This is a genomic window from Ahrensia marina (assembly GCF_001293565.1).
GTDB lineage: Bacteria > Pseudomonadota > Alphaproteobacteria > Rhizobiales > Rhizobiaceae > Ahrensia > Ahrensia marina.
Genome location: NZ_JXMU01000003.1, coordinates 1 through 230,686, shown reverse-complemented (window position 1 = coordinate 230,686; position 230,686 = coordinate 1). Strand labels below are relative to the sequence as shown.

Sequence of the window (230,686 nt, the reverse complement as noted above, 5' to 3'; positions counted from 1 at the left end):
TTGGGTTTGAAAGTGGTGGATCAGCGTTTGATCAATCAGGGGGATAAATATTTGCGCAGCGCCTGGCGACGGGCAGCAGCTCTTTCGTGCGCGAGTGCCCTTGCGATCGCCGCGGCAACCACAAACTACTCACCTGCCCTTGCGCAATCTAGCGGACAGGTTGGCGGCTTTACGAATCCGAGCAGCAACGCGCAATTGCTATTGCAAGCCGACGAACTGGTTTACGATAATGACAACCAGACGATCACCGCACGTGGCGGTGTCCGTATCGATTATGACGGCACTATTCTTGTTGCCAGCCGTGTTATCTATCAGGAAACCGATGGTCGGCTGATTGCCGTTGGCGATGTCGAAATCCTTCAGCCGGATGGCACACGTACATTTGCTGATGAAATTGATATCACCGATGATTTCCGCGATGGCTTCGTTAATTCATTGCGGGTTGTGACAACGGATGAGACACGTTTTGCTGCCGAAAGCGCCACGCGCCAAAACGGTGAAGTGACGACTTTCAACAACGGCATCTATACGGCATGTAACGAATGTGTTTCCAAGGAAGGTCGGCCTTTATGGCAAATCAAGGCCAAGAAAATCATTTGGAATGGCGAAGAGAAAACCGTTCGTTTCGAGCGTGCAACATTTGAATTTATCGGTGTTCCGCTTGCGAGTATTCCTGTTTTCACAACATCTGATCCGAGCGTTAAACGTAAAACCGGTTTTTTGATCCCGAGTTTTAAAAACTCTGAAGAATTGGGCTTTGGGTTACGTGTTCCCTATTTCATCAATATCGCACCAAACAAGGATCTGACGCTCGCTGTTACCGGATACACCAAGCAGGGTTTTCTGGGAGAAGCTGAATATCGCCACCGCCTGGAAAATGGTGTTTTCACGCTCAAAACCGCAGGCATCCACCAATTCGACCCGGATGCATTTGGCGTAAATGAAATTGATTCGACAGTCGAAAACCGTGGAATGATCGGAACGACGGGCCGTTTCACCATTAATCCGCGCTGGGCTTTTGGCTGGAACGGTATGCTTCAAAGCGATGCGGACTTTTCAAAAACCTATGAAATTGCAGGTTTTAACAGTACTGTTTTTGAAAATAACATATATCTCACAGGCATTGGCGAGCGCAGCTACTTTGATGCCCGCACGATCTATTACGATTATCAAAGCGCCAGCGTATTTAGCCGTACCGAGGAAGAGCAGGCTGTTGTGCTGCCAAGTGTGGATTATAACTACACACTTGAAAATCCGGTTGCCGGCGGCGAACTGTCTTTCAATGTTTTCAGCCGTTATTTGAAGCGCGATGAACAGGATTCGCGGTTTAACGGCGATCCAACACGTTCAAATTTTGCGACACCGGGCGTTGATGCCGATACATATAGCCTGACGGCGGAAACTGAATGGAAACGTACATTCATCACCGATGGCGGATTGATGATTACGCCGCTTGTTCACGCACAGGGCAATTTCACAAATCTTGACGACGGGACATCCGGTGCGCTTTCGGCAACAAATGCAAATCTTGGCGGTGACGGAAGCTATACACGCGGCATGGTGACAGCCGGACTGGAATTGCGTTATCCGATTCTTTTCTCAACCAGCAGTGCGACCCATATTCTGGAGCCTGTTGCGCAAGTCTTTGCCCGTCCTGACGAGAACCAAGCTGGTGTCTTGCCGAATGAAGATGCTCAAAGTCTGGTTTTTGATGCGAATTCACTTTTCGCACGCGATAAATTTTCCGGCTATGACCGGATTGAAGGCGGTACGCGCGCCAATTTGGGCCTGCGCTATACCGGAACTTTCGATAATGGCTGGGGTATTAAGGCTATTTTTGGCCAATCTTACCACCTTGCAGGCACCAATTCATTTGCACAGGCGGATACCTTCAATACGGGCCAAAATTCAGGTTTGGAAACAACCCGCTCCGATTATGTCGGCGCCGTGTCATTTACCAACGGGTCCAATTACAGCTTTGATGTAGGCGCGCGTTTCGATGAAGACGATTTTGAAGTGCAACGCGCTGATTTAGCCGCGAATTACACTGGCGACCGCATCAAATGGCGCGTTGGCTATGCATTTATCGGCAGCCAACCTGCCTACAACTATATTACAGACCGCCAAGAGGTCTCCTCGGCAGCTTCTTATGAATTTGCACCGAACTGGAGTGTATTTGGCGGCGTTACCTACGATGTCGAAAATACGTTTTTGGATAAATACACCGTGGGCATTGGGTATGATTGCGACTGTTTCAAAATGCGGGCCAGCTATACAGAAGATCGCAGCACCAATACCGATGCAATTACAAAAGAGTATCAGCTGTTCCTGTCCTTTAGAACTCTTGGTGATTTTGGCGAAACCAGCGACGAGTTTGCTTCAACGCGATATTAAGTCTGTCATTGTTTGAACAAACAAGGATGGCACTGCTACATAAAATATAGTCTGCTGTCGCAGCAAAACTGATTTGAGAACTGACTGTCGGAGAAACTTATGCGCGCACATTCACAATTGAAGACGGGACTGCTTGCTGCTGCTTTGGCGATCGCACCTTTTAGTCTTGAGAACCCTACGCCTAGCCCGATTGGCATTTCTGCTGCGCATGCATCTGAAATCAAGGTTGTTGTGAATGACGAAGTTGTCACCAGCTATGATATTGCGCGTCGCACTGCTTTTTTGAAATTGCAGCGCCGCAGCGGAAATCTTCGCCAGTTAGCGGTTGAAGAGTTGACCGATGAAGCACTGAAACGCAGTGCGATCAGACGGGCGGGTATTCGCATCCCGGACAGTCAGGTTGATGCTGCGTTTGCAAATTTTTCTAAAGGAAACAAGCTTTCAGCAAGCCAGATGAGCCAGATTCTGAATCAGGCTGGTGTCACAGCCAAGCATTTTAAAGAGTTTATTCGTGTTCAAATCGCCTGGGGCCAGGTTATCCGAGCACGCTCACAACGCAACAACCTTATGAGCGAACAGGATGTTGTTGCCAAAATGCTTGAACAAGGCGGCCAAAAGCCAACCTCAACCGAGTATCTTCTGCAACAAGTGATATTTGTCATCCCGCAAGATAAACGCAGTAGTTTGCTCAAGCGTCGCCGCTCCGAAGCAGCCAATATGCGTGGACGTGTCACCGGCTGCGACAACACGCAGGAACTTGCAACGCAAATACGTGATGTAACTGTGCGCGATCTTGGCCGTGTGCTCGAATTGCGTTTGCCTGACCGGTGGGCAAAGGATGTTAAGGGCTTACAGGAAGGCCAGACGACCCGCGTGAAAGATACAGAGCGCGGCGTCGAATTTCTTGTTGTCTGCCGCGCACGTGCTGTTTCCGATGACCGCGTTGCGCAGTTGGAATTTTCCACCCAGGCGCTTGAAGATTCCGGCGGTGACCTTGGCAAGCAGTTCCTTGATGAACTACGCAGCTCTGCGCGCATTCAGAAACGCTAACAGAGTATTTGGACACAATTGACCGATATGAATGCGACGACACAGGGGGAAAATCCCAAACCACTTGCTGTCAGTTGCGGTGAACCTGGCGGGGTTGGACCTGATGTTCTCTTAACGGCATGGACAATGCGGCAGGAAAGTCATCTGCCGCCGTTTTATGTTCTAGGTGATATAGCGCAGCTATCCGCACGCGCTAAAATACTGCAACTCGATGTGCAAATTCAGGAAACAACACCGCAAAGCGCGCTCTCGCAATTTTCCTCTGTGCTACCGGTTGTCCCACTTTCCAACGCTTTGAGCGAACAAGTCGGCTTTGCACTTCCCGGCAATGCAACCGGTGTGATCGAGGCAATCGAACGGGCAGTTGATGATTGCATCAATGGTTTGGCAGGCGGTGTGGTGACGGCCCCTATATCCAAAAAGCCGCTTTATGATGCTGGTTTTAAACATCCAGGCCATACCGAGTTTTTGGCAGAACTGGCGCATAAACATTATGGCCAAACGTGCCTGCCTGTAATGATGATTGCCGGTCCGGCGCTACGCACGATACCGGTTACGATTCATATTCCGCTTCGTGAGGTTCCTGAAGCGTTGACACAGGAAATGATTATAGAAACAGCTATCGCGACCGACATTGATTTAAAGGCACGCTTTAAAATTGCCGAGCCAAGGCTTGCTATTTCGGGCCTTAACCCTCACGCGGGCGAAAATGGTGCCATGGGGCGCGAAGATCTTGAGATTGTCGAGCCCGCAGTGAAAAAACTGATTGCGCGCGGTATCAATGCTTTCGGCCCCCTGCCCGCTGACACGATGTTTCATGCTGCGGCACGCGCGAACTATGATGTTGCACTTTGCATGTATCACGATCAGGCACTCATACCCGCCAAAGCGCTCGGGTTTGATGATGCTGTGAATGTAACGCTCGGCCTTCCTTTTATCCGCACATCACCGGATCACGGCACGGCGTTCGATCTTGCAGGCACAGGAAATGCAAAGCCGGACAGCTTTATCGCTGCGTTGAAAATGGCAGCACATATGGCGGCATCATCTCATGAACGATAATGTAGCCATTGATGGGTTGCCGCCCTTAAGACAAGTTATTGAAAAACACGAGCTGGCAACGAAAAAATCACTCGGGCAAAATTTTCTGCTTGATTTGAATTTAACCGGCCGCATTGCCCGCACCGCTGGCGATCTTACCGAGTTAACAGTCATTGAAGTTGGCCCCGGCCCCGGCGGACTAACCCGTGCGCTGCTCATGCATGGCGCCAAACAGGTAATTGCTATCGAACGCGATAGCCGCTGCCTGCCTGTGCTTGCGGAAATTAGCGACCACTATGAGGGCCGCCTAAAGGTGATAGAAGGCGACGCACTGGAAGTCGACATGGCCTCGCTGGCAGAAGGCCCAACAGCGATTGTTGCCAACCTCCCCTACAATGTCGGCACGCAATTATTGGTCAATTGGCTAAGCGGCCCTGACTGGCCTCCTTTTTACAAGTCCCTGACGCTGATGTTTCAGCGCGAAGTTGCCCAGCGCATCGTCGCGCAGGCCGGTGACAATCATTTCGGGCGTTTGGGTGTTTTGGCCGGTTGGCGCTGCCACGCTGAAATCGCATTTGATGTGTCACCGCAGGCATTCTGGCCACCGCCTAAAGTCACATCCTCGGTTGTTCATTTAACACCGCGCGAAACCCCCATCGAATGTGACGGTACCGCACTCGAAACCATAACGCGACATGCCTTCGGGCAACGGCGGAAAATGCTGCGCCAAAGCTTGAAACCGCTTGGCGGACAGGAATTGCTGGATCGTGTCGGTATAGAGGGAACTAGACGCGCTGAAACGCTGGATGTTGCAGAATTTTGCGCGCTCGCCAATGCCTACAAGACGGCCTGATTACTTTCCAATCAGTCCCTGAATAAAATCGAACATGCCAGGCCTGCGTGTACGGCGAAGGCGCTCTGCGACCACAATAGACCGCACTTCACTGTATGCTTTTGCCAGATCATGATTGACGATGATAAAATCATAGTCGTGCCAATGTTCAATCTCTTCTGCCGCATTGAGCAAGCGCTTTTCGATCACTGCCTCATCGTCTTCTGCACGGCGATGAAGCCGGTCCTTTAATTCTGCCATACTGGGTGGCAGCACGAAGACAGACACGACGTCCGAGCGCATTTTACTATCAAGCTGTTCTGCGCCCTGCCAGTCGATGTCAAAGAGCATGTCACGGCCTTCATGCATCGCCAGTTCAACCGGTTCGCGCGGTGTGCCGTAATAATTACCGTGAACTTCTGCCCATTCGAGCAATTCATCATTATCACGCATCTTCATGAACTGCCGTTCAGAGATAAAGTTATAATGGCGACCATCAATTTCACTGCCGCGGCGCTGGCGTGTTGTCACGCTGACCGACAATTCCATACCAAAATCATCGGCGAGTAAATTGCGCGCGATGGACGATTTTCCGGCACCGGATGGTGATGATAAAACCAGCATCAACCCGCGGCGTTTGATACCATCTTCATCTGTCATTGACGCTGCATTTTCACTCATAATATAGGCCGTTATTGTAAATTTTGAACTTGTTCGCGAAACTGGTCATTGACAGCTTTCAGTGACAAACCGGTCGCTGTCAGTGTTGCGGATGTTGATTTTGAGCAGATTGTATTTGTCTCGCGGTTAAATTCCTGTGATAGAAAATCCAGTTTTTTACCGGCAACACCGCCTTCTTCGAGATAATTTTCAGCTGCTTTGACATGCGCTGCCAAGCGGTCAATTTCCTCGCGGATATCAGCTTTGGTCGCGAGCAAAGCGGCTTCTGCCGCCAAACGTTGAGCATCAATATCAACACCGCTTAAAAATAAAAGCTGATCAATTTGCGCTTTCAATCGAGCGTGAATTTGCTCTTGACCGTTTGCTTCATCAGTCCGGGCCTTTTCGGTAAGCTGTGCGATGTGTTGCAAATGACCTGACAGAATTGACTTCAGCGCCTTTCCTTCACTTTCACGCATCGCAACCAATTGCGCCAAAGCAGCATCGGACGCCTTTATTACCGCTTCTGCAAAGGCCTCCTGCTCCTCCGGACTGGTCACGTTTTGTGCCTGATCTTCGGTGAGGATAACGCCACGCACGGCCAGAATGGCATCTGTTGTCGGTGCAGCCAGACCATATTCAATAGCCAAAGCACGCCCCTCTTTTGCAATCGCACTAAACAGGTCGCGATTGATCACAGGGCTGTTGGCTGCCTTTGTTGTATCAACAGATATTGAAACCTGCACATTGCCGCGCGCGACAGACTGGGCAATCCGCTTCTTTATCTGCGCTTCAACGGCTTCAAGGCCTGAAGGCAAGCGAACACGGATATCAAGGCTTTTGCCGTTAACAGAGCGCATATCGCAGGTCACTACGCGGTTGTCCGCTTGTGCTGAACCTGAACCGAAGCCGGTCATGGATTGCAAAGCGCTCATCTCTTTTTCTCCGGCACTCAGTTCATTGTGCAGCAGGCCATTCTAATTGGTATTGGCCTGCTCTTCTTTGCGTTTCTTTTCAATCTCGCGCCACTTTGCAACATTCTTGTTATGCTGTTCGAGCGTGTTCGCAAATACATGTCCGCCCGTGCCATCGGCAACAAAATACAAATCATCCGTCTGGGCAGGATTAGCCACGGCTTCCAAAGCAGCCCGGCCGGGAATTGCGATTGGTCCGGGCGGAATACCATCGATTGTGTAGGTATTATATGGTGTCGGCTTTTCGATATCCGATCTATAAATCGGACGGTCTTCCGGGCGGCCCTGACCGCCGAAAATGCCGTAAAGAATTGTCGGGTCCGACTGCAGACGCATACCTTTACGCAAACGATTGATAAAGACTGCGGCAACACGCGGGCGTTCTTCGGCAACACCGGTCTCTTTTTCAACGATGGACGCCATCGTCACAAATTCATTTATATCTGCGATTGGCAAATCAGGAGCTCTCTTAGCCCAAATCTGTTCCACCAATGTCTCCTGTTGAGCCTGCATACGGGCAATAATTTCAGAGCGCGTCATACCGCGCTGAAAACGTTGCGTATCGGCAATCATCATGCCTTCGGGCGGTAATTCTTCCGGCATTTCTCCGACAAGAATCTCGTCATTGGCAATCTTCTGTGCAGCCTGAAAAACTGTGTTGCCTTCGACAATGGTGAGCGGGTGCAAAATAGCGCGGCCACTAACCAGCGTTTCCATGACTTTCTTCATAGAAGCGCCGCGGGGAATTTCAAACTCACCTGCTTTGAGCGCTTCTTCGTTGCCATATGCGCGCAAGCCCCATTTAAAGACCTCGGCATCAGAAATAATGTTGCGGCGATCAAGGCCGTTGGCGACTTGTGTCATACTCGCCCCGCTGCGGACGGTATAATTCATCGCCTGTTTCAGCGGGCCCGGTTTTTCAAACTGGACTTTTCCATAATAGAAAACGCCGGCCAGAAGCACGAGCGCCAATACAAATGTAGAAAACAGGAAGTGGAAAAACACAACGATTTGATTGCGTGAAGTCTTCGCGCGCCTTGGCTTAGGCGGCTCGAAACCTGGCTGCGCTTTAATGGCCTGACTGGCTGACTTCGGCACTGGACGTGAGTCAGATTTTGCTCCTACAGGATCATCAGTCGGCTGTTTTGCCATATTGTCTGTGCGGCCGAATCTTACCTTGTCGTTCACATCCACGCCCTTCAAAGAATTCAAATTCAACAACGACTTTTCATAAATCGAGTCGATCAATAAAGAATAGCTCGTTTTAGTTAGCTGTTGATAGAAAGGCAATGTGGCGGAATATCGCCCGCATCGCGATCGTCAGACAGTACTATATCAGCCTTCATAACGCTTGAGTACAAGCGAAGCATTTGTGCCGCCAAACCCGAATGAGTTGGACAGAGCAACATCAACTTTCCGCTCGCGTTTCTTGTGCGGTACGAGGTCAATCTTGGTATCAACTTCCGGATTATCCAAGTTAATCGTCGGTGGGACGACCTGATCACGGATGGCCAAAGCGCAGAAAATCGTCTCAACAGCACCTGCGGCACCCAGAAGGTGGCCAATTGCTGATTTAGTCGAGCTCATTGATACATTTTGCGCATGGTCGCCGAGCAATCTCTCAACTGCAGCCAACTCAATTGTATCGGCCATGGTGGATGTGCCATGAGCATTGATATAATCAATATCGAAAGCCTCAAGGCCTGCCCGTTTCAATGCTGCGCGCATGCATCGCTCAGCGCCGTTACCATCTTCAGATGGTGCTGTAATATGAAACGCATCGCCAGACATGCCATAGCCGACAACTTCGGCATAAATTTTCGCGCCACGCGCCAAAGCATGCTCAAGCTCTTCAACAACGACAATGCCGGCACCCTCGCCCATAACAAAACCGTCACGGTCTTTATCATAAGGGCGTGAAGCCTTTTGAGGCTCGTCGTTTCGTGAAGTCGACAACGCACGGCATGCCGCAAAACCGGCAAGCGATATGCGGCTAATTGGAGATTCCGTACCGCCCGCGACCATCACGTCAGCATCGCCTAATGCCACCAAACGGCTGGCGTCACCAATGGCATGTGCACCCGTGGAACAAGCTGTTACGACCGAGTGGTTAGGTCCGCGCAATTTGTGCTTGATGGAAACATATCCGCTCGCAAGGTTGATCAAGCGACCCGGCACAAAAAACGGAGAAAGACGGCGGGGGCCGCGCTCTTTGAGCAGAATACCACCCTCAACCATGCCCTCAATGCCACCGATACCAGAACCGATTAGAACACCTGTCGTGTTGCAATCTTCATCGGTTTCGGGCTTCCAGCCCGCATCCGCCAATGCCTGATCGGCAGCAGCAATTGCATAGACGATGAATTCATCGACCTTGCGTTGCTCTTTAGGCTCCATCCAATCATCTGCATTGTATGTACCGCCGGTGCCGTCACCGCGAGGCATAACACAGGCAATTTTTGCAGGAAGATCATCTGTTTCAAAGGTATCAACACGCTTTGCGGCGCTTTCACCATTGAGCAGGCGGGACCAGGTACTATCAAGTGATGCACCCAAAGGCGACACCATTCCAGCACCGGTAATAACAACGCGTCTTAAGGACATATCACAAATAGGGCCGGAACTTGTTAAAGGTCCGGCCTCTCAAAAAAACGCACTTAAGCGTTTGCTTTTTCGATAAATTTAACGGCGTCGCCAACTGTGAGAATTGTCTCAGCAGCGTCGTCAGGAATTTCAACACCAAACTCTTCTTCAAAAGCCATAACCAGCTCAACGGTGTCCAAGCTGTCAGCGCCAAGATCGTCGATGAAGCTCGCGCCTTCTGTCACTTTGTCCGCGTCAACACCAAGGTGCTCGACAACAATTTTCTTTACACGTTCTGCGACATCGCTCATTTCAGAGTCCTCGAATTTTTAATTTCTGTTCCAGTGTGACTATCCGCACCGCGCAAGCTAATCAAGCAATTTTAGCACGGTACCGACAATTTTATTCAGCTTTATCCACGATAAATACGCTTTAAATCATTGCCATTCCGCCATTTACATGCAGGGTCTGCCCCGTCATGTAAGCAGCTTCATCGCTAGCCAAATAGGCAACCGAAGCGGCAATTTCATCCCCCGTCCCCATGCGTTTCATGGGAATCGCACCCATAATAGCATCTTTTTGCTTATCATTTAGCTTGTCGGTCATCGCGCTTTCGATAAAGCCGGGAGCGACACAATTAACAGTGACATTGCGTGTTGCAATCTCCTGCGCGAGGGATTTTGAAAAGCCGATCAAGCCTGCTTTTGATGCACAATAATTTGCCTGTCCGGGATTACCGGTAACACCTACGATCGATGAAATATTGATAATACGTCCGAAGCGGCGGCGCATCATCGGGTGCGTCAAAGCACGTGTAAGACGGAAAACCGATGAAAGGTTTACGTTTATTACGTCATCCCAATCTTCATCCGACATGCGAACAAACAAGCCATCGCGCGTAATTCCGGCATTGTTTACAAGAATTTCAACGCCCTCAAGCGTTTCTTCGGCCTTTGCGGCCAGCGCCGCGACCTCGTCTTTATCGCCAAGATTGGCAGGCAGTACATGTGTACGATCACCCAGATCATCAGCCAAAGCCTTAAGCTTTTCCTCACGTGTGCCGTGAAGTGCGACGATTGCCCCCTGTGCATGCAAAGTACGTGCTACAGCCTCGCCTATTCCGCCCGACGCTCCGGTGATGAGTGCTTTACGGCCTGAAAGATCAAACATGTATTATCCCTAATTATTGTTAGGCGTTTGCTTCTAGAAACGCTTCTATATCGCCAGGTGTATTGATGGCAACGCCGGCAAGATCGCGGTTTATTCGGCGGGCAAGACCTGTGAGTACCTTACCGGAGCCAACTTCCGCAAGCGTGGTAACGCCATTTGAACCGAACCACTCGACTGTTTCGCGCCAGCGAACCTGCCCTGTGACCTGTTTGACCAGCAAATCAGTCAATGCAGCCGGATCTGTTTCCGGCGCCACGTCAACATTTGTGACAACAGGCACGACAGGCGCGTTCGCAGTGACTTTGGACAGTGCCTCGGCCATCGCTTCGGCGGCAGGCTGCATCAGTGCGCAATGGAACGGTGCAGAAACCGGCAGCAACAATGCCCGTTTAGCGCCAGCTTCTTTTGCAGCCTCTGCCGCAGCTTCTACGGCAACTTTCGAACCGGAAATAACCAACTGGCCGCCGCCATTGTCATTGGCAATCTGGCAAACTCCTGATGTGGCAGATGCGGCATTTGTACAAATCGCCGTAACCGCACTGTCTTCAAGACCGATAATTGCCGCCATTGCGCCAACACCGACAGGAACGGCTGCCTGCATGGCATTGCCTCTGATGCGCAACAGACGCGCGGTATCTGTCAGTGAAAATGTTCCTGCCGCAGCATGCGCGGCATATTCACCCAGCGAATGTCCGGCAACAAATGAGACATTCGACTTCAGATCAAAGCCTTTGGCTTCCAGAACACGCATTATAGCAATGGATACCGCCATAAGGGCGGGCTGTGCATTGGCAGTAAGCGTCAAAACATCGTCCGGCCCTTCAAACATGATGGCCGACAGCTTTTCACCGAGCGCCTCATCAACCTCGTCAAATACTGCTTTTGCCTCCGGAAAGGCTTCGGCGAGTTCTTTGCCCATACCAACAGCCTGGCTTCCTTGACCCGGGAATGTAAGTGCGAGTGTCATAAACGATGTGCTCCATTGGTTTTGGCGGTCAATGAGGATATGACAGGCGAATGTCAAGCTTTTGCCCCACCTTCACATGCAGATTATCGGCTGAAAAGCCTTCATTTGATTAATTTTTAACACAATTTTAAACGAAACTAGTGCAACTGGTCGTGTCGACGATCGTCCAGAATCGCTACATGAGTATTTCGACCGCCATCGGGCATGTTCTTCACATTTAACGCCTGACATTTAGGTCAAGACATTGAAAATCAGTAATATTCGCATCTCAACTCAGCTCTTTTGCTTAGTTTTTGGATTGATTGCAGCATTCTCCATCGTACAGTTCGTTCAAAACAGAGCGACATCTGAAAGCCTTCGGCAGGAACGATACGATCTACTAACCAGCCAAACGCAAAGCGCTATCTCTATTCTTCAGTATTATTATGATCTGGCGCAGGCCGGTGAAATGCCGGAAGAAGAAGCGCGCGCTGAAGCATATAAAACTATTTCCAACATTCGCTTTGAACCGGATGGCTATTTTTTCGGCTTTGATAAAGACACCACAATGATCCTGCACGCCAACCCAAGCACGGTCGGCAAGAACTTCAAAGGTGCAGCGGACAAAAGAGGTTATCCTTTTGCCGACGAAATGATGACCAAAGCGGCAGACGGCGGCGGCATCACAGTTTACCACTGGCCAAAACTCGGTTCGCCAGAAGACGTAGTTTTCCCAAAAGCCAGTTATAATGCGAAATTTGCGCCTTGGGACATTGTTCTGGGCACCGGTGTTTATACAGACGATTTGAACGCACAGATCTGGGCAAACCAGATGCAGTCTATTACGGCGGGCATTATCGTTCTCATTCTTGGTCTGGTTGCGGCTTATTTCCTTATTCGCGGCATCACAAATCCATTGGCCAAAGTGCATAGCGCTATGCAAGCCATTGTGGAAGAAAACACCGACGTGGAAGTGCCGCATACTGAAATGCAAAACGAGGTCGGCATGATGGCGCGTGCGACACAGGTGTTTAAAGAAAAAGTTATTGAACGCCAGCAGCTCACCAAAGCGAAAGTCGAGCAGGATGCTCTTCTTAATTCAGAGCGCGAAAACAACACCAACGCAACCAAAGCCGAAGCTGCACGTCAGGCCAATGTTGTGAAAACAATTGGTGCCGCACTCGCACAATTGGCTGACGGTGACCTTTCCACGCGTTGTAGTGCTCTGGGCGGCGAATATGAAACACTGCGTCAGAACTTCAACAACGCAATGGAAAAGCTTGAAGTTGCGATGTCCAATATTCACCAGAAAGGCAGCGATCTTGACGCCACCTTCTCTGCGATCAGTCATTCATCGTCAGAAATGTCGACACGCACGGAAAGCCAGGCTGCCAATCTTGAAGAAACATCAGCAGCTCTTACCGAGTTGACAGAATCTGTCAGCAGTGCTGCTGCCGATGCCAAAAATGTTGCAAACCGTGTTGATGAAGTCAGCACCGATGCGGCGCGCTCCAATGAAGTCGTCGACAAAGCGATTTCCGCAATGAGCAGCATCGAGCAATCATCTGCCGAGATTTCCAAAGTCATCAGCGTGATTGACGAGATTGCTTTCCAGACCAATTTGCTTGCCCTTAATGCGGGTGTTGAAGCCGCACGTGCGGGCGAAGCAGGTCTCGGCTTTGCTGTTGTTGCCCAGGAAGTGCGTGAACTCGCACAGCGCTCCGCAGCGGCTGCCAAAGAGATCAAAGGCCAGATTCAGCAATCAACCTCTCAGGTCAATCAAGGTGTCGGCCTTGTTGGTCAGGCAGGTGAAGCATTGAAACGTATTGCCGAGCAGATCAATGAAGCCAACCAGTTGGTTGCGAAAATCTCTGTTTCAGCAACAGAGCAGTCGACAACGCTTCATGCGATCTCTGAATCAGTGAACGAAATCGATTATGGCACACAGCGCAACGCTGCCATGGCCGAAGAGTTGACAGCAACTGCCGGCGGCCTTGCACAGGACACATCAGAACTGATGTCCATGATCCAGCAGTTCAAACTTACGGAAAAACGTGAAGAATTGCGCATGGCAAGCTAAGCTTTCCACATATCGGCATGGCAATTATTGCCACGCTCACTAACGATAAAGGCCTCCCCTGCCAAATGCAGAGGAGGCCTTTTTAATTGGCGATATAGGTGAATTACAATTGCAATTTGTGGCCGCAAAAGTGCCGTAATTGAGGTAATTATCGCACTTGCAATCGTGCTTTCACGGTTGTCTTTAAGGGACAAAATTATGGATTCGGAAACAACTTTTATTCCGGCGGCGCCAGCAAAAATCACGGCTGATCTTGTGCTGCGCATATTTGGCGGCTTCACATTTATTGCCAGTCAGATTTTCTGCGTGGCAGCAGCGATCGTGTTCTGCACAGCAGGACTGTTTCATTTAAGCCGGACAGCAACGCTCATCGAAGCGGCCATTATCGCTGTTCCAACCGTTCTTATATGCGTGCAAGTATTCTTCATGGTTGTCCGGGCGGAGCGCGATCCAGACAACAACTGAATTTCATGGGCCGGACTAGTCCAGCCGTGAGATTTCATTCTTCAATGTCGATAAAGCCCACGGCGCATCAATGTTCATGGCAATACTAACCGGATTGCGGTTTTCATCGGCAATGGTGGCACCATAATTTGCCTCGTCCAAACTGACGCGCAGGCCCGAATTATGGAAATCAAAACGTTCCGGATTGGTGCAGCACAATACGGCAGCAGCATCATGCATTGCACAGCCGTCCGCATTGACCACATCGCGGTAAAACTTAAGGTAAAATGGCGCTATCCGGCCGATAAATCCGCCAATTTTCGGCGACGCTTTTGCAAGTTCTGAAAAATCATCAGATTTCATCAAGGTTTGCATTGTGGCATTGAGCCCAACCATCTTGATGTCGAGATCTGACGCAAAAACCTCATCAGCAGCACGCGCATCGTGGAATATGTTCGCTTCGGCATGTTCCGTAATGTTTCCGGCCCGCTCGAATGCGCCGCCCATAATGACAAGTTCTTTTAAATTGGAAGCAAAAGCGGCGTCCAGCCGCAGTGCATCGGCAATATTGGTCAGCGGCCCTATGGCACAGACCACAAGTTCGCCTTTGTTTTCCCGCGCCATACGCACCAGAAATTCGGCGGCTGTTTCATCGACATTTTTCCCTATTTCAGGAACATCCTCAATATCGCCAAAGCCTTCCGGGCCGTGCACATGGGGCGCAGACTCATAAGAGTCTTCGTCATATGGCAGGCTTGCGCCCTGTGCCACGGGTATGTCAGCGCCGAGCAAATCAACCAAATAGCGCGCATTGCGGCTTGATTGTCCGACAAAAGTATTGCCAAAAATCGTTGTAAGGCCAACGAGTTCAATGTCCGGCATCGCATGAGCAAGCGCAATGGCGATAACGTCATCAACGCCGGGATCTGTATCAATAATCATTTTCATGAGGCGCTGTTATCGTTAATTACGGTTTGTGACAATCTGATTTTGAATTTGCTCCTGCGCGCATCTAACGTTGACGCCCCCCTTGCACTACCGGCTAAAAACTGTATAAGGCGCGCATTGCTGATCAGCCGGGGGCTGAACGGAGGGTAGTCTTTTGGCTATTGAACATTGAATTATGTTCGCCTCCCGTGTTCCCGCTCTCGACCCATACCGAGATCAAAGCACCTTTCCTCCCACATATGTGGTGGATCTGGTTGCGGAGGCTTCGCGCTGAACAGCAGCAACGAAAGGAAAGGCATAAAATGGCTTTATACGAGCACACATTTCTTGCGCGTCAGGATATTTCTGCACAGCAAGTTGAAGAGCTAACACAACACTGGAAAGGTGTTTTGGAAGCAAATGGCGGTTCAATCGGCCGCGTTGAAAACTGGGGTCTTAAATCCCTTCAGTACCGCATCAAGAAAAACCGCAAAGCACACTTCGTCATCATGGACGTGACTGCACCGGGTGCAGCTATGCATGAACTTGAGCGTCAAATGCGCATTCATGAAGATGTTCTTCGCTACATGACTATTAAAGTCGAAGCACACGAAGAAGGTCCTTCTGCAATGATGAAACGCGGCAACGACCGCGACGATCGCGGCTCACGTGGCAATGACCGTGGCGAGCGTCCTGCACGTGGCCCACGCGAAGACAAAGGTGATAACTAATCATGATCGATATTAATCAGCTTCCAACACGCCGCCCGTTCCACCGTCGTCGCAAGACATGTCCGTTCTCTGGTGCCAATGCTCCAAAGATCGACTACAAAGACGTTAAATTGCTTCAGCGTTACGTTTCCGAGCGCGGCAAAATCATTCCTTCACGCATCACAGCCGTGAGCATGAAGAAACAGCGCGAACTTGCAAAAGCAATCAAACGCGCCCGTTTCCTTGGTCTGCTACCTTACGTCGTAGGCTAATAATCATTATCCGGCGGTTCGCCGCCGGATTTTCTCTTGTGTGTTCGGCACCCACGGGAAACAAATCACATCGTAAGCTTGCCGAAATAATACGGCAAGATACGGAAAATCCGAGTTGGGGTGAATACCTCTAACTGCTTATGCAGGACAGCGAATATGAAAATTAACGGCCAGGACATTTTGATAGGGTTGATCGCCGGTGCGGCGACCGCTTTGCTATGCTTGGGCGTTGCGACCGGTTCCGGCCTGTCCATATTGCTTTATCTTCTTTCTGCTGTTCCGATTATGGTTGCAGGCCTTGGCTGGAGCCTTGCCGCATCCATTGTTGCTACAATTGTTGCTACGGTTGCGGTTTTTGTCACAGCAAATGAAATGACGGCACTCTTTGTTATTTTAACAACGGCCCTGCCCGCTGCTGCTTCTGCCTATTGGATGACACTTTCACGCCCTGCCGATGAAATGGGCGGACCGAAGGGAAAGCTTGTTTGGTTTCCACTTTCCGATGTGCTTTTACGCATGGGCCTTATGATTGGCACCGCTTTTATTATTATAGGCATTGCAATCAATTACGGGCCTGAGTTGATGAAGCCGGTTCTGGATGAACTCGTTGCCAATTTGCAAATGAACAATCCGAACTTCTCGTTTTCCCCTGAAGCACGCAATCAGTTTGACGCGGCAATTCTGGGCATGATGCCGTTTATGCAGCCGCTTATGTGGACCTGTATCATGGTCGGCAATCTTTATATTGCCCTTAAAATTACGGCTACATCGGGCCAGCTAAAGCGCCCGCCGGAAGACTTCCCGACTGCACTGCGCATGCCAAAGATTTCCCTTATTCCGCTCGGTATTGCAGCTTTACTGTCTTTGATCGGCGGCACATTGAGCCTTGTTGCAAGTGCCATTTTAGGCGGTATATCGGCCGGCTTCATGCTGTCAGGTTACGCTATGTTCCATGCCTATACGCGTGGCCGTGCATGGCGTCCGTTCGGTATGTTCATTTTATATTTCGTGACCATCCTGACGATGCTTCCACCGTTTTTAATGTTTTTTGTCGGCCTGTTTTCGCTCGCCCGAAGCATGCCGATTTCCAATCCACCTCATAAAGATTCAAACGAATAGAAAGAACGAGAAAGGTTCAACATCATGAAAGTTATTCTTCTTGAGCGTATCGCCAAGCTTGGCGCTATTGGCGACGAAGTTACTGTAAAGCCGGGCTTTGCGCGTAACTATCTTCTACCTTCCGGCCGTGCGCTTCGTGCAAACGCTGCGAACCGCGAAGTTTTCGAAAGCCAGCGTGCTGAAATCGAAGCCCGCAACGAAGAGCGCAAAGGTGTCGCTCAGGAAATTTCAAGCGGTCTTGACGGTAAAACATTCGTTGTTATCCGTTCTGCCGGTGAAACAGGCCAGCTTTACGGTTCTGTGACAACACGCGATATTTCAGACTTCCTCGTCGCAGAAGGCCACAAAGTTTCCCGCAACCAGGTTGATCTTAAAACACCGATCAAGACAATCGGTCTTGTTGAAGTTCTGTTGACGCTTCACCCTGAAGTTGAAACGACAATCACATTGAACATCGCACGTTCAGCCGATGAAGCAGAGCGTCAGGAATCAGGTGAAGATCTTTCATCTGCAGATGCGATCTACGGCGAGAACGAAGACAAGTTCGAATCACTTGCCGACTTCGAAGATGAAGACGATGATCGTCCGCGCCGCGACGATAATGCAGAAGAAGCTTCTGAAGAAGAAACTGCATCTGAATAAGCTCTATCGCTTAAAAATTCGGCCCGCTTTGCAAATGCAGAGCGGGCTTTTTGTTGCGTGAAATTTAATCCATAAGAGTCAATGAAAACGGCTGCAAAAAAGCATTTCCTTATCCACAGGCTGTGAAAATCGGGTGCTATTCAGCATTAGAAAAATATTCAGCAATCTTGGGCAAATGAAGGTTTTGTCGAAGTGATTTTTAGATCATATAAGCACAACACCAAAGGAGAGATTTATGGCAGACCCAGCGCGCAAACAAGATGCGGCTAATGATGATTCATCACCGCTATATCGGGAAGCGCCGGGCAATATCGAAGCCGAACAGGCGCTTTTGGGCGCTATTCTCGTCAACAATGATGCGTTCTACCGTGTTTCCGACTTTCTGAAACCGGAACATTTTTACGAGCCGTTGCACCGCCAGATTTTTGAAGTTGCCGGCCAGCAAATCCGTATGGGCAAAACGTCCAATCCGGTGACCATTAAGACATTTTTGCCTGCTGACGAAAAAGTCGGCGACATCACTGTCGCGCAATATCTTGCCCGTCTTGCTGCGGAAGCCGTGACGATTATCAATGCCGAAGACTATGGCCGCGCGATCTATGATCTTGCCATTCGCCGCGCGCTGATCGGCATTGGCGAAGATATGGTCAATATTGCATTTGATGCACCCGTTGAAATGCCGCCGAGCGAGCAGATTGAAGATGCCGAACGGCGCTTGTTTGAACTGGCGGAGACCGGCCGTTATGACGGCGGTTTTCAACCCTTTAACGATGCGCTTCGCACCGCGATCGACATGGCCAATGAAGCCTATATGCGCGAAGGCAAGCTTTCGGGTATTTCGACCGGCTTGAAAACACTGGATGCCAAAATGGGCGGCTTGCAGCGTTCCGACCTGATCGTTCTGGCCGGACGTCCCGGCATGGGTAAAACATCGCTGGCAACGAATGTTGCCGCCAATATTGCAGCCGCCTATCGCGGCGAGCAACAGGCCGATGGATCCATGAAAGCCATAGATGGCGGCGTAGTCGGCTTCTACTCGCTTGAGATGTCCGCCGAGCAGCTCGCCACACGTATCCTGTCGGAAGTGTCAGAAGTGTCGTCATCAAAAATTCGCCGCGGTGAAATCTCCGAAGCGGAATTTGAACAATTGGTGACCACTTCGAACCAAATTCAGCGTATGCCGCTTTATATTGACCAGACCGGTGGTATCTCGATTGCACAGCTTGCCGCGCGTGCCCGGCGCCTTAAGCGTCAGCGCGGTCTCGACGTTATGATTGTTGACTATATTCAGTTGATGACAGGCTCATCCAAAAACTCAGGCAACCGCGTTCAGGAAATCACCGAAATTACCACCGGTCTGAAAGCATTAGGCAAAGAGCTGAACGTGCCTATCATTGCCCTTTCCCAGCTTTCACGTCAGGTGGAGAGCCGCGACGACAAGCGTCCTCAACTTTCCGACCTTCGCGAATCGGGTTCTATCGAGCAGGATGCCGATGTTGTGCTCTTCGTGTTCCGTGAAGAATATTACGTCCAGAACATGGAGCCGCGCCGTTCGCCGGAGGATTTCCGAAACGATATTAAAAACGAAGAATATATTGCTTGGGAAGAAAAGATGAACAAGGTGGCCGGAACAGCCGACGTTATTATCGCCAAGCAGCGTCACGGCCCGACTGGCACAGCGCGCCTTTCCTTTGTTGCTCAATTTACCCGCTTTGGTGATTTGGCAGAAGATGATCATCTGCCTGAGCAATATGAGTAAACCATAGCGTGTCTACTAGCGCGAACCGTCTTCTTAAATTGACGCTGAAGATGATATTTGCAATAAGAACGTACCAAGAACAAAGGTGCGAAATTCTGTATGGCTAAAAAATCAAAAACCGCATTTGTCTGCCAAAATTGCGGTACGGTTCACACGCAATGGCAAGGCAAATGCGACGGGTGCGGCGAATGGAACACCATTGTTGAAGACAACCCTCTGGCCGGTATTGGCGGCGGGCCGGGCCGCGCACCGCAAAAGGGACGTGTGGTTCCCCTCACCTCACTGGATGGCGAGATTGAGGAAGCACCGCGCATTGTCAGCCGCGTAGCCGAGCTTGACCGTGTCACGGGCGGCGGATTTGTGCGCGGTTCTGCCGTATTGCTCGGTGGCGAGCCCGGCATTGGAAAATCAACGCTGCTCATGCAGGCTGCTGCGGCTCTATCACGTGCAGGACATAACATTGTTTATGTGTCCGGCGAGGAAGCTGTTGCTCAGGTTCGCCTGCGCGCAAAACGGCTTAAAGCCAATGAAACACAGGTGCAGCTTGCAGCCGAGACAAATGTCGAGGACATTTTAACTACGCTTGGCAACATGGAAAAGCGTCCAGATCTGGTGATTATCGATTCGATCCAGACCATGTGGACCGACAGCGCAGATTCAGCCCCCGGTACGGTGACGCAAGTGCGCCAATCTGCTCAAGCGCTTATACGCTATGCCAAATCGACCGGTGCAACTGTTGTCATGGTCGGCCATGTTACCAAGGAAGGCAATATTGCCGGTCCGCGCGTGGTCGAACATATGGTCGATGCCGTTATTCAGTTTGAAGGCGATGGCAGTCATCAATACCGGATTTTGCGCGCCCTTAAAAACCGTTTTGGTCCCACGGACGAGATCGGTGTCTTTGAAATGATGCAATCCGGCCTCAGACAGGTCGCCAATCCATCCGAATTGTTTTTGGGTGAGCGCGCTGACAATGCGCCGGGCGCGGCTGTCTTTGGCGGGATGGAAGGCACGCGCCCTCTTTTGGTTGAAATACAGGCGCTTGTTGCGCCCACATCACTTGGCACACCGCGACGGGCCGTTGTGGGATGGGATTCATCGCGCCTGTCTATGATCATTGCAGTTCTACAGGCGCATTGCGGTGTCAATCTTGGGCAGCATGATGTTTACTTAAATGTCGCCGGCGGATACCGGATTTCCGAGCCGGCGGCTGACCTTGCGGTGGCTTGTGCATTGATTTCTTCGCTGGCCGGACTTGCTTTGCCGACAGACTGCGTCTATTTCGGCGAGATTAGTCTTTCGGGCTCAATCAGGCCGGTGCCCCATGCGGGTCAAAGGATCAAAGAGGCCGAAAAACTGGGGTTCAAGTCGGCAGTATTGCCGAAAGGAAGCTCAGATGTACCAAAACGCAATGATGAAAGCATTTTTGCAGCGGAAAAACTTGTAGATCTGGTCGTAAAGATTGCAGGCGGCAAAACACTATCCTATGAGAGTGATGAAAAATAGATGGACGAAACCGGACATGTTTTGGTCATTCAGAATTAAGGGATAATTTGATCGGGTTTTTTAAGTACATGACACCGATCTTCTTACGGGAATAGCATTTAATGCCAATAACACTCCTAGACGGCCTTTTTATCGGCCTTGTGCTTCTTTCAGCATTGCTGGCAATGGTACGCGGATTTTCACGCGAGGTTTTGTCAATCGCTTCCTGGGCAGCGGCAGCAGTTGCCGCATTTTTCTTTTACAAGCAGCTCGCGCCGACGGTGAATAATTACATCGGTAACGAGCTTATTTCCCAGCTTGTTGCGGCCGGTCTTATCTTTATCGTTACCTTGATTGTTGTGACTGTGATCACGATGCGGGTTGCAGATATGATCATTGACAGCCGTGTTGGCCCGCTGGACCGTACTCTTGGCTTTGTTTTTGGCGCTGCACGCGGTATTATCGTTGCAGCGGTTGCTGTGTGGTTTATCGACTTTTTTGTCGGCGACGCACAAATCGGCTGGATTGAAAACGCCAAGTCCAAACCATTTCTCGATACGGTTGCGAACCGTATGATCAACCTCCTGCCGGAAGATATAGACAGCATGATCTCCGGTGAAAATGATGCACAAGCTACGGACACTTAGCTATCATGACACATACAACCGACCACGAAGCAGACGATCATTTTCACGACGAATGCGGCGTGTTCGGCATCTATGGCCGCTCCGATGCCGCATCGTTTACAACGCTTGGCCTTCATGCGCTGCAACATCGCGGCCAGGAGGCAGCAGGAATTGTTACCTATGATAATGGCCAGTTTCATATTGAACGCCATGTGGGTTTGATCGGTGATACGTTCACCAAGCCTTCAGTCATTGAACGTCTGCCGGGTGACCGGTCCATCGGACATACGCGCTATGCCACGACCGGCGGATCATCACTGCGCAACATTCAACCACTGTTTGCGGAACTTGATGGCGGCGGCCTGACAGTTGCGCATAACGGCAACATTACCAATGCACTGACCGTGCAGCGCGAGCTTCAACGAAAAGGTGCCATTTTCTCATCAACTTCTGACACAGAAACCATTCTGCATCTTGTCGCGATGAGTGAGAAGAAAGACATTCTTTCCAAATTTCAGGAAGCCATTGTACAGCTTGAAGGCGCTTTTTCACTGGTGGCTCTGACTGCCAAAAAACTGATCGGTTGCCGTGATCCGCTCGGTATCCGACCTCTCGTTCTGGGCGATCTGGACGGGTCATGGATTCTGGCCTCAGAAACCTGTGCTCTTGATATTATGGGCGCGCGCTTTGTGCGTGATATCAAGCCCGGTGAACTGGTTTGCATTACCGACAAAGGCATTGACAGCTACTTCCCGTTTAAGGCGCAGGAAGAACAAAAATCCCGCTTCTGTATTTTTGAGTATGTTTATTTTGCCCGCCCTGACAGCAATATTGAAGGGCGCAATGTCTATGATGTGCGCAAGCAGATCGGCGTTGAGCTGGCCAATGAAGAGCCCTGCAATGCCGATATTGTCGTGCCTGTTCCGGACAGCGGCGTACCGGCAGCAATCGGTTTTGCCCAAGGCGCCAATATTCCGTTCGAACTCGGCATTATCCGTAACCATTATGTCGGCCGGACATTTATTCAGCCGACAGACGCCATCCGCCATATGGGCGTGAAGTTGAAGCACAATGCGAACCCGTTCGTGCTGGAAGGCAAAAGTGTCGTTCTGGTTGATGACAGTATTGTGCGCGGCACAACGTCGAAAAAGATTGTGCAAATGGTGCGTGAAGCCGGTGCCCGTGAAGTGCATATGCGCATTGCTTCTCCGCCAACAATGTCGCCTTGTTTCTATGGCGTCGATACACCGGAAAAGTCGAAACTTCTTGCATCCCGTATGACCGTTGAAGAAATGGCTGAATTTATTCGCGTCGATTCACTGTCGTTCCTGTCCATTGACGGGCTTTACCGTGCTGTTGGCGAAGTTAACCGTAATGCGGATGTGCCTCAGTTCTGCGATGCCTGTTTTACGAACCAGTACCCTACCCGCTTGCTGGACCAAGACGGTCCGGACAATGTGCGTAAACTATCGCTGCTGGCCAACAATAACTGATCGGTGTTTTTATGAGTCTTGCCAAACCTGATTTATCGGGCCGTCTGGCCTTGGTTACCGGTGCGTCACGCGGCATTGGTTACCAGTTCGCGCTTCAACTGGCCGAGGCCGGTGCAGAAGTTATTGCCGTTGCGCGTACGGTTGGCGGGCTTGAGGAACTTGATGACAGCATCAAGGAAAAAGGCGGAAAATGCACATTGGTGCCGCTTGATCTCAAAGATCTGGAAGGAATTGACCGGCTGGGCGGCGTGATCGCAGAGCGCTGGGGAAAGCTGGACATTCTGATGGCCAATGCCGGCGTTCTCGGCACCATTTCACCGGTGGGGCATGTTAAGGCCAAGACATTTGACGAATTGATGACTGTCAATCTGAACAGCGTTTGGCGTTTAATTCGCACCACTGACCCGCTGTTGCGCCAGTCTGATGCTGGACGCGCTATTTTGATGTCATCAAGCGTTGCCCATTCGGCACGTGCTTATTGGGGGCCATATGCCGCCTCTAAAGCTGCAATCGAAATTCTAGGACGTACATGGGCAGCGGAAACAGAAAAAACGCCTTTGCGCGTCAATAATGTAAACCCCGGCGCGACACGCACCCATATGCGCGCACAGGCGATGCCTGGCGAAAAAGCTGAAAGCCTGCCGACAGCGCAGGAAACAGCTTCAAAAATCATCCCGCTAACCTCACCAGAGCTAACGCAAACAGGTATGCTCTGGGATGTTCCGACACAAAGCTGGCAGAACTATCATCTGCCTTCCTAAGTTACGTTAGAACGTGTCTGCTTTTCACTGAATCGCATCCACGCTCTAACCCTTTGATTGGCCGCATGTCCGGGCGGAAAACCGGTTCCCACTTTTCCTGACATGCTCTAGCTGCTCTGAGCTTCCTCATCGGATTCGGTTTTCTCCACGGCATATTTTTGCGCGTCTTTCCGGTACATATGAACCGAATAGGGCAAAAATGCCAAATAGGCACATGCGGAAAGCGTTAGCGTTGTCCATGTGAAGTTGGCCAATGCGGCAACGTATAAGACAACAATCAGCATAATCGGCATAACCGCCGAACGTGCTATGCCGCCGACCGTTTTCGCGCTCCATACAGGCAGATTTGATACCATCAGGAAGCCAATAATGATTGTGTAAACCGAAACAAATGATGCGGTTACCCAGTCAGCCGCTAGGCCGAGAAAACCAATATAAACAGGCAATAAAACCAGCAAAGCGGCTGCCGGTGCCGGAATGCCGGTAAAGTAAGCCTTTTGCCATTTGGGTCTGGCATGATCATCAAGCGTGATATTGAACCTAGCCAGACGCAAGGCGGCAGCGATGACATAAATCAAAGCGGCAATCCAGCCGAATTGCTTGGTTTCATCGAGAACATAAATGTAAAGGATCAGTGCGGGTACGCAGCCAAAATTAATGACATCGGCAAGCGAATCCATTTCGGCACCGAATTTTGAAGATGCTTTTAAAAGACGCGCAATACGCCCGTCCATCCCGTCCAGCAAAGCGGCAACGAGCGTAAGGCCGATCGCGGCCTCGAACCGTTGTTCAAATGCCATTCTCACAGCCGACAGTCCGGCGCAGATGGCCAGCACAGTAACAATGTTCGGCACCAGATAGCGCAAAGGAATTTCACGCAATCGCTTGCGTTGATTTTCATTATATTTCTCAGGGCCATCCGGCTCAAAAGGCGGAAAGGCGTCATCCATCGACATGCGTTATCAACCTTTGCGCGTAACGCGCAGTTTATAATCATTGCCAAAACCGGCCAGAACCGTTTCGCCCGCTATCGCATTTTGGCCAACGGCAACCTGCGGCACAGCAGATTTCGGCAAGTAGATATCAAGTCTCGAACCAAAACGGATTAAACCAAAACGCTCACCTGTCGCGACCTGTTCGCCTTCATTGATGAAGCACAAGATACGGCGCGCAACCAATCCGGCCACCTGTACCGTTGCGATTTGGCCATGCGGGCTTTCAATCACCAGCCCGTTGCGCTCATTCTCGCGGCTTGCCTTATCAAGATCCGCATTGAGGAACTTACCGGGTTTGTAGGCAATTTTGGACACCTCGCCCCTCACCGGTGCGCGGTTAACATGAACCGAAAAGACATTCATGAAAACTGAAATGCGGGTCCACTCATCATCGCCAAGTTCCAACTCCTCAGGCGGCACAGCCGGTCCAATCGCTGAAACAACACCGTCTGCGGGGCTTACCACAATATCATCGTCAATCGGGGTCGTGCGTTCCGGATCCCTGAAAAAGTAGGTACACCAAGCCGTTAAAACCAAGCCGACAAAGAACAGTGGCTCCCAAATTAAACCCAGAACAATAGTGACCAAGGCAAATATGCCGATAAAAGGCCACCCTTCGCGGTGGATAGGGACCAAGACTTTTTGAATACTGTCAACCAGACTCATATTTTACGCTCTAACGGTTTCATTTATGTTTTCAAACGCTGCGGAAACTATACAGCGCCTATTAGCGGATTCGGCATCAGCTATCGCTTGTTTTCTTGCGTAAGACAACACCGAGCTCATCAGCTTCCTGTGCTTTACGCAAGCGCTGCTCCGCTTCGGTTGCCTCCATCTGGCGCTCCCACATTTTGGCATATAGGCCATCTTTCAGCTTCATCAATTCAGCATGGCGGCCGCGTTCTGCAATCAAACCATCCCTCAAAACGATGATCTCATCACATTTAATAACGGTGGACAACCGGTGCGCGATAACCAATGTCGTGCGCCCTTTCGAGACTTCATCCAATGAATCCTGAATTTCCTGCTCGGTCGCTGTATCAAGCGCTGATGTCGCTTCGTCCAGAATCAGGATCGGCGGCGCCTTTAAAATAGTTCTGGCAATTGCGACACGCTGTTTTTCTCCGCCTGAAAGCTTCAAGCCGCGCTCACCGACCATCGCGTTAAAGCCATCGGGCACCGTGCGTACAAAATTGCCGATCTGTGCAAGCTCCGCCGCTTTTTCAATTTCTTCCTGGCTCGCATCAGGCCGCCCATAGCGGATATTATAAGCCAGTGTGTCATTGAATAGAACAGTATCCTGCGGGACCATGCCTATGGCTGCACGCAGGGATTTTTGCGTTACGTCGCGCAGATCGTGACCGTCAATCGTGATGGCACCTTTCTGCACATCATAAAAGCGGAACAGCAAACGTGATAGCGTCGATTTGCCTGCGCCTGAAGGCCCGACAATCGCAACGGATTTTCCGGCAGGCACTTCAAATGAAATGCCCTTTAATATCGGCCGGTTTTCATCATAAGCAAAATAAACATCATTGAATTTGATGTTGCCATTTTCGATGACCAAAGGCTGCGCATCGGGTGCGTCCTGCACTTCAGCATCGACATCCAACAGGTCGAACATTTGCTCAATATCCGTCAGGCCTTGGCGAATTTCGCGATAAATAAAGCCGATAAAGTTAAGCGGAATGGAAAGCTGCATCAGCATGGCGTTGATAAATACGAAATCACCAATCGTGCTCTCACCGGCAATCACGGATCTGGCAGACATCCACATCATGACAAGCATACCCGCCCCGAAAATGACGCCCTGCCCGAAGTTAAGCCAGCCTAGCGACGTCCAGACGCGGGTGGCCGACCGTTCATAGCTTGCCATTGACTTGTCAAAGCGCTCGGCTTCCATGTCTTCATTGCCGAAATATTTGACCGTCTCAAAGTTCAGCAGTGAATCAATTGCTTTTGAATTTGCATCCGTATCGGAGTCGTTCATGTCGCGCCGAATTTGAATGCGCCAGTCCGATGCCCGGATTGTAAACCATGAATAACCGAAAACGGTCAGTGCCGTTACAGCGACATATTCCCACCCATAGTTGAAACCAAAGATAGCGGCGACGAGTGCGAACTCCAATATTGTTGGCAGTGTGTTGAGGATTGTGAAGCGTACGATTGCTTCAATGCCTTTTGTGCCGCGCTCAATGATACGTGACAGACCGCCGGTGCGGCGCTCCAAATGAAAGCGCAGCGACAGGCGGTGCATATGTTTGAACGTTTTATGCGCGAGCTGGCGCACAGCATATTGGCCAACAGAGGCAAAAAGCGCATCGCGCAATTGTTGAAAACCGACATTGACAACGCGAAAGACATTATAGGCAACAACCAGCATAATCGGCCCGAGCAAAATTGCCGGAACCCAGCTGTCTACCGCAAAATCCAGTTCGCCATTAAGAGCATCGGTCGCCCATTTGAAACTGTAGGGCACAAGCATCAGGATAAGCTTGGAAATAACAAGATAAAATGCTGCCCATAAAACGCGCCGCTTAAGGTCCGGGCGTTCGGATGGCCACATATAAGGCCACAGATTCGCTATCGTTTTAAACGTACCGCTATTGTCGGTCGTTACGGTTTTCTTTGCCAAGGGAACAGCCTTTAGTCGTGAAGGTTTAGCGCGGCAAAAGCCTCTGCTGTGGTAAGTCTAATTTGGGTCTGTGCGCACACAAAACAAGGTGCGTGCGCTATGAAGTTTAGTTTGCAGCCGTATCCGATTCATCTGCATTTTCAGGCAAGGCAAATACTTGGCCGGGCCAGATTTTATGCGGGTTTTTAATCTGATCCTCATTTGCCTGATAAATTGTTGTGTACTTTATTCCGCGCCCGTAAACACGTCTGGATATCTGCCAAAGCGTATCTCCCCGCCGGATAATCACCGACGAATCAACAGGCTTCAAACGCTCATTTACATTGCCTGTCGTTTGAATGTCGGCTGGCTTTTGAGTTGCAGCAACTTGTTGCTCTGTAGCCGGCTGTGACTGCGGTGCGGTGCTTTCCGCAACCTGATCGTCGGTGACATTTTCCCTCGGGCTGGCTGCAACTTCGGCCTTTGTTGGTGTATCCTCCACGTTGCTTACCGTTGCAGGTGCATTGTTGTCGTCTGAAGCCTCTGCGGTTGCGCTGCTGTCCGGCGCGGTGTCAGCAGGTTCGGATGAAATTTCCGGTGCATTGTCAGGTAGTTCGGGTGCTTTTGGAACCGCCACAGCGGCGAGTTTTGTCCCTTCAGCACGGGCAAAAGGCACAGCGGCGCGGCTGACAACATCGACGCCGTTTTCGCTTAGCCTGTCAGCACGAATAACATAGTCACCGACAGGCAAATTGCGGTTGGCTTCGACCAGAAAGCGGCCTTCATCATTTGCAATATCTTCGCCCAACACGATCTCATTGGCATAAACCCGGATGCGCGCGCCCGCATCAGTTGCACCGGCCACAAAGACTTTTTCGCCGTCAATTTCCACCGCTTCAATGCGAACCAGTTCACCTGCTTTTTGTTGCGGCGGCTCTTCCTGTAAAGGTTCATTTTCGGCGATTTGAGCAGCTTCCTCTTCGGGCGCAGCTGGTTTTGGCGTCTCGTTTATTTCTGCAACAGCCTCGTCTTCTTCACTGCCAGCTACTTCAGGTGCTTCGGCGGTTTGCACTGCCTCTTTCGGTTCTAATTTCGTAATCAACCTTGAAGGCGCGCCCGGTGCCTCGACCAAAGCCAAAACGTCATTGCTGCCTTTTTCAGGTATGGAAACAATCGCGGTCTCAAGCGATGTAGCGACCGAACCATCGTTTTGCGTGGCGCGCAAAACAATCTCGTAATCGCCTTGTGCCAACGGCTCGTCGAGTATAGCAACGAACTCACCGCTATTGTTAGATTTGGTTACCGCCAAGGATTTAGAACCGGCAACGATTTCGACATCCGCGTTACTCGCTGCAACGCCTGCAATGACCATATCGCCATTTGGCTCAACACGCAGAATATCAAATGTCGGAACGATGCTTTCAGGCGCAGCTTCAGCCTGTTTCTCAGGCTCGGCTTCAGGTTTCTGCTCAGCTTCCGCAGTAGCTTGCTCGGTCTTTTGCGTGCTCGTTTCCTGCGTGCTGGTTTCCGGCTCGGCAATTGCTGTATCAGACTCTACATCGCTATCAGTCGCAGAAGAACTCTCGGCGGTGTTTTCGCTTTCATCGGCAACAGAAGGCTTTTCGGTAACTTCCGTCTCTTCGGGCGCAACAGCTTTTTCTTCTACAGCCCCAGCCTCTTCTTCGACCTGCAAACGCTCTTGCTTTGGCTCTGACGGCTCCATCTCAGCCTTTTCAGTTTCCGCAGGTTTTTCATCCTGTGGTTCAGGCGTAGTCTCAGCGGCATTTTCAGTGACATCACTTGACGCAGAAATGGATTTAAACGGCTCAAGCAGTTTATTGGGATCACCCAGATAACCGGATGCACCCAGCCCGGTTAATCCGATAACGCCTGCAAACAGCCAAACTCCTATACTTTCTTTACCCATAACTGCCCCTGAATTTTATCCGCTGCCACTAGCCGCACTTTTGTTCCTTATATGTCTACCTCTTAAAGCGCTGAATCGCAAATGACTCTATGAACTTGCAAGCCTTGACCGGAAAAGGTCTGTCAGCCACAAGGCGGTATGAAAAAAATAGAATCTATATGTGTTTATTGCGGCTCCTCCTCGGGTGTCGACACGAGTTTTGAAGCTGCGGCACGCCAGCTTGGCAAGTCTATGGCCGAACGCGGTATCCGGCTTGTTTATGGCGGTGGAACGCATGGCCTGATGGGCGCTGTCGCTGGCGGCGTCATGGAACATGGCGGCAAGGTGACCGGCATCATCCCTGATTTTCTGATGCGTCATGAACGTTCACCCGATGCAATGGATCAGCTTGATGATTTCATTGTTACGCAGGATATGCATACCCGCAAACAGCTTATGTTTGAACGTGCTGATGCGTTTATCACCCTGCCCGGCGGCATTGGCACATTGGAAGAAGTTGTCGAAATGATAACATGGGGGCAGCTTGACCGGCATAACAAGCCCATCGCCTTTGCCAATCTGAACGGTTTCTGGAATCCGTTCATCACGCTGATCGACCATATGGCAGAAGGCGGTTTTCTACATTCGCAGAACAAGATCAAACCGCTTTTCATTGACGATATTGATGCTGTTGTGCCAGCGATTATTGATGAAGCCGCTTCACGGAAGCCTGTCGCGGTTTAGCAATATTTGGATATCACTTAGCCGCTTTAAACAGGGACCATGTATAAAGTGCCAAGCCGGTCCAAATGAAACCGAATGCAATGGCCTGTATGCTGGAGAACGGCTCTCCAAACACGAACACCGCTGTTAAAAAAATCATCGTTGGCGCGATATATTGCAAGATTCCCATTGTCGTATAGCGCAATTGCTTGGCACCAAACGCATAAAGAATAAGCGGAATAGCGGTTGCCGGGCCTGCAAACATCAATAGTCCCATATCGCCCCATCCGGTTTGTCCGAAATGCCCGTTACCTGTGGCATTGATCCAGAAAACGACGACTAAAGCGGGGATGGCAAGAATAATAACTTCGAGCAAAAAGCCTTGTGTCGGTCCAACGGGTAGTGTTTTGCGTAAATACCCGTAGATACCGAACGAACCTGCAAGCGCCAAAGATACCCAAGGCAATTTCCCCGCACCAAATGTCAGAAAACAAACTGCAATAACGGCACAGACAACGGCCGCCATTTGTAGCTTTGTAAAGCGTTCGCCCAGTAGAACCACGCCCAACAACACATTGATCAGCGGGTTGATATAATAGCCCAACGCGCCCTCAATTGCGCGTCCTTCCGCAATTGCCCACACATAGACACCCCAGTTGATCGAGATCAATGCGGCTGTCACACATGCCATAAGCAAGGTGCGCGGGCTTTTTAATGCCGCTTTCAAATCTTCTGTGCGCTTGAGCCAAAGTACGATTATGCCTGCGACAGGAATCGACCACAAAACACGATGTGCGACCACCTCCACGGCGGGCATATGATCGACCATCTTCATGTAAAGCGGCAGAAAACCCCATAAAACATAAGCGCCTATCGCATAGGCAAAGCCTGCGAGCGGTTCGCGGGCTTGTTGGGCAGTCTCATGAGAAAAGGTCGGGCGCATCTCATTGCCATATCCAATTTCCTCATAATATGCATGATAAAAATTGACATGGTTTCAAAACAAATGACGGGCACTATTATAGGGGTATGAAAACCTTACTCTGCGGCGCTCAGACCGGCTGTGCCTCTGTTTTTCAACAGTTTGAAAGTAATTGAATCCATCAGCGCGATGAATGATGCGTCAATAATATTGTCGCTGACACCAACGGTCCACCAGCGTTTGCCGCTGACATCGGTTGATTCAATCAATACGCGGGTGATCGCCTCGGTGCCGCCGTTCAAGATACGCACCTTATAGTCCACCAGTTCCAAATCCTGGATTTCAGCCTGATATTTGCCAAGATCTTTACGCAGCGCCAGATCCAGCGCGTTCACCGGGCCATGCCCTTCCGAAACGCTCATATGCTGGACACCGTCGACAGTCACCTTAACAACGCCTTCCGACACTGTAATAAGCTGTCCGGAGGCATTGTGGCGACGTTCCACCCCAATGCGGTAGCTGTCCACGCTGAAAAATGTGGGCACTTCACCCAGTGTGCGTCTTGCCAAAAGCTCAAAACTTGCGTCAGCGCCTTCATAGGAATAGCCGGAGGCTTCGCGCTCTTTGACGATCGCGATCAGCGTATCAAGGCGCGAATCATCTTTGCGCACATTAATGCCGTGGCGTGCCAACACGTTCAGGAAATTCGATTTACCGCCCTGATCCGACACCATCACGCGGCGCGTATTGCCTATGCGATCCGGTTCAACATGCTCGTAAGTTGCCGGATCTTTTAATAGTGCGGACGCATGGATGCCTGCCTTCGTGGCGAAGGCCGAAGCGCCAACATAAGGCGACTGGCTGGCTGGCGCACGGTTGAGCAATTCATCAAAGGAGCGGGAAAGATGAGTCAGTTCGCTCAGTTTTTCTTCTGTAATGCCGGTTTCAAAACGCGCTGACCATTTATCTTTCAAGGCAAGTGTCGCAATCAATGTGATCAGATTTGCGTTACCGCACCGTTCGCCCAGGCCATTCAGCGTGCCTTGAATTTGCCGTGCGCCCGCATCAACCGCAGCGAGTGAGTTTGCCACCGCCTGCTCGGTATCATTGTGGGCGTGGATGCCCAATCTGTGGCCGTCGATACCGGCCGCAATCACCTCTTTGACGATATTGCGCACTTCATCGGGCTGCGTGCCGCCATTTGTATCACACAGCACGACCCAGCGCGCACCCGCGTCATAAGCTGTTTTGGCGCAGGAAATTGCATAGTCCGGATTGGCTTTATAGCCGTCAAAGAAATGCTCGCAGTCCACATAAGCTTCCTTGCCTGCTTTGACGGTCGCCTGAACAGACTGCGTTATGTTTTCAAGATTTTCGTCATTGCTGCATCCAAGCGCAACGCGCACATGATAATCCCAGGCTTTTGCAACAAAACAGACAGCATCCGAATTGGAGGCAATAAGCGCTGCCAAGCCCGGATCATTCGACGCTGACACACCGGCACGTTTGGTCATGCCAAAGGCTACAAACTTCGCTTTTTGAGTGCGTTTTTTAGCAAAGAAATCTGTATCGGTGGGATTTGCCCCCGGATAACCGCCCTCGATATAATCAAGGCCGAAAGCATCCAACATATCGGCAACGGCAATTTTGTCATCGACCGAAAAGTCGACGCCCGGTGTTTGTTGACCGTCACGCAAGGTCGTGTCGAACAGGTAAACCCGCTGTTTTTTGTTGTTATTTTCAGCCATTAGTCAGTCTTGCCTGCATAACGATCAGTTGCACGGATAAGCTGGTCTAAAATACCCGGCTCCGAAAATGCATGGCCCGCGCCTTCTATCAGGTGGAAATCAGCTCTCGGCCACGCTTTGTGTAATTCCCATGCAACACGTGCCGGACATGGCATGTCATAGCGGCCGTGGACTATTGTTCCTTCAATGTCAGCCAGCTTATGCGCTTCACGCAGCAATTGGCCTTCGTCCAGCCAGCCACCATGGACAAAAAAGTGGTTCTCAATACGTGCGAATGCCAGTGAGAACTGATCTTCATGAAATTTATCACTGGTTGACGGTTCAGGCAAAAGCGTAATCGTTTCGCCTTCCCATGCGCTCCAGGCTTTGGCCGCGGCCATTTGCGCTTCGCGGTCATCTCCGACAAGACGCTTGCGGTAGGCTTGCATCATTTCGCCGCGTTCCGCCTCTGGTATCGGTGCGCAGAAACGCTCCCATTTTTCCGGAAACATCTCTGAAACACCGAATTGATAATACCAATCGAGTTCAGCACGCGTCAGTGTATAAATGCCGCGCACGACAAGCTCGCTCACGCGGTCGGGGTGCTTTTCAGCATATGAAAGCGCGAGGGTTGAACCCCATGAGCCGCCAAAGACGAGCCATTTCTCAACGCCGATCATCTCTCTAAAGCGCTCGATATCGTCAATCAGATGCCACGTAGTATTATTTTCCAATGACGCGAAGGGTGTGGATTTTCCGCATCCGCGCTGATCGAACAAAATCACATCATATAGTGCCGGATCAAAAAGCCTTCTGTGAACGGGCGCAAAGCCGCCGCCCGGGCCGCCATGCAGAAAAACAGCCGGTTTCGCGCCCTTGGTTCCCACGCGTTCCCAATAGATTGAATGACCGTCGCCGGTATCCATAAAACCGCTGTCGAAAGGCTCCAGCTCCGGATAAAGTGTACGTAATTCGCTCATTCTGTTTCCGCTTTATGGCATACGGCTTCGATATTGTTTCCTTCCGGATCCAGCACGAAGGCACCGTAATAATTTTCATGATAATGTGGGCGGGGTCCGGGCGCACCATTGTCAGAACCGCCCGCTTTTAAGGCTGCTTCATAAAAAGCATCAACGGCGGCGCGGTTTGATGCTGAAAAAGCAAAGTGCACCGGTGGTTTTTGGGTTTCACCTTCACTCAACCAGAATTGAGGACGCTGTGCACCATAGCCAACCACACGCTTGCCGTCCGTATATTCCTTGGGAACTTCGGCCAGCATGGAAAATCCTAGAGCGGTAAGAGCCTGATCATAAAACGCAATCGCTTTGCCTATATGTGCTACGCTGATACCTGAATGATCAATCATATCCTGGCCCACCCCTTTTCCATGCTCCTAGTAAATCAGGATGACAGTGAGCGCAATGCAGACCGTCAGGAGTTTTGTGGCCACTCCTTGGTATCATGATCGGGATGTTGATGGTTTGTCGCTGCAATTTCTTTTACGGAATAACCATCGAGCTCTTCTGACTCTTCTGTTTCTCTTCCCGTTTGCGCACAGATTGCGCCCAGCCACGAATATTGTGCTTCGCTGCCATAGGTTGAAACAGGCGGCACTGCATTGGGATCGTCCAAAGAGCCAAGCGTTACCGCCATGCCGTCGTGACCCACTGTCTCGAAAAAGAGCGGTGTACCACAATTGCTGCAAAAGCCGCGCCGGACGGGACCGGAAGAATGGAACCATGACGCCTCGCCCCGCGTGATATGAAAATCATCGCGTTTAACGCCGCCGAGCGGCATGAAATAATTGCCTGCGGCCTTCTGGCACATCCGGCAGTGACATAGATGCGGGTCTTGAACCTTTGACGTCAATTTGTAGCGTACCGCGCCGCATTGGCACCCGCCTGTCAGTTCTGTCATTGTTTTGGCCATTCTTTTGTCTCGTGATCGGGATGTTGATTGGAGATAACACCGACATTCCATTCAGCGTTTTCATCCAGCACCATTGGTTCGACTTCAGGTAATTCGAAAAGCCCGATAGTGGCACTGCAGCGGTCCGGCAGGTTCACCTGAACTTGCGGCGGCGCAATGGAAGGATCGTCCAATGTTCCGATTGCAAGCTCGATGCCGCCGTCAAATTCATAGGTAAGCGGCGTGCCGCAATTATCGCAAAACCCGCGCCAGTTGCGATTTGACGAATGAAAATGCTTTGGCTTGCCGCGTGTCCAAACGATATTGTTTGCCGATACCAGCGGGCCGAAAAATCCGCCAAATGCCTTCTGGCACATGCGGCAATGGCAAATGGATGCCCTGCCCAGACTATCAGCCTGATATCGTATAGCGCCGCACTGGCACCCGCCTGTTATTACCATCACAAACCTCTACCGTTTGATCTCCCACGTCGTGACGCGCTCGCCGGTTTCTGAGTCTTTTGAATCCTTTAGCTGGATTCCTTGAGACAGCAGTTCATCGCGGATACGGTCCGCTTCAGCAAAGTTTTTCTCAGCAAAGAAAGCAAGACGTTCTGCGATTGCCGTTTCTATCACGGATACATCCACATCGCTTTCTGCTTTGCTGCGCTTTATACCGAGCATTTCAAAGGCCTGCGCAAGCGCGCTCCCTGATAGGCTGCTGAGTTTTGCGATTGCGTCCGAACTGTTCAAATCATCGGCAAGTGCATTGATCACCGTATTTAATTCACCGGCATTATTGCCTTCGTCAACTTTGCGCCAGAGCTTCTTAAGCACGGCCTCGGCCTCTTCCAGACGCTTTATGCTAAAATCAATCGGCTCTCTATAATGCGTCATCAGCATAGCAAGGCGCAGCACTTCGCCCGGCCATTTGCGACCGCCGAATTTGTCCGTATGGAGCAATTCGTGAATTGTCACAAAGTTGCCGACGGACTTTGACATCTTTTTACCTTCGACCTGAAGGTAGCCGTTGTGCATCCAGTAATTCGCCATTTTCTGTGTGCCATGCGCGCAGCAGCTTTGCGCGATTTCGTTCTCATGATGCGGGAAAATAAGGTCCAAACCACCGCCATGAATATCGAAAGTTTTGCCCAAATAGGCATCGCTCATTGCAGAACATTCAATATGCCAGCCGGGACGGCCGTGAATTGTTTCGCCGTTAAACACCGCATCCCAGCCCGGCTCATTCGCACTGGACTCTTTCCATAAAACAAAGTCGCCCGCATTTTTCTTGTGGTCTTTGGCTTCAATGCGCGCGCCTGCCTGCTGGTCCTCAAGTTTGCGGTTGGACAATGCGCCATAGCTGTCCATGGATGTCACATCGAAAAGCACTTCCCTGCCTTCGCTGCCCGTTGCGATATAAGCATGGTTTTTATCCAGCAGATTTTGAATGAGCGTAACCATATCGGACTTGCCGTCCGTACGTGGCAGCACGAACTCGGTAGCGCGTGGCTCGATCGTTGGGGGCAGACAGCCCAGTGCCTCCACATCTTTGCGGTACTGATCGGCCGTTTTTTCCGTAACGTTGCGAATGGCTTCATTGAGCGGCAAATCAGGAAAATCACGTAGCGCACGCGCGTTAATTTTGTCATCCACATCGGTGATATTGCGGACATATGTGACGTGCTTTTCACCATAGACATGGCGCAGCAGACGATAAAGCACATCGAAAACGATAGCCGGCCGCGCATTACCAATATGTGCGAAATCATAAACGGTAGGACCGCAGACATACATACGCACATTACCGGCATCGATCGGCTCGAATGTTTCTTTGTTTCGTGTCAGCGTATTGTAAAGGCGCAAGTCCATCAGATTGATTCCAGTGAGTTGAAACCGCCACCCTAGTGTAGCGGGCAAATTATCAAAATGTGCATAGCATTGATTGTTAAAGCTTCAAGCTTAACAGAAGTACCAAAGCTATATTCCTGCCAGATATTGCTCAATCAGCCTTTCACAGCATGAAAAACTGTGGTGCGGCCAGTTATGTTTACCAAGTCGTAAATTATTTTATCAACATACTATGCATTGCGCCAATTTAAGGTTACCAAACGTCATCCCGCGTAAGCGGGAGCCAGGTATCCTGCGATGGAGTTTGCGCCCCATTTTTCATCGCTACTCTGTTTTCTCTCGGACCAGGGGAAACATATTAGGATACCTGGTCCCCTTCGCTTCTTTCTATTTAGAATAACGATCCTTGCGCATCGTCTGCCGGTTTGGTTTCTTTCTTTTGTGCGAAATCTTTTGGCGTAACAGGTGTCTGGATATCCGGCGTTGTATTAGAGGCCTTATTTACCAAATCCGACACGGCAATTGCTTCAAACATACCTTCTTGTGGCGCATGTAACAGATCAGAAATATGCCGCGGCTCCTGATTGCGGCAATCAAGCCAACGCTGAAAGTTGGCTTCTCCAACGGCAATTGGCATACGGTGGTGGATAGAGGAGAACTCCTTGTTTGCTGGTGCGGTTAAGAATGCAGCCGTGTCGATCTCCGCACCGTCCTTATTCATATATGTTTCCGCCAATCCGGCGAAGCCAACAAGCCCACAGCTCTTGGGCCGCACCCAATAGGCTTGGCTCTGGCCGGTTTGCTTGTCACGCTTCCATTCGTAAAACCCTGAGGCGGGAATTAAAATGCGGCGATGCCGCATCGCATTCTTAAACGATGCCTTTGTCGCGGCGGTTTCACTGCGCGCATTAATAAGCAATGGAAAGTCACCCGGATCTTTTACCCATGCCGGTAATAGACCCCACCGCATCAAAAGCGCATCGCGTTCCGGCAGATTTGACCCTGCCTCTCGCGGAAGGCCTGCTGATATGGTCATAATCGGTTGCGTCGGCGCAATATTGTAACGCGGGGGGAAATCCTCGACCCCGGCCACAGCAAATACATTTTGCAGCTCTTCCGAACTATGGATGAGCGAGAAGCGTCCACACATAAGTTTTCAATCCGTAACCAATTGCTATCACACCGCGCGCAACCAAAAACATGTTCTCGCATTTTTCCAATATATCGAAAAGGAGAAGTATGATGAAACGTCTACTACCAATTATGTCTGCAGCCGCTGCAATGCTAGCCGTTGCGGCTTGCTCTCAGGACGGCGGCACTCAAACTGGTGCCGACACGACGAACCCGCCTCTTGAACAAGAAAGCACAGGCGCGATCAATGATGATGCAGTAGCACCTGCTGACGATGTGCAGATAAAACCTGCCCCGGATGCTGAGCTACAGCCGACAGATCCGTCTGCAACGCCTCAATAAGCGGTTGTAGCGATTCATATTGGCCTCCCTCTAGCCAAATCCTCCCGCCCGAAGCCAATGGTGTTTCCCTCGCACCATTGGCTTTTTCATGCGGAACCAGACTTAAAACCGGCTATACAGAAACCGGTCTACAGCGCGTTCGGCATCATTGATCCGGTTTTGCAGTTCAAACTGCCTATTACGCTTGATTTCCAATTGCAGTTGCAATCTTACGCGATCTTTGCCCTTAGCTTCCGAAATGGCGACAATATCATCATCGATTTCACGTTTGAGAGATGCTTGCGCTTGTTTAGCGTCATAGACGTTTCTACCAAGACGATAGCCTTCATTGAAATTCGCTGAAAGTTCGACGGGGCAGGAATTGCTGTTAAAGCGACCGCTGCGCCCCTTCTCCACACCATTAGATGGTGTGCAATATTGGCGAATACCCAAGTCCCAACCGGAACGCCAAGCTTCGCGATCAGGCGTAATGCCGTATTCTACACAGGCTTCGGCATGTGCGTTGATGGTGTTAACAGATTTGCCGCTCGCGCCGTCAGCATTACCCAATGTATACCAGTCAGTTGTGTTACATTGATCTTCGTTCAAGGTCGCACAACCAGCTAAAATTGCCGCCAGCAATGTGGCGATAACAAAACGATACATCATATTTTCGCCAAGCCCTTTTAAGCTCGCCCCCTCTCAATTCAAAGTAACTATTGATACCCAATAAACATTGGAAATGGAAACCGTTAAGGGTAGCAATAGTTAGAATTTACTACTGGTAAGAAATTCTTTCCGAAAGTATTGGTTTAAATACATGCGCAAGCCAACTCTAAAACCCCAAGTAGCTGTTTCGATTGCAGCTCGGAACGCGGACAATGGTGCATTTCTTTTGGTCAAGCGCGGCCGTGCGCCCTCAAAGGGGAAATGGGCGTTTGCCGGCGGACGCGTCGAATTTGGAGAGACGCTTGTTGATGCTGCAATACGTGAGTTGCACGAAGAGACAGGTCTTGTAGCAAGCAATGTCACCTTCTTTGCGCCTGTTGAAATCATAAACAATGATGCAGGCGCCGATTACCATTACATTTTATGTGTCCATACAGGCACGGCGCGCGGAACACCAATTGCCGGTGATGATGCGGCAGACGTGCGCTGGGTAGCACTTGAGGATTTTGATGATTTTGACGTGACAGACTCAACGCTGGATTTTGCCCAGCGCATTGCCCGACGAGACCAGTCAAGCAATTGTGATTGATCTTTAATAGGCGAATTCCGCAGCGGTCTGCATACTCCTAGCCAAACGGGAGAGTGATGATGCAGAGATTTTTCACAATTTTTGGCCTTGTCTTTTTAATGGTGATTGGTTTTTTAAGCACCGGCCAAGCCGATCCAATTCAATGGACGCAGGAAGGCTGGAAAACCGATTTCTCCAAAACCTCCATTGATCTTGCGCGTGTTTCAAGCGGCGGGCCTCCGCGCGATGGTATTCCATCAATTGATAACCCGCAGTTCAAAGCTCCAAGTGAAATCGACTTTCTATCGGATAGCGAGCCTGTCATCGGGCTAACAATCAATGGCGAGGCCAAAGCCTACCCCTTACAAATTCTGACATGGCATGAAATCGTCAATGATGTCGTCGGCGATGTTCCGGTGGCGGTTACCTATTGTCCGCTGTGCAATTCATCGATCGTGTTTGACCGGCGCGTTGACGGCGAAACCTTGGAATTTGGCACAACCGGCAAACTAAAAGACTCCAATCTGATTATGTATGATCGCGGCGGCGACAATTGGTGGCAACAATTTACCGGCGAAGCTATCGTTGGCGAGGCAACCGGCAAAAAGCTGAAATTAATCCCGTCACGCCTGCAATCCTATGCAGAATTTAAGACCGAGAATCCGGCTGGCGTGGTTCTTGTTCCCAACAATTCCAACTATCGTGATTACGGGCGTAACCCCTATGCAGGCTATGATGGCAGCGGCGCGCCATTTCTATATGATGGCCAGCTTCCCGACTATATTAACCCGATGGAACGCGTGGTGATTATCCGCAATAGCGGCGATCAACCTATTATCATCACAATGAATAAAATAGCAGAAGCGGGTAAGCTGACGATTGAGGATTACACGTTGACCTGGACGGCTGGACAAAACTCGGCGCTTGATCAAAGCGATATTCAGAACGGCCGCGATGTCGGCACTGTCCTTGTTCAACAGAACGGAAAAGACGTTGTCTATGATGTGACATTCGCTTTTGTTGCGCATGCATTTCATCCCGACGTACAAATATCTCAAAAATAACACTTTTTTCTGGTGTTATTTCATGAAACAAGATCAAATCTGTATTCAGGAGCGCGTGTTCAGGTTGAATTATTCGAGGCGGCAGAATTTTTTCAAGCAAATAGCTGCATTGCTCGCAGCTATATTGCTTTGCGCGGCATCGCCTATCGCGTCATTCGCACAAACCAATGCTGCGCCCTATGATGAGCGTTTGGCGCGGCTTGCTGAAGTGCTCGGCTCCATCCATTATTTGCGCAATCTGTGCGGCGACGTATCCAATGAATGGCGCGAAGAGATGGAAGCGCTTTTGACCGTTGAAAGACCAGACCCGAACCGCCGTGCGCAGCTGATTTCCAGCTTTAATAAAGGCTATCGCGGTTTTGACAGCGTTTATACAAGCTGCACACCGCAAGCATTGGAGGCAGTTGACGCCTATATGAATGAAGGCAGAGCACTGGCAATCGAGACCAATAACCGCTATGCCCAGTGATGTTTACCAAGAGTAAATCTATCAGTTCACCGGCAGTTACAATCGTATTTTTTGTGTTACTGTGTATTTTAAAGATTAAAGAGTTTAGGCAATCGCCTTTGAGTTAGTGTTATGATTACCGACGAAAAATTAGAAGAGCTTGACGAAGTCATTGCCAATGAGAAGCGGGTTGCTGCGCGCGAAGTTCATAATGAAGCTTGGGCAGACGGTATGATGGAGGGTATAGACGCGTCCATTCTCGCCGATGCTGCTATTGCAACAGCTATGGAAGAGATGATCCGCACCGAAGGTGAAGATGCAGCGTTAGAGCTCGCCGATACGCTTAGGGAGCGCATTTTATCCGGTGAGTTTTTGCCCTACCGCACAATTCAATAGTCTGAAGACACGTTCCTGCTCCGGCTAAACGCAAAAAATTCATGTAAAATATTTGGCGACCGCAATGCGTTTTGATTGAAACTCGGTTACACTTACATTTCGGCAATTTCTATTATTTTCGAACTGGCAAGAATGTGCGGAAGACTGTGAACACCAAGACGTTTTTTACACTAATTACCGCCGCGGCGCTTTTCCTGCCCGCCACTGCTGCTCTGACGCAAGACAATGACGGCAAAGCGCCGCCGTCGGTTATGGTGCCCTTACCAGACCCGATTCAAAGGGGTTTTGATCCCAACAATCCATTGGATTTTGAGCGGCCGCCTGAAGCTAATCCTGCGCGAAATCCGGCGCAATCCCAGACCGGTTTTGGTGATGCCGACCAGAAAATCGAAATTCTTTATGATGTTGACGAACTGCCATTTGCTGTTCGCCGTATGCGTGAACTGATCATGGAAGCGGCCCGATCCGGTGACCCTGAACAATTGCGGCCTTTGATCGGCAAAGGCTCCGATATTACACGGCTGTCACTGACCGATATTGAAGGCGATCCGATTAATTACATTCAATCGGTATCAGGCGACAAAGAAGGCCATGAAATTTTGGCCATATTACTTGAAGTCATGGAAGCCGGGTTTTCACGTCTGGATGGCGGCACTGAAAACGAACTTTATGTGTGGCCCTATTTTTATGCTGTCCCATTGCAGGATTTAACCCCGCCGCAACGTGTTGAGCTTTTCAAACTGGTAACCGCCGGCGATTATGAAGACATGGTGTCATTTGGCGCCTATATATTCTTTCGCGTTGGCATCACACCGGAGGGCCGCTGGCTCTTTTTTGTCGCCGGTGACTAGGCTCGTTAAATTCCACTGCGCTAAATTTTCCATTTTCCCTTGCCGTTGAACGGCATGCCGCTTAACTAAAAGCCATCTGATTTGCTTGAGGATAATGCTGTGCCGAATGTTGTTTTAGACGATCGATCACTCATCACTTTTGATGGTCCGGATGCCACGCATCTTCTGCATAATGTGCTGACCTGCAACATCGAAAAGCTTGAGCCCGGCATTGCACAGGCAGGTGCGCTGTTAACGCCGCAAGGCAAAATCATGTTTGATTTTCTGGTTAGTAAAACCGGAGATAATTCTTATCTGATAGACATTGATACAGACTCGGCGGACGCCTTCATCCAGCGGATGAAGATGTTCCGGCTGCGCTCCAAAGTGGAAATTTCTGAATCAACTGAATCACTTGTCAGCATTTCATGGGATGATGATTCAAGCGCTTCAAGCAATGGTTTACGCGACACGCGGTTTACTGATGTCGATGTATACCGCTCCTACCCGAAAGACATCGAAACCATCAACCGAACCGAGTGGGATGCACTGCGCATAGAAAACGGCGTTGCCGAAAGCGGACGGGATTTTCAACTCGGCGATGCGTTTCCGCATGATGTTTCACTCGATCAGAACAGCGGTATCGACTTTAAGAAAGGCTGCTACATCGGTCAGGAAGTCATTAGCCGTATGCACCATCGGAAAACGGCGAGACGGCGTATTCTTATCGCCCGCACAGAGACAGATTTCGGTGATGCAGTTGATTTGATCGCCAATGAAAAGCCAGTTGGAACATTGGGCACCAAAGTTGGACAAAGCGCGCTAGCCCTATGCCGTATCGACCGTGTTAAAGATGCGATGGACAATGGCGACGAGATTAAAGCGGGTAATGCACGCGTAGAACTGTCGCTCCCGCCTTCTGTTTCCTACTCATGGCCAAGCGAAAGCGATAAAGATGCCTGACCAAAAATCGGCACCTAAACGTGCCTGGCAACGGATGCTATCAGGCCGCAGACTGGACCTGCTCGACCCCTCGCCTATGGATGTGGAAATTGCCGATATCGCCCATGGCCTTGCACGGGTCGCCAGATGGAACGGACAAACATATGGCAGCCATGCTTTTTCTGTGGCCCAACACTCATTGCTGGTGGAGCAAATCGTCGAGCGTACAGTAAAATCTGCTTCACCTGCTTTGCTTCTGACAGCGCTTTTGCACGATGCGCCTGAATATGTGATCGGCGATATGATATCCCCTTTCAAACAGGCGATTGGCGCTGGCGGTTACCGCGCGGTTGAAAACCGCTTACAAGCCGCCATCAATTTACGCTTCGGGCTTGCGGGCAATACACCTGCCAGTACGAAGAAAACGATCAAAAAAGCCGACTATGTGGCTGCCTTTTACGAAGCCACACGGCTTGCTGGTTTTGACACAGAAGAAGCGGCAACCTACTTTGGAAGACCGGACAACATAACGCCCGACGGACTTGTGCTTGATCCTATGCCAACCGATGAAGCACAGTCGGCGTTTTTGTTGCGCTTTGAAACGTTAGCATCGCAGTTCAATCCGAAGAGAAAAAACTGATGCCATATTTTGCGGTATGCCCTCTATCCAAAGTCAAGCAGACTGTTACAGAGCACAAAGCCAGCCATGTATTGACGGTGCTTTCGGATGAGCAGGACGTCCCGAAACTCGGCACTATCGCACCCGGCAACCACAAAGCACTTGGCTTTAATGACATCGCCTCTCCCTTGGCAGGACATATTATGCCTGAAGAGCAGGATGTGCGCGAGATTATGATGTTTATGCATGAATGGGATCAAAAAGCCCCCATGTGCATACATTGCTGGATGGGCGTTTCACGCGCCACAGCGTCGGCATATATTGGTGTTTTAACACTGAACCCAGAAGTGGATGAAATGGAGCTGGCCAATGCACTGCGCTGGGCGGCCCCTTTTGCAACGCCCAATCCTGCCATGATCAAGATAGCAGATGACATTATGGGACGTTCCGGCCGTATGGTTGATGCTGTGCGGGCGATAGACCGCGGCGTAAATGCCTATGAAGGATCACCTTTTGTCTTTCCTCTTGATCCTGCTGACCTATATCCGGCTTCATAGCGGGTACATTGACACGATGGAACTTTTCAAGCTGACATCCCGTTGCCGTATGGCAAATTACAAATAAAACTGAGGGCCTGAACGAAATGGAAGAATTAACGCAAAATTTTGCAGAATTAAGCACGGGTATGGAAGGCTTGGTTGCGACAGTCGGCGGTCTAGTCGTCGAATATACCTTCTCTGTCATTGGAGCGATATTACTCCTTATTGTCGGCTTCTTTATCGCCGGTCAGGTTCGCAAAGCAGTTTATTCCGGCATCAAACGCACGAAAAATGCCGATGAGACTTTGGCGCGCTTCATCTCGAAAGTTGCACGCTATGCCATTCTGGCAGTCGTCGTTATTATGGTTCTTTCCCAGTTCGGCGTTCAAACAGCATCGATAATCGCGGCGCTGGGTGCGGCCGGTCTTGCCATTGGGCTGGCGCTGCAAGGCACATTGCAAAATGTTGCGGCGGGTTTGGTTCTGCTGTTCCTGCGCCCCTTCCGTGTGGGTGATTATGTCGACTGTGGCAGCTTTGACGGCATTGTCGAGGAAATCGGTCTATTCGCAACGGAATTTAAAACCCTTGACGGCTTATACCGCTTGGCGCCCAATTCGGAAGTTTGGGGCTCTCCGATTACCAATTTCTCACGCTTGCCAATCCGCCGCTTCGACCTTTCAATCGGTATCGGTTATGACGACGACATTGATCTGGCTATGAAAACAATGCGCGACGTTATTAGCGCCAATGAAGAAGTACTGACAGATCCCGAGCCGTTCCTGTTTGTTGATTCATTGGGTGACAGTGCTGTTGGCGTCACCTGCCGTGTCTGGATCAAAACACCTGTCTGGTATCCGACTAGCCGTCAATTGACGAAGGATGCGAAACAGGCGTTCGACAAGGCTGGCTTGTCCATACCGTTTCCGCAGCGCGATCTTCATATCTACAAAGATGATGCCGCGTAAAAGCTCTACAAAGATTACGAGAAAGGCACCCATCGGGTGCCTTTTTTTTAAATAATGATATCCAATCCAATATCCATGGTCGGCGCAGCCATGGTGATCTTGGAAGTCGAGATGTAATCCACACCGGTTTCCGCAATAGCTTTTATGGTGTTAATGTTCACATTGCCTGATGCTTCGAGTTTGACAGCGCCCTGATTGTCCTGACGGTTTATTTCGACAGCCTCACTCAGCTGATCGGTAGACATGTTATCCAACAAGATAACATCGGGCTTTACCTTCAGTGCTTCCCGCATCTGATCCAAATTATCGACTTCAATTTCAATCTTCACCATGTGGCCAACATAGTTTCGGGCATTTTCAACGGCTTTCGACACGCTGCCTGAAACCGCAATGTGGTTGTCCTTGATAAGGATTGCATCATCCAGTCCGTAGCGGTGATTAACACCGCCGCCGCAACGCACAGCATATTTTTCAAATGTGCGCATGCCCGGAATTGTTTTGCGAGTGTCAACAACCTTAGCGTTTGTATGGGCAATCTGTGCGGCAAATTTAGAGGTATATGTCGCGATACCGCACATGTGCATGAGAAAATTGAGCGCCACACGCTCTGCTGACAATATAGCGCGCGCGCGCCCGTTGATTGTCGCCAGCGCATCACCCGGTTTTACAACGTCTCCATCATGAGCGACGAATTCAAACCGCAATGTTTCATCCATCAGGCGAAAAGCTGTTCCTGCTAAAACAAGACCAGACACATAGCCGTGCTCGCGGCTGGCCAGCACAGCGGTCGCGTTTGCGCCAGACGCAATGGTCGCATTGGTTGTTATGTCACCTGCCCGCCCCAAATCTTCCAGCAGGGCGGCACGCACCGCGTCTTCAACCATAAGCCTTGGCAAGTGCGGAGAGATGACAGTCATTGTCTTAATCCTTATAAAAATCCGTTATAATTGCCTCACCCTGTTCCAAGGTGAGCAAAGTGCGCCGTTTCCAGTTCTCAGCTTCATCTGGAAAGTCCGTACGGGCATGGCCGCCGCGGCTTTCCTCACGGTTGAGTGCTGCGATGCACATCAGTTTGGCCGTTATTACCACATTGGTAAAGCGTAATGAGTGGCTGTTCGCCTCCAGCTCCAAAAGCCTGACAAGCGCTTCTTTCATGCCTTCTTTATTGCGCAGAACACCCATATTGGCGCTCATGCTTTCGCGCAGATCCGCCATATTCGGATGCTCGGCTTCTGTGAGGTGTTCATCTGTTTCAACCGAGCCGTCCTGCCAGTTCTCCGGCGCGTCAAATGATGTCTCCGCTTTGAGCGCATCCGCGATACGCGCGGAAAACACAACGGCCTCCAATAGAGAGTTAGACGCCAGCCGGTTGGCACCATGGGCGCCGGTCGACGTACACTCGCCGCAGGCCCAGAAACCCGGCAAAGATGAGCGTCCGTCCATGTCAGTCCAGATACCGCCCATAAAATAATGGGCCGCAGGCACAACGGGTATCAATTCTTTGGCCGGATCAATGCCCGCATCCCGGCAATAATGCCAAACAGTCGGGAACTCGTTTTCAAAATCGTGGATCGCCGTGCGGCAATCCAGATATGCGCCGCGACCGGCTTTCACCTCTGCAAATATACCGCGTGCCACCACATCACGGGGTGCCAGCTCTGCGTCTTCATGCAATGGTACCATAAAGCGGACGCCGTCATTGTTGAGCAAATGTGCGCCGTGACCGCGCAGTGCTTCCGTCGCCAATGGTGCCGGATCCTTGCCTACATCAATGGCTGTCGGGTGGAACTGAACAAACTCCATATCGGCCAGTAATGCACCGGCGCGCGCTGCCATACCGATTCCGCCGCCGCGCGCTTCCGTTGGATTGGTTGTCACCTGATATAAATGCCCGACACCGCCTGTTGCCATGACAACATTTGAGCCTTCAATTGTGACAGGCTCTTCAGCAGCACCGGCTTCAGCACGCGCAACAACGCCCGTAACATTATCGTTTTCGACAACAAGGTCTTCAACGACATAACCTTCAAGCACCCGAATGGACGGTGTTTTTTCCACGGTTCGGACAAGGGCTTGCATGATTTCCCGTCCGGCACGATCCCCTGATACCCGCACAATGCGGCTCTCGGAGTGCGCCGCCTCACGACTTACCTGAAGTTTTCCCTCCAGATCACGATCAAAAGGAACGCCGAACTCCAGCAAATCATGGATGCGGTCAGAGGCTTCGCCAGCCATCATCCGCGCAATCTTTTCATCAACAATGCCGTCACCGGCGATCAGCGTATCTTCGACATGTTTGTCGATCGTATCGCCCTGCCCGACAGCAGCGGCAATGCCTGCCTGCGCCCAGGCGGATGAAGCGCCCATACCGATGGGCGCAGCGGCCAGAACTGTTACAGCACGGGGAGCAAGTTTTAATGCGCAGAAAAGGCCGGCTAACCCGCCGCCTATAATGAGGATAGGCTTATCGGTCACTGCTTTAGGTTCACCATGCGCTCAACAGCCTGACGCGCACGGTCAGCCGTTGACGGGTCAACATGAATTTCGTCTTTCATTTCCAGCAAACTATCCAAAATTTTAGGCAGAGTGATACGCTTCATATGCGGGCACAAATTGCACGGTTTAATGAACTGGACCCCCGGAGCAGAACTCTCAATATTGGAGGCCATTGAACATTCTGTCACCAGAAGTACTTTTGGCGGACGCTGATCACGCACATAATTGATCATGCCGGATGTCGAGCCCGCATAATCGGCAATTTCCACGACCGATGGCGGGCACTCCGGATGCGCAATAATCTGAATTTCAGGATCAGCCTCTCTATAGGCTAGCAATTCTTCGGCCGTGAAGCGTTCGTGGACTTCGCAGTGCCCCTTCCAGGTCAAAATTTTGACTTTCGTCTGTGCAGCCACATTCTGGGCGAGAAATTCATCAGGAATACAAAGAACGCGGTCCACGCCAAAGCTTTCAACAACCGCAACAGCGTTTGAAGACGTACAGCAAATATCGCTTTCAGCCTTCACGTCGGCAGATGTGTTCACATAAGTGACAATCGGCACGCCCGGATAGCGCTCACGCAGCAGGCGCACATCAGCGCCGGTAATTGATTCGGCCAGCGAGCACCCCGCCTTCATATCCGGAATAAGCACTGTCTTATCAGGATTGAGCAATTTGGACGTCTCAGCCATGAAGTGAACGCCGCACTGGACAATGATATCCGCATCCACTTTCGTGGCTTCTTTCGCCAGTTGCAGACTGTCGCCTACAATATCGGCAACACAGTGGAAAATGTCCGGCGTCTGGTAATTATGGGCCAAAATCGCCGCATTGCGCTCTTTTTTCAGCTTGTTTATCGCATGGACGTAAGGGGCATAAACCGGCCATTCAATTGCCGGAATGTGCTCTTTCACCAGTTCATAAAGATGAGCTGTTTCACGCTCGACCTGTGCATTCCATTCCAATTCAGGCCTAGGCAGCACGCCATAACGTTCAGCCGCTGTTTTACCGCTGGCGCTGGTATTCGATGTTGAAACAGAGGTCATTGCCTACTCCCTTACACACGCATATCGCGCTTTATATAGGACATATCCACTGGCATAGGGGTCTGCAAGGTTTGAGCTGGAATAATCATTCAGTTTTAGGCTGAGGTAAAACAGATTAATCTGATGATTGCGCTATCATTGGCCGAAACACCGGATAGAACAGGCTTTAGCAGTACAGATAAAGAATATTTAATCCAGCCGGCAATTTTATTGAATTGCCTATTGAGCAGAAACGGTACAACTATGCCGGCCAGGAGTTCCCAATGCATATACAAAACCCGTCCGCAAAATCCGACTATCCCTGGCTTATCATTGCGTCGGGTTGCCTTATTGCAGCTATGACCTTTGGGCCTCGCTCCGCGATGGGCTTTTTTCAATTACCGATGCTTGCCGATACGGGCTGGAGCCGTTCCGATTTTGGTTTGGCCATGGCAATTCAAAACCTGATGTGGGGTGTCGGGCAGCCATTTTTTGGTGCAATTGCCGATAAATTCGGTACATGGCGCGTACTTGCTCTTTCCGGCATTATCTATGCTGGCGGATTGTTGCTTATGGCTTCGCCTGAAAACCTTTGGTATTTACATATTGGCGGCGGCCTGATGATCGGACTTGGCATTGCGTCAGGCTCGTTTGGCATTGTTATGGCTGCTTTTGCACGCAATGTAACGAGCGAACAACGCAGCTTTACATTCGGTTTGGGCACAGCGGCAGGCTCTGCCGGCATGTTTATTTTCGCGCCTTACTCGCAAGCGCTGATTAATAATTTTGGGTGGTCTGACTCGCTGCTTATCCTCTCGGCAATGATGCTTATCATTCCTGTGATCGCCATTCCGCTGCGTGGCAATTCATCTTCAGGAAGTCAGAAAAATATTGAAGTGGAACAATCGATCGGCGCCGCATTACGTGAAGCATTTTCACATCAATCATATGTGCTGCTGGCAGCGGGCTTTTTTGTTTGCGGCTTCCAGGTTGCGTTTATTACAGCGCATTTTCCAGCCTATATTGGTGATATAGGTATTGAAGCAAAATTCGCTGTGCTCGGGCTGGCTCTGATTGGTTTTTTCAATATTATTGGCTCACTGGCGTCAGGCATTATCGGACAAAAATATTCAAAGCCAATTTTCTTGGCCTTGATCTATATTGGCCGTTCAATTGCGGTAACTGCGTTTCTGCTTTTACCGCAAACAGGCACATCCGTTGTTATCTTTGCCAGCGTCATGGGGCTTTTATGGCTATCAACTGTGCCGCCAACCAATGCGCTTGTCGCGATTATGTTCGGCACACGTTATCTTGGTATGCTGGGCGGTATCGTGTTCTTCTCCCACCAGATCGGGTCATTTCTCGGTGTCTGGCTTGGCGGCTACCTCTACGACATCTATGGCTCCTATGATCCCGTTTGGTGGCTGGGTGTTATGCTGGGCGGATTTGCAGCACTGATGCACTGGCCGATCAAAGAGAAAGCTGTGGAAAGACCTCTAGCGGTTGACCCTGCGGAATAAAATGCCCTTACGACATATAATTGTCATTTAATGCTCTTATGTATTAGGCAAGTAGGATGATGGCAGCCCCCAAATACCTGCCAATGACGCGCCTCCCCAGTGCGTTCAATGCGCTCCCCCGCGCTATATCATCCCAGTTAGGCGGCCATTCTGGTCGCCTTTTTTCTGATCTGATTTTAGGTAACCGGCCATTTTTTGGTCGCCGCATGTAAGAAGCCGACACGTGATTCCGGCGGTTTTACGCCGCGGGGATAATAGATATCGCGGTCAAAAAAGAACCCCAACATATAAAATGCATCCGCCAGGTCTCCTACCGAGCATTCGCGGTTGCTTGTTTTCATAAGAAATTGCGGCAGAGGGAGCAGTTTATCTTTCCACGGCGCGCCTGCCTCCGCGCTGACAGCCTGCCCGCTTTTCGGCGATATATAAACCAGATTATCACGCACACCGCTGCCGGCGCAGCAGGACAGATCAAGCCCGAAACCCAGCTCATCCAATAGACGCATTTCAAATTTGACCATTAAAGGTCCGGCGATTTCGGGCTGGTCCAGATGTTCAAGCAGCACTTCCAGAGCACTATACATTGCTTCATGGGGATCGCGTTCCGGCAGCAGCCTTAAATGACTGCCAAGCAATTGTATCGCGTTCACACCCATGGCGCTTTCCATCAGCTTGGCCGCGGTCATTTCAACCGGTTCAATCTGATAGGTACCGAGATGCTCATCGATGCGTGCGCGCCAAACAGCTTCCACCCTGTTTCCGGGCTGAAGAAAAGGTTGCATCTTGCGGGACCGGCCGCCGCGTACAAGCCCTAAATGGCGCCCGTGTTTAGGCGTCATCAGTTCAACAATGAGACTGGTCTCACCGTGTTTTTTGCAGCCGATTATGATGCCTTCGTCGCGCCATTCCATGCGGTCAATTTACCGGATCAATCGTGAAAATCGAGCCCCATTTCGCGATAGCGCGCAGGGTCGTCGCCCCAGTTCTTGCGAACTTTCACAAATAAAAACAGATGCACTTTCTGCTCTGTCAGTTCGGCGATCTCTTTGCGCGACTGCATCGATATACCTTTGATTGCCTCGCCCTTATGGCCAAGTACAATTTTCTTCTGGCTGTCGCGTTCAACATATATAGTCTGGGTGATTTTCACCGAGCCGTCAGGCTTTTCTTCCCAACCTTCCGTTTCAACCGTTGTTGCATAGGGCAGTTCCTGATGCAGACGGTCGTAGATCTTCTCGCGTGTTATTTCCGCGGCCAGCATACGCATCGGCAAATCCGAGACCTGATCTTCGGGGTAGTACCAAGGACCTTCTGGCAGCGCCTTTGCCAATGCATCAAGTATATCCTTGCAGCCATGCCCTTTAAGCGCGGAAACCATAAAGGTTTGATCGAAAGATACACGCTTGTTCAACTCGGTTGTGAGCGCCAACAGGTCTGGTGGGTCCATCATGTCAATTTTATTTAAAATCAACCACTTAGGTTGGCGAACTTCTGAAAGTGATTCAATGATGCGCTCTTCGTCATCACGAATGCCTTTGCGTGCATCAATCATGACAAGCACAATGTCAGCGTCATAAGCGCCGGTCCACGCTGTTGAGACCATCGCGCGGTCGAGCCTTCGCTTTGGCTGGAAGATGCCCGGCGTATCCATAAAGACAATTTGCGCGTTTTCGTGCATGGCGATGCCGCGGATAAGCGTGCGGGTTGTCTGGACTTTATGGGAAACGATGGAAACTTTGGAGCCAACCAGACGGTTGAGCAATGTTGATTTTCCCGCATTTGGCGCGCCAATAAATGCGACAAATCCTGATTTTGTTACAGGTTGATCTTCACTCATTTCGAAACGCCTTTGGTTTCCGTTTTCCATACCGCTTCGCGGCGCAGTATTTTTTCAGCGGCAGCCTGTTCGGCAAGCCGTTTGGAGCGCCCTTCGGCGCGTTCCGACTTCAATTTCGCCACCTTCACCTCAATAACAAACATAGGCTCGTGGTCCGGCCCTTTCCGTGAGACTTCACTGTATACAGGCACTGTTTCATAGTTTTTATGAGACCATTCCTGCAATTCGGTTTTAGCGTCACGGCGTGCTGCTGTTACATGTGCGGCGCGCGGTTCCCAATACCGATTTATAAATTTGCGGGCTGCCGGTATGCCGCCATCAAGGTAAATTGTTGCGATAAGAGATTCAACAACATCGGCACGCATGTTTTTTTGGCGTTCAGACTGCAAATTACGAACATCTGCACCGGTTCTGATAAATTCGTGGAGCTCTAAATCGTCTGCGATCTCTGCCAGAGTTTCTGCGTTGACCAGCGCATTCAAACGAACGGAAAGCTCGCCTTCTTTTGCTTCGCCAAACCGCGCGAAAAGCATTTCGGCTACGCAAAGCCCCAATACACGGTCGCCGAGAAACTCCAGACGCTCATAGTCGCTGCCGGTGCGGTGTTGCGCGCTGGAATGGGTCAATGCGCGGTCGAGCCGCGCAATATCTTTGAACTTATGTCCCGTCAGCGCTTCAAGCTTCTCAAGCTTTTTGGGTGAAACTGTTCCAGCGGGCATTTTGATCGTCATTCTGAAGCCGATTTAAACAGACGGTCAAGACGCACGGAAGATGGCCAACGCCAGATTTCCAGCGGAGATGCGCCGTCAGCAATCGAGAAGAACACATAATTGGCACGGCCAACCAAGTTTTCCATCGGCACGAAGCCAACACTAAAGCGGCTATCGGACGAGTTATCGCGGTTATCGCCCATCGCGAAGAAATGCCCCTCAGGCACTGTAAACTCGCGCGTGTTATCCCCTGCCGTGCCTTGAGTGAGATCAAGAGTTGTATAAGTCACACCATTGGGCAAAGTTTCGCGATATACGTCAACCGCACGATCCTGCTCGGTGATATCCACATCTTCAATTGTGCCGATTTTTTCGCGCTCAACCGCCGTGCCGTTGATGTAAAGGGCGCCCTCTTTCATTTGAACAGTGTCGCCGGGCAAGCCGATAACACGCTTGATATAATCAAGGCTTGGGTCAGGCGGGAATTTGAAAACAGCAACATCGCCGCGTTCAGGGTCGCTGCCCCAAATGCGTCCTTCAAAAAGATCAGGGCTGAAAGGCAAAGAGTGCTTTGAATATCCGTAAGCCCATTTTGTTACGAACAGATAATCGCCTTCAAGCAAGGTCGGGCGCATTGAGCCGGACGGAATGGAAAATGGCTGAAACAGCAATGAGCGGATGACAACCGCCAAAAGAAGAGCCTGAACGATAACGGAAATTGTTTCACCAATACCGCCCGATTTTTTTTCAGTTTTTGCCAATTTTATATTCCGATTCTCAGATCATAGCGTCATTTGATAATGCGCGTCATAGACCTATCCCAGCCTGCTCGCAATCCCAAGATGATAAACGGCATTTATGACGCTGCAGGCAATGCTTCTATAATGACAAAAGCCTGAGCAAGCGGGAAATCATCGGTAATTGTAATATGGATGTGCGGCACATGTCCGGCCGGCATCATAGAAAGAAGCTGCGTCTCTGCGCCATTTGTCAAGTTCATCGTCGGCTTACCGCCCGGCAGGTTTGCAACGCCCATATCCCGCCAGAAAACACCTTTGGAAATGCCTGTACCCAAAGCTTTTGACATTGCTTCTTTTGCCGCAAAACGCTTGGCATAAGAAGCCGCGCGTTGCTGTCGCTTATCGGACTTTTTTTGTTCGACCTCGGTAAAGACGCGCTGCGTAAAGCGCTCACCATATTTTTCAAGCGTTTTTTCGATACGGCGGATATCTATCAAATCACTGCCAAGACCAATAATCATGATGAAGCCTCGACTTTCGATGAGCGAACAGCAGGCTCCTTGGGCTTGATGTCAGACGTATTTGCAAGTTCTTGTGTTTTGGCCTGCGCTTTCGATATCTTTTTGGAAAGACGCCGCTGCTGAAATGCCCCGACAGCCTTTCGGAGCGGAAAATAGAACAATGCTGCAGCCACAACGCCCAACGGAATGCCGCCAACAGCCATTGGCAGAATATACGGATCCCAAACGGCCTTAAATCCAAACTCTTTAAGTGTATGCAGGAAACCTTCAGCACCGGCAGAGGCTTCAACCGAGCGCCCCAAAATGGTGCGTCCCAGCCCCAATGTTGCAGCCCATATGAACGGGAACGTCAGCGGGTTTCCAACAGCTGTGCCAAGCCCTGCCGCGATGAACGAGGCTCTTAGCAACCATGCCAGCGCAAAGGACAAAACAAAATGGAAGCCCATGAACGGGGTAAAAGAGGCGAACACACCGATCGCAAATCCAAGTGCAATCGCACGCGGTGTTGCACGGATTCGCATGACCCTTTTCCAAACATAGCGGCTGGAGCGCGCATGATTACGGCGCGGCCAGAAATAGACGCGCAAACGCGTCCAAAATCCGTCCTTGTTTCGCCGTTTGAACAGCATGAAAGTCCTACCAAATGCAATATGCGGTCAGCGCAGTCAGCAAAAAGCCGACCATTGCCGCTCTTAACCGTGAGCTAGCACAAAGTCGTTTAATATGTGTTGCAGATCGCGCTAATTAATAACCTTATCGTGTGAAATTCGGGCGGCATTTTGTCTTATGTGAACATTTGCGCCATTTATCCTGCAATTTAAGAGTGTTTACGTTCTGCGGTACTAACCGCCCCCGCACTTCTTAGTTGCGAGAGCAACCGGTTTAAATGTTTTACATCCCATACTTCGAGATCAAACAGCATTTCGGTGAAGTCGGGGGCTGTGCGCGCCATCGACATTGTATGAATATTGGCATCATTGTCGGCAATCACGGTGGAAATTTCCGCCAGTGATCCGGGCGCATTGATTGCGGTTACAATAATCTGGACAGGAAAACGTTTGCGGTTCGTCTGGTCAATATCCCACCGCACATCAATCCAGCGCTCCGGCTGATCGTCATAGGCTGCAAGCGCGGATGATTGGATCGGGAAAATCGTTATGCCTTTTCCCGGCGTCATAATGCCGATGATCCGGTCACCGGGAACCGCGCCTTCCGCCGTAAAGCTGACAGGCAAGTCACCAGCCGCATTTCGAATTTCCATTGTGCGGTCGCGCGATAAATCCTCATCGCCGGAGCCTGAATTTTCAAGAAATTTGAACATCATGCCATTGGCATCGGAAAGGTTGAACCACCCCTCTCCCATTAATTCGGCATTTGGCGTACCATCATCGTCAGGCTGGAAGTCACGGAATACCGCCTTGAGCACCTTTGTGGACGACAGTTCCCCTCGTCCCACCGCTGCCAGCAAATCATCGACTTCTTTAAAGCCCAAAGCTTCCAAGCCGTCTTTGACGATCTCTCTTGAGTAGGGCTTGGCAGCACGTTCAAACGAACGGTCAAGGATACGATTGCCCAGCCCAGCATATTGCTTGCGGACAGCCATACGGGTTGCGCGGCGAATGGCAGAGCGCGCTTTGCCGGTAACAACAATGCTCTCCCATGCCGCAGGCGGCGCGGCGGCTGCCGAGCGGATAATATCGACCTCGTCGCCGCTTTGAAGCTGTGTGACCAGTGGCATAATACGCCCGTTGATTTTTGCTCCGACACAGGAATTGCCAACATCAGTGTGCACAGCATAGGCAAAATCGACAGGAATCGCGCCACGCGGCAAGGCAATCAGACGCCCCTTAGGCGTAAAGCAGAACACCTGATCATGGAACAGTTCGAGCTTTGTGTTTTCCAGGAACTCTTCAGGATTATCGCCTTCCGAAAGCGCTTCAATTGTATGGCGCAACCACGAATAAGCGTTTGTATCTTTAAAGGCCGATGTATCTTTTTTGGATGCGTTTTCACTATGCTCGTCGCCTGCACTTAAAGGCTGATCCTTGTATATGGCATGTGTTGCCACACCGAACTCGGCAATTTCATTCATTGCAACAGAGCGAATTTGCAGTTCCACACGTTGCTTGGAGGGTCCGACGATTGTCGTGTGTATCGAGCGGTAATCATTGGATTTGGGTGTTGATATATAATCCTTGAACCGGCCCGGCACCATTTTCCATTTACGGTGCACAATACCGAGCGCACGATAACAATCATCTTCATTTTCGACAATTATACGGAAGCCAAATATGTCGGAAAGTTGCTCGAATGAAAGCCCCTTTGCTTCCATTTTCCGAAATACCGACCAAGCCTTTTTCTGCCGGCTTTTGACAGAGGCATGGATGCCATTATCGGCAAGCAGATTTTTTAGCGTGGATGAAATTTCGGCCAGCGTTTCCTTATTGAATTCGGCAAGCTGGCTAAGCCGCTGACAGACGGTGCTGTAGCCGTCCGGATTAATATGCTGAAATGCGAGGCTCTCCAGCTCTTCGCGCATATCCTGCATACCCATACGTCCGGCAAGCGGCGCATAGATGTCCATTGTCTCTTCGGCAATGCGCAGACGTTTATCCGGACGCATATGGTCGAGCGTGCGCATATTGTGAAGACGGTCCGCCAGCTTCACCAGAAGCACGCGCACATCATCAGAAATGGCGAGCAGTAATTTACGCAGGTTTTCCGCCTGGGCTGCCTTTTTAGACATCAAATCAAGACGTCCAATCTTGGTCAGGCCATCGACGAGACGCGCGGTATCTTCGCCAAACATCTCTTCGATTTCGACGCGGGTCGCACTCGTATCTTCGATTGTGTCATGCAAAAGCGCGACCGCAATCGTGTTTTCATCCATATTCATGTCGGTCAGAATAGCCGCGACTTCGAGTGGATGAGAGAAATACGGGTCGCCAGAAGCCCTTGTCTGGCCACCATGTTTGTTCATGGCGTAGACATAGGCCTTGTTGAGCAGTGCTTCGTTCACATCGGGCTTGTAGCGCTGCACGCGTTCGACAAGCTCGTATTGACGCATCATAGGGTAGTATTGCTCCAACAAAAAATACGCGGTGCCAACTGGTCACCGCGTATAATATATAAGCCGCTAATTAACAGGCTTTAAAGAGCTAAATTCAGAAAATTGAATTAGTTATCGTCAGATTTTTCCGGCGGTACCAGACCTTCGATACCGGCAAGCAGTTCTTCTTCACTCATTGAGTTGAATGTAATCTGCTCAAGCGGCTCATCTTCACCGGTTGGCTGGTCAACCACATCGGCTTCCGGCTCATCAACTTCAACATGTTTTTGAAGTGAGTGAATCAGATCTTCTTCAAGATCACCTGGTGACAATGTTTCGTCTGCGATCTCGCGCAGAGCAACAACAGGGTTTTTATCATTATCACGATCGACGGTGATAGCAGCGCCTTGAGAAACCTGACGTGCACGATGGGCAGCAAGCAGGACAAGATCAAAGCGGTTTTCAACTTTATCGACGCAATCTTCGACGGTCACGCGGGCCATTTAGCGTTCCTTTTCGTCGTTTGAACGGGAAATTAGATGACCCGCTATACAGAACTCATAATCCAAACGCAAGAAATAGAAGCACCGCGAACGCAGAAAAGCGAAAACAGGACTGCCAACGCCCGAATTATATATAAGCTATCCTATCTAGAAGACGAATTCGACCGTTTTTAGACAGGCAAAACGGCAATTGCGCCCTGCCCTGAAAAATAATGGTGTGACCGGCAGTCTAGGATGAGAAAACGCTTTTTAGAATCGCTTCCAGCGCCTGCTGATCATCCGCGGTGAAAGCGGCGGGCTGATTGCTATCAATATCAAGCACACCAATCAGTTTTTTGCTCTTGTTAAAAACCGGCACAACGATCTCGGATTTTGTGGTTGATGAACACGCAATATGCCCTGGAAACGCTTCAACATCGTCAACAAGCTGGGCTGTTCCAGTTTTAGCCGCAGCGCCGCACACGCCTTTATCAAAAGGAATAACAAGGCATCCATGACCACCCTGATACGGCCCGATTTTCAACAGTTCCGGCGCGACAACGCGGTAAAAACCGGTCCAGTCAAAACGGTCGTCCGCATGGTGCAGCTCGCAGGCAAGCGTTGCCATCAACGCCACCTCGTCTGTCTCGCCTTCTGTTAGACTCTCGATCACTTTGGCTAAATAATCATAATCAACAGATGCCATTATCCATGTTCTTTCAGGATGCGTGATTTTTCACGGTTCCAGTCGCGTTTTTTCGCTGTTTCGCGCTTGTCGGCAACATTTTTACCTTTGGCCAAAGCGATTTCCAGCTTGGCGAGGCCGCGATCATTAAAATACAGCTTTAGCGGCACAATCGTCATACCCTGACGGTCGACACCATTTGCCAGTTTCACAATCTCTTTTTGATGCAGCAGCAGTTTGCGGCGGCGGCGCGGTTCGTGGTTGAACTTGTTGGCTTCCAGATATTCAGGCACATGCGCGTTAATGAGCCACATCTCGCCATTTTCATAAGAAGCATAGCTCTCGGCAATGTTTGCTTCACCATTTCGAAGGCTTTTCACTTCTGTGCCATGCAACATAATGCCGGCCTCAAAAGTTTCATCAATCGCATAATCGAACCGCGCGCGGCGGTTCTCAGCGATAAACTTACCTGTCGATTTTTTCTTTTTTGAATTACCCATAACAGTTAAATGCGAATGATTGATCTCAATTCAAGAGACCGGCATGGCGCAAAGCATCGTCAATGGCTGTTTGTGTTGATGTCTCAACGGGCAATATGGGTGAACGGACATGGTTCTCCGCTTTGCCAAGCTTTGCCAGCGCGTATTTTGCGCCAGCAACACCCGGCTCGATAAACAGTGCTTTATGCAATGGCATCAAACGGTCCTGATATTCGAGCGCTTTTGCATAATCACCGGCAAGCGTTGCGTCCTGAAACTCACAGCAAAGCCGCGGTGCTACATTGGCGGTCACCGATATCGCGCCAACACCGCCATGGGCATTATAGCCCAGAGACGTTGCATCTTCGGCCGAAAGCTGGATGAAGTCTTTGCCGCAAATCATACGCTGCATGGAGGCACGTTCCATTGAACCAACGGCGTCTTTTACGCCCCAGATATTTGCATAATCGCGCGCCAGTTGACCCATCGTTTCCGGTGTCATATCCACAACTGACCGTGCCGGAATATTATATATGAAAATTGGGATTTTCACCGCTTCAGCCATCGCTGCAAAATGAGCATAAAGGCCGCGCTGTGTCGGCCGGTTATAATATGGGGTCACCGCCAAAATGCTGTCGGCACCGGCCTGTTCGGCATGAACGGCAAAATCAACGGCTTCAACTGTGTTGTTGGAGCCTGCGCCCGCCATAACCGGCACACGGCCAGCAACATGAGCGACGACCAATTCTGTGACCTGTTTGTGCTCGTCATGCGTAAGTGTAGCACTCTCGCCTGTTGTGCCAACGGGCACGATCACCTTTGTACCTTCTTCGATTTGCCAATCAATAAAGGCGCGAAGCGCTGATTCATCCACGGCACCTGATGCATCAAAAGGTGTAATTATTGCTGTCATTGAGCCACGATAGCTTTGACGGTCGGTCATTCTAGTCTCCCAGCGGTGTGCTGATTGTTTGTTTTGCGCTTTTGGACCTAGAAGAAGCGTAACGCAAGTATCTGCGCTGCCCTGTCTTGATTTTTCCCACCGGCGCACTTTTTAAGCCACACTATTGTTACCAAAAATTAATCATAGATTTATGCAAATTTGCTACCCAGCACATATCGCGCCCCATTACTGACAATGTGTTTTGCTCCAAGGCCAATATGGACCGACAAATAAATCTTCCCAAAGTTTTACGCGGCGTGGTGATGAGCTGTGGCGCGCTCACTATGCTTGTGCTGGGACTGTATTTATTCTTTCCGGCCGAACAAGCTGTTGATCCGAACAGTACTGGCGCGGTTATCTCGACCGAAAAAGCACATGAGGATGTGCTATCGACCAAAGTGCTTGACGATCCGCCGTTAAAGGATAGTTCTCTATTGCTTCTGGAAACCGGCATCAAAGCCTTGCGATCAGGCGATATTGTTGCCGCGCTGGGCGCACGTAATGAAATGTCAGAAGCGAGCATTGACCGCGCTTTACTAAGCTGGCTGCTCGCGACATCAGGCCACCGGGATGTTCCTGCTGATGAGATCCGAGATACATTGGAAAAGCTGACGGACTGGCCAAGCCAAACCCTGATGGAAAGCAATCTGGAACGCGCAATGTCACGCGACCCGATTTCACTTGTCCGGCTTCGTCTTTTCTTGGGCGATGACGAACCGCTTACATTTCAGGGGGCATATGCGCTCGCGAAAACCTATCAGGCTACCGGCAATGAAGAGAAAGTCCGCGCACTGCTACTTCCGTTTTGGCGTGACACAGTTTTAACCGCAAGTGACGAGAATCGCGTGCTGGAAAATTTCGGTGACGTACTCACGAAGCGTGATCACGAGATACGATATTTCAATATGATGGTTCGCGACCGGATTAGCTCAGGCGGGCGCATCGCACCTACCATTGAGTATCAGGATATTCATGACGCATGGAGTGCAGTAATCCGCAAGCAAAAAGTAGCACGTGAAAAAATCGACAAAATCGGTGAAAACAAAAAGAATACAGCAGCTTACACCTATCTGAAAACAGAATTTCTCAGACGTTCCAATGAATATAGTGAAGCAATTAAGCTGTTGAATGCTGTACCACAGACGACGGAATTTGCGATAAATCCCGATGCCTGGTGGGATGAACGACGCATCATCTCCCGCCAGATGTTCGAAGATGGCAAACCGCAAATTGCCTATGATCTGGTGGCAAAACATGAAGGCGGCGAAGAAACAACACAGGTTGATGCAGCATTTCATGCGGGCTGGTATGCGCTGCGCGGTCTCAACAAACCGGAACTTGCTGTTCCGCATTTCGAGAAAATTATCGAGATTGCAAAAGGCAATATTTCCAAAGCACGTGGCTATTACTGGCTTGGCAGAGCTTTACCGGATGAAGAGCAATCGAAACAGGCTTATCAACAAGCTGCCAAGTTCGATACAACCTTCTACGGCCAGTTAGCGGGTGAACATTTGGGACAGGTACCGGCACTCTCGGGCCAGCCCATCGCAGTCAATAATATTGATGATAATCAAATACTTGCGGCAATTGATCGTCTCATTCAACTCGATGAAACTAACTTGGCACGCAAGGCATATGTCGCGCTTGGATGGTCGGAAGATGATTCATCGGTTCTAAGCTCGGCCGCCGCGCACGCTTCTAAAAACGGTGATTATTATGCTGCGCTGAAATTGATAAAAGCTGCCGATTGGCGGGGGCTTGATATGGGATCGCTCACCCACCCGCTTGGCGCAATTTCGGATGCGACAGGTTTGGAGGCAAAGGACCACGCACTCGCCTATGCTGTTGCCCGCCAAGAAAGCGAGTTCAATGTGGCTGCTGTCTCACGCGCAAATGCGCGCGGCTTGTTACAAGTGCTTCCTGCCACCGCAAAGCAAATGGCACAGGCTCAACAGATGCCATATGCACCGGAAAAACTGACCCGTGATGCAAATTATAATGCGCGGCTTGGTGTTGCCTATTTAAACAGTCAATTTGAAAAGTTCGGCGGTTCCTACATTCTGACTTTTGCCGCCTACAATGCAGGCCCAAGGCGCGCTGAAGAATGGATAGAGCGTTTCGGTGATCCGCGCGGTAAGCCTCTTTATGAAGTCATCGACTGGATTGAGAGCATTTCTTATCCGGAGACCCGCAGCTATGTTCAGCGCCTTATGGAAAATTTGCAGGTTTATAAAACCCAGCTAGGCCAGAAAAGTTCGATCGAACAGGATCTACGCTTTGGCACAAATCCGTAAAAATAGACACTTAAACAGCATATGAGCCTACAATTTGTACAGTATTCGACCTATGGTCGCTCCAAATTCTCTTTAGGAGCACTATACGATGACTACCCCTGCCGTACAATGTCACATTGAGAGCCGTTTTTATACCAGCCGTGACGGTTTACGGCTCCACGCCCGTGATTATGTACCACTTGATGCTGCGCATGAACACAATCTCCCGGTGATCTGCCTGCACGGACTGAGCAGAAATGCGCGTGATTTTGACATTCTCGCCAAACATCTTGCTTCACATCATCGAACACCACGGCGGGTTATCGCATTTGATTATCGGGGCCGAGGGCAGTCGCAATATGATAAAAAATGGTCGAACTATAATGTTCTTACAGAAGCGGAAGATGTCGTCAGCGGGCTGAATGCGCTTGGTATCGAACATGGTATCTTTATCGGCACATCGCGCGGCGGGCTAATCACATTTGTGCTTGCCGGTATGAAGCCAACTGCGCTTAAAGGTGTTATACTCAATGATATCGGGCCGGTTATTGATGGTGCGGGCCTGATGCAAATACGCAGCTATCTTCAACATGCGCCCCGCCCTAAAACTTGGGGGGAAGCAATTGAAGCGCAAAAGAAAATTATGGGTAAGAGTTTTCCCGCCCTCACCGATGATGATTGGCGATTTGAAGTCGAAAGCCGTTACTCACAAAAAGACGGAATTTTATCAGCCGATTATGATCCGCGCCTTGCCGATACAATGAAGGGGCTTAACGCCGGCGACCGGCTGCCGACTGCCTGGCCGCAATTTATGGGCCTTCGACATTTACCGATGCTGGTCATTCGTGGTGAGAATTCAAATATACTTTCAAAACAAACACTTGATGAGATGACAGATGTTCATCCCGCCATCAGCCATATTGGCGTCGAAGGTCAGGGACACGCGCCAATGGTGCATACTGCCGGGCTTGATGATGCCATCGCACAGTTTTGCGCTTCTGTTTGATATTGATTTCTGAAAGATAATAGCAAGCGGTTTGATGCCTGCCTAATCGGCAGATTTAACCTAAAGAAAAATACAAAAAACCCGGTAGTTGCCTACCGGGTTCTTCGTTCAAATCTGACGTTTCAGATTAGAATGAACGTGTGAAGCGAACGCGACCGCCCCATACACCGTCGCCATTAACTTCAAGAGCGTCGCCACCTGCGTAGTTTACGCGAGCGTCGATGTCGAAGCCTGAAACAACTTTGTAGTTAACGCCAGCGCCAACTGTGTAGCCGTCAAGACCAGCTGCGTTGTCAAGACCGTAGTTGAAGCCTGCACGAGCAGATAGTTTTTCTGTCAGGTCTGCAGAGATGTCTGCACCGAAGACGTGTTCGAAAGCAGCAAGGTATTCTGTGCCGAGCTGATCGTCGTCAGAGTACTGGTAACCAAGACCAAGTGCTGCAGCACCGAAGTCGTAAGAAGCGTAGATTTTACCTGTGAAAGCTTCTTGAGACTCATTGTATGCAAGACCAGCGTGCAAGCCGATGTCACCAACAGAACCGTTAACGTCAAGAACAACGTCTGGTGTGTAGTCGCCTGAGTTGTCTTCTTCAAGAGCAAGAGTGATACCGAAGCCACCAGCGTTTGCTGTGTATGCAACCATACCAACTTCGCCTGGGCCAAAGCTTACGATACCATCGCCATCAGCACCGAAGCCCCAGTCCCACCATGAAGCGTTCTTACCGATTGTAAGACCTGCAAGCTGAATAACTGCGTGGTCGATTGAAAGACCAGAAGCGTCGTTGTCACCATCGATACGTGGGTTAGAGTCGTAACCAAGACGGATACGTGAGTAAAGCGGGCCGAGCTCTGTGTCGTTCCAAGCTTCAATGTTCAAGCGAACTTCAGAACGTTTGCCCCAGTCGTCAACACCATCGTCTGGACCAGTGTCAACACCGTTAGAGAAGTTCATTTCGTAACGAACATAACCTGAGAACTTCAAGCATGTTTCAGAACCAGGAATGTAGAAGTAGCCAGCGCCAGCTGCGTCACATACGCGAACGTATTCAACTGCTTCTGGCTCAGGAATTACAACTGCGTCAGCTGCGCGAGCGCCTGATACAGCTACGAGAGCTGCTGCAGAACCGAGTAGTAGGCTCTTGATTTTCATAATTGACCTCCAGTCAAATTAGTTAAAACGGGTCTGGTATTATCACAAGGACGTTCGTCCCATCCCCAATGTGTTAAGAAACAAACGTTTGCCCGTTTCTTGATGATGAACATACTCAACGTTTTGCGCAGAGCAACATCGTTTATCGTTCCAAAAGGGCCTCACGACGCGTTCAATTATTCTTGTTGCAAAAAAGACACGATTTAATCAACCAACTGTTCACGAAGATTTACAAAACGTTAACAAAGCGGGCCTTCCTGTGTGAATCAGGCCGAATCTATGTGAGAATCGCCTGCTTTTTCGGTGCATCCACTAAAACACATATCAAAGTTTATGAATCACGCTTTGTACCTGAGACCTTAATTGCCCTTAGAACGTATAAGGAATCGTTGCACGTTCATTCAAATCCACACTCAACGGATGCTGTAATGGCGGCACAGCCCTTTGGTGACAATCCGAGCGCGGACAGATTCGGCAGGAAACACCAATTGCTTCAAAGGCTGATTCCTTACCTACATCCAGATCATCAGCATAAACGAGCTGCGCTGCATGTTTAATTTCGCAGCCAAGCGCTAGCGCATATCGCGGAGCAGGAACATTGAAACCTGCGCTTTCATTATTCACTTCAGTTGCAAGGCATAAATACCGCACACCATCGGGCGTTTCGGCTTTTTGACGCAAAATACGTCCCGGCGCTTCAAATGCGGCATGGGCATTCCACAGCGGACAGGTGGAACCGAAGCGGGCAAACTGTAATTTCGTTGCGCTATGACGCTTTGTAATATTGCCGGCCTGATCCACACGGGCAAAGAAAAACGGCACGCCTTTGCGCCCTGCTCTTTGCAAGGTGCTGAGGCGATGCGCGACCTGCTCTATGCTTGCGCCGAAGTGACGCGCCATGATTTGCAGATCGTGACGCACATCAACGGCAAAGCCAGCAAACCGCTCATAAGGCAATATAGTGGCACCGGCAAAATAGTTAGCCAGACCAATACGACATATGTCCGCCGCTTCCGGCGATCTGAAATTGGCTTGATTTGCGATGCGATCCAGATTTGGGGATTGTTCAAGAAAGGCGATCTGGTGCGCCATTTGGAAAACACGCGATGACGCGCTTTGCACTTTACTTAATGTGAGAAGCTTTTGCTCAGGTTCATAACGGCGAATAGGCGCATGATGGCTTATCTCTTCACTTATATATATGCGAACCTGATGCTGATCGAACAGATATTGTGTGAGCGCCTGATAAATATCGCGGTCGATGCGGGACAATGTTTGCGCAAGCGCCTCACCTGCCCGATCAAGGCTGTCTATATAATTGTCATTATAATGGAAGAAATCGCGCACTTCTTCATAGGGTGTCAGTTCGCTCAAGGCACCCGAACGCTCCAGTGAGTCATCGATTTGGGCAAGTCGTTCGCCTGCGCGCCGCAATGCCTGGTGCATATTAAGGAAAGCACGCGCCACAACCGGTGATGTTTGTGTAAAGGTTTTTAAATCACGCGCTGACAATTGTTCTGCTTTAAAAAGCGGGTCAGCCAAGGCTTCCAGCAAATCGGCCAAGAGCCTGCCACTGTCATTATCCGATAAAGACGCAATATCGATCGAGAACACTTCCGCCAGGCTGAGCAGAACAGAGGCCGTGACGTGGCGCTGGTTGTTTTCAATCTGATTGAGATAGCTTGTTGAGATGGAGAGCCTTCCCGCCATCTCGGCCTGTGTCAGTTCATGCTTGTCGCGCAGAGACCTGATGTTCTGTCCAATGAAGAGCTTGCGTTCGCGCATTATACTTTTTTACTTTTTAAAGTTGCAATTTTGATAAATTATATTCTTACACTAATTTACGCCTTACATTCTGACAAGCTTGGCGTACTGATAGTCAAAATCGACATAGCGCGGATGTGCAGTCACGCGCTTTTTAAAAAGCCGGAGCAACCATATGATCTCAGAAACGCTAGACCAGTTGGAAGCAAAACGCGCCGAAGCGCGGCTTGGCGGCGGGCAGCGGCGCATTGATGCACAACACGCCAAAGGCAAGCTGACAGCCCGCGAACGCATCGACGTGCTTTTCGATGAAGGCTCGTTTGAAGAGTACGATACATTAAAGACGCATCGCTGCACCGATTTCGGCATGGAAGAACAGCAATATTACGGTGATGGCGTTATCACCGGCTGGGGCAAGATCAACGGCCGCCCGTGCTATGTTTTCAGTCAGGATTTTACGGTTTTTGGCGGCTCGCTATCAGAAACCCATGCGGAAAAGATCTGCAAGGTAATGGACTTGGCAGTTCAAAACCGTGTGCCGATTATCGGCCTTAATGATTCCGGCGGCGCGCGTATTCAGGAGGGCGTGGCATCGCTGGGCGGTTATGCGGAAGTGTTCTGGCGCAATGCGCAGGCCTCCGGCGTTATTCCGCAAATTTCCGTGATTATGGGACCATGTGCGGGCGGCGCGGTTTACTCGCCTGCCATGACCGACTTTATCTTCATGGTTAAAGACACAAGCTATATGTTTGTGACCGGGCCTGACGTTGTCAAAACAGTCACCAATGAAATTGTCACATCCGAAGAACTTGGCGGGGCGTCCACACATACAAAGAAGTCTTCGGTTGCCGATGGCGCATTTGACAATGATGTGGAAGCGCTTTTGGAAGTGCGCCGCCTGTTTGATATGTTGCCGCAATCCTTTGACAGCGCCCTGCCCGTTTTACCAACCACGGATAGCGAAGACCGTATTGAGGAAAGCCTCGACACTTTAATTCCGGCAAATCCGAACCAGCCTTATGATATGCACGAAGTCATTCGCAAAGTGGCTGACGAAGGCAATTTCTTTGAAATTCAAAAAGACCACGCCGGCAATATATTGTGCGGCTTTATTCGCCTTAATGGTTCGACCGTTGGCGTTGTTGCCAATCAGCCAATGGTGCTGGCCGGATGTCTGGACATTAACAGCTCGAAAAAAGCCGCACGTTTCGTGCGCTTTTGCGATGCGTTCAATATTCCGGTTCTAACGCTTGTTGATGTACCGGGCTTTCTGCCAGGCGTTGGACAGGAACACAGCGGCATTATCAAACATGGCGCTAAACTTCTGTTTGCCTATGCACAGGCGACAGTGCCGCTTGTTACGGTCATTACCCGCAAAGCCTATGGCGGTGCTTATGATGTGATGGCTTCAAAACATATTCGCGCAGATGTGAACTATGCCTGGCCGACATCGGAAATTGCGGTGATGGGCGCAAAAGGTGCTTCTGAAATCCTGTACCGGTCCGAGCTTGGCGATCCTGATAAAATTGCGCAGCGCACCAAGGATTATGAAGACCGCTTTGCCAATCCGTTCATCGCGGCACAGCGCGGCTTTATCGACGAGGTTATCATGCCGCATTCGACCCGTCGCCGTGTTTCGCGTGCCTTTGAAATTCTCAAAGGCAAGAAAGTCAACGGCCCGGCTAAAAAACACGATAATATTCCGCTGTGAGAGGGATATTCTCCCCCTTGGAGGGGGAGAAAGCGATTTCAACATTTGGCAAAATGCCAAGTGTTAGAAATCGCAAGAGAGTGGGATACTATGAAAAGAGAGGTTCCGAAATGGCAACTGGATTTTGCGAAAGACATGCGACACGAGCCAACAAAAGCGGAAAATCTCCTGTGGCAAATGCTTCGCGGCAAGAAACTCGAAGGTATGAAATTTCGCCGACAGGAACCGCTCGGCCCTTATATTGTGGACTTCTTATGCCATGATCACAAACTCATTATTGAAGCCGATGGTAATCAACATGCACAATCAGCATCCGACATTGACAGAGACAGTTATTTTGAAAGCCAAGGCTATCGGGTTTTGCGGTTTTGGAACGACGAAATTGAAAATGACTGCGATGCAGTTGCACAAAAGATTTTGCGAGAAACAAATGTTATTTAAAAATGCCCCCTCTCTTGCAAATTCCAAGAACTTGGCAAGGCCAAGCTCAGGAATTTGCTTTCTCTCCCTCAAGGGGAGAGAAGAATAATGTTCTCCAAAATTCTCGTTGCCAATAGAGGCGAAATTGCCTGCCGCGTTTTCAAAACTGCGAAAGCCATGGGTATTAAAACGGTCGCGGTTTATTCAGACGCCGATAAAAATGCGCTTCATGTGCAGATGGCCGATGAAGCCATCCATATCGGCGCGGGGCCCGCTGCGCAAAGCTATCTGGTTATTGATAAAATCATTGAAGCCTGCAAACAGACGGGCGCAGAGGCCGTTCACCCGGGCTACGGCTTTTTGTCCGAACGGGCTGAATTTGCCGAGCGACTGAAGGCAGAAAATATTGCCTTTATCGGCCCGCCGCCAAAAGCCATCGAAGCGATGGGTGACAAGATCACCTCCAAGAAGATCGCCGATGAAGCCGGTGTTTCTACGGTTCCGGGCCATATGGGGCTGATTGATGATGCCGATCATGCGGCAAAGATCGCCGCTGAAATTGGGTATCCCGTGATGATCAAAGCGTCAGCAGGCGGCGGCGGCAAAGGTATGCGCATCGCGTGGAATGACAGCGAAGCGCGCGAGGGTTATGACCGTTCAAAATCGGAAGCTGCCTCTTCCTTCGGCGACGACCGTATATTCATCGAGAAATTCGTGGTGCAACCGCGCCATATCGAAATTCAGGTGCTTGCCGACAGCCACGGCAATTGCATTTATCTTGGCGAGCGCGAATGTTCCATTCAGCGTCGGAACCAGAAGGTGATTGAAGAAGCGCCCTCGCCTTTTCTTAATGAAGAAACACGCAAAGCGATGGGCGAACAGTCGGTCGCGCTGGCCATGGCCGTTGGCTATACAAGCGCCGGCACCGTCGAATTTATCGTCGATAAGGACCGCAATTTCTATTTTCTTGAAATGAACACACGCCTTCAGGTTGAGCATCCGGTGACAGAACTGATCACCGGTGTTGATCTTGTTGAGCAGATGATCCGCGTTGCCAATGGCGAAAAACTGGCCCTTTCCCAGGAAGATATAAAGCTTAACGGCTGGGCGATCGAAAGCCGCCTTTATGCCGAAGACCCTTATCGCAATTTCCTGCCTTCCATCGGTCGCTTAACGCGCTACCGTCCGCCGGAGGAAGGCCAAGGTGAATACGGCACCATTGTGCGCAATGATACCGGCGTTTTTGAAGGCGGCGAGATTTCCATGTTTTACGATCCGATGATCGCAAAGCTTTGCACATGGGGCAAAAACCGCGAAACGGCTGTTACGGCAATGTCTCACGCGCTGGATGCATTTGAGGTCGAAGGAATTGGCCACAATCTGCCGTTCTGTGCCGCTGTCATGAAACATGAGCGCTTTAAAAGCGGCAACATCACCACTGCCTTTATCGAGGAAGAATATCCGGACGGGTTTGAAGGCGTTGCACCAACTGATGCTGAAGTCACCGCTTTGGCCGCCATTGCTGCCACCATGAAACTGCGTGATGAGCGCCGCAATGTTGCGCCTTCCACGACGGACAACAAAAAAGATTATGTTGTTGTCATCAACGGACAATCCATCCCGCTTTCAGTACAAGCGGACGATGCGGGTTATGAACTCACTTTGGCCGATGACGGTTCGTCCCATAATATCGGCATAGATTATACGCCCGGTATTCCATTGGTAAGAGCCAAAGCCGGCGAGACGGATTACATTATAAAGACGACACCGATCACGGGCGGATACCGGCTGCGGGTGCAAGGGCTTGACCTCAATGTCAAAGTCTACACACCGCGCATCGCTGAACTGGCATCATTGATGCTGGAAAAACTGCCGCCCGACACATCCAAACTATTGCTGTGTCCAATGCCCGGCTTGATCGTAAAATTGAACGTTCAGGAAGGCGACAAGATTGAAGAAGGCCAAGCACTTGCCATCGTTGAAGCGATGAAAATGGAAAATGTTCTGCGCGCGGAAAAAGCAGGCATTGTCTCTAAAATACCTGTGGCCGTTGGTGACAGTCTGGCGGTTGATGAAGTGATCATGGAGTTCGAAGGATGAACGATAAAGCCAAGGTCGACGATCAGTACTGGAACGCCATTGCCGAAAAAGAGCTGAAGGGCAAGAGCCCGACCTCGCTTAACAAGCAGACTCCTGAAGGCATTATTGTCAAACCGCTTTACCTGCCATCGGACGTACCCGAACAAGCAGCGCGTGATCTGCCCGGATTTGAGCCATACACACGGGGCGTTAAAGCAACCATGTATGCGGGCCGTCCTTGGACTATTCGCCAATATGCGGGTTTCTCGACAGCAGAAGAATCCAATGCGTTTTACCGCAAGAATTTGGCTGCGGGACAAAAGGGCCTGTCGGTTGCATTCGATCTTGCAACGCACCGCGGTTATGATTCCGATCATCCGCGTGTTTCCGGCGATGTGGGAAAGGCCGGCGTCGCGATTGACTCCGTCGAGGATATGAAAATCCTCTTCGATCAAATTCCGCTTGATGAAATGTCTGTCTCTATGACGATGAACGGCGCGATCATTCCGGTGCTGGCGATGTTCATTGTTGCAGGCGAAGAACAGGGTGTTGATAAGGCCGTTCTTTCCGGCACGGTGCAAAATGATATTTTAAAAGAATTCATGGTGCGCAACACTTATATTTATCCGCCGGAACCATCGATGCGTATTGTCGCCGATATCATCGAATACACGGCCAACGAGATGCCGCGCTTCAATTCGATTTCCATTTCTGGCTATCATATGCAGGAAGCCGGTGCGACCTTGGCCCAAGAGCTTGCCTATACGCTGGCCGATGGCATGGAATATGTGCGCGCCGCAACAAATAAAGGATTGGACATTGACCGTTTTGCAGGTCGCCTCTCCTTCTTCTTCTGCATCGGCATGGATTTCTTTATGGAAGTCGCCAAATTGCGTGCTGCGCGTATGTTATGGTCACGTATTATGACCGATTTCGGCGCGAAGGATCAGCGCTCGAAACTGCTGCGCACGCACTGCCAGACATCCGGCGTTTCGCTTACCGAGCAATCACCGCATAACAATATTATTCGCACCACCATTGAAGCGATGGCAGCAACTTTGGGCGGCACACAAAGTCTGCACACCAATTCGTTTGATGAAGCAATGGCGCTGCCGACAGAAGCATCAGCACGTATCGCCCGCAATACGCAGCTAATACTGCAACACGAAACCCGCATGACCGATGTCGTCGATCCGCTAGGCGGGTCTTATTATGTTGAATCGCTCACCAAGCAGCTCGCTGACGAAGCATGGAAACTTATTGAGGAAGTTGAAGAACTTGGCGGCATGACAAAAGCCGTTGAAGAAGGCCTTCCTAAAATGCGAATTGAAGAAGCTGCTGCACGGCGTCAGGCACGCATCGACCAAGGCGAAGATGTCATTGTTGGCGTCAACCGCTATGTCGTTGAGGAGGAAGATCCCATCGACATTTTACAGATTGACAATACCAAGGTCCGTGAAGCGCAGATCAGACGTCTTGAGCAGGTGAGAAAATCGCGCAATCCCAAAGCATGGGAAAGCGCAATCAAGAATCTCGAAGATGTTGCAAAATCAGGTCGGGGCAATCTGCTCGAAGCGGCAGTTGAAGCGGCGCGCGCGCGCGCGACACTTGGTGAAATTTCCGATGCCATGGAACGTGCATTTGACCGCCATAAAGCCACCACGCGGATTATCGCGGGCATTTATGCCGATGCTTATCAGGATGACGCCGAATATAAGGCGATCCAAAAGCGCATTAAGGATGTGGCATCTGAAAAAGGCCGGACACCACATATTCTTGTCTCCAAAATGGGCCAGGACGGGCATGACCGCGGCGCAAAAATAATCGCCACGGCATTTGCCGATATGGGGTTTAAAGTCGACCTTTCCGATATGTTCGAAACACCGCAGGAAATCTGTGACAAGGCGATTGCATCAAATGTCGATGTGATCGGCGTTTCGTCGCTGGCAGCGGGGCATATGACGCTTATTCCCGAACTTATCGAACTTCTTAAAAGCAATGGCCGCGAGGATATTATGGTCATTTGCGGCGGAGTTATACCTGAGCAGGATTACGCCTTTTTACGCGACGCGGGCGTGGCTGAAATCTTCGGTCCGGGCTCCAATGTTCTTGAAGCGGCAAACGCCCTGCTTTCACAATTAGTCGGATTGCGGCGCAACCGTTGATCTGACAAGCTTTGATAATGCCTTGGGAGGGGTAATATGAGCGCGACATCAAAATACGCCGAAATTTACGGCGCATGGCAAAAAGATCCGCAGGCATTTTGGGAGCAAGCGGCCGCTGATATTGACTGGTTTAAACCAGCCGACAAAGTGTTTGATCCCGACATGGATATCTATGGCCGCTGGTATGTCGGCGCGACATGCAACACCTGCTATAATGCGGTTGACCGCCATGTAGACAATGGCCGCGCTGAACAGCCTGCACTCATTCACGAAAGCGCCTATAGCGGCAAAAAAACAATCTGGACTTATGCGCAACTTCGCGATGAAGTGCGCGCGCTTGCAGCGACCTATCGCGATTTAGGCATCTCCAAAGGCGACCGCGTTCTGATTTATATGCCGATGGTGCCGGAAGCTGTGGCGGCGATGCTGGCTTCCGCGCGTCTGGGCGCAATCCACACGGTTGTGTTTGGCGGCTTTGCTGCCAGCGAGCTAGCAACGCGCATCAATGATTGTGAACCGAAACTCATTGTTGCAGCCTCCTGCGGTGTCGAACCGAACCGCATTGTTGAATATAAACCGCTTGTCGATAAGGCGATTGACATATCCGATCACAAACCGGCGCATTGCCTCTATTTACAGCGCGATGAACACATTTGCGATCTAAGTGCAGAGCGTGATTTGGATTATAATGAACTGGTGAGCGCGCACCGCGAAGCGAAAACGCCGATCCCTTGCGAAGAAGTCGCTGCGACCGACCCGCTTTACATTCTCTACACATCAGGCACGACCGGCCAACCTAAAGGTGTTGTTCGCGATAATGGCGGACATATGGTTGCCATGAAATGGTCGATGGAAGCTGTCTACGGCATTAAACCGGGCGAAGTCTTTTGGGCTGCTTCCGATGTAGGCTGGGTCGTCGGTCATTCATACATCTGCTATGCGCCCCTGCTTCATGGTGCGACAACATTAATGTTTGAAGGCAAACCTGTTGGCACACCCGATGCAGGAGCATTCTGGCGCGTTATCCAGGATTATAAAGTCGCCGCCTTGTTTACAGCGCCGACGGCTATTCGTGCGGTAAAAAAAGAAGATTCAAGAGGCGCACATATTGGCAATTATGACATCTCATCGCTGCGCACCTTGTTTTTGGCCGGTGAACGCGCTGATTCCGATACAATCGAGTGGGCTGCAAAAGCATTGAATGTGCCGGTGATCGACCATTGGTGGCAAACAGAAACAGGCTGGGCAATGGTGAGCAACCCGATTGGTTTGGGTGCCCTTCCCCTCAAGATAGGCTCGCCTACCGTTGCAATGCCGGGCTATGATATTCGTGTGCTGGATGATGCGGGGCATGAAGTGGCGGCCGGAACACTCGGCAACATTGCCGTGAAACTTCCGCTGCCGCCCGGATGTATGCCTTCATTATGGAATGCCGAACAGCGCTTTCGCGAGGCTTATCTCAACGAGTTCAGCGGCTATTATAAAACATCCGATGCGGGCTATATGGATGAAGACGGTTACTTGTTCATCATGGCGCGCACCGATGATATTATCAATGTCGCAGGGCATCGCCTTTCCACCGGTGCTATGGAGGAAATAATTGGCAGGCATCCGGATGTTGCCGAATGTGCGGTGATCGGAATTGCCGATCCGTTGAAAGGTCAGGTGCCGGTCGGCTTTCTCATTACCAATACCGGCACTGAACGCTCCGATAGCGAAATCGAAGCGGACGTCATACAAATGGTGCGCGACGAAATCGGCCCTGTTGCTGCGTTTAAAACGGCATTGACCGTTCCGCGATTGCCGAAAACGCGATCAGGTAAAATTCTGCGCGCTACCATTCAAAAGATCGCCGATGGTGAGGCGTGGAAAATGCCGGCAACCATAGAAGACCCGTCAGTTTTAGAAGAAATTACGGAGATTCTGGAAAAGCGAAAAATCGGTAGCTTTGACTGACAGATCGCATTCATAGCGGCCCGCAATGTTACTTGCTTGTGACGTTTATTTCGTAGCGCACATGTCCGGAAATGCGAATACATGTACGGGTGCCGGGAATATATTTAAAGCCCGGCCCTGCCGCTTCGCAGGCCTGCACATGCTCTTCATCGCTTTCAGGCTCGGCAATGATTTGACTTTTCAAATCAATCGGCTCGCCTGCATATGCGGCGCTTATAAGCCCATAAAAAATTAAAGTGCCAAGACTGAACCGTTCTAACATTTTCGTTTCACGTTAGCTTAAAAGTGTACTTAATCAAAAATAATGTACTACGACACCATGTCTACAAGGTGGCGCTGATATCTGATCAATATTTGTAATTCTTTCCGTTGCAATCATACCGCGCTAAAGCAAGTCACAAAATTGTGTGCCTGCAAATTGTGATCGTTATTTTGCAACGCGTAAACCGCCTCCATTCAGGATTAAAATGCTCCACCAAGGCGCGTAATCAGAACAATCGACCATAAATCGATAGGTCCACGACAATATAATTGTGTGAAACTTCAAAAAAAGACAATTGCTATCAGATAGATGAGGTGCTTACATAGCCTCCTAATGACTGGAGTATAACCAGCTCAGAAATTTAATTGGAAGGAATTAAATAGCATGAAACGTTCAAAATTGCTGTTACCAGCACTCTTGGCCACAACGATGCTCGTTGCAGGTGCCGCACAAGCTAAAACTTTGGTTTATTGCTCGGAAGGCTCGCCAGAGGGTTTTGACCCTGCGCCATACACTGCGGGCACAACATTCGATGCTTCTTCAAAGCCACTCTACAACCGTCTTGTAGAATTTAAGCCGGGCACTTCTGAAGTGCAGCCGGGTCTTGCAGAAAGCTGGGAAGTTTCTGAAGACGGCCTGACTTACACATTCAAACTTCGTGAAGGCGTTAAGTTCCACACAACAGATTATTTCACGCCAACACGTGACTTCAATGCTGATGACGTGTTGTTCTCATTCAACCGCCAGCTTCAAGAAGACCACGCTTTCAACCAGTACACTGCCGGTATTGCGTGGGAATACTTCAACGGCATGTCCATGCCGGACCTGCTCAAGTCTGTTGAAAAAGTTGACGATTACACAGTCCGTTTCAACCTGACACGCCCTGAAGCGCCAATGGTTGCAAACCTTGCGATGGACTTCGCATCTATCCTTTCTGCAGAATATGGTGCGCAGCTTGAAGAAAGCGGCTCTAAAGAAATGTTGAACCAGCAGCCAATCGGCACTGGCCCATATCATTTCGTTGCTTATCAGAAAGATGCCGTGATCCGTTATGGTTCTCATGATGAATATTGGGACGGCAAGCAGGCTATCGACGACCTCGTGTTCGCGATTACAACTGACGCATCAGTTCGCCAGCAAAAGCTTCTTGCAGGTGAATGTCATGTTGCACCATATCCAAATCCTGCGGATCTGGAATCGTTGCAAGCAGCTGAAAACATCAAGGTTGAAGAGCAGGAAGGCCTGAATGTTGGCTATCTTGCCTACAACACTCAGGTTGCACCTTTCGATAACACCAACGTACGTAAAGCGCTTAACATGGCCATCAACAAGGAAGCTATCCTTGATGCTGTGTTCCAGGGTGCAGGTAAAGCGGCGAAAAACCCGCTACCACCGACCATGTGGTCTTACAATGACGCCATTGAAGACGACGCTTTTGATCCAGAAGCAGCGAAAAAGATGTTGGAAGAAGAAGGCGTAACAGACCTCAAGATGAAAATCTGGGCGATGCCGGTTCAGCGTCCTTACAACCCGAATGCCCGCCGCATGGCTGAGGTTATTCAGGAAGATTTCGCCAATATCGGTGTTGAAGTCGAAATCGTATCCTACGAGTGGGGTGAATATCTCGACCTTTCAAAAGACAAGAACCGCGACGGTGCTGTTCTTCTCGGCTGGACAGGCGACAATGGTGACCCGGACAACTTCCTAGCCGTTCTTCTTGGCTGTGACGGTGTTGGCGGTTCAAACCGCGCGCAATGGTGTAACGACGAGTTTGAAGCTTTGATTCAGGAAGCGAAAACTGTTTCGGACAAAGCCGAGCGCACAAAACTTTATGAAGAAGCACAGGTTGTATTCAAGCGTGAAGCACCGTGGGCAACAATTGCGCACTCAGTTGTCTTCATGCCTATGTCAACAAAAGTAAGCGGCTATGTGATGGACCCACTGGGCGGTCACTCGTTTACCGGCGTTGATATTGCTGAATAATCATCCTTTCCTTTAGTCATTGGATTGAGCCGCGCTTTACCTTTTCGGTAAGGCGCGGTTCAAATTAAGCTGCTCATGTTTGGTTTTCTACTAAAACGCTTTGGCTTGCTCATCCCCACCTTTCTGGGTGTGACCCTAGCCGCCTTCTCATTTGTTCGTATTTTGCCCGGCGACCCTGTATTGTTGATGGCCGGCGAGCGTGGCGTAACTCCTGAACGCCATGCCCAACTGCTCGAACAGTTTGGCTTTGATAGACCGCTCTACGTTCAATATTTTGATTATCTTTTCTCCGCGCTTCGCGGCGATTTGGGCCAGTCTCTGGTTACAAAAAGACCTGTTTGGGACGAGTTCTTCACGCTCTTCCCCGCTACCTTCGAACTCTCTATCTGCGCGATAATATTTGCCCTTGTCATTGGACTGCCCATTGGCATGCTCGCAGCAATCAAGCGCGGTACATGGTTTGATCAATCATTGATGGGCGCCGCTCTGGTCGGTTATTCAATGCCGATCTTCTGGTGGGGCTTGTTACTGATTATCCTGTTCTCCGGCACGCTCGGTTGGACACCCGTATCAGGGCGGATTTCACTGCTTTACTACTTCCCGAATGTGACCGGCCTGATGTTGGTCGACTCGTTATTGTCGGGCCAAAAAGGCGCATTCGCTTCAGCAGTATCCCATCTGATATTGCCGACGATCGTACTGGGTACGATACCGCTTGCGGTTATTGCCCGCCAAACACGGTCTGCAATGCTCGAGGTGCTCAATGAGGACTATGTGCGCACCGCCCGTGCAAAAGGCTTGTCAGCGAAACGTGTCATCGGTGTTCACGCACTACGCAACGCCATGATCCCCGTGATTACGACCATTGGTCTGCAGGTTGGCGTTCTAATGGCCGGTGCGATTTTGACCGAAACAATCTTCTCCTGGCCAGGTATTGGCAAGTGGTTGATTGATTCCATTTCGCGGCGCGACTACCCGTCCGTGCAAGGAGGACTATTGATGATCGCTGTCATTATTATGTTCGTAAACCTCGTCGTTGATCTCCTCTACGGTCTGATCAACCCACGTATCCGGCATAAGGGTTAGTCATGACAGATCAAGTTATATCCACAGATCCAGAAGTAAATGACGCCCCCCAGTCCGGTCTGGCAAGCTTCTGGTTTTACTTTTCCGAAAACAAAGGTGCCGTTGTCGGTCTTTGTTTCTTCGTGGCCATTTGTTTAATTGCGGTGTTTGCAGATTTCGTTGCTCCGCATGCGCCGAACCAGCAATACCGTGATTTCTTCCTGGTGCCTCCGGTCTGGCAGGAAGGCGGAAGCTGGCAGTTCATACTCGGCACCGATGCTGTTGGCCGCGATATGTTATCGCGTCTGATCCACGGTAGCCGCTTCTCGCTGTTTGTCGGCATCATTGTGGTTGTTGGCGCCGTTACCGTTGGCGTGACCATCGGCCTCATTGTTGGCTATGTCGGCGGCGCGCTTGATACGCTTGTTATGCGGTTGATGGACATCATTCTTGCATTTCCAAGCCTTTTGCTTGCGCTTGTTCTTGTGGCTGTTTTAGGCCCAAGTCTGACCAATGCGATTATCGCCATCGCGATTATCCAGCAGCCTCATTATGTTCGTCTGACCAGAGCGGCGGTGCTTGGGGAACGTGAAAAGGATTATGTTACGGCGGCACGTCTTGCCGGTGTCGGCCCGATCAGGCTGATGTTCCGCACAATCCTGCCAAACTGTATGGCACCTCTTATCGTTCAGGCGGCATTGTCATTCTCAACGGCTATCCTCGACGCGGCGGCGCTCGGTTTTCTTGGCATGGGCGCACAGCCCCCTACCCCGGAATGGGGAACGATGCTTGCCGAAGCACGCGAGTTCATCTTGCGCGCATGGTGGGTGGTAACGCTGCCCGGTCTTGCAATTCTCATGACCGTTCTTGCTATCAATCTGATGGGTGATGGTCTTCGTGACGCACTTGATCCAAAATTGAAGAGGTCCTGATTATGGCACTTCTTGAAATAGAAAATCTCAGCGTGGCATTTGCCACATCAGGCGGCACCTTCCGTGCCGTCGACAAACTGTCTTTGTCGGTACAATCGAATGACATCTTGGCTATCGTCGGTGAATCCGGTTCCGGCAAATCAGTTGCCATGATGGCGGTAATGGGTCTTTTGCCTTGGACTGCCAAGGTAACTGCTGACAAGCTTAACTTCAATGGAATAGACTTGCTGAACTTGAATGCGCGTATGCGTAAAAAGGTTATCGGCAAAGACATCGCCATGATCTTTCAGGAGCCGATGTCCAGCTTGAACCCGTGCTTTACTGTCGGGTTTCAGCTCGCCGAGGCATTGCGCGTCCATCTGGGTATGAACCGTGCCGAACGGCGCAAGCGTTCAATTGAGCTGCTTGAACTCGTCGGTATTCCTGCCCCTGAAAAACGTTTGTCCGCCTTTCCGCACCAGCTCTCGGGCGGTATGAGCCAGCGCGTTATGATCGCAATGGCTATTTCATGCAACCCCAAGCTGCTGATTGCCGATGAGCCGACCACCGCGCTTGATGTGACAATTCAGGCGCAGATTCTGGATTTGCTCGTATCGCTTCAATCCGAAACGGATATGGGACTGGTGCTTATCACCCATGATATGGGCGTTGTTGCAGAAACTGCGGACCGTGTCGTTGTTCAATATGCCGGTCAGAAAGCGGAAGAACAGCCTGTGAAAAAGCTATTCGCAGAACCGCATCACCCTTACACCTCAGCATTGCTGGCAGCTTTACCCGAACGCGCTACGTCGCAAATTCTGCCATCGATTCCGGGGGTTGTGCCGGGCCAGTTTGACCGCCCGAAAGGATGCCTGTTCTCACCGCGCTGTGCATATGCAACCGATCTGTGCCGTACCGTTGAACCAAAGCGCGCCGAGGCCGCTCTCGGACATGCGCTCTGCCATTATCCGCTGGTTGATGGCGAACCGACTAAAAATCAAAAGGTATCGTGATGAGTGATATTGTTTTACGCGCACGCGACTTGAAAAAACACTACAGTGTCGGCGGCGGCCTTTTAAAGCCCTCCAACACTGTCAAAGCGCTTGATGGCGTTTCCTTCGATCTGGAACGAAACAAAACGCTGGCTGTCGTTGGTGAATCCGGTTGCGGAAAATCCACACTCGCCCGCCTGGTCACCATGATTGAAGAACCAACCGACGGTTCACTCCAAATCAAGGATACCGAGCTTGCCGGTGCCTCTGTGGAGGCGCGCAAAGCGCTGCGGCCGAAGGTACAGATTGTGTTCCAGAACCCTTATGGTTCGCTCAATCCGCGCCAGCAGATTGGTGATGCGCTCACAGAGCCGCTATCAATGAATACAGATTTGCCAAAAGCGGAAAAGCGCGACCGTGCCAAAGATATGATGGCGGCCGTGGGCCTTCGTCCGGAGCACTATGACCGTTATCCGCACATGTTTTCCGGCGGACAGCGCCAACGAATCGCTATTGCACGCGCCTTGATGCTCGATCCAGAAATCTTGGTGCTTGATGAACCGGTATCAGCGCTTGATGTGTCCATTCAGGCGCAGGTGCTCAACGTATTGAGCGAGTTACAAGAGAAGCTCAATCTTGCTTATCTCTTCATCTCGCACGATTTGTCTGTGGTGAAGCACATTGCTGACGATGTGATGGTGATGTATCTGGGCAAGCCGGTGGAAAAAGCATCGCGTGACGAGCTATTTAGCGAACCGCGCCATCCTTATACAAGAGCGCTGCTATCCGCGACACCGATTCCGGATCCGACACGGGAAAAAAACCGCGAAGTGCTGAAAGGTGAACTACCCTCACCGATCAACCCGCCTTCGGGCTGTACGTTTCATCCGCGCTGCCCGAAAGTGTTCGAGCCTTGTGCTGATAAAGTGCCGCTTTTGGAAGGCTCCAACAATCGCAAGGTCGCTTGTCACCTTTATACTGAATAGAATAATCGCGGCACCACGTGCTGACAGCATTTATCAAGTGGTGCCGCGATTTCCTTCTACCATTCAATGCCTCATAAGGTGCGCTCCCTTGCGACACTTTGCGATGCGTCACATCTCCACGAATGTGTAAACTGGCACAACTGCACACCCATAGTTGAAGAAAATGGCCCTATCGCTCATTGCGTTTTACTGGGATGAACAGGCACTGAAGACCTGACATAACGCTTGAAACTGAACTCCCAAGCGGTAAACAGGCCTTGCTGATTCCAAAACGAGACAACCGCCGCGTTGTCCATGCGCCATAACCGGGGTGACCTTTCATGAACAATCTGATTTTGACGGTACGCTGCGAGAGTAAACGCGGTATTGTTGCTGCAATTGCCGGCTTTCTGGCCGATATGGGCTGCAATATCGTCGATAGCGCCCAATTTGATGATCTGGCCAATCAGGCATTTTTTATGCGCACCTCATTTGTGCCGGAAACCGGTGCAAAGCTTGATGAGCTTCGTCAGGCTTTTGAAGCAGTTGCGCAAAAACACGGTCTCGAATTCGAGTTTTTTGATCCGGCCAACAAAGTCAAAACGATCATAATGGTCTCCCGCTTTGGTCATTGTCTCAATGATATTTTGTACCGCTGGCGTATCGGCGCTTTGCCAATTGATATTGTAGCGGTTGTATCCAATCACCGTGATTATGAAAAACTGGTCATGGATAATGATCTGCCGTTCCATCACATCGCCATAAAGGATGGCAATAAGGAAGCAGCCGAAGGCGAGTTAATGAAGCTGGTTGAAACGACCGGTGCTGAACTGGTAGTTCTTGCCCGCTATATGCAAGTGCTTTCAGATGCGCTTTGTCAGAAAATGTCAGGCAGGATTATCAATATCCATCATTCTTTCCTGCCAAGCTTTAAAGGTGCAAACCCTTACAAGCAGGCGTTTCAGCGCGGTGTGAAACTTATTGGTGCTACAGCGCACTATGTCACGGCTGATCTGGATGAAGGCCCGATTATCGAGCAGGATACGGCACGGGTAACGCATGCACAGAGCGCATCGGATTATGTGGCGATCGGACGCGACGTTGAATGTCAGGTGCTATCACGGGCAATCCATGCGCATGTGCAGCACCGTACATGTTTAAGCGGAAACCGTGTTATTGTATTCCCGGCAAGTCCGGGTGCTTACGCGTCAGAACGTATGGGGTAATTGCCTTTGCGGCACACCTTATGCAATGACATCCAGCACCGTGCCATCATGTGAACACTTGCTGGTGATCGAACACTTGTAAGCAAAACCTGCCTTGTGCTGAACTTTGCCTTGTGGTTTTTGTCTTTGTAATAAGGAGATACAAAATGCCCGCTTACAAATCGAGAACGTCCACGCATGGCCGCAATATGGCCGGAGCGCGTGCTTTATGGCGCGCAACCGGTATGGGAGATGACGATTTCGGCAAACCGATCATCGCCATCTGCAATTCCTTTACACAGTTTGTGCCCGGCCATGTCCATTTGAAAGACCTTGGTCAATTGGTCGCCCGCGAAGTTGAAAAAGCCGGCGGCGTTGCAAAAGAGTTTAACACGATTGCTGTCGATGACGGCATCGCGATGGGGCATGACGGCATGCTTTATTCGCTGCCTTCACGCGAAATTATCGCTGATTCCATCGAATATATGGTCAATGGCCATTGTGCCGATGCGATGGTGTGTATTTCCAACTGTGACAAGATCACACCCGGTATGCTTATGGCGGCATTGCGCCTGAACATCCCTGTCGTGTTTGTTTCCGGCGGGCCGATGGAAGCCGGTAAGGTTGTGCTTGGTGAAGATGAACATGCGCTTGACCTTGTTGATGCAATGGTTGCAGCGGCCGATGATAATGTTTCGCAGGAGGATCTGGACAGAATTGAACGTTCTGCCTGCCCGACATGCGGCTCCTGCTCCGGTATGTTCACAGCGAACTCCATGAACTGTCTGACAGAAGCGCTCGGTCTGTCCTTGCCCGGCAATGGTTCAACACTGGCAACCCACGCCGACCGTGAACGTTTGTTCCTTGAGGCAGGCCGCCTTGTGGTTGAACTTGCACGCCGCTACTATGAAAACGATGAAGAGCAGGTTCTTCCGCGCAACATCGCGACGTTTGAAGCGTTTCAAAATGCGATGACGCTCGACATTGCGATGGGTGGCTCAACCAATACCGTGCTTCACTTGCTTGCCGCCGCCCATGAAGGCGAAGTCGACTTTAAAATGTCGGATATTGATGCGTTATCCCGCAAGGTTCCGGTATTGTGCAAGGTCGCACCGGCTAAGGCCGATGTTCACATGGAAGACGTGCACCGCGCAGGCGGTATCATGTCAATTCTGGGTGAGCTTGACCGCGCAGGTTTGCTTGATACGTCTGTCGGCTCTGTTCATTCCACCAGTCTGGCGGAAGCGCTTGATCAGTGGGATGTGATGCGCAACAAGGATGCGCGCGTTGATGAATTCTACCGCGCCGCACCGGGCGGTGTTCCATCGCAAACCGCGTTTTCCCAGTCACGGCGCTATACCGAACTTGATACAGATCGCGAAGAAGGCGTTATTCGCGATGCAGAGCATGCATTCTCACAAGATGGTGGTCTTGCCGTTCTGTTTGGCAACCTTGCCGAAGAAGGCTGTATCGTGAAAACAGCCGGTGTGGATGAATCAATTTTGAAATTCTCCGGCCCTGCCCATATTTTTGAAAGTCAGGACGATTCCGTCTCCGGCATTTTGACCGGCAAGGTCAAAGAGGGTGAAGTTGTGCTGATCCGTTATGAAGGACCGCGCGGTGGCCCTGGTATGCAGGAAATGCTGTATCCGACATCCTACCTTAAATCGAAGGGTCTTGGAAAAGCATGTGCGCTTGTCACTGACGGACGTTTCTCCGGTGGTTCATCAGGTCTGTCGATCGGACATGTTTCACCTGAGGCGGCGGAAGGTGGTTTGATTGGTCTTGTCGAGCAAGGCGACCTGATCGAAATTGATATTCCGAACAGAACAATCAACCTTGCCGTTGACGATGCCGTTCTTGCCGAAAGACGTATCGCGCGTGAAAAAGAAGGCTGGCAGCCGGCCAAACAACGCAGACGCAAGATCACAACGGCGCTAAAAGCCTATGCTGCTTTAACAACGTCCGCCGCCAAGGGCGCTGTACGCCAGGTCTAAAACGGGCGTTTCATTCAGCATTTTTATGCTCTCACACTATGCAGGCTTTGCCCCGTTCGGGGCAGAGTCTTTATTGAGCCTACCGGCGAAGCTCTAAAATATCTCTGACCTGCCACATTGCTTCTGTTAGGCTGAACGCTAATGACGCAGAGGAGATCGCAATGCAAAAAGAGACCCGCACTGAATCAGACTCTTTTGGCTCTTTAGAAATACCGCATTATAAATATTACGGTGCCCAAACGGCGCGCTCATTGCATAATTTTCCTATCGGTACGGAAAAAATGCCGCGCCCGGTCATTCATGCTCTGGGCATTATCAAACAGGCAGCAGCCCGTGTGAACGCCGTGCAGGGTAAGCTTGATCCCAAGATAGCCAATGCAATTGTAAAAGCTTCGGGCGAAGTTATTGACGGTGTGCTGGATGATCATTTTCCGCTGGTTGTCTGGCAAACCGGCTCCGGCACACAAACCAATATGAATGCCAATGAAGTGATTTCCAACCGTGCGATTGAACTTCTGGGCGGTAAAATCGGCTCCAAAGATCCGGTTCATCCCAACGATCATTGCAATATGAGTCAGTCGTCAAACGATACTTTTCCGACGGCAATGCATATCGCGGCTGTCCGTGAAATTGACCGCACACTTATACCGGCCCTTACGCATTTGCATTCAGCGCTGCAAGCAAAGTCTGAAATATGGGCTGATATTGTCAAAATCGGCCGCACACATACGCAGGACGCAACGCCGCTTACGCTTGGTCAGGAGTTTAGTGGTTATGCCGCGCAGGTTAAAGCCGGTATTGAACGCGTCAAGCGAACATTGGACGGCCTTTATGAACTGGCACAAGGCGGCACAGCTGTCGGCACAGGGCTCAACACGGTTGAAGGTTTTGCAGAAGGATTTGCCAAGGAAATTGCCAATATTACCGGCCTTCCCTTTAAGACCGCTGCCAATAAATTTGAGGCTTTGGCTGCGCATGACGCCTATGTTTTTACACATGGGGCGCTCAACAGTGTGGCAATGTCACTGTTCAAGATCGCCAATGATATCCGTTTTTTAGGTTCTGGCCCGCGCTCAGGACTGGGTGAGCTATCCTTGCCGGAAAACGAGCCCGGGTCCTCCATTATGCCGGGAAAGGTCAATCCCACACAATGCGAAGCCTTAACGATGGTGTGCGCGCAAATTCACGGCAACAATGCAACAATGTCTTTTGCCGGTAGTCAGGGGCATTTTGAACTTAATGTTTACAAGCCGCTTATGGCCAATACGATGATGCAATCTATTGCTTTGCTGGCAGATGCCGCGCGAAGCTTCACAGACCGCTGTGTCGTTGGCATTGAACCAAACCGCGACAACATTCAGAACCTGATGGAACGCTCGCTCATGCTCGTCACGGCACTTGCGCCAAAAATCGGTTATGACAATGCCACTGAGGTTGCAAAAAACGCCCACAAAAATGGCACGACTTTAAAAGAAGAAGCCATACGATTGGGCTATGTCACAGCAGAAGAGTTCGATGCTTTGGTAAAGCCTGAAGAAATGACAAAGCCGTCATCCAACTAGTTTATAGGACGTTCAAACGGTATTGCACTTCGCTCGATCTGGCTTCTTAAAAAATCTGTACCGGCTTTAATCCGCGCGATACCGTGCAGGTCTTCATGATGGGCCATCCAATAAGAGCGCGTGACGCGCAATTCAGGCAAAACAGGAATCAAACTGTCATTACCGGCAGCCAGATAGTCGTGCAAAATACCGATACCGGCCCCTGCCCTGACAGCCTCCATCTGTCCGGTAGCGCTTGATATTTCCAAAGACGATTTCCATTTACTGAAAAATTCCGTCTCAAATGCCAACTCAGGCGAGTAAACCAAATCCGAAACATAACCGATCAGGCGGTGGTTTGATAAATCGGCCTGATTTTCAGGCATCGAATACGCACTCAGATAATCCGCACTTGCGTAAAGGCTAAGCGAATAATCAGTCAGTTTCTGTGCGATCAGCCTGCCTGTTTTGGGCTGCCCGATAACAATGGCAATATCCGCCTCACGCTGCGAAAGCGAAAACATGCGCGGGACCGGAACCAGCTGGACATTGAGTTGCGGGTGATTACGGATCAGCCCATCTATACGTGGCGCTAAAAAAGACACACCAAACCCGTCCGGTGTACCAATACGCAATGTCCCCGAAACCTGAGGAGAATCAACTTTCAACTCCGCCTGCGCTTGCAGATAGCCAGCTTCAACGATCTCAAGCGCGCGCAAAAGTTTCTCGCCTTCAGGGGTTAACTGGCAGCCATTGGTTCTCCGGATTAGAAGGCTAACGCCGAGCGACTTTTCAAAACCAGCCATACGCCGGCTTAACGTGGCCTGATTGATCCCAAGCGCTTTCGAAGCGGCAAGCATCTGCTCCGCTCTGGCAATTGCCAAAAATAAACGGCCGTCATCCCAATTCATTCATCACTCTTTATGCGTTTTTGCATAACAAATTTGATTATTATCAAATTTCAATGAGTTTTTCCACATGCAATATTCGCTTCAAAGGAGAAAGATTCATGAAAACGATTTCGCATTACATTGATGGAAAATCATTTACAGGAACGTCAGAGCGCAACCAACCTGTGTTCAACCCTGCAACGGGCCAAAGCACCTCACAGGTAACGCTCGGCACCGCGCAGGACTTGGATACTGCTGTCGCCGCGGCAAAACGTGAATTTCCGGCCTGGTCAAACATGCCGGCGCTACGCCGTGCACGCATCCTCGACCGTTTCAAGAATATTTTATGGGAGCGAATGGATGAACTGGCCGAAGCGATTACGACAGAACATGGCAAAACCTTCGATGATGCCAAAGGCGAAGTCACACGCGGCCTGGAAGTCGTCGAATTTGCGACCGCCGCCCCCACGCTTCTAAAGGGTGATTTTTCCGAGAATGTCGGCACCGGTGTTGACAGCTACAACACGCGGCAGGCGCTAGGTGTCGTCGCCGGTATTACACCGTTTAACTTTCCGGCCATGGTGCCGATGTGGATGTTCCCCGTGGCCCTTGCCTGCGGCAACACCTTTATTTTGAAACCTTCGGAACGCGATCCTTCCGCGTCCTTGCTTATTGCTCAATGGCTCACTGAAGCCGGTCTGCCTGACGGCGTTTTCAATGTTGTTCAAGGTGATAAAGAAGTCGTAGACGCAATTCTTGAGCACCCTGATGTCAAGGCGATCTCATTTGTAGGTTCAACCCCGATCGCAAAACATATCTACATAACCGGCATTACCAATGGCAAACGTGTTCAGGCGCTGGGCGGTGCTAAAAACCACGCTATCATTATGCCTGATGCCGATATGGATATGGCGGCCAATGCGATTATGGGTGCAGCTTACGGCTCGGCCGGTGAACGCTGCATGGCGATCTCCGTTGTTGTCCCTGTCGGCAAAGGCACCGGTGATAAAATCGTTGCGGCGCTAAAACCAAAAGTCGAAGCACTGCAGGTTGGTCCGGGCCTTGATTCAGAAAGCGAAATGGGTCCGCTTGTCACAAAACAGCATCAGGAAAAGGTTCTATCCTATATTGATGAAGGGGAAGCAGCAGGCGCAAACCTTGTCGTTGACGGGCGCGGTTTCAAGCAAACCAAACAAGGCTATGAAGACGGCTATTATGTCGGCGGCACTCTGCTTGATAATGTAACCAGCGATATGTCCGTTTACCGCGATGAAATCTTCGGGCCGGTTCTTTCGGTTGTACGCAAAGATACATTCGCCGATGCTGTGGACCTTATTCATAGCCATGAATATGCAAATGGTACGGCAATCTTTACACGTGATGGCGATGCTGCGCGTAATTTTGCTCAGAACATTGAAGTCGGCATGGTTGGTGTTAACGTGCCAATTCCGGTGCCAATGGCATTCCACTCATTTGGCGGCTGGAAAGCGTCTATCTTTGGGGATCACGCCATGCATGGCGCGGAAGGTGTGCGGTTCTATACCCGCATAAAAACCACAACAACACGTTGGCCGACAGCACTGGATGCTGAATTTAAAATGCCAACGCTGGGTTAAGAAAAACAGAGATCAAACTTTATGGCCGCATCGTCAATTTAACGGTGCGGCCAAGGTTTATTCATTCAATCAGTCGTGCAACCCACCGATACACGCATATTTGGTATCGAGATATTCATCCAGACCTTGCGCGCCGCCTTCGCTGCCGATGCCTGATTCCTTCATGCCGCCAAACGGTGCTTCAACAGTGGTAATGATGCCCTCATTGACGCCGACCAGACCATATTTGAGCGAGCGGATGACGCGGTGCGTGCGTGCCAAATCTTTCGTGTAGAAGTAACTTGCCAAACCAAAATCCGTATCATTGGCCATTTGAATGGCTTCATCTTCTGATTCAAACTTTATCACGGCAGATACAGGGCCAAATATTTCTTCACTCGCTATGCGCATATTCGGTGTAACATCCGCGATAACGGTGGGTTGGAAAAACGTGCCGCCCAATGCGTGACGTCCGCCGCCGGTGACGATGCGTCCGCCGTTTTGCTTCGTATCAGCAACAAGCTCTTCGACTTTTTCAGCAGCAGATTCATCGACCAACGGGCCTTGCTGAACGCCGTCTTTCGTACCGTCGCCAACCTTTAAATCATCGGACGCTTTAGCGAGCTTTTCAATAAATTCGTCGTAGATAGCTGCCTGAACAAAGAACCTGTTTGTACAGACGCAGGTCTGACCTGAATTACGATATTTTGCCATCATCGCGCCCTCGACAGCGCGGTCGATATCGGCATCATCAAAGACGATAAACGGCGCATTTCCGCCGAGTTCCATTGATACTTTTTTGACAGTATCGGCGGCCTGTTTCATCAGAACTTTTCCAACCTCTGTTGAGCCGGTAAATGTAATCTTGCGGACGGTTGGATTGCATGTCAGCTCTTTACCGATCTTTGAAGCACTGCCCGTAACAATATTGATCACGCCGGATGGCAAACCTGCTTTTTCGGCAATAACACCCCAAGCCAAAGCGGAAAAAGGTGTCAACGAAGCTGGTTTGACAACTGATGTACATCCGGCAGCGATGGCAGGTCCGATCTTACGCGCGAGCATTGAAGATGGGAAATTCCAAGGTGTAATCGCACCCACAACGCCCACCGGCTCTTTGGTCACCTGAATCTGTCTGTCAGCCCAAGGTGACGGGACGATCGTGCCATAGGCACGTCTTGCTTCTTCGGCAAACCATAGAAGGTAAGCTGCGCCTATCGCAATCTCCCCCTTTGCTTCCGCTAAGGGCTTGCCCTGTTCGGTTGTCAGAATAAGCGCCAATTGCTCCTGATTTTCGAGCATGACATCATGCATCTTGCGCAAGATACCCGCGCGCTCATTGGCTGTTGTCAGTTTGAATGACTGGAATGCCTCCTGCGCAGCAGAGATCGCTTTCGCTGTTTCTTCCTCGCCATTGTCTGGCACCGTTCCAATGACAGACCCATCTGCCGGGTTGTAGATGGTTAAACACTTATCCTCATCCACCGCCGTCCACTGGCCGCCGATAAGGTTACCTTGTTTAAAAAAATCACCAAATTCAGTCATGTCTTCACTTTCAGATAAATTGTTTGAATTTAATCGGCTCGAACCCTGCTTTAGAAAAACACGCCGGGGTTCATGATATTATGAGGATCTAGGGCAGATTTAATTTGTTTCATCGCCAAAATTTTTGCTGCGTTTCCATAACGCTCCAAATCAGCGACTTTCAGCCTGCCAATTCCGTGTTCAGCACTAATGGAGCCATGACAGGCGGCAGTCGTCTCATTGATACACATGCGGATGGCTTCAATTTTTTCGGCCTGTGTTTTGAGCATTTCCTGCTTGTTCATGCCGTCCGGCGGGAATACATTACAATGGATGTTGCCGTCACCAACATGGCCGTAACAGTTTACCGTCAACGCCGGATCGATCGCATTGATTGCCGCAAAAGTTTTATCAATAAAGTTTCCGATCTGGCTGATTGGCACCGATGTATCGCTGTTGCAGATCGCGCCTGCGAGCCGGTTTGCTTCCGGCATCATTTCACGAAGCCGCCAGAGTGCTTCCTGCTGTGCGTATGATTCAGCGATGACCGCATCCAGCACCAAACCGCTTTCGAATGCATTGCCCAATGCGCCTTCCAGATTGTCACGTAAACCTTTGTCACCGGCGGCTTCAATCAACACGTACCACTCAAACGCGCTGCCGAGCGGCTGTCTTTCTTCGGGAAATTTTTCCTGCAAAACCTGCAGTCCGATATTGCTCAAAAGCTCGAATGCCGAAAGCACATCGCCAAGCTCCATGCGTAGCTGTCGCAATAGGGTAACGGCATCTTCCGGCTTTGATATACCGCAAAACACGGTCGTTGTTTCAGGGTTTTTCGGTTTTAATTGCAGTGTGGCAGCCGTGATAATGCCAAGGGTGCCTTCGCTTCCGATCAGCAAATGCCGCAAATCATATCCGGTGTTGTTTTTACGCAAAGGAGACAATTCGCTTAATACTGATCCGTCGGGTAAAACAGCTTCGATGCCTATACACAGGTCACGCGCATTACCGTATCGCAGCACCTGAATACCACCTGCATTTGTGGCGAGGTTTCCGCCTATCTGACAACTGCCTTCCGATGCCATGCTCAACGGAAACATCATACCGACTTCATCAGCAGCACTTTGAATATCGGCAAGCACGCAGCCTGCTTCAACGATGATAGCGCCATCCTCAAGCGCCAGATCACGTATGGCGTTCATGCGCTCCATTGAGAGCAAGACATAGTCTTGATCTTCTGTCGAAAGCTGGCCCGCAACGACGCCCGTGCCACCGCTATACGGCACAATGCGAATTTGGTTTTTCGCGCACAACGATACGATTTGCGCGACCTGCTGTGTTGATTTCGGCAAGAGAACCAGCTGGCTTAACCCGTGAAAACGGTCACGCGGATCCTCCAGATAACGGGCGATGTCCTGACCTTCGCGCCAACCGCCTTCCCCGACGATTTCTTTCAGTTCATCGAGCATGACGGATTTGTGCTCCACATCTTGTGCGCCTGTTTCCTGTAAAGTTGGTGACAAGTTTACCGGTCATTTCGCTTGGCCCTTTGATGATCTTTCAGCGTAAAGCGGCCAAGCAATTGCAACGCCTGCAGCTGCAAACAACACCAAGGCAAGAGGGCTCGAAAGAAACGGCCAGAAGCTGCCGTCCGTCAAAATGAGGCCCTGACGCAAAGAGACTTCAAATTTTGGTCCGAGAACCAAGCCGATAACAACCGGTGCAAGCGGAACACCGAAAAGACGCAGTAGAAATCCGAGGACACCCGCTGCCAGCATCACATAGAGATCAAAGACGTTGCCGCGCACGCCATATGAACCGAGAATACTCAGCAAGATGACCGACATCATCAAAAGCGCTTCAGGCAAGCGCAGAACCAAAGCAAATATCCGAGCCGAAGCAAATGCCAGAACGAACATGACGAGGTTCGCTAAAAACAGTGCCATAAAGGCGGCATAAACGATTTGCGGGTTGTCGGCCATCAGCCGCACGCCAGGCGTTACACCGTTTACAACAAGTGCGGTAAGCATTACGGCCGTTACCGCATCGCCGGGAATCCCCAATGCGAGTGCAGGCACGAGCGCACTGCCGGTAACGGCATTGTTGGCGCTTTCAGGCGCAATAATGCCATCTGCTTCGCCGTTGCCCATTTCGTCTTTACGCGGTGACGAGCGCTTTGTTTCCGCATAGGCGATAAAGGCAGCGGTTGCTGCGCCTGTTCCGGGCAAAACACCGATCACAGAACCAAGTCCGGAGCTTTTGAGCAGAACGCTCCACCGTCCTTTTAACGCTTTCAGGCCCGGCAAAATCATACCTGTATAGCGGATGATGCGCGCCTGTGCTTTTTGGGGCTCGGAAGCGCGTACAAAAACCTCCGACAAAGCAAACAAGCCAACGACCACGGGAATAACGTCAAAGCCAGCGGATAGAGCAAAAATATCGAAAGTGTAACGCATATCGCCGGTCAGAGGATCTGAGCCAATCACAGCCACAAACAGACCGATAATTCCAGCAAGCAGTCCTTTGGCAAGCGATCCTCTGGAAACAGAGGCAATACAGGTCAAGGCAAGGACAATCAGCGCGCAAATCTCAATCGGACCAAAGTTCAATGCCAGGGCCGCGAGTTGCGGCGCGGCAAAAATAAGAACCAGACAGGAAAAGACACCGCCAAAAACACTGGCAAATGTTGCCCAGCCCAGCGCCTTGTCCGCATTGCCTTTTACAGCCATCGGGTAACCGTCAAGCGTTGTCGCGGCTGCTTGCGGTGTTCCGGGTGTATTAATCAGGATGGCAGAGATAGAGCCACCATAAACAGAGCCGCAATAAACCGCCAACAGAAGTGCAATCGATGGGACCTGTCCCAGCGAATAGGTGAATGGCAAGCATATGGTAACAGCAATCACAGAGCCCAAGCCGGGTAAAGCGCCGGCAACAATACCAAAGGCAGTGCCGATGACCAGCGTTGCAAACACAAGCGGGTCAAGAACAAGCCAGAATGATTCTGAAAGAATATCAATCATGTGAAATTACCGATCATCATGTCAGCCGCCAGCGCGGTAATGGAATTCCAAGCGCTTGATCGAATAACCACCATGTAAAGATGGCAGACAAAGCAGCGATTGCGATGAGAATGACCAAGCGGCGGTAGCCGAGCAGCCAGCCACAGGCAAAGGCAAGCGGTCCGGCAACACCAATATAGCCCAGCCACCGCATCGCCCAGATTGAAACGGCCACGGCAGCGATCATACCAAGAGGTTCCTGCCAGCGGTGCGTGTTCTCTTTAAAGTTAACCGGCGAGCGGATCGCTTTAATGAGAATAACTACCCCCAGCAAGATCCATAGCCCCAGCAATATACGCGGGAAGAAAACCGGATTAACAGGTGATCCGATTCCCATCGCCGCATATCGCGCTGCAAAGCTATGCGCAAAAAGGGCGCCGCCCAGAAGTAACAGGGCGAGCGCAAATATTATATTTGGAGTTCTATTCAATTTAACCGCCTATTTTGAAAGGCCGGCATCTTTAAGAATTTGACCGTTCTTTTCGAATTCAGAATCCACGAAGCTGCCGAAAGTTGCAGAGTCCATATATTCAACATTTGTCGAGGTTGATTCCGTTACCTTTGTGAAGTTCGGTCCTTTTGTTGCTTCGCCGCAGGCAGCAGAAAGTTTTTCAACAACATCGGCCGGCGTGCCTTTTGGCGCAACAATTCCAACCCAAATAGAGAAATTAAGCGGGTGGCCCAACTCCTTCATCGTCGGCACATCGGGCAGACCTTCAATACGTTCATCGGTAAAACTGGCCAATGCTTTGACGTCGTAGCGTGAAAGAACGAGCGGTGGATCAGCAAAGAACTGAATTGTACCCGATGCCATCGAGCGCATACCGTCGGCGGTTCCGCTATCAGGCAGGTGTTTTGCCTCCACATCGAGAGCACCCATTGTCGCAGCCATTGCAAGGTGAGGCAATGTACCGGGGCCAGCTGATCCATAGACATATTTGCCCGGATTTGCCGAAAGTTCTGTTTTCACATCTTCCACGGAATTGAAAGGTGAGTCTTTTGACACAAGCAAAACCATAGGGTTTTTGGTGATGTTGCAGACATATTCCCAGCTGTCTTTGTCATATGGCAAGTCACGCAAATGCGGCTGCGTTGTCAAAGGACCGATTGGTATAACGCCTAGCGAATAGCCGTCTGCTTCAGACGCCGCAACTTCGGCAGTACCGATTGTACCGGCAGCGCCCGCCGTGTTTTTCACAACGATCTCACCGCCAAGTGCTTCGGCAAAATCTGCCTGAAAAGCACGGGCCACCGCATCGGTGTTACCACCGGCACCAAAGGGAACAATCAATGTAACCGGTCTTTCCGGATACTCGGCCATTGCCGATGTCACACCGCTTGCAACCATGGTTGCGGCACCGACCGCAATTGCGGCGGTTGTCGTCAAAAGTTTCTTCAAGTTAGTCATGTCGTCTCCTCCTCTTATATTCGTTACTTGCCGCGAATCTCCTCAAGAGTCGCCCGCGCGGCGCGGGTCAACATCGCAATGTCATTGCTGATTGGAACAAAATCGAAGCCCATATCCAAAAGCCGCTTCGCCATATCGATATTGAGCGCCAAGGCACCGATCGGCTTTCCGGCGGTATGGGCACGCTTGGCGCAATCTTCCATTATTTTCATTATGTCTTCGGACGCACCCTGCCCCATACGGCCCATCGCTGCGGATAGATCGCCAGGTCCTACAAACACCGCATCAATGCCATCAACGGCAAGTATATCGTCCAGCGCATCAACGGCTGCGGGTGTTTCAATTTGCGCGACCAGCAAAACATTCTTATTGGCATCTGCTGAATAGGATACATTGGCACCAAAACGGCTGGCGCGGTGCATGACAGCAACCCCGCGATTGCCTTCAGGTGCGTATCTGGTTGAGCGGACAAGTGCCCGCGCCTGATCCGCACTGTTAATCATCGGCACCATGAGTGACGTCGCGCCGACATCCATGAACTGCTTGATCATAGTCGGATTGTCATCAGCAAGGCGAACCAAAGGCGGGCACGGTGTTCCTGCAACAGCCTGCAAAGAGTGCAATCCGCCCATAGCGGAAAGTGGCGTGTGCTCGGCATCAATCACAATAAGATCGTAATCGCACCATGCCATTGCCTCGGCGACGAGCGGGCTGCCAAACATCGTCCAACATCCAACCAGCGAACGCTTGCGTGCCAAAAGCGTTTCTTTGAGTTCATTCGTCATTAAAATATCTCCGGTTCCTGAACGGGACGCCCATCAGCAAGTAAAAAGTCAAAATCGCACCCGTCTTCCGCCTGCCCCACATGGGCTACATAAAGTGCAGACCAGCCACGGCTCGGCGCTTCTGGCGGCTGCCATTTTTCGCGCCGCGCGCTTAATTCATTGTCGTCAACAAGGAGATCGAGCCGGCCGCTCTCGACGTCAAGCGCTATGCGGTCACCCGTTTCAATCAAAGCAAGAGGTCCGCCAACGGCGCTTTCAGGTGAAACATGAAGAATACATGTTCCATAGTGCGTGCCGCTCATGCGCGAGTCTGAAATGCGTACGATGTCTTTCACGCCCTTTTCCAACAGCGGCTTCGGAATAGGCAAATTACCCCATTCCGGCATTCCGGGTGCGCCTACAGGTCCGCCACCGCGCAGCACCAAGACATCGTCTTTGCTGATATTTTCATGGTCGATGCGTGCGGCCATATCGGCAGGACCATCGAAAACAACCGCACGGCCTTCATGCTTCATAAGCTCTGCGCTGGCTGAACTTGGCTTGATAACCGCACCGCCCGGCGCAAGGCTTCCCTTGACAACGGCAAGCGCAGGACGCTCGGTCACAGGATTATCTACCGGACGGATGACCTCATCATTCCACACCTGCGCGCCTTCAATCGCTGATCTAAGACTGTTACCGTCTACTCCAATCGTATCCAGATCAAGCCATTCACGAACGCGGCTCAACAATGCCCGCATCCCGCCTGCATCGTGAAAGTCCTGCATCATATGGGAGCCGTGCGGGAACAAATCCGCCAGCACAGGCACACCTTTGCCCGCCGCGACCAGATCGGTCAGCTTGTATTTGGTCAGGCCAGCGCGGCGCGCCATGGCGATCAGGTGGATTGCGGCATTGGTTGAACCGCCAAGCGCCATCAGCGCCACGGCGGCATTATTGAAATGCGCTTCGGTCAACAATTCGGACAGCGGCAAGCCATGCAATGCCAGACGGGTTGCCACTTCCCCTGCCTGTGCGGCCATGCGCGGGTGTGCGCTATCGACGGCAGGAATTGAAGCTGCGCCCGGCAGTGCCAAACCCATGGCTTCGACGATGCATGTCATTGTCGAGGCTGTACCCATAGTCTGGCATGTGCCCGGCGACCGCGTCATAGCCGTTTCGAGATCAAGCCAGTCATTTTCCGTAATTTCGCCTTTACGGCGCTCATCCCAATATTTTTTTGTATGTGTACCAGCCCCGACAGCACGCCCCTTAAAGCTGCCCGACATCATCGGTCCTGCCGGTATAAAAACGGCAGGTATATCAGCAGAGGTTGCGCCCATTATCAGGCCGGGTGTGGTCTTGTCACATCCGCCGAGCAGCACTGCGGCATCAATCGGATGCGCGCGCAAAAGCTCTTCCGTTTCTATAGCCAGTAGATTGCGGTAAAGCATGGTCGTCGGCTTTACGAGCACTTCACCTAGCGAGAATGTCGGCAGTTCGACCGGAAAGCCGCCTGCCCGCAATACGCCGCGTTTCACATCTTCAGCACGCTGGCGAAGGTGCTGGTGGCATGTCGCCAAGTCGGAATGTGTATTGATAATGCCAACAACCGGCTTCCCCATAAAATCTTCGCGGCGATAGCCCATTTGAAGACTTCTCTGGCGATGCGCGAATCCGCGGATGCTGTCCTGCTCAAACCAGCGGGCGGATCGAAGGGTACGCTGTTTACCGGTCATGCGCACCGCCCATACACTCTATACCAAGCGGCAATTGCGTGTTCAGCAACATCAAGGTAAACATCTCCTACACATTAGCATCTAATCTATGAAATCTGATATACCAGATATCATTATTTGACAACAGGGGAATTGAACAGTGAAGCTAGATCGCCTTAACCGACCGGAATCATTAGCAGAAATGGCGTCACGAGAGCTTCGCAACGCGATCGTGGACGGACGTTTAAAGCTGGGCGATCATGTTTCTGAGCTTCGTCTTTCCGAGATGCTGGGCATAAGCAAGACGCCTGTGCGCGAAGCATTGCTTAATCTCAAACGAGAAGGCTTGGTGAAAATCGACCCGCAAAAAGCAACATCCATCTTCCATATTGATGAAAATGAAATAGAGGCTATCCGCACATTTCGTGAGTTGCTTGAGATCGAAGCAGTGAAAAACGCATTCAAAGGGGACCGCGACGCTTTTGCAGGCGAAATCGGTGATGTCGTTACAAAAATGCGCATGGCATTGGAAGCCGGAGACCGTGCGGAGTATCGGGTGCTGGACTCCGAGTTTCATGACATCATATTGAAATATGGCTCAAACCCTTATCTTATCGATGCATATAAATTGATAGCCACGAAGATCGGCGCTCTGCGGACACGGGCACAGGATTCAGATGTCGTTGTCAACAACTCACTCCAAATGCACGCCAAACTGCACGAACTGATTGGCCGCAATAATGTTGAGAAGTTTTGCGAACTACTCCGACTGCACATCAACAATACCGGCGATGATTACATGAAGTGGCTGAGTGCCCAGCAGGAATTATAGTCGACTAAATTACGGATTAATCAGCCGCAACCGCACGGTACAGAATCGCGCCTGAAAGTGGCACATTGAAAATAAAAATGCCGCCTCTCCGATTACGATGTTTGAAGAAGCGGCATAAAAATTATCGGGTTTGTGTGTTTAATCAGGCCAGCTTTGTGACTTCCGCATAAACGATATTTCTATTGGAGCCGTAGAACACATTCAGATCGATTGAATTGCGGTCAACGCTGCCATTCACGATTTCTTCCATGTCGCTGCCATTGCGCAGGATTAGCGGCCAGTCCATGAATGTTTCCATATAGCCGTCGGTTTTGATTTCATCGCTAAAATTAGCAAACAGGAATTTGCCGCCCGGACGGACAAAATCCCAACAGCGCTGCATCAAGCGCACGCCAATCGGCACAGTCAGATAATCATACAGTCCGGACGCATAAACCAGATCAAACTGTCCCAGATCATATTTGCGACCCAAAAGCCCACGGACAGAACCTTCAACCGGCTGCACAGCATTGCCCGGATTTGAATGGCGCACTGTCGCGAGGCTTTGCGGATCCTGATCAAGCGCAACCCAACGCTTAAGGCTATTTGTTTTGAGCGCTTCTGACTTTTCAGCTTCGCGCAAATGCCCACAGGCTATGGAGAGAATTTCTGCATTCGGGTGATCCGCAGCCGTTTTATCAACATAGTCAGTCAAAATCTCGCACCGCTCGCGACCGGCAACCGAACTGTCAGCATTACTGGTATAGTGATAAATTTCACGGCCCAGTTCAGTAGCTTGAGCGATGATATCATCCGCACTTTTGTGCTGATAATAGATATCGAGCAATGTCGCATCGCCAGAATAGCCGCGCGGCTTTTCAAATGACCATTTTGTAAACGGATCCTGTTGCAAATATTCGCTGACAGGATGTTGTTGCGCAACAGGAATGAGTGCTTTCCAAACAGCAGGCCCTGCGTCCCTTCTCAATTCATGTAAGTTTTTGGCTAATCTGGCGACAATGATTTCCGGATCAACATCGCGTTTGAACTCGCTGTGGGCAAGCTCCAGTGCGAGCATAAGATGGCCTTGCGAAACGAGTGTTTTGGCTGGCTCTGCGGCATTTGTATTACCGTAAAGAGCCTCATCAGCGATCTTAGCGGTTACTGCGGAATATTTGTCGAGTTTGAAACTAGGTTTAGGCATTTGTCATCTTTCAAGAAGCTTGGGACAGCTCTACTGAACCCCTTTAATGTTACAGTTTCAAGTACTCATTTACGCTTTATTAACCATCTTGGAGAATTTGCCACAAAGGGTTTACTTTTAATTTTTTCATAAAGCTTAGAATTAACACTGAGTAAGAGGACTATTTTAAATATGAAGCAATCTAAATCAGTTCTGCTATGGACCAACTTGCGAAGTCGAGCTTATGCTAAAACCGAAGTCACCGGATACAGTCAGAGGTAGTATACTCCGTTCAATCCAAGACAAACGGCGTAACCCAACCTTAAGCCGTCTGCTAACTATACGTGATTCTGCCCGAAATAGGGAATTGCTGCGTATCGGTATGTGGATGGCGGTCGTCAGCTTCGCTTTTTATGGCGTTTTTGACTGGTATCTTTTTCCTGATATTAATCAGTCTCTCGTTACTCTGCGTCTCGTGCTCGGGGTGTCGACGATTTGCATTATCGAGTTTGCGCTCGCCCTTAAGCGGCCCCTCAAAGAACTTCAACTTCTTGGCGCTACGGCAATTGCCGTCGGATCTTTGTGTTGGCTTTATTCAGCCCGCCAAACGAACTTCCAGATCAATTTTGCGCTTTTTTCCGTCTATGGGGCGATCTTTATACTGGGAACCAACCTCTATTTCAGGTTCAAGTTTCTTATTGCAGTCATAACATCGCTTACAATTACTGTGTGCTATGCAGGCAATGCCCTATTCATCAATGAGCTTCCATCTTGGGTTCAGATCACTCTGTCGCTGTTCTTTGTGAACTGCTTTGTGCTTTCCCTCTACATTTCTTGGCAAATGGACGCGGCTCGCTATGATAATTTCTTGAACGAAATACGCACCCGCCAGAGAGAAAAACATGCCATCGCCAAAGGGCGCGAACTGCTTGAGATTGCTGAAACGGATCCGTTAACAGGTCTGGCAAACCGCCGCGCAATTGAGCGCAAGTTTGCGGCAATGATGGACAACCAGAACAATAGCGAAGCTTATTGCGGCGTTTTGCTGGTCGATGCTGATTATTTCAAAAGTTATAATGACTTGCTTGGGCACCAAGCCGGTGACACCTGCCTGCAAAGCTTGACCGCCGCATTCGAGCGGGTGGCCGAAAGATATAATGCACAGGTCGGACGATATGGCGGCGAGGAATTCATTATCATCGTCACAATCGAGGAATCAAAAGAGCTATCTAAAATTGCCTCCGATATTTGTGAAGAAGTCCGCAACATCGATATAACGCATCCGGGCCGCCCGGATTCGCGTAAAATGGTGACTGTGAGCGTTGGCGCCACATGCCAGCAGCTATCAACGGAGCCGACATTAGAACAATTAACTGGTGAAGCAGACCACGCGCTATACCGTGCAAAATCAGGCGGGCGTGCTACATTTAGATTGTTTAATGACCATTCGATCAGCGAAGATCACTCAAGCTTCAATATCTTGAAAGCAATTGAAGATGTCGTCGCTGAAAACCGCATCCGTGCGGTGTATCAGCCATTGGTCAATTCAAGCGATGGCAGTTTATTCGGTCATGAAACGCTCATGCGGGTTTTTGATCGCAGCGGCAATAAGATCAGCCCTGAATTCTTTATCCCGATTGCTGAAGAAAGCGGCCTATTATGTGAACTAGGCGAGTGGATCATTGACCGCGCATGCCAAGACTATGGGCGCAATCCTGTCGGCAAAGTAGTCAGTGTAAACGTTTCCGTCGTGCAATTACGCAGGCCCGGCTTTCCAGACGTGGTTACATCCGCAATTCGTCGCCATGGCATCAAGCCACATAACCTTGCGATAGAGATCACTGAGACAGTGAATATTCTTGAAGATGAGTTGGTCAGAAAAGCCATCAAACAATTGCGTGATGCCGGTGTGAAAATATGGATTGATGATTTCGGGACAGGTTATGCCGGTCTTAAATGGCTGCGTGATATCGACTTTGATCTTGTCAAAATTGACCGTTTATTCCTGACTGACAGCGCAACCCTGCAAGGCAAAAAAATGCTTCAGGATATCGTCACGCTTGTTAAAAACAGAGGCTTGGAAGTTTTGGTAGAAGGTGTGGAAACAGCCGGCCAGAAAAACCTGCTCAAGCAACTAGGTGTCGACTATATGCAAGGCTTTTATATCGGACGGCCGGAAAAGTCGTTGACGAACATTTCCCACCGTCTGGCCGAGACCGCATAAGCTGCCCTACCCCCTCAAACGAGTATCAGCTTATGCTTTTCCAGAATTGAAATCAGCATCGCGCCTGCACGGACGCGATGTTCGGTGTGTATTGTTTTGGCCGCTACCGCATCACCGGCCTTGATTGCATCAAGCAGGCGGCGATGATCTTCATTCGATTTCGTCGGTGACGGGCGCAAATACAATGTCAAAGCGCGCGCGCGGCGCACCTGATCGTTAAAAACACTGACAATACTTTTGATACGCGAATTATCGGCCAGCCTGATCAATTCATTGTGGAATTTTTCATCCGCAACAGCCCATGTTTCCCGGTCATCTGTTTCCAGTGCCTCATCCATCATCAGGATGGCTTTTTCCGCCTCAACGAAGGCATCAGCATCCAGTGACTTTTGAGCTGCCAGTTCAGCGGCCGTGCCCTCCAACGCGGTTAATACCTGATAGACCTCAACCATATCGCTGATCGACAGCGGCAGAATTTTAACGCCGTGCCTTGGCACGATTTCTAAAAGCCCCTGCGCTTCAAGAATTAAAGTTGCTTCACGCACAGGTGTCCGCGACATACCCAGCTTGGCGGCAAGCTCGCTTTCCAAATGATTGGAACCGGGTTGAAGCTCGTTTTCAATAATCAATTTCTTGATGGTCTGAATAGCGATTTCGGTATTCGACTTTGATCGAGACGATGATGATCGCGTGGCTTCAAGATTCATAATCGCTATCCTAAACTTCTATCCTACGTTTTTCGTCATCCGATTTATAGGCTGCTGCTTCCAGTTCCAAAACACGCATATAGTCTTGTGCGGTATTTTCCAATGCAGCGCCGTTTTTAATGGCATCAACCACATGGGACTGCAATGCAAATACACAATCACCGCCAAAACCGGGCCGGTCCTGCTTTGGCATGATTGTTTCAATATCTGTTGAGCCAAATTCCCGGAATGAAACGACACCATCACCTTTTAAAAACAGAGTTCCTTTTGTTCCTTCGACAATGCATTCGCCCAATGTTGTGCGGTGATTTTCAGCACAGTGGTCAAGATTGCGGTTGCCATCCAGAATTGCGCGTTTGCCGTCTGCATAATCCATAATCATGTAACCGGCATCTTCACCGGCAATAACCGGATTCATCTTGCGCAAGTCAGCATAAATGCCGACCGGATCACCCATCAAAAAACGGAACGTATCAATCCAGTGCACGCCTGTTTCATGGATAAGAAGACGCGGCATTTCCTGAAAATATGGTTGCCGGTCCAAATAAGCGCGTGGCCCCTGCCCGTCACCGGTACGCATTCTGAAGGTAATCTGATGAAGGTCACCGATCCTGCCCTCATTAAGAGCCTTTTTAATAACGCGGTACCAAGGCTGGAAACGGAAATTTTCATGTACGACAATACGGGCGCCATGCTGCTCAGCCAGAGCAATCGCCTCAGCCGCTTCATCAATGTTGTTACAAAACGGCTTCTGACAGATGATCGTTTTTATACCATGGGCCAGCGCCGTCTTGATAAAATCAAGATGTGTAGGTGGCGGCGTAATGATATCAAGCAAGTCAGGTTTGGTTGATGAAAGCATTTCGGCAAGATCATCAAACGGCGTATACCCTGTTTCTGCGGCGGACTCTTTGGACCGCGACATCGCGCCGACAATTGTTACATCGTCGATGCGGGACCAAGCATCATAATGAAACCGGCTGAAATAGCCTGCGCCAGTGCACGCGACCTTTATCATTGCGCTACCTTTCCACTTTACAATTTATTGCTGACTTCATTTGAGAATTCAGATGTTGTCGCTGTACCACCAAGGTCACGCGTTAGCGTTGTGCCTTCCACGACGACATCATAAACCGCTTTGCGCAATATCTCAGCGTGGTTCAACATTTCCGAATTACCGCGTTCATGCCCAAGCCAGTCAAGCATCATTGCGGCCGACAATATCATGGCAGCAGGATTGGCAATGCCCTGGCCTGCAATATCGGGCGCAGAGCCGTGACACGGTTGAAACACAGCATTGCTGTCGCCGATATCGGCAGAAGGCGCAAGACCGAGACCGCCCATAATACCAGCACCCAAATCCGACAAAATATCGCCGAACATGTTTTCGGTAACAAGAACATCGAAAGTCCAAGGCTTTTGAACCATCCAAAGCGCCGTTGCATCCACATAGGCATGGGATGTTTTAATATCGCTATGGCCTTTGGCAATTTTATCGAAAATATCACGGAAAAATGCAAACGCACGAAACACATTGGCTTTGTCAACGCAGGTCACCTGTCCAACTGTTCCTTGCGATTTCTTACGGCGTCGGGCGAGTTCAAATGAGAAATTAAACAGCTTTTCGCTCGTTTTACGGCTAATGACCAATGTCTCGCGCGCCTCATCTTCAGAGACTTCACCCTTGCCCTGTGAGTAGAAAAGTCCCTCTGTGCTTTCCCTGATCAACACGAAGTCGATCGTCTGACCATCCGGAATCTTTATTGGCGATGCCTGACCGGGCAAAACAGTGACCGGACGCACACCCGCATAAAGATCCATCTCTTTGCGTAATTCTATCTGGGGAGAAATTTCGGTTCCATCGGGATAGCGCACTGACGGAAGGCCCATTGCAGACAATAAAATAGCATCGGCCGCACGTGCGCCATTTAATGAGGCTTGCGGCAAAGATTCGCCCGTTTCAGCATAATGGGCTGCGCCAGCCGGCAACACATTAAAGGTCAGCGAGTAGGATTCGGCTTTCTCTGACAGCTTTTCAAGCAATGATATTGTTGGCGCCATAATCTCCGGCCCAATCCCATCCCCTTCAAAAACTGCGATATCATAATTGTCTGACATTCCTGCACCTTATTGCTGTATAAACGCATCACTATGCATCCACCATTACCTGTAATTAAAAGATTTGACAATGCATTTATTAAAGCATACGTTATTTTTGCAATTCATCCTTAGGAGGAAACCGATGAGACGCAGTTTACTTAAATTGGCCGCGGCGACCGCTGTAGCTTTTACTTTTGGCTCTGCAGCCAGCGCGCAGGAATATCCGTTCCGCGACATTACAACAGCAGTGGTTTGGGGTGCCGGCGGCGGCACTGACAGTATTAACCGCATGATCATGGCCGAGATGGAAAAGCACCTGCCTGTTGGCATTAGCGTTACCAACCAGACAGGCGGCGTCGCTGGCTCCAACGGCATGGTATATGTGATGAACCAGCCTGATGACGGCTACACCCTGGCGGGCATTTCTGAATCAAACGTCACCGCAGCGGTTCAAGGCGGCTGGGATAAGAAATTCGATTTCTGGCATCCATTTATCGTTGGCGGCTCGCCTGACCTGATCTCGGTTCCGGCCGATTCGCCTTATAATTCGCTTGAAGATCTCGTTAATGCGGCCAAGGAAGCTCCTGGCACAATTCCGGCAGCAGCATCAGGCTCAGGCTCGATCCACCATCTAAATCTTTTGGCGATTGAAAACGGTGCCGATGTAAAATTCAAATTTGTTCCGTATAAAGGCTCCGCGCCCGGCCAAGAAGCTGCGATCGCAGGCGAAGTTGCACTGGTCGTCACATCGCTAGCCGAACAAGCACCGTTGATCGCCGGCGGCCAACTCAAGCCACTTGCCATGCTGACGCCTGACGCCGTGACTTTTGAAGGCAAAGAAATACCGTCCGCGTTTTCTATCTATGATGGTTTGGACAAATATTTACCGCTTAAACAAGCGATCGGTTTTGCGGTTCATGCATCTGCATCAGATGAAGTCAAGGCAACATTGACAGCAGCTTTTGACAAGGCAATTGCATCGGATGTTGTTGCCGAGTGGGCTGCGACGAACAATTATGATGTTTCAGGCAAGTCCGGAGACGAAGCAAGTGCGATCTTCTCTAATCTTGAAAGCAACTTTGCCTGGACACTATGGGATTTAGGCGCGGCAGAAGTCGACCCTTCTACGCTTGGTATCGAAAAGCCATAACGTTAAAACCTCTAGACTCATGGTATTTATTCAGGCCGGTTGAAATCCGGCCTGAGTAGCTTTTTAAAAGAGTATAGTTCATGGACGAGAAAACAATCTTGCGGGCGCGCGATTTCTGGACATCCATTGTCCTGTTCGTCGCCAGTCTGTTCTTCCTATTTCAAACGTCGAAAATTCCGTTTTTCAACAGTGCCTCAGCCGGTGTGGATAGCGCGCAATGGTATGATTCTGCCGCGCTCGTGCCCTTCGGAATCTTTGGAATCCTTCTTGTCCTATCGATTGTTCTGTTTGTTATCTCAATCAGAGATGGCGGTGCAAAAGTGGCCCTTTCGGCTGTCGGACTTGATATTGATCTGCATGAAATCAAACGGCTTTTCAGTATTTCGCTTATACTTGCCGCCTACATCTTTGCGCTCGTTCCGCGCGTCGATTTTATAATCTGTTCCGCGCTTATGATCACCGCTTTAATCTGGGGCTATCATCGCGGCTTTCGCCCTGTAACATATATCGCAACGGCTGCCGTTATCGTCCCGTCGCTCTATGCGCTGATTGTCAATTTTCCCCAATCACAATGGGGAAAACCCCATGACGATGACTGGTTCACTCTGGTCTCATTCTTGGCATTAACAGCAACCATGTTTGTGGTTGAATTTCGCGCGAAAAAGATAGACCGCGTGATCAAAGTAACGCCGGTCGTTGCTGTTTTGTGTCCACTAATCCTCGTATTGGCGATGGCATTCGGCTTTCGGCAAAATGTTCCCAACCGTACCGGCCTGCTGTTTAGCCAGATCGAATATAACTACTACGTAAACCTCAGACCTCTTTGGCAGGGCAAGAAATGATCGATTTTGTCGTCGCGCAACTTTTAGGCTTCTCCAGCGCCTTATATATTCTTGTCGTTGATCCGATAACCTATGTTTATCTGATACCTGCCGTGTTCCTTGGCATTGTGTTCGGGGCGCTGCCGGGCCTGACCGCAACGTTAGCAGTCACCATTTTAACCGGATTTTTTGGCAATAAATTTCCGCTCGACCAAGCGCTTATAGCGCTTATCGGATCTTATGTCGGGGCGATTTATGGCGGTTCATATCCGTCAATATTGCTCAATATTCCGGGGACGGCGGCTTCCGCGGCAACATCAATGGACGGGTATCCCCTGACAAAAAAAGGTCTTGGCGGAGAGGCACTCGGACTGACGACCACAGCATCTTTTATCGGCACATTATTTGGTACGTTCTGCCTTCTTATTTTTGTCTGGCTATTGCTCATTGTGTCCAAAAACATTGCTTCCCCTGAAAAAGCGCTGCTTGCACTTTTCGGTATTCTTTTATCCGGAACTCTGATGTCGCAAGACCTTGTTATCAAGGGGTGGATATCGGGCCTGATCGGGCTGGCTATGGCTATGGTTGGCCTCGACCCGCTTTTATCAGAAGCGCGTTATACATTTGATTGGTCTTACCTTTTATCTGGCTTTCAGGTTGTCCCTGTTTTGATGGGCGCTTTTGCAATACCGCAAATTATGGATGGGATGCGCGAGGCAATTAAGCTGATGAAAGTGCCCCATGTAGGGCGTATCCGGCCCGAAGCGCGGGAAGTTGGCCGCCATATGCCGACAATATTGCGCTCAGGGGCTATTGGAACAGGTGTTGGCGCTCTTCCGGGCGTTGGCGAAGATGTCGCCGGTTGGGTGTCCTATGGCGTTGGTAAATCCATGTCGAAAGAAGGCGACCAATTCGGCAAGGGATCAAAAGACGGGCTTATCTCTGCCGAAGCCGCCAACAATGCTGCAATCGGCGGCGCGCTCATCCCATTGCTTGTGCTGGGTATTCCGGGCTCGCCGCCTGCTGCCGCACTTCTCGGAGCACTTAAGATCAACAATGTTATCCCCGGCCCGACGATAGATCCGGCGTTGATTTTGCACATTGTTGCGATCCTTGTTCTGGCATCGCTTACCATGCTTTTGATGGGCCTGCTAACAGCAAAAATCTTCATCAAAATCCTGCGTATACCGCAAACCGTGTTCTTGCCGGTTGTTATGGTATTGACCACCATTGGCTCTTTCTCAGTCGGCGGTGGCATCAATGATCTGTTTTTAATGATCGGTGTCGGGCTTGTCGCTTATGCTATGAACAAGATGCACTACCCTATCGCACCGCTGGTGATCGGCGTCATACTTGGCGGCTTGTTTGATGAAACGTTCCGCCGCTCCTTGCTTATTTCTGACGGCGATATGACAGTGTTCTTCTCGCGTCCGGGTGCGGCAATCCTGCTCACACTCAATGTTCTTTTGGTGCTGAGCCAAATACCGGCAATCAAAAAAATGTTTGCCGGACTGACAGACAAATTCAAAAGGAAGGTCGTTAAATGAGCTTTGCGGTTATTGTCACATTCAAAGTCCATGACGCGGATATCGCTGCGTTTATGCCGCTCATGGTGAAACAGGCAAAGAACTCACTCGAACTAGAGCCTGCATGTCGAATATTCGAGATTTGGCAGAACTCAGGCGATGAAAGCACGGTCAAGCTTTATGAAGTCTATGACGATTCAGCGGCCTTTCAATCGCATCTGGATAGTGATCATTTTAAAGCTTTTGATCAGGCTGTAGCATCAATGATTGCGCACAAAAATATCGAGAGACTTGATCGAAAAATAGAATTGGATTGATTCATATGACACCGACAATTGACAATTTATGTCTGGGTACAATGATGTTTGGCGGAGCCACGGACAGCGCTGAGTCCCGGCGAATTTTTGATATGTTCGCAGACGCTGGCGGCCGCTTCATTGACACCGCAGACACCTATAATGACACGCAAAGCGAGCAGGTCGTCGGAGATTTAATTCAATCACAGCGCGACAGCTTCAAGATTGCGACAAAAGTCGGCAATGGTTTTAACAGCGTAAAACATTCAGGCGGCCTAACCAAAGAATGGATCAATGAAGCCATTGACGGATCACTCAGCAGATTAAAAACCGACTATGTGGATTTATACTATCTGCACCTTGAGAAAAACGAGACACCGCTAACCGAAACATTGGAAGCGATTGGCGGCTTGCTTGCGGCCGGTAAAATCCGTGAGTGGGGATTTTCCAACTTCCGGCCTTGGAAAATCGCCGAACTTGTGCGCCTGAGCGACGAGATGGGCATTAAACGTCCCACATATGCCCAGCCTTATTATCATATGCTCAACCGGACTGCCGAAGCTGATTTTTTGCCTGCCTGCCGTCATTTCGGCATTAAAGTCGTCAGCTACTCCCCACTTGCCCGCGGTGTGCTGACCGGAAAATATAAAGGCGGTTCAGCGCCGGAAGGCTCACGCGGCGCACGGGGTGATCAACGTATTGCCGAAACCGAAATGCACCCTGATACGCTTGCAAAAGCCGATCTGGCGCTCGCATTTGCGGACAAACAGTCAAAGAAACTCTCCGACATGGCTGTTCAGTGGGTTCTGGCCAACAATGCGATAAACGCGATCCTTGCCGGACCGCGCACCGCAAGCCAGATGCAAAGCTATATCGATTCTCTGAGCGCCGACTACACGATGGCGGATGAAGAATATTATTCGAGCCTGTGCAATCCGGGCCAGTTGGCGGCTGCGGGTCATTTTGATCCGCGTTACCCGTTGGACGGCAGACATCTGACAGACGGAATCGATAAAGCATGAGCGAGACAATCTGGAAAGTTCATGCTCTGAAATATGCCGAACGCAATGCACGCACACGCGCCGACAGTTTTTTGTTCGACGATGATCACGCCAGCCAACACGATATGGATTACTTTATCTGGGTCTTGAGTGACGGTAAGCGTAATATTGTGGTTGATACCGGCTATGACAGCGATGAGGCCAGCAAACGCGACCGCCCGATACTTCGCAATCCTGCGAAAGCGCTGGAAGCCATTGGACTTGATGCGACACAGATTGATACGGTCATCATCACACATTTGCATTATGACCATGCCGGTGGTCTGGCGCAGTTTCCCAATGCTGTTTTCCATCTTCAAGAAAAAGAAATGGCATATGCGACCGGCCCATGCATGTGCAGCGGCACGCTCAAAATGCCGTTTACCGCAGACCATGTGTGCCAAATGGTTCAGCGCGTCTATTCCGGCCGCGTGGTCTTTCACAATGAAGACGGTGCGGTCGCAGATGGCGTAACTGTGCATCGGATCGGCGGCCATTCAAGAGGTCTTCAGGCGGTGCGTGTCAAAACTGAAAGCGGCTATTTGTGCCTAGCATCTGATGCGGCTCATTATTATGAGAATTTCATTAAAGGAAAACCGTTCCCGATCGTGGTTGACATGGAGGACATGTTCACCGGCTTTTCCAAAATACAAAAACTCGCAAGCCACAAGTCTCTGGTTATTCCCGGCCATGATCCGCTTGTTACCAAAAGCTTTGGCAGCGAAGGAACGTCAGGTTTCGTGTGGCGTCTGGATAAGGGGCCGAGCAAAAAGATAGAGGGCGTATAATGCTTCTTGGTGTCATCGGAGACGACTTTACCGGCTCAAGCGACATCGCCAATACTTTGTCAAAGCAAGGTATGAGCGTCACGCAATATAGCGGCATTCCAGCACACAATGCGGACGCCACCGTTGAAGCCGGCGTTGTTTCATTAAAAACGCGTACTATTCCGGTTCAGGATGCAGTTGCACAATCTGTTGCCGCAGCGCAATGGCTGCTTAAACAAGGCTGTCAGCAAATCTTCTTTAAATATTGCTCAACCTTTGACTCCACCAAAGAAGGCAATATCGGACCGGTGACCGAAGCACTTGCCGATCTTCTGGGAGAAGACAAGGTCGTGATGTGCCCTGCTTTTCCGACAGCCGGGCGCACAATCTTTCAAGGGCATCTCTTTGTTGCTGACCAGCTCTTGAGTGACAGCGGCATGCGTAACCATCCGCTGACACCGATGACAGATGCCGATTTACGCCGCTGGCTGGCCTATCAAACACAATGGACAGTTGGACATATTCCCTATGCCGATATTGCAACCGGCGCTGAACATATTGAGCAAAAGCTAGCCGCTGCGCCAAAAAGTATGATCATAACGGACGCGATCAGTGACCAGCATCTTCATGATATTGGCACGGCAGTTCGCGGACGAAAATTACTGACAGGCGGCTCTGGCCTTGCCATTGGCCTGCCGGACAATTTCCGCCGACAAGGTTTGATCAAAGCGACAAATAATCCATGGCGCGGCGAAAGCGGCAAAGCGGTAATTTTATCGGGTTCCTGCTCTATCGCAACGCGCGAACAGGTTGCCATTTATCGCGAGAACGGAAAGGCACGCGAAATAACCGCAGCAGAAGTCGCTGAAGGCACAGTAAGTGTTGCCGAGATCGCAGATTGGGCGCTCGCACAAGAAACAACACCCTTGATTTTCTCATCAGCCGACCCAGAAGTCGTTGTTGCGGCACAGAATAAATATGGACGCGAAAGAGCAGCCTGTGCCATCGAGACTTTCTTCGGTGATCTTGCCAGCCAGCTTGCTGATGCGGGCGTATCCCGCATCGTTACAGCGGGCGGTGAAACATCCGGTGCCGTTGTTCTGGCTTTAAAAATCGATGCTATGGAAATTGGGCCGGAAATCGCCGCAGGTGTTCCGGCAATGCGGGTCACTGGCCGTGATCTGGTGATTGCGTTGAAGTCCGGCAATTTTGGTCAAAAAGATTTTTTCAATCGCGCTTTGGGGGTTCTTGAAAATGGGTGACACCAAGCTTCGTGAACAAATCTGCCTGATGGCAAAAAGCCTCTATGATCGTGGGCTGGCGCATGGCTCAACGGGCAACATTTCAGCCCGTCTGGACGATGGCGGCCTATTGGTTACGCCGACCAATTCCAGTTTTGGCTTTCTGGATCCTGCCCGCCTTTCGCACTTTGATAAAAACGGCCAACTGATTGGCGGCGACAAACCAACCAAGGAAATGTCACTGCATCAGGCATTTTATGACACCCGGGGTGCAAAAGCGGGCGCAGTCGTCCACCTGCATTCACATCACAGTGTCGCTTTGTCTTTGTTCGAGGACAATGACAGGGATGATTTTCTTCCGCCGCTTACCCCCTATCCGATTATGAAACTGGGTAAAGTGAAGCTACTTCCCTTCTTTGCGCCCGGCGATGCGGCCATGGGCGAAGCAATCCGTGATCTTGGCGGTGCTCATTCGGCAGTTATGCTCGCCAATCACGGACCGGTTGTTGCAGGCAACGATATCGCGTCCACCGTTTATGCAATGGAAGAACTGGAAGCGGCAGCGCGGCTTGCTATTCAAACAAGAGGCGAAAGTGTGCGCGCCCTGACCAATGAACAAATCAGGCGACTTACTTCCACCGTCGCTTGATAGAACTGATATGTATTTAAGAAATCGATCTGTTTATGCTCATCGATCCAAAGCGATATTCAGCAAAAGTGCCGACAGTGCGGTCGTAAAGACCGGAGCAAGCACAAGGTGCGGCGCTGAAAACAGGAACATTCTATACTCATAAATCATTGCGCCCCATTCCGGCTGGCCTGTATCGGCGGATAAACCCAGAAACCCCAGCGATGTTACAAGGATGACAGCGCGCCCTGCATCTGCGCCGGCCAAAGCGCCGATGACAGGCCATGTGTTGGGAAGTAAATGCCGAATGACAACATTGAGCGGGCTTGCACCGAGTGCAAGGCTTGCGCGCCAGAACTGCTCCGCACGCAGGCGGTCAACCAAAGCGGCAATGCTTAATGCATATGGCGCCCACGCGCTGATAATTAATGCAAGAGCGATAGAATACAGCCCCGGCCCTATCAGCGCCGCCAGAAAAAGGGCCATAATGAGCGTGGGGATAGCGAGTGTCGTCTGCGCCAGCCAGCGCACAAAGCTCGCAATACTGCTTGGCGCAACTGCAATGATTGTTCCGGCAATGAGGCCCACAACCAAACTGCCGCATAAAACAATAAAAATAGCAAAAAGTGAGGTTTGAGCGCCAATCATTAAGCGCGAAGCGACATCTCTACCCAGATGGTCCGTGCCAAGCCAGTGCAGTGCAGACGGCAATTGAAAGCTGCCGGTAAGATCAACTGAATGAGGATTGTGAGGTTGCCAAACAAGTCCGGAGATTGTGAGCAAAGCCCACATCAGGCACATCCACAGTGTAACATTGCGGGAAAGATTATGCTTCATAAGGCTTCCCTCAGACGCGGGTCCAAGTGTCGCCTTAGAGCGCCGGCCAATTGCAGGCCAACCACGATCCAGAATGCGATAATCGCCAAATAAGATTGCAAGACGGGATAATCGCGCGTTGTCACCGCCGCGATCAGGCGTTCGGATAGTCCGGGCACTGCAAACACAACTTCTGAAACAGCGGTTCCGCCGACAATCCAGGCTAAATCCGGCGCAATACCGGCCATCAGTACAATAACTGCATGTCGCCGCCCGTGAAACCACAGGGCAGATGCTTGCGAATGTCCCTTGGCAACGGCTGTACGCATATAGGGCGCGGCTGCAACTTCGTTAAATGCGGCACGGGTGATGCGCGAGATACTACCGGTGGAAAAGAACGCGACCAGCAAAATGGGCAGTAGCAGATTTTCGACATTGCCGCCGGAAAACGGACGTATAATCTGAAGCTTGACTGCCAGTACCCATAGTAAAATCAAGCCGACAGCAAATGCCGGCAAGGATTGGCCGCCGACTGCAAGGGCGCGCGACAGTTTATCGGCAATCCTGCGCGGACGAAGAGCAGCCGCATAGCCCAGGCAAAAGCCGGTAATCAAAGCCAGTGCAAAACCAGTGATCCCGATTGCGGCCGACCATCGCAGACCGGCGGAAAGGATGGATAAAACCGGCTTTCCCAATACAAATGAATCGCCCCAGTTCAATGTTAAAAAGCCAAACAGCCAGATCCCATATTGCTGGATCACTGACCGGTCGAGGCCCCAAGCAGCACGATACAGGGCCTTAACATCTCCTGAGGCGTTTATGTTCATCTGATTGATGTAAATGTCGACCGGATCCCCCGGAACCAGTCGCAAAACAAAGAAACTTACGGTGACAACCGCCAGCCATGACAAAAAAGTCAAAGTTACTATGCGTGTCACCGTAAGCATTGCCATCGTTACTTGGAAACCTGCAAGTCAGGGCGAATGATATAATAATCAGAACCCCAAGGCTCATAGTTTTTCAAATGGACTGATACGCCTACATGCCATTCAGGCGTCACTAGGAATGAAACCGGTGCCTCGGTAGCGATAATATCTTGCGCCTTTCTTGCCAGTTCCGCACGCACATCTGTATCTCCTTCAGCGCGCAATTGTTCAATGACAGCGTCATATTCCGCATTGGACCAACGGGCGTAATTGTTCGCAGCATCTGTTTCAAGAAAGAGCGATAGAAACTGAGCCGGATCGCCAGCCGGCGCGGTGTGTTGAGCCCACAAGAAAAGATCATATGCCCCGCTCTTGGCAATATCGGTTGGAGATTCTGTCACTTGTGTTTTTACCGATATACCAAGCCCTGCCAATGCCGCGCGGATAACCGGCTGAAATGTAATGAGGTCCGGCCGTTGCGGATAGGCCCACAGTACCAATTGCATCGGCTGACCGTTTTTGCGCCTAACACCGTCCTCCCCCTTTATCCAGCCTGCTTCATCGAGCAATGCATTGGCCTTATTCACGTCAAGTGGCAGTTCTTTTTCAGCCGCAAAAGGATAGGTTTGGGAAAAGGCACCGGTTGCAACGGAACCTGCCCGTGCAGCGGCAACCAAATCTTCCCTGTTGATGGCCATGTCAATCGCCTTGCGAACGCGCACATCCTGCAAAACATCGGAAGATGTGTTCATCCACATCATATATTGATAAGCTACGGGAAAGGATTTCACTTGCTTTGCTTTATCACCTGCAAACATCGATAGGCTTTCTACCGGCAGGTTAAAAGCAAGATCAAGTTCGCCGGAAGCAAAAGCCAGCGCCAATGACTGCCCGTCCGGTATTCTGCGAATAGTGAGTTCAGGACGGTTTTCCGCATTTTCGTAGTGCGGGTTCGGGACGAGATCGATGCTTTTATCAGCCGTTAAACTCTCCACCGCGAACGGACCTGTGAAAATAAACTCGCCGTCTTTTTCCATATAAACGGGGAAAGCCCATTCAGCGAGAATAGAAGGCAAAATCTTTGTCGGTTTTTCGCTGTGGACTTTCAAAGTGCGTTCATCAACCGCATGAAAACTCAACAAGCCGGATGTCGAGCGGGCAGAAGGATTTGTCTGTCCGGTTCTATTAAAACCAGCAGCAACCATTTTGGCCGTCACAGGCGTTCCATCTGAAAAGAATCGATTGTCCGCCAATGTAATGGTCCAGGTACCATCGCTATTTTCAATGGCAGTCTCCGCCAAATTGGGTTCGATTTTACCTTGCTTAGACACGCTGAAAAGCTGTTCTCCGATACCATGGGTAACAAGTGTCCAACCCACTGAACCTTCAGACGGGTCCAGCCCATTTGTCAGAAACGTTTGCCCAATAATCAATTTATCCTCAGCCCATGCGGATTGAGGTGTCAGCAAGGCGGCCGTCATTAGCGAGATACCGACTGCAAACGCCGCAATGGCGCGTTTCCGTTTCGGCCAAATATTCCCAAATGTCATCGCGCTCTCTCCTAAGCTAATTCGTGTGACTGGATATTGTGAAATCTTCGTCGATGAACTGGTCGTGATCATCGGGCGGCACGCGGCCTAAAATACCGGCGCGTAGTGGCGCTGGGCGGTCCGGTCGTTCAATCAACCCGTCAGCCTGTTCCGCATAAAGGGCAGCCATTTCGAGGATTGAACCGGCATCGGCCTCATGATCGAGATCGCCGAAAAGAAGTGTAAATTTTCCTTCTCCGGACAAGGCAATGACACAGTGCCGTTTGCACTGGCTCATGCAGCACACACCGCGCAGGGCAACACCTTTTTGTGCGGCACGGCTTTTGGGAAAAAGCGCCCTTAATTCTTCAGCAAGTTTATAACCGGGTCTGTCTGCAAGCTCTATTGGTACGCCGGACGGCCTGCACCGTGTACAGACTGACAGTATCGTTTTGTGTCCACTCGCCATTTAACATCCCTTTTGCGTTAAGGGGTGGTCAAGTGAAGAGGCGAAATTCCGGACGATGGGCGGGCCCACAAGCGTTGCGACGTTTACACCTACAACCCCGGAACACCCCGTCCGAACAGCAGATTTCTTGGCAGGTCTCCTGACTCACGGATTATAGCCTATTGCGCCTTCCCGGGACGTCGTACCCAGTGGCTATTTGCAATCGACAATCCGCTCACAGTTGCGGGGGCAGTCATGGATTCGGCGCCCTTCGGCTATTCCTCACCATGTTCCCTTTTAATCCGCTGCCATTAAAGACTCGCGGAACCAATGCGCTCATGCATATAGGAAAGTAATGAGCAATCAAGTGGCTTGCGTTCGTCAAACACTGTTTTTGATATGCTTGTGTCTTCCATCTTCTCTAAGAAAACTAGACTAAGCTATTTGGCTTGATGCCGCTTCAGCGGCCGCACGCATCAATCAACGATCATCAAATTCTAGTTTTTAGGCACCCCTAGGCACGCGGAATTTACAAAGCAATTAATCGCGAAGAACGTTTGGCAGTAATTCAGCCGGCAAATTCTGATAGCAGACAGGCCTTAAAAAGCGGCGAATAGACATCGAGCCAACAGAGGTCGCACCAAAATTGGTAGACGCAGGATAAGGGCCGCCATGCACCATCGCATCAGCAACCTCTACACCTGTCGGAAATCCATTGACCAGCAAGCGCCCTGCTTTGCGCTCAAGGACAGGCATCAACTCCTGTGCTAACGACATATCGGCTGAATCCATATGAAGAGTCGATGTAAGCTGGCCCTCCAATGACTTTGCAATATCAACAACTTGCGCGGTATCTTTAGCACGAACCACAATACCCAAAGGCCCGAATACTTCTTCGCTGAGCTCTTTATTCTCAAGCCATAACGCCGCATCAACCTCGTACAATTGGGCGCCTGCTTCACGGTCGGCACATTCATTTTGAACGAGCGCTTTCACGCCTGATATTTTCGCCACGCTCTCAGCGCCCTGCTGGTAGCTGTCTGCGATTGCGGATGTGAGCATTGTCTGGTTTTCAGCACTTTCCAGTGCACCTTTAGCAGCCGCAATAAATGCGTCCGCATGCTCATCCAAAACCACCGCAACGCCCGGATTTGTGCAAAACTGCCCTGCGCCCATTGTAAGCGATCCGGCCCAGCCTTTGCCGATTTCATCCCCGCGTGCCGAAGCAGCCTGCGGCAGAATAAACATCGGGTTGATTGAACCAAGCTCTCCAAAAAATGGAATCGGTACCGGTCTTTGTGCGCATAGATCAAACAATGCACGGCCGCCGCGCAAGGAACCGGTAAAGCCGACTGCGCAAATCAATGGATGTTCAACCAATGCCTTGCCAACAGCTTGGCCGCCATCTTGCACAAGTGAAAATACGCCCGGATGAAGATCACATTTATCAATTGCAGCCGCAATTGCATCTGCGACCAGTTCACCGGTCCCCGGATGCGCGGGATGCCCTTTCACGACCACCGGACAACCCGCAGCAAGTGCAGAAGCCGTATCACCGCCTGCTGTCGAAAATGCCAATGGGAAGTTAGATGCGCCAAATACAGCAACAGGCCCAATCGGGCGCTGCACCATTTGCAGTTCAGGGCGCGGCAGAGGTGTACGATCGGGCAAAGCCTCATCCTTGCGCTGATCAAGATAGGTGCCCTTTCTGATGTGTTCGGCAAAGAACCTTAATTGTCCACAAGTGCGCCCGCGCTCGCCTTCAAGCCGCGCTTCAGGCAGGCCGGTTTCTGCGGTACCGATTTCAGTAATCGCCGCGCCGCGCGCTTCTATTTCGTCGGCAATCGTCTCTAAAAATTTTGCGCGTTCTTCATCGGCAAGCCAGCCATATGTTGCAAAGGCCTCTTCAGCAGCTTCAACAGCTTTGTTGACGTGCTCAGGTGTACCGCGACTAAAGGAAAAAGGCTCGCCGTTCGTTGGTTCTGATGGAAAAGTCTCATTTGCAGCGACCCAATTGCCTGCAATCAAGTGTTTTCCGTGCGGGACATAACTCATAGCTTAACTCTTTCGGTAATTTAAAATTCAAACTCAGCAATGGTGATCCGCTTGCCCAGTGCGTATGCGTCGCAAACGTGAATCATAGGACTTAGGTCAACATCGCTCGCGCGGTTTTGCACCAAGGTGTGCATTTGTGCGTAAAGGTTCGCATATTCGTGGTCACTACCTTCAACAATACTTTTACCGTCGATGCTAAGTTTTGCGCCACCGGACGACATTTTCATTTCGCCCTGATCGGTTTCAATATCGATGTCCCATGTTTGCGGGCCCTCTTGGCGCCAGTCAAATACCGCATCCATCACTGCATTATCAGGATTCGTAAAAGCGAGATGCGCAGCAATGGGCGTATCGCGATTGGACGGAAACTCTAACTTGGCGGCATTGATATGAACATCATATGGCAAGATTTCAGTCATGATCGAGAGCGCATTGATACCCGGATCAAACACGCCCAAACCACCCGGCTCCCATATCCATTCCTGACCGGGGTGCCAGCGCCGAACGTCTTCTTTCCATGTAATCCGAAAGCGCTTTATTGTGCGTGATTTCAGCCAGTCTTTCGCTGCAGGGATAGAATCTGCAAATCGCGAATGCCATGTTGCAAACAGCGAAACGCCTTTTTCTTGCGCCATCTTTTCCAGCGCATAACATTCCGCCAAGCTTTGCCCCGGCGGTTTTTCCAACATCACATGACGGCCTGCACGCAAAGCTTTTACGGCATAATCAAAGCGTGGCTGTGGCGGTATAGCCAAAGATACAATCCCGATATCTGGCCGTTTTTCGAGCATGTCATCAAGCGAAGTGTAGCTCTCAACGCCATCGATAGACGCATGTCGGCTAACAGTGGCACTGAGTTCGAAATCAGGATTATTGGTAATGGCCGGAATATGCTGGTCAACGGCAATCTTACCGATGCCAACCAAAGCAATTTTATGCACCATTAATGTGATTCCTTGCCGACAGCCGAACCGCGACATCCCTTTAGAAAGTCAAAATCCGCACCCGTATCGGCGCCTTCTACATGGTCATGAAACAGCTTGGCATAACCACTCACAGGCACTTCATGACTTCGTTTCCACGAGGCGAGCCTTCCCTGCAATTCATCGTCGGCAATGTCGAGATGAAGGCTTCGTGCGGACACATCAAGTTCAATGATGTCGCCATTTTGAACAACGGCAAGAGGTCCGCCGGCTGCAGCTTCAGGTGCCGTATGCAAAATAACTGTTCCATAGGCCGTACCTGACATGCGCGCATCCGAAATGCGTACCATATCTGTTATGCCTTTACGCAAGACCTTTGGCGGCAACCCCATATTGCCGACTTCAGCCATACCGGGATAGCCTTTAGGGCCGCAATTCTTCAGCACCATGATGCAGGTCTCATCAATATCCAGCGTTTCATCATTGATCTTGGCTTTGTAGTCATCAATGTCTTCAAAAACGACGGCGCGACCGCGATGCTTGAGCAAAGATGGTGTTGCTGCGGAAGGTTTGAGCACAGCTCCATTGGGAGCCAGATTTCCGCGTAATACGGCAATACCGCCCTGCTCTGTAAGAGCGTTGCTCACAGGGCGAATGACGTCTTCATTCCAGTTCTTTGCGTCCTTGACCTCGTCCCAGATCGTTGTACCCGATACGGTCAGCGCATCCTTATGCAAAAGTCCGCCATCGCCCAGAGCTTTGAGCACAACCGGCAAACCGCCCGCATAGAAGAACTCTTCCATCAGATATTTACCGGAAGGCATAAGATTGACGATTGTCGGAACGTCGCGCCCGCACCTGTCCCAATCATCCAGTGTCAAATCAATGCCAACACGGCCGGCCATGGCCATCATGTGAATAGCCGCATTGGTAGAGCCGCCGATAGCACCATTGGTTCGGATCGCATTTTCAAATGCCTGCTTTGTCATGATGTCAGATGGCTTGAGATCATCCTTGACCATTTGCACAATCCTGCGCCCAGACATTTGCGCCATGACGCGCCGTCGTGAGTCGACCGCAGGAATGGCTGCATTGCCCGACAGCGCCATACCAAGCGCCTCGACCATTGATGCCATTGTCGATGCCGTACCCATCGTATTGCAAGTACCTGTAGAGCGGGACATGGACTGTTCGGCTTCTGCAAATTCTTCCGGTGTCATCTTTCCGGCTTTGATAGCCTCTGCAAATTTCCAAAGGTGCGTGCCTGATCCTAGCCTTTCGCCCTGAAACCAGCCATTGAGCATTGGCCCGCCCGTAACAGCAATCGATGGCATATCCGTCGAGGCAGCGCCCATGAGCAATGAAGGTGTGGTTTTGTCGCATCCAACCAGCAAAACCGCACCGTCAATGGGTTGCCCGCGCATTGCTTCTTCGACCGACATCGCAGCCAAGTTTCGGTACATCATCGCTGTCGGGCGAAAGGTGTTTTCTGAAGCAGAAAAAACGGGCACTTCAAGTGGAAAGCCACCGGCTTCCCAAACCCCCGCTTTCACTTTTTCCGCAAGTTCGCGCAAATGTCCGTTGCATGGCGTAAGATCAGACCATGTATTGAGGATACCAATTACGGGACGACCATCGAACAGGTCGTGCGGGTGCCCTTGGTTTTTCAACCAGCCACGATGATAAATGGCATCGCGCGATGTACCGCCATACCATTCCTGTGAGCGTAATTTTCGGGGCCACTTTGCCGGTGTAAATGTCATAATTTATAGCACCTCAACGGTCGTGAGCGTCTCGGACTTGCGCGGCAATTGCAGTGGATTACGCAGTGGCATGCCGAACTCCGGTGCGGAGATCACGAATTCATCTCCATCTTCGCAGGCGATTTTATCTGCGAATGAAAGAGTTGCTGTACCAAACATATGGACATGAATATCGCCCGGCTGTCTGAACAGCTCATATTTAAAATGGTGATGTTCAAGATTGGCAATTGTATGGGACATGTTGTCTTCGCCGGACAAAAACGGCTTTGACCATATGGTCTTACCATTGCGCACAATTGAACTTGTACCGCGAATATCGGCAGGTAATTCACCGACGAATATCTCCGGCCCGAATGAGGCTTCCCGTAGTTTGGAATGGGCGAGATAAAGATAGTTTACGCGCTCCATTACATGGTCCGAAAACTCGTTCGAAAGCGCAAATCCAACACGGTGCACAGTGCCCGTATCACCTACCACATAAACGCCGGCAATTTCCGGTTCCTCGCCGCCATCATCGGCAAATGCCGGACTTTTAAGTGCGTGGCCCGGCGCGACGGCCGCAGTGCCGTTGCCTTTATAAAACCATTCCGGTTGAACACCGACTTTACCGGCAGCCGGTTTACCGCTTTCAAGTCCCATCTGGAACATGCGCATAGAGTCCGTCATTTCGCTGGTGTCGGCCGCATTTTTATTGTGCATGGCATCGCGCGTAGAAGCGGACCCTAAATGCGTTAATCCGGTGCCGGTTAAATGCATATGTGCCGGATCATCGTGATGGATAGGAAGAAGTATGCGATTTTGCTCGGCTAAAACTTCAAGATCGACAGCGGGCCCAAGCGTGTGTTCACGAACACAGTTAGCAATCGACGTTTTTGCCGCAATAGCTTTGCGCACCAATGCATAGCTGCTTTCAACACCCTGAATGATTGAGGCCTCGGCACCATTTCGAACCACGACACTGATGCCGCCTTGATCGTTTTTAATCTGAGAAATCAACATGATCAAGCCTCCTTGTTCTTATTGTAAACATCGAAAACAACCGCTGCGAGCAGAACCAGTCCTTTGATCATTTGCTGATAATCGATACCGATGCCCATGATGGACATTCCGTTATTGAGCACGCCCATTAAGAACGCACCGATGACCGCACCCACAATCGTGCCAACGCCGCCGGACATGGAAGCACCGCCGATAAAGACCGCTGCGATCACGTCCAGTTCTAGCGCAAAACCTGCTTTAGGCGTTGCAGTGTTCAAACGGGCGGCGAAAACCATGCCCGCTGCTGCGGCCAGAAAGCCCATATTTGTAAATGCCAGAAATGTGAGGCGTTTGGTTTTGATACCGGATAATTGAGCAGCCTTTTGGTTACCGCCCAGAGCATAGATACGGCGCCCGATAACTGTATTTTCGGTCACGAAACCATAGATGACTGCAAGAAAGCCCATCGTCAAAAGTACATTCGGCAAACCGCGGAACTGGCTAAGTTTATACATGACAAAAATAAGCGCGGCAGCGACGATGAAGGTGCGCGCGTAAAAGATTGCCGCTGGTTCTTCTTCGACGCCATAAGCAATATTTGCCATGCGCTTACGCATCCCCATCCAAACAAGCAAAATGGCAGCAGCGATACCCGATACAAATGCAACAGTATTGATTTGCCTCACCGCAAACACACCGGCAAGCCACTCGCCGATGGCCTTCGGAAAGAAATCACCCAAAAAGCCAGTGGCTATGATTTGAAATTCACGGGGAAACGGTCCAACCGACTGTCCTTCAAGCAAGAGCAATGATAGTCCGCGAAAAACCAGCATTCCCGCCAAAGTTACGATAAATGATGGAATGTTCCAGTAAGCGACCCAGTATCCTTGTGCAGCGCCAATCAGCGCGCCTGTTGCCAGACAAATGGCGCCAGTGAGATAAATATTCATATCATAATTGACGATCATCACCGCCGCCAATGCTCCGATGAAACCCATCACCGAGCCCACCGAAAGATCGATGTGCCCCGCGACAATGACAATCAGCATGCCCAGAGCCATAATGATGATATATGAGTTTTGCAGAAGAAGGTTTGTTACATTCACCGCGCGCAAAAGGGTGCCATCAGTCACAATCTGAAAGAAAACCATCACAACAATCAGAGCCAGAAGAAGCCCGTATTGGCGCAAATTCGCAGACAGATAATGCCCGATACTTTTCGTTTCCACGGCAGTTTTTGTCGAAGATAAGTTTTTTGTTTCGCTATCAGCCATTTTGTATCTCTATTCTTGAACGATCAGCGCCATGATGCGCTCTTGGTTTGCTTCAGACGCGTCGAGTTCACCGACAAATTCGCCTTCGTTCATCACGTAAATTCTGTCACACATACCTAAGAGTTCGGGCATCTCTGACGAGATTATCACAACCGCTTTACCCAAATCAGCAAGTTCATTGATGATGTTGTAGATTTCGAACTTTGCACCGACATCAATGCCGCGCGTCGGCTCATCCAGGATCAGCACATCCGGCTCGGTAAACAGCCATTTGGCCAGAACCACTTTCTGCTGGTTACCGCCGGACAGATTGACAGTTTTCTGGAACACCGACGGCGTGCGAACGGCAAGTGCACTGCGATACCGTTCAGCGACACTCGTCTCCATATTGCGTTTAAGAACGCCGGCAGAAGATACGCCGTCCAGATTGGCCAGTGTTGTGTTGAAGCGGATCGTTTCATCAAGAACCAGACCATATACTTTGCGGTCCTCGGTCACATATGAAATACCGGCGTCAATGGCGCGGTCCACGGTCGATACATCAACCGGTTTACCGTGTAATTTCACCTCACCGGAAATTCGTTTGCCGTAAGACTGGCCGAATATTGACATAGCAAGTTCAGTGCGCCCCGACCCCATAAGTCCGGCAATGCCCACGACCTCACCTGCCCGCGCTTGAAATGAAATATTCTTGATAACCTGACGTTCTGCATGTTCGGGGTGCCATGCATTCCAGTTGGTCACATCGAGCAATACTTCGCCCGGCTTCCTTTCATGTTCAGGAAAGCGGTGGGTCATATCACGGCCGACCATATCGCGGACAATATCGTCTTCTTTAAAGCCGCTCTTGGCACTCAGCTTTGAAACTGTTGAACCGTCGCGGATCACCGTAACGCTGTCGGCGACATAACGTACCTCACCGAGCTTGTGAGAAATGATGATGCTCGTGACCCCTTGCGCCTTCAGTTCAAGCATCAAATCCAGCAATTTACGGCTGTCATTTTCCTGCAATGCAGCGGTCGGTTCATCTAAGATGAGTAGCTTAACGTCCTTTGACAGCGCTTTAGCAATTTCAACCAATTGCTGTTTACCAACCCCGATGCTCCCGACCTTCGTTGTCGGTGCTTCGACAAGTCCTACTTTTGCCAGCAGCTCTTCTGTAGCGCGGTTGGTCTCATGCCAGTTAATCACTGAATTTTGCGCGCGCTCATTGCCTAGAAATATATTCTCGGCAATCGATAATTGAGGAACGAGCGCGAGTTCCTGATGAATAATGATGATGCCTCGATCTTCTGAGTCACGAATGTCACGCAAGCTCAATCGCTGACCATCAAAGATGATTTCACCTTCATATTGTCCTTTTGGGTAAACGCCCGACAAAATCTTCATGAGGGTGGATTTTCCAGCGCCGTTTTCGCCAACGACAGCATGGATTTCGCCTTCAGCGACCTCAAGATTAACGTTGTCGAGTGCTTTGACACCTGGAAACGTTTTGGTGATGTCGCGCATTTCTAGCAGCGTGGACATGCTTAACTAACCTTCAGTGAAATCAAATAAAATTTCCGGCCGCCATTTTCAGGCAGCCGGACTCGGGAGGCCGTGATTACTGGATCTGATCTTTCGTATAGTAACCGCTGCCAATCAGGACTTCTTCCCAATTTGACTTATCAACGGACACCGGCTCAAGAAGATAAGACGGCACCACTTTAACGCCATTGTCATAGGTCGTTGTATCGTTGATTTCAGGCTCGCCGCCTTCCACCAGTGCATTGACCATACCGACAGTGACACGGGCAAGCTCACGGGTATCCTTGAAAACTGTCGAATATTGCTCGCCAGCAAGAATAGACTTTACCGATTGCACTTCAGCATCCTGCCCGGAGACGATTGGCATTTTGAGGTCGCCGGAGCCGTAACCAACACCTTTGAGTGAAGACAAGATACCAATAGACAATCCGTCATAAGGGCTTAGCGCGCCGTGCAATGTTTTATCTGTGTAGTGAGCAGACAAAAGGTTATCCATACGCGCCTGTGCAACGGCGCCATCCCAGCGCAGTGTACCAACAGTATCCATGCCCATCTGACCGGACTGGATCACGATAGTGCCGTCATCAATCAGCGGCTGAAGCACACTCATCGCACCATCATAGAAGAAATAAGCGTTGTTATCGTCAGGCGATCCGCCGAACAATTCTATATTGTAAGGGCCATCACCAAAACGTTCTTTAAGTCCATTAACAAGTGACGTCGCCTGCTGCACGCCGACTTTGAAATTATCGAATGTTGCATAATAATCAACATTTCCGCTGTCACGAATCAAACGGTCATAGGCCACGACTTTGATGCCTGCCGCTGCTGCATTTTCAAGAGCGTTCGACAGTGTTGTGCCGTCAATAGCCGCGATGACCAGAACATCAGCGCCTTTTGTGATCATGTTCTCGATCTGAGCCAACTGGTTTGGAATGTCATCTTCTGCATATTGCAGATCGGTCGCGTAGCCCGCATCCTTAAATTGCTCGACCATAGAGTTGCCATCAGAGATCCAGCGTGCGGACGATTTGGTCGGCATAGCGATACCGATCGTACCTTTATCCTGCGCGACTGAGACTGCAGGGCTTACAGAAATAGTGGCCAATGCGGCAAAAGCAGCAAGGCCTGTTCTAAAGAGCTTCATAATTTCCTCCCACGATCGCACAAAGCGATCTGTAATTAACTTCTCCCAATCCGAAAGCACAGACGCGCTTTTAGATAGGTCCGTCATGTACAAACTAGACATACCCGTCAAATTATTTATTCTTATGATAACATATCAAAATTGCTATATTAGGTATATATGTCTATTGATTTATTAAACAGAGGTTTGAAGCTTTCTCACCTGCGCTTTGCCGCAGTCCTGCGCCAATATGGTGGTATTTCTGCTGCCGCTGATGCCATTGGCATCAGCCAGCCTGCCGCGTCGCGGCTGGCAAGCGAACTGGAACAATTAAGCGGCATAGCAATGTATCGCCGCACCGGCCGCGGTATTGAGCTGACAAGTGCGGGAGAAAAATTCGCCCTGCGCTCTTCGCGAATTCTTCGAGAGATTGCAGGTGCGGGTCAGGAAATCGATGAACTTTCCAAAGGCATTTACGGCTCTGTTTCGCTTGGCTCAGTCACCGGCCCGGCAATCGATTTTGCGATACCGGCGCTGCGCCAAATACGGTTAAGTTATCCGACGATATCTTTACGAGTGGATGTTGCCGCTAGTGATGTCCTCATCCCGATGGTGCTTGATGGTGAACTCGATTTCGCTCTTTGCCGCCTTCCCCATTACGCTGACCACCGGCAATTCACACAGTTGATAAAAATGGAAGAACAGGTTTCATTTGTGGTAAGGCCGGGTCATGCGCTTGCCAGAAACGCAGGTGTTCTGCCTATTGATGCGCTGCTCCAATATGACTGGATAATGCCGAAACCGGGCGCAATATTGCGGACGACAGTCGAAAGAAAGTTGAGTCATGCAAAAATACCTTTGCCTCAAAACGTTCTCACGACCTCGTCTTATTTGTTTACGTTGGCACTTGTCAGGCAGTCCAACGCCATTGCCCCGATTGCGACATCCGTTGCCAGAAGTTTCGCAGCAGACGAAGGCGGAACAAGCGGCTTGGTTACGCTTGAAACGAATTTACCCATCTCTGTTGAACCCTACTCTCTAATCTGCCGCGCAGGGGCAGAGTTTACACCGGCCGCATCAATGGTCTTCGGTGAAATCGAGCGCTCTTTCCAGCAGATTTAGCGTGCGGAATATGGAATGTAGTTCAACGCATCTTACGCCGCGCAACAAACTTAGCTCTAATCATGATTGCTGCAATGAAAGTCTCACACGCAGTGAATGAGTTCGTGTCAACGATACTCGCCAAAGAAACCAAAACACCTACCTTAATCGGTTATGATGGGCAACAAGCGGTCATTTGCTGCATTTTGCACCAATAACAGCGACGCACAAGAGCTACCATATGCTGACTGGCCGCAATCGGGAACCGATCACGTGATTGAATGCGCCCTCATACATCTAGTTGCTTCATTAGATCGATAACCTGTCCCCGCACCCAAGAGGCCAGAGGCTTTTTGTCATTTCGTTTGTGCCAAATACCGATGATTAAGATAGGATCGATCGGCATCGGCGGCTTGAATACGGCGAGCTCAAAGTCTGCCGCTACCTTGGCGGCTAGTTGCGCAGGCACCAACGCGATCAAGTCACTTTCGCTCACGGCGCGGCAAACCCCAGAAAAGACCGGTACCGTCATCGCAACCTGTCGCTTTTTCCCGACCCGAGCAAGCGCGGCATCTCCCATGGCCGCCAGATTGCCCTCTGGAGAAAAAAGAACATGATGCAGATTACAGAAAACATCCACCGGCATCATGTCCTCGGCTTCAAGCCCCTCAATGCCAGGGTTTGCTGCGCGAGCAATGACATGGAATGGCGAAGTAAACAACGGTGCTCGATTAACCCACTCCGGCAGCTCCATGTCCGGAATAAGAGCTATGTCCGCATTGCGACGTTCGAGGCTTGCAATGTAATCATGCGGTACAAGGTCGACAAGTTGAGCCCGTAACCCGGGCGCTTCGCGATACAAAAGGTCACCGAGCGACGGCATCAAGAGTTCTGCAAAAAAATCGCTTCCAGCGATCCTGAAGACTCCCGTTGCGGTTCTCGGTTCAAATGCAGAAGGCGGAGCCAGTATGGTTTCCAGCCTTTCAAGTTCTTCCTGAATTGGGTTCTTGAGCGCGATAGCATAGTCGGTAGCAACCAACCGGTTGCCCTGTCTTATGAAGAGCGGATCGTTCAAACTATGACGCAGGCGGGACAAAGCGCCCGATACTGCTGATTGCGACATAGCCAACCGTTCACCCGCTTTAACCGTGGAACCTTCACTTAAAAGTGCATCGAGAACGCGAAGTAAATTCAAATCAAATGTAGCGAAATTCAATTTCACGATACCTAATATTGAAAGAAACGATTTGTCCAATACCGTGGCGAACGACTAGCGTATTGTCAACGAAAGCGCTTTCGTTTTCATCCACGGGTTGGAGAAAAATATGAAAGAACTAACCAAAGCGGACGGCGCCGTTGAATGGCTCGGAGTCAAATACAAGACTATCCTTAGCCCGGAACGAACCGGCGGTGCCATGTCGATCGTTGACAGCTTATCACAGGCAGGTAGCGGACCACCGCGCCACATACACCACAATGAAGACGAGACTTTCGTCGTGATCAAAGGAACCTGCAAGCTCTGGATCGAAGGCGAAGAAATTTTCGTCAACCCAGGCGAAAGCATCTTTATTCCGCGCGGCAAAGAGCATACATTTAAGGTCGTGGGCAATATGCCCTCACGACACCTTGTGATTTTGACACCTGGCGGCTTTGAAGGTTTTTTTGAAGAAATGGCTGCTGGCCAGTTCCAAATACCCGACGACATGCCATCAATCAAGGAATCCGCCCAACGACACAACCTTTCATTTACTGGTCCTCCACTGGATTGAGCCGATGAGCGTCAAGCATATCGTTCATCACATTCCCGTCTGCCCTTTTTCGCAGCGACTGGAGATACTTCTTACTTTGCGCGGGCAAATGGACGCTGTCGAGTTTCGATTAGTCGACATCACCAGACCACGAGACCCTGCGCTCCTAGCTAAGACTCGGGGCACAACTGCGCTGCCGGTCTTGGAAACACCCGGTGGCGTGATTTTAAAGGAAAGTCTTGTGATTCTGCGCTATCTTGATGAGGCGTTGGATGGCCCGGCGCTTCGGCGCACCGATCCGGCTGAACATGCAATCGAGTCAATGTTGATCGCGAAAGAAGGTGCGTTCACGATGGCCGGCTATCTCTTAGTTATGAACCAAGACCGTAACCGCAGAAGCGAGTTTAATAAAGAGCTCTTGTCCTTGTATCGTAACATCAATGGATTTTTGGCTGAGCAGAACCAGAAAGGACCATGGCTCTTTGATGGCTTCGGTTTGGCGGAAGCGGTATTTGCGCCGATGTTTCAGCGGTTTTGGTTCCTAGATTACTATGAAGGGTTTGAGTTGCCGGATAGCAACGATTATGACCGGGTGCGTATATGGCGGGATGCCTGCTTAACTCACCCGTCGACGGATCAAGTGTCCGAGGAGCAAATCATCAAACTTTATTATGATTACGCATTAGGTGCAGGAAACGGAGCTTTAGTGGAATCTCGCGCGATTTTAAGTTTTGTGTTCAACCCAAGTTGGCAGGAACGACCTTGGCCACCACGCGATAAGTATGAAGGCACAGCAAGCGATAAGGAGTTGGGGCTCGAAGTCTGACGAGGATCAAAAATTATTCAAACGCCCAACCGAAATAGATCCGCCAGTTCGAGAGAATGTTCCTTCGCTATAATTAAACAAATGACGAAATTGGGCCAAGCACACCTCCGTAGCGCCGGGCTTAAAGCTCGCATTTGGCTTACAGGGACCATGCGTTGCGTCTGTATAAAACGACTATAGCGGCCCGTGAACTTCTTGCACAAACAAAATGAAATTGAGCCGTGGCTAATTTTAACTCTAAGTCTAAGCTACCAATTCGCGAAACTTTTGAATGCAACTTGAAATGGGTTTCCGGAAAAATCAGATCCACGAAAGATCTCTGTTCGCGTAACATTTATGATTTTCAGCCCAATTATTTTAGTACGGCGATGGCAAGATGATCTCTTCATCCCACAGATATTCTGCGACCATATCAATTTGTGACGCTGCCTGATCTAAGCGCGCTGCCTCACTGTCATTGCCTTCAGATTTCATAGTCGTTTGCATCTGACGCCGTACAGGTCGTAATGTGTTGGTTTCCAACCAAGTTACAACTTTGGAAACTGAGGCAACGGCACGGAGTTCACCAGTATGGCCATTCTCAAATGGTCTCAGGAAACAAATGTTGAATGGCATTACATCCAGCCCGGCAAGCCAATGCAGAACGGTTTTGTCGAAAGCTTTAACGGCAGCTTCCGCGACGAGTGCCTCAATGAGACATTGTTTTCATCGCTCAGTCATGCCCGACATCACATCACCGAATGGAAGGAGGATTACAACCGGAACAGACCACATTCATCACTGGGCAATCTCACGCCCCAAGAATACGCGACGAAAATGACATTGCAAAAGCAGACCGCATAAGGTCAAAAACAAACCGACGGATTCTCCGATAAATTGGAGGGAAAACGGGTCTCAGGTCACGGTGATTATATTTTTCTTGAATCGGGCGCGAAAGGTACAAATCTTACCGTTGATATAAGACCTTTTCGCACTGCAGGATTAGCATATATCAACTCAACTCCTGCCGCAATTCTTGTTTTTGATGATCCAGACCTTCGGCGCGCGCAATACGAAAAGGTATTACAGCAGAGATTCGATTTCACACCGGCCGAAACGAAACTTGCAATAGAAATGCTTGTAGGTGATGGACGCGCTGCTGCGGCTCAACGCTGTGGAATTTCTGTGAATACAGCGCGCACGCAGCTCTCGAATATTTTCGAAAAAGCAAACGTAAAGCGGCAGGCGCAATTGATGAAAGTTTTGAACGAGCTTCGCAGCCCCTATTACACGCCGCCGCCAACGTCCAGTTAGACCATATAATATTATGTGGAGATGGCTTCTTGTATTTAACCAATGCGAAATACAGCTTGCTATATTATGAAATAAATTGGTTGTGCGATAAATCGCCATTACAAAAACCGGTCTCGTTATGCACCGTTATTTGCCTGACCGATATATCTAGAGTGTATTTATCCCCTATTTCAACAATACATGATTAGAGATCATCTCAGCGACCACAGCAGGACCAACGGGTTTACTAAAATGAAAGCCCTGAAATTCATCACAGTGCGCTTCTCTCAGAAAATCGAGTTGCTCATCTGTTTCAACACCTTCCGCAATCACCCGCATATCCAGCTTTTGTCCAAGTGAAATAATCGCTTCAGCTATATGTTTTTCATCGTTATTGTTTTCTAGGTCGGTAATGAACGACCGGTCCAGTTTTAACCTTGTGACTGGATAACTCTTTAGGGCACTGAGACTTGAATATCCTGTGCCAAAATCATCGATAGCAAAATTGACACCGATTTCACGTAATGCGCGCATCATATTGATCGCCTGCTCAACGTCAGACATCAGCATGCTTTCCGTGATTTCCAACTCCAGATACTGAGCATCCATTCCGGTTTCGCGCAGAATTTCAGCCACGCGCTGAACCCAATCTGGTTCTCTGATCTGGCGGGTTGATACATTAACGCAAACCGTGATGGGCTTCATACCCGCATCTTGCCAAGCCTTGTTCTGGCGGCAAGCCTCCTGAAGCACCCAATCACCTATAGGTACGATCAGTCCGCTATCTTCTGCCAAGGGTATGAATTTTGCAGGCGACACATGCCCCAATTCGAAATTATGCCAGCGTGCCAGCGCCTCAACCGCGAATATTTCTCCTGTCTCAAGTTCCACCTGCGGCTGATAAACGAGCGATATCTCATCATTGGCAATGGCGCTTTTTAGCCCTTCCAGCAACATTCGCTGTTCACGCGAAGCATCGTCCATTCCTTGCGTGTAAAAAACGATACTGTCACGTCCACTGCCTTTGGCCTGATACATAGCAATGTCGGCGTTCATCAACAAAGTTGTCGAGTCAGTACCGTCTTTTGGAAAAGCCGCCCCGCCAATGCTACAGGTTACACTGAACTGTTGGCCTTCAATGATAAATGGCTTGGCTATTGCAGCGCGTACTCTTTCAATAATCATGCCCACATCGCTGGCCAGTTTATCTTCATCAGCGAGAAGAATGACAAATTCATCCCCGCCAAGGCGCGCCACTGTGTCTGATGATCGCACAGATGAGGTCAAACGGTCTGCAACTGCTTTGATGAGTATATCGCCAGCGTTGTGACCCAGACTGTCATTGACGTTTTTAAAATTATCAAGATCGATAAACAAAACAGTCAATCGTCCTTGCGACTGCTCGGCCTGCGCAATGCCTTGTTCCAGACGCTCAACAAGCAAAGTACGGTTCGGTAAATGCGTCAGCGCATCATGCATAGCCATGAAATGGATACGTTCAGCATTTTTCTTATGTTGTGTAATATCGCGGCAAACACCAACAATGCCGATAATTTGATTATCATCATCCAGTAAGGGAGCCTTTGACGCCGAAAACCATTTTTCTGCGCCTGAATAATCGATGACCATTTCCTCTAGATCAAATAATGCCTTGCCGGTGTGTACAATCTCCTGTTCGTCACCATAAAATTTACTCGCTATTTTTTCCCGATGAAAGGCAAAGTCTGTTTTTCCGATTAGCTCAGCCGGCTCCAAGCCCAAATCGGCAGCAAGCGCACGGTTGGCGACCACAAAAGCGCTTTCGGTATCCTTCACAAACAAATAGTCCGGGACTTGGTCAATCAAAGCACGGAACAATTGCCGTTCAGCATCTAGAATACGTTCATTGTTCTTGCGTTCGGTGATGTCCCCCGCCATACCGATAAGCCCGATGATTTTGCCGTTTTCGTCTTTCATCGCGACTTTTGAAATTTGTATCCATTTGCTCACACCATTGGTGTCTATCAGCTCTTCTTCCATATTGATCAGAGAATCGCCGCCAGCCATAATTGCTTGTTCACGCGCTGTAATTCGCTTCGCTTCAGCGGCGCCACGCACATCAAATATGGTTTTACCAATCAGTTCCTGAGCGCTTTCCAGCCCGTAATAACGCGCCAAAGCATCACTTCCGACAAGGAAATAGCCGTCCGTGTCCTTCGCATACACAAGATCTGAAATCTGATTGATAATCGTATTGAGTAATTTTGCTTCAGAAATGACCGGTTCAGCGCCAGCATTTAACCGGTCCAAATCCTGATGTGCGTTTTCATGCGCAGTCAAGAGTTGGCTAATGGGCGCAGCATAGCGGTCGGGCGGTTGCCACTCATCGCGTTTCGCAGACTCTTTCAAAACTTTTTTGATTGCTTTATCCATGGCTCCCCCGCTCGCAAAACACGATAAACGCGTAAAACGATCTTCCAACTCTATGGATCAAAGCTTTCTACACCCTTAATGTAACTATTAAGGGATCAGACCTTGGGCTTTAAGCAAAGACCTGTTCAGAGTTTTAATGGCTTTGCAACATGCGAATTGGCGCTGTCTGATGGCGAACAGCACTTCGTTTGATTTATGTCGAAATCTTTTAAGACCGGATGCAACTGGCAGGTCATTCATAAGTTTCAACAATTCCTTTCGCCAGTTCCGCTCCTTCACAGTTCGGCGTTAAAGCCGGCAACGCAAAAGCGAATGAGGTGGTCAACTTGGGTGTTTTGCGTCGCCCCCTTCCCGCCAAGCGCGCTTATGCGCTGCTCTGATGTCAACAATGCAAGCATCGCCGAGACAGAGAACACGAACCCTTCGGCTATATGCTGCCTTTTTGCATGAGGCAGACATTTCTGAATTACCCCGATAAATATCTGAGCCGTCGGATCGAAACACTCTGCCGAGATAGCCCGCCAACGGTCATCGGCTGACACATATGCCACCAGCCTTGCGTAGCTGCGCCAGCGCGGGTTTTCAATCGTCAGATCAACAAACGGGCGAATAAGAGCATCCATCACCTGCTCAATGCGCAGTCCGTCGCCGGAACGTGCCTGTTCAAGCGCGTCCAGGCGGGCATTCGAAAGAATTTCGGCGCGCCGTGCAACAGTCTGATGAAAAAGTGCCTCTTTACCGCCCCCATGATGATGGATCGTCCCGACAGGTTCGCCGGCTTCAGCGGCAATATCGCGGATCGTCGCCCCGTCATATCCCCAATCGGCAAAAACCTTTTCAGCCGCATCGAAGACTCTGCTTTTTGTTTCAAGTGACCGCTTGGAAGCGGCTCTTTTTCGTTTGGTGTCAGTGGCTTGTCTAATTTTCATGAAAACACCTTGCCTTATATTGAACAAATGTTCAAGATAAGGATCAACAAAGGAGGACGCGATGGGAGATGCGCGCAAACGGTTTGCCCTGATCGGGGCGGGGCCAATGGGGTTGGCGGCAGCAAAGCTTCTGGTTGAGCACGAGGTGGATTTTCAAGGATTCGAGCTTAATTCAGGCGTCGGCGGATTGTGGGACATCGACGGCCCGCTATCGACCATGTATGAATCAGCACATCTGATTTCATCCAAGAAGATGACCGAATTTACTGACTTTCCGATGCGTGACGAGGTGGCAGAATACCCCTCGCATCGCGAAATGAAGCGTTACTTCACGGACTTTGCTGAACATTTTGATCTGTTTAAGCACTACCACTTTGGCGCAAAGGTTCTTTCATGCACGCCGCTTGGCAATGCCGGTGATGGCTGGCAGGTGGTTTGGCGCGATGACAAGGGTGAACATACAGAAGAGTTCTCCGGTATTCTTATCGCCAACGGCACTCTCAGCACGCCGAACATGCCTTCTTTCAAAGGAGAATTCACAGGTGAACTGATACACGCATCACAGTACCGCAAGGCCAGCCAATTTGACGGCAAACGGGTGCTGGTAGTCGGTGCGGGCAATTCCGGCTGTGATATAGCGGTGGATGCGATTCATCACGGCATATCGTGTGATCTTTCGATGCGGCGCGGCTATTATTTCGTGCCAAAATATGTTTTTGGCAAGCCAGCCGATACGCTCGGCGGCGCGATAAAGCTGCCAATGGCGCTTAAACGGATTGTGGATGGAACTATCCTGAAGTGGTTTGTCGGCAATCCTCAAAAATACGGATTTCCCAAACCCGATTACAAGCTTTACGAGAGCCACCCCATTGTGAATTCGCTGGTGCTTTACCATGCGGGCCATGGCGACATGTCAGTGCGGCCGGATGTTGATTATCTGGACGGAAAGACCGTTCACTTTAAAGATGGCAGCAAAGCCGATTATGACATGATCCTTGCTGCAACAGGCTACAAGCTCGACTACTCGTTCATCGATAATAAATATCTGAACTGGCAAGGCGACGCACCACACCTCTATCTCAATTGCATGCATCCTGAACGCGATGATCTATTCGTGTTGGGGATGGTCGAAGCATCAGGGCTCGGTTGGCAGGGGCGCCACGAACAAGCCGAGATGGTTGTGCGCTATATCAAAGGGCTGCGTTCGCAAAACAACGCGGCGCATGAGCTGAAAAAAACCAAAGCAAAAGGATTTGATCGCGCTACGGGCGGCATGAACTATATCGACTTGCCGCGTATGGCCTATTATGTTGATAAAGCCACTTATCGCAAAGCGGTGACAGGGTGGATTCGCAAACTGGCGGGTAGCAAATCATGATAGACGAAGCTGCCCTCGATTTCTCTGCTAGCTCACTGACCTTGCTTAACGCAATTCTTGCCGTGGTGATGTTCTCGATTGCCATCGACCTCAAGCCGCAAGATTTCAAGGTTTTGGCGAAAGCGCCCAAGCCCTTGGTCATCGGCTTGCTGTCGCAGTTTGTACTGTTGCCGGCGCTGACCTTTCTGCTTGTGCTGGCAGCACAGCCCCAAGCATCGGTTGCGCTTGGACTTATTTTGGTTGCTGCCTGCCCCGGCGGCAATATTTCCAACTTCATAACCCATCGTGCCGGCGGCAACGCGGCCCTATCAGTATCGATGACTGCCTTTGCAACCGTTGCTGCCATTGTGCTGACTCCACTTAACATCGCTTTTTGGGGCAGTCTCTATCCCCCATCGGCCGAGATATTGCGTGCCACCAATATTGACCCCGTAAACATTGCCATCACGGTTGGACTGATGCTGGTTTTACCGCTCGTTTTAGGCGTAATCTTAAATAGCCGAAAACCAGCCCTCACCGCCAAATTGCGTATGCCATTACAATGGCTTTCAATGATAATCTTCGTCGGCTTTATAGCCATCGCGCTGGCTGCCAATTGGGGCTTGTTCCTCGCCTTTGCAGGCAGCATCGCCGGTTTGGTGATTGTTCACAATGCGCTTGGCCTTGGCGGTGGCTATTTGCTGGCAACGCTTGCGCGACTTTCACCATTTGACCGCAGAGCCGTAACAATAGAAACCGGCATTCAGAATTCAGGTCTTGGTCTGGTATTGATCTTCAGCTTTTTCGGTGGACTTGGCGGCATGGCAATCGTCGCCGCATTCTGGGGTATCTGGCATGCAATTTCCGGACTTGCTCTCGCCAGTATCATGTCCCGCAAAGTGGTGACACCATGACCCGTATTCTCATTACCGGCGGTGCAGGCATGGTCGGTCGCGCTCTGGCTAAGGCATTGCCAAACAGCATGACGGTCGTCACGGACCTGACTTCAACGGGCTTGCCAGATGGTGTAACGTTCCGGCGGATGGATGTGACCGGAAACGACCCTGATAAAATTATAGGAGAAGAGCGCCCCGATATTGTTGTCCACCTCGCTTCCATTGTGACACCGCGACCGGGCATGACGCGCGAACAGGCATTTGCAGTGGATGTCACCGGCACACGCAACGTGCTTGCCGCTTGTATAGCGCACGGGGTCAAACGCCTGGTGGTGACCAGTTCGGGTGCCGCTTACGGCTATCACGCTGATAACCCCGTACCGCTGCGCGAGGAAGATCCCTGCCGCGGTAATCCGGAGTTTGCTTATGCTGATCACAAGCGGCAGGTCGAGGAAATATTGGCGCAAGCAAGGGTTGAACACCCGCAGCTTGAACAAGTGATCCTGCGTGTCGGCACCGTGCTCGGGGCCGGAACTGACAACCAGATCACAGCATTGTTCCGCCGCAAGCGCCTGCTCGCGATTAAAGGCAGCGACAGCCCGTTTGTCTTCATCTGGACGCAAGATCTTGTCCGCATTGTAAAACGTGCCGCGACCGATGGACCGGCGGGCATATACAATGTGGCAGGTGACGGATGGCTTTCGGTTGATAATCTGGCCCAAACATTGAACAAACCGGTTCTTCGCATGCCTGCATGGGCATTAAAGGCCGCCCTTGCCGTGGCATACCCGCTGGGCATCTCGCAATATGGCCCTGAACAGGTGCGGTTTCTGCAATACCGGCCTGTGCTCAACAATAATAAGCTCAAAACCGTGTTCGGCTATACGCCGGAATTGACGTCGGTCCAGGTCTTCGACCTTTGGAAGCGCGAGGCTGGATTATGAGAACGGCAATTATCTCCGGCGGAAACGGTGGCTTGGGACGGGCAATGGCTCAACTGCTTGAGGCGCGCGGCTGGCATTGCGTTTTGATGGACATCAATACCACCGGACTGGAAGCATCGCCGAGCCGCACACCGGTTACCGTTGATCTGACAGATGCGAAGGCATTACATATTGCAGCCAAACAGATCATTGCATCCCGACCATCAATCGATTTGGTGATTTACAATGCCGGCGTATCCCAAATTGGTCCCTTCGCCGACACGGATGCAGCAAGCCACCGTCGCGTTTTCGAGATCAATTATTTTGCAGCCGTTGAAATGACACGGGCGTTCCTGCACCCAATCCGCAAAAGCCGTGGTACGCATCTTGCGATTTCTTCGGTCGCCGGTTTTGCGCCGCTGCATGGCCGCACTGCCTATGCTGCTTCAAAACATGCATTGCAGGGGTTCTTTACGTCACTGCGCTCTGAAGAAGCAGCTTTCGGCGTTTACTGTCTGATTGCTGCGCCCAGCTTTGTCGCGACCAATATTGCCAATCCCGATCAAACAGAAGATGGCATCCAGCGTCCCGGTTCGGCTTCAGACGGCGTTGATTACATGACGCCGGAATCCGCTGCGAATATAATTCTTCAAGGGTTGGAAAAAAGGCGCGACTTCACTCCTGTAGGCCGCATAGCAAAAATCTCATCTTTGTTGATGCGCGCATCGCCGAAACTGTATCAACGGGCGATGCGTAAGAAAATCAGCGGGAAAAGCGTGAAAAAATAAATGCGGAGCGAAGTCTGCCATTAATTAACACCATACGCTTCCAACCAACCCTAAGCGTTGGTAAGCAGGCACTATTATTTGCGATTTCCAATGCAAACCGTATATTTTTGAAGCTGAATCGCTGCTGTATGGCGGTCATCAATGAGCCGTTGAGGGAACAATGCCATAATCAATCGCGTCGAATATTGGTTTGTGAATTGGAACAGAGGCACACAACAAACTCTTCCTTGACCTTGCCAGTTTCATGGCTTGACACCAATGATGTGCTTTGGCGTTATCATCAATCAATATACGATGAGGCTCTTCCATCGGTTTCTTAGCGATGATCAACCTATTCTCTGAATCACTTTGCGGTGCCGTTCCTCCGTACCGAGCTTTTCACGATAAACAGACGCCAGAAAAATAAACACGTGCGAACCGGAAATAGAGCATATGACATAGCTCAAATTTGTCGCTAATATACAAGTTCTCTGCAAAAAACTTTCAACATGATCCGGGGACGTTGCTTTTGGCATTGCGAACTAAATGAGCTTTTCAAATCACGCACATAATGGCCATAGCGGCGCAATGAGACGGACATCTGCGTCCGACGTATTCGACGTCATGTACGATCAAATCACGTCTCTCAAGCTGAAGCCCGGTGAAAAGGTTTCTGTTGTTGATGTTGCCAAACAGTTTGACGTTTCCAGGCAACCTGTTCGTGAAGCCTTTATCAAACTTAGTAATATGGGATTGCTACTGGTTAAGCCGCAAAGCGCCACCATCGTACGCAAAATTTCCATCTCTGAAGTCGATGATGCGCGCTTCATCCGCAAATCTATTGAGATCGGGATTGCGCGCAAAGCCTGCAAATTGTGGAATAATCAGCATCTTGTCAGCTTTCAACGCAATCTGGATGAACAGAGATCTGCTGCAGATAGAGGCGACACTGCCCATTTCCGCGAACTTGATTCCAAATTTCACCGTCTGATTTGTACCGTTGCCGGCCATCCGAATGTTTATTCAGTGATCGCGGAAAACAAAGCGAAAGTAGATCGTCTTTGTGCGCTTTCTCTTTCACTTCATGCCGAGACAGAAGCGGTATATTCAGAGCATGTGAAGATTGTCGATCTTCTCAACACAGGCGACGAAGAAGGATTGGTCAATCAGGTTGACGCCCATCTATCGCGGTTAGACGGCGTTATCAGCGAAGTATCGAAAAAGCACAGCGAATACTTTGAAGAATAAGGATGGAATGGCGCAATTAACGCGCCATCCATCCACCATCTACATTCAAAATTGCGCCATGCACATAATCAGCTGCCGCTGAAGACAGATAGACTGCCGTGCCAGCTATATGCTCTGGTTTGCCCCATTCGCCCGCCGGTATTCGCGATAAAATTTCGGCCGAACGCACCGGATCATCGCGCAATGCTTCAGTATTATTCGTCGCGATATAACCGGGTGCTACAGCGTTGACGTTTATACCTTTTGCCGCCCATTCATTTGCCAAGATTTTTGTCACACCGGCAACGCCATGTTTTGACGCCGTGTATGACGGCACACGAATTCCACCTTGGAACGACAGCAATGAGGCAATATTGACTACTTTGCCACGGCTCTTGCGTGCAACCAATTGTTTGGCAAATGCCTGCGTCGTAAAAAACAGCGCTTTCAGATTCACATCCAATACGGCATCCCAATCCTCTTCAGAGAATTCCAATGAATCTTCTCGGCGGATGATGCCGGCATTGTTGACTAAAATATCGAGCTCGCCATAGGCGGCAATATTCTTTGCACCAGCCATCGGATCGGCAAAATCCAGAAAAACACTCTCGCCATGTGCACCAACTTTTTGGATTTCATCTACGGTTTGAGCGCATGAGCGCCTGCCGGCACACAGGACATATGCGCCAGCGCGCGCAAGCTCGACAGCGATTGCCTGTCCTATACCGGTATTGGCGCCGGTGACCAATGCGCGCTTTCCCTCAAGCGAGAAAAGCGTCATCGCAATGCCTCCATCGCAACCATATCCATATCGGTAAAATCCACATTATCACCAGCCATGGCCCAACAGAAACTGTACGATCCGGTACCAGCGCCGCTGTGAATTGACCAAGGTGGCGAAATTACCGCTTCTTCATTGGCAATGACGATGTGCCGAGTTTCATCCGGCTCACCCATGAAATGAAAAACGCGCTGATCAGCATCAAGATCGAAATAAAGATAGGCCTCCATGCGCCTGTCATGAACGTGAGCTGGCATTGTGTTCCACATAGAACCGGGTGAGAACTGCGTATAGCCCATTAGAAGCTGGCACGTTTCATACACTTCCGGATGCAAAAACTGGATGATGACACGTTCATTGGCATTTTCCCGCGAGCCGAGTTCGACACGGCGTGCATCCTTCAAAGTAATCAATTTTGTCGGAAATTGTTGGTGCGCCGGAGAGGAAAGGAGGTAAAATCGCCCTTCTCCGCTCATCTCTACTGGCCCCGCACCCTTACCGACGTACAGTACCTCCCCGTTGCCGATACGGTATGTCTCGCCTTGTACCGTAACATCCGCATCTTTTCCGATGTTAAGGATGCCCAGTTCGCGGCGGTCGAGAAAACCGTCGGTCCCGGTTGCGTCATCATGGTCGAGCGTCAAGGTTTTGCCGTCAGGTACAGCACTGCCGATTATCATGCGATCATAATGACTATAAACCAGCTTTATTTCACCTGGCGCAAAGAGTCCTTCAATATGGAAATGGTTCCTTAATCCGCCCGTATCGAGGCCTTTTGCGGTCGTTGGATCAATCGCGTAACGCGTTTCAGATTGCTGCATAATAGTCCTCTTAAATTATAAAAAATCATCACGGCGCGGCGTGAAAGTATCTATCAACCTGCCTTCGCAGTGACATTTGCAGCCGTGAACGGAGTTGGCGGGAATTACGAAACTATCCCCCGCTTTGACATCAAAACTTTCGCCATCAATGGTGAAAGTGAAACTGCCGGATTCCACATAGGTTGACTGGATATGAGGATGGCTGTGAAGCGTGCCTTCTCCACCTTTTTCAAAATTGAAGGCAACCACCATCAACTGCTCGTTTTGTGAGAGCACCTGCCTGTTTACGCCATTACCGGCATCGACGATTGGAAAATTCGAGACATAATTCATACGGAAACTCACCGGAACAAAGAAGGAAGCCAGAGCGATAAAGACGGGATGTAAGTCACGAGGATAAGCGTGAAAATCGCAGCGAAATAGAACGGCCAGATTGTTTTGACGACATCCCAAATCGGAATATTGCCGACCGCACAACCGACAAAGAGCACGGCACCGACCGGCGGTGTACAAAGCCCGATGCCCAAATTGAGAACCAGAATGATACCGAAATGGACGGGGTCCACACCGAAAGCCATAGCGACAGGTAGAAAGATCGGCGTTGTTATCACGATAAGCGGTGACATATCCATGAACGTGCCAAGAAACAGCAGCAACAGATTAATCATCAGCAGGATCAAGATAGGGTTATCCGAGAAAGTCTGCATGAACGACACCAGCTGCGCAGGCACTCTCAGGAAGGCGAGCAACCAGCCAAATGCGGAAGCGCAGCCGATAACAAGCAAAACCATTGCTGTGGTGCGCACAGCACCTTTGGTGGCTTCTACAAAGTTTTCCCAGTCCAGCGTTCTGTAAACCAAGGCCGTAACACCGATCGCATAGACCACGGCAATGCCGGATGATTCAGACGCGGTGAATATGCCAGAGCGAACACCAAAGAAAATAATGGCTGCCAGTATCAGTCCGGGAAATGCAGACACAAAGATGATGCCGATTGCGCGAATGCCCGGAAATGTTTCTGTTGAATATCCACGCTTTCTTGCCACAATCCAAGCTGCGACCATTAGCGAGAATGCCAAAATCATTCCCGGAATAATCCCTGCGGTAAAAAGGTCGGCAATCGAAATACGCCCGCCACCTGCAATCGAATAGATAATCAGATTGTGCGAAGGCGGTAGCATCAGCGCAATGATGGAAGATACCACAGTCACATTGACCGCATAATCAGCGTCATATCCCCGCTCCTTCATCTGCGGCACCATGATACCACCAACAGCAGAAGCATCGGCAGCAGCTGAACCGGAAATACCGCCAAAAAGCACGGAGGTCAGAATATTGACCTGCCCGAGACCGCCGCGAAAATGCCCCACCAAAGCGCCGGCCAGCGCGACAAGTCTGCGCGCTATGTCGCCGCGCACCATTAACTCGCCGGCATAAATGAAAAACGGAATTGCCATAAGTGCGAAGACCGACACACCGGAATTCAGGCGTTGAAAAACAACCGCAGGCGGCAGCCCCAGATATAGAATTGTTGCAAATGAGGACACCCCCAAACAAAAAGCTACCGGCGTTCCGATAAACAGCAAAAATGTAAAGGTGCCAAAGAGGACATAGAGTTCCATTTAGATTTCCTCGTCGGCTGCATCGCCGAAACGGCGGGTTGGAAGGCCGCTCGCACGGCGCGCCAGTCTTTCAAGTGAAAACAAAAAAATGAGTCCGCCACCCATTGTTAATGAGAGAAACACAACACCACCGGATATGCCGATATTGGGTATTGTCGAGTTCCATGCATTTGCCATTAATTGCCAGCCATAGATCACCATGCCTAATGAGAATGCGGCAACCACGACGTCAGAAATTGAGAACAGTATCAATTGGAATTTCCGCGGCAGGAAATACAGGATAACGTCAAAGCTTAAGTGATAACCTTCCCGAATACCGACGGCCGCACCAAGGAAAATGAACCATCCCATGATCATAACCGACGTGCTTTCGGTCCAGGTTGGCGTGTCGTTCAGGACATAACGACCGAACACCTGCCAAGCGATAAAAGCCGTCATAAAGACCAAGCCCGTGCCCGCCGCCCATATGCAGATAGTAGTCAGCCTATCCAGAAAGCTGCTGAGATTTAGCATGAGTTTTTGCATGATGCCTGCCGCGAAAGAGTCCGGCGCAAAGCGTCGGACCAACTAACTTTCAAAGAATTATTCTACTTCCTGAATACGTGTCACAAGCGCTTTTAGCGCATCAGATGTCACGTGCTTTTCGTAGACAGGTTTCATGCTGTCGATGAATGGCTGCTTATCGATTTCTGTAATAACTTCGACGCCTGCCGCACGCACTTTTTCCTCAGAAGCTTTTTCACGCGCCGCCCATAGCTCGCGCATTTTGCCGACTGATTGCTTGGCAGCTTCGCGTATAGCTGCCTGATCTTCATCGGACAATTTTTCAAAGCTGGCTTTTGACATCACTAGTACTTCCGGCACGATCAAATGCTGGTCTAGCGTATAATATCCGGCGACCTCATAATGGCCCGAACTTTCAAATGACGGCCAGTTGTTTTCAGCGCCATCAATTACGCCTGTTTGAATTGATGAATAAACTTCGCCGTAAGGCATTGGCGTTGCATTGCCGCCAAGCGCGTCAACCATGTCGACAAATATGTCAGACTGCATGACACGAAATTTCAAACCATCAACATCTTCGATGGATGCAATGGGGCGTTGCTTATTGTAGAAAGAGCGCGAACCAGAGTCATAATAAGCCAGCCCGACAAGATTGTGATCCTGGAAAGCTTCAAGTACTTCATCGCCAATCTCGCCATCGACAACTTTGTGCATATGCTCTGTTGAACGGAAAATATAAGGCAGCGAGAACACCTTGGTTTCTTCAATCAGATTGTTGAACGGTCCAAGGCTAACGCGGTTCATATCTATGACACCAAGCTGGGTCTGCTCGATAGTATCTTTTTCTTCACCCAATTGGGCTGAGTGAAACACTTCGACACAAATCCGGCCATCAGTACTTTCGTTAAGTAGCTCACCCATATATTTAACAGCTTCCACAGTTGGATAGCCTTCTGGATGCGTATCAGATGATTTCAGCGTCACTTCGCATGCTGCGGCCACGCCCATAAAAGCGGCTGACGCAGAAAGCGTCCCCAAAATTAACTTCAAAGACTTCATATTTCTCTCTCCCATTCTTGGCCCAAGATTGCCAAAGGTCCGCCTCGCAAACCGTAAATTGCGGTCAATTTGACCAGTTCAATCAAACAGTCAGATATTGACCGCCCGATCCTTCCTCGAAAATCTGAGAGCGGCTGTGCTGTAGCAAAGCGAGTCAGAATGGATACTCCTCCAAGTCAAATCCATTTCTCACCCACCGCATCTTCACGGCACAGCCGACAGCGACACTCGATCTTCATTTAACATACTAATATATCAGTTTGAAAAATGTCAATTAGGTTTGCCGGTTGATTGCCAGCTTTTTTACACAGATTGGATAGAGCTGTTGAGAAGTCACATAAAATCCCTGATCACGCTTGAATCGCGGACATCACCTACATCTGGACACGCGGCTTCGTCAGCTTGGGTTCAAAATATCTATAAGCCGGAGTGGGAGTTGGTATCTCTTTCAGTACTTGCTTCGTAATTGCCTGCTAAGCAACGGCGAATGTCGCCGTTGCGACCTTCCAAACATCATGGACAAAAGGACTTGATGAACGGGAAGAGCTTTATAACTTTCATTGATCGAATGGCGCCTTCAATGGCAAAACCTTACGAAACGCACAATCACAAAATTGGTTATTGCTCCTTCCGACCTTTTCCACCTGCTGGTTGCTTTTTATGTAGTCCTTTTGCTCGAAAGTAATCGGGGTCATCAGTAAATATTATGTCTCTCTCGTATGCGCGAACCAAAGCTGTGTTATCTCGGCCGAGAGCTGCACGGCACAATTCGTCCAAATATTCCTGACGGTGTAGGTCAGACATGTTGGTATAGTTTTTCTTACTTACCTCGCTTGGCGTATGGCCGAAGTTGAGTTGAATTGCAGTTTCCTGTTTAACATCCATATCTCCATTTCGCGCAAGAAACGGGTGAATTGCTTTCCTAAAATCATGCGCGCCGACTTGGATATCTTTGAAGCCCGCAACGTCGGCTGCAGTCCGGATAATTTTGCTTACCGCATCTGTTGAACGCTGGCATTCAGCAGTTTGCTGCCCGGGCATCCGTTGACCCAACCCGATTGCGTTGGCTTTGAGATAACAGTCGGGAAGAAAGAAAGCGTCCTCCCCTGAAAAACCCATTGTCGGTCGAAGATTTCCCTACTCCAAATGCGCTACACCTGCATTTGACAAATTAGTCACCAAATTTTTGCGTAATAACTTATTGGCCCGTTTATTCAATCCGAAGCCGAGAGAATAAACCAAGTGTGACAGATAATGGCGTAGAACAGAGGAGAAGCTCCAAGTCTAGCCTCTTAACGCTTTGGATTGGCAGGCGGTAAAGCGCGAGAAAATATGGCGGAGACGAAGGGATTCGAACCCTCGAGACCCTTATGGGGCCTACTCCCTTAGCAGGGGAGCGCCTTCGACCACTCGGCCACGTCTCCACGTGCGGCTTTACAGGGGATTGGGGCGATTTGGCAATACCTTCCCATGCAGAATTATGCAGCTTTTTGCAGAACGGCACAGGAACACGCAAACTCTACTTGGGGAATCAGGGAAAAGCGCTGGCGCTTGTTTTGATCGACGATTGCATTTCTTTTGTTAAAATCTAAAGAACGAGTGCCCATTGAGCGGTAATTCATATAACGCTGGCCCATAAATTCATTACGAGAGCGCTATGCCAATCAAAATCGATCACCATATCCAGACATTACCGGCAACGATTCCTTTTGTTGCGCCTGAACGCACGGAAAGAGAAACAGGAAAGCATTTTCTGGCGCGCCTTGGCGCAAATGAAAACAATCTGGGCTGCTCGCCTAACGCCATTGACGCGATGGCACGCATCGCCAGCCAGACTGTCGGCCAATATGCCGATCCTGAAAACTATTCACTGCGGGCGGCGCTTTGCCAACACCTGGGCATTGAAATGAACAATGTCGTTATCGGCTCTGGCATTGACGGTCTATTGGGCCTGATCGTTCGCATATTTTCATCGCAACGGGATATAATTTTAACATCAGCCGGTGCTTATCCCACCTTCAACTACCATGTGGCAGCCTATGACCGCACATTGAAAACCGTGCCTTATCGCGATGACCATGAGGATCTTGGCGCTCTGGCCGAAGCGGCACAAAAACTGCGACCGTCGATCGTCTATGTTTCCAATCCGGACAACCCGATGGGAACATGGTGGCCCGCCAAAGATATTGAAGCTTTCATCGATCAGGTTCCGGAAGACACGCTGATTATTCTTGATGAAGCCTATGGTGAAACAGCACCGGAAGGCACCCTGCCCGCGCTTGATTGCTCCCGGCCCAATTTGCTTCGTCTACGTACTTTTTCAAAAGCCTATGGCATTGCCGGGCTTCGGTGCGGCTATGCCATCGGTCATAGCGAACTCATCTCGCCGTTTGACAAAATTCGCAATCATTTCGGCATCAATGCTATGGCGCAAGCGGCAAGCGAGGCCGCACTGAAAGATCAGGAATGGCTGGCGCAGACCGTCGCAACAAACGCTGCGGCACGCGATGAACTGAGCGCGATTGCACTCAAAAACGGTTTGACGCCCATAAAGTCGGCAACGAATTTTGTGACTATCGATTGCGGCCAGGACGGTGCATTTGCAATGCAAGTCCTCAATGGTTTAATGGAGCGCAGAATATTTGTCCGCAAACCAATGGCACCGGGCCTTGATCGCTGCATACGGGTCAGCACCGGCAAAAGCGACGAGATTGAGCAATTATCAGCTGTGCTTCCCGCAGTTCTGGAAAGCCTGAAATGAGCAGCGAAAAAACGGTCACAGGACATGACGCCATCACTTTGGCCCGTGAAAGCCGACACACGCTTGTCGAAGATATTTTCGCGATCTCCATCGGCGTTATTCTGGTCTCTTTCGGGGTATTTTTATTCAAGCTTGCGGGTATCGTGCTTGGCGGCGTGGCGGGTATTTCATTGATTGTCAGCTATGCCACCGGCCTGAAATTCGGTCTTTTGTTTTTCGTTATCAATCTGCCGTTCTTTTTCTTCGGCATAGGCGGCATGGGACTGCGCTACATCATCAAAACATTTTGTGCTGTGTTGGGCATGTCTTTGCTTGTGCCGTTCTTTCCAAACTATATCGAGATCGGTCACGTTCACCCTGCCCTTGCGGCGGTTGCAGGGGGCACCATGATCGGGCTTGGCCTTCTGGCCCTATTTCGTCACGGCGCAGGTCTCGGCGGCGTCAATATTCTGGTCTACTGGCTGCAAAACAACAAAGGCTTGCGCGCGGGCTATGTTCAGCTCGCGATCGATTTTTTGATTCTAGGCGCAGCGGCTTTTGTCGTCACAGGCGAGCAATTGTTCTGGTCTGTCATCGGCGCACTGGTTTTCAACATGATCCTCGGCGTCAACCATAAGCCGGGCCGCTATATGGGCGCCAGTTAGAGGCTCTTGTACAACTCAGGGCAAGCCTTATGATCGCGCCCATGCGGGCGCAGCAGCCTTTGTATTAGTGCGTTGTCATCCATTCGCGTGCTGAACGCAGTGCCGACGCAATTTCAGGCTTTGACATATATTCTGAAATCTCGCTGCGAAGCTGCGCTGCACGCGGTGAGCCTTTGATTGCGGCAATGTTCAGCCATTTGTGCGCTTCAACCAAGTTGATTTCACAATCGCGGCCGGTCGCAGCGACCAATCCCATTTCAAACAAAACATCCGCACTCGCGCCGCCGCCAATTGCTGCCATGTCTGCATTTTCCATTTCAAAACGTGCCATTTTCAAGTTCCCCTGTATATCAATCACATCTGTTTTGTTTTTCCGGGCTTGTTTGATGCCCGTATTTGTTATGGGAGTAGAATGGCCTGAAGTTTTGAATCTCTGGCTAAAAAGCGTCCTTAATTTTGAGCAAACACTATTAAAATGCTTTATAAATTTATATTATCATTAAACATCCAAATAATTGATTTAAAACAGATAAATAGTAAATTTCAAAAGTGTAAACCATGACGATTTCAACGTTTCATTCACCTTGAATAGCTTAGCTGATAAAAATACGCGCTAAATTTGAAATGCATTTTATGTAAAGTGGACTTTGCCTGCTGCGCGGGCCAGAGCTTCCACAGCGTGAAAACCAACGCAAAATATCATTTTACTTTTACGTTTTCGTCAATATTATACATGTGAGGCTGATCGGGAATGATCAGATATTTCGGGAGGACACCATGAAGAAGACTTTTTTTGCGGCGCTCGCCGCGACTGCCCTGATGGCAACACCGGCCATTGCAGCCGATATTGAAGGCAACTGGCGTACAGCCAGCGGTGAGACAGCCAGAATTTCAAAATGCGGCGGCTCGTTCTGTATTAAGCTGACAACGGGCAAATATAAGGGCAAGCAGATTGGCAAAGTGTCGGGCACCGGCCCTTACACAGGTACGGTTACGGACCCTGCTGATGACAAGACTTATTCCGGTAAAGCGACTGTCTCCGGTTCATCCATGAAAATGCGCGGCTGTGCGCTTAAAGTGTTCTGCAAAACGCAGACATGGAAAAAGCTATAACTCTTTAACTTACGCAGACAGTTTTAAGGCGGCCCACCGGCCGCCTTTTTTATGTCGCCTATTGTGTCGACGCTAATCGCTATTTTGACTTCTGACCAAACAGAACACTTTGCGCAGCATCGTTGCCGGCAATATTGGATTTTTGATCCAGATCCTGCGCAACTGCCATGCCGCGCTTTACAGCAGGGCGGTCCATCATTGTTTCATACCAGCGCTTGAGATTGGGAAAATCCGCCAGATCCTGTCCTTGGCGCTCGTGCCGGCTAATCCAGCCTATGCAGGCGATATCGGCAATTGAGTAGTTATTGCCTGCAAGCCATTCATTATCCGCAAGCCTGCGGTCCATCACGCCATAAAGGCGGTTACATTCATTGGTGTAGCGGTCAACCGCATAGGGTAGTTTTTCCGGTGCATAGATGCGGAAGTGGTGGGCCTGACCTGCCATTGGACCCAAACCGCCCATTTGCCACATCAGCCATTCTTCCACTGCCACCCGGCTGCGCTCATCGGACGGATAGAGTTTTCCGGTTTTACGCCCGAGATATTGAAGGATGGCGCCTGACTCGAAAATTGAAATTGGTTCACCGTCCGGCCCGTGCGGATCCACAATAGCCGGCATACGGTTATTCGGTGCAATCTTCAGGAAATCAGGTTCAAATTGATCGCCTTTGCCGATGTTCACAAAATTCACATTATAAGGCAGGTCCAGCTCTTCCAAAGCAACGGTAATTTTCCATCCATTGGGTGTCGGCCAGTAATATAGTTCGATTGCGCTTGTCATATTCATCTCCTGATCAAGTACAAATAATCAGAGCGCAATATGAATGCCAAGCCCGCCGACCATCTTGCAACTACACAATTAAGTGACGCTAACAGTTCGCAAACCTGAACGGGAGATGAACGCGTGTCTCAGCATTGGTTCACAGGCGGATAGGCAAAGTGTCCTCACATTCGAGGGACATGAGATGTTAACACGGCGCTTTACGATTATCTGTTTGCTGGCAACCGTTATGGCAATGACCATGGTTGCGATACTTAATCACAGTACGCGCCCCGCTTACTCTCTCAAAATCGATTACAGCACACCGTGCATTTATGCGGCTCCCCATAGCTGCCAGGCTCAATAAGGATTTGAAGATGAAAACCGCTTACAACAGTTACTTACGCCCCAGCTTACGTGTTGCGCTTCTTGTTATGCTTTTTGTCGGCCCGCTCGCCGGTGTTGCCTCGGCAATTGCCAATGGAAACAGCCAAGGTTCAAACGGTGCGGGTTTCGTGTTGTACGTATCTTTGATGCGCGGATAAACGCGCTCAGATCAATTTTCGTCAATTGACTGTCATCATTCTTGGTCTATAAACGGCCATGAAAACAGAAAATAAAATACACGCGGGCGCATCGGCGCTCAACACCCCCTCTACAAAATCCAATTACTTGCTGCCGCCCGCAGCCTTACCGCAATATTTCGATAATGCGGAAGATGCTGTGGCTGCACTCAATGCACTCTATGAACGCAATACTGCATTCCTGCGCGAGCATTTTGACAAGCTGATCAGCGGCGGCGACAGTGACAAACGCGTACGGGCCTATTATCCGGCACTTTCCATTCGTTCTGACAGTTATGCAAAGATCGATTCGCGGCTCGCTTATGGCCATTTGGCCCAGCCCGGACATTATGAGACGACAGTAACGCGCCCCGATCTTTTCAAAAACTATCTGACACAACAGATCAGCCTTTTGATACGCAATCACGACATCAAGGTCGAAGTGTCCGAAAGCGGCACCCCTATTCCGCTGCATTTTGCCTTTAAAGAAGGCACATATGTTGACCAGTCTGACCCTGACGCCATGGTGCGCCCGCTCCGCGATGTATTTGACGTGCCTGATCTTAATGTGACGAATGACGATATTGCGAATGGTGATTTTGAACCGCGCGATGGCGAACCCTCACCGCTTGCGCCTTTTACCGGTCAACGCATTGATTATTCGCTTGCCCGTCTTGCCCATTACACGGCAACCAGTCCAAGCCATTTTCAGAACTTTATTCTATTCACAAACTACCAGTTCTATGTGGACGAGTTTTGCGCCTATGCACGTGAGGAAATGGCTGATCCGGACAGTGAATATATTGCGTTTGTAGAGCCGGGCAATCTGGTTACCAAGCATGGCGAAACCAGCCACGCATCAGGCATCGAGCCGCAACGTCTGCCGCAAATGCCTGCATACCACCTTGTCAAAAAGAATGGTGCCGGTATCACGATGGTCAATATCGGTGTCGGGCCTTCCAACGCCAAAACCATTACCGATCATATCGCGGTTCTGCGTCCAGACGCATGGTTGATGCTTGGCCACTGTGCCGGCCTGCGTAATACACAGGCGCTTGGCGACTATGTTCTGGCGCATGCCTATGTGCGCGAAGATTCTGTGCTGGACGATGATTTACCACTGTCAGTGCCTGTCCCCGCCCTTGCGGAAGTTCAGGTCGCACTGGAACAGGCCGTTGCGGAAGTCACCGGCCTTGAAGGTTATGAACTGAAAGCCATCATGCGCACAGGCACAGTTGCTACGATTGATAACCGAAACTGGGAGCTACGCGATCAGCGCGGACCGGTTAAACGGCTTAGCCAGTCGCGTGCGATTGCTTTGGATATGGAATCGGCAACGATTGCAGCAAACGGTTTTCGTTTCCGCGTGCCTTACGGCACATTGCTTTGTGTTTCCGATAAACCACTGCATGGCGAATTAAAACTGCCCGGCATGGCAACAGATTTTTACAAGCGGCAAGTCAACCAGCACTTGATTATCGGCATCCGCGCAATGGAAAAGTTAGGGCAAATGCCTTCAGAACGCCTGCATTCGCGCAAGCTCCGCAGTTTTTCGGAAACCGCATTTCAATAAAAACACACGGCTTGCTATAAATTGTAACATTAGTTGAGTTTCACAATCCGCGCTGAATGTGGAACTCAAAAGCCCGACACGCATTGTAGACCCACGCAGGGCGATATACGCAAAAACAAACTTTGTTTGAGCGGAAAACTATCGCTTCATTCTAACGCTTAGTTCGATTTGAACACAGCCAAACGAGAGGTCACAATCATGACTTTACGTAACAATATTATCGCTCTTACATCTGCTGCCACGCTTGCTGCGCTGCCACTTGCAACGCAGGCGAATGCCCAAGAATCAGGCGTCCAGCTGGGCCAACTAACATGTGAAGTTGATGGCGGTACAGGATTTGTATTCGGCTCATCAAAAGACATGACGTGCTCATTTACACCTGCCAACGCCAGTGAGCCGACCGAAACCTATGTCGGTCAAATCGATAAATATGGCGTAGATATTGGCGTTACCGGCAAGTCAATCATTGGCTGGACAGTTGTCGCCGCTGAAGCCGATAAATATGCACCTAATGCACTTGCAGGCACCTATTCCGGTGCATCTGCATCAGCAGCCTTCGCCGCTGGTCTTGGCGCAAACGTTCTAGTTGGCGGTTCTTCGGATTCATTCGCGCTGCAACCACTCAGCCTGTCAGCATCTGAAGGTGTCAATGTCGCGGTTGGATTTACACAAATCACACTGAAATAAAAACACAACAAATATGCTTTTAAGTAAGGCCCGGCAAACTTTGCCGGGCCATATTTATATCTAAAGACAGAAGCCTTCAGGCTTGAGCCAGCGCCGCAAATCACGCATGTTTATGTAAATCTCGGGGACCGACATGCCTGCACTACCACGCTCAACGACACCGCTTTTTATTGGCTCTGCATTTTTAATGTTCGCGGGCGGTGTCAATGGCCTGATATTACCGCTGCGCGGTTCTATAGAAGGGTTTTCATCTTTCTCGCTTGGTCTTTTAGGCACAGGCTGGGCCATCGGCTTTGTACTTGGCTGTCTGCTGGTCCCCAATACGGTGCAGCGCGTTGGCCATATCCGTGCTTTCAGCGCCATGACGGCGCTCGCAGTTGTGTCAATTCTCGGCTCGCTTATCGCGCTCCATCCCGCGGCATGGATTCCGCTGCGCGGCGTGGCAGGTTTTTGCTTTGCAGGCGCGGCCATGATTGTTGAAAGCTGGTTGAATGAGCGCTCTGAGGCGAATGTGCGCGGCCGCGTATTTGGCATTTATACCATGGTCAACCTTGCCGCTGTTACCGCCGGTCAAATGGTCATTACACTCGGCGATAGCAATGCGCCTTTGTTCTTTGTTGTCGCGGCGATTTTCTATTCTTTTGCCCTGCTCCCGACCTCCCTTTACACTTCCGAGCAACCGCAACCTTTGACAGAAACCAAGCTTGATCTGGCGACACTCTGGAAAAACTCTCCCGTAGCTGTTGCCGCCGTTATTCTCATCGGCGTATCAAACAGTGCTTTTGGGACGCTCGGTGCTGTTTACGGCGAACAAATCGGCCTTTCCGTGCCTGCCATTGCTTTATTTATGAGTGTCTCGATTCTTGCAGGCGCTGCGGCCCAGGTACCGATTGGCTATTATTCGGATAAAATGGACCGCCGCATCGTACTCGTTGCCGTGGTTGCCATTGCGGCACTGTGTGATGCCTATTTTGTGTTCTGGCAGCCACAAAGCGCGATAGCCGTGCTTATTGCATCGAGCCTTTTCGGCGCCTGTATTTTTGCCATGTATCCGGTCATCGTCGCACATGCGAATGACCATGCGCCCGATAATTACTTTTTAAGAACATCTTCGGGCCTGTTGTTGCTATTTGGCTGCGGCTCTATCGCCGGACCGCTGATGGCCGGCGGTGTTATGTCATTTACAGGCCCGTCGGGTCTCTTCATTACGACCGCAATCGCTCATGTTCTGTTGATTGTTTACGCCATCTACCGCATCACACAGCGCGCGCCGGTACCGGTCGAACAGCGCAGCGATTTTGTGAATATGTCGCCCACCCGCATGCAGACGACAGAGACTATTGCCATGGATCCGCGCGTTGATGAAGAGGAGCGGGAAGCGCAATCTGCGCAATAAAAAGCGCGGTGTGTGCCGCGCTTTAATTTCAAGACCTGATCGACGGGTTACAGGTTCGGATAAACCGGCCCCTCACCGCCTTGCGGCACTGTCCAGTTGATGTTCTGGTTCGGGTCTTTGATATCGCATGTTTTACAATGCACGCAGTTCTGCGCATTGATTTGAAAGCGTACATCGTCCGACTCTTTATAATCATGCGGTGCAGTGATTGTATTACCGGCGCTATCCACCCACTCATACACACCCGCAGGGCAATAACGGTAAGAAGGTCCAGCAAATTCAGCATATTCCGACGATTTCTGAAGTTCTTGATTCAACACCTTCAAGTGAACCGGCTGGTTCTCTTCATGGTTTGTATTTGACAGGAACACAGAAGAAAGCCGGTCAAATGTCAAAATGCCATCCGGCTTCGGATAATCAATCGGTTTGTGCTTTTCAGCCTTTTCCAAAGATTCCGCATCTGTTTTGCCGTGCTTCAAAGTGCCCAGCAGCGAGCGGCCACCGGTAAGCTGGTTGATCCACATATCAATGCCGCCAATGCCGACACCCAGTGCCGTTCCAAAGCGTGACCATAGCGGTTTGACGTTACGGACTTTTTTCAAGTCGCTGCCGATTTCGCTGCTGCGCCATTCATTTTCATACGTGATGAGCGCATCGTCATTTGCTTTGCCGGCACTAAGCGCCTCAACAACTTTTTCTGCAGCAAGTATGCCGGAAAGTATCGCATTGTGAGAGCCTTTAATGCGCGGCACATTGACGAAACCTGCCGAGCAACCAATCAGTGCGCCGCCCGGGAATGACACTTTAGGTACAGATTGCCAGCCGCCTTCCGTAATGGCGCGCGCACCATAAGAAATACGCTTACCGCCTTCAAATGTTTCGCGAATACGCGGATGGGTCTTGAAGCGTTGGAACTCTTCAAACGGTGACAGGTAAGGGTTTTTGTAATTCAGATGCAGCACAAAGCCGACGGCAACCTGATTGTCTTCCAAATGATAGAGAAATGAACCGCCGCCTGTTTTCATATCCAGCGGCCAGCCGAATGAGTGCTGAACAAGGCCTGGCTTATGCTTGGCCGGATCAACCTGCCAAAGCTCTTTAATGCCGATGCCGAATTTGCCCGGTTCGCAATCCTTATCGAGATCGAATTTTTTGATCAGCTGTTTGGCAAGCGAACCGCGGACACCTTCGGCTATCAATACATATTTGCCATGCAGTTCCATGCCGCGCGCAAACATCGGACCGGGCGTGCCGTCCTTTTCAATGCCCATATCGCCGGTTGCAACACCTTTCATTGCGCCGCTTTCATCATAGATGACTTCGGCAGCCGCAAAGCCAGGGTAAATTTCAACACCAAGTGCTTCGGCACGGGCAGCCAGCCAACGCGCTACATTACCAAGAGAGGCAATATAATTACCGTGATTGTTCATCAAAGGCGGCATTGCAAAGTTTGGCAAGCGGATGGAGCCCGCAGGTCCAAGAAACAAAAACTGGTCGTCTGTCACCGGTGTTTTCAACGGATGCTCAGCGTCATCACGCCAATCAGGGATCAATTTGTCCAGACCAATCGGATCAACAACCGCGCCTGACAGGATATGAGCGCCAACCTCAGCGCCTTTTTCCAGAACGACGACGGAAAGTTCTTCATTGAGCTGTTTAAGTTTTATCGCTGCGGCAAGACCGGCCGGTCCCGCACCAACAATAACAACGTCAAACTCCATACTCTCGCGTGGTTCGTTCATTGGGTTATCGCTCATCAATATCTCCCGAATATGTATTAGCCCAGCATTCGCTGAGGTTGTATCGTCTTAACAGTGCCAGACCTTTTGACCAAATACAGCCAGCATCGCGATCACCAACACTTTTATTCCGTTCGTCGTATTTAATTTTGACGTTAACGTCAATGATATGTCTGTTGGCGCTATTAAGCACCTATATTTTCTCACCGCACCTGCCAGTCTTTAATCATCGAATTACCTTTTAATGCGTAGCGGTGCACGATATAGAACTGAGCAATGAGCGATACCGATAATGCCAACGATATGACTGTAGAAGAAATTCACTCCCTTCTCCGCTTTTATGCCGAGAGCGGGTTGGATTTCCCTATATCAGATGTTGCACTGGATCGTTTTGAGGCTGCTCCTGAGCCAAAACGCACCGAAAGCGATGCTGCTCCCGCAAACAGCAAAAGTACGGACCCGCACGAACCTGCCCTGATGGAAATGGATCCGCGCAAGCGCATTAAAGATGCGCCGCGCCCCATTGCACAGGCCGATGCAGCAGTTACCCTGCCCACCGAGGAAGTCATCGCCAAAGCGATCGCCATGGCTGATGCGGCAAGCGATCTGGATGCGCTCAAACAGGCTGTTGAAACTTTTGAAGGTTGCAACCTTAAAAGAAGTGCCCGCTCCACGATTTTTGAAGGCGGCAAGCGCGGCGCAAAACTTATGATCATCGGCGGTGCGCCAACAGGAATCGACGACAATGCAGGCAGTGCATTTTCTGGCCCGAACGGATTGTTGCTTGAAAAAATGCTGAGTGCGATCGGCCTATCGCGCCATGATGATGTTTACATTTCTTATTGTGTGCCCTGGAGCCCACCGGGCAATTCCGCGCCCACACCGCTGCATTTGGACATGTGCGCGCCCTTCCTTGCCAGACAAATACAACTTGCCCAGCCCGAACTGATCCTTTTACTGGGCAATGGTGCTGCAAGGCACATTTTAAAAACACGTCAGACGATTATGCAGGCACGTGGCAAGTGGACAATGCTTCCCAATTTCAACATTGAAGCCATAGCGACATTTGATCCGGCAATGCTGATCAATCAGCCGCGGTTGAAGCGCAATGCCTGGCTGGACTTGCTTTCGCTCAAAGCGAAGCTTGCGGCAAAATAGCAAATATTCTAAATGCGTCACAAAGCTGATTTATACGTCGTATTTACTTAATCCGAGCCAGCACGAACGGCGCATAGAGGCCGCAAATTTAAAGCCCATTTTATCGGTACAATTACAAAATGATTTTACAGCTTCGCCCTATTGCAGGACTGTTGATATCGACATTCTTTCTTCTTATCGGGTCTGGTTTGACCGGTATTTTATTGCCGCTGCGCGCAGGACTTGAAGGTTGGTCGCCTTTGACGATTGGTTTTATGGGCGCGTTTTATGCCGCCTGCTTTGTTGCAGGCTGTATTTATATTCCGTGGCTTGTTCGCCGTATCGGTCATGTGCGCGTCTATGCGGTTATGGCTGCCATGCTTGCGATTTCGCTGATGGCACATGCTGTTTTCGTCAACATTCCGGTTTGGTTCCTGTTGCGGGGTGTTGCTGGCTTTGCCTTGTCAGGTGCTTATATGGTGGTCGAAAGCTGGCTTAACGAGCGTGCTTCCAACGAGTCGCGCGGCTTTGTGTTTTCTTCCTATATGGTAACCAACACGGTCGGCCTCATGATCGGGCAGTTTTTGCTGGTAACGTCGGACCCTGCTCTTACCACACTGTTTATTTTTGCCGCCATGAGCTATGCAGCCGCTGTTATTCCGACCGGTGTCTCGCCTGCTATTTCGCCCCAGCCGCCAGCAGAGGTAAAAGTCGATCTAAGACGCCTTTATTCAATGTCTCCGGTTGCGACCATCGGCGCGCTTGTCACGGGCTTTACATTCGGCGCATGGAGCTATCAGGCGCCGGTTTACGGCTCGCTTCTAGGTTATTCCAGCTCGCAGATCGCTGTGATGCTTGTGGTCGCTATGCTTGGCGGCGTTGTCCTTCAATTTCCGCTCGGCCGCGCCTCCGATAAAATGGACCGCCGTTATGTCATGCTCGCATGTACATTCGTTGGCATATTGGTGTCCGGTATTCTTACCTTTTATGAACCGACGACCAATTTAACATTGTTTGTCGCCATGTTCCTTTTTGGCGGTGTGCTGATGCCGCTTTATTCCCTCGTCGTGTCTCATGCCAATGACCACGCCGAACCGGGTGCATTTGTCGAAACCTCATCCAGCCTGCTGATTGTCTATGCTGTTGGATCTATGATTGGTCCTATCATCGCGGGCCTATTGATCGGCTTTATGGGCAGTTCAGGATTGTTTTCAGCCATTCATTTTGGCTTTGCTGCCTTTGCCATCTTCACAATATTGCGCTTGAAAGTAGCTGATGCACCGAGCGAAGAGGAGCGTGGTGAATTTGCCTATACGTCATTCGGACGCACGCAAACGCCTGAGATGTATCAGCTCGATCCGCGTTCTGAGGAAGAAGCCGACCCGTCTGAACACGGCGTTTAAACAGATGGCGTAGAAACCGGTTTATTTGCATTTTAAATGCCGGAAACAAATCAGGCACCCTGCCAGAAACAAGGTGCCTGATACTTTTACGATTTAAACCTGATGCTAGTTCACTGCGGCAGATAGAGACCGTTCAATGTCTGTAACAGGGTGGTTTACGAGAGTTTTGGGCAATTCCATCGAGACTTTGCTCAACACCTCTTTATGGAGAAGCGGGCGCACTTCGCCCAATGTTTCGGGATCAAGAGCCAGCACAACATCTTTGTAAGAACCTTTGTGCGCTTTATCATAAAGGTCAGATGCCAATATTTTGGAAAATGTCATTTCCATTGATTCTTTGGCCGACATATCAGGTGGTTGCTTTCCTGACGGGCCTTGATCTGCAAGATCACCGGGCTTTAAAGCGCCTTCGTCTTTGAGCTTAATATCAAGATTGGTGCCAATGTTGCGAAAATAATGGGCGCCTTCACCGGACCCGACCACGATCAGCGCGTCAACTGGAACTGTGCCTTTAGACATGTTGTCTCCTTGCGTTTTTCGTTATTGTATCGACCCTGAGACAAAACGCTTTAAAAGCTCAATTGTTCCTCAAATTTGAAGCAAGCACGTCACAAAAAACGCTTTAAAGTTCATCAAACATTCCACGATAGCCGAAAATGTCTTTAAACGCTTAACAACACCCCATAGATTTCAGTATAACGAACATTCACCCTTCCACCCCTCCTCACCTTAAGGTCATTTATGCGTACGCAATCAGGAACAGCTATTCTACTCAAAGATTATCGTCCCAGTGACTATGTGATTGATAAGGTAGATTTGGATTTTTTACTGGATACGCAAGAGACTGTCGTCACATCCAAATTGACGATACGCCGCGCTAAAGGCGTTGCCACCGACGCACCGCTTGAGTTGGACGGCGATGAGCTGAAGCTGGTATCCATAGCGATCAACAATAGCGCGCTCGCCCGTGATGATTACACACTCAATGACGATGGCTTAAGCATTACACAGCTTCCGGATAGCGATGCCTTTACGCTTGAAATTGTCACCAAAATCAATCCGACTGCAAACAAGAAGCTGATGGGCCTTTACCGAACTTCAGGTAATTTCTGCACACAGTGCGAGGCCGAAGGTTTCCGCCGCATCACTTACTACCTTGACCGACCGGATATCCTTTCTGTTTTCACGGTGCGCATTGAAGGCGACCGCGATACGGTCCCATTGCTGCTGTCCAACGGTAATTGCACTGACAAAGGTGAACTTGATAATGGTCGCCACTTTGCAGTGTGGCATGATCCACATCCAAAGCCTGCTTATCTGTTTGCCCTCTTCGCCGGTGATCTGGGTGTTCTCAAAGACAGCTTTACCACCCGTTCAGGCCGTGAAGTTTCTCTCGAAATCTATGTTGAACACGGCAAAGAGCCACGGGCGGCATATGCCATGGACTCGCTTATCCGCTCAATGAAGTGGGATGAAGAGGTTTATGGCTGCGAATATGATCTGGACATATTCATGATCGTTGCGGTTTCAGACTTTAACATGGGCGCGATGGAAAATAAGGGCCTCAACATTTTCAATGACAAATATGTCTTGGCAGATCCGGAAACTGCCACCGATCAGGATTATGCGAATATTGAAGCCATTATTGCCCACGAATATTTTCATAACTGGACAGGAAACCGGATCACCTGTCGCGACTGGTTTCAGCTATGCCTGAAAGAAGGGCTTACGGTTTATCGTGACCACTCTTTCTCCGCTGACGAACGGTCGGCTCCTGTTAAAAGGATTGCCGAAGTCCGCGGATTACGCGCGCACCAGTTTCCTGAAGATGCCGGCCCTCTCGCCCATCCTGTGCGGCCTCAGCGTTATTCTGAGATCAACAATTTTTATACGTCGACCGTCTACGAAAAAGGCTCTGAAGTCGTCGGAATGTTCAAGACAATTGTCGGCGAAGACGGGTACAAGCGTGCGCTTGATCTATATTTTGAACGCCATGATGGCGATGCTGCAACGATTGAAGATTTCATAAAATGTTTTGAAGATGCAACCGGCGCTGATCTCAAACAATTTGCGCTCTGGTATGATCAGGCAGGAACGCCAAATCTTGCAATCGGAACAAATTATGACGAAGCAAACAAGCGCTTTACCGTCAACATTACACAGAGTTTAAGATCGACAGTTGTCACCGGCGAAGTTGCGCCGATGCATATTCCGGTGCGGTTTGGGCTTGTTGGGCCTGAGGGCAGTGATCTGTCGTTTAGCGGCGTCACCGGCGCTGATGTGACCGGCGATGTTATCCATGTGCGCGAGCCTAAACACACAATCCAATTCGAGGGTGTTGAACAAAAGCCCGTCATTTCTGTATTGCGCGGCTTTTCAGCGCCTGTAACGACAATACCCGAGCGCAGCGACAAAGAACTGGCATTTCTGGCACGCCGTGACAGCGATGCTTTTGCACGCTGGGAGGCTTTATCCAGCCTTGCTATGCGCCAGCTACGACAGGCGACAAAGGATGTTCAGCAGGGTGAGGAAATTTCCACCTCACCTGAACTGACAACAATTCTGCATGAAATATTGAATGATGACACATTAGAGCCGGCATATCGAGCTCTGTGCCTTAACCTGCCTAGCGAAGCAGATATCGCCCGCGAAATCGGGAGTGACATCGACCCTGATGCTATTCATACGGCTCGCACACACATTCTCGCAGCAATCTCGCAAGAGTGTTTGGTGTCCCTTGAGGCAACTTATTCGAAGCTTCAACCTGCAAAGCCATTCGTACCGGATGCCTCCAGCGCGGGCATACGGGCATTACGAAATACGGCCCTTGGTCTCATCGTTCGTGCGAACGGTGATCTGGAACTGGTGGCGAACCACTTTGCCAATGCAGACAACATGACGGACCGCATGGACGCTTTAAGCATTCTAGCCCTTCAAGCGCCTTATGCAGAAGAAACTGCCTCAGCGCTGGAAGCATTTAAGAAACAGTACGCGGACAATGCAATCGTGACGGATAAATGGTTCGCTATTCAGGCCATGATGCCCGGCAGCAATGCTCTTGAGAGAGTGGAAGCCTTGAGCAAAGCGGAAAACTTTTCTTGGGAGAATCCAAACCGTGTCCGTTCTCTTTTCGGCTCGTTTGCGATTGGCAATCCAACCGGTTTTAACAGGGCTGATGGTGCGGGATATCGTTTCTTATGTGATGCGACCGGCCGGTTGGATGAAATTAACCCGCAAGTTGCAGCGCGTTTGATTACCGCTATGCGTTCATGGCGCAATTTAGAGAAAGATCGTGCGGGCCATGCACATGAGGCGCTCAAAACATTGGCAGCAAAAAAGAAACTGTCGCGCGATGTGCGCGATATTCTTGAGCGAACACTGGCTTAACAAGTCCGTAAAAACCGTCTCAAAACGGAACAAAGATAAAACTGTTAAAGTTTTTCTTAATTATTTGACTCAAGGGACTAGACACAGGGAATCACTTTTGATTCATTGTGTCTAGCTGCTTCGTTGTGTTTCGGCAGCTGCGTATCCAAAATCACTGCAGAGGGCAGCTATGGGGGCTGTTTTACAAAGCGCTGCTTGGCGCTAAGGGGACCACTTTGTCATTCGCTGATCTAACGAGGTTTGATGCTGACGGAATGGAAGGCCACGCAAAATTTCTTGCGGAGCCGGTGGCAAGCCCGATTTCAGTTTTGGAACCTTATCTGAAGCGCTCCATACCCATTTTAATTATGATTTTCCTATGCGGCTTGTTTTTTGTACGCGGCACAACATTGCTGGCTGACCGGCAAATCGCTGGCGAGCAAGGCCGGATGTTTGCTTCGCTACTCGCGTCTTCTGCAAAAAGTGCTGTCGACAACGCCCGTGACAATGGCTTTGCGCCGGTAAGCGGCCCGGATTTTGAACAAATACTCGTGCGTGTCCTGCCTCCTGAAGCAACTCATGAAGGCCGGTTCGTTGTTGTTACGGGCGAAGATGGCGAAATCATTGGCATGCGCGGCGGTGATCAATCGCTGTTCGGGAAAAATCTGCCTGCAATTCTCAGTCAGTCGCAAGCCTTGTTTCTGTTCGGACAAGATGCTGGCGTTCAGGAACTTTTGCTGAATGGAACACCGCACATTGTTAGCGCCACAAAAATTGGCGGTGGTTCTTCAGTTATCGCCGTTATGCAATCCGAGGCGGACCTTTATGCCGCCTGGCAACGACGATGCGCGCTTACGGTGACTGTGTTTGCGCTGACCTCCAGCATTCTCATCATTTTGCTTTATGCCTATTTTGCACAAATCGCACGCAGCCGGTCAGCCGGAAAAGTTTATCGCGAAACCTTGAAACGCGTAGAGATGGCACTCGCACGCGGTCATTGCGGCTTGTGGGATTGGGATCTGGCTCACGGCCGTATTTTCTGGTCGCGGTCAATGTTTGAAATGCTGGGCTATGAACCTATCGATGATGTGCTGTCATTCGGCGAGATATCTCCGATGGTTCACAGCGAAGACATGGACCTGTTCGAACTTGCCCAGCGCGCTGCCGCACATGAAATTACCGCTGTCGATGAAATTATCCGTATGCGGCACGCGGAAGGTCACTTTGTAAGGCTGCGTATTCGCACAAAACTCGTCGAACATCCATCCGGCGGCAACCACCTGATCGGCATTGCCGTTGATGTAACAGAAAACCACCGTCTTGCAGAACAGTCAGAAATCGCCAGCCAAAACTTGAAAGCGGCTATTGAAAGCACATCTGAATCGTTCTCACTTTGGGATGACGATGACAAGCTGGTTCTGTGCAACAAGAAATTCGCTGAATATAACGGCCTTTCCGACGAAGCCCTGATACCGGGCACCCCGCGCAGTCAAATTACAAAGTTGATCAGGGAGCCATTGATCGAGCGTCGTCTTGTCAGCGATGACGAACTGGGCACATCGAAAACTTACGAGCGGCAAATCGCTGATGGCCGCTGGTTGCAGGTCAATGAGCGGCAGACACAGGCCGGTGGCATGATCTCTGTCGGCACTGATATCACGCAGTTGAAACTCCAAGAAGAACGCCTTCAGGAAAGTAAGAAGTGCCTTATTTCATCCGTTGAACAAGTGACTATCGAACGTACAAAATCACAGCTTAAAGCGATGGAGCTTTCCGAGCTCAACAAAAAATATCTCAAGGCAAAAGAAGTTGCGGAAGCTGCCTATCTGGCGAAAACCGAATTCCTAGCCAATGTGAGCCATGAACTACGTACACCGCTTAACGCAATCATCGGCTTTTCTGACATTATGCAAAGCAAGATGTTCGGGCCTCTTGGCTCTGATCGTTATGATGAATATGCCAAAGATATCAATAAAAGCGGCAGCTTCCTGCTTGGCGTTATCAATGACATTCTGGAAATGTCTAAAATTGAAGCGGGCCGTGTTGTTCTTGAAAAAGAAGATATTGAGCTTCGCCCGCTGATCGAGGAAAGCGTTCAAATGCTTTCACTTCAGGCCGAGCAGAAAAACATTCACGTTGAGCAGAACATCAGTTGCGACATGTCGATCCTTGCGGACCGCCGGGCAATGAAGCAGATTCTGATTAATCTGGTATCCAATGCGGTAAAATTCACCGAAGAAGGTGGCCGCATCAAAGTGCGCTGCAAAGCACTTTCCAATGCCCTGCAAATTACGATTGAAGATACGGGCTGCGGCATCCCCAAAGCAGCACTAAAGCGCATAGCCAAGCCATTTGAACAGGTGCAGAACCAATTTTCCAAAAATCACACCGGTTCTGGCCTTGGCCTCGCGATTTCCAAGTCACTGGCGCAACTTCATGGCGGCTCGATGAAAATTCGTTCAGTGGAAGGCAAAGGAACGATCGTTTCTGTGCGTATTCCCATTGAACATGATGCCACGATAAAAGAGGCCGCTGAATAAGCGGCCTCTTGATTATGACGTTCGATTAGCCGCGGTCACCGCGCTCTTTCTTGCCTTTACGGTCGCCTCTTTTCTTAGCGTGCTTCGGCATTTCGTCGAGCGTTGCAAAACCATCATCGTTTTTATCCATCAAGGCGAAAAATTTCTGCTGGCGGTTTTCAAGTTCTGCCCGTGTTACTTCTTCATTACCATCAAGATCGAAGCGCTTTGCTATTCTCATTGCCCGGCGTTTTTCGCCCTTTTTCTCTGTTTCAAGAGCTTCGATTTCAGCTTTGGTAACGACGCCGTTGCTATCGGCATCAAGGCCTTCAAAACGCTCGATCAGCGGCGCGCTGAACTCGGCGAAATCAAGCTTACCATCGCTATTGGCATCCATTTTTTCAAAGCGCATCTCTGCGCGTCCGCCACCGCGTTTTTCAGCAAATGAAGCCGATACGGAACCCGCAATTACCGCTACGCTCAAAACTGCGATTGTTGTTTTTTTCAATACAGACATTTTATTCTCCATGCATCATTGTTGATCCAGCTGGAGCTTTAAGTGCCTGTGTTTATTTCAGGGCTGCTCCAGAGATATATACTGTTCGAAAATTGATCGAACAGCGTGACTATGCTCTTGAAGATGGGCTTCCAGTTGGATGATATCTGGCATGTTTGTAGCCGCACACAATTCTTCCACCAAACCCTTTGGTGCACTCTGCGGGTCAAATTTTTCCGCCGAACACAGTGCAATCAGTTGACTGATTTTGCTGTAAATGTCCAAAGCCTCAATCAGCTCTTTCCTGTCATTTTCAGCAATGATTTCTTCATTAAGCAGTCTGAGAATATCTCCAGCACCATGGGCATTCAAATTACGGTTCGTTAAACCAGCCTTACAATTTGGTAAGTCAGTCAGCATCCAATATTGCGTCAAAAACTCAATATCGACGATACCGCCGGGGACCATTTTCAGGTTCCAGATCGATTTGGCGGGCTTTTCTTTTTCCAAACGAAGGCGCATGGAAGCAATGTCGGCGACGATCTGTTCGCGCTCACGATTTATACAGATAATCTCATTGCGCTCGTCCGCAAATTTTTCCATCAGTGTTGGATCACCGCAGACCGGCCGCGCCCGCGTCAAAGCCATATGTTCCCACGTCCAGGCATCTTCGCGTTGATATCTGGAAAACGCCTTTAGAGATGTTGCTAGCGGTCCCTTATTGCCGGACGGGCGCAAGCGAAAATCAACATCATAGAGAACACCCTCCGCAGTCGGCGCAGACAGAGCGGCGATAAGGCGCTGTGTCACACGGGCAAAATATTGCGAAGGTGTCAGAGGTTTCTGACCATCGCTCTCGGCCAAAGCATCGGGCGCATCATAAATCAATATCAGGTCGACATCGCTGCCCGCTGTCATTTCCCTGCTTCCCAGCTTGCCAAGGGCAACCAGACACATGGATGCGCCTTCTATGACGCCATGCTTTGCTTCAACTTCCTCCGTAACAGCGATCAGAGCTTTCTCCAGCAACATGTCCGCGAGAGCGGATAGCGCCTTGGCGGTTGTTTGCGGGTCGATAGATCCGGTCAGCATTCTAACGCCAATTAAGAAACGTTGCTCGGCGGCAAATATACGCAAACGGTCGAGCACATCCTCATAAACTCTACCCTCCCCGACAAAGAAATTCAGGCGTTCCTGAAGCTCGGAATGGTCCGGCATACGTTCAAAAAATGCAGGCTCCAACATGCCGTCAAAAATGAGCGGGCGTGCGGTGACGATATTGGCAAGCCGCGGCGCCGACGATAATATTTTGGACATCAGCCCAAGCAGTTGCCGATTGGAATTCAGCATTGAGAATAGCTGCATGCCTGCGGGCAAACCGGCCAAAAGCTTATCGAATTTAATCAGGGTTTCATCGGCCTGACCAAATTGTGCAAAACTATCCAGCAGGCTTGGCAAAAGTGCTGTCAGTTGCTCACGCGCTTTGGCAGAAGACAGCGCACGGTACCGGCCGAAGTGCCAAGTGCGCACAATATTCCAAATATCAATTGCCCGCTCAAAACCCATTGCGCTTAGATTGTTCAAAGTATCAGGATCGGGATCACCCCCTGTGAAAACAAGATTGCCCGCTGGACCGCTTAGAGTTTGCTCGTCTTCAAACAGGTCGCCGAAATGCTTCTCGACAATTTTGAGATGCTTCATCAACTCCGTACTGAACGCTGCAACATCTTCCAGCCCCAGTAGACCTGCGATCACTGCGAGCTCTTCATCATCTTTGGGCAAATCGTGCGTTTGTTCATCCGCGACCATTTGAACTGCATGTTCTGCCCGCCGCAAAAAGCTGTAGGCGGCGGACATTTCATCACGCACTGACACATCAATCCAATGCTCCTCGGCCAACCGGTTGAGCATCTCCACCGTTTCACGGTGCCGTAAACTTTCCGCGCGGCCGCCTGCAATCAGCTGCTGTGTTTGAACAAAAAACTCGACTTCGCGTATTCCGCCCCTGCCCAATTTTAAATTATGGCCATGCACGGTAATTTTACCATGGCCTTTATGGGCATGGATTTGGCGCTTGATAGACTGCACATCGGAAATGGCTGCGTAATCAAGATATTTACGCCAAATGAACGGCTTTAGCTCATTGAGAAACGATAGTGCCGCCTGATGATCACCGGCCACTGGACGGGCTTTAATAAAAGCTGCACGTTCCCAGTTCTGCCCCCTGCTCTCATAGTAATGAAGTGCTGCATCAACATTGACAGCCAAAGGTGTGGCGCCCGGGTCAGGGCGCAATCTCAGATCGGTGCGGAAAACATATCCATCGCCGGTACGCTCCTGCATAATACGCACAAGACGGCGCACGAAACGGCTCATCACTTCAGTCGCGTCTTGACCTTCAGCGAACTTCATATTCTTGGCGTTAAGATCGAAATAAATAACGATATCAATGTCTGATGAGTAATTGAGCTCCCGACCGCCGAGCTTACCCATCCCTAAAATCACTAGTCCGCAATCTTTGGACGGATTTTGCAGGTCGGCAATCTCGATCTTGCCGCTTTCGGCCGTTGATCTAAGCAGCCAGTTCACCGCGGAACTAAGACAATTTTCGGCTAATTGGGAAAGAAAATGCGTTGTGGTTGCGACGCTATTGCTTTGCGCCAGATCGCCAAGCGCAATCAAAATATGGGCTTCGTGCTTAAGTACCCTTAAGCTGGACATCAATTCAGCCTCACTCAAATCAGGTGAGTTGCCCAATTGCAATGCGTCATCGACAAGGCTTTGAATTCTGTTGTTCAAGCCATGCTCGCAGACAGCTTCAAGCCCTTCAACGAAGGTCAAAATGCCGCTTCGCAAAAAGGGAGACAGGCACATTATTTTCGCTAGAAAATCCGTAAGTGCATCGTCTTTATTGTCGATACATGCGGCGAGTTTCTCAGCACCGGCACTGCGTGCTGCTGACAAAAGCGTGGCTTTCGCTTCATCAAGCATTTGCGTGTTAGCGAAAAACAAATGTGCGGGCGGTTTACCAAACCATTTTTCGGAAGCGTTCAAATCAAACCTCGTCAGATTATGACTAGGTCTTAGCAGTTGTCTTCTGAATTGGAAATGTCAGAACTGCCCGCAATCCGGGACCGGCATCCTCTAAAGTGAGCGTTCCTTTGTGCATATCCATAATCGCGGCAACAAGGCTGAGACCAAGACCGGAGCCCGGCTCGGAACGGCTCTCATCCAGACGGACAAACCGCTGCAAAGCACGTTCACAATTTTCAGCCGAAATACCCGGACCATTATCTTCAACGGCGAGAGTTATGCTTTTCTGATCGTCGGAACGCTTGCCTAAAATAGAGATAATTGTGTCATCGCTCTGACCGTATTTGACGGCATTATCGATGAGGTTCGTCAACGCCTGACCAATGAGTTGTCTGTTTCCAGTTACAACCAAATTATCGTCGATTTTGGAGATCAACTGACCACCGGATTCCTCGACCAAAGGCTCATATAGCTCCGCAACACCTTCGGCAATTTCGTTTAACTGAAGCTCTGTTTCGCTATGCTTGGAATATCCGGCCTCCACTCTTGAGATGAGCAGCATCGCATTGAATAACTGAATGAGTTTGTCGGATTCAGCTATCATATCATTGAGGGCATCACGATAATCGTCATCTGATTTGCCACTGCGCAAAGCGGCTTCTGCGCGATTTCGCAGCCGTGTGAGCGGCGTTTTTAAATCGTGCGCAATATTGTCCGAGACTTCTCGCAAACCGCTGTTCAGCTTCTCAATACGGCCAAGCATCGCATTGAGGCTGACGGACAAACGATCAAACTCGTCATTGGCCGTTGAGACCGGCAAGCGCTTGCTCAGATCACCGCCGACAATGTCCGCACTCGCTTTTGAAACGCTATCGATTCTGCGTAGCGCACGCCGCCCGACAAAGAACCATATCAACAAGCCGCCCAGAGCCATAATGCCGAGAGCCAAACCCAGCGAGCTTCTGATAATCTTTTTGAACCGGTCAGGCTCACCCAAATCACGTCCGACAAGAACGGTCAGCCCATTTTGAAATTTGATACGCTGGCCTATCGCCCGCGGCGCATCATCGTCATCCAGTTCTTCGTTTTCCTCACCAATGCGCGTGTAACGGAATGGTTTTGGCGTGTAGCCTTCCTTCTTCAAAACACCGCGACCGATTTTAGCAATATTACCTGCGAGAATACGGTCCTGCTGATCCGAAACCAGATAGACAAAAGCGTCCGGTCTGCGCGAGCGACGATCAATTTCGCGAACCAACAGTCGAATGCCGCCGCGATTGTAGACACGGTTGAGGCTTTGCAGTTCCTGGTTCAAAGACGTTCTTGTCTGGTTGATGAGAAAACCACCGGCCAGATGCGTCATATAGAAAACAAGAAAGATCGCGCATATCGAAAACAGCAGCAGATACAGCGCGGATAACCGCGCCGCAGTCGTTTTCATCATGGAAGAGAATCTTGATAGCATTATGCGCGCATCACATAGCCGGCGCCGCGGATCGTATGCAGAAGCGGCTTGTCGAAGCCTCTTTCAATCTTGCTACGCAATCTTGAAATATGAACATCGATCACATTTGTCTGCGGATCAAAATGATAATCCCACACATGTTCCAAAAGCATTGTGCGTGTGACGACCTGCCCCGCATTGCGCATAAGATATTCCAGCAAACGGAATTCACGCGGTTGCAAGAGAATTGTCTGGTCGGCCCGCTTCACCTCACGTGACAAACGATCAAGCACGAGATCGCCTACCTGATATTGCGATTGATTTTCGCTGGCGCTGCCGCGTCTGACCAATGCTTCCAATCGCGCAAGCAATTCTGAAAAAGCATATGGCTTGGTCAGATAATCGTCACCACCGGCACGAAGACCAGTGACACGATCATCAACCTCGCCCAATGCAGATAATATAAGAACGGGCGTATTGTCGCCATTCTCGCGCAGTTCTGCAACGACAGACAATCCGTCACGCTTGGGCATCATTCGGTCAACGACCAGCGCGTCATAGCCACCATGATCTGCCAAGGCAAAACCATCAATGCCATTATGCGCCAGATCAGCGACATGCCCTGCCTCATCCAGTGCATGGCGTAAATATTTCGCCGCTTCGACATCGTCTTCAATAATAAGAAATTTCATAGCCATGTTTAACAATGCCGCGTGAAAGTTGAAAGCAAAAATACGGCAGCGAATATGAAGGGGGTATCCGCTGCCGTACAGTTCACGGCGAGAACAACGATATACTGAATATCAGCCGGAACTTATGAGGTTGGAGAACCGATTAACCGATTGGCACAGCCACAAAGCGGCTACGGTTCTCATTCTCCAAACGAAGCAAGGCTGCCTTTCTGCCTTCTTTCTTGGCAGCGGCGATTTGCGCATCAATATCACTCGCAGAGTTAATCGTTTCGTTGTTAATCTCCGAGATGATATCTCCGGCACGAATGCCCGCTTCAGCCGCGTTTGAACCCGGCTCCACCGATGTAACCAGAATGCCTTCGCCCTGATCATTTTTCATCACAGTCAGACCGAGGTCTTCCATCGCCGTTGGATCAACTTCCTTTTCGGCTTCCAGACCCGCAACCTTATCGCGTGGCAGTTCTCCCAGAGTGAGATCGACCGTGCGTTTTTTATCACCACGCATGATTGTGATCTCAACCGATGACCCCGGATCAATTCCGGCAATGGTTTTTGACAGTTCACGCGGGCCTTTAATCGCAACGCCGTTAACTTCGGTAATGATGTCACCCGCGCGAATTCCGGCATCTTCAGCAGGTGCTCCTTTTTGAGGCTGGGAGACCAGCGCACCGTTTTGATTATCCAGACCCAGTGATTCCGCGATATCAGCGGTTACCGGTTGAATTGCAACGCCAAGCCAACCGCGTTCTACGGAGCCATCATCCTTCAGATCGGCAATCACGTCTTTTGCAAGCGTTGCAGGCACAGCAAACGCAATACCAACATTGCCGCCTGAAGGAGAGAAAATTGCCGTATTGATGCCGACAACCTTTCCAGAAAGGTTGAATGTCGGGCCACCGGAGTTACCGCGGTTTACAGCAGCATCAATCTGCAGGAAATCGTCATAGGGTCCGGCACCGATATCGCGGCCGCGACCTGACAATATACCTGCTGTTACCGTGCCGCCAAGGCCGAACGGGTTACCGACAGCAACCACCCAATCGCCAACGCGGATATCATTTTCATCAGCAAATTCTACATATGTGAATTTGCGTTCCTCTTCGACCTTCAACAAAGCAAGGTCTGTGCGCTGATCTTTACCAATCAACTCGGCATCAAGCTCTGTGCCGTCATCCATCAGAATTGTGAACTCTGTTCCGCCATCGACGACATGGTTATTGGTAACCAGAAAACCATCTTCGGAAATAAAGAAGCCTGAGCCTTGGCCAATCGGGCGGGCTTTATCAAAGCGCTCCGAGCGCCGCTGACGGTCGGGACGCGCTTTACCACTTCTGTCTTCGAAAAAACGGCGCATCTGATCTTCGAAATCACCACGGGGATCGAACTGGAAAGTGCCGCCACGGTTGGATACCGGTCGCACATCTGATTTTACGCGGACAGAAACGACCGCTGGCGATACCGCTTCAACTATATCAGCAAATCCCGGTACGGTTGCTGTCTGCACGTCAACGGCATCGGCATAGGCCGGCAAGATTGACGAAGCAGTGTAACCTGTAAACCCTGCGCCGATGACCGCGAGAGCAAGAGCAGATTGAGAAAGACGTTTTGTAATTTTTTGCATTGTAATTCCTCGAATAAACCTGTTTTTCATCAGGCGTTGGACCACTCAAAGATTGTAAAAATTACGTTCTTTGGAGGTTCCTTGTTATCGAAGTTCACATTGCAACAACCTTTCCAGTGCATGAAAAAATTGTAATTTTCACGCCGTTATAAAGCCACATTTTTCTACGCTCAGGTGGCCTCCACAACTTTGGTTACAACCTTTGCTGTACTTTCCAAGGTTCGGTGCACCGGACATTTATTGGCTATTTCCTCAATCTTGTCAGCGATCTCAGGGGAAACCTCCCCTTCTATGGATATCTGACGCTCGAAGCGATCAATCTTACCTGATTGCTGCTTCTCGCTTTCCGTACATTCCTGACAGTCTTTGAAATGAATTTTCTTGTGACTGACATCCACAGTTACAGTTCCCAAGTCCAGTTTCTTAAAGTCGGCGTACATACGCAGTGTCATGGAAGTACAGGCGCCAAGCGCGGCGCTCAGAAAATCATAAGGGCTGGGACCGGTATCGGTTCCGCCAACGGACTGAGGCTCATCGGCAAACAGGCGGTGCTTTCCGGCTTGAACCGTGTTCTGGAACTTGCTGTCACGCGTTTCCTTTACCCGAACATGTTCGATCTCCGTCTCACCTTGCGGTTCATCTTGGGGTAAAAGTTTCGAGGCCCATGCCGAGATCATTTCAGAAGCGAACTCAGCATCACTTTCACTTGAAAGCAGATGGTCGGCATGATCGAGAGATATGAAGGATTTGGGGTGTTTTGCCGCAACAAATATGCGTGTTGCATTATCAATGCCAACGGTCTGGTCAATCGGTGAATGCATCACCAGAAGCGATGCTTTTATCTTTGCGATTTTATCCACCAGATTGGTGTCGCGCGCAGCCTCTATAAATCCCTTGCCAATTTTAAGCTTGCGCCCGGCAAGGACCACTTCGGCCACACCATTTTCTTCAATTTCCGGGATTTTATCATCGAACATGTTCAGCACATGCTCCGCGTCAGCGGGTGCGCCGATGGTGACAACACCTTTGATGTCAGGAATTTCTGTTGCCGCAGCCAATACCGCCGCCCCGCCAAGCGAATGCCCGATAAGGATGGATGGTGCTTCACCCTGTGCGCGCATATATTCTGCTGCTTTGACCAAGTCTTCAACATTGGATGCAAAGCTGGTGTTGGCAAATTCGCCTTGGCTGGAACCAAGGCCCGTAAAATCGAAGCGCAATACAGCGACACCAAGACGCGACAAATGCGTTGCAATACGCCGCGCAGCCAAAATATCCTTTGTGCAGGTAAAGCAATGCGCAAAAAGCGCGTAACCGCGAATCTTACCGTCCGGCCGGTCAAACCGTGCAGCAAGCATTTCACCGGATATGGATTGAAATTCGCGTTTCTCAGTCGTCATAGCACACCTCAAATTGAACTTTGCGGTATACTAACGTTAGTTTTAGTAACCGACATGTCAAACTTTCGAGAGTGACTATTGATCTCTTTTTCTGTCCAAAAGATCGTTGAGGCGCTGCTCTTCTTTTTCTGTAAGCGGCGTAGGGCTAGCGGTGCCGGAACTATATCGTCTGCTGTAACTGAAAGCGGCTAATGCGCCTAAAAACAGCACCAATAATGGCGTTCCCCATAGTAAAAAATTGCGCGGCGAGAACGCCGGCCGAAGCAAGACAAACTCGCCATAGCGATCGACAACATAATCCATCACTTGTGCATCTGTATCACCGGAGACCAGCCGTTCACGCACAATAACGCGCAGATCGCGGGCAAGCTCGGCATCGGAATCATCAATAGACTGGTTCTGGCACACAAGGCAGCGCAAGTTCGCTGAAATATCACGTGCTCTTTGTTCGAGCTTCGGATTGTCGAGAATTTCATCCGGATTGACGGCAAGGCCAGGTGCAGTGCTTAAGAGCACCCCTAATATGCACACTGACAGAAAGCGAATGATCATTCAGCCACACCTGTTTGTTGAACTTTTGGCTTATGACGCGCCTTGGCGGCAACGGGCGCACCAATACGCAGACGCCGGTCTGAAAGAGAGACCACGCCTGCAAGCGTCATCATGAGGCAGCCGAGCCAAATCAGCGTAACCATCGGTTTCCACCAAATACGTACGACAATTTGATTACTGCCATCCACTCTTTCTCCCAGCGATACGTAAAACTGATTAAATGCTTGCGTTAAAATGCCTGCTTCCGTTGTTGGCTGACGACTTGCCGTGTAAATTCGTTTTTCCGGCTTAACTTGCCCAAGTGTTTTACCGTTTCGCGCCACGGTAAAAACAGCCCGATCAAAAGTATAGTTTGGTCCTTGAAACGCATTTATTTCTTCGAAGGTCATATCAAAACCGGCGAACTGGGTGGTTTGCCCGGGCGTCATCCGCAAAACAGTTTCATCTTCAAATGTCGTAACGGCAACGATACCCAATGTTGTCACCCCCACACCGGCGTGTGCCAACACAGTTCCCCAAGATGAGCGCGGAAGTCCTTTAAGGCGCGCCCAAGCGACAGAGGGCTTTGCTTTCGGCAATCCAGCTTTAGCCCAAAGGTCTGCAAATGCACCGAAAATCAACCAGAACGCCAGAGCAAAAGCAAACACGGCCAATATTGGTGCTTCATATATAAAATACACAAAAAGAAGAGCGACAAAAAGCGAAAGCCCGGCCGCAATCCAAAGCCGTTCAAAGGCACCATAAAAATTGCCGCGCTTCCACGCTAAAAACGGACCAAAAGGAACCGCTATCAGCAAGGGGATCATGAGCGGTCCGAATGTTAAATTGAAATATGGTGCGCCCACGGATATTTTTTCGCCGGTGACCGCTTCGACCAAGAGTGGGAAAAGAGTGCCAACCAAAACGGTTGCTGCCGCCGTTGTTAAAAACAGATTGTTTAGAACCAACGCTCCTTCACGTGAAATCGGATGAAACATCCCGCCGTTTTTCAACGTTGATGCGCGCATGGCGAAAAGGACAAGCGCGCCGCCGATAAAGGCGATGAGAATGAGCAAAATAAACAGCCCGCGGGACGGGTCATTCGCAAATGAATGCACCGATGTGAGGACGCCTGAGCGAACGAGGAACGTACCGAGAAGCGAAAAGGAAAAAGCAAGAATTGACAAGAGTATTGTCCAGACTTTCAGCGCTTCGCGCTTTTCCATGACCAAAGCGGAGTGAAGAAGCGCTGTACCGACAAGCCAAGGCATAAAGGAAGCGTTTTCAACCGGGTCCCAGAACCACCATCCACCCCAACCGAGTTCATAATAGGCCCAGTATGAACCCATCGCGATACCTGCTGTCAAAAAGAGCCAAGCTGTCAAGGTCCACGGACGGACCCAACGTGCCCAGGCAGCATCAATTCGACCTTCAATCAGGGCCGTGATGGCAAAGGAAAAACAGATCGAGAAGCCGACATAACCGACATAAAGCAGAGGCGGATGAATGGCCAAGCCGATGTCCTGAAGTATCGGATTAAGATCCTGGCCTTCAATTGGAGCCGGAACCAGACGGATAAATGGATTGGAAGTCAGTAGAAGAAATGCCGTGAATGCGAGTGTGATTGCGCCCTGTGTCGCCAAAACACCGGCCTTCAAACGGGCAGGTAAATTGCTGCCGAACACAGCAACCAGAGCGCCAAAAAAGGAAAGAACCAATACCCAAAGCAGCATCGAGCCTTCATGGTTTCCCCAAACGCCCGTGAACTTATAAAGCAAGGGTTTGGCCGAGTAGGAATTCTCCCATACGTTCTTAACCGAGAAGTCAGACGTTACATAGGCCCATGTCAGTACGCCGAAAGCAAGCGACAGAATTAAAAAAACAGAAATCGCCAATGATGGCGCAATGGCGATAAACCGGCTGTCATCATAGCGTAAACCTGCGTAAGGCAATACCATCTGAGCCAGCGCCAAGGCAAAAGCGAGTACAAGAGCGTAATGTCCGAGTTCTACAATCATTGCGCCTCAGTTCCTTTCCAATAGCCCTGTTCTTTCAGGCTATCTGCAACTTCACGCGGCATGTAAGTTTCATCGTGTTTGGCCAGCACAGTATCAGCTGTAAATGTTCCGTCTTTGCCCAAAACACCTTCGGCAACAATGCCTTGCCCTTCGCGAAATAAATCCGGCAATATTCCAGCATAGCGTACTTTTAATGCAGCATTTGCATCTTCCACGGCAAAGATGACAGCATCTTCCAGAGAGTTATCCACGGAGCCTTCAACAACAACGCCGCCCAAGCGGACCCGTCCGCTTTCACCCGGCGCGACATTTACAAGATCTGACGGCGTGCGAAAAAAGGTTACCTGCTCGCTCAGTGCTGTCAGAACCAGCGCTACGGCAACAGCCAGCACGCCAAGGGCACCAAAGATTACAGCCGAACGCTTCTGTTTACGTGTCATAGCTATGCACCCCCGTTCCTATTGCTTTACTTTCAAGCCGATTTTTTCGGCAAAAGTATGAATTTGCGCCTGCTTCTGCGGATCGCTTGCAAAGGCCGAAGTTGCCCGCTCCAATGCTGCAACCGCCTCACTTTCTTGGCCAAGTACCATACGCGCGCGAATAAGCCGCTGCCATTCTTCAACCGTGCCTGCATTTTCCTGAAGTCGGCTATCAAGTTGCTCAACCATACCGGCGATCATAGCCTGTCTGTCTTCTTCACTCATCTGTTCGGCATCTTTGATTGCCTGTTCATCAGGCCCAGGCAAGGCCAATGTATTTTCTCTTGCCAAACGGGCCATACTCTGCGCCGCAGCGACACGCCAACTGCCATCAATTGTTTCATTATTCACAATGGCATTCCATTGCCTCGCAGCGGTATCTTCACGCCCTGCCTGCGCATTGCCAAGTCCGAGATAGTACAAGGCTCGTCCATTTGAAGGCTCAAGAGCGACAGCACGCTTGAAAAGCGCATCGGCATCAACGGTCACAACGCCGCCTGCCATTGCCGACAAGACTTCGCCCAGACCGGAAAGGCGCTGCGCATTTTCACCAAGAAGACGAATAGCATTGCGGTAGGCATCAGCCGATTTGGGCCCTTGTCCCAAACGAAAATACACAGGTGCGAGAACATCCCACCCCTTGCCATCCTGCGGATTTTCTTTCAGATGGCTTTCCGCACGTGCAACAAGCTGCACAAGTTGCTTATCCTGTTCGCTGGATGCCGTTTCGGCTTCTTTAATCGCTTGAAGGCGCGCAGCTAAGGGCTGTGCTCCGATTGTCGGTGAACCTAATGACGTATACATCAATAGCGACAGGCCGGGGATAAAAACAAATGCCACCGCAGCTAAAATTCGTGTCCCGAAAACCCGCCTTTGACTTAACCGCGTACTCGTTTTGCCGGAATCACGTTTTTCCTCAGCAGCTAAAAGGCGTCTGGCAATTTCTATACGCGCCTGGGCTGCATCATCTTGCGAGATGGCACCGCGTTTCTCTTCTGCGTCCAATTCTTCCAGCTGATCTTTATAGACCGCGATATCATGCTCGAAATCCGCGACCCTGTTTTCAGTCGCTCCAATATTACTTGAGCGCGAAAAAGCCGGCCAGAAAGCCAGCGTCAACACACTCAACGTCAATACAGCAATTAATATCCATAAAACCATGCCTACAGATACGCATTCGTCACTAAAAATACCATGTTAATTCGGCTAGGTGCGACAATGATGCCGTGAAACCGATTTATCCCGTCAACTTAGCAATGACCAACTGCCGCCCTCATTGCGGCAGGCAGTCCCCTTTGCAGAAGACTCTACGCCGCCCTCGACCACCGTATGCTCGTATTGGCGGCAATCCTGAGAGCCTACACGGTAGGGCTGAGATGGCACTATGCTCCCGGAAATCGCTTTTCCCTGCCAGAGAACAGCTTCACCGGGCGCAGTGTACTCAAGTGCGAGATATTCTTTTTGAAGAGCAATGGCTTTATCGCCGCGCGCAATACCTTTGCTCGTTAAGCGCGTAATCAAACCACCATCCAGCGCTGCGATCAGTTCGCCGGATGCAACCGTTTTTGTCTCTTGTGACAAAGCCGTTGGCGCCAGTGATGTGTTCAAACCAGTAGAAGTACAACCAGCAAGTGCCAACGAAAACGCAACACCGCTCAATGGTGATAACCGACGAAGTGAAGCCATACTTATTAAATACCCAACCTAAATATTATCCTGTTCTTCTCTAAGACAAATTTTACGCGGCAACAATGTGGCTTAATTGCTCTTTGCGGCCGGTAAATACACTGAAACCTGAAGCCCGCCCAAACGACTTTTGCCTAACGCAACCTCGCCACCATACGCAGTCACAGTATCGTTGACGATTGAAAGCCCCAATCCCGTCCCCGGTACTTTTTCGTCCAGTCGCTGACCGCGTTTAAGTGCTTTCTCATACCCTTCCACCGGAATACCTTCACCGTCATCAGCAACATTTAGCAATATCCATTGCCGGTCTGAATGCTCCCGTTCTGCTAGGCACACCCTAATCAAAACTTTTTTATCGGCCCATTTGCATGCGTTTTCAAAAAGATTGCCGAGAATCTCCTCAAAATCTTCTTTTTCACCGGCGAACAAAATCTGATCATCTTGTATTTCGGTTTTTATGTCTAAGTCGGGATTGAGTTTTCGCATGACCTTGGCCATGCGCTCACTCGCCTGAACAATATCGGTGCGAAACGTTAAACTGCCCTGCTGCGCTGCAATACGCGCACGGTTAAGGTAGTGGTCGACTTGAAGCTGCATTGAAGCAGCTTGCGTTCTGACTATCTCCGACGAGACAGGTGCGTTGGTCCGTCCTTCGTTTTGGAGCACAGCAAGTGGTGTTTTTAGAGAATGAGCAAGATTGCCAACTTGTGTTCTCGCCCGTTCGACAATCTGCTTGTTGTTCTCAACAAGAATATTCATCTCTGAAACCATAGGCTCTAATTCTGTTGGGAAATCGCCTGAGAGCTTTTCGGCACGACCATCACGAATTTCGCCCAGTGCATGGCGTATACGATCAAGCGGCTTTAAGCCAAAGAGAATAACAAGTACATTGATGCCCACCACCCCAAAACCAAAAGTACCCAGCAAACCTGCGGCATTAAGCGCGAAATCGCGAATGCCCCGCTCAAACTCACTTTGATTGCCGCCGACTTGAAACAAAGCGATACGGCCTTCTCCCAAGTCAATTTCAGATTCCTTGACGCGAATTTTTAAATTCTTAGGGCCGTCGACCACATATGTTCGGGCGAACTGGTTGTCATAAGGGATTTCACTCAAATCAGGACGCGAGAAGGTAAATCCAGCCATGGATGGCGACGTTAGAACATCGTCTGGCGCACCACTGAGAATTTGCACCCGCCAAAGCCAACCCGATTCAGGCGCGAGAAAACTGTTCTCACCGAGATTGGGCGCTCCTGTTAGATTTCCATTTTCATCAACGTCGACGGCACCAATTAGGGAAAAAAGTTGAGCTTGCTGTAGCTCTGAAAAGTTTCTTTCGGCCCCTGCCTTAAACTGCGTGAGTAATAGCCAGCCTAAAATCACGATTGCCAGCACAGTCCACGCACTGGAGAGGACAACAACCCTGCGTGTGAGCGACAAGGCTTTCATGTCTATGCCGAACCTTTGGCTTCTTTCGATGCAGGATCGGTCATACGGTAGCCAAGGCCACGTACTGTCTCAATCAAATCATGACCTATCTTTTTGCGGAGACGCCCAACAAAAACTTCGACGGTGTTGGAATCGCGGTCAAAATCCTGATCGTACAAATGTTCAGTCAACTCGGTACGGGAAACGACTTCCGACTGGTGATGGATCAAATAAGACAACAGGCGAAACTCATGTGATGTAAGCTTGAGCGTTACCCCATCAACCACCGCTTTGGACGCTTTTACATCAACGGTTAGCGGGCCGCAGCGCAATTCAGAAGAAGCATGACCGGCAGCACGTCTGATGAGCGCCCGCACCCGCGCTAAAATTTCTTCGATGTGGAAAGGCTTCGTGACATAATCGTCTGCGCCGGCATCAATTCCGGAGACTTTATCACTCCAGCGGTCACGCGCCGTTAAAATCAGAACCGGCATGACGCGGCCATCTTCGCGCCAACGTTGCAAAACACTAATGCCGTCCATTTGCGGTAAACCGATATCGAGAACGACACAATCATAAGGCTCTGTGTCGCCCAAGAAATGACCTTCTTCGCCATCACTGGCTGTATCGACGACATATCCTGATTCTTCCAGCGCCTGTTTGAGCTGGCGGTTTAGATCAGCATCGTCTTCGACAACCAGAATGCGCATGAAACTTCCCCGTATTGATTCTGTTTTATTCCACCATCAAAGATGAAATTCAAAGTGCACTCAAGGTGCTATTATTGGGGAATATATGCGACTTCCCGTTTGGGACGCTCACCATTTTTCGCCTGCGTAAGAATAACCACCTTGCAAACGGCTTGCCCGTTTCGCGAAGCAGCTTCAGCAGCAACAAGGGTAGACGCTTGTTGAGCCGCATATCGTTGCCCTGCCGCAAAGCAATTGTCTGCGGCAAGTTCTATTGTTTGCGCGCTAAGCGCCGCATTGCTCATGGCGCTCAAACAGAGGGCCGCTGACATGGTATATTTGAATAGTTTTATCATCATGGCACCACTTATACATTCATCTGTCTGAATGGGACATGAACACCTGCACGTCAATTTCAATTACGAAATTTTTGCGGAAGCCGAAATTCGTCCGAAAATTGCAACAATTCCAGCAATTGCTGTCACCAACTGCAACAGGCCCACACTTAAACTCTCGCGCAGACTATCATCAATCGTAACGCCGAAAAAAGCGGCCACTGTCGCGATTATGCTAATTAGAGCTGCCCATATCGTTTTTGATAAATACCAAGGTTTATTATCGGTCATTCTGCATCCTTTCTATTGATAGTCACGTAACCTCAAGCTCAGCGAATGCAGGAATACCTTCTCCCACTCTTTCACTAAGCTGAACAATGCGAACGGACAGCGCTACAGGTTGTCCGCCAAATAAATCATTCAATATTGTGCTCGTCAGCAAAATTTCGGGCTGGCTTGTTTCAAAGCTGCCCAGCACAGTTTGAGCCCCGTCCAGAATGTCTACTTTGTAACGCTCAAATGCTTCACCAAGCGGTATATCCAATCCAAGCCAACTGTCAGCATTGATGCGCCCACGGCGTATCCATTTAATCAAGATAGCGCCGCCTTCAGCTTTAGATGCTCTGATATGCACCGGTGAAAGTGGTTTGAGAGCGCGAAGGCCGCCCTCTGCACTAAATGTCGTGTAATAGCGGTCGGAAAAATCTTTACCCGCCTCGCCAATTCGAAAATTAACAGGACTTCCGATTTCCGCATCCCTTAAGCCTATCGGGGTAATGGCATCATTTAATAATACAAATTTTGCGCCGATATCCGCACCTAAAGCCATCAAATCTTCAGTTCCGCCCTGCCCGCGCAAAAGCACTGAGAGACGCCATATCTCAGGGCTGATTTCTACAGCATTGGCAAATTGAAACACTTCCCAATTGCCGGGCACTGTCTCAACCGCGGCAAGGTTGCGTCCTGCCAGCATGGAGAGCTGATCCACACTTTCCAACTCACCGTAACTTAACGCAACATCAAGCGTATTGGCATAATCAAACCTGCCAGATGCGGCAGGCATTAGCGGAGTGACCAAAGCTCCAACCGTAGCATTCTGCTCAATATTACCGCGTGCAGCATATCCTTGCGTTGTGGCACTTGCGAAAATATTCTGCGTCCGTTCAGGAGAACTCAGTGACGCAACACGCAATTGCTCATTCTCGGATGCTCCGTCTACCATAGGCAAATCAAGAACAGTCAGTTCAGGCGGGCCGCCAAAGGAGCCCAAATAAGCAGCGGTATCCTGAACGCCGGGCAATGTTGGCAGGATAGAAATCTGCCTTTGCTTTGTTATTGATCGCGCTTCCACCGCCACAAATTCACGCAGCGTGATTTGCTCGATGATAAAATGCTGATCTTCCGCATCATCAAAGGCGATCACATCGCCGGTACTCAAGTCGCAATAGGACAAAGGTAAGCCAAACTTGATTGTTTCGCGCCCAGACCAAGCATTTGACAATATCTGGTTAGCGTACTTGCGCGCCTCGTCTGTATGCAGAATAGCCGGCACATCCAATACAACTTGGCGATCGGCAGTTTTTTCGCGCCGCCTGGAATAGGTCGCCCTTGCCTGATAATCCTGAAGAGGGTCTCGGGATCCGATCTGCACTTCATTGGGTAGTTCGTTTACCTGAGACAAGGTGCGTTCTATACGCGACTCATTGTCAGAAAGAACAACATGATTATGGTCAATAATGCGGGCCTGATAAGAATCTATACCCGAAAAACGCAAACCATTCACATCACTGGCAACCCCGCCAAATAGTTTAAGCAACGGCTCAAGTGTCGCACGAACACTTGCAGGAGAAGCCAACACCACACCGGTTACATGACCACTTAATGTGCTGGTTTCCGGCAGAGGCAAACCGTGATCAGTGAACACGGCTTTAAAAAGATCGGCAGCATTTACCGTTCCCAGCCTTCCATTCATCCAGTGCCCGCGCAGCCAATTTTCTCCATCGCCCCAGACACCCACATTGAGCGGAAATGCAGGTAAAGGGCGCGCATCCCACGCCCAAAGATACAGCCTTTCAATATCCACCATTGGCTTGCTTGTCAGCGATGAAATTGGATTAGCGTTGGCACCTGAAGACCAATGATTGTGATGCGCACTTAGGAAAGCACGTTGAATATCATCGTCCCGACTACCGTTTGAAAAATATGGCAGTCTGGCTTCACTGGAGTTCTTGTCGATAAAAGTATTGGGTTGGTTCGCACCGCTGTGAACTGCAGGACAACCCAATTCCATCATGAATATGGGTTTAGACTCAGGTATCCAAGCTGTTGGAGAAACCTTTTCAACGCCGCCAATGCGCTCGAAATGATGGTTCATCCACCACGATTTCAAATCCTTGTAGCGAAAAACCCAAGGTTTTGAGTAAGCACCATCCGTTATCGGTGTTCGTATACGAGCTTCGCGGTCAGAATGGCTGGCATAATACCAGTCAAAGCCTTCGCCAGATGTGATTGCCTGTGCCAGCGCATTGGTGTCAGAACTCCACCTTTGGCCATCCGGATTGGGTTGACCTGTCTCAACATCTGACGCGCGCCAATCACTCAGCGGCATGTAATTATCTATGCCAATAGCTGCAATATTCGCAGAGGACCACAATTGATCGAGATGAAAGAATACGTCCCCGGATCCATCTTGCGGATGGTAGCCAAAATATTCAGACCAATCCGCCCCGTAAATCAGATTGGTGCCTGGTGATACTATTTGCGCTACATCATTGGCCAGATCGACCAAGGCGTCGACGAACGGGAAATTGTTTGTCTCACCGCGCGCCGTCGTCAGCGAGCGCATTTCGCTGCCAATGATAATGGTATCGACACCGCCAGCCAATTTTGCAAGTTTGGCATAATGAAGGATCATTCGGCGGTAGCCAAAATCGCTGGAGTTACAGTCAATTGATCCACCATTGGTGAAAAAATCACTTGCGACAGCTGTTCCTACAAAACCGGCAATCTGTGATTCTGCGGCTGATGATCCATCCACACTGCCTGCCTGCCCGACGGCAGGGTTGGGCGTGATACGCCCGCGCCACGGATAAGGAGGCTGATAGCCGTTGGAATACGGATCCTGAAGGGTGTTATAGGATGGCACATCAACAAGAATGAACGGATTGAGCGTAACACTCAAACCGCGAGCTTTAAGATCATGAATAGCAGCAATCACACTGGAATCATTTGGCGTTCCACCAAATGCCGACCGTTCATTTTCCCTTGAAATCAGATGCGCATGAGGTGATTGGCGCGTAACGCCACTCACATACCAAGGTTCGGACTCCTCAAACGGATTAGTCGTAACAATTCCGGGGCGAATGCGTGCATGACTTGCTCTCAGATCATCGGCATACCACGCCAATACAAGCGAAACATGTTTCAGGTTCGGGCATACTGCCTGTAATTCATCAATTGATGCCTGCCAGTCTGTGTCCGCATATAAAATATGGCGATTAAACTCGCGTGTTTCAAACTGATTGACGCGGGCAAGAACGGGAGTAGGATCAAGGCCATGTTCAGTTGCACCGGGAATGATACTTATTGCCCGAACATCTTTTTCGAGTTGGCCAACGGGCCGCAACACTTCCACCTGAATTTGCGGCAGTCGGTTGCCGTAGCGCTCAAGAGGCATACGTTCTATAACGATATAGGCAGTGCCACGAAACGCTGTTGCATTTCCTGACCCTTGTTTGGCCTGAATTAAAGCATCAGGTAACTGATCCTCGCTACCGTTATAAAACCGATATTCGATATCGCGCAGGTCCACCTCTTTACCGTCAGCCCAAATTCGTTTGATACCGGCAATTTTTCCTTCGCATATGCCGAACGCGGCACTTGCGTAATAGGTGTAGGATGTAACTTTAGGACCTCTTGTTAAAGAGCCCTTTCCGCCTTGACGCTGCGTGGTTTTCTCTTCTTCTAACCGTGTCGCCCATATGACTGTTGTGGTTACACGGGCATAGCCGTAAACGCGGCTAATCGGTGTGCCGTCCTCTGCCGACATTGGCCGCCCGCCAGCAAGGCGCGCGCCCTCAATTGTGCGCGTTGAATTGATGATCGACTGGTCAATGATATTACCAGTAACAGCACCAAGCGCAGAACCAACAGCAGCGCCGACCGGACCGAAAACACTGCCGACAACAGTGCCTACGGTTCGCAATAATAGGGTAGCCATTGATTACTCCGGATTGAAAGTATCGGGAAATTGAAAAATGCCGGAAATACGGCGGCGCCATTGAGGCACGAGCGGCGCTTTGCAAACAGCATGACGCTCATAAGCATGGATGATTTGACCGCCACCGGCGTAGATAGCCACATGTTTGGAGACGGTGAAACTGCTCCATTTGAACAACAGAACATCGCCTATTGAAGGGGAGCCTTTCGGAGCTGGCTCAAGATATCTATTTGCCGCCACCAGCAACAAATCCTTCGGCGCACATTCGGCCCAGTCGCGACTGTAATTTGTATCATAGGAAATAGGCGAGCCACCAAGTTCACTCCAAATACCTAAGACCAAGCCCAAACAATCACAGCCGACATGTTTGCTGCTCATCTGATGGCGATAGGGTGTACCAATCCAACTTTCAGCTGAATTAAGCACTAAAGCCCCAAGCTTATTATGGGACAATCGGCCCTCCATCCAGACGTGTTTCAACGTCGAGATAATTCAGAGCATTTTCATTACCTGGCATATGTGGAAAGCCGCGAAAGTTTATGTGATTGGAAAACTTTGCCTTGCAGGTTTCAAAACGTTTGTCACAGCCAGCAATTATATCAAACTCTGCGCCCGCATCCGGGATCAAGTGCATGGCTTCAATGACTGTAATTTCAAGCCTGCTTCCATTATTGCCCGCGCTCGCAATTGTATATTGCTGGCCAAGCAAATTACCGGTTTTCCAAATAAGGGTTCCACCTGAAAACCAATTATCAGCATACTGCCCTATTGCTTCTGCATAGAATGAACCAACACTGTTTGAAGCATCATTAAGCACCCTGCTTTCAGCGCGATAAATCGGAGACGCTACGTTTACACCACAGCGCTGATCGCCTAGATCAGCATCACAGCGTTTAATAAAATAACGGCCCGATTGCTGATCAAGATTTGCCGCGTGGCTGCGCAACTCTGCTTTAAAGTACTCACCCTCACGGGTAATTTCACCGATACGGTATTTGCGAATAAGTGCCTGCTGTTCAGGCGCTTCCCAATTCACAATCCATTGGAAGACTTCCGCATTATCATAAAGCCGGGCATGAATATCCGCCTCTGAAATCCGGTCTGATTTAAGCGCGCCGGACACCTCGCTCGTTTCAACAGAAAGCCCTAAAGCGTTGTCCAAGGCGCTGGCGTTTAAGCCTGTTTCCGGTTCACAAACCACGCCGTCAACGGTCAATGATTTATCATGGTCTGTAAAGCCAAGCCTTACCCCATCCGTTCGCGAAATTATCCAGACATAACAAACTGTTGCGGACTCATTTCGCAAATGCTCTTTAAGTGCTTCTCCAATTTCGATCAAAAGCGTAACTCCAACAATGTTATATCGGATACTTCACCTGCGTTATTCACAGTTCGCGTTGCCACCAACTGCTCGTTTTCGAAACGCACCGGCACATCAAATTGAAATCCAGCCGAAATCGCTTCTTCACTGGCTGGGGCTTGATCAAAAACAAGTTTCTTTGAAGACTGATCGAACGAAAAGCCTGTAAAAATCTCCACCCCGTCAACGGCAACACGCAAAGAATCTTCAATGGGATGAGTCACTTGTCGGCCATTACCGAGAATTAGATTCATCTCGGTTGCGACACCATCGCCAATGCCAATTTCAACATCGTTGGCGCTAACATTTTGATTTAAGGCGGCCGTTGAATGCTCAAACGGATCGCGGAACCGGAACCCATATAATGGGCCTGATCGCGCCTCAAAAAATGCAGTCAGAACTTGTATTTCATCTAGCGGTCGTTGACCGACCGAGATCAGATATCGCCTCAGCGGCGCGGACCAACGCTTATTGCGCCTCTCATGCCCCGATGAAAGCCGCGTCACATCTACACGCATTTCCGGACCGCCACTGACATTGAACTTCAAGCGCGCCGGAAAATTTACGTCGTGAAAACCAGTCATCAAATTTTCCTTAAGATGTGCGCTGACCGCGCGCGACTGCCCGTGCCAGAGCAGCGCTAACCTGACCTGAAGACCGCCTAAAGCCATCAATATCCGGTGTCGAAATATTGATGGTGATATTCGACGATCCTGCTGCTCTATCCGGGCTGGCAGCAACACCAAGACTGCCATCGCTACCCCGTTTCAGCGGCATAATTGCTTCTGTTCCCGCCTCACCCATCAGGCCAACTGAAGAACCATTTGGAAAATATGTCGGAGTGGCAACAATACCGCCAGGTACGCCGCCTTTTGCAAATGGCGTTACAGACCCAAAGCCGGAAAAAATCTGGGAGCCAAAGCCATTTAAAATATTCTTCAAAGGAGCCAGACCACTTGATAGCGCGGAACCGGCAAGAGAAAGCGCGATACCGCGCAATGTGTCTTCCAGTGATTTACCGGATACAACTGCGGACTTTAAAGCGGAGGTGATTGTATTTCCGAACGAACCTGCATGTTTTTCAAGTTCACGCAATGCCGTTTCAAAACCTTGCGTGTCCGCATCAATAGAGACAATGAGTTCTTCATTCATCAGAATTATTCCTAGCAAAGCCGGTGTCAGGAAAACGTGCCATCATTTCCTCGAACTGTTTTCGGGAAGGCGGCACTGACGCCGCATTTGAAAACGCTCGAAGAGCCGCTGATATTTCCAGTGGTGTCGAACGCCAGAATGCCTCCGACGGTAATTTCAAAGTTCCCAGACCAAAGGTCATTATTGCCTCCCAAGGAAAAGGCAGAACCTTATCCTTCATCAGCATATCCAAATGTAAGTGTCAGCAATTCAGACACGATGCGCGCATATCCAGCGACACCGCCCTCAACCTGCATTTCCGCTACATCTTCGCGGCTAAAATCATGGCCACCGCCAAGCAAGCCTGCATGGATAATGGAAAGCAGGTCACCGGCCGATAACCGGCCGTTTGAAAAACGCTCGGTTAGAGATGTCAGATCGGTCGCGCCAAAACTTGCTTCCAGATGTGCAAGCGCGCCGAGCGTCAAACATAGACATCGTTCTTTTCCGCCAAGATTAGCGGCAATCTCGCCGCGGTGTTTATTGATAATCATGCCGCGGCTCCAAAGGTCAGTTCGCCAGCCGATTCAATTGCGATATCGAATGTGACCTCAGCATCGTGATTGCCGCCATATTCCAATGCTGTAATTTGGAACGCACCTTCGATTGTTCCAAAATCCGGCAAAACTAATTGGCAATCCGGCGTCTCGCTATCAAAGAACGCCGAACGCACGATCTCATCAGATGTCTTGTCTTTAAAGATGCCGCCTGCCGCGACCGAGGCGCGGCGAATGCCGGAGCCAGCCAACAGTTCGCGCCAACGGCCCGCGGATTCAGAATCTGTAATATCAACACTTTGCGCATTAAAACTAATGCGTTTTGTTCGAAGGCCGGCAATGGTTTCAAACTGGCCATTCGCTATATTTCGGACTTTCAGGAGAATATCCTTGCCCCGCTGAGACGCCATATCGCGCTCCTTTCAATCTAGTTTTTTGGTTCCAAAAGAATACGGAAGCGCAAGGTGGCGCGCATTGAACGTGCCGCAATCTCACGCTCGAAACGTTCACTGACCGGCCACGTCATCACGAGATGGGACTGGCTTCCATTTGGCAGTTGAATGTCTGATTTCATTAACGTTCTTACACGTTGGCAAATATCGTAAATCTCTTTGCGCCCTTGAGCGGACGACCAGACACGAAGTGTTACGATGAAGGCCTGACCAAGATAATCGCTTGTACTCCAATCATTTGCAGTCAAATCTCCAATAACCAAAAACGGAAACTTGCGATTCTTGGGAACGGCATCATGGACACGTTCATCGCCCAGAAGACCAGTCAGTGCCGGATCCTGAGACAATAAATCAAAGAGCGCTTTTTGCAGCGCGCCCGCACTCATTGCTTACGGTCCTTGTTTCTGTCCCTGGCGTCAGCATGCAGCTTTTGCTTATTTTCAACTTTGCGCGCAGCATCGTCTGCCAAGTTCAGTGATGCGGTCCGTAGCGTGCTGATGAGCAACTTGATATTCGTTCTGAAGGTCATGTTCATGCGCTTTCGCCCTCCTTGCGGCATATACAGCGCAGATAACGACCCGTTTCATCAGGATCATAAACCGCAAGTATCGTGAAGTGCCGCGTATCGCCGCCAGCCACAAAGCGCATAGAGACATCGGCGGCGACTGGTTGGCGCAAATCAATGATGTGCGTGTAATTGGCTTCATTGACTTCAGCGCGAACGGAAAAGTCTGCCCGCGCCGGCACAATGCGCGCCCAGTTTTGCGATACCGGCGACCAATCATCAACGTAACCGCCATAGCCATCTTCAATTTGGTCGTTCTGCTCCATAGACAACAAATCGCGGAAAGCACCGGCATCAAGATAAAGAGGCTTCATCATCACAGCCTCACTTGGCGGTAATGGCGGATGAGGTGCGTGTACAAGTCAGGTACGGAGACAGGCTGGTCGCTTGGCGCATATACCCCGCGAAATTCATACCAGTGCGCGATCAGAACTTTCATTGCGCGTTTAATGAGATCTGGAACATCTACACCCGTGTTGCCAAAGCCGGCATCAAAGTCGATCTCAATGCCATTGCACGGACCTGATGGACACGCAGCACGATCAAATTTCAGACGCGCGGGACGTGACATGGAATTGAAGAAATAAGCACTGCCCGGCAAAATGACCGGTGTGCCTTCGCTATCGTACCAGACGATTTGGACTATGTTGCGTGCTGGATTTCGCGGCAAACAAACCACATGGTTTTCCGGCAAATCGTCAACCCACAATCTGAAAGTTTGTGTGATCAGGGAAAGCCCCGTTTCACATTCAACAAGCTGGGTAGCGCTTTTGGTAAGCCCGTCGATCAGTTCATCCTCTTCAGAGGCAGTCACTCGCAAATGCGCTTTCGCATCAGCCAATGTAACTGCCTGTACAGAAGCGGGCGAAATCAATTGAAATGTCATAAATGCTCCATTCATAAAAAACGGCCCTGCGGGGGAGGAACGCAGGGCCGCAAGCAGCGCGGAAAATTGCCTTTAAGGCACGCGCGCTTAACTCACTGAGAAGTTGATGAGTTTAATGGCATCGAAGTCCTGGACCCCGCCGCCGACACGTTTGGTGGTGTAGAACAGTACATATGGTTTGGCCGAGTACGGGTCGCGCAATACGGCTACGCCTGCACGATCAACGATCAGATAGCCGCGGGCAAAATCACCAAAGGCAATCGCGTTCACGCCATCGGCAGGGTCCGGCATATCTTCCGCTTCAGTAACGCCGAAGCCCAACAAAGTTGCATTTTGCCCTGCACCGGCTGGCGCCTGCCATAGATAATTGCCGTCCGCATCTTTCAATTTGCGAATAGCCGCCTGCATACGCCGGTTCATCACCCAGTTTGCGTTCTGGCGATAACCTGCCTTCAACGCATAGACAGTATCTACGAGCACGTCTGAAGGATCGCTGGCAGGCAGATCACCGGCAACGCCGGTTGCCACATAGCCAAGTTTGCCCCACTCCCAAGCGGTTTCATCAACTGCAGTATAATCGAGAAAACCACGCGGTTTGTTGACGCCGTCACCATTGATAAATGCGGCACCTTCCTGCTCAGCAAATGCCGCCTCAACTTCTGCCGCAATCCACTGATCAATATTAACCGCACTATCTTCAAGCAGCGACGATGTTGCCGCCGGCATCGCATAAAGTTCCATAGTCGGGAACTGAAGCTCGGCTAATTGGCTCGCTGATGTTTCCGGGCGCGCATCGGTTTCACCCACCCAGCCAACGACTGGCCCTGAAATCGCAAATGGTTTTTTCAACACGGCACCGGACACCTGGCGCACGCTGGCAAGCGAGCGAATTGGTGAAATTTGCTTTAGCCGTGAGCCAATTGCACTTTCAGTTTCAGCAGGGACCAGAAAACCGCCATCCGGGCCTGAACCATAGCTCATCGCTTTGCCTTCAATGTTACGCAAAGCCCGTTCATCACCGCTGCGCACATAGCGTTCAAATGCTGATTTATGTTCGCTGTTTTCAATGCTGAAGACACGCTCTGTTCCCAAATTGGGGCGCGCAGCTTTTGCAATTAAGCGGTCAAGAACACGTTTTTGCTCGTCAACCGCATTGTTGATCCGGTCTACCTTATCGACCGTGATGACATCTTCGCCGATTTGTGTTTCCAACTGTCTGAGCCGTTCGTCATTCGCCCGTTTGAACGCATCGAACGCGCCCATAAAGTCGTCAAACGCCTCTGCGACTTCCTGTGCCTGGCCACTTGCTACGGGAGCAATCGACGTGTTTTTTCGTTCCGGCGCGCGTGCACCAGACTTTGAGTTTTTGAAAGTCATGCTTTTTCCTAGTTATTTAAAACGGCTGGCTGCAAGGCGGATTTTATCCGCCAACAAAGCCGTATCTGTTTCATCATATTTTTGGTTGAGACCAGCGGCGTCCCGCGCGCTTGCCAGTGCAGAAAAGCCCTTGGTAATAATCGTCTTGGCCTGACTGCGCGAAAGCCCTGCATCCCGCACGAGCCATCGTTCGAATGTGCGCCTTGTGGGAAGATTTCCCCGCGCTTTAATTTGAGATACACGCGCTTGAGGCAACATCGGAAAAGTGACAACAGATACTTCCCAAAGATCTGCTTCCAATATGCGCCTTACTTTTCCGGATTTTTCATGGCGCGCGCGGACGGTCTTAAATCCTATGGAAAGACCATCGATGGCCCCTTCCCGCATCAATGCGTGCACTTCTCGTGCGCGGGCGACATTCAAATTTAACCGGCCCTTTACAAAAAGACCCGTCGTGTCCTCGAATATCTCAAGCCAGTGTCCAATAGGCTCATCAGGATTATGCTGAAAGAGCAAACGGATATCTGAAATCTTTTTGATTTGAAGCGATTTACTGAATGCGCCTTTGGCGATCACCTCATTGCCGAGATCTTCCACATCGAACAGGCTTGCATAGCCGCTAAATGTACCATCAGCTTCGACACCTGAAAGTTGCTGATCAGCAAATTTATGCTCGATTTTTGGTGCCAGTGATTTTGTTAGTTTACGGTACTGCATTAAAGATCATTACCTTCATCTTCGTGGCGTGGACGTTTTTGCGAAAAGTTCCACTCGAGAAAGCGAAGCGCAAATCCCAGCGCTGTCCAAATCACAAGGCTTGAAAACGCAGCCCCCATCAAAGCGACTTCAAAGTCGTTGAGGCGATTGCCGAATGAGAACCGGTCAGCGATCCAAAGACCTGTCGGAAAACCAAAGACCAGCCCTGCGGTTAAACCTGTCATAAAGCGTATCGCCGCCTCGCGCTTACCGGCCGGCAGCACATAAGCAAGTGAGATTGCCGAGCCCGCTAACGCGCCTATAAACTTTGCGATCCACAAAGTTTCAGAAGGAGAGATATCGGGAAAATACTGCTTCATTCGCGCTGCTCCTCGCCCATTGGAGAATATCCAACGGCCATACGTTTCTCATCCTCACTCAAGAACGATGCAGCTTCGAGACGCGTCCACAATGCATCACGTTCCGGCCTCAAGCTTTCGACTTGGTCAAGATCAAGCTCCAAGTGAAATGCCGGTGAACGTGACTGCTGCATCCAGCCGCTCATTGCGCTTTTGACGCGTTGGAGAAGCGGCAAGACAGTCAAGCGGAAGAAAGCACGATGTGCTTCTTGATAGTTTGCATAAGTGTTGTCGCCCGGTATGCCCAGCAACATTGGCGGGACACCAAATGCCAATGCGATATCCCTACTCGCTGCATTCTTGGCCTCAATGAAGTCCATGTCTTTGGGGGACAGCCCCATTGCTTTCCAGTCCAGCCCGCCTTCAAGCAATAATGGTTTGCCGGCATTGTTCGGGCCGGAGTAACCGTCTTCCAACTCGCGTTTAAGCTGCTCATATTGTTCCGGCGTTAAATTGCTGCCATCGCCGGGTGCATAAACGAGTGCTCCCGAGGGCCTTGCGGCATTGTCCAGAAGCGCCTTGTTCCACTCAGCGGCAGCATTGTGCGTATCAAGCGCCATCAATCCTGCCTGCAATGGCGCAAAGCCGTTTACATCATCAAGCGGGTTGAACAGCTTCAAGTGCAATAAGGATTGCGGCCCATCCACTTCGTCCATAGCGATGTGGCGCGTCTTTGCGCCTGTTTGGTAGACATAAGCTTCCGGCCAACCATAATCATCAAGCTTGCAGCTAATGTAATCTGGCCGCAATGTATAAAGTTGCCCGAATGCATTTTCACCGTGACCTACGCGTTCAATATATGCATTACCGGATAGAAGCAGATGCCCGCAGATTGCCTCGACAAAATCGCCGCGTGACTGAAAAGGGTTCGGCTGATTGATCAGTCCGGCGAGCGGATCATCAAGCAGTTCCTGATCGCCTTCATATGCTAACCATGGTACAGAGCCGGCAGCCTCTGAAATCATCCTGACACAGCGGTGAACAACGGCGTTGCGCATAAAACCTTGTCTGGATAAGGCCTCATAAGACGCATTTGTCCACCCTGCCCCCAGAACATTATGCAGAGCGACAAAGCCCGACGAGCCGGAAATTCCTGCCTGCTTAATTTCATTTGGCCGGACATTTTTTGGACGCGCGAAAACACGCGAAAACCAGCCGGTTTTCTCGGTCATAGATATTCCTGACTATAATTGATTTAAACAGTTCGGATGCGTGGCTTATTTGGCCTTTGCATCAATAATTGATTGATGGCCCACACACACGCATCCAGCCGGTCCGGTGAACGCCGTGTTGAAAGCCCTTCATTCGTAAAGTCACACATTTCATCTTCAAGTTCGGGCATCACTCCGACATGATGTACGCGTCCCTGCTCGTATAGCGCCGCAACCGGTTCAGCGCGCAAATATTTACCTCGGGTCGCATGTACTGATAACACCGGCACACGATCATCAATTGAGCGTATGACACTGGCCACCATCTCGCCGCCTTGGTTGACTTCTGCCAGAAGCATATCTGCTTGCCAGGTATGGAACTCGCCAATCGCCCGGTTCGCCCATTTATTCGGTGACGCCGCTTTTAAAGTGCGGTCCGCAAGCACAAAAGCATGACCTGTCTCATCGCAGCCAGCCACGACAATGCCGCAGGCATCCGACGTCGATTTCGATGTGGCAGGTGGATCAACAGCCACAATAATGCGGGACAGTTGTGGCGCAATGGGCACACGCAGACTTTCCAACTGCTCTCTATTCCATAATGCGCCTTCACGCGCTTCAATTAATTCACCTTGAAGCTCCTGCCTTCCAAGGCTGGTGTTGCTGTATCGCTCACTAACATGAGCCAGAAAACTCGGTGCAAGATTGGTTGCATTTTCAAATGTTGTCATATGCGTGAGGCGGGTTGCCTCATCCGCCATCAGCTTTTTTAAAAGAGGTATTGGTTTAGGCGTTGTTGTTACCAATTGCCGTGGATTTACGCCAAGCCGCAGCCCGAACTGCAACATATCCCAACATTCTTGTGCGTAAGGCCATTTGCATAATTCATCGCACCATGCCGCTGAAAATTGCGGGCCGCGCAACCGTTCCGGATCATGCGCTGAATACGCTTCTGCAACGATGCCATTGGGCCAAAGCAGACGTCTTCTTGTCGGCTCATAACGTGGTTTCTCATAGATTGCATTGGCACAGATACCGGCAGGCCCCTCAATCATGACCTCACGAATATCTGCAAATGTTTCCCCAACTAACGCAATGGGTCCGGTGGGTATTTTCGAAAATGGCGGCAAACCGGTTGCCATTCCGTGCACCCATGCGCCGCCTGCCCGGGTTTTGCCGGACCCGCGACCGCCAAGCAGTAACCAAGTGCGCCAATCATTTCCGCTAGGTGGCCTTTGCGATTGACGCAGATTGAGTGTCGCACTCGCTGCGACCTTTTGGGCCGTCGTTAGCGATGTCTTTTTCAAGTAGGATTGCATCGGCACGTTTCCTTGCGAGCTGTTCAATCCTCTCCTCAATCTCGATCAGAATATTTTTAATTGCCACCTCTTCCTCAACCCCGTCAGAGTCATCACCATCATGCTTCTGAGCAAAATCCTCCAATTTCTCTACGACTTTCAATGTGGATTGAAGATTGTCTATTGCAGCTTTGGTGAAAGGCTCCCCTTGCGGGTTCAATTCCAAAAGCATTTTCGCCTGGTTCCTGAGACCATCCAGCAATGCTTGAATAAGCTTTGGTTCCATGTCTTCAACATTCAATTTTAATATGCTGACAAAAAAACCGGCTGCTCTGACAACCGGTGTTTCGACGCAATTTCGTGATTATGTCACAACACTACATCTGAACCGTCACGCTGTCAAGAATATATTCCTAGTTTCTGCAATTATTTTAAATGAGCACTAAAATGTCCTTTGACGATCAATACCCAACGTTGAAACCAGAGCACAGCGGAATGCTTGGAAAATGCCCGCGTTGCGGTAGCGGAAAGCTTTTTTCAGGGTTTTTGAAAGTCGCAGACAAATGCGATGTTTGCGGCCTCGATTATGGCTTTGCCGATGCAGGAGACGGCCCGGCATTTTTTGCGATATGTATCGCAGTCGTACCTGTTGTTGGTTTTTCGGTGTGGATGGAAGTCTCTGTCGGTGCACCCTATTGGCTCAATGCACTTTTAACCGCGCCTTTATTGTTGCTGGCCTGCCTGCTACCTATGCGGCCGCTAAAAGGTTACCTGATTGCCAGCCAATACTACTTTAAAGCCCGTGAGGGACGTCTCGATGATCTGAAAGATGACACAATCGACCCGGAAGTTAACCGCGATTAACCGCAAGCTCTTGTTGGCTGTTACAAAATCGGGCAAAATATCTGTATAACGCACTATTTGGCGCGCGTTCGGGGCACTTGGGATTATGAATAACCCGCTGGATAATGATCCATATACAAAGGCAAAGCCTTATAAAAAATCATCTTTCCTATTGGAAATTGATGCATGGATCGATTCAACTCTTTACGAGGCCAAATTTGCAGCCGGTGAAATCTGGGAAGACATAACGATTTTCTTCCGGCGTTTCCGGCCCTACGGTTTCAAGCGTGCTATCTTCGAAGTCTTAGGCGAAGGTTTTACGCTCGGTACCGGCGGTCTGATCCTTATGCTCGCTTTGGCTTTGCCGGCGGCCGATGAAATCTCTTCCAATTGGATGGACCGCAATGATTTTGCCGTCACATTTCTGGACCGTTATGGCAATGAAATCGGACAGCGCGGGATTCTGCACTCAGAAGCCATTCCGATTGAGGAATTACCGGACCATTTGATCAAAGCGGTATTGGCAACAGAGGACAGGCGCTTTTTTGAGCACTATGGTTTGGATTTTTTCGGCCTCGCCCGTGCCATGACTGAGAATGTGCGTGCGAATTCCGTTGTGCAAGGCGGCTCGACACTTTCCCAGCAGCTTGCAAAAAACCTGTTTTTGACAAATGAGCGAACCCTTGACCGCAAAGTCAAAGAGGCATTTCTGGCGCTTTGGCTTGAAACCAACCTTACCAAAGACGAAATTTTAAAACTCTATCTAGACCGCGCCTATATGGGCGGCGGCACATTCGGTGTTGCTGCTGCCACTGAATTTTACTTCGATAAAAATGCTCGTGACCTAACACTAGCAGAATCTGCCATTCTCGCAGGCCTATTCAAAGCACCCGCCAAATACGCACCTCATGTGAACTTACCTGCCGCACGTGCGCGTGCGAACGAGGTTTTGACGAATATGGTGCAGGCTGAATTTTTAACTGAAGGCCAGGTAACCGGCGCGCGGCGCAACCCGGCGGATGTGGTTCTTCGAAATGATGTCGATAGTCCCGATTATTTTCTTGATTGGGCTTTTGATGAAGTCAAACAATTCATTGTCGATAACAAAATCCCATCCCGTTCCGTTGTTGTTCGCACGACTGTGGATCTCAACCTTCAACAGGCAACCGAAGAATCCATAGAGTTCTACCTGCGCCAGAATGGACGAGAATACAATGTTACAGAATCAGCAGCCGTACTGATTGAAAATAATGGCGCGGTTCGGGCTCTTGTCGGCGGTCGTGACTACGGCCTTAGTCAGTTTAACCGCGCAACGCGCGCTGAGCGGCAAGTCGGCTCATCCTTCAAGCCATTTGTTTATGCCGCAGCGCTGGAGACAGGCCTGAAACCCGACAGTGTCGTGGCAGACGCTCCCATTACATGGCGCGGGTGGTCACCGCAGAATTACAATCGCCGTTTTTCCGGCCGCGTTACACTTTCCAATGCATTGGCACGATCAATCAACACAGTGCCTGTCCGTCTGACACGTGATTTCATTGGCGGCACACAGCCTGTTGTCGATCTTGCGCACAAGATGGGTGTTGAGTCTGAAATAAGCGGCCACCATACGATGGTTTTGGGCACTCATGGCATGACAGTGCTGGATCAAGCCACTGGCTATATGACGTTTGCAACGGGCGGTATTGCCGGTCTTAGGCACGGTTTTACGCAAATCATGTCCACCACTGGCGAAATTCTTTACGATCGACGCACAACACCGGCCAAGACTGAACGCGTTCTGTCTGAAGGAACAGACATCGCCATGAACAATATGCTCGTTGGCGTCACCGAGTTCGGCACAGCAAGGCGTGCTGCGATAGAGGGCTTTCGCATTGCTGGTAAAACCGGCACCACACAATCCTACCGTGATGCTTGGTTTGTCGGCTATACCGGCAATTTCACCGCCGCCGTCTGGTATGGAAATGATGACTACACGCCAACAAACAGATTAACCGGCGGACGACTGCCTGCAGAGACCTTTCAACGTATCATGTCCTTTGCTCACCAAGGCGCCGAGCTTAAACCGCTTATCGGCGTTGAAAATTCTATTCCGCAACCGGAAGCAGACGACACACCTCAAGAGACAGAAGGCAATGATGGCGAAGACGGCTCAACGATCGCACAAATACGCCCACGTTCGCTTTCTAAGGCGACCTCTCAATTCCTTCAGGACCTTGCCGTAAAGCTGGAGAATACACCGCCGCTAAAACGCGACCCCCAACGCGTTTCCAGCACCAATAATTGATGTTGAAACGAGGCCATATGCTTAAGCTTCTCAAGAACGCTTTCAATACTGGCATTGATTGGCTACGACCTGAAACATGTTTAAACAACTGATACCCATTGTCATCGCGCTCGCTATTGCTGTTGTTGGCGGCATATATTCTGCAGAGCGTATAACCCGCGAATTTGCAGGGTTTGGCGCTCTTGAATATGGCGCTTGGGTTTCGCATCCCCAAACGGGAACGCCCGACGCGGACCCTTACGCCAAAGCACATGCGGCGCGAACAGGCGAAATTGCGCTGGGCAGTGCAGAAGGACTGGTTTTTATTGCCGCACATGATGATGGCGGAGAAGCAATCAATGCCGCTTGCGACTATATAATAAAAGGCAAAACACCAGCAGCCCGCGCCTGGACATTGAGGATCGCAGATAAAGATCTGATGCCTATTTTTGCTCAAAACGGTGTCGTGAGTAGCCTTCATTCCGGCAATACTTTACGTAATGCCAAAGGTGATTTCGAAATTACAATCTCTAAAACGATAACTGATGGAAACTGGCTACCACAAACCGGAAGCGGCGAGCGTCGTTTTATCCTATCGCTTTATGATACCAGTGTGGCGAGCACGACCGGTGTCAGCGAGATAAAGATGCCGGCCATACAAAAGATAGGCTGCAACGATGAGTAGGCTCCTGCTGGCTATTTTGATCGGTCTGGTTGGTGCCGCGATTGTGCATTTGGCGGTTATACTGATGTTGCCGTGGGTATCAGCCAATAGCAGCTCTGCCTATATTCGCGATATTGCCCCACCCTATGAGACTGTAATTCTTGATAAAAATGCGGTTACCAAACAGCGAAACCCGCGTTTGGATCCACTTTTTGAAACAGCATTATGCCGTTATGATTTGTCTGAAGGCGCCGCGAGATTTAGTGCTTCGGGCCAAGCACTTTACTGGTCACTGTCTGTATATGATGCATCCGGCACGGTGTTTTTCAGTGCCAATGACCGAATTGCGGACAGTCCGAACGTCGATCTCGTGATCGCGAATAAACAGCAACTTCGATATGTACGGGAAAATACGCCTGAAGAGATTTCTGAAGCTATTATCGCACCAACAGATTCTGATGAAGGTTTCTTGCTGTTGCGTGTTTTTTCACCGGACAAGAGCTGGAAGCCTGTTGTCGATAGTTATCTAAGTACATTCGAGTGTGAATTACTGGACATATAAAGATAGTATTTTCAGAAAGGCCGACGCTTTCTTTTTGTAGCACGTGACCGGCCCAAAGACGGATCATCCAGCCGTGGAAGTGCCGCTTCCGTTCGTTCATATCGAACGCCGGTAAACAATAGAATTTTTGCATTCCCCTGCTCTACACTCGGGGTCTGACGCGATAATCTAAGTGACTCGAACTCTTTAAACGCAACAATACTGCTCATGGGAGCCTCCATCGTTGGAGTTGCGACATGGTTGAGCTTAGCCAACGGATAGTTAACGCAATACTAACAATTTTAACCTATTTTCCCTACGTAAGTAATGGCAAATGAGTAAAGAGTATGGGCATTTTGCATAGCCACGTCATAACATTTACCCGTGACTTTTGCGCACAACAACGTCCAAACGCCAGTCAAAAAGCGCAGTTGCAAGATCTCCTTTTGGCATACCAGAGCCGTTTGTCTCCAGATGACCTTAAGACGGTTTGCAGCCTTCTGGCATCCAATGATCATGCCCCCAAAGACCTGATATTAGAGCTGTGCAAACGAGCTACAACTATCTGCCACCCTCTTCTTTTAGCGTCCCGAATTTTGAACACAGAAGACCTGATTGGTATTATCAATTCAAAAGGGCTGACTTATGCGCGTATCATCGCACGGCGCACTAACGTTGATCATGTTCTTGCCTCCCACCTTCGCGATCTTAATGATAGCCGTGTCGATCGTGCGCTTGAGCTGCGGCAAAAGCCTGTGCAGTCAAGCCTTAGCAAACCTTCTAACTATCCGAATATACGGCTTAATCGGATCAATGTTGATCTGGACGCTGAACTACTCAAGCTGACCAATGAAGACGATGTCGCTTTCATTCACACCGCGCTTGTAGACAATCTTTCGCTGGAATTTGTTAGCGTGCGTAATCTATGCAGCGATTTTACCTCCAGAAACCTGCCTGTGGCGTTGCATTATTTGCGTCTGTCTACAGAAACCGCCTGGCAGGTATTCAAGAGATTGGCTCATGGAAGATCTTTGAAAGACGACATCCGCGAGCAATTTATCCAGACATATGAAAGTCTTGATTTTTCAACCTCAGTGGCGACCGTCAAGTCTTGGCAAAAGGATGATCTAAGAGCGCAGGAAATCTACAGCCGCGCTGCAAATCAAACGACAACAAACAGTGTTCGAAAAGCAGCAAGCTAAACGATCAAAATAGTTTCCTTTAAGATTTCTGCAGATACGCCCTCGATGTCGACAACCCAGAAATCAGGATCAAAGCGCTCTTCGCGCGTAAAGCGGTCATTTAAATCCATATCTGTTTTCCCTTCCTCCAAAAGAGAAAAAGCACGAGAATCACGATCAATTTCTTCGTCTGAGGCAATTGATTGAGGCACTGGCTCATAAAGAGCATAGCTTCGTGTTTCAGCATCGTACAAAGTAATAAATATTGCACCTGCACCTTCGGTCCCGCGACGCCTTATATAGGCAGCACCATTGTGCAGCGATGCCATTCTGGTAATCGCTGCAACGACTATTGAGGATGCAAGACGTGCCATAAATTCTAGTTTATCAGGCCAACAGCCGTCATTTTTGCCACAAGCTGCTCATCAATTTTGCCAGTGGCAGGTAAACGGAACAGGCTCTGAAATTCTTTGATCGCGTTTTGTGTATTTGATCCAAGAACACCGTCAACTGACACAGTTTCATTGCCAAAGGCCCGTAGCCCGGCTTGAACCTTGGCAACTGTATTGGATTTTAATGCAGTAACCTGCTGCGGCTTGGGTGCCGGTGGAATATATGCTGCGACCTCATCTTTCGGTTCAGGCTTGGCCGTTGCAGTAATTTCAGACGCTTTAATCTCAGGGCGCGCTTTTGGTACTGCTGCCGTCACAATAAGATTATTGCGTGCGCTCAATGCCAATTCGTCATAGCTAAGGCTTATGCCTTTTAGACCAACATTTGCTTTGTATTTTTCAATAGCGGCACGTGTTTTAGGCCCCGTTAAACCATCGAGATCACCGTCATAATAGCCAAGCTCAGCCAATAGTGTCTGAAGTTCTTTCAACGCATTCTTGCCGTTATCTTCAACCTCAACTGACGAAACATCATCTTCCGCTGGAGATGTAATTTGCGGCCGCGGTGTGACTGTCGGTAACGGTTTTGGTAGCGACTGAGTACGTGTTTCAGTATCGGTATCATATACGATACGCGTTACTTCTTTTTTCGGCTCGCTCGAAACAACAGGCAGGTCAAGTTCGTCTGCCTTTAGACTAGCGTTACGGTTTTCCGTCCGCGTTTCAAACATTGCCGCAGGGTGCTTACCGTTTTGAAAAAACAGTGCGTTTGAAAATACAAAGCCAACGGTCACAACTGCGCCAACTGTCCATGCAATATTCGACGGTTTACTGATTAAGTGACCGTAACGTGCCGACAACGCATCGAACAAACCATAGGGTTCATCATCAAATTGATCATCCAACCTTGCGTTCGCCATGGCTGATCTCCTTGTTATCTACGTGTGATGTATTCAGTCTGACATGCGGCAGCATATCTTTGAGCTGATTAAGCGTGTCATTTTGCTCAGGGTTGCTCTGCGCCGTTTTTTGATCCGGAATATGGATAGCAATTCTCGTACCGACATCCCGTTTACTGGATATGGACATCTTTCCGCCATGCAGGTCGACAAGCCCCTTTACAAGAACAAGACCGAGCCCTGTGCCTTCACTGTTGCGCGTTGTGCTATTGTCCACTTGCGCGAATGGCTTGCCAATTTTTTTCAGTTCGTGCGCTTCCATACCAATGCCGGTATCTGAAACCTCAAACCAGAAGCCCTTTTTGTCCTGATGCGCATCAACGGTCACGAACCCACCTTCATGCGTATATTTTATCGCATTTGAAAGCAGGTTGATCAGTATCTGTTTGATGGCGCGGCGATCGCCATTCACATGTGTCAGTTCAGCGCCAATGCGGTCATTGATTTTCACATTTTTGGTTTTCGCCTGTCCTGAAAGCATCGCAATGCAGTCACGTGCTGTAGCGTCAAATGCAAACTCGTCACGGTGAATTTCGTAAGCACCGGAATCAAGCTTAGAGACATCCAGAATTGTATTGACCAGCGACAACAGATGCGTACCTGCGCCGTGGATCAAGTTTGTATATTCATCGCGTGTATCTTGCGGAAGCTTGCGGCCGATATCATTGCGAAGAACATCAGAAAACCCGATGATCGCATTGAGCGGTGTGCGCAATTCATGACTTACAATTGTCAGAAAACGATTGTTATCATGATCTTTTGGAACAGTCTCCGCCTCTGTCGGGATAACTTCCTGCTTTGCGGTTTCCTCGCCTGTGGAAAGCGCAATATGAGCGCCCTCTTGCCGCAATACTAATTGCATTGCCTCATAGCGGGGAACTTGGTTCTCAGCGCATAAATTAACACGAACGGACAGCTCAACATGTGATTTCACAACTGAGCGCATCTCGGAAAGCGCGCGCAAAAAACTGACACGATCCGTCAGATGAAGCCGGTCGGAAAGTTGTTGCCCTGCCCCAATGGAGAGCTCTCCAATACAGAAATCGTGAATAGCCTCGCCTTTCATATTCAGGCAAGGAGCGCAACTAACATCTTCCGTTTCGGCGGTTTCTATATCGCTGTGCGAATCAAGCACCGGCTTTTGAAGGCCCAAAACATCGAGCTTATAGAAACTGCCACCCAGCGCTGCGAGCATCACTGCCGCCACTGACGGGTGAGCATTGGCGATAAAGCCGATAGCGGCAAGCCAGACCGCACTATTGGCAAGAAATGTAAGCTGCGGTGAGAATTTACGCTTAAGCGCTGCCAAACCAAGAATACTGCTGGTTGCCAATGCAAAACTGGCCGTGGCCAATACGGGAGTATCTGCCTGCATGGCAATTAAACTTATTCCGCCAGTGGCCGCGCCAAAGCCCAACGCACCGAGGCGTAAGGTCACTTCTGCACACAAGTCAGCCTGCTTTTGCTCATCAGCCGACTGCGCTGGCAGTCCACAAATTGCGCGCTTGGCGACATCTTTGGCTGATTGATAAAATTCACTGATGTATGACAATGCTGAGATACTCGGTACTAAATAAACAAAACTAGCAATCGCTAACGTGTTCCATTTTGACCTTGAGGCTTTAACGAATGCATAAATTCAGATGCGTTCGGAGTAAGAATGAAGCGAATTTTGCTCAAAATCGTTTGGTTTTACAAACATGGTAAACAGGCGCTTAATGCCCGCAAAGCCTCAAAAAACATAGATGAATTACCGGTAGATAAAATTTGAATTATATTTTGTTCAATTTGCAGTGCCAAAACTGAACAAAATTTCAGATGCATATGAGATCACTTCTGCGGGAACGGCTTTTACGCCATACAGGATGTGACAATGCGATTTATATTCAAACTTATGTTTTACAGCTTTTTGGCTCTCGCGATACTGCCGAGCTTTGCCGAACTGCCCGCTGAAACAGCCGTTGAAGAAACAGAAGCGGCTGTAGCGCCTGAAACAGCAAGCTTCAAATCCGTTGAAGCTCTACAATTGGCGGCAAGCGTTGCAAGTGATGTGAAATCGATCTGCAGCCGTGATCCGTATGTGTGTGAAACAGGTCAACGCATTGTGGTGGCCACATTGGAACGCGCAAAACATGGCGCACATATTGTTGCCGGTATGATTGAAAACCACCGTGAGAAGCGCCGGGCTGAAGCTGATCAGGTCATAACCGGCAGCGTGCAATAACGTAACGCAGAATATATTTTTTCGGCTTGGCTGTGGGTTGCTGCCTCGCCGATGCAGGCCTATGTAAACGCTAACAGTGATAATAGCGGGGCACTATGGCCAACGACATCAAAACCATTCTTGACGACTTTGAGTTCCTTGATGATTGGGAAGACAAATATCGCTATGTGATTGAGCTTGGAAAAGCTTTGCCGGAGCTTGATGAAGCAAAGTGCACGCCCGAAAACAAAGTCAACGGGTGTGTCAGCCAGGTCTGGCTTGCGACATCTGTTTCAGATGCAGACCCGAAAATTCTCCATTTTGAAGGAACTTCGGACGCACATATCGTGCGCGGCCTTGTCGCCATTATGATTGCCGCCTTGTCCGGACGAAAAGCGGATGAAATCATCGCGTTTGATGCAGAAAATCTGTTGCAGAATCTTGGTCTCGATAGCCATCTATCACCACAACGTTCGAATGGTTTGCGTGCAATGATCGAGCGCATGAAGCTGGATGCGAAAACTGCGACCGTTAATTGATATATTTGGTCTTTAGGTGATCTGGTTGCCATAAATTGCGCAGCATGAGCAATGCTGCGCTTTGAAATTTACATTTCCGGCCTGAAATCAGCGTGACCCCAATGCCGTATTTTTGCTGAATATGCACCGGTTGCCGGTGGATGATAGTGACGCTCCAGCATAGAAAGAGCGACCTTTAACATCAGTTTGGCAGACCGCCGCGGCCATTGCCTTTCTCTTTCAACATCTTCCATCCCTTTTAGAAAACAACACACATCGAGCAGCACGCCTGATAGTTCAGGCCCGACAGCGTCGATTGCGCGCTGTATGCGAGCACGTGCACCCATTGTCCGTTCGGAGTGGTTTGCGGCTGGCCTGCGCCCTCCTTTCCCGCCATTAAGATGAGATGTCGGATCCCACGAAGCTGTAATTTTAGGCCCCATCTGCGCATATTCAAAATCCATACGTAGACGTTCACCGGCATCAAATTCCCCTGAACTAAGCCAGCTTTTCTTACCCGTGCCATACGCTCTATATAGAGCAGACAGCGGCGACTCGTTGATATTGCGCCTGACTGTTTGGAGGCAATCACCAAGGCTTATCTGATCTGTTTGCATCTCATTATGTTGAGCAGCAAAGTCGCCTTCCCGTTTTCGGGTAACGTGCTTTCGTCCGAGCGCTGTGATGAAAATTTCCTGCGCACCGTTCGAGTCGCGCACGGCAATCAATTCGCTGGCGATCCACGCTCCGATCATTTTCCGATCGCATTTTACACGCCTTAATCCGTTGAGATGGAGAAAGCAGCTATCCTCATTTGCACTGGGCTCTAAAGTCGCCGGCTGTTTTGCCAGCATCGACAACAATCGCAGACTACGTTTTTGATCTAATGATTGTTTATTTGTAGTCATTATCACCAACCTTTGCTGATAATGCATGTTTAAATGCGGCGCTCACCACGGCTTCCACGCGCGTTATAATGATGTCGAACTCTTCATCGTCGCGCAGATCTTCGATAAGATGACAGGCATGCGTCACAGTGCTCTTATCGCGCGCAAAACCGTCGGCAATTAAACGAATGTTTAGACACAGTGTGACCCGGGCAATATACATTCCTATTTGCCGCACGCGGGCAACGTCTTTGCTGTCGCGTTTGGGCGAGCGCAACTGCCGACCTGAGACATTAAATAGCGCTGCCATCATATCGATCAGCCCATCACATATTTCCATATGTAAATCCGCACTTGCAGTGTGTCTGCAGACACAAACGGGCATATAGGCCTGCTCTTCTAAGCATCGATTAGAAGTCGCAGACGGTAAAAAGTCGCTGAGATAATTGCTTTGTTTTATTGCCTTGGTTTTGCGCATAAAGCCCTCCGTATTGAGGACTATATTCCTACACCATGTCAGCATCGATTTAATAGGCAATTATTCCTATTTTTTCAAGCCACTGAATCTATACACAAATTCTGCAGAATTTGACGCGGTTGGTGCAAACTTATCCAACCCACAGTCACCACTCATATTTTCGGGAGTACTGTAGCTCTATGGGAGACTTGTCTGTGATAACCAAAGCATATGAACTGAATCCGTCCGCAGTATTGGAACTTTTTGTCGGCATATCGTCGAAACAACTTAAAGCCGCATCACCACATCAAGTAAGAGGATGGATCAGTACGATCAATCGAAAGCTTGCATTGGAGCGCAACCGGGGACTTTCCCATCATTATCGCTATAATCTCAACAGGCACCTAGCTTTGGCATCGGCACACCGCATTTTACTTGCAAGACTGCGATGAGCGCTTATTTCTTGCGCTTGCGGCCAAGACCCATTTCGCGGGCAAGTTTAGATCTGCGCTCGGCATAAGAAGGCGCAACCATCGGGTAATCGGCAGGTAAATCCCACTTCTCACGGTAGTCTTGCGGCGTAAGACCATAATGACTCATGAGGTGCCGCTTCAAAGACTTGAACTGCTGACCGTCCTCTAGACAAATAATATAATCGTCGAATACCGACTTCTTGGGGTTTACGGCGGGTTTCGGCTTTTCAGCTTCCGCTGCTTTTGTATCTGATACCGTGTTGCTCAGGGCACCATGAACGTTGGCGATTAAACCGGGCAAATCATCTGCCTCAACTGTATTATTGCCCACATAAGCTGAAACCACTTGAGCGGTCAGCTCCGCAAGTAATTCATTAAATTCGATGTCTGTATCGGTCTTTTCCATGGGCCACCTATTATTTTTATTGTGGTGAAATATATGTAGAAAAATATAAAATTCGCCGCGTGCTAAAGGTCATTAGTAAGCTAAACGTTTATAGACTAATGAAGTTCCAAAAGAATGCGCTGGTCTTAAATCTATTAAGTACGGCTTACTCATTATAGCAAATACTACAACATTTATAAACTGCTCGATAATAGCTTCGTAGCAGAGCTTACATTTTTACTTCCGGTAATTTCAGATTGTGGAGAAAGCAAGACTGCTGACACATTTGGGCACAGCGCCGGTGTATAGAATTCATTTTTTAAGGACATTATGCGCGCATCATTAAGACAAAAGGCCATTTCAGTTTGCGATTCCAAAATCGCTCAAAAAGGAGAAAATGTCGGCCTCTCCTTCTATGCATTTTTCTCGAATAAAAACGATAATCCGGAATTACTTATGGAAGCGGCCGAGTGGTGGATATCAATTCACAAACTGGATCATTTTGAAAAAGCTGTAAAAATCAGGAATCTTATCCAAGGCGAATCCTGAAAGCACATCATTTTTTAAGTTCATCGACGACAGAGATGTCCGTAAGTCTGTAGCCAACGGCATAGGACACTTTGGCCAGAAGATGAGCCGAAATCGGAGCTGTTAGCAAGAAGAAGACAACACCCGCGAGTGCACGTGTGACTGTTGATGTATCCCCGACATGCGCAGCCAATGCCAGCAGCAACAGGCCGGATCCGACTGTTCCAGTCTTGGAGGCCGAATGCATACGCGTGTAAATATCAGGCAGTCGCCACAGACCAACAGCGGCAAGAAACGCAAAGGTTGACCCGGCAATTATCATCAGGCCCGCAATTATATCTGCTAATCCATCAATCATGATTTTGTTTCCGGTTTCTTCGGCGTTTTCCTGGAACGGGTACGGGGCGTCTTTGCAACTTTTTGAGAAGCTGTCTTTTTTGCCGTTACCGGTTTTTTAGATGGCTTTTCAACAACTTTGCTATTGGTGTCCGGCTCAACGCTTGGTTTTTCAGTTTCAGACTGTTTTTGACTTTCCTCAAGTCTCTTTTTTTCACGCCCTTCTTCGGTCTGGCCACGCGCCAGGATGAAGCGGGCAAAAGCAACAGTCGCCAAAAAGCCGACAAGACCAAGCGCAATGGCAACATCCACATAAAGCGTATAGCCTGTTTTAAGCCCGATAACCGCGATGAAACCAATTGCGGTAGCAACCAGCATATCAAGCGCCAGAATACGGTCAGGCAGTGTCGGCCCTTTTATCACTTTGAGAACCGTTAGCAAAAATGCTGCGCTCAATAAAACAAGAGCGAACTGAACGGAAAAATTCAAAAATTCGGATGACATTATCGAAACGCCTCCAATATTTTACGCTCAAAGCCTTCAGCAATATCTTTGCGAATTTGATCTACATCGGAGCAATCAAGCGCATGGATGTAAAGTGTTGAGCGATCTTCTGACACATCAACCGACAAAGTACCCGGCGTCAGCGTAATCAAATTGGCCAACAAGGTAATTTCATGATCACGGTCAACTTGAAGTTGATAGGCAAAGATACCGGGCTTTAAGTTCATATTCGGTTTAACAACAAGAATCGCCACTCTTACTGCCGACATAACCAGTTCATAGAGGAAGAGTATCAGCAGCGACAAAATGCGACCAATTTTTGAAAAATAGCCAACCGATCCCACCTGTTCGCGGATCAGCGATAACGCTGCAGCCGATAGCACAAAGCCGAAGATCATGTTGCCCAAGCTGAATGAATCGGTCAGCGTCATCCACGCCATTGCAAGCAGCAGGTTTACGACATAGAGGTTCATTGGCCGCCTCCCTCTTGGTTCCCGCCAAATACCGCATCAATATAAGTTTGGGGATGGGTTAACTCGAAAGCCACCCGATCACTCACCTGTATAAATGGCTCGGGATATACACCCGCGATAACAGTCAGAGCTGTAAGCCCCAGAGCAGCATAAAGCTTGATACGCCCTTCGCGCGAAATTGGGCCGATTTCCACCAAACCTTCAGCGCGGGTTCGCCAGAAAGAAAATGAAAACACGCGCACCATGGCGATCGTGGTCAAAAACCCTGACACGATGATTGCAGCCGCAAGCCACCATGCGCCCACGTCAATCGAGCCTTTTACAAGTAGAACCTTCGGCCACAAGCCGGAAAACGGCGGCAGTCCTGAAACTGAAAAGGCAAGAACAAGACACAGCGCGCCCAGCCACGGTGAAGCCTGATATAGGCCGCCTGCCTTATGAAGATCAAACGTACCCATCAAGCGGCCGATAATGCCCGCCAACAGATAAAGCGCCGTCATAACAATCATTGAATGGGCCGCATAAAAAATGGAGCCTGAAATCCCTGTTTCACTGCCCAGTGCAAGGCCGGCCAACATCAAGCCAATACCGGAAATAACCAAATAGCCTAGGACACGGCGAATATCTGTCTGCGCCAGAGCGCCCAAAGCGCCTACGAGCATCGTTAAAGCCGCAATAATTGCGATTACAGCGCCAAGCTCGTCGCGGTCAGCCGGGAACATAGTCAGGAAAATACGCAGCAATGCATAAACCCCGACCTTCGTCAGCAGGCCGGCAAAGACGGCAGATACCGCAATTCGCGGTGTATGGTATGAGGCAGGCAGCCAAGCGTTTAAAGGGAACGCTGCCGCTTTCATTGCAAATGCAAAAAGGAACATGATTGCGATTGCAAAATGCGGCCCTTCTGCTTCTTGCAAGGCAGGCGCTTTGCGGGCGATGTCGGCCATATTCAATGTGCCGAATACGCCATACAAATACGCCACACCAATTAGAAACAGCGTTGTCGCAACCAAATTCAGAAAAGCGTATTTGATAGCCCCGTCAAGCTGCCTGCGCTCAGAACCCAGAACAATCAGGCCGAAGGAAGAAATGAGCAACACTTCAAACCAGACATAGAGATTGAAAATATCTCCGGTCAGGAAAGCTGTCGTTACACCGGCCAGCATCAGCAATAAAAACGGATAGAAGCCGTAACGGCGCGATGTGCTGTCTACATCACTTAATGCATAAATGCCGCCTGCCAGCCCGACAATACCGGCAACAAGCGCAAATGTAGCGCCCAGCATATCAGCCGCGAAGGTAATGCCAAATGGCGGCAGCCACCGGCCCATCGTCATCACGACAGTACCGTTTTGCCAAACATTGATGAACAAGCCGATATCGGCAATCAGCATCAAAAGAAGACCGAAAAGCGCAATACGCGTTTGTAAAAGCACATTCTTGCGCTGCATCAAGCAGATAGCGCCAAAAATAAAACCCAGAATCAACGGCGCAGCAACAAGCCAATCGGCCAGTGCCGGATCGGCCATAACCATGGCGTTTTCGAGGTTTACATCAGATTTTTTCGCAGAAGCCATTACAAAATCACCTTAATAGCCAAGCGGAGGCGATGCTTCGCCTTCTGGTTCAGCATCACGCATTTCTGCCGTGTCATCGGTACCAAGCTCCTGATAGGTGCGGAAAACCAGAACAAGCAGGAAAGCAAAGAATGAAAAGGCAATAACAATCGCCGTCAGCACGAGCGCCTGCGGCAATGGGTTTGCAATGCCTTCAAGCGGTACAGTCGCATCATCTCCAATGATCGGCGGTATTTCCCGCGTAATCCGTCCGGCTGTGAAAATCGTCAAATTAACGCCGTTGCCGAGCATAGCCACGCCCAACAAAACGCGGATTATGTGGCGTGAAAGGATCAGATAGATCGAGACGAGAAAAAACACGCCTGTCAGAATAGCAATCGCAACTTCCATTAGTCACGCTCCCTTTCTTCCAACGCCAAAGCAGTAGAGGTTATCGAACCAAGGACGACCAGATAAACACCAATATCGAAGATCAGCGTTGTCGATAATTTCAACTCAACGCCAAAGACTTTCGGGTAGATCCACAAGCCGGTTAGAAACGGCACATCCACAAAGATAGACATAACGCCTGCTATTGCAGCCATGAAAAGTCCAAACCCTGCAATCGCCATCGGGTGAAACCGTATTGCGCGGCGAACTGGTGATACACCGCATGCAACACCATAAATGGCCAAAGCTGACGCAGCGATCAAACCACCAATAAAGCCTCCGCCTGGCTCGTTATGGCCACGCAGCAATACGAAGACTGAATAAATCAACATCAGACTTGTGAAGTAAGGGGCAACGGTTCGGAAAATGAGCGTACGCATCAGAATATTTCCTCCGTATTCTCGGATCGAGGCACGTCAGGATTGGTTTTCTTAGGTAAAATCCGAATAAGGGCGAGAATTGCCAGACCGGATACCATCACCACGGCGATTTCACCGAATGTATCAACACCGCGGAAATCAACGAGTATGACGTTCACGATATTTTTGCCCTGTGCAATCGTATAGGAATAAGCATTGAAAAATTCGCTCAATGTCGGATCGAATTCTGTTTGCACCACACCGAGCAGAATAAGGGTCATCGCTGTGGCGGCACCTAAAGCGATAAAGCCATCCTGGAATGTTTGATAGGCGGAGCGATGATCCTGCGGCAGCAGACGCAAGCGCGTCATAACAAGAGCAAGAATAACAACCGATAATGTTTCGACCATAAATTGCGTGAAGGCCAAATCCGGTGCGCCCATCAGCATGAACAATAGCGCAACGCCAAACCCTTGAATGCCCAGCGACACAATCGCAGTAAGACGGTTTTTCGCAAAAATTACGGAGAACAAGCCAATCACACAAATCAGGATTACGGCCCATTCGTAGATAAACAGGCTTGGGATTGCAGGTAACTGTGGCCATTCATCGGCTTTATAAAGCGCTACAAAGAGGCTGATGCCCAAGACGACAAACACGGTGGTCACGTAGAACTCCATCGAGCCCGTCTGTAACCTGCGCGTTAAGGCTGTTGACCCTTTAACCAAACCGCGTATGAACTGGTCAAAACCAACATCAGGGCCCCAACCGATAGCCTTGAGAAGGCTCGCCATTTTCTCTCGAAGCCACGCCATTCCCCAGTACATCACAACACCAAGGGCTACAGTAATGACAGATAATGTCAGGGCTAAACCAAGATGCGGAATGACGGTAATTTTTATCTCCAGCGGCGTACCTGCAACGGCGGATGCCATCGGGCTGGAAAAGAGCTTGTGAAACACGCCGGACAATAGTCCGCCCACCAAACCCAATGCTGCAAGCACAACAGGGCCTGCAAACATCAGCAATGGTGCTTCATGTGCGGATTTAGGCGTTTCTACTTTGGGGCCAAGGAACGGCTTTAAGGCAACAGCAAAACCGATAACAAGCATCAACGCATTGCCGATAATCGCCACGCCAGTAACAAATATAGACCAGCTATCGGCAGATGCTATTCCATAGTAGATTTCTTCCTTTGCAAGGAAGCCGACAAATGGTGGCAAACCGCCCATAGACAAAGCGGCAAGCAATGCTGCGCCAAATGTTATCGGCATCGCGGCCATCAGCCCGCCAAGCTTTGTCACATCGCGCGTTCCCGCTTCATGGTCGACATTTCCTGCCACCATGAACAAACAGCCTTTAAACAGCGAATGAGCAATCAGATATAGAACCGCACCTTCAATGGCTTTTTCTGTTCCAAATCCCGTCAACATCACAAGCAAACCAAGAGAAGCGACGGTTGTGTATGCCAACATAAGTTTCAGGTCGGTCTGGCGCACAGCTAACCATGTACCGACGAGCAGTGTTGCGCCGCCAAATAACGGCAAAACAGTTTCCCACAACGCCGTGTCGCCCATAACCGGATTCATGCGCATCAACAGGAAAACACCGGCTTTAACCATTGTTGCAGAATGAAGATAGGCTGAAACCGGCGTTGGCGCTTCCATCGCATTGGGCAACCAGAAATGTAACGGGAACTGTGCTGATTTTGTAAATGCGCCGCCGAGAACAAGCAGGAAAGCGGCCAAGTAAAACGGGCTTTCACGCAAAGCATCGCCCGTACCTAAAAGCAGCGAGATTTCAGAAACGCCTGTAATATTCCAAATCATGATGAGGCCGGCCAAAAGCGACAATCCGCCAAGCCCGGTCACCACGAGCGCCTGCATAGCAGCGCGGCGCGAGCGCTCTTTGTCATGGTTAAAACCGATAAGCAGGAACGACGTTATCGACGTCAATTCCCAGAACACAAAGAACATCAGAAAGCTGTCTGATAGAACCAAGCCCTGCATCGCGCCCATGAACATGAGCATGAACGACAAAAAACGTCCCTGCTGCTGATGGCCTTTCATGTAGCCACCGGCATACAAAATGATGAGCGTGCCTATGCCTGTGATCAACAGCGCGAATGTCAGCGATAGCCCGTCAATGAACCAGGAGAAGTTTACGTTGAACGAAGGTATCCATTCCACACCACCCGTAACACGGCCGCCATCTGAAATTTCAGGGAGAAAACCTGTGTAATGGAAAAACAACAGCGCTGGCACCAGCGCTAGAATCCAAGCCGCATTATGGCTGAAAATCCGGACGAGCATCGGCGCGAACAAGGCGGCGATAAACGGCGCAAAAAGAGCATAGAACGTAAGTTGCATAAGGTCGCTTTGGGTTCCGGTTTACGAGCTGCCGAACTTAACTTCGGCTTTCCGTGTTTTTAAGAGGCAAGACGGGGTTGAGCAAGGTGTTGCGAATATGAATTCGCTTTTTACATAGATTTTTGGGCCTCATCGATCATGTTTTTGTGAGCGTGCTTGCCGCAAACCGGTGCATTGCTTATTTGCATAGGCAACAAGGAGAATACAATGAGTGACAATTCCGACCCTAAAGTTCAGAAAAGTGATGAAGAGTGGCGTGAGCAATTAACTCCCGAGCAATTTCACGTTTTACGGAAACACGGTACAGAGCGTGCAGGCAGTTCTCCGCTTAATGAAGAAAAGCGTGAAGGCACATTTATTTGTGCCGCTTGCGACAATTCGCTCTTTGAAACAGCGGCTAAATTCGAAAGCGGCACAGGATGGCCAAGTTTTTACGAACCTATCGATCAAGATGCTGTCACCGAACATAAAGACCGGTCGTTTTTCATGACGCGAACAGAAATTCGTTGCGCCAATTGCGACGGCCATCTCGGGCATGTTTTTAAAGATGGCCCACAACCGACTGGTTTGCGTTATTGCATGAACGGTGTAGCGATGCACTTTACGCCAAGCGAACACGACTAAATCTATCTTCCCTCAACTTCCGGATATCAAATGACCGTTTCAGCTTTTAGCACTGCCCTAACACCTCCTGTTGCCGAAAAACGTCAAACCAAGGACACGCGCCATGGCATTGAACGCATCGATGAATATGCCTGGCTGAGAGCGGACAATTGGCAGGCTGTCTTTAAGGACACTTCCGTGCTTGATCCGGCGATCCGTGCGCATCTGGAAGCCGAAAATGAATACGCCAAATCATTGATGGCTGATACCGCTGAATTGCAAAAACAATTATTTACCGAGATGAAAGGGCGTATCAAGGAAGATGATGAGAGTGTCCCTGCCCCGCATGATAATTTTTTCTACGGCTCGTCCTTTGTAACCGGCGGCCAGCAACCGCGCTTCTACCGCATTGAAGGCAGTGATATCGACGGCGAACGCCGCATCATTTTAGATGGCGATAAAGAGGCCGAAGGCAAAGATTATTTCCGCCTTGCAAGTGCCGACCATTCCAATGATCACAGTCACATGATCTGGGGATATGATGACAAAGGGTCGGAATATTTCACGCTTCGTATTCGCGATTTAAATACGCTCAAAGACATTGACGATCAGTTGGAAGATACAGCCGGCGGCGGTGTGTGGGACGCAAAACGCGAGGGCATATTTTACTCCAAAATGGATGAAAACCATCGCCCCAGCAAAGTTTTCTACCACAAAATAGGAACCCCGCAGAGCGACGATGTGATGATCTATGAAGAACAAGATTCAGGTTTCTTCATGGGCGTCGGCGGCACACGTCTTGATGACTATATCATCATTGATATTCACGACCATGAAACATCGGAAATCCGACTTCTGCCGGCTGGCGACCCGTCAGCCGAACCTCTTGTGGTTGCCCCGCGGCAAACCGGTGTAGAATACTCGCTGGAAGAAGGCGGCGATGTTTGGCTCATCTTGACCAATGCGGATGGCGCGAAAGATTTCAAAATCATGACCGCGCCTGTCGATGCCCCGCAAAAAGAAAACTGGCAGGAACTTGTTCCACATACACCGGGTCGCCTCATCCTCTCCGTCGATGCCTATAAGAATCATATTGTCTGGCTTGAGCGCGATGAAGGTTTACCGCGAATTGCCATTATGGAGCGAAAATCCGGCGAGGTTCATTACATCGCATTTGATGAAGAAGCCTATTCGTTAGGCATGTCCGGCTCGTATGAATATGACACGGATGTAATCCGCTTTTCTTATTCATCGATGTCAACACCAAGTCAGGTTTTCGACTACAATATGGTTTCGCGCGAGCGCACATTGCTTAAAACGCAAGAAGTGCCTTCAGGTCATGATAGCGATAATTATAAAACCGAGCGCTTGATGGTTCCGTCGCATGACGGCACATTGGTACCTGTATCATTGGTGATGCGCGCTGACACCAAATTGGACGGCACAGCCCCCTGCCTGGTCTATGGCTATGGTTCCTATGGCATTACAATTCCGGCATCATTCAACACCAACTGCCTGTCGCTGGTCGATCGTGGCTTTATCTATGCCATTGCCCATATTCGCGGCGGTAAAGACAAAGGTTTTGCGTGGTACGAAGATGGCAAGCGACAAGCTAAAACCAACACCTTCAAAGATTTTATCGCCGTTGCGCAATATCTGAGCGAACACCAATACACCGCGCCTGAAAAAATTATCGCACAAGGCGGCTCTGCGGGCGGCATGTTGATGGGCGCAGTTGCCAATATGGCGCCACAAGCTTTTGGCGGCATTATCGCCGAAGTTCCCTTTGTTGATGTGCTTAACACAATGCTGGACGATACATTGCCGCTAACACCGCCTGAATGGCCTGAATGGGGCAATCCGGTCACGAGCCAGACAGATTATGAGAACATCGCCGGCTATTCGCCCTATGATAATGTCGGCGCTCTTGCCTACCCGCCTATTCTGGCAATCTCCGGCCTGACCGACCCGCGTGTCACCTATTGGGAGCCGACGAAGTGGGTCGCACGTCTTCGCGATCACTCAACCTCCGATAACCCTGTCTTGCTCAAAACCAATATGGGTGCCGGTCACGGCGGTGCATCGGGCCGTTTTTCAAGACTGGAAGAGGTTGCCTACTCATATGCTTTCGCGATCAAGACTGCGATTGGAGTAAACAATCCGGAATAATTGACACGAATTTGTGAACAGTAAGTCAACGCAAAAGCGGTTGCAGCCAAGCTGATGAAACATAAATTACCTCATCAGCGCATCAGCGCGATTTCGAGTTTCCCGTCAATTAATTATGTTTAGGAACTAACACAATGAAACGTTTTGCCAAACTTGCTGCAGCACTTGTTGTTGCGACTTCAGCCGCAAGCATCACGACTGCCCAAGCAGCAGAGTGGACGCTTGATTCAAGCCACAGCCAGATTGTGTTTTCATATGACCACCTTGGTTTTTCAACAACAACCGGCATGTTCTCCGGATTTACAGGCGATATTACCTTCGACCCTGAAAACCCTGAAGCATCATCTGTTTCTGTTGAAATTCCAACAGAATCTCTCATCACAGGCTGGCCGGACCGTGACAAGCATTTCTTGAGTGCCGATTTCTTCGACAAGGAAGCGGCGCCACTTATCACTTTCAAGTCAACTTCGATTGAAGTGACCGGCGAGAACACGGCCAACATTACTGGCGATCTCACACTCAACAATGTGACAAAGCCTGTTGTCCTTGAAACAACTTTCAACGGTTCAAAAGAACACCCAATGGCGAAGAAGCCATGGGCCGGTTTTGATGCGTCAGCTCAGATCGTTCGCTCCGAGTTTGACATGGGGCAGTTCGCGCCGTTTGTTTCCGACGAAGTTGATATTAAAATTTCAGTAGAAGCGATGCCCGCTGAGTAACCACTCTCTTACAAAATTAAACCGCGCAGAGCCTTGGGGCTCTGCGCGGTTTTTATTTTAGCCCGCTTAGGTGGTTCTAGAGTTATCTACTCACTGCCTTTGTGCGACCAGATTGATGATAATCTCGACAGGGAAAGCGACTGAATCTTCATTTGCGTATTTCTCAGCCCCAACACCAAAGTCCATTCGGTTTACCCGGGTTATGGCTGTCATATTGGCAAGATCATCCTGAATGGAAAGCTTGAACTGCAAGGTGAAGGGCTTTGCAACGCCTGCGATTTCCAACGTGCCCACGGCTTCATATTCATCGCCACCAAGATGCCGGAACTCGCTGGACGTAAAACGTGCTTGCTTATGCTCCGCCACATTCAGGAAATCAGCGCTTTTTGCCTGATCAGATACCGTGCCGATTTGCAGACTTTCGACTGCGATGCGCGCGTCAACAAAAGCCGTTTCCAGATTATCCGGATCAAAATTTATTTGGGCATCCCAATTACTAAACTGCCCTTCAACGGGCGAACCAAGCTGCTGAATGCGGATTTTCAAACTGCTCTGTTCCGCGATAACTTTCCACACTGCCTCGCCTTCTACATCGGCATTTGCATTGCTAATCTGTGCTTGGGCCTCATTGTTGCGCGCCTCGCTTTTTGCACTGGCATTGAACCCTACGATGCCAAGCGCAGCCGACACCATGATTACGGCGACAAAAGCTGCCAAACCACTAGGTAAATGTTTTGCATCGCGGCGGGAAAGTTTAAAATCCTCGCTTAATTTTCCCGGAACCATACGGTCTACGGTGACATCTTTATCGATGATCAAGTGCTTTAGCGCGCCCCCAATATGGGCAATCAAGATCAGTGTTACGCCGAGAGCGAGAATCCAATGCATTGCAGAAAAAATCTTCGCCAGATTTTCATTCTGCGGCACAAAGAACAATGTCTGGCCAAACGGCCACCAAATGGGTGCAAAGCCCGTGCTTGAAGCATGATAAAGAATGCCTGTGACCGGCATGGCTAATATTGCGATATATAAAGTCCAATGGACTGTTTCAGCGGCAAAGGTTTCCATCTTTCTTTCAGGATGAAGCGGCGCCGGTCGCGGATTGATAAAGGCCCATCCGATGCGCAAAAGTGCAATTAGGAGAACCAGAACGCCCAAAGTTTTGTGCATTGAAAACACAAACACTTTTCGCGCAATCTCATTGGAATTGCCCTCAGGCAAATAGTTCATAAATGTTCCAACGATCAAAAGTCCTAAAATCAATAACGCTGTTAGCCAGTGGAAAATCTGCGCCACACTGCCGTAACGTTCTTTTGTGTTTGTCAGAGCCATAATTTTTTCCTGCAAAATGATGGAGATTTTCTACTCCATCATCAAGCAGGCGCAAGCGTCACGGGTGTGAACACGCTGTTAAAGGAACAGAGCTTTTAAGATTATTCCGGCTGAATATGCTTCAAGTAAGCGGCAATCGCATCGCGATCCTCTGCCGGCACAAATGCATAACTCGCCGTCACATCGGCCATTGAACTGCCGACTGAATCGAAGTCGGGCGTAAATCCTGTTTCAAGCAAATAGGCTATATCGGTTGCTGACCAGCTTTCAAGATCGTCCGGTCCGTTGGTAATGCCCGGAATACGACCGTCCCCTTCAGGTGACGGCGCGCCTTCAAGCCACTCACCACGCTTCATGCCGCCGGCCAGCGATCTTGGGGTGTGACACTCGCCGCAATGGCCCGGACCTTCAACCAGATAACGCCCGCGCAATAATTGTTCATCATCGCCCAAAGCCGCATCCGATATTACAGGCGCATCATTCAGATAGAGCTTTTTCCATAGTCCTAATCCGCGCCGGACATTGAAAGGAAAAGCAATATCAGAAGCTTTGTCCGGCTCGTCAGAGATCGGGAGCTGTTTTAAAAAAGCAAAAAGATCCGCGAGGTCGACTTCGCTCATATGCGTGTAGGATGCGTAGGGAAATGCCGGATAGTAGTGCCTGCCTTTAGGCGACACACCTTGCTTCATTGCATTGGCGAAATCTTCGAACGACCAATCCCCTAGACCATGCTCATTGCTCGGAGAAATGTTCGGTACCGCAAAGTCTCCAAAATCCGTCGCTAAAACCAAGCCGCCGGACAGAAGTTTCTTATCTTCACCGCTTGCTTCAGGCGCTGCATGGCAGGAAGCACAGCCGCCTGCCCAAAACAGGGTTTCACCATTTACCAAATCGGGTTGATGGCCTTCAACAGACGCAAGAACGCTCTCATCAAGCCTTTGCGGCGCTGTTAGAAACCAAAAAACAGCGCCGCCAATGAGGCCAATAAATACAAGGGCTGCAAGAAGACGTTTCAAGCCAAATCCCCGCGTTAGTTTTTGGACACCCTATATGCCTTATGACATGCGCCGCAATTGGCCGCGACTTTTCCGAAAGAAGCTTTAAAAGCATCGAGATCGGAAGGTGCTGCTGCAATTGCTTCGGCGGAATCGGCTTCAAACTTTGCAACAGCCGCTTCGAAACCTGCGCGATCTTCCCAAATTTTCGGGCTGGCCTCTGTATCACCGCCGGTTTCAGAACCTTCCGGAAACAGGCTGACAAAATCTTTAGCGACATCATTCATCGTTTGAAACGACTCAAGAGCGACTGCCGCATCGAAAGGTTTCTCACCTTTTATCATTTCGCTTGAGGCTTTCGCAGCCGCGCCCACCATTTTCATGGCTTTCTGGCGGTCCGAAATCGGGTCCTGAGCATAGGCTGCGCTTACCGCAATTAAGACGGCTGATAGTGAAATGGCTAGCTTACTAAAAGGCATGGCTTTCTCCCATTTTGCATGTCTGCAACCATTACTGCTGGCAAATGCTCTTGCGTCAAGTAAAACAATGTTTACCAACCCCTCCAACAAAAAACCCGGCTCGAAGGCCGGGTTCTTAAACACTGATAAAGGTGACTTATTTTGTCGCCTCTTCATACATTTTCTCAACATATTCCCAGTTGATCATGTTGTCGACAAATGCCTCGAGATATTTCGGGCGGGCATTGCGATAATCAATATAATAGGAATGTTCCCAAACATCGACGCCAAGGATTGGTGCAGCGCCATGTACCAATGGATTTTCTCCATTTGGTGTTTTCATGATTTCCAGCTTGCCGTCTTTTACAGCGACCCAAGCCCAGCCTGAACCGAACTGGCCAACACCTGCGGCAACGAAATCAGAGCGAAACTTATCAAAGCCACCAAGATCGCTGTCGAAAGCGGATTGTAGTTTACCAGGCAGCTTGTTGCCGCCGCCATCTTTTTTCATCCAGTTCCAAAAGTGGATATGGTTGTAGTGCTGACCGGCATTGTTAAAGAGAGCAGCGTTCGAGCCATGAGATTTTTTCACGATCTCTTCCAAAGAGAGATCAGCCATACCTGCTTCTTCAGCAAGCTCATTACCTTTAGTCACATAAGCATTGTGGTGCTTGTCATGGTGAAACTCTAGTGTTTCCGCAGACATATAAGGCGCGAGTGCATCATATGCATATGGAAGTTCTGGAAGTTTGAAGGCCATTTTCTTGTCCTCTTCATAGTTAAATCAATCTGACACGGCACTGCGCGTCCGCTCACAAAGTACATAGTTGTTCTATACTGTTACGACAACGGGCTGTTGCTATTTGACTGAAATAAATTCAATCAGCTATGCGCCCATTCCCAATATAGTTCACGGGCTTTTTTCGCCACAGGCCCCGCCTGCAACTCTCGGTCTTCTACCTTGATAATAGGTACAACCTTTGAATGGTTCCCTGTTGAGAAAATTTCATCGGCTTCCATCACATCATTCATGGTCACGGTCTGCTCTTTAGTCTTGAATCCGTAGCCCAAAAGCAAATCCATAACGCGATAACGTGTAATACCTGTCAGGAAAGAACCGTTACCGGCCGGTGTGATTACCTGCCCGTCTTTGACAAGGAAAATGTTTGACGTGCCTGTTTCACAGATGTTGCCAAGCATGTCGCGCGTCAGACAATTATCAAATCCGCGCTTTTTGGCTTCAAGAACCGCACGTGCATTATTGGGATAAAGGCAACCGGCTTTTGCATCTGTTGGCATAGTTTCCATAGTCGGGCGACGGAAAGGCGACAGGGAGACAGAGAAACCCTTCGGCTCAATCATCGGAGATTCAAACAGACACAGTGCAAAACGTGTTGATTCCGGATCAGCAGGAACAGACATGTAACCGCCATGCTCTGCCCAATACATTGGCCGGATATAAACGGCGGTTTTGCCATCAAATTTCTTCAGCCCGTCATTCGCCAATGAGATAATCTCGTCGGTTTCCATTGTAGGCTTAAGCCCGAGCGCAATAGCAGACCGGTTGACGCGCGCGCAGTGTAAATCGAGATCAGGTGCCACACCTTCAAACCAGCGCGCACCGTCAAATACCGTCGATCCCAGCCATACAGCATGGGTGCGTGCGCCCATAATCGGCACATTGCCCTCGTGCCAGTCGCCATCCACATAAGTCCAAGTCTGGCTTTGCGCCTTTGTATCAACCGTCATTGATTGTCTCCTTTTGGCGGCAGGCTTCGATTATTTTTGCAAATAGGTCAATCCTATTGTGTCAAATCAGCCATAACTGTCTCAAACTTCTTTCTCAGCAGTTTTGACGCAACACTGAATGCAGGTTATTGGTTTTCAGAATATTATTACCGATGGTTTGCCAGAGAAGATTACGCCTATGAGTTCCGATGCCTATGTATTTGATGCCTATGGCACCTTGTTTGACGTGCATTCTGCGGTACGCAAACATGCTGATGCTTTAGGTCCGGCAGGCGCCCGTATGAGTCAGGTTTGGCGCCAGAAACAGCTGGAATATTCCTGGGTACGAAGCCTTATGGGCTCCTACACCGACTTTTGGAAACTGACTGAAGAATCATTGGACTTTGCTTTGGCGGCCAATGATCTTGGTGATAAAACCGGCCATTTACGTGAAATTCTATTGGAAGCGTATTGGACTTTGGATTGCTATCCCGAAGTGCCCGACGTGTTAAAGCAGTTACGTAAAAACGGCGCACGCATCGGCATTTTATCCAACGGATCACCTGAAATGCTGAACGCTGCGATTGAGTCGTCAGATCTTGGTGAATTAATTGACGATGTTTTTTCCGTCGATGCCGTCAAAAAGTTCAAGACGGCACCGGATGTATACCGCATGGTCACCGACAGCTGGGACATGAGGGCCAAAAAAATATCGTTTCAATCATCCAATCGATGGGATATCGCAGGCGCTACCAAATTCGGTTTTAAAACTGTTTGGATTAACCGCACCGAACAGCCGGATGAATACAAATCATATGCACCTGACAAAACAATCCTAACTCTCAACGAGTTACTATAATTTGACGTTAGCGAACGTCGCTTTAGGCGCAACGACAGCGTTGCCAAAGCGTCACAGCCGGGCAACTTCGTGTGCCTTCAACGCTTCCCAATGGCGATTGGACTTTTCAGCAGACTCGGCTTTTCGTACTTAAATTGCACCAAGCGAATCAGGGTGTGATATGCAAAAGATAAACCGACGTAATATTCTTCAATTCGGCGCCTTAGCTCCTCTTGCCATGACTGGCGCATGTGCGACGGTTGAAGGTGAGACAAAAGCTGGCAATGAGACCTCTTCTCGTATTAAAAATCCGCTCCCGTTCTCCAGGACGTTGGAACTTCCCCCATTTGAAGAAATGTACGCAGCAAAAACCGACGGCGGATTTTCTATCCCTGCTGTACCTTATCAAAAAATCAATGAGCGCTACCTTCGTCAGGTCGTAAACGATCCAACAGGCGAAAAGCCCGGGACAATCGTTGTCGATACACGCACACACCACCTGTTTCTTGTCCTGCCTGGCCGCAAAGCCGTACGTTATGGCGTTGGATTGGGCCGTGCAGGATTCGAATGGTCCGGCCGTGCCGAAGTGAAGCGTAAGGCATCATGGCCAAAATGGCATCCACCGGAAGAAATGATTGAACGCGAGCCGAAACTGGAAAAATACCGCACGACATATAATCGGGAAACCGACACATATGAAGGTGGTATGGAAGGCGGCCCATTCAACCCATTGGGCGCGCGCGCATTGTATCTCTATCAAGGCAATGTCGACACGCTTTACCGTTTGCACGGCTCACCGGAATGGAACTCGATTGGCAAATCGGTTTCTTCAGGCTGCGTTCGCCTTATGAACCAGGACGCGATAGATTTGCATGACCGCGCAAAAACCGGCGCTGAAGTTCTCGTACGCTGAACTAAAAAATAGCCCAATAAAAAAGCGCCCCTAGAGGCGCTTTTTTCGTGCTCATTGTTTGTCCTTACAGACCACGCTTAATTGATCCTAGAATTCCGCGAACTAAAGCTTTTCCTAGCGAAGTCGATACACTGCGCACGATTGACTTAACAGCCGCCTCGGTTGGCGTTTGCCGGTTTCCGTATCGGGAACGTTTACGAGATGAAGATTTGCGCTTCTTAGAACGGCGCCGGCGATCGCGATCATAATCACGGTCGTCATCGTCGTCATCATCGTCAAAGCCCGGCAAGCGCCACTTGGAGCGTGCGCTGCTATCGCGATCATCATCCTCTTCCTCGCGCCGACGTTCCTCTTCCTCAAGCTCTGCCTGTTTCTTGGCGCGCGCCTCAAGTTTTTCAAACGCGCTTTCGCGGTCCAGCACTTCGTCATACTGGCCCAAGATCGGGCTTTGTTTGATGTATTCTGCTCGCTCCGTATCGTTTAAAGGACCAAGCCGTGATGATGGCGGGCGAATGAGTGTTCGCTGCACCATGCCGGGCACACCTTTTGCTTGAAGCGTCGAAACCAGCGCTTCGCCGACACCCAATTGTGTAATCGTTTCAAAACAATCAAAATCCGGATTTGGCCGGAATGTGTCAGCGGCTGTTTTTACCGCTTTTTGTTCCCGCGGCGTATAGGCGCGCAGAGCATGTTGAATACGGTTACCAAGCTGGGATAATACACGATCAGGAACGTCAAGCGGATTTTGCGTTACGAAAAAGACACTGACGCCTTTTGAACGTATCAGGCGCACCACCTGCTCTACCCGCTCGATCAGAATGTCCGGCGCTTCTGAAAACAGCAAATGCGCTTCATCAAAGAAGAACACCAAGCGAGGTTTATCAGGATCGCCGATTTCAGGCAGTTCTTCAAACAGCTCGGAAAGCAACCAAAGCAAAAACACACCGTAAAGGCGCGGGTTCATCATCAACTGGTCGGCGGCTAATACACTAATCGCGCCGCGCCCGTCCGGTGTTGTCCGCATCAGGTCAGAAATTTTAAGCGCTGGCTCGCCAAAGAACAGTTCCGCATGCTGCTGTTCCAAAACAAGCAATTTACGCTGAATTGCGCCAATTGACTGTTTGTTGACGGAACCATATTCGCCTGACAATTCCGAAGCATGTTCCGCCATATGCAAAAGCAATGACCTCAGATCTTTCATATCGAGAAGCAAAAGCCCCTCTTCATCGGCCAGCTTGAAGGCAATATTGATAATGCCTTCCTGAGCGTCCGTCAGATCCATCATACGCGAAAGAAGCAGCGGTCCCATTTCCGTAATAGTCGCGCGGATGGGATGGCCTTTTTCTCCGAACAGATCCCAAAAGAGAACCGGAAATTCTTGGAAAACATAATCTTCGAAGCCGATTTTCGCTGCGCGTTCAGTCAAGAACTCCTTGCCAACGGCGGAACCCATCGCAGCAATGCCCGAAAGGTCTCCTTTCACATCAGCACAAAAAACCGGAACACCGGCATTTGAAAACCCTTCTGCAAGTATCTGCAGCGTGACAGTCTTACCGGTACCGGTTGCTCCGGTGATCAAACCGTGCCGGTTTGCATATGCCAGAGACATAAATTCTTTTTGCTGAATACTATCATCAGGTTTCCGGCTGGTGCCAAGAAAAATGCTATTCGTCGGTTCGCTCATTTGATCGCTTCCGTTAAACTTTCTATCCTTTGGCTATACCAGCCACAGTCCGTCAAACAATGGCTAAGGATTTTTTTTGCTGCAAGCCAAACAATTCAGTTAGTGCCTTGCATTCATCTGAAATTATGAACATATGACGTAAACGTCAAAATTTTTCGGAGATAAACAATGGAACAACTCATCGCACGTATCGTGGACAATGTAGGAATTGACGCGGACAAAGCACAAAGCGCTGTCGCGGCAATCCTCGCTTTCCTTCAAAAAGAGGGTCCAGCAGACGAAGTTGGACAGATGCTTGCGGCTGTTCCAGGTTCACAGGAAGCCATTGCCAATGCTGATAGCGGCGGGTTCCTTTCCGGTGCAATGCCAGGTGTAATGGGCCTCGGTTCCCAGCTCATGGGCATGGGACTGGGAATGGGCGAAATCCAAGGTGTCGCCAAAGAAACGATTGCATTTGCCAAAGAAAAGGCCGGTGAAGAAACTGTCGACAACGTGATTGCAGCTATTCCGGGTCTTGGTCAGTTTATCTAACCGCTCTGACCTCACCTTACGAAACATGATCCCGGCCTCGCGTCGGGATTTTGGTATGTACTTTGCAATGGGTTGTTCATGAACAACCGATTGACCAACAGACGCCAGTTTTTGATCCAAGCTGGTACATTAATGACAGGTCTGGGTTTTACCCGTCCCGTTTTGGCACGCGATGCGCGTGAATTCGGTGTCATTCCCGACAAACGCGAAGACCAGTCTGTAGCCTTTCAAAAAATGCTTGATACGGCCGACAGGCAGCGCAGCAGGATTTATCTCGCTCATGGCACATACGCCATATCTGGGATCAGGCTGCCCGATTTTGTCGATTTGGCTGGCACGGGCGATCAAACGGCCCTCATCAATACAACACGCAATCCATTATTTGCGGCTCAACATAGTTCGCGCGTGATGATGGACAATATTCTGGTCGATGGTGTGCATTTGGGGCACGATGATGAGAATTTCGCCCTGATTGATTTGCGACGTGTCAGCAATGTTGAATTGACCGGATTAATGATCAGGCGGGCGAAACACGATGCATTGCGACTAGAACAGTGCGGCGGCTTGATCAAGCGATGTACGATTTCCGGTGCCGGACGTCTGGGCTTGTTTTCCATGGAAAGCAAAGCCTTGCAGATCAGTGAAAACACGGTTGAGGACTGCGCCGATGGCGGCATCATCGTTCACCGCCATAGTCAAGGATATGATGGCGCTCGCATTAATCATAATATTATACGCCGCATTTCAGCATCGCGTGGCGGTACAGGACAATGGGGCAACGGTATCAACATCTATAAAACAAATGATGTTGAGATAATCGCAAACAAAGTTGAAGATTGTGCCTTTTCGGCCATTCGCGCAAACACCGCACAAGACTTCAAGATGAACGACAACACGTGTCTGAGATCAGGTGAAACCGCAATCTACGCCGAATTTGCATTTCGCAATGCAGAGATCAAAAACAATATAGTGATTGACGCTGCGAACGGCATATCCGCAGTGAATGCTGATGTTGGTGGCGGCGGCGCTGTCATTACCGGCAATATCGTGAAAAACATAAACGCTATCGGGCCTTATGATCCGCCCAGCACAACATTAGGTAACGGTATCAGTGTCGAGGCCGATATTTTGGTTGCGGGAAACACAATCGAAAATACTGCCCGCTACGGCATCAATGCCGGCTGGGGTCCGCATTTGCGTAATGTCGATGTCATAGGCAACACGCTCAAATACAGCCGGATAGGTATTGGTATTTCGGCCGCCAAAGGCGCAGGTGCCATCAATATCAAAGGCAATCAGATCAGTGCGCGCGAAGGCAATATCCATACGCATGAGTGGGAAAAGCTCAATCCAATTGATATTGGGCTAAACCCGGCACAGGCCCCCGCACACATCACATTAGAAGGCAATATTACCAGCTAGAAAGCTTTACAAAGGAACGGATCGCATCTCACCGGTGTTAATACCGTTCCAGTTGTTGATCGGTCTTGTTGTAAGTGCTGATATTGCTTCACCCAGATCAGTATCATTGCCAAGCAGCTTATGCAGCACACCAGCCAGCATCATTTCTGCTGCACGCTCTGCGCCATCATCAGCTTTCAGTGCAATGCCGAGACCAAGTTCAGGTATGGCGCCGGTGTAAACACCTTCCGCGCCAACTTTCGTAAAAATTCGCCCCTTACCAATTTCCATAACGCGGGTGCAAAAACGGTTGGTACCAGCCATATACCAAGGCTCTGCCATACAGGCCTGCATCAGGCGTTTGGCGCTTTTGGCGCGAACAGGCTCAAGACCGGTGCCGGTTCCAAGCTTTGCAAATCCCTGCGCCAAGCCTTTCAGGCTTGCCGCCAGTGTCGGCGCCGAGCAGCCATCAACACCGCATTGATCTCCCGGGATTGCCTCGCCTGTCACATCTTCCATGGTCGCCACGATATCGCGTTGCAATTCATGACCCGTGTTCAAATAATCATCCGTTTTCATACCGCTATGCTTGGCGCAACACAGAAAACCGGCATGTTTGCCAGAGCAATTATTGTGTAATTGTGAAGGCTCCTCGCCAGCGCGCGCCATCTCAATCTTGGCTTTTTCAGCAGCCGCACCAATTAAAGGCCAATGCGCGCCGCATTCCAGATCAGACTCAGCTAAACCTGCTGCGCCGAGCATTTTATCCGCCGTTTGAGCGTGTCCCGGTTCTGATGAATGGGAAGCGCATGCGAGTGATAATTCAACATTATCGAAACCATAAGCATCCGCCGCACCGCTCTCCACAAGTGGCAGTGCCTGAATCATTTTCATTGCCGAACGCGGATATACAGGCTTGTCCACACTGCCTACCGAAAACAGTGTGTGGCCATCGGCATCAACTACCGCAATTGAGCCACGGTGCACGCTCTCTACGATAGCGCCTCTAATCAGTTCAACAAGAATTGGATGGTTCAAGTGATGCTCCACGCTCGAAATAATTCAGCCTCATTTAACCGCTATTCCTATCGCAATTATTGAATAAAGATAGCCCGATGCGTTTCGTTTTCCGTTACAGTTTTGTTTTCATATTGCTATTTCTGCTTCCCACTATTGGTGCAGCAGCCTGGTGGACCAGCGTTGATCGGCCGGTCTCATGGCGTAATGCGAACTGGGCTTCATCCGGTCTCTTTTTAGATCAATCCGACAAAGGACAAGCTGCGATATATATAATGGCTGCGCGTACCGGCGGCTTTAAAGGTGCATTTTCCGTCCATAGCTGGATTGTCATCAAGCACCGCGATCAGGACCAATATGACCGGTATGACAAAGTTGGGTGGGGCAATCCTGTACGCAAAAATCATCGTGCGGCTGACGCATATTGGTACTCAAATATGCCGATGATTGTTACCAAGATATCCGGTGAAGAAGCCGAACGCCTTATCCCGAAAGTAGAAAACGCAATTGCCGCTTACAGATTTTCAAATGCGGGCGATTATAAAATCTGGCCCGGCCCGAATTCCAATACATTTGTTGCTGAAGTCCTGCGCAATGTACCGGAGCTAAACACGACCTTGCCGCCCAACGCTGTTGGCAAAGACTATTTGGGTGATGGCACATGGTTTATGCGCACAGAGAATAACAGCGATACCTTTATCAATTTCGGCGGCTATATTGGCATTGCTTATGGTCGAACTGTCGGGTTCGAATTGCAATTTCTGGGGCAAACAATCGGTTTTGATATACAAAAGCCGGCAATTAAATTGCCGGCCTTTGGGCGTTTAGAATTGAGTTGATGGCTATGTCTTAAATTGACTGGTTGTATTCACCAACTTCGTCATTTTCACGCAGCACGGCGTCAACTGCCTTAAACATCTCCAGCTTGCGCTCTTCTGATACAGGGCTTTCAACGACGACAACCAATTCAGGTTTGTTTGAAGACGCACGCACCAAGCCCCAGGTGCCATCGTCGCTGACAACTCTCACGCCGTTTACCGTTATCAGATCAACGATATCATGGCCTGCAATCTTTTCGCCGGCTTCTTTCATTGCCTCGAAACGTGCAACAACTTTCTCCACAATGCCGTATTTTGTTTCATCGGCACAATGCGGCGACATTGTTGGCGATCCATATGTCAGCGGCAAATCGCGATAAAGATCAGCCATGGATTTATCCGGATTGCGATCTAGCATTTCACACACTGCTATGCCTGTGACGATGCCATCATCATAACCGCGACCAATTGGCGGGTTGAAAAAGAAGTGGCCGGATTTTTCAAAACCAGCAATGGCACCCAGTTCCGCGACGCGGCGTTTAATATATGAATGGCCTGTTTTATAATAATCCGTTGTTGCGCCCTGCTCTTTCAAAACCGGGTCCGTCATATAAAGGCCTGTTGATTTAACATCGGCAACAAATACTGAATTTTCGTGATTTGCAGAAATATCACGCGCCAGCATGACCCCGACTTTGTCGGCAAAAATCTCATTGCCTTCATTGTCCACTACGCCGCAGCGGTCACCATCACCGTCAAAGCCAAGGCCGATATCTGCGCCTGTTTCCAAAACCTTATCACGGATGGCATGGAGCATTTCCATGTCTTCCGGATTCGGGTTATAACGCGGGAAAGTGTGATCAAGCTCGGCATCAAGCGGGATGACTTCCACCCCGATGCGTTCCAAAGCTTCCGGCGCAAATGCGCCAGCAGTACCGTTACCGCAAGCTGCGACGACTTTCAGCTTGCGTTTGATCTGCTTGCCTTCAACAAGATCAGAAATGTACTTTTCACGGAAGCCTTCAACATATTCATATGAGCCACCGCCAGCGGTTTCAAAATCACCTTCAAGCACGATGTTTTTAAGCTCGTTCATTTCATCAGGGCCAAATGTTAAAGGGCGGTCACAGCCCATTTTAACACCTGTCCACCCGTTTTCGTTGTGCGAAGCAGTAACCATCGCCACAGATGGAACATCAAGCTCGAACTGGCCAAAATACGCCATAGGCGAAAGCGCCAGACCGACGTCTTTCACTTTCATACCGGCAGCCATAAGTCCCTGAACAAGCGCCAGTTTGATCGACAAAGAGTAACTTCTAAAATCATGGCCCACGACAATACCGCGATCAATGCCGCGACGACCGATCATGGTGCCTATGCCCATCCCCAGTGCCTGAATGCCGATTAAATTAAGTTCCGGCACTTTGTCCGAGGCCGGATGGCCAAACCACCAGCGGGCATCGTATTCGCGAAAACCTGTTGGTTTGACGAGCGCTGTTGTTTCAAATGCATAGGTGTTCGGGCTGAGTTCGGAGGCCGGTTTCATTCACATGTCCATTCTATGAAAATTGATCACTTCATACGTCAAATTTGTCACTTAGAACCTTAAAGCGAAAGAACAATGAATAAATTGGACTTCCGTCGTTCATTTGCTAGGCGCGGATGTTGGGCACATCAACTTTGTCACGTCCCAGTGCAGCAAAAACAGTTTTAACAATATTTGCTGCATCAAGTCCGGCAAGTTCATAAAGACGTTCCGGTGAAGCCTGCTCAAAAAAGCGGTCCGGCATAAACATCGAGCGGAAACGTACTGATCCATCAAGATAGCCGCGGCTGCTTAACAGCTGCGCCACATGACTGCCAAAACCGCCAATTGAACCTTCTTCAACCGTGATAATCAATTCATGGTTACGCGCCAGATTCTCTATTAAATCTTCGTCTATTGGCTTGGCAAAGCGGGCGTCTGCAACAGTTGTTGAAAGGCCGTATGTTTCCAGATCTTCGGCGGCCAACAGCGCCTCTTTGAGCCTTGCGCCCAAGGAAACAATAGCAACTTTGCTTCCCTCGCGCATGATGCGCCCCTTGCCAATCTGAAGCACTTCTCCGCGATCCGGCATATCGACACCAACGCCCTCGCCGCGCGGATATCTAAAGGCCATTGGCCCTTCATCATATTCTGCGGCCGTGCGCACCATATGTTTTAATTCGGCCTCATCTCCCGCAGCCATAACGACCATATTGGGAATACAGCTTAAATAGGCGACATCAAACGAACCGGCATGTGTGGAGCCATCTGCGCCGACGAAACCGGCACGGTCAATCGGAAAGCGGACCGGCAGGTTCTGAATTGCGCAATCATGGACGACCTGATCATAGGCCCGTTGCAGAAATGTTGAATAGATGGCGCAAAACGGCTTCATCCCGTCAGCAGCCATTCCTGCTGCAAATGTCACCGCATGTTGTTCGGCGATACCAACATCATAAGTGCGGTCGGGGTGAATTTGTTCGAATATATCGACACCGGTTCCGCCGGGCATAGCTGCTGAAATGGCAACAATTCGATCATCGAACGTGCCTTCCTGCGCCAAAGATTGGCCGAACACCTTCGTATAGCTGGGCGCATTTGGTTTTGCCTTCGCCTGCGCTCCTGTAACAACATCGAATTTGCTGACGCCGTGATATTTATCGCTTGCCGCTTCAGCAGGCGCGTAACCTTTGCCCTTTTGTGTCACGACATGAATGAGGATCGGGCCAACCTTGGCATCGCGTGCATTGCGCAGGACGGGCAAAAGATGTTCCAGATTATGACCATCAATCGGACCAACATAGAAAAAGCCCATCTCTTCAAACAGCGTGCCACCTGACCAGAACGCGCGCGCATATTCTTCAGTTTTGCGCGCTTTATCCTGAAAGAACTTCGGCAAGCGTTTGGAGAGCTGTTTGGCGGACTCGCGCAATGAAATATAGGTTTTTCCTGAAACCAGACGCGCAAGATATGCACTCATTGCGCCTGTTGGTGGCGCGATAGACATATCATTGTCATTGAGGATTACGATTTGCTGTGCATCAATAGCGCCAGCATTGTTCATCGCCTCATAGGCCATACCCGCAGACATCGACCCATCACCAATGACAGAAACCACATTGCGATGCTTACCTTGCAGACGCGCAGCTTCCACCATTCCAAGGCCGGCTGAAATTGATGTCGAAGAGTGGGCAGCTCCAAATGGGTCAAATTCGCTTTCAGAGCGTTTGGTAAAGCCGGAAAGACCGTCTTCCTTGCGAATAGTCGCCATCTGTGACCTTCGGCCTGTCAGCATTTTATGCGGGTAACATTGATGTCCTACATCCCACAAAATACGGTCGTGCGGCGTATCAAAAACATGGTGTAAAGCCACGGTCAGTTCGACAACACCAAGATTGGACCCCAAATGGCCACCGGACTGCGATACCGAATAGACAAGATCGGCACGCAATTCATCAGCCAGTTGCGGCAAGTCTGTATCAGGGATTTCTTTAAGGTCAGATGGTGAGTTGATCCGGTCAAGCAGTGGCGTAGCGGGCTTCGTCATATTTTTCAGTCACTCCTGACACCACTACGCTTTGAACTTTAAAACGCCGTGTGGCATTTGCGTATAGTGCTTCTTATTACACTACTATGTCCGGCTTTCATAAACGCGGCAATGTGGCAATTGTTTGCATGTAATGTCCGGCTTTAACTTAGAAGGGTGCCATGCTGCAAGCTTGCACCCGTGACAATCAGTGCATGCTGTCCGGAATATGGGTTGAGCCCCAGACCATAATGTCCTGCCGCGCCCGCAACTTCGTAATGTGCGAGCCTGCCTTCGGACGGGCATTCGAAAAGGTTATCAATTCACCCCGCTTTATGTCCTGCAATGCAGTTCCGTCTTGCAGCAATCCACAAGGAACGGCTGTTTTAGCGCGTGCTTCAAGCGCAGTCATTGTCCATGAGCGATAACAATATTCGCCTACAGCGTCCAAGACTTCTCCAGCTTTGATGTCACGTTTGGCAACGGCACAAACATCAGCGACCGGTTTTGCAAGCGGCACCATATCGGCTTTGCCCCGCAATACCACTCGTGCAGCGGTTAATGGCACTTCTAAAGAGGTCAGATGGTAAGGTCGGTGAAAAGTGAAATACGGCCCCTGCCCCATTTTCAAATCTGCCATGCGCTCATGAATGCGCGGATGTTCGGCCTTTATCACGACAAATACGCCGGGCGACACACCCTTTCCGATGGAGTAATCGACACAGCCGGATTTTGTCAGTACGCCACCATCTTCAATAGGAATGAGCGTATTTGCCAATTCGTCAACGCCTGCGCTTGGTCCGTGCATACCGGGCACATCGGGCACAAGACCTGTTGCATTGGCGATTGCCGCCATCTCAACCATGGTTTTCGAGCCGTCAACGAACTCAACCAACATGCGTACATTCATGTTACGGCGCTCTGCTTCCCCCATGTAGTCATCAGGCACAGCATGAAAATCGAGCGGGTTGTTCTTGCCCTTACCAGCCGAAACAACCGAATGCCCCATCGCTGTGACGAACTCGATCAGCTCCATACATGAAGATGGCTCATCACCGGCACCCAGCGTGTAAATCACACCCGCCTTGTCTGCTTCAGATTTCAGGTAAGGGCCGATACATACATCGCACTCCACATTCATCATGATCAAATGCTTGCCAAACCCTATCGCACGCATACCGATATCGGCACCGGCTTCGGGAATACCCGTCGCATCGATAATGACATCAATCATGTCATGGCTCAGCGCCAAATCCATATCCTGCGTGACCGCGATCTTACCGGCCTCCATAGCAACCGACATCTCATCATGGGTCGATGTATCGATCGTATGCCCGTCCTCACCGTAAGCAAGCCGCGCGGCGCCATGCGCTTTTCCCTTTGTACGCTCGACAACGATGCCAACATTGATGCCCTGCATCATGGCAACTTGGGTAAAAATATCGGTTCCCATTTCACCAGTACCGACAAGGCCAATGCGAATTGGTTTTCCGTTTTCTTCAAGCGCTTTAAGTTCTGCGGCTAAACCGACAAGTTGCACATTGGGCTGAAAAGGAAACAAGAGATCACTCCAAAAACAATGCGCCTTTTTTCACGCTGATCAAGAAAAAAGCAATATTGCTTTTTGATTTTATTGTTCAACATGAACGCGCTTTAGGTTCTGTAGCCGTTCGGATTTTGCGACTGCCATCGCCAGGTATCAATGCACATGTCCTCAAGCGATTTGCTCGCCTTCCAGTTTATGAGCGCTTCGGCTTTTGACGCATCGGCATAACATGAAGCAATATCGCCCGGTCGGCGTGCTGTAATTTCATAAGGCACTTTTTGACCACTCGCACTTTCAAACGCGCTCACCATCTCAAGAA

Annotated in this window: 221 protein-coding genes, 1 tRNA gene, 2 pseudogenes and 1 riboswitch (1 of these 225 cut by a window edge); of the genes and pseudogenes, 90 read left to right on the top strand and 134 right to left on the bottom strand. The window is 50.0% G+C overall.

Going from position 1 to position 230,686, the window contains the following annotated elements:
- From SU32_RS03975 to rsmA, 4 genes are all read left to right on the top strand, one after another.
- A protein-coding gene (locus tag SU32_RS03975; RefSeq protein ID WP_053998040.1) for an LPS-assembly protein LptD crosses the window boundary here: on the top strand, positions 1–2,394 show its 3' portion. The gene continues 3 nt to the left of window position 1, outside the view; the window shows 2,394 of its 2,397 coding nt (coding positions 4–2,397); its start codon lies off the left edge, out of view; the stop codon is at positions 2,392–2,394.
- 99 nt (positions 2,395–2,493) lie between these two features.
- Positions 2,494–3,444, top strand: coding sequence for a SurA N-terminal domain-containing protein (locus SU32_RS03970; protein WP_053998039.1), 951 nt, complete (start codon positions 2,494–2,496; stop codon positions 3,442–3,444).
- A gap of 27 nt (positions 3,445–3,471) precedes the next feature.
- Positions 3,472–4,506, top strand: coding sequence for a 4-hydroxythreonine-4-phosphate dehydrogenase PdxA (gene pdxA, locus SU32_RS03965; RefSeq protein WP_053998038.1), 1,035 nt, complete (start codon positions 3,472–3,474; stop codon positions 4,504–4,506).
- Positions 4,496–5,338 (top strand): 16S rRNA (adenine(1518)-N(6)/adenine(1519)-N(6))-dimethyltransferase RsmA, encoded by an 843-nt coding sequence (gene rsmA, locus SU32_RS03960; protein WP_053998037.1) that lies wholly within the window; start codon positions 4,496–4,498, stop codon positions 5,336–5,338. Before pdxA ends, rsmA begins: the two co-directional genes overlap by 11 nt.
- On the opposite strand, the gene gmk is transcribed toward rsmA, so the two are convergent.
- The 7 genes from gmk to fabD form a co-directional block, all read right to left on the bottom strand.
- Positions 5,339–5,998: a guanylate kinase gene (gene gmk, locus SU32_RS03955; protein ID WP_053998036.1), complete on the bottom strand. Its 660-nt coding sequence runs from the start codon at positions 5,996–5,998 to the stop codon at positions 5,339–5,341.
- A gap of 11 nt (positions 5,999–6,009) precedes the next feature.
- Entirely contained in the window at positions 6,010–6,912 is a 903-nt protein-coding gene (locus tag SU32_RS03950; RefSeq protein WP_053998035.1) for a YicC/YloC family endoribonuclease, read from the bottom strand.
- A 42-nt stretch (positions 6,913–6,954) separates the two neighbouring features.
- Positions 6,955–8,103, bottom strand: coding sequence for an endolytic transglycosylase MltG (mltG, locus tag SU32_RS03945; RefSeq protein ID WP_053998076.1), 1,149 nt, complete (start codon positions 8,101–8,103; stop codon positions 6,955–6,957).
- 183 nt (positions 8,104–8,286) lie between these two features.
- Positions 8,287–9,555, bottom strand: coding sequence for a beta-ketoacyl-ACP synthase II (gene fabF, locus SU32_RS03940; protein WP_053998034.1), 1,269 nt, complete (start codon positions 9,553–9,555; stop codon positions 8,287–8,289).
- 53 nt (positions 9,556–9,608) lie between these two features.
- Positions 9,609–9,845: an acyl carrier protein gene (locus tag SU32_RS03935; RefSeq protein ID WP_053998033.1), complete on the bottom strand. Its 237-nt coding sequence runs from the start codon at positions 9,843–9,845 to the stop codon at positions 9,609–9,611.
- 121 nt (positions 9,846–9,966) lie between these two features.
- Positions 9,967–10,704 (bottom strand): 3-oxoacyl-[acyl-carrier-protein] reductase, encoded by a 738-nt coding sequence (fabG, locus tag SU32_RS03930; protein WP_053998032.1) that lies wholly within the window; start codon positions 10,702–10,704, stop codon positions 9,967–9,969.
- A 19-nt stretch (positions 10,705–10,723) separates the two neighbouring features.
- On the bottom strand, positions 10,724–11,671 hold the full coding sequence (gene fabD, locus SU32_RS03925; RefSeq protein WP_053998031.1) for an ACP S-malonyltransferase: 948 nt from the start codon (positions 11,669–11,671) through the stop codon (positions 10,724–10,726).
- Between the two features lie 250 nt (positions 11,672–11,921).
- On the opposite strand from fabD, the gene SU32_RS03920 reads away from it, so the two are divergent.
- Positions 11,922–13,730, top strand: a complete 1,809-nt coding sequence (locus SU32_RS03920; RefSeq protein ID WP_053998075.1) for a methyl-accepting chemotaxis protein — start codon at positions 11,922–11,924, stop codon at positions 13,728–13,730.
- Between the two features lie 198 nt (positions 13,731–13,928).
- A complete protein-coding gene (locus tag SU32_RS03915; protein ID WP_053998030.1) occupies positions 13,929–14,195 on the top strand; it encodes a hypothetical protein in 267 nt (88 codons plus the stop codon).
- Between the two features lie 15 nt (positions 14,196–14,210).
- Here the strand turns inward: SU32_RS03915 and SU32_RS03910 are convergent, their stop codons facing one another.
- Complete coding sequence (locus tag SU32_RS03910) at positions 14,211–15,122, bottom strand: nucleoside hydrolase (protein WP_053998029.1); 912 nt, start codon at positions 15,120–15,122, stop codon at positions 14,211–14,213.
- Positions 15,123–15,424: 302 nt separating this feature from the next.
- On the opposite strand from SU32_RS03910, the gene rpsF reads away from it, so the two are divergent.
- From rpsF to SU32_RS03865, 9 genes are all read left to right on the top strand, one after another.
- A complete protein-coding gene (rpsF, locus tag SU32_RS03905; RefSeq protein ID WP_053998028.1) occupies positions 15,425–15,832 on the top strand; it encodes a 30S ribosomal protein S6 in 408 nt (135 codons plus the stop codon).
- Positions 15,833–15,834: 2 nt separating this feature from the next.
- Positions 15,835–16,083, top strand: a complete 249-nt coding sequence (gene rpsR / locus SU32_RS03900) for a 30S ribosomal protein S18 (RefSeq protein WP_053998027.1) — start codon at positions 15,835–15,837, stop codon at positions 16,081–16,083.
- Positions 16,084–16,239: 156 nt separating this feature from the next.
- Positions 16,240–17,202, top strand: coding sequence for a hypothetical protein (locus tag SU32_RS03895; protein WP_053998026.1), 963 nt, complete (start codon positions 16,240–16,242; stop codon positions 17,200–17,202).
- A gap of 24 nt (positions 17,203–17,226) precedes the next feature.
- Positions 17,227–17,844 carry a 50S ribosomal protein L9 gene (gene rplI / locus SU32_RS03890; RefSeq protein ID WP_053998025.1) on the top strand — a complete coding sequence of 206 codons (618 nt, stop codon included), beginning with the start codon at positions 17,227–17,229 and terminating at the stop codon, positions 17,842–17,844.
- Between the two features lie 235 nt (positions 17,845–18,079).
- Positions 18,080–19,603: a replicative DNA helicase gene (locus SU32_RS03885; RefSeq protein ID WP_053998024.1), complete on the top strand. Its 1,524-nt coding sequence runs from the start codon at positions 18,080–18,082 to the stop codon at positions 19,601–19,603.
- A 99-nt stretch (positions 19,604–19,702) separates the two neighbouring features.
- Positions 19,703–21,109 (top strand): DNA repair protein RadA, encoded by a 1,407-nt coding sequence (radA, locus tag SU32_RS03880; protein ID WP_053998023.1) that lies wholly within the window; start codon positions 19,703–19,705, stop codon positions 21,107–21,109.
- A 101-nt stretch (positions 21,110–21,210) separates the two neighbouring features.
- Positions 21,211–21,735, top strand: coding sequence for a CvpA family protein (locus SU32_RS03875; RefSeq protein WP_053998022.1), 525 nt, complete (start codon positions 21,211–21,213; stop codon positions 21,733–21,735).
- A gap of 5 nt (positions 21,736–21,740) precedes the next feature.
- A complete protein-coding gene (gene purF / locus SU32_RS03870) occupies positions 21,741–23,207 on the top strand; it encodes an amidophosphoribosyltransferase (RefSeq protein ID WP_053998021.1) in 1,467 nt (488 codons plus the stop codon).
- An 11-nt stretch (positions 23,208–23,218) separates the two neighbouring features.
- On the top strand, positions 23,219–23,968 hold the full coding sequence (locus SU32_RS03865) for an SDR family NAD(P)-dependent oxidoreductase (RefSeq protein ID WP_053998020.1): 750 nt from the start codon (positions 23,219–23,221) through the stop codon (positions 23,966–23,968).
- Positions 23,969–24,075: 107 nt separating this feature from the next.
- Here the strand turns inward: SU32_RS03865 and pssA are convergent, their stop codons facing one another.
- From pssA to SU32_RS03845, 4 genes are all read right to left on the bottom strand, one after another.
- Complete coding sequence (gene pssA / locus SU32_RS03860) at positions 24,076–24,918, bottom strand: CDP-diacylglycerol--serine O-phosphatidyltransferase (protein ID WP_053998019.1); 843 nt, start codon at positions 24,916–24,918, stop codon at positions 24,076–24,078.
- Positions 24,919–24,930: 12 nt separating this feature from the next.
- Positions 24,931–25,629 carry a phosphatidylserine decarboxylase gene (locus SU32_RS03855; protein ID WP_053998018.1) on the bottom strand — a complete coding sequence of 233 codons (699 nt, stop codon included), beginning with the start codon at positions 25,627–25,629 and terminating at the stop codon, positions 24,931–24,933.
- A gap of 76 nt (positions 25,630–25,705) precedes the next feature.
- Complete coding sequence (locus SU32_RS03850; protein ID WP_053998017.1) at positions 25,706–27,598, bottom strand: ABCB family ABC transporter ATP-binding protein/permease; 1,893 nt, start codon at positions 27,596–27,598, stop codon at positions 25,706–25,708.
- A 106-nt stretch (positions 27,599–27,704) separates the two neighbouring features.
- Positions 27,705–29,504 carry a LysM peptidoglycan-binding domain-containing protein gene (locus SU32_RS03845; protein ID WP_053998016.1) on the bottom strand — a complete coding sequence of 600 codons (1,800 nt, stop codon included), beginning with the start codon at positions 29,502–29,504 and terminating at the stop codon, positions 27,705–27,707.
- A gap of 138 nt (positions 29,505–29,642) precedes the next feature.
- On the opposite strand from SU32_RS03845, the gene SU32_RS03840 reads away from it, so the two are divergent.
- Positions 29,643–30,227 (top strand): LOG family protein, encoded by a 585-nt coding sequence (locus SU32_RS03840; protein WP_053998015.1) that lies wholly within the window; start codon positions 29,643–29,645, stop codon positions 30,225–30,227.
- Between the two features lie 13 nt (positions 30,228–30,240).
- Here SU32_RS03840 and rarD read toward each other — a convergent pair whose 3' ends face one another.
- The 8 genes from rarD to SU32_RS03800 form a co-directional block, all read right to left on the bottom strand.
- Entirely contained in the window at positions 30,241–31,149 is a 909-nt protein-coding gene (gene rarD / locus SU32_RS03835; RefSeq protein ID WP_053998014.1) for an EamA family transporter RarD, read from the bottom strand.
- Positions 31,150–31,244: 95 nt separating this feature from the next.
- Positions 31,245–32,876, bottom strand: a complete 1,632-nt coding sequence (gene cimA, locus SU32_RS03830) for a citramalate synthase (RefSeq protein ID WP_053998013.1) — start codon at positions 32,874–32,876, stop codon at positions 31,245–31,247.
- Positions 32,876–33,835, bottom strand: a complete 960-nt coding sequence (pip, locus tag SU32_RS03825) for a prolyl aminopeptidase (protein WP_053998012.1) — start codon at positions 33,833–33,835, stop codon at positions 32,876–32,878. Before pip ends, cimA begins: the two co-directional genes overlap by 1 nt.
- Positions 33,832–34,221 carry a VOC family protein gene (locus SU32_RS03820; RefSeq protein WP_053998074.1) on the bottom strand — a complete coding sequence of 130 codons (390 nt, stop codon included), beginning with the start codon at positions 34,219–34,221 and terminating at the stop codon, positions 33,832–33,834. The genes pip and SU32_RS03820 overlap by 4 nt, the downstream gene beginning before the upstream one ends.
- A 65-nt stretch (positions 34,222–34,286) precedes the next feature.
- Positions 34,287–34,772 (bottom strand): GFA family protein, encoded by a 486-nt coding sequence (locus tag SU32_RS03815; protein WP_082376407.1) that lies wholly within the window; start codon positions 34,770–34,772, stop codon positions 34,287–34,289.
- A complete protein-coding gene (locus SU32_RS03810; RefSeq protein WP_053998010.1) occupies positions 34,769–35,224 on the bottom strand; it encodes a GFA family protein in 456 nt (151 codons plus the stop codon). Before SU32_RS03810 ends, SU32_RS03815 begins: the two co-directional genes overlap by 4 nt.
- 9 nt (positions 35,225–35,233) lie before the next feature.
- A complete protein-coding gene (cysS, locus tag SU32_RS03805; protein WP_053998009.1) occupies positions 35,234–36,634 on the bottom strand; it encodes a cysteine--tRNA ligase in 1,401 nt (466 codons plus the stop codon).
- A gap of 370 nt (positions 36,635–37,004) precedes the next feature.
- Positions 37,005–37,763 (bottom strand): SOS response-associated peptidase, encoded by a 759-nt coding sequence (locus SU32_RS03800; RefSeq protein WP_053998008.1) that lies wholly within the window; start codon positions 37,761–37,763, stop codon positions 37,005–37,007.
- Positions 37,764–37,852: 89 nt separating this feature from the next.
- Here SU32_RS03800 and SU32_RS03795 point away from each other — a divergent pair, with 89 nt between their 5' ends.
- Entirely contained in the window at positions 37,853–38,086 is a 234-nt protein-coding gene (locus tag SU32_RS03795) for a hypothetical protein (protein WP_144421025.1), read from the top strand.
- A gap of 102 nt (positions 38,087–38,188) precedes the next feature.
- On the opposite strand, the gene SU32_RS03790 is transcribed toward SU32_RS03795, so the two are convergent.
- Positions 38,189–38,734 carry a DUF2799 domain-containing protein gene (locus SU32_RS03790; RefSeq protein WP_082376404.1) on the bottom strand — a complete coding sequence of 182 codons (546 nt, stop codon included), beginning with the start codon at positions 38,732–38,734 and terminating at the stop codon, positions 38,189–38,191.
- A 151-nt stretch (positions 38,735–38,885) separates the two neighbouring features.
- Between SU32_RS03790 and SU32_RS03785 the strand changes: the two genes are divergently transcribed.
- The 9 genes from SU32_RS03785 to SU32_RS03745 all read left to right on the top strand — a co-directional run bounded on the left by SU32_RS03785 (position 38,886) and on the right by SU32_RS03745 (position 45,105).
- Positions 38,886–39,323, top strand: a complete 438-nt coding sequence (locus SU32_RS03785) for an NUDIX hydrolase (protein WP_053998005.1) — start codon at positions 38,886–38,888, stop codon at positions 39,321–39,323.
- A gap of 56 nt (positions 39,324–39,379) precedes the next feature.
- Complete coding sequence (locus SU32_RS03780; RefSeq protein WP_245625485.1) at positions 39,380–40,366, top strand: DUF3179 domain-containing protein; 987 nt, start codon at positions 39,380–39,382, stop codon at positions 40,364–40,366.
- A gap of 22 nt (positions 40,367–40,388) precedes the next feature.
- Entirely contained in the window at positions 40,389–40,835 is a 447-nt protein-coding gene (locus SU32_RS03775) for a TIGR02301 family protein (protein ID WP_082376402.1), read from the top strand.
- Between the two features lie 111 nt (positions 40,836–40,946).
- A complete protein-coding gene (locus SU32_RS03770) occupies positions 40,947–41,210 on the top strand; it encodes a hypothetical protein (protein WP_053998003.1) in 264 nt (87 codons plus the stop codon).
- 146 nt (positions 41,211–41,356) lie between these two features.
- Complete coding sequence (locus SU32_RS03765; RefSeq protein WP_211097671.1) at positions 41,357–42,061, top strand: hypothetical protein; 705 nt, start codon at positions 41,357–41,359, stop codon at positions 42,059–42,061.
- Between the two features lie 99 nt (positions 42,062–42,160).
- Complete coding sequence (ygfZ, locus tag SU32_RS03760) at positions 42,161–43,003, top strand: CAF17-like 4Fe-4S cluster assembly/insertion protein YgfZ (protein ID WP_211097670.1); 843 nt, start codon at positions 42,161–42,163, stop codon at positions 43,001–43,003.
- Entirely contained in the window at positions 42,990–43,622 is a 633-nt protein-coding gene (locus tag SU32_RS03755) for a YfbR-like 5'-deoxynucleotidase (protein ID WP_425394259.1), read from the top strand. Before ygfZ ends, SU32_RS03755 begins: the two co-directional genes overlap by 14 nt.
- Entirely contained in the window at positions 43,622–44,158 is a 537-nt protein-coding gene (locus SU32_RS03750) for a tyrosine phosphatase family protein (protein ID WP_053997999.1), read from the top strand. The genes SU32_RS03755 and SU32_RS03750 overlap by 1 nt, the downstream gene beginning before the upstream one ends.
- An 86-nt stretch (positions 44,159–44,244) precedes the next feature.
- Entirely contained in the window at positions 44,245–45,105 is an 861-nt protein-coding gene (locus SU32_RS03745) for a mechanosensitive ion channel family protein (protein ID WP_053997998.1), read from the top strand.
- Between the two features lie 47 nt (positions 45,106–45,152).
- Here SU32_RS03745 and nadC read toward each other — a convergent pair whose 3' ends face one another.
- The 3 genes from nadC to nadA are packed head-to-tail and all read right to left on the bottom strand — an operon-like array spanning position 45,153 to position 48,647.
- Complete coding sequence (gene nadC, locus SU32_RS03740; protein WP_053997997.1) at positions 45,153–46,022, bottom strand: carboxylating nicotinate-nucleotide diphosphorylase; 870 nt, start codon at positions 46,020–46,022, stop codon at positions 45,153–45,155.
- A 4-nt stretch (positions 46,023–46,026) separates the two neighbouring features.
- Positions 46,027–47,580 (bottom strand): L-aspartate oxidase, encoded by a 1,554-nt coding sequence (locus SU32_RS03735; protein ID WP_053997996.1) that lies wholly within the window; start codon positions 47,578–47,580, stop codon positions 46,027–46,029.
- Positions 47,577–48,647: a quinolinate synthase NadA gene (nadA, locus tag SU32_RS03730; protein ID WP_053997995.1), complete on the bottom strand. Its 1,071-nt coding sequence runs from the start codon at positions 48,645–48,647 to the stop codon at positions 47,577–47,579. Before nadA ends, SU32_RS03735 begins: the two co-directional genes overlap by 4 nt.
- A 263-nt stretch (positions 48,648–48,910) precedes the next feature.
- Between nadA and SU32_RS03725 the strand changes: the two genes are divergently transcribed.
- Positions 48,911–50,146, top strand: a complete 1,236-nt coding sequence (locus tag SU32_RS03725; protein ID WP_053997994.1) for an MFS transporter — start codon at positions 48,911–48,913, stop codon at positions 50,144–50,146.
- Between the two features lie 176 nt (positions 50,147–50,322).
- Here SU32_RS03725 and recO read toward each other — a convergent pair whose 3' ends face one another.
- From recO to dapA, 11 genes are all read right to left on the bottom strand, one after another.
- A complete protein-coding gene (gene recO, locus SU32_RS03720; protein WP_053997993.1) occupies positions 50,323–51,057 on the bottom strand; it encodes a DNA repair protein RecO in 735 nt (244 codons plus the stop codon).
- 17 nt (positions 51,058–51,074) lie between these two features.
- Positions 51,075–51,983, bottom strand: a complete 909-nt coding sequence (era, locus tag SU32_RS03715) for a GTPase Era (RefSeq protein WP_144421024.1) — start codon at positions 51,981–51,983, stop codon at positions 51,075–51,077.
- The gene (gene rnc / locus SU32_RS03710; protein WP_082376399.1) at positions 51,980–52,714 is read right to left on the bottom strand and encodes a ribonuclease III; all 735 of its coding nucleotides are present in this window, start codon (positions 52,712–52,714) and stop codon (positions 51,980–51,982) included. Before rnc ends, era begins: the two co-directional genes overlap by 4 nt.
- Positions 52,711–53,454 (bottom strand): signal peptidase I, encoded by a 744-nt coding sequence (gene lepB, locus SU32_RS03705; RefSeq protein ID WP_201454867.1) that lies wholly within the window; start codon positions 53,452–53,454, stop codon positions 52,711–52,713. The genes rnc and lepB overlap by 4 nt, the downstream gene beginning before the upstream one ends.
- A 95-nt stretch (positions 53,455–53,549) precedes the next feature.
- The gene (acpS, locus tag SU32_RS03700; protein ID WP_053997990.1) at positions 53,550–53,954 is read right to left on the bottom strand and encodes a holo-ACP synthase; all 405 of its coding nucleotides are present in this window, start codon (positions 53,952–53,954) and stop codon (positions 53,550–53,552) included.
- A complete protein-coding gene (locus SU32_RS03695; RefSeq protein WP_053997989.1) occupies positions 53,951–54,583 on the bottom strand; it encodes a DUF2062 domain-containing protein in 633 nt (210 codons plus the stop codon). Before SU32_RS03695 ends, acpS begins: the two co-directional genes overlap by 4 nt.
- A 188-nt stretch (positions 54,584–54,771) precedes the next feature.
- On the bottom strand, positions 54,772–57,024 hold the full coding sequence (locus SU32_RS03690; protein WP_053997988.1) for a RelA/SpoT family protein: 2,253 nt from the start codon (positions 57,022–57,024) through the stop codon (positions 54,772–54,774).
- A 107-nt stretch (positions 57,025–57,131) separates the two neighbouring features.
- Entirely contained in the window at positions 57,132–57,506 is a 375-nt protein-coding gene (rpoZ, locus tag SU32_RS03685; RefSeq protein WP_053997987.1) for a DNA-directed RNA polymerase subunit omega, read from the bottom strand.
- Positions 57,507–57,735: 229 nt separating this feature from the next.
- Positions 57,736–58,191: a GAF domain-containing protein gene (locus tag SU32_RS03680; protein ID WP_053997986.1), complete on the bottom strand. Its 456-nt coding sequence runs from the start codon at positions 58,189–58,191 to the stop codon at positions 57,736–57,738.
- The gene (smpB, locus tag SU32_RS03675; RefSeq protein ID WP_053997985.1) at positions 58,191–58,670 is read right to left on the bottom strand and encodes an SsrA-binding protein SmpB; all 480 of its coding nucleotides are present in this window, start codon (positions 58,668–58,670) and stop codon (positions 58,191–58,193) included. The genes SU32_RS03680 and smpB overlap by 1 nt, the downstream gene beginning before the upstream one ends.
- Before the next feature lie 25 nt (positions 58,671–58,695).
- Positions 58,696–59,592 carry a 4-hydroxy-tetrahydrodipicolinate synthase gene (dapA, locus tag SU32_RS03670; RefSeq protein ID WP_053997984.1) on the bottom strand — a complete coding sequence of 299 codons (897 nt, stop codon included), beginning with the start codon at positions 59,590–59,592 and terminating at the stop codon, positions 58,696–58,698.
- Positions 59,593–59,810: 218 nt separating this feature from the next.
- On the opposite strand from dapA, the gene SU32_RS03665 reads away from it, so the two are divergent.
- Both SU32_RS03665 and SU32_RS03660 read left to right on the top strand, forming a co-directional pair.
- Complete coding sequence (locus tag SU32_RS03665; RefSeq protein ID WP_082376397.1) at positions 59,811–61,886, top strand: lytic transglycosylase domain-containing protein; 2,076 nt, start codon at positions 59,811–59,813, stop codon at positions 61,884–61,886.
- A gap of 88 nt (positions 61,887–61,974) precedes the next feature.
- Positions 61,975–62,871, top strand: a complete 897-nt coding sequence (locus tag SU32_RS03660; RefSeq protein WP_053997982.1) for an alpha/beta fold hydrolase — start codon at positions 61,975–61,977, stop codon at positions 62,869–62,871.
- A 127-nt stretch (positions 62,872–62,998) separates the two neighbouring features.
- Here the strand turns inward: SU32_RS03660 and SU32_RS03655 are convergent, their stop codons facing one another.
- Positions 62,999–64,021 (bottom strand): porin, encoded by a 1,023-nt coding sequence (locus tag SU32_RS03655; protein WP_053997981.1) that lies wholly within the window; start codon positions 64,019–64,021, stop codon positions 62,999–63,001.
- A gap of 369 nt (positions 64,022–64,390) precedes the next feature.
- Positions 64,391–65,806: a helix-turn-helix domain-containing protein gene (locus tag SU32_RS03650; protein WP_053997980.1), complete on the bottom strand. Its 1,416-nt coding sequence runs from the start codon at positions 65,804–65,806 to the stop codon at positions 64,391–64,393.
- A gap of 157 nt (positions 65,807–65,963) precedes the next feature.
- Here SU32_RS03650 and SU32_RS03645 point away from each other — a divergent pair, with 157 nt between their 5' ends.
- The 5 genes from SU32_RS03645 to SU32_RS03625 all read left to right on the top strand — a co-directional run bounded on the left by SU32_RS03645 (position 65,964) and on the right by SU32_RS03625 (position 74,116).
- Positions 65,964–67,496: an acyl-CoA carboxylase subunit beta gene (locus tag SU32_RS03645; protein ID WP_053998071.1), complete on the top strand. Its 1,533-nt coding sequence runs from the start codon at positions 65,964–65,966 to the stop codon at positions 67,494–67,496.
- Positions 67,497–67,556: 60 nt separating this feature from the next.
- Complete coding sequence (locus SU32_RS03640) at positions 67,557–67,937, top strand: endonuclease domain-containing protein (protein ID WP_201454866.1); 381 nt, start codon at positions 67,557–67,559, stop codon at positions 67,935–67,937.
- A gap of 87 nt (positions 67,938–68,024) precedes the next feature.
- A complete protein-coding gene (locus SU32_RS03635; protein WP_053997978.1) occupies positions 68,025–70,016 on the top strand; it encodes an acetyl-CoA carboxylase biotin carboxylase subunit in 1,992 nt (663 codons plus the stop codon).
- On the top strand, positions 70,013–72,160 hold the full coding sequence (gene scpA, locus SU32_RS03630; protein ID WP_053997977.1) for a methylmalonyl-CoA mutase: 2,148 nt from the start codon (positions 70,013–70,015) through the stop codon (positions 72,158–72,160). Before SU32_RS03635 ends, scpA begins: the two co-directional genes overlap by 4 nt.
- Before the next feature lie 36 nt (positions 72,161–72,196).
- Positions 72,197–74,116: a propionyl-CoA synthetase gene (locus SU32_RS03625; protein ID WP_053997976.1), complete on the top strand. Its 1,920-nt coding sequence runs from the start codon at positions 72,197–72,199 to the stop codon at positions 74,114–74,116.
- 28 nt (positions 74,117–74,144) lie between these two features.
- Here SU32_RS03625 and SU32_RS03620 read toward each other — a convergent pair whose 3' ends face one another.
- Positions 74,145–74,378, bottom strand: coding sequence for a porin (locus SU32_RS03620; protein ID WP_053997975.1), 234 nt, complete (start codon positions 74,376–74,378; stop codon positions 74,145–74,147).
- Positions 74,379–74,762: 384 nt separating this feature from the next.
- On the opposite strand from SU32_RS03620, the gene SU32_RS03615 reads away from it, so the two are divergent.
- From SU32_RS03615 to fumC, 8 genes are all read left to right on the top strand, one after another.
- A complete protein-coding gene (locus SU32_RS03615) occupies positions 74,763–76,361 on the top strand; it encodes an ABC transporter substrate-binding protein (RefSeq protein WP_053997974.1) in 1,599 nt (532 codons plus the stop codon).
- A gap of 75 nt (positions 76,362–76,436) precedes the next feature.
- On the top strand, positions 76,437–77,447 hold the full coding sequence (locus SU32_RS03610; protein WP_053997973.1) for an ABC transporter permease subunit: 1,011 nt from the start codon (positions 76,437–76,439) through the stop codon (positions 77,445–77,447).
- A 2-nt stretch (positions 77,448–77,449) separates the two neighbouring features.
- Positions 77,450–78,358 carry an ABC transporter permease subunit gene (locus tag SU32_RS03605; RefSeq protein WP_053997972.1) on the top strand — a complete coding sequence of 303 codons (909 nt, stop codon included), beginning with the start codon at positions 77,450–77,452 and terminating at the stop codon, positions 78,356–78,358.
- Positions 78,359–78,360: 2 nt separating this feature from the next.
- Entirely contained in the window at positions 78,361–79,350 is a 990-nt protein-coding gene (locus SU32_RS03600) for an ABC transporter ATP-binding protein (protein WP_053997971.1), read from the top strand.
- Complete coding sequence (locus SU32_RS03595; RefSeq protein ID WP_053997970.1) at positions 79,350–80,315, top strand: ABC transporter ATP-binding protein; 966 nt, start codon at positions 79,350–79,352, stop codon at positions 80,313–80,315. The genes SU32_RS03600 and SU32_RS03595 overlap by 1 nt, the downstream gene beginning before the upstream one ends.
- Before the next feature lie 320 nt (positions 80,316–80,635).
- Positions 80,636–81,520: a formyltetrahydrofolate deformylase gene (gene purU, locus SU32_RS03590; RefSeq protein ID WP_053997969.1), complete on the top strand. Its 885-nt coding sequence runs from the start codon at positions 80,636–80,638 to the stop codon at positions 81,518–81,520.
- 146 nt (positions 81,521–81,666) lie between these two features.
- Positions 81,667–83,496, top strand: coding sequence for a dihydroxy-acid dehydratase (gene ilvD / locus SU32_RS03585; RefSeq protein WP_053997968.1), 1,830 nt, complete (start codon positions 81,667–81,669; stop codon positions 83,494–83,496).
- Positions 83,497–83,657: 161 nt separating this feature from the next.
- Positions 83,658–85,058: a class II fumarate hydratase gene (gene fumC / locus SU32_RS03580; RefSeq protein WP_053997967.1), complete on the top strand. Its 1,401-nt coding sequence runs from the start codon at positions 83,658–83,660 to the stop codon at positions 85,056–85,058.
- Here the strand turns inward: fumC and SU32_RS03575 are convergent.
- Positions 85,055–85,948, bottom strand: coding sequence for a LysR family transcriptional regulator (locus tag SU32_RS03575; RefSeq protein WP_053997966.1), 894 nt, complete (start codon positions 85,946–85,948; stop codon positions 85,055–85,057). The two genes, fumC and SU32_RS03575, sit on opposite strands and share 4 nt — an antisense overlap.
- A 98-nt stretch (positions 85,949–86,046) precedes the next feature.
- Between SU32_RS03575 and SU32_RS03570 the strand changes: the two genes are divergently transcribed.
- Entirely contained in the window at positions 86,047–87,543 is a 1,497-nt protein-coding gene (locus SU32_RS03570) for a CoA-acylating methylmalonate-semialdehyde dehydrogenase (RefSeq protein ID WP_053997965.1), read from the top strand.
- A 69-nt stretch (positions 87,544–87,612) separates the two neighbouring features.
- Here the strand turns inward: SU32_RS03570 and SU32_RS03565 are convergent, their stop codons facing one another.
- From SU32_RS03565 to SU32_RS03535, 7 genes are read right to left on the bottom strand one after another with little or no spacing between them, the layout of a single operon-like run.
- Positions 87,613–89,067 carry an NAD-dependent succinate-semialdehyde dehydrogenase gene (locus SU32_RS03565; protein WP_053997964.1) on the bottom strand — a complete coding sequence of 485 codons (1,455 nt, stop codon included), beginning with the start codon at positions 89,065–89,067 and terminating at the stop codon, positions 87,613–87,615.
- Positions 89,068–89,117: 50 nt separating this feature from the next.
- On the bottom strand, positions 89,118–90,569 hold the full coding sequence (locus SU32_RS03560) for an FAD-binding oxidoreductase (RefSeq protein WP_211097669.1): 1,452 nt from the start codon (positions 90,567–90,569) through the stop codon (positions 89,118–89,120).
- Between the two features lie 9 nt (positions 90,570–90,578).
- Positions 90,579–92,066 (bottom strand): tripartite tricarboxylate transporter permease, encoded by a 1,488-nt coding sequence (locus SU32_RS03555; protein ID WP_053997962.1) that lies wholly within the window; start codon positions 92,064–92,066, stop codon positions 90,579–90,581.
- A 16-nt stretch (positions 92,067–92,082) separates the two neighbouring features.
- Positions 92,083–92,535, bottom strand: coding sequence for a tripartite tricarboxylate transporter TctB family protein (locus tag SU32_RS03550; RefSeq protein ID WP_053997961.1), 453 nt, complete (start codon positions 92,533–92,535; stop codon positions 92,083–92,085).
- Between the two features lie 9 nt (positions 92,536–92,544).
- Entirely contained in the window at positions 92,545–93,513 is a 969-nt protein-coding gene (locus SU32_RS03545) for a Bug family tripartite tricarboxylate transporter substrate binding protein (RefSeq protein WP_053997960.1), read from the bottom strand.
- 23 nt (positions 93,514–93,536) lie between these two features.
- The gene (locus tag SU32_RS03540; RefSeq protein WP_053997959.1) at positions 93,537–94,298 is read right to left on the bottom strand and encodes an HpcH/HpaI aldolase family protein; all 762 of its coding nucleotides are present in this window, start codon (positions 94,296–94,298) and stop codon (positions 93,537–93,539) included.
- Positions 94,298–96,016, bottom strand: coding sequence for an IlvD/Edd family dehydratase (locus tag SU32_RS03535; RefSeq protein ID WP_053997958.1), 1,719 nt, complete (start codon positions 96,014–96,016; stop codon positions 94,298–94,300). The genes SU32_RS03540 and SU32_RS03535 overlap by 1 nt, the downstream gene beginning before the upstream one ends.
- Positions 96,017–96,155: 139 nt before the next feature.
- Between SU32_RS03535 and SU32_RS03530 the strand changes: the two genes are divergently transcribed.
- On the top strand, positions 96,156–96,827 hold the full coding sequence (locus tag SU32_RS03530) for a GntR family transcriptional regulator (RefSeq protein WP_144421023.1): 672 nt from the start codon (positions 96,156–96,158) through the stop codon (positions 96,825–96,827).
- Positions 96,828–96,969: 142 nt separating this feature from the next.
- Here the strand turns inward: SU32_RS03530 and SU32_RS03525 are convergent, their stop codons facing one another.
- The gene (locus SU32_RS03525) at positions 96,970–98,010 is read right to left on the bottom strand and encodes a class I SAM-dependent methyltransferase (RefSeq protein ID WP_053997956.1); all 1,041 of its coding nucleotides are present in this window, start codon (positions 98,008–98,010) and stop codon (positions 96,970–96,972) included.
- 367 nt (positions 98,011–98,377) lie between these two features.
- Here SU32_RS03525 and SU32_RS03520 point away from each other — a divergent pair, with 367 nt between their 5' ends.
- A complete protein-coding gene (locus tag SU32_RS03520) occupies positions 98,378–100,213 on the top strand; it encodes a putative bifunctional diguanylate cyclase/phosphodiesterase (protein ID WP_160316287.1) in 1,836 nt (611 codons plus the stop codon).
- Positions 100,214–100,227: 14 nt separating this feature from the next.
- Here the strand turns inward: SU32_RS03520 and SU32_RS03515 are convergent, their stop codons facing one another.
- Genes SU32_RS03515 through SU32_RS03505 form a run of 3 tightly spaced genes read right to left on the bottom strand, consistent with a single transcriptional unit; the run spans position 100,228 to position 103,038 of the window.
- Positions 100,228–100,920, bottom strand: coding sequence for a GntR family transcriptional regulator (locus SU32_RS03515; RefSeq protein ID WP_053997954.1), 693 nt, complete (start codon positions 100,918–100,920; stop codon positions 100,228–100,230).
- Between the two features lie 10 nt (positions 100,921–100,930).
- Positions 100,931–101,938 carry a Gfo/Idh/MocA family protein gene (locus SU32_RS03510; protein WP_053997953.1) on the bottom strand — a complete coding sequence of 336 codons (1,008 nt, stop codon included), beginning with the start codon at positions 101,936–101,938 and terminating at the stop codon, positions 100,931–100,933.
- Between the two features lie 17 nt (positions 101,939–101,955).
- Positions 101,956–103,038, bottom strand: coding sequence for an isocitrate/isopropylmalate dehydrogenase family protein (locus tag SU32_RS03505; protein ID WP_053997952.1), 1,083 nt, complete (start codon positions 103,036–103,038; stop codon positions 101,956–101,958).
- Positions 103,039–103,162: 124 nt separating this feature from the next.
- Between SU32_RS03505 and SU32_RS03500 the strand changes: the two genes are divergently transcribed.
- The 8 genes from SU32_RS03500 to otnC all read left to right on the top strand — a co-directional run bounded on the left by SU32_RS03500 (position 103,163) and on the right by otnC (position 110,510).
- Complete coding sequence (locus SU32_RS03500) at positions 103,163–104,170, top strand: Bug family tripartite tricarboxylate transporter substrate binding protein (RefSeq protein WP_053997951.1); 1,008 nt, start codon at positions 103,163–103,165, stop codon at positions 104,168–104,170.
- A gap of 80 nt (positions 104,171–104,250) precedes the next feature.
- Complete coding sequence (locus SU32_RS03495; RefSeq protein ID WP_053997950.1) at positions 104,251–105,012, top strand: tripartite tricarboxylate transporter TctB family protein; 762 nt, start codon at positions 104,251–104,253, stop codon at positions 105,010–105,012.
- The gene (locus tag SU32_RS03490; RefSeq protein WP_053997949.1) at positions 105,009–106,538 is read left to right on the top strand and encodes a tripartite tricarboxylate transporter permease; all 1,530 of its coding nucleotides are present in this window, start codon (positions 105,009–105,011) and stop codon (positions 106,536–106,538) included. Before SU32_RS03495 ends, SU32_RS03490 begins: the two co-directional genes overlap by 4 nt.
- Positions 106,535–106,834: a putative quinol monooxygenase gene (locus tag SU32_RS03485; RefSeq protein ID WP_082376394.1), complete on the top strand. Its 300-nt coding sequence runs from the start codon at positions 106,535–106,537 to the stop codon at positions 106,832–106,834. Before SU32_RS03490 ends, SU32_RS03485 begins: the two co-directional genes overlap by 4 nt.
- A 5-nt stretch (positions 106,835–106,839) precedes the next feature.
- On the top strand, positions 106,840–107,835 hold the full coding sequence (locus SU32_RS03480) for an aldo/keto reductase (protein WP_053997948.1): 996 nt from the start codon (positions 106,840–106,842) through the stop codon (positions 107,833–107,835).
- Positions 107,832–108,641, top strand: a complete 810-nt coding sequence (locus SU32_RS03475; RefSeq protein ID WP_053997947.1) for an N-acyl homoserine lactonase family protein — start codon at positions 107,832–107,834, stop codon at positions 108,639–108,641. Before SU32_RS03480 ends, SU32_RS03475 begins: the two co-directional genes overlap by 4 nt.
- Entirely contained in the window at positions 108,641–109,882 is a 1,242-nt protein-coding gene (otnK, locus tag SU32_RS03470) for a 3-oxo-tetronate kinase (protein WP_053997946.1), read from the top strand. Before SU32_RS03475 ends, otnK begins: the two co-directional genes overlap by 1 nt.
- The gene (gene otnC, locus SU32_RS03465; RefSeq protein WP_053997945.1) at positions 109,875–110,510 is read left to right on the top strand and encodes a 3-oxo-tetronate 4-phosphate decarboxylase; all 636 of its coding nucleotides are present in this window, start codon (positions 109,875–109,877) and stop codon (positions 110,508–110,510) included. Before otnK ends, otnC begins: the two co-directional genes overlap by 8 nt.
- 39 nt (positions 110,511–110,549) lie before the next feature.
- Here otnC and SU32_RS03460 read toward each other — a convergent pair whose 3' ends face one another.
- The 11 genes from SU32_RS03460 to chvE all read right to left on the bottom strand — a co-directional run bounded on the left by SU32_RS03460 (position 110,550) and on the right by chvE (position 123,875).
- Positions 110,550–111,326, bottom strand: coding sequence for an ABC transporter permease (locus tag SU32_RS03460; RefSeq protein WP_053997944.1), 777 nt, complete (start codon positions 111,324–111,326; stop codon positions 110,550–110,552).
- On the bottom strand, positions 111,323–112,258 hold the full coding sequence (locus SU32_RS03455; protein ID WP_053997943.1) for an ABC transporter permease: 936 nt from the start codon (positions 112,256–112,258) through the stop codon (positions 111,323–111,325). The genes SU32_RS03460 and SU32_RS03455 overlap by 4 nt, the downstream gene beginning before the upstream one ends.
- A 2-nt stretch (positions 112,259–112,260) precedes the next feature.
- On the bottom strand, positions 112,261–113,781 hold the full coding sequence (locus tag SU32_RS03450; protein WP_053997942.1) for an ABC transporter substrate-binding protein: 1,521 nt from the start codon (positions 113,779–113,781) through the stop codon (positions 112,261–112,263).
- Positions 113,782–113,797: 16 nt separating this feature from the next.
- Positions 113,798–114,229 carry a DUF1636 family protein gene (locus SU32_RS03445; RefSeq protein WP_053997941.1) on the bottom strand — a complete coding sequence of 144 codons (432 nt, stop codon included), beginning with the start codon at positions 114,227–114,229 and terminating at the stop codon, positions 113,798–113,800.
- Positions 114,230–114,341: 112 nt separating this feature from the next.
- Positions 114,342–114,555, bottom strand: a riboswitch (cobalamin riboswitch).
- A 193-nt stretch (positions 114,556–114,748) separates the two neighbouring features.
- Positions 114,749–116,263: an aldehyde dehydrogenase (NADP(+)) gene (locus SU32_RS03440; RefSeq protein WP_053997940.1), complete on the bottom strand. Its 1,515-nt coding sequence runs from the start codon at positions 116,261–116,263 to the stop codon at positions 114,749–114,751.
- A 20-nt stretch (positions 116,264–116,283) separates the two neighbouring features.
- Positions 116,284–117,207 carry a Gfo/Idh/MocA family protein gene (locus tag SU32_RS03435; protein WP_053997939.1) on the bottom strand — a complete coding sequence of 308 codons (924 nt, stop codon included), beginning with the start codon at positions 117,205–117,207 and terminating at the stop codon, positions 116,284–116,286.
- Positions 117,207–118,949, bottom strand: coding sequence for an L-arabinonate dehydratase (gene araD / locus SU32_RS03430; RefSeq protein WP_053997938.1), 1,743 nt, complete (start codon positions 118,947–118,949; stop codon positions 117,207–117,209). The genes SU32_RS03435 and araD overlap by 1 nt, the downstream gene beginning before the upstream one ends.
- Positions 118,950–118,952: 3 nt before the next feature.
- The gene (gene araD1, locus SU32_RS03425) at positions 118,953–119,948 is read right to left on the bottom strand and encodes an AraD1 family protein (protein ID WP_053997937.1); all 996 of its coding nucleotides are present in this window, start codon (positions 119,946–119,948) and stop codon (positions 118,953–118,955) included.
- Positions 119,949–119,950: 2 nt separating this feature from the next.
- The gene (gene mmsB, locus SU32_RS03420; protein ID WP_053997936.1) at positions 119,951–121,201 is read right to left on the bottom strand and encodes a multiple monosaccharide ABC transporter permease; all 1,251 of its coding nucleotides are present in this window, start codon (positions 121,199–121,201) and stop codon (positions 119,951–119,953) included.
- 9 nt (positions 121,202–121,210) lie between these two features.
- A complete protein-coding gene (gene mmsA, locus SU32_RS03415; protein WP_053997935.1) occupies positions 121,211–122,728 on the bottom strand; it encodes a multiple monosaccharide ABC transporter ATP-binding protein in 1,518 nt (505 codons plus the stop codon).
- A 76-nt stretch (positions 122,729–122,804) separates the two neighbouring features.
- Positions 122,805–123,875: a multiple monosaccharide ABC transporter substrate-binding protein gene (gene chvE, locus SU32_RS03410; RefSeq protein ID WP_053997934.1), complete on the bottom strand. Its 1,071-nt coding sequence runs from the start codon at positions 123,873–123,875 to the stop codon at positions 122,805–122,807.
- A 159-nt stretch (positions 123,876–124,034) separates the two neighbouring features.
- Between chvE and SU32_RS03405 the strand changes: the two genes are divergently transcribed.
- Positions 124,035–124,976, top strand: coding sequence for a LysR family transcriptional regulator (locus tag SU32_RS03405; RefSeq protein WP_053997933.1), 942 nt, complete (start codon positions 124,035–124,037; stop codon positions 124,974–124,976).
- 268 nt (positions 124,977–125,244) lie between these two features.
- On the opposite strand, the gene SU32_RS03400 is transcribed toward SU32_RS03405, so the two are convergent.
- A complete protein-coding gene (locus tag SU32_RS03400) occupies positions 125,245–126,210 on the bottom strand; it encodes a LysR family transcriptional regulator (RefSeq protein ID WP_245625483.1) in 966 nt (321 codons plus the stop codon).
- Between the two features lie 70 nt (positions 126,211–126,280).
- Here SU32_RS03400 and SU32_RS03395 point away from each other — a divergent pair, with 70 nt between their 5' ends.
- The gene (locus SU32_RS03395; RefSeq protein WP_053997932.1) at positions 126,281–126,724 is read left to right on the top strand and encodes a cupin domain-containing protein; all 444 of its coding nucleotides are present in this window, start codon (positions 126,281–126,283) and stop codon (positions 126,722–126,724) included.
- Between the two features lie 4 nt (positions 126,725–126,728).
- On the top strand, positions 126,729–127,529 hold the full coding sequence (locus SU32_RS03390; RefSeq protein WP_053997931.1) for a glutathione S-transferase family protein: 801 nt from the start codon (positions 126,729–126,731) through the stop codon (positions 127,527–127,529).
- 357 nt (positions 127,530–127,886) lie between these two features.
- Here SU32_RS03390 and SU32_RS17570 read toward each other — a convergent pair whose 3' ends face one another.
- A complete protein-coding gene (locus SU32_RS17570; RefSeq protein WP_281175862.1) occupies positions 127,887–128,015 on the bottom strand; it encodes a hypothetical protein in 129 nt (42 codons plus the stop codon).
- Between the two features lie 63 nt (positions 128,016–128,078).
- On the opposite strand from SU32_RS17570, the pseudogene SU32_RS03385 reads away from it, so the two are divergent.
- Positions 128,079–128,372 (top strand): annotated as a pseudogene (locus tag SU32_RS03385) (integrase core domain-containing protein); the annotation flags it as partial.
- A 270-nt stretch (positions 128,373–128,642) separates the two neighbouring features.
- Positions 128,643–128,822, top strand: coding sequence for a helix-turn-helix transcriptional regulator (locus SU32_RS17210; protein WP_144421022.1), 180 nt, complete (start codon positions 128,643–128,645; stop codon positions 128,820–128,822).
- A gap of 165 nt (positions 128,823–128,987) precedes the next feature.
- Here the strand turns inward: SU32_RS17210 and SU32_RS03375 are convergent, their stop codons facing one another.
- Positions 128,988–131,213 (bottom strand): putative bifunctional diguanylate cyclase/phosphodiesterase, encoded by a 2,226-nt coding sequence (locus SU32_RS03375; RefSeq protein WP_053997928.1) that lies wholly within the window; start codon positions 131,211–131,213, stop codon positions 128,988–128,990.
- Between the two features lie 275 nt (positions 131,214–131,488).
- Positions 131,489–132,142, bottom strand: coding sequence for a TetR/AcrR family transcriptional regulator (locus tag SU32_RS03370; protein ID WP_053997927.1), 654 nt, complete (start codon positions 132,140–132,142; stop codon positions 131,489–131,491).
- Positions 132,143–132,203: 61 nt separating this feature from the next.
- Here SU32_RS03370 and SU32_RS03365 point away from each other — a divergent pair, with 61 nt between their 5' ends.
- From SU32_RS03365 to SU32_RS03345, 5 genes are all read left to right on the top strand, one after another.
- On the top strand, positions 132,204–133,520 hold the full coding sequence (locus SU32_RS03365) for a flavin-containing monooxygenase (RefSeq protein WP_053997926.1): 1,317 nt from the start codon (positions 132,204–132,206) through the stop codon (positions 133,518–133,520).
- Complete coding sequence (locus SU32_RS03360) at positions 133,517–134,413, top strand: bile acid:sodium symporter family protein (RefSeq protein ID WP_053997925.1); 897 nt, start codon at positions 133,517–133,519, stop codon at positions 134,411–134,413. The genes SU32_RS03365 and SU32_RS03360 overlap by 4 nt, the downstream gene beginning before the upstream one ends.
- Positions 134,410–135,339 (top strand): SDR family oxidoreductase, encoded by a 930-nt coding sequence (locus tag SU32_RS03355; RefSeq protein WP_053997924.1) that lies wholly within the window; start codon positions 134,410–134,412, stop codon positions 135,337–135,339. Before SU32_RS03360 ends, SU32_RS03355 begins: the two co-directional genes overlap by 4 nt.
- Positions 135,336–136,106, top strand: coding sequence for an SDR family NAD(P)-dependent oxidoreductase (locus SU32_RS03350; protein ID WP_053997923.1), 771 nt, complete (start codon positions 135,336–135,338; stop codon positions 136,104–136,106). Before SU32_RS03355 ends, SU32_RS03350 begins: the two co-directional genes overlap by 4 nt.
- Positions 136,107–136,631: 525 nt before the next feature.
- Positions 136,632–137,333, top strand: a complete 702-nt coding sequence (locus tag SU32_RS03345; RefSeq protein ID WP_053997922.1) for a GntR family transcriptional regulator — start codon at positions 136,632–136,634, stop codon at positions 137,331–137,333.
- 16 nt (positions 137,334–137,349) lie between these two features.
- Here the strand turns inward: SU32_RS03345 and kduD are convergent, their stop codons facing one another.
- The 8 genes from kduD to SU32_RS03305 all read right to left on the bottom strand — a co-directional run bounded on the left by kduD (position 137,350) and on the right by SU32_RS03305 (position 143,523).
- A complete protein-coding gene (gene kduD / locus SU32_RS03340) occupies positions 137,350–138,093 on the bottom strand; it encodes a 2-dehydro-3-deoxy-D-gluconate 5-dehydrogenase KduD (protein WP_053997921.1) in 744 nt (247 codons plus the stop codon).
- Positions 138,090–138,914: a 5-dehydro-4-deoxy-D-glucuronate isomerase gene (kduI, locus tag SU32_RS03335; protein ID WP_053997920.1), complete on the bottom strand. Its 825-nt coding sequence runs from the start codon at positions 138,912–138,914 to the stop codon at positions 138,090–138,092. The genes kduD and kduI overlap by 4 nt, the downstream gene beginning before the upstream one ends.
- A 15-nt stretch (positions 138,915–138,929) precedes the next feature.
- On the bottom strand, positions 138,930–139,247 hold the full coding sequence (locus tag SU32_RS03330; RefSeq protein WP_053997919.1) for a cupin domain-containing protein: 318 nt from the start codon (positions 139,245–139,247) through the stop codon (positions 138,930–138,932).
- Between the two features lie 8 nt (positions 139,248–139,255).
- Positions 139,256–140,536: a TRAP transporter large permease gene (locus SU32_RS03325; protein ID WP_053997918.1), complete on the bottom strand. Its 1,281-nt coding sequence runs from the start codon at positions 140,534–140,536 to the stop codon at positions 139,256–139,258.
- On the bottom strand, positions 140,537–141,061 hold the full coding sequence (locus SU32_RS03320) for a TRAP transporter small permease (RefSeq protein ID WP_053998068.1): 525 nt from the start codon (positions 141,059–141,061) through the stop codon (positions 140,537–140,539).
- A 57-nt stretch (positions 141,062–141,118) separates the two neighbouring features.
- Positions 141,119–142,099 (bottom strand): TRAP transporter substrate-binding protein, encoded by a 981-nt coding sequence (locus SU32_RS03315; RefSeq protein ID WP_053997917.1) that lies wholly within the window; start codon positions 142,097–142,099, stop codon positions 141,119–141,121.
- A gap of 618 nt (positions 142,100–142,717) precedes the next feature.
- Positions 142,718–143,218 carry a hypothetical protein gene (locus SU32_RS03310; protein ID WP_053997916.1) on the bottom strand — a complete coding sequence of 167 codons (501 nt, stop codon included), beginning with the start codon at positions 143,216–143,218 and terminating at the stop codon, positions 142,718–142,720.
- Positions 143,219–143,432: 214 nt separating this feature from the next.
- Positions 143,433–143,523, bottom strand: a tRNA-Ser gene (locus SU32_RS03305).
- Between the two features lie 233 nt (positions 143,524–143,756).
- On the opposite strand from SU32_RS03305, the gene SU32_RS03300 reads away from it, so the two are divergent.
- Together SU32_RS03300 and SU32_RS03295 are read left to right on the top strand one after the other, a co-directional pair.
- On the top strand, positions 143,757–144,860 hold the full coding sequence (locus SU32_RS03300) for a pyridoxal phosphate-dependent aminotransferase (protein ID WP_053997915.1): 1,104 nt from the start codon (positions 143,757–143,759) through the stop codon (positions 144,858–144,860).
- A complete protein-coding gene (locus tag SU32_RS03295) occupies positions 144,857–145,504 on the top strand; it encodes a YitT family protein (protein WP_053997914.1) in 648 nt (215 codons plus the stop codon). The genes SU32_RS03300 and SU32_RS03295 overlap by 4 nt, the downstream gene beginning before the upstream one ends.
- 64 nt (positions 145,505–145,568) lie before the next feature.
- Here SU32_RS03295 and SU32_RS03290 read toward each other — a convergent pair whose 3' ends face one another.
- Positions 145,569–145,835 carry a sel1 repeat family protein gene (locus SU32_RS03290; protein WP_053997913.1) on the bottom strand — a complete coding sequence of 89 codons (267 nt, stop codon included), beginning with the start codon at positions 145,833–145,835 and terminating at the stop codon, positions 145,569–145,571.
- 446 nt (positions 145,836–146,281) lie between these two features.
- On the opposite strand from SU32_RS03290, the gene SU32_RS03285 reads away from it, so the two are divergent.
- Entirely contained in the window at positions 146,282–146,617 is a 336-nt protein-coding gene (locus tag SU32_RS03285) for a DUF2147 domain-containing protein (RefSeq protein ID WP_053997912.1), read from the top strand.
- A 79-nt stretch (positions 146,618–146,696) separates the two neighbouring features.
- On the opposite strand, the gene SU32_RS03280 is transcribed toward SU32_RS03285, so the two are convergent.
- On the bottom strand, positions 146,697–147,398 hold the full coding sequence (locus SU32_RS03280; protein ID WP_053997911.1) for a glutathione binding-like protein: 702 nt from the start codon (positions 147,396–147,398) through the stop codon (positions 146,697–146,699).
- A 356-nt stretch (positions 147,399–147,754) separates the two neighbouring features.
- Here SU32_RS03280 and SU32_RS17315 point away from each other — a divergent pair, with 356 nt between their 5' ends.
- The 4 genes from SU32_RS17315 (at position 147,755) to SU32_RS03265 (ending at position 151,596) form a co-directional block, all read left to right on the top strand.
- The gene (locus tag SU32_RS17315) at positions 147,755–147,922 is read left to right on the top strand and encodes a hypothetical protein (protein WP_160316286.1); all 168 of its coding nucleotides are present in this window, start codon (positions 147,755–147,757) and stop codon (positions 147,920–147,922) included.
- A 58-nt stretch (positions 147,923–147,980) separates the two neighbouring features.
- A complete protein-coding gene (locus SU32_RS03275) occupies positions 147,981–149,513 on the top strand; it encodes an AMP nucleosidase (protein ID WP_211097668.1) in 1,533 nt (510 codons plus the stop codon).
- Positions 149,514–149,711: 198 nt separating this feature from the next.
- Positions 149,712–150,200 carry a DUF992 domain-containing protein gene (locus SU32_RS03270; protein WP_082376415.1) on the top strand — a complete coding sequence of 163 codons (489 nt, stop codon included), beginning with the start codon at positions 149,712–149,714 and terminating at the stop codon, positions 150,198–150,200.
- A gap of 133 nt (positions 150,201–150,333) precedes the next feature.
- A complete protein-coding gene (locus tag SU32_RS03265; protein ID WP_053997909.1) occupies positions 150,334–151,596 on the top strand; it encodes an MFS transporter in 1,263 nt (420 codons plus the stop codon).
- Between the two features lie 47 nt (positions 151,597–151,643).
- Here SU32_RS03265 and SU32_RS03260 read toward each other — a convergent pair whose 3' ends face one another.
- The gene (locus SU32_RS03260) at positions 151,644–153,353 is read right to left on the bottom strand and encodes an electron transfer flavoprotein-ubiquinone oxidoreductase (protein WP_201454865.1); all 1,710 of its coding nucleotides are present in this window, start codon (positions 153,351–153,353) and stop codon (positions 151,644–151,646) included.
- 258 nt (positions 153,354–153,611) lie between these two features.
- On the opposite strand from SU32_RS03260, the gene SU32_RS03255 reads away from it, so the two are divergent.
- Together SU32_RS03255 and SU32_RS03250 are read left to right on the top strand one after the other, a co-directional pair.
- The gene (locus tag SU32_RS03255; protein WP_053997908.1) at positions 153,612–154,493 is read left to right on the top strand and encodes a uracil-DNA glycosylase; all 882 of its coding nucleotides are present in this window, start codon (positions 153,612–153,614) and stop codon (positions 154,491–154,493) included.
- A gap of 119 nt (positions 154,494–154,612) precedes the next feature.
- A complete protein-coding gene (locus SU32_RS03250; protein ID WP_053997907.1) occupies positions 154,613–155,875 on the top strand; it encodes an MFS transporter in 1,263 nt (420 codons plus the stop codon).
- A gap of 105 nt (positions 155,876–155,980) precedes the next feature.
- Here the strand turns inward: SU32_RS03250 and SU32_RS03245 are convergent, their stop codons facing one another.
- Positions 155,981–156,394: a host attachment family protein gene (locus SU32_RS03245; RefSeq protein WP_053997906.1), complete on the bottom strand. Its 414-nt coding sequence runs from the start codon at positions 156,392–156,394 to the stop codon at positions 155,981–155,983.
- A 222-nt stretch (positions 156,395–156,616) separates the two neighbouring features.
- On the opposite strand from SU32_RS03245, the gene pepN reads away from it, so the two are divergent.
- Complete coding sequence (gene pepN / locus SU32_RS03240; protein ID WP_053997905.1) at positions 156,617–159,262, top strand: aminopeptidase N; 2,646 nt, start codon at positions 156,617–156,619, stop codon at positions 159,260–159,262.
- A 215-nt stretch (positions 159,263–159,477) separates the two neighbouring features.
- A complete protein-coding gene (locus SU32_RS03235) occupies positions 159,478–161,781 on the top strand; it encodes an ATP-binding protein (RefSeq protein ID WP_053997904.1) in 2,304 nt (767 codons plus the stop codon).
- A 25-nt stretch (positions 161,782–161,806) separates the two neighbouring features.
- Here SU32_RS03235 and SU32_RS03230 read toward each other — a convergent pair whose 3' ends face one another.
- The 32 genes from SU32_RS03230 to SU32_RS03075 form a co-directional block, all read right to left on the bottom strand.
- Positions 161,807–162,277: an EF-hand domain-containing protein gene (locus tag SU32_RS03230; RefSeq protein ID WP_053997903.1), complete on the bottom strand. Its 471-nt coding sequence runs from the start codon at positions 162,275–162,277 to the stop codon at positions 161,807–161,809.
- Between the two features lie 57 nt (positions 162,278–162,334).
- Positions 162,335–165,310, bottom strand: a complete 2,976-nt coding sequence (locus tag SU32_RS03225) for a bifunctional [glutamine synthetase] adenylyltransferase/[glutamine synthetase]-adenylyl-L-tyrosine phosphorylase (protein ID WP_053997902.1) — start codon at positions 165,308–165,310, stop codon at positions 162,335–162,337.
- A 22-nt stretch (positions 165,311–165,332) separates the two neighbouring features.
- On the bottom strand, positions 165,333–166,754 hold the full coding sequence (locus SU32_RS03220) for a sensor histidine kinase (RefSeq protein WP_053997901.1): 1,422 nt from the start codon (positions 166,752–166,754) through the stop codon (positions 165,333–165,335).
- The gene (locus SU32_RS03215; RefSeq protein WP_053998065.1) at positions 166,754–167,425 is read right to left on the bottom strand and encodes a response regulator transcription factor; all 672 of its coding nucleotides are present in this window, start codon (positions 167,423–167,425) and stop codon (positions 166,754–166,756) included. The genes SU32_RS03220 and SU32_RS03215 overlap by 1 nt, the downstream gene beginning before the upstream one ends.
- 142 nt (positions 167,426–167,567) lie before the next feature.
- Complete coding sequence (locus SU32_RS03210; protein ID WP_053997900.1) at positions 167,568–169,046, bottom strand: Do family serine endopeptidase; 1,479 nt, start codon at positions 169,044–169,046, stop codon at positions 167,568–167,570.
- Positions 169,047–169,216: 170 nt separating this feature from the next.
- A complete protein-coding gene (locus SU32_RS03205; protein ID WP_053997899.1) occupies positions 169,217–170,446 on the bottom strand; it encodes a bifunctional alpha/beta hydrolase/OsmC family protein in 1,230 nt (409 codons plus the stop codon).
- A 75-nt stretch (positions 170,447–170,521) separates the two neighbouring features.
- A complete protein-coding gene (locus tag SU32_RS03200; RefSeq protein ID WP_053997898.1) occupies positions 170,522–170,998 on the bottom strand; it encodes a cytochrome c-type biogenesis protein in 477 nt (158 codons plus the stop codon).
- On the bottom strand, positions 170,995–172,995 hold the full coding sequence (locus tag SU32_RS03195; protein WP_053997897.1) for a heme lyase CcmF/NrfE family subunit: 2,001 nt from the start codon (positions 172,993–172,995) through the stop codon (positions 170,995–170,997). Before SU32_RS03195 ends, SU32_RS03200 begins: the two co-directional genes overlap by 4 nt.
- Positions 172,992–173,435: a cytochrome c maturation protein CcmE gene (ccmE, locus tag SU32_RS03190; RefSeq protein WP_053997896.1), complete on the bottom strand. Its 444-nt coding sequence runs from the start codon at positions 173,433–173,435 to the stop codon at positions 172,992–172,994. The genes SU32_RS03195 and ccmE overlap by 4 nt, the downstream gene beginning before the upstream one ends.
- A gap of 18 nt (positions 173,436–173,453) precedes the next feature.
- Entirely contained in the window at positions 173,454–174,635 is a 1,182-nt protein-coding gene (ccmI, locus tag SU32_RS03185; RefSeq protein WP_053997895.1) for a c-type cytochrome biogenesis protein CcmI, read from the bottom strand.
- 84 nt (positions 174,636–174,719) lie between these two features.
- Positions 174,720–175,160, bottom strand: coding sequence for a hypothetical protein (locus SU32_RS03180; protein WP_053997894.1), 441 nt, complete (start codon positions 175,158–175,160; stop codon positions 174,720–174,722).
- A gap of 72 nt (positions 175,161–175,232) precedes the next feature.
- Positions 175,233–176,555, bottom strand: coding sequence for an ATP-binding protein (locus tag SU32_RS03175; protein ID WP_160316285.1), 1,323 nt, complete (start codon positions 176,553–176,555; stop codon positions 175,233–175,235).
- A gap of 56 nt (positions 176,556–176,611) precedes the next feature.
- Entirely contained in the window at positions 176,612–177,298 is a 687-nt protein-coding gene (locus SU32_RS03170) for a response regulator transcription factor (protein WP_053997892.1), read from the bottom strand.
- Positions 177,299–177,369: 71 nt separating this feature from the next.
- The gene (locus SU32_RS03165) at positions 177,370–177,636 is read right to left on the bottom strand and encodes a hypothetical protein (RefSeq protein WP_144421020.1); all 267 of its coding nucleotides are present in this window, start codon (positions 177,634–177,636) and stop codon (positions 177,370–177,372) included.
- 60 nt (positions 177,637–177,696) lie between these two features.
- Entirely contained in the window at positions 177,697–177,903 is a 207-nt protein-coding gene (locus tag SU32_RS17060; protein WP_082376384.1) for a hypothetical protein, read from the bottom strand.
- A gap of 22 nt (positions 177,904–177,925) precedes the next feature.
- Entirely contained in the window at positions 177,926–181,831 is a 3,906-nt protein-coding gene (locus SU32_RS03155) for a baseplate multidomain protein megatron (protein ID WP_053997889.1), read from the bottom strand.
- Between the two features lie 3 nt (positions 181,832–181,834).
- Positions 181,835–182,284 (bottom strand): NlpC/P60 family protein, encoded by a 450-nt coding sequence (locus SU32_RS03150; RefSeq protein ID WP_201454864.1) that lies wholly within the window; start codon positions 182,282–182,284, stop codon positions 181,835–181,837.
- Positions 182,274–183,170, bottom strand: coding sequence for a DUF2163 domain-containing protein (locus tag SU32_RS03145; RefSeq protein ID WP_053997887.1), 897 nt, complete (start codon positions 183,168–183,170; stop codon positions 182,274–182,276). The genes SU32_RS03150 and SU32_RS03145 overlap by 11 nt, the downstream gene beginning before the upstream one ends.
- On the bottom strand, positions 183,167–183,775 hold the full coding sequence (locus SU32_RS03140; protein WP_053997886.1) for a DUF2460 domain-containing protein: 609 nt from the start codon (positions 183,773–183,775) through the stop codon (positions 183,167–183,169). The genes SU32_RS03145 and SU32_RS03140 overlap by 4 nt, the downstream gene beginning before the upstream one ends.
- 10 nt (positions 183,776–183,785) lie before the next feature.
- Positions 183,786–184,346: a phage tail tape measure protein gene (locus tag SU32_RS03135; RefSeq protein ID WP_082376412.1), complete on the bottom strand. Its 561-nt coding sequence runs from the start codon at positions 184,344–184,346 to the stop codon at positions 183,786–183,788.
- Positions 184,336–184,563: a rcc01693 family protein gene (locus SU32_RS03130; RefSeq protein ID WP_053997884.1), complete on the bottom strand. Its 228-nt coding sequence runs from the start codon at positions 184,561–184,563 to the stop codon at positions 184,336–184,338. The genes SU32_RS03135 and SU32_RS03130 overlap by 11 nt, the downstream gene beginning before the upstream one ends.
- Positions 184,553–184,876 (bottom strand): gene transfer agent family protein, encoded by a 324-nt coding sequence (locus SU32_RS03125; protein WP_053997883.1) that lies wholly within the window; start codon positions 184,874–184,876, stop codon positions 184,553–184,555. Before SU32_RS03125 ends, SU32_RS03130 begins: the two co-directional genes overlap by 11 nt.
- Complete coding sequence (locus tag SU32_RS03120) at positions 184,873–185,289, bottom strand: phage major tail protein, TP901-1 family (RefSeq protein ID WP_053997882.1); 417 nt, start codon at positions 185,287–185,289, stop codon at positions 184,873–184,875. Before SU32_RS03120 ends, SU32_RS03125 begins: the two co-directional genes overlap by 4 nt.
- 17 nt (positions 185,290–185,306) lie before the next feature.
- Complete coding sequence (locus tag SU32_RS03115; protein ID WP_053997881.1) at positions 185,307–185,717, bottom strand: DUF3168 domain-containing protein; 411 nt, start codon at positions 185,715–185,717, stop codon at positions 185,307–185,309.
- A gap of 145 nt (positions 185,718–185,862) precedes the next feature.
- On the bottom strand, positions 185,863–186,213 hold the full coding sequence (locus tag SU32_RS03110) for a phage head closure protein (RefSeq protein WP_053997880.1): 351 nt from the start codon (positions 186,211–186,213) through the stop codon (positions 185,863–185,865).
- Positions 186,213–186,782 (bottom strand): head-tail connector protein, encoded by a 570-nt coding sequence (locus SU32_RS03105; RefSeq protein ID WP_053997879.1) that lies wholly within the window; start codon positions 186,780–186,782, stop codon positions 186,213–186,215. The genes SU32_RS03110 and SU32_RS03105 overlap by 1 nt, the downstream gene beginning before the upstream one ends.
- Positions 186,783–186,869: 87 nt before the next feature.
- The gene (locus tag SU32_RS03100; RefSeq protein WP_053997878.1) at positions 186,870–188,159 is read right to left on the bottom strand and encodes a phage major capsid protein; all 1,290 of its coding nucleotides are present in this window, start codon (positions 188,157–188,159) and stop codon (positions 186,870–186,872) included.
- 12 nt (positions 188,160–188,171) lie between these two features.
- Positions 188,172–188,876: an HK97 family phage prohead protease gene (locus SU32_RS03095; RefSeq protein WP_053997877.1), complete on the bottom strand. Its 705-nt coding sequence runs from the start codon at positions 188,874–188,876 to the stop codon at positions 188,172–188,174.
- Positions 188,876–189,235 (bottom strand): DUF6107 family protein, encoded by a 360-nt coding sequence (locus SU32_RS03090; RefSeq protein ID WP_053997876.1) that lies wholly within the window; start codon positions 189,233–189,235, stop codon positions 188,876–188,878. The genes SU32_RS03095 and SU32_RS03090 overlap by 1 nt, the downstream gene beginning before the upstream one ends.
- Complete coding sequence (locus SU32_RS03085; RefSeq protein ID WP_053997875.1) at positions 189,232–190,446, bottom strand: phage portal protein; 1,215 nt, start codon at positions 190,444–190,446, stop codon at positions 189,232–189,234. Before SU32_RS03085 ends, SU32_RS03090 begins: the two co-directional genes overlap by 4 nt.
- A 23-nt stretch (positions 190,447–190,469) precedes the next feature.
- Positions 190,470–191,744: a DNA-packaging protein gene (locus SU32_RS03080; RefSeq protein WP_211097667.1), complete on the bottom strand. Its 1,275-nt coding sequence runs from the start codon at positions 191,742–191,744 to the stop codon at positions 190,470–190,472.
- Positions 191,650–192,024, bottom strand: coding sequence for a hypothetical protein (locus SU32_RS03075; protein ID WP_144421019.1), 375 nt, complete (start codon positions 192,022–192,024; stop codon positions 191,650–191,652). Before SU32_RS03075 ends, SU32_RS03080 begins: the two co-directional genes overlap by 95 nt.
- A gap of 146 nt (positions 192,025–192,170) precedes the next feature.
- Here SU32_RS03075 and SU32_RS03070 point away from each other — a divergent pair, with 146 nt between their 5' ends.
- The 4 genes from SU32_RS03070 to SU32_RS03055 all read left to right on the top strand — a co-directional run bounded on the left by SU32_RS03070 (position 192,171) and on the right by SU32_RS03055 (position 196,055).
- Positions 192,171–192,587, top strand: coding sequence for a DUF983 domain-containing protein (locus tag SU32_RS03070; RefSeq protein WP_053997873.1), 417 nt, complete (start codon positions 192,171–192,173; stop codon positions 192,585–192,587).
- An 85-nt stretch (positions 192,588–192,672) separates the two neighbouring features.
- Entirely contained in the window at positions 192,673–194,850 is a 2,178-nt protein-coding gene (locus SU32_RS03065; RefSeq protein WP_053997872.1) for a transglycosylase domain-containing protein, read from the top strand.
- A gap of 76 nt (positions 194,851–194,926) precedes the next feature.
- A complete protein-coding gene (locus tag SU32_RS03060) occupies positions 194,927–195,514 on the top strand; it encodes a DUF1214 domain-containing protein (protein WP_053997871.1) in 588 nt (195 codons plus the stop codon).
- Complete coding sequence (locus SU32_RS03055) at positions 195,507–196,055, top strand: DUF1254 domain-containing protein (RefSeq protein WP_053997870.1); 549 nt, start codon at positions 195,507–195,509, stop codon at positions 196,053–196,055. Before SU32_RS03060 ends, SU32_RS03055 begins: the two co-directional genes overlap by 8 nt.
- A gap of 11 nt (positions 196,056–196,066) precedes the next feature.
- Here the strand turns inward: SU32_RS03055 and SU32_RS17205 are convergent, their stop codons facing one another.
- Positions 196,067–196,264, bottom strand: a complete 198-nt coding sequence (locus SU32_RS17205; protein WP_144421018.1) for a hypothetical protein — start codon at positions 196,262–196,264, stop codon at positions 196,067–196,069.
- Positions 196,265–196,630: 366 nt separating this feature from the next.
- Here SU32_RS17205 and SU32_RS03050 point away from each other — a divergent pair, with 366 nt between their 5' ends.
- On the top strand, positions 196,631–197,236 hold the full coding sequence (locus SU32_RS03050) for a hypothetical protein (RefSeq protein ID WP_144421017.1): 606 nt from the start codon (positions 196,631–196,633) through the stop codon (positions 197,234–197,236).
- On the opposite strand, the gene SU32_RS03045 is transcribed toward SU32_RS03050, so the two are convergent.
- Genes SU32_RS03045 through SU32_RS03035 form a run of 3 tightly spaced genes read right to left on the bottom strand, consistent with a single transcriptional unit; the run spans position 197,233 to position 200,118 of the window.
- Entirely contained in the window at positions 197,233–197,589 is a 357-nt protein-coding gene (locus SU32_RS03045; protein ID WP_053997868.1) for a DUF1491 family protein, read from the bottom strand. The two genes, SU32_RS03050 and SU32_RS03045, sit on opposite strands and share 4 nt — an antisense overlap.
- 5 nt (positions 197,590–197,594) lie before the next feature.
- Positions 197,595–198,527: a peptidoglycan-binding domain-containing protein gene (locus SU32_RS03040; RefSeq protein ID WP_053997867.1), complete on the bottom strand. Its 933-nt coding sequence runs from the start codon at positions 198,525–198,527 to the stop codon at positions 197,595–197,597.
- Entirely contained in the window at positions 198,505–200,118 is a 1,614-nt protein-coding gene (locus tag SU32_RS03035; RefSeq protein ID WP_053997866.1) for a sensor histidine kinase, read from the bottom strand. Before SU32_RS03035 ends, SU32_RS03040 begins: the two co-directional genes overlap by 23 nt.
- Before the next feature lie 321 nt (positions 200,119–200,439).
- On the opposite strand from SU32_RS03035, the gene SU32_RS03030 reads away from it, so the two are divergent.
- On the top strand, positions 200,440–200,790 hold the full coding sequence (locus tag SU32_RS03030; protein WP_053997865.1) for a DUF5330 domain-containing protein: 351 nt from the start codon (positions 200,440–200,442) through the stop codon (positions 200,788–200,790).
- 95 nt (positions 200,791–200,885) lie between these two features.
- Complete coding sequence (locus SU32_RS03025) at positions 200,886–201,308, top strand: SufE family protein (RefSeq protein ID WP_053997864.1); 423 nt, start codon at positions 200,886–200,888, stop codon at positions 201,306–201,308.
- Positions 201,309–201,376: 68 nt separating this feature from the next.
- On the opposite strand, the gene SU32_RS03020 is transcribed toward SU32_RS03025, so the two are convergent.
- The 3 genes from SU32_RS03020 to SU32_RS03010 form a co-directional block, all read right to left on the bottom strand.
- Positions 201,377–202,042, bottom strand: coding sequence for a DUF6456 domain-containing protein (locus tag SU32_RS03020; protein ID WP_053997863.1), 666 nt, complete (start codon positions 202,040–202,042; stop codon positions 201,377–201,379).
- A 139-nt stretch (positions 202,043–202,181) separates the two neighbouring features.
- A complete protein-coding gene (locus tag SU32_RS03015; RefSeq protein WP_201454863.1) occupies positions 202,182–202,652 on the bottom strand; it encodes a helix-turn-helix domain-containing protein in 471 nt (156 codons plus the stop codon).
- Positions 202,653–203,087: 435 nt separating this feature from the next.
- Positions 203,088–203,510: a Ros/MucR family transcriptional regulator gene (locus SU32_RS03010; protein ID WP_053997862.1), complete on the bottom strand. Its 423-nt coding sequence runs from the start codon at positions 203,508–203,510 to the stop codon at positions 203,088–203,090.
- Between the two features lie 309 nt (positions 203,511–203,819).
- Here SU32_RS03010 and SU32_RS03005 point away from each other — a divergent pair, with 309 nt between their 5' ends.
- Positions 203,820–204,038, top strand: coding sequence for a DUF6500 family protein (locus tag SU32_RS03005; RefSeq protein ID WP_053997861.1), 219 nt, complete (start codon positions 203,820–203,822; stop codon positions 204,036–204,038).
- Between the two features lie 7 nt (positions 204,039–204,045).
- Here the strand turns inward: SU32_RS03005 and mnhG are convergent, their stop codons facing one another.
- The 7 genes from mnhG to SU32_RS02970 are packed head-to-tail and all read right to left on the bottom strand — an operon-like array spanning position 204,046 to position 210,064.
- Entirely contained in the window at positions 204,046–204,375 is a 330-nt protein-coding gene (mnhG, locus tag SU32_RS03000; RefSeq protein WP_053997860.1) for a monovalent cation/H(+) antiporter subunit G, read from the bottom strand.
- The gene (locus SU32_RS17500; RefSeq protein WP_053997859.1) at positions 204,372–204,857 is read right to left on the bottom strand and encodes a cation:proton antiporter; all 486 of its coding nucleotides are present in this window, start codon (positions 204,855–204,857) and stop codon (positions 204,372–204,374) included. The genes mnhG and SU32_RS17500 overlap by 4 nt, the downstream gene beginning before the upstream one ends.
- Positions 204,857–205,330: a Na+/H+ antiporter subunit E gene (locus SU32_RS02990; protein WP_053997858.1), complete on the bottom strand. Its 474-nt coding sequence runs from the start codon at positions 205,328–205,330 to the stop codon at positions 204,857–204,859. Before SU32_RS02990 ends, SU32_RS17500 begins: the two co-directional genes overlap by 1 nt.
- A complete protein-coding gene (locus SU32_RS02985) occupies positions 205,327–206,907 on the bottom strand; it encodes a Na+/H+ antiporter subunit D (protein WP_053997857.1) in 1,581 nt (526 codons plus the stop codon). Before SU32_RS02985 ends, SU32_RS02990 begins: the two co-directional genes overlap by 4 nt.
- Before the next feature lie 12 nt (positions 206,908–206,919).
- Complete coding sequence (locus SU32_RS02980; protein ID WP_053997856.1) at positions 206,920–207,297, bottom strand: Na+/H+ antiporter subunit C; 378 nt, start codon at positions 207,295–207,297, stop codon at positions 206,920–206,922.
- Complete coding sequence (locus tag SU32_RS02975) at positions 207,297–207,716, bottom strand: Na+/H+ antiporter subunit B (RefSeq protein ID WP_053997855.1); 420 nt, start codon at positions 207,714–207,716, stop codon at positions 207,297–207,299. The genes SU32_RS02980 and SU32_RS02975 overlap by 1 nt, the downstream gene beginning before the upstream one ends.
- A complete protein-coding gene (locus SU32_RS02970) occupies positions 207,716–210,064 on the bottom strand; it encodes a putative monovalent cation/H+ antiporter subunit A (RefSeq protein ID WP_053997854.1) in 2,349 nt (782 codons plus the stop codon). Before SU32_RS02970 ends, SU32_RS02975 begins: the two co-directional genes overlap by 1 nt.
- Before the next feature lie 207 nt (positions 210,065–210,271).
- On the opposite strand from SU32_RS02970, the gene msrB reads away from it, so the two are divergent.
- The 3 genes from msrB (at position 210,272) to SU32_RS02955 (ending at position 213,555) form a co-directional block, all read left to right on the top strand.
- Positions 210,272–210,688 (top strand): peptide-methionine (R)-S-oxide reductase MsrB, encoded by a 417-nt coding sequence (gene msrB, locus SU32_RS02965; protein ID WP_053997853.1) that lies wholly within the window; start codon positions 210,272–210,274, stop codon positions 210,686–210,688.
- Positions 210,689–210,718: 30 nt separating this feature from the next.
- Positions 210,719–212,836: a S9 family peptidase gene (locus tag SU32_RS02960; RefSeq protein WP_053997852.1), complete on the top strand. Its 2,118-nt coding sequence runs from the start codon at positions 210,719–210,721 to the stop codon at positions 212,834–212,836.
- 134 nt (positions 212,837–212,970) lie between these two features.
- Positions 212,971–213,555 carry a YceI family protein gene (locus SU32_RS02955; RefSeq protein ID WP_053997851.1) on the top strand — a complete coding sequence of 195 codons (585 nt, stop codon included), beginning with the start codon at positions 212,971–212,973 and terminating at the stop codon, positions 213,553–213,555.
- A 90-nt stretch (positions 213,556–213,645) separates the two neighbouring features.
- On the opposite strand, the gene SU32_RS02950 is transcribed toward SU32_RS02955, so the two are convergent.
- The 5 genes from SU32_RS02950 to SU32_RS02930 all read right to left on the bottom strand — a co-directional run bounded on the left by SU32_RS02950 (position 213,646) and on the right by SU32_RS02930 (position 218,089).
- Entirely contained in the window at positions 213,646–214,887 is a 1,242-nt protein-coding gene (locus tag SU32_RS02950) for a cytochrome b/b6 domain-containing protein (protein ID WP_053997850.1), read from the bottom strand.
- Between the two features lie 101 nt (positions 214,888–214,988).
- On the bottom strand, positions 214,989–215,903 hold the full coding sequence (locus SU32_RS02945; RefSeq protein ID WP_053997849.1) for a cytochrome c: 915 nt from the start codon (positions 215,901–215,903) through the stop codon (positions 214,989–214,991).
- A 14-nt stretch (positions 215,904–215,917) separates the two neighbouring features.
- Complete coding sequence (locus tag SU32_RS02940; RefSeq protein ID WP_053997848.1) at positions 215,918–216,361, bottom strand: c-type cytochrome; 444 nt, start codon at positions 216,359–216,361, stop codon at positions 215,918–215,920.
- 136 nt (positions 216,362–216,497) lie between these two features.
- Positions 216,498–217,100, bottom strand: coding sequence for a superoxide dismutase (locus tag SU32_RS02935; protein ID WP_053997847.1), 603 nt, complete (start codon positions 217,098–217,100; stop codon positions 216,498–216,500).
- A gap of 122 nt (positions 217,101–217,222) precedes the next feature.
- A complete protein-coding gene (locus tag SU32_RS02930) occupies positions 217,223–218,089 on the bottom strand; it encodes a branched-chain amino acid aminotransferase (RefSeq protein ID WP_053997846.1) in 867 nt (288 codons plus the stop codon).
- Positions 218,090–218,267: 178 nt separating this feature from the next.
- Here SU32_RS02930 and SU32_RS02925 point away from each other — a divergent pair, with 178 nt between their 5' ends.
- Complete coding sequence (locus SU32_RS02925) at positions 218,268–218,927, top strand: haloacid dehalogenase type II (protein ID WP_053998062.1); 660 nt, start codon at positions 218,268–218,270, stop codon at positions 218,925–218,927.
- 160 nt (positions 218,928–219,087) lie between these two features.
- On the top strand, positions 219,088–219,819 hold the full coding sequence (locus SU32_RS02920) for a L,D-transpeptidase (RefSeq protein WP_053997845.1): 732 nt from the start codon (positions 219,088–219,090) through the stop codon (positions 219,817–219,819).
- A 64-nt stretch (positions 219,820–219,883) separates the two neighbouring features.
- On the opposite strand, the gene SU32_RS02915 is transcribed toward SU32_RS02920, so the two are convergent.
- Positions 219,884–221,503, bottom strand: a complete 1,620-nt coding sequence (locus SU32_RS02915) for a helicase HerA-like C-terminal domain-containing protein (protein ID WP_053997844.1) — start codon at positions 221,501–221,503, stop codon at positions 219,884–219,886.
- Between the two features lie 168 nt (positions 221,504–221,671).
- Here SU32_RS02915 and SU32_RS02910 point away from each other — a divergent pair, with 168 nt between their 5' ends.
- Together SU32_RS02910 and SU32_RS02905 are read left to right on the top strand one after the other, a co-directional pair.
- Positions 221,672–222,034, top strand: a complete 363-nt coding sequence (locus SU32_RS02910) for a hypothetical protein (RefSeq protein ID WP_053997843.1) — start codon at positions 221,672–221,674, stop codon at positions 222,032–222,034.
- Positions 222,035–222,112: 78 nt separating this feature from the next.
- Complete coding sequence (locus SU32_RS02905; protein ID WP_053997842.1) at positions 222,113–223,456, top strand: TIGR03808 family TAT-translocated repetitive protein; 1,344 nt, start codon at positions 222,113–222,115, stop codon at positions 223,454–223,456.
- A gap of 6 nt (positions 223,457–223,462) precedes the next feature.
- Here SU32_RS02905 and SU32_RS02900 read toward each other — a convergent pair whose 3' ends face one another.
- The gene (locus SU32_RS02900; protein ID WP_053997841.1) at positions 223,463–224,473 is read right to left on the bottom strand and encodes an asparaginase; all 1,011 of its coding nucleotides are present in this window, start codon (positions 224,471–224,473) and stop codon (positions 223,463–223,465) included.
- A gap of 77 nt (positions 224,474–224,550) precedes the next feature.
- Between SU32_RS02900 and SU32_RS02895 the strand changes: the two genes are divergently transcribed.
- Complete coding sequence (locus SU32_RS02895; RefSeq protein WP_053997840.1) at positions 224,551–225,291, top strand: DUF3750 domain-containing protein; 741 nt, start codon at positions 224,551–224,553, stop codon at positions 225,289–225,291.
- 10 nt (positions 225,292–225,301) lie between these two features.
- On the opposite strand, the gene SU32_RS02890 is transcribed toward SU32_RS02895, so the two are convergent.
- The 4 genes and pseudogenes from SU32_RS02890 to SU32_RS02875 form a co-directional block, all read right to left on the bottom strand.
- Positions 225,302–226,816: a phosphomannomutase/phosphoglucomutase gene (locus SU32_RS02890; RefSeq protein ID WP_053997839.1), complete on the bottom strand. Its 1,515-nt coding sequence runs from the start codon at positions 226,814–226,816 to the stop codon at positions 225,302–225,304.
- 106 nt (positions 226,817–226,922) lie between these two features.
- Positions 226,923–228,842, bottom strand: a complete 1,920-nt coding sequence (gene dxs, locus SU32_RS02885; RefSeq protein WP_053997838.1) for a 1-deoxy-D-xylulose-5-phosphate synthase — start codon at positions 228,840–228,842, stop codon at positions 226,923–226,925.
- 187 nt (positions 228,843–229,029) lie between these two features.
- On the bottom strand, positions 229,030–230,382 hold the full coding sequence (locus SU32_RS02880) for an NAD(P)H-dependent oxidoreductase (protein WP_053997837.1): 1,353 nt from the start codon (positions 230,380–230,382) through the stop codon (positions 229,030–229,032).
- Positions 230,383–230,474: 92 nt separating this feature from the next.
- Positions 230,475–230,686: pseudogene (locus SU32_RS02875) on the bottom strand (UDP-glucose 4-epimerase); the annotation flags it as partial.

What these genes read in the sequence shown, in the direction of transcription:
- SU32_RS03970 (WP_053998039.1), top strand. Translation starts at nt 2,494, where the DNA reads ATGCGCGCACATTCACAATTGAAGACGGGACTGCTTGCTGCTGCTTTG.
- pdxA (WP_053998038.1), top strand. Translation starts at nt 3,472, where the DNA reads ATGAATGCGACGACACAGGGGGAAAATCCCAAACCACTTGCTGTCAGT.
- rsmA (WP_053998037.1), top strand. Translation starts at nt 4,496, where the DNA reads ATGAACGATAATGTAGCCATTGATGGGTTGCCGCCCTTAAGACAAGTT.
- gmk (WP_053998036.1), bottom strand. Translation starts at nt 5,998, where the DNA reads ATGAGTGAAAATGCAGCGTCAATGACAGATGAAGATGGTATCAAACGC.
- SU32_RS03950 (WP_053998035.1), bottom strand. Translation starts at nt 6,912, where the DNA reads ATGAGCGCTTTGCAATCCATGACCGGCTTCGGTTCAGGTTCAGCACAA.
- mltG (WP_053998076.1), bottom strand. Translation starts at nt 8,103, where the DNA reads ATGGCAAAACAGCCGACTGATGATCCTGTAGGAGCAAAATCTGACTCA.
- fabF (WP_053998034.1), bottom strand. Translation starts at nt 9,555, where the DNA reads ATGTCCTTAAGACGCGTTGTTATTACCGGTGCTGGAATGGTGTCGCCT.
- SU32_RS03935 (WP_053998033.1), bottom strand. Translation starts at nt 9,845, where the DNA reads ATGAGCGATGTCGCAGAACGTGTAAAGAAAATTGTTGTCGAGCACCTT.
- fabG (WP_053998032.1), bottom strand. Translation starts at nt 10,704, where the DNA reads ATGTTTGATCTTTCAGGCCGTAAAGCACTCATCACCGGAGCGTCGGGC.
- fabD (WP_053998031.1), bottom strand. Translation starts at nt 11,671, where the DNA reads ATGACACTCGCACTTACATTCCCGGGTCAAGGAAGCCAGGCTGTTGGT.
- SU32_RS03915 (WP_053998030.1), top strand. Translation starts at nt 13,929, where the DNA reads ATGGATTCGGAAACAACTTTTATTCCGGCGGCGCCAGCAAAAATCACG.
- SU32_RS03910 (WP_053998029.1), bottom strand. Translation starts at nt 15,122, where the DNA reads ATGAAAATGATTATTGATACAGATCCCGGCGTTGATGACGTTATCGCC.
- rpsF (WP_053998028.1), top strand. Translation starts at nt 15,425, where the DNA reads ATGGCTTTATACGAGCACACATTTCTTGCGCGTCAGGATATTTCTGCA.
- rpsR (WP_053998027.1), top strand. Translation starts at nt 15,835, where the DNA reads ATGATCGATATTAATCAGCTTCCAACACGCCGCCCGTTCCACCGTCGT.
- SU32_RS03895 (WP_053998026.1), top strand. Translation starts at nt 16,240, where the DNA reads ATGAAAATTAACGGCCAGGACATTTTGATAGGGTTGATCGCCGGTGCG.
- rplI (WP_053998025.1), top strand. Translation starts at nt 17,227, where the DNA reads ATGAAAGTTATTCTTCTTGAGCGTATCGCCAAGCTTGGCGCTATTGGC.
- SU32_RS03885 (WP_053998024.1), top strand. Translation starts at nt 18,080, where the DNA reads ATGGCAGACCCAGCGCGCAAACAAGATGCGGCTAATGATGATTCATCA.
- radA (WP_053998023.1), top strand. Translation starts at nt 19,703, where the DNA reads ATGGCTAAAAAATCAAAAACCGCATTTGTCTGCCAAAATTGCGGTACG.
- SU32_RS03875 (WP_053998022.1), top strand. Translation starts at nt 21,211, where the DNA reads ATGCCAATAACACTCCTAGACGGCCTTTTTATCGGCCTTGTGCTTCTT.
- purF (WP_053998021.1), top strand. Translation starts at nt 21,741, where the DNA reads ATGACACATACAACCGACCACGAAGCAGACGATCATTTTCACGACGAA.
- SU32_RS03865 (WP_053998020.1), top strand. Translation starts at nt 23,219, where the DNA reads ATGAGTCTTGCCAAACCTGATTTATCGGGCCGTCTGGCCTTGGTTACC.
- pssA (WP_053998019.1), bottom strand. Translation starts at nt 24,918, where the DNA reads ATGGATGACGCCTTTCCGCCTTTTGAGCCGGATGGCCCTGAGAAATAT.
- SU32_RS03855 (WP_053998018.1), bottom strand. Translation starts at nt 25,629, where the DNA reads ATGAGTCTGGTTGACAGTATTCAAAAAGTCTTGGTCCCTATCCACCGC.
- SU32_RS03845 (WP_053998016.1), bottom strand. Translation starts at nt 29,504, where the DNA reads ATGGGTAAAGAAAGTATAGGAGTTTGGCTGTTTGCAGGCGTTATCGGA.
- SU32_RS03840 (WP_053998015.1), top strand. Translation starts at nt 29,643, where the DNA reads ATGAAAAAAATAGAATCTATATGTGTTTATTGCGGCTCCTCCTCGGGT.
- rarD (WP_053998014.1), bottom strand. Translation starts at nt 31,149, where the DNA reads ATGCGCCCGACCTTTTCTCATGAGACTGCCCAACAAGCCCGCGAACCG.
- cimA (WP_053998013.1), bottom strand. Translation starts at nt 32,876, where the DNA reads ATGGCTGAAAATAACAACAAAAAACAGCGGGTTTACCTGTTCGACACG.
- pip (WP_053998012.1), bottom strand. Translation starts at nt 33,835, where the DNA reads ATGAGCGAATTACGTACACTTTATCCGGAGCTGGAGCCTTTCGACAGC.
- SU32_RS03820 (WP_053998074.1), bottom strand. Translation starts at nt 34,221, where the DNA reads ATGATTGATCATTCAGGTATCAGCGTAGCACATATAGGCAAAGCGATT.
- SU32_RS03815 (WP_082376407.1), bottom strand. Translation starts at nt 34,772, where the DNA reads ATGACAGAACTGACAGGCGGGTGCCAATGCGGCGCGGTACGCTACAAA.
- SU32_RS03810 (WP_053998010.1), bottom strand. Translation starts at nt 35,224, where the DNA reads ATGGTAATAACAGGCGGGTGCCAGTGCGGCGCTATACGATATCAGGCT.
- cysS (WP_053998009.1), bottom strand. Translation starts at nt 36,634, where the DNA reads ATGGACTTGCGCCTTTACAATACGCTGACACGAAACAAAGAAACATTC.
- SU32_RS03800 (WP_053998008.1), bottom strand. Translation starts at nt 37,763, where the DNA reads ATGTGTGGACGCTTCTCGCTCATCCATAGTTCGGAAGAGCTGCAAAAT.
- SU32_RS03795 (WP_144421025.1), top strand. Translation starts at nt 37,853, where the DNA reads ATGATGAAACGTCTACTACCAATTATGTCTGCAGCCGCTGCAATGCTA.
- SU32_RS03790 (WP_082376404.1), bottom strand. Translation starts at nt 38,734, where the DNA reads ATGATGTATCGTTTTGTTATCGCCACATTGCTGGCGGCAATTTTAGCT.
- SU32_RS03785 (WP_053998005.1), top strand. Translation starts at nt 38,886, where the DNA reads ATGCGCAAGCCAACTCTAAAACCCCAAGTAGCTGTTTCGATTGCAGCT.
- SU32_RS03780 (WP_245625485.1), top strand. Translation starts at nt 39,380, where the DNA reads ATGATGCAGAGATTTTTCACAATTTTTGGCCTTGTCTTTTTAATGGTG.
- SU32_RS03775 (WP_082376402.1), top strand. Translation starts at nt 40,389, where the DNA reads ATGAAACAAGATCAAATCTGTATTCAGGAGCGCGTGTTCAGGTTGAAT.
- SU32_RS03770 (WP_053998003.1), top strand. Translation starts at nt 40,947, where the DNA reads ATGATTACCGACGAAAAATTAGAAGAGCTTGACGAAGTCATTGCCAAT.
- SU32_RS03750 (WP_053997999.1), top strand. Translation starts at nt 43,622, where the DNA reads ATGCCATATTTTGCGGTATGCCCTCTATCCAAAGTCAAGCAGACTGTT.
- SU32_RS03745 (WP_053997998.1), top strand. Translation starts at nt 44,245, where the DNA reads ATGGAAGAATTAACGCAAAATTTTGCAGAATTAAGCACGGGTATGGAA.
- nadC (WP_053997997.1), bottom strand. Translation starts at nt 46,022, where the DNA reads ATGACTGTCATCTCTCCGCACTTGCCAAGGCTTATGGTTGAAGACGCG.
- nadA (WP_053997995.1), bottom strand. Translation starts at nt 48,647, where the DNA reads ATGACCTCTGTTTCAACATCGAATACCAGCGCCAGCGGTAAAACAGCG.
- SU32_RS03725 (WP_053997994.1), top strand. Translation starts at nt 48,911, where the DNA reads ATGCATATACAAAACCCGTCCGCAAAATCCGACTATCCCTGGCTTATC.
- recO (WP_053997993.1), bottom strand. Translation starts at nt 51,057, where the DNA reads ATGGAATGGCGCGACGAAGGCATCATAATCGGCTGCAAAAAACACGGT.
- era (WP_144421024.1), bottom strand. Translation starts at nt 51,983, where the DNA reads ATGAGTGAAGATCAACCTGTAACAAAATCAGGATTTGTCGCATTTATT.
- rnc (WP_082376399.1), bottom strand. Translation starts at nt 52,714, where the DNA reads ATGACGATCAAAATGCCCGCTGGAACAGTTTCACCCAAAAAGCTTGAG.
- acpS (WP_053997990.1), bottom strand. Translation starts at nt 53,954, where the DNA reads ATGATTATTGGTCTTGGCAGTGATTTGATAGATATCCGCCGTATCGAA.
- SU32_RS03695 (WP_053997989.1), bottom strand. Translation starts at nt 54,583, where the DNA reads ATGCTGTTCAAACGGCGAAACAAGGACGGATTTTGGACGCGTTTGCGC.
- SU32_RS03690 (WP_053997988.1), bottom strand. Translation starts at nt 57,024, where the DNA reads ATGATGCGTCAATACGAGCTTGTCGAACGCGTGCAGCGCTACAAGCCC.
- rpoZ (WP_053997987.1), bottom strand. Translation starts at nt 57,506, where the DNA reads ATGGCCCGCGTGACCGTCGAAGATTGCGTCGATAAAGTTGAAAACCGC.
- SU32_RS03680 (WP_053997986.1), bottom strand. Translation starts at nt 58,191, where the DNA reads ATGGCATCTGTTGATTATGATTATTTAGCCAAAGTGATCGAGAGTCTA.
- smpB (WP_053997985.1), bottom strand. Translation starts at nt 58,670, where the DNA reads ATGGGTAATTCAAAAAAGAAAAAATCGACAGGTAAGTTTATCGCTGAG.
- dapA (WP_053997984.1), bottom strand. Translation starts at nt 59,592, where the DNA reads ATGACCGACCGTCAAAGCTATCGTGGCTCAATGACAGCAATAATTACA.
- SU32_RS03665 (WP_082376397.1), top strand. Translation starts at nt 59,811, where the DNA reads ATGGACCGACAAATAAATCTTCCCAAAGTTTTACGCGGCGTGGTGATG.
- SU32_RS03660 (WP_053997982.1), top strand. Translation starts at nt 61,975, where the DNA reads ATGACTACCCCTGCCGTACAATGTCACATTGAGAGCCGTTTTTATACC.
- SU32_RS03655 (WP_053997981.1), bottom strand. Translation starts at nt 64,021, where the DNA reads ATGAAAATCAAGAGCCTACTACTCGGTTCTGCAGCAGCTCTCGTAGCT.
- SU32_RS03650 (WP_053997980.1), bottom strand. Translation starts at nt 65,806, where the DNA reads ATGCGCGAACGCAAGCTCTTCATTGGACAGAACATCAGGTCTCTGCGC.
- SU32_RS03635 (WP_053997978.1), top strand. Translation starts at nt 68,025, where the DNA reads ATGTTCTCCAAAATTCTCGTTGCCAATAGAGGCGAAATTGCCTGCCGC.
- scpA (WP_053997977.1), top strand. Translation starts at nt 70,013, where the DNA reads ATGAACGATAAAGCCAAGGTCGACGATCAGTACTGGAACGCCATTGCC.
- SU32_RS03625 (WP_053997976.1), top strand. Translation starts at nt 72,197, where the DNA reads ATGAGCGCGACATCAAAATACGCCGAAATTTACGGCGCATGGCAAAAA.
- SU32_RS03620 (WP_053997975.1), bottom strand. Translation starts at nt 74,378, where the DNA reads ATGTTAGAACGGTTCAGTCTTGGCACTTTAATTTTTTATGGGCTTATA.
- SU32_RS03615 (WP_053997974.1), top strand. Translation starts at nt 74,763, where the DNA reads ATGAAACGTTCAAAATTGCTGTTACCAGCACTCTTGGCCACAACGATG.
- SU32_RS03610 (WP_053997973.1), top strand. Translation starts at nt 76,437, where the DNA reads ATGTTTGGTTTTCTACTAAAACGCTTTGGCTTGCTCATCCCCACCTTT.
- SU32_RS03605 (WP_053997972.1), top strand. Translation starts at nt 77,450, where the DNA reads ATGACAGATCAAGTTATATCCACAGATCCAGAAGTAAATGACGCCCCC.
- SU32_RS03600 (WP_053997971.1), top strand. Translation starts at nt 78,361, where the DNA reads ATGGCACTTCTTGAAATAGAAAATCTCAGCGTGGCATTTGCCACATCA.
- SU32_RS03595 (WP_053997970.1), top strand. Translation starts at nt 79,350, where the DNA reads ATGAGTGATATTGTTTTACGCGCACGCGACTTGAAAAAACACTACAGT.
- purU (WP_053997969.1), top strand. Translation starts at nt 80,636, where the DNA reads ATGAACAATCTGATTTTGACGGTACGCTGCGAGAGTAAACGCGGTATT.
- ilvD (WP_053997968.1), top strand. Translation starts at nt 81,667, where the DNA reads ATGCCCGCTTACAAATCGAGAACGTCCACGCATGGCCGCAATATGGCC.
- fumC (WP_053997967.1), top strand. Translation starts at nt 83,658, where the DNA reads ATGCAAAAAGAGACCCGCACTGAATCAGACTCTTTTGGCTCTTTAGAA.
- SU32_RS03575 (WP_053997966.1), bottom strand. Translation starts at nt 85,948, where the DNA reads ATGAATTGGGATGACGGCCGTTTATTTTTGGCAATTGCCAGAGCGGAG.
- SU32_RS03570 (WP_053997965.1), top strand. Translation starts at nt 86,047, where the DNA reads ATGAAAACGATTTCGCATTACATTGATGGAAAATCATTTACAGGAACG.
- SU32_RS03565 (WP_053997964.1), bottom strand. Translation starts at nt 89,067, where the DNA reads ATGACTGAATTTGGTGATTTTTTTAAACAAGGTAACCTTATCGGCGGC.
- SU32_RS03555 (WP_053997962.1), bottom strand. Translation starts at nt 92,066, where the DNA reads ATGATTGATATTCTTTCAGAATCATTCTGGCTTGTTCTTGACCCGCTT.
- SU32_RS03545 (WP_053997960.1), bottom strand. Translation starts at nt 93,513, where the DNA reads ATGACTAACTTGAAGAAACTTTTGACGACAACCGCCGCAATTGCGGTC.
- SU32_RS03540 (WP_053997959.1), bottom strand. Translation starts at nt 94,298, where the DNA reads ATGACGAATGAACTCAAAGAAACGCTTTTGGCACGCAAGCGTTCGCTG.
- SU32_RS03535 (WP_053997958.1), bottom strand. Translation starts at nt 96,016, where the DNA reads ATGACCGGTAAACAGCGTACCCTTCGATCCGCCCGCTGGTTTGAGCAG.
- SU32_RS03525 (WP_053997956.1), bottom strand. Translation starts at nt 98,010, where the DNA reads ATGCCTAAACCTAGTTTCAAACTCGACAAATATTCCGCAGTAACCGCT.
- SU32_RS03520 (WP_160316287.1), top strand. Translation starts at nt 98,378, where the DNA reads ATGGCGGTCGTCAGCTTCGCTTTTTATGGCGTTTTTGACTGGTATCTT.
- SU32_RS03515 (WP_053997954.1), bottom strand. Translation starts at nt 100,920, where the DNA reads ATGAATCTTGAAGCCACGCGATCATCATCGTCTCGATCAAAGTCGAAT.
- SU32_RS03510 (WP_053997953.1), bottom strand. Translation starts at nt 101,938, where the DNA reads ATGATAAAGGTCGCGTGCACTGGCGCAGGCTATTTCAGCCGGTTTCAT.
- SU32_RS03505 (WP_053997952.1), bottom strand. Translation starts at nt 103,038, where the DNA reads ATGTCAGACAATTATGATATCGCAGTTTTTGAAGGGGATGGGATTGGG.
- SU32_RS03500 (WP_053997951.1), top strand. Translation starts at nt 103,163, where the DNA reads ATGAGACGCAGTTTACTTAAATTGGCCGCGGCGACCGCTGTAGCTTTT.
- SU32_RS03495 (WP_053997950.1), top strand. Translation starts at nt 104,251, where the DNA reads ATGGACGAGAAAACAATCTTGCGGGCGCGCGATTTCTGGACATCCATT.
- SU32_RS03490 (WP_053997949.1), top strand. Translation starts at nt 105,009, where the DNA reads ATGATCGATTTTGTCGTCGCGCAACTTTTAGGCTTCTCCAGCGCCTTA.
- SU32_RS03485 (WP_082376394.1), top strand. Translation starts at nt 106,535, where the DNA reads ATGAGCTTTGCGGTTATTGTCACATTCAAAGTCCATGACGCGGATATC.
- SU32_RS03480 (WP_053997948.1), top strand. Translation starts at nt 106,840, where the DNA reads ATGACACCGACAATTGACAATTTATGTCTGGGTACAATGATGTTTGGC.
- SU32_RS03475 (WP_053997947.1), top strand. Translation starts at nt 107,832, where the DNA reads ATGAGCGAGACAATCTGGAAAGTTCATGCTCTGAAATATGCCGAACGC.
- otnK (WP_053997946.1), top strand. Translation starts at nt 108,641, where the DNA reads ATGCTTCTTGGTGTCATCGGAGACGACTTTACCGGCTCAAGCGACATC.
- otnC (WP_053997945.1), top strand. Translation starts at nt 109,875, where the DNA reads ATGGGTGACACCAAGCTTCGTGAACAAATCTGCCTGATGGCAAAAAGC.
- SU32_RS03460 (WP_053997944.1), bottom strand. Translation starts at nt 111,326, where the DNA reads ATGAAGCATAATCTTTCCCGCAATGTTACACTGTGGATGTGCCTGATG.
- SU32_RS03455 (WP_053997943.1), bottom strand. Translation starts at nt 112,258, where the DNA reads ATGGCAATGCTTACGGTGACACGCATAGTAACTTTGACTTTTTTGTCA.
- SU32_RS03450 (WP_053997942.1), bottom strand. Translation starts at nt 113,781, where the DNA reads ATGACATTTGGGAATATTTGGCCGAAACGGAAACGCGCCATTGCGGCG.
- SU32_RS03445 (WP_053997941.1), bottom strand. Translation starts at nt 114,229, where the DNA reads ATGGCGAGTGGACACAAAACGATACTGTCAGTCTGTACACGGTGCAGG.
- SU32_RS03440 (WP_053997940.1), bottom strand. Translation starts at nt 116,263, where the DNA reads ATGAGTTATGTCCCGCACGGAAAACACTTGATTGCAGGCAATTGGGTC.
- SU32_RS03435 (WP_053997939.1), bottom strand. Translation starts at nt 117,207, where the DNA reads ATGGTGCATAAAATTGCTTTGGTTGGCATCGGTAAGATTGCCGTTGAC.
- araD (WP_053997938.1), bottom strand. Translation starts at nt 118,949, where the DNA reads ATGACATTTACACCGGCAAAGTGGCCCCGAAAATTACGCTCACAGGAA.
- araD1 (WP_053997937.1), bottom strand. Translation starts at nt 119,948, where the DNA reads ATGTTGATTTCTCAGATTAAAAACGATCAAGGCGGCATCAGTGTCGTG.
- mmsB (WP_053997936.1), bottom strand. Translation starts at nt 121,201, where the DNA reads ATGGCTGATAGCGAAACAAAAAACTTATCTTCGACAAAAACTGCCGTG.
- mmsA (WP_053997935.1), bottom strand. Translation starts at nt 122,728, where the DNA reads ATGTCCACGCTGCTAGAAATGCGCGACATCACCAAAACGTTTCCAGGT.
- chvE (WP_053997934.1), bottom strand. Translation starts at nt 123,875, where the DNA reads ATGAAGCTCTTTAGAACAGGCCTTGCTGCTTTTGCCGCATTGGCCACT.
- SU32_RS03405 (WP_053997933.1), top strand. Translation starts at nt 124,035, where the DNA reads ATGTCTATTGATTTATTAAACAGAGGTTTGAAGCTTTCTCACCTGCGC.
- SU32_RS03395 (WP_053997932.1), top strand. Translation starts at nt 126,281, where the DNA reads ATGAAAGAACTAACCAAAGCGGACGGCGCCGTTGAATGGCTCGGAGTC.
- SU32_RS03390 (WP_053997931.1), top strand. Translation starts at nt 126,729, where the DNA reads ATGAGCGTCAAGCATATCGTTCATCACATTCCCGTCTGCCCTTTTTCG.
- SU32_RS17570 (WP_281175862.1), bottom strand. Translation starts at nt 128,015, where the DNA reads ATGCAAACGACTATGAAATCTGAAGGCAATGACAGTGAGGCAGCGCGC.
- SU32_RS17210 (WP_144421022.1), top strand. Translation starts at nt 128,643, where the DNA reads ATGCTTGTAGGTGATGGACGCGCTGCTGCGGCTCAACGCTGTGGAATT.
- SU32_RS03375 (WP_053997928.1), bottom strand. Translation starts at nt 131,213, where the DNA reads ATGGATAAAGCAATCAAAAAAGTTTTGAAAGAGTCTGCGAAACGCGAT.
- SU32_RS03370 (WP_053997927.1), bottom strand. Translation starts at nt 132,142, where the DNA reads ATGAAAATTAGACAAGCCACTGACACCAAACGAAAAAGAGCCGCTTCC.
- SU32_RS03365 (WP_053997926.1), top strand. Translation starts at nt 132,204, where the DNA reads ATGGGAGATGCGCGCAAACGGTTTGCCCTGATCGGGGCGGGGCCAATG.
- SU32_RS03360 (WP_053997925.1), top strand. Translation starts at nt 133,517, where the DNA reads ATGATAGACGAAGCTGCCCTCGATTTCTCTGCTAGCTCACTGACCTTG.
- SU32_RS03355 (WP_053997924.1), top strand. Translation starts at nt 134,410, where the DNA reads ATGACCCGTATTCTCATTACCGGCGGTGCAGGCATGGTCGGTCGCGCT.
- SU32_RS03350 (WP_053997923.1), top strand. Translation starts at nt 135,336, where the DNA reads ATGAGAACGGCAATTATCTCCGGCGGAAACGGTGGCTTGGGACGGGCA.
- SU32_RS03345 (WP_053997922.1), top strand. Translation starts at nt 136,632, where the DNA reads ATGAGCTTTTCAAATCACGCACATAATGGCCATAGCGGCGCAATGAGA.
- kduD (WP_053997921.1), bottom strand. Translation starts at nt 138,093, where the DNA reads ATGACGCTTTTCTCGCTTGAGGGAAAGCGCGCATTGGTCACCGGCGCC.
- kduI (WP_053997920.1), bottom strand. Translation starts at nt 138,914, where the DNA reads ATGCAGCAATCTGAAACGCGTTACGCGATTGATCCAACGACCGCAAAA.
- SU32_RS03330 (WP_053997919.1), bottom strand. Translation starts at nt 139,247, where the DNA reads ATGAATTATGTCTCGAATTTTCCAATCGTCGATGCCGGTAATGGCGTA.
- SU32_RS03325 (WP_053997918.1), bottom strand. Translation starts at nt 140,536, where the DNA reads ATGGAACTCTATGTCCTCTTTGGCACCTTTACATTTTTGCTGTTTATC.
- SU32_RS03320 (WP_053998068.1), bottom strand. Translation starts at nt 141,061, where the DNA reads ATGCAAAAACTCATGCTAAATCTCAGCAGCTTTCTGGATAGGCTGACT.
- SU32_RS03315 (WP_053997917.1), bottom strand. Translation starts at nt 142,099, where the DNA reads ATGAAGTCTTTGAAGTTAATTTTGGGGACGCTTTCTGCGTCAGCCGCT.
- SU32_RS03310 (WP_053997916.1), bottom strand. Translation starts at nt 143,218, where the DNA reads ATGGGTTTTTCAGGGGAGGACGCTTTCTTTCTTCCCGACTGTTATCTC.
- SU32_RS03300 (WP_053997915.1), top strand. Translation starts at nt 143,757, where the DNA reads ATGCCAATCAAAATCGATCACCATATCCAGACATTACCGGCAACGATT.
- SU32_RS03295 (WP_053997914.1), top strand. Translation starts at nt 144,857, where the DNA reads ATGAGCAGCGAAAAAACGGTCACAGGACATGACGCCATCACTTTGGCC.
- SU32_RS03290 (WP_053997913.1), bottom strand. Translation starts at nt 145,835, where the DNA reads ATGGCACGTTTTGAAATGGAAAATGCAGACATGGCAGCAATTGGCGGC.
- SU32_RS03285 (WP_053997912.1), top strand. Translation starts at nt 146,282, where the DNA reads ATGAAGAAGACTTTTTTTGCGGCGCTCGCCGCGACTGCCCTGATGGCA.
- SU32_RS03280 (WP_053997911.1), bottom strand. Translation starts at nt 147,398, where the DNA reads ATGACAAGCGCAATCGAACTATATTACTGGCCGACACCCAATGGATGG.
- SU32_RS17315 (WP_160316286.1), top strand. Translation starts at nt 147,755, where the DNA reads ATGAAAACCGCTTACAACAGTTACTTACGCCCCAGCTTACGTGTTGCG.
- SU32_RS03275 (WP_211097668.1), top strand. Translation starts at nt 147,981, where the DNA reads ATGAAAACAGAAAATAAAATACACGCGGGCGCATCGGCGCTCAACACC.
- SU32_RS03270 (WP_082376415.1), top strand. Translation starts at nt 149,712, where the DNA reads ATGACTTTACGTAACAATATTATCGCTCTTACATCTGCTGCCACGCTT.
- SU32_RS03265 (WP_053997909.1), top strand. Translation starts at nt 150,334, where the DNA reads ATGCCTGCACTACCACGCTCAACGACACCGCTTTTTATTGGCTCTGCA.
- SU32_RS03260 (WP_201454865.1), bottom strand. Translation starts at nt 153,353, where the DNA reads ATGAGCGATAACCCAATGAACGAACCACGCGAGAGTATGGAGTTTGAC.
- SU32_RS03255 (WP_053997908.1), top strand. Translation starts at nt 153,612, where the DNA reads ATGAGCGATACCGATAATGCCAACGATATGACTGTAGAAGAAATTCAC.
- SU32_RS03250 (WP_053997907.1), top strand. Translation starts at nt 154,613, where the DNA reads ATGATTTTACAGCTTCGCCCTATTGCAGGACTGTTGATATCGACATTC.
- SU32_RS03245 (WP_053997906.1), bottom strand. Translation starts at nt 156,394, where the DNA reads ATGTCTAAAGGCACAGTTCCAGTTGACGCGCTGATCGTGGTCGGGTCC.
- pepN (WP_053997905.1), top strand. Translation starts at nt 156,617, where the DNA reads ATGCGTACGCAATCAGGAACAGCTATTCTACTCAAAGATTATCGTCCC.
- SU32_RS03230 (WP_053997903.1), bottom strand. Translation starts at nt 162,277, where the DNA reads ATGTCTGTATTGAAAAAAACAACAATCGCAGTTTTGAGCGTAGCGGTA.
- SU32_RS03220 (WP_053997901.1), bottom strand. Translation starts at nt 166,754, where the DNA reads ATGCTATCAAGATTCTCTTCCATGATGAAAACGACTGCGGCGCGGTTA.
- SU32_RS03215 (WP_053998065.1), bottom strand. Translation starts at nt 167,425, where the DNA reads ATGAAATTTCTTATTATTGAAGACGATGTCGAAGCGGCGAAATATTTA.
- SU32_RS03210 (WP_053997900.1), bottom strand. Translation starts at nt 169,046, where the DNA reads ATGCAAAAAATTACAAAACGTCTTTCTCAATCTGCTCTTGCTCTCGCG.
- SU32_RS03205 (WP_053997899.1), bottom strand. Translation starts at nt 170,446, where the DNA reads ATGACGACTGAGAAACGCGAATTTCAATCCATATCCGGTGAAATGCTT.
- SU32_RS03200 (WP_053997898.1), bottom strand. Translation starts at nt 170,998, where the DNA reads ATGATCATTCGCTTTCTGTCAGTGTGCATATTAGGGGTGCTCTTAAGC.
- SU32_RS03195 (WP_053997897.1), bottom strand. Translation starts at nt 172,995, where the DNA reads ATGATTGTAGAACTCGGACATTACGCTCTTGTACTCGCTTTTGCCTTG.
- ccmE (WP_053997896.1), bottom strand. Translation starts at nt 173,435, where the DNA reads ATGACACGTAAACAGAAGCGTTCGGCTGTAATCTTTGGTGCCCTTGGC.
- ccmI (WP_053997895.1), bottom strand. Translation starts at nt 174,635, where the DNA reads ATGGTTTTATGGATATTAATTGCTGTATTGACGTTGAGTGTGTTGACG.
- SU32_RS03180 (WP_053997894.1), bottom strand. Translation starts at nt 175,160, where the DNA reads ATGGCTTCACTTCGTCGGTTATCACCATTGAGCGGTGTTGCGTTTTCG.
- SU32_RS03170 (WP_053997892.1), bottom strand. Translation starts at nt 177,298, where the DNA reads ATGCGCATTCTGGTTGTCGAAGACGATGCTGATCTAAACCGCCAGCTC.
- SU32_RS03165 (WP_144421020.1), bottom strand. Translation starts at nt 177,636, where the DNA reads ATGATGATAAAACTATTCAAATATACCATGTCAGCGGCCCTCTGTTTG.
- SU32_RS17060 (WP_082376384.1), bottom strand. Translation starts at nt 177,903, where the DNA reads ATGACCGATAATAAACCTTGGTATTTATCAAAAACGATATGGGCAGCT.
- SU32_RS03155 (WP_053997889.1), bottom strand. Translation starts at nt 181,831, where the DNA reads ATGGCTACCCTATTATTGCGAACCGTAGGCACTGTTGTCGGCAGTGTT.
- SU32_RS03140 (WP_053997886.1), bottom strand. Translation starts at nt 183,775, where the DNA reads ATGACTGGTTTTCACGACGTAAATTTTCCGGCGCGCTTGAAGTTCAAT.
- SU32_RS03130 (WP_053997884.1), bottom strand. Translation starts at nt 184,563, where the DNA reads ATGAAGGATAAGGTTCTGCCTTTTCCTTGGGAGGCAATAATGACCTTT.
- SU32_RS03125 (WP_053997883.1), bottom strand. Translation starts at nt 184,876, where the DNA reads ATGATTATCAATAAACACCGCGGCGAGATTGCCGCTAATCTTGGCGGA.
- SU32_RS03120 (WP_053997882.1), bottom strand. Translation starts at nt 185,289, where the DNA reads ATGGCGTCTCAGCGGGGCAAGGATATTCTCCTGAAAGTCCGAAATATA.
- SU32_RS03115 (WP_053997881.1), bottom strand. Translation starts at nt 185,717, where the DNA reads ATGAGTGCGGGCGCGCTGCAAAAAGCGCTCTTTGATTTATTGTCTCAG.
- SU32_RS03110 (WP_053997880.1), bottom strand. Translation starts at nt 186,213, where the DNA reads ATGATGAAGCCTCTTTATCTTGATGCCGGTGCTTTCCGCGATTTGTTG.
- SU32_RS03105 (WP_053997879.1), bottom strand. Translation starts at nt 186,782, where the DNA reads ATGACATTTCAATTGATTTCGCCCGCTTCTGTACAGGCAGTTACATTG.
- SU32_RS03100 (WP_053997878.1), bottom strand. Translation starts at nt 188,159, where the DNA reads ATGACTTTCAAAAACTCAAAGTCTGGTGCACGCGCGCCGGAACGAAAA.
- SU32_RS03095 (WP_053997877.1), bottom strand. Translation starts at nt 188,876, where the DNA reads ATGCAGTACCGTAAACTAACAAAATCACTGGCACCAAAAATCGAGCAT.
- SU32_RS03090 (WP_053997876.1), bottom strand. Translation starts at nt 189,235, where the DNA reads ATGAAGCAGTATTTTCCCGATATCTCTCCTTCTGAAACTTTGTGGATC.
- SU32_RS03085 (WP_053997875.1), bottom strand. Translation starts at nt 190,446, where the DNA reads ATGACCGAGAAAACCGGCTGGTTTTCGCGTGTTTTCGCGCGTCCAAAA.
- SU32_RS03080 (WP_211097667.1), bottom strand. Translation starts at nt 191,744, where the DNA reads ATGCAATCCTACTTGAAAAAGACATCGCTAACGACGGCCCAAAAGGTC.
- SU32_RS03070 (WP_053997873.1), top strand. Translation starts at nt 192,171, where the DNA reads ATGTCCTTTGACGATCAATACCCAACGTTGAAACCAGAGCACAGCGGA.
- SU32_RS03065 (WP_053997872.1), top strand. Translation starts at nt 192,673, where the DNA reads ATGAATAACCCGCTGGATAATGATCCATATACAAAGGCAAAGCCTTAT.
- SU32_RS03060 (WP_053997871.1), top strand. Translation starts at nt 194,927, where the DNA reads ATGTTTAAACAACTGATACCCATTGTCATCGCGCTCGCTATTGCTGTT.
- SU32_RS03055 (WP_053997870.1), top strand. Translation starts at nt 195,507, where the DNA reads ATGAGTAGGCTCCTGCTGGCTATTTTGATCGGTCTGGTTGGTGCCGCG.
- SU32_RS17205 (WP_144421018.1), bottom strand. Translation starts at nt 196,264, where the DNA reads ATGAGCAGTATTGTTGCGTTTAAAGAGTTCGAGTCACTTAGATTATCG.
- SU32_RS03045 (WP_053997868.1), bottom strand. Translation starts at nt 197,589, where the DNA reads ATGGCACGTCTTGCATCCTCAATAGTCGTTGCAGCGATTACCAGAATG.
- SU32_RS03040 (WP_053997867.1), bottom strand. Translation starts at nt 198,527, where the DNA reads ATGGCGAACGCAAGGTTGGATGATCAATTTGATGATGAACCCTATGGT.
- SU32_RS03030 (WP_053997865.1), top strand. Translation starts at nt 200,440, where the DNA reads ATGCGATTTATATTCAAACTTATGTTTTACAGCTTTTTGGCTCTCGCG.
- SU32_RS03025 (WP_053997864.1), top strand. Translation starts at nt 200,886, where the DNA reads ATGGCCAACGACATCAAAACCATTCTTGACGACTTTGAGTTCCTTGAT.
- SU32_RS03020 (WP_053997863.1), bottom strand. Translation starts at nt 202,042, where the DNA reads ATGATCGGAGCGTGGATCGCCAGCGAATTGATTGCCGTGCGCGACTCG.
- SU32_RS03015 (WP_201454863.1), bottom strand. Translation starts at nt 202,652, where the DNA reads ATGCGCAAAACCAAGGCAATAAAACAAAGCAATTATCTCAGCGACTTT.
- SU32_RS03010 (WP_053997862.1), bottom strand. Translation starts at nt 203,510, where the DNA reads ATGGAAAAGACCGATACAGACATCGAATTTAATGAATTACTTGCGGAG.
- SU32_RS03005 (WP_053997861.1), top strand. Translation starts at nt 203,820, where the DNA reads ATGCGCGCATCATTAAGACAAAAGGCCATTTCAGTTTGCGATTCCAAA.
- mnhG (WP_053997860.1), bottom strand. Translation starts at nt 204,375, where the DNA reads ATGATTGATGGATTAGCAGATATAATTGCGGGCCTGATGATAATTGCC.
- SU32_RS17500 (WP_053997859.1), bottom strand. Translation starts at nt 204,857, where the DNA reads ATGTCATCCGAATTTTTGAATTTTTCCGTTCAGTTCGCTCTTGTTTTA.
- SU32_RS02990 (WP_053997858.1), bottom strand. Translation starts at nt 205,330, where the DNA reads ATGAACCTCTATGTCGTAAACCTGCTGCTTGCAATGGCGTGGATGACG.
- SU32_RS02985 (WP_053997857.1), bottom strand. Translation starts at nt 206,907, where the DNA reads ATGGCTTCTGCGAAAAAATCTGATGTAAACCTCGAAAACGCCATGGTT.
- SU32_RS02980 (WP_053997856.1), bottom strand. Translation starts at nt 207,297, where the DNA reads ATGGAAGTTGCGATTGCTATTCTGACAGGCGTGTTTTTTCTCGTCTCG.
- SU32_RS02975 (WP_053997855.1), bottom strand. Translation starts at nt 207,716, where the DNA reads ATGCGTACGCTCATTTTCCGAACCGTTGCCCCTTACTTCACAAGTCTG.
- SU32_RS02970 (WP_053997854.1), bottom strand. Translation starts at nt 210,064, where the DNA reads ATGCAACTTACGTTCTATGCTCTTTTTGCGCCGTTTATCGCCGCCTTG.
- msrB (WP_053997853.1), top strand. Translation starts at nt 210,272, where the DNA reads ATGAGTGACAATTCCGACCCTAAAGTTCAGAAAAGTGATGAAGAGTGG.
- SU32_RS02960 (WP_053997852.1), top strand. Translation starts at nt 210,719, where the DNA reads ATGACCGTTTCAGCTTTTAGCACTGCCCTAACACCTCCTGTTGCCGAA.
- SU32_RS02955 (WP_053997851.1), top strand. Translation starts at nt 212,971, where the DNA reads ATGAAACGTTTTGCCAAACTTGCTGCAGCACTTGTTGTTGCGACTTCA.
- SU32_RS02950 (WP_053997850.1), bottom strand. Translation starts at nt 214,887, where the DNA reads ATGGCTCTGACAAACACAAAAGAACGTTACGGCAGTGTGGCGCAGATT.
- SU32_RS02940 (WP_053997848.1), bottom strand. Translation starts at nt 216,361, where the DNA reads ATGCCTTTTAGTAAGCTAGCCATTTCACTATCAGCCGTCTTAATTGCG.
- SU32_RS02935 (WP_053997847.1), bottom strand. Translation starts at nt 217,100, where the DNA reads ATGGCCTTCAAACTTCCAGAACTTCCATATGCATATGATGCACTCGCG.
- SU32_RS02930 (WP_053997846.1), bottom strand. Translation starts at nt 218,089, where the DNA reads ATGACGGTTGATACAAAGGCGCAAAGCCAGACTTGGACTTATGTGGAT.
- SU32_RS02925 (WP_053998062.1), top strand. Translation starts at nt 218,268, where the DNA reads ATGAGTTCCGATGCCTATGTATTTGATGCCTATGGCACCTTGTTTGAC.
- SU32_RS02920 (WP_053997845.1), top strand. Translation starts at nt 219,088, where the DNA reads ATGCAAAAGATAAACCGACGTAATATTCTTCAATTCGGCGCCTTAGCT.
- SU32_RS02915 (WP_053997844.1), bottom strand. Translation starts at nt 221,503, where the DNA reads ATGAGCGAACCGACGAATAGCATTTTTCTTGGCACCAGCCGGAAACCT.
- SU32_RS02910 (WP_053997843.1), top strand. Translation starts at nt 221,672, where the DNA reads ATGGAACAACTCATCGCACGTATCGTGGACAATGTAGGAATTGACGCG.
- SU32_RS02905 (WP_053997842.1), top strand. Translation starts at nt 222,113, where the DNA reads ATGAACAACCGATTGACCAACAGACGCCAGTTTTTGATCCAAGCTGGT.
- SU32_RS02895 (WP_053997840.1), top strand. Translation starts at nt 224,551, where the DNA reads ATGCGTTTCGTTTTCCGTTACAGTTTTGTTTTCATATTGCTATTTCTG.
- SU32_RS02890 (WP_053997839.1), bottom strand. Translation starts at nt 226,816, where the DNA reads ATGAAACCGGCCTCCGAACTCAGCCCGAACACCTATGCATTTGAAACA.
- dxs (WP_053997838.1), bottom strand. Translation starts at nt 228,842, where the DNA reads ATGACGAAGCCCGCTACGCCACTGCTTGACCGGATCAACTCACCATCT.